Here is a 230686-nt window from a genome sequence, read left to right as displayed (position 1 = left end):
TTTTCGGCGGTGACAAAACACCGCGCAGATATATAGGAGCGTACCTTACCGAAGACGAACGGTTTTTGGTGATCACTGCGGCTACATCAACCACCGGTAACGAATTGTACATTCAGGACCTGAGCAAACCCGGAAGCGACATTGTTAATGTGGTTGATAATTTTGATAATCAGCATACCATACTTGATAATGTAGGCAGCAAACTTTATATATTAACTAATATTTATTCGCCCAATTTTAAAATTGTAACGGTTGATGCCTCTGAACCAACTGTAACACACTGGCATAACCTGATACCCGAAACCAAAAATGTGTTAAGCGCGAGTACCGGCGGCGGAAAAATTTTTGCCGAATACCTGAAGGATGCCACCTCATTTGTACAGCAATATGATATGGATGGCCGGCTCGAGCGCACCATTGCGTTGCCGTCAGTAGGTACGGCCGCAGGTTTTGGAACAAAAAAGGCAGAAAAGGAAACCTACTATACCTTTACCAGCTACATATACCCGCCAACTATTTTCAAGCTGGATATCGCTACAGGTAAATCGGTTATATACAAAAAATCGGGTGTTAAATTTGATCCTGAACTGTATGAATCAAAACAGGTGTTTTATACTTCAAAAGACAAAACCAGGATCCCGATGATCATTACCTATAAAAAAGGTACTATACTTAATGGCGAAAACCCAACGCTGCTGTATGCCTATGGTGGTTTTGGTATCAGCCTAACACCGGCTTTCAGCACATCGAACATTATATTGCTGGAACATGGCGGTATTTACGCGGTTCCTAATTTACGTGGCGGAGGCGAGTATGGCGAAACCTGGCACCGTAAGGGCATTAAAATGAAAAAGCAAAATGTGTTTGATGATTTTATTGCCGCAGCTGAATATCTTATTAAAAACAAATACACCTCAACGGAGCGATTGGCGGTTTCGGGCGGATCAAATGGCGGACTGCTTATAGGCGCCATGCTTACCCAGCGGCCCGACCTGTTTAAGGTGGCTTTCCCCGCCGTTGGCGTTATGGATATGCTGCGCTACAACAAATTTACCGCTGGCGCTGGCTGGAGCTATGATTACGGCACGGCCGAAGATTCCAAAGAAATGTTTGAATACCTGTACAATTACTCGCCGTACCATGCCTTAAAACCTAACCAGTACCCGGCAACTATGGTTACCACTGCCGACCATGACGACCGTGTGGTGCCAGCGCACTCTTTTAAGTTTGGCGCGCGCCTGCAGGAATATCAGCGGGGTACTGCCCCTACAATTATCCGTATTGAAACCAAGGCCGGGCATGGGGCAGGCCAGAGCACCGCACAGGTAATAAGCGGTCAGGTTGACAAATGGGCGTTCATGTTCTGGAATATGGGCATAAAGTGGTAAGGAGCTTTTGTTTGGAATGAATAGTTATAAGCATTGTTAAAAACAAAAGATAGACTATTCTTCTCCTGAAAAGGGACTAACGGAAATTAATGAGTTTATGAAATTATATTTTTTTATCGCAGCTACACTGTTGCTTAGTTTTTCGGCCGCTTTTGGCCAGCACAAAAAGCAAAACATCAATATTGTATTTATTGGCAATAGTATAACACAAGGTGTTCAATTAAGTGATCCTTCTACAGAAGCGCCGCCGGCCACGGCTGTAGCCTGGCTGAGGCAGCAAAAAAGTTTAGGCACCGTTGAATTTAGTAACCAGGGGCACAGTGGCTATACCACGCTTGATTTTTTGCCAGGCGGAAACACTTTTGACAAAGTTGAACAGGCGGCCAACGGGTTTACAGATAAAGAAGCCCTATTGATATTCTCCATGAAGCTTGGCACTAATGACAGTGCTATACATGGTCCTCATGGCGCGCCGGTATCGCCGCAGGATTATATTAACAATGTAAAAACCATTGCCGATAAACTATTGGCCGATTTCCCAAAAGCGATCATCATATTTCAGCACCCTATTTGGTATAGCCCCAACACTTATAATGGTGCAAAATACCTGCAGGAAGGTTTATCCCGCCTGCAAAGCTATGTGCCCAGGCTGGATAGTTTGGTTACCGCTTACGGCGGCACCCATCCTAACCATGTTTTTGTGGGGGATAAAAAAGCGTTTGGCTACTTTAAAAAACATCACCTTACCGAGCTGATCCCCGAAAACGGTCATGAGGGAACGTTTTATCTGCACCCCAATAAAACAGGGGCGGTGTCATTAGGTGAGTTTTGGGGTAAGGCGATTGAGCGGGTAGTGAAAAAGTTGAAGTAGAAGAAAAGATAATAAGTCGCCCTGAACCTGTTTCAGGTCTCTCTTGCAAGTTTTAATCTTATCAGAAAATAATCTTATGGGATGGCCAAAATAAATTCGGCATAACCTGATGGGTTACACTTAGCTCCGTAGCCTTTATCTTTTTACAAACCATTTTTTGTTTTTTACCTAAAGAGTGCCAACTTCGCAATCCAGAATTTTACTATGATAGTTCATTATAAAAAAATAGCCCAGGAACTTTCCATCGCCGAAAAACAGGTAAGCGCAACCATTGAACTGCTTGACGAAGGCGCTACCGTGCCATTTATTTCCCGCTACCGTAAAGAGGTTACCGGCACCCTTGATGAAGTGCAGGTTACAGAGATCCGCGACCGCATACAACAGTTACGCGATTTGGATAAGCGCCGCCAGGCCATCCTGAAATCGCTTACTGATATGGGCAAGCTTACGCCCGATCTTGAAAAACAGATCAACGAAGCTGAAACCATGGTAATGCTGGAAGATATATATCTGCCCTATCGCCCTAAACGCAAAACCCGTGCTACCACAGCCCGCGAAAAAGGCTTGCAACCGCTGGCCGACCTGCTGTTGGAGCAGCGCAAGGTCGATCTGGAAACAGAAGCGGCGGTATATATTGATGCCGAAAAAGGCGTAAACAGCATCGAAGATGCATTAGCTGGCGCAAGGGACATTATTGCCGAAACCATCAGCGAAAATGCAGAGGTACGTACCCGTATCCGTGAACTGTTTATTGAAAAAGGTACATTTCAATCCAAAGTTATTGAAGGCAAGGAGGTAGAAGGCATAAAATATAAAGACTACTTTGACTGGACCGAGCCGGTAAAATCGGCGCCATCGCATCGCATACTGGCTATGCGCCGGGGCGAAAAAGAGGAGATATTATGGCTGGATATAAAGCCTGAAGAGGAAGAAGCTATTGCCATACTTGAGGATACTTTTGTAAAAGCCGATAATACATCGGCCAACCAGGTAAAACAAGCCATTGCTGATGGATATAAACGATTGCTAAAACCATCGATGGAAACGGAGGTGCGCCTGTTCACCAAAAAGAAAGCAGATGAAGAAGCTATCCGTGTATTTGCCGAAAATGCCCGCCAGCTTTTACTGAGCGCTCCGCTGGGTCAAAAACGCGTAATGGCTATTGACCCCGGTTTCCGTACCGGTTGCAAACTGGTTTGTTTGGATGAGCAGGGCAAATTGCTGGAGAACACCGCTATTTATCCGCATACCGGCGCAGGGCAGGCGCGTGAGGCCGAAAAAACCGTGGAATACCTGTTTAAGAAATATAACATTGAAGCCATTGCCATAGGTAACGGTACCGCAGGCCGCGAAACAGAACTGTTTGTACGTAACCTGAATTTACCTGGTGTAGCCATTGTAATGGTGAATGAAAGTGGCGCTTCTATCTATTCGGCATCAGATGTGGCCAGGGAGGAGTTTCCGGACAAAGATATTACTGTAAGAGGAGCGGTATCTATAGGCCGCAGATTAATGGACCCGCTGGCAGAGCTGGTAAAGATCGACCCGAAATCAATAGGTGTTGGGCAGTACCAGCACGATGTGGACCAAAACAAACTGCAAACATCACTGGATGATACCGTAATGAGCTGTGTAAACGCTGTTGGGGTTGAACTAAATACAGCATCTAAACAAATACTGGCCTATGTATCGGGCCTTGGGCCGCAGCTGGCACAAAATATTGTAGAATATCGTGACCAGAACGGTGCCTTTAAACGGCGCGACCAACTGAAAAAAGTGCCGCGCCTGGGCGATAAGGCTTTTGAACAGGCGGCAGGCTTTCTGCGGATACACCAGGCCGAAAATCCGCTGGATTCAAGCGCGGTACATCCCGAACGTTATAGCCTGTTACAGCAGATAGCAAAGGATATGAACTGCACGGTAAAAGACCTCATGAACAACGCCCCGTTGCGTAAAAGCATCCCGCTGCAAAAATATACGTCAGAAACTGTGGGTCTGCCTACTCTTAATGATATTATGGCCGAGTTGGCTAAACCTGGCCGCGACCCGCGTGAACAGTTTGAAGCGTTTAGCTTTACCGAAGGGGTTAATGCCATAGGCGATTTAAAAGTAGGTATGAAACTGCCGGGTATTGTTACCAATATTACCAATTTTGGTGCTTTTGTTGATATTGGCGTTCACCAGGATGGGCTGGTACACCTGAGCCAGATCACCAACCGGTACATAAAAGATCCCAATGAGGTGCTTAAAGTACAGCAAAAAGTAGAGGTTACGGTTACCGAAGTAGATGTGAACCGCAAACGCATTGCCCTGTCAATGAAAGAGAATGATAAAAGCACCCCGAACGAGAGAAGGAATGACGACAGGCGACCGGCCGGTAACAAGCCCGTTTATAACAAAAAGCCCGAACAGCAGCCTGAAACGGATATCGCCATTAAACTGGCCGCACTAAAGAATAAGTTTAAGTAAAAAAGCGTGTGAAATTCATAGATATCAAATAACATTTGATATCTATTTAAGAAACAGGTGTTCCCGTTATTGCGAAGTAGGAAGCAATCTTTATGCTGTACAGAGAAAATATGTGTGCTTGCTTCATATCCAGCAATAACGGTCTGACAGACAAATATGCGACAAATCATAAATAGCAGTAGCGAAGAATCTATTATATGGTAGATCCTTCGTTCCGCAGGAATGATAAGTTTATAGCGTTGTAATGTAAAATGTTATTCCAAAGTGATCTGCCTTCTGATGCTTTCTTCAAGTGATATGAAGGTTTCAGTGCGTTGTATCCCTTTAACACCTTGTATCTGCTCATTCAAAACTTCGCGCAGGTGGGTGGTATCGTGACATACAATTTTGGCAAAAATACTCCATTCGCCGGTTGTATAATGCAGCTCAACAATTTCTTTTATTGTTTTTAACTGCTTAACCGCTTCGTTGTACTGTGAGCCTTTTTCCAGATATATACCCAGGAAGGCCGTAATGTCGTACCCTAACTTCTGCGGATCTACTTCCAGGCTGGCTCCTTTAATTACACCCATCTCCTCCAACTTTTTCATCCTCACGTGTATGGTTCCGCCAGAAACGATTAACTCTTTAGCTATCTCAGTGTACGGAGTGGTAGCATTTTTCATTAATATTGATAAAATCTGGATATCAAGATTATCAATTTCTAAATTTTGAGCTTTTCTGTGGGACATAAATTTGAATATCTATATTGAAATACAAGTTTAATTAAAATTTGAATAAAAATAAAATATTTTTGTTGAAATATTTGCAAGGAATTGATAGGTCTATTAAATTTGTATCAAGCAAATGACAATTGCCTATCGTTCTTTAAAGAAAAAACAATGTTGGGTGGTGAAATTTTTGGCAGACACACCTCCTTGTCCCGGTGGCGGAGATCCTGGAAAACCCGAAGCGGGCTAACCACTCTGTGAAGGTTCGAATCCTTCCCCAACAGCTATTAAGTTTAAGATTGTGAGTTTTGCAAACTCAAAACTTACAACTCAAACTTGATACTAAAATGTAGGATGGTGAAATTTTTGGCAGACACACCTCCTTGTCGCGGTGGCGAAGATTATGGGAAACTCTTAGCAATAAGAATAACCACTTCGTGAAGGTTCGACTCCTTCTCCTACAGCTCTTCTCATAATTTAGGTTTATAATTGGTTAGTAAAGGCCCCTGCCCATCAGGGGCTTTGCTGTTTTTAAGGCTTTTTTATTTCATAGGCCGAAAACCAGCGTTCATTTTAATGGTTACCTCTAATTTTGTCATCCTTCCTTCCATACTTTAGTGAACTATATCGAAAATATTACTGTGTCATTTTTACACATTGCCCTTGACGCTTCAATATTTAATTATAAATTTGGTGAGTGACTTATTTACGTAATCGATTGCGTAAATAAAGCCTGAATCCCAATTAAACCAATCTATAATTAGCACATATATGAAAAAAATCGTACTAATGCTCATGGCGGCCTGCTGCTGCATAGCCATATCCTGTAATAAAAAGCGCGCGGGCAAGCCACGTGTGCTCGTCTTTTCAAAAACAATGGGCTTTCATCATGCCTCTATTGATGCTGGCATCGCTGCCATCCGGAAGCTGGGCAGCGAGAATGGCTTTGATGTGGATACCACCAAAGACGCGAACATGTTCAATGAGGAAAATCTGAAGAAATATTCAACCGTTATTTTTTTAAGCACCACGGGCGATGTGCTTGATTATCGCCAGGAAGCCGCTTTTGAGCGTTTTATACAAGCTGGCGGCGGTTTTGTAGGGGTACACGCTGCTGCCGATACCGAATATGATTGGGGATGGTATGGCCGTTTGGTTGGCGCGTGGTTTTATGACCACCCGGGCATTCATGATAAAAACCCCAACGTGCAGCCGGGTACATACAATGTAATAGATGGTAACAATGATGCTACAAAGCATTTACCCAAGGTGTGGAAACGCACAGATGAGTTTTACAGCTTTAAAAAAGGGCTTGCTCCGGATGTGCATGTACTTATAACGCTTGACGAAAATAGTTACAAGGGTGGTAAACGGATGGGCCTGCACCCGGCAACCTGGTACCATGATTTTGATGGCGGCCGTGCATTTTATACAGCTATGGGCCATACCGATGAATCATATAAAGAAGATAATTACCTTAAAATGCTGCTGGCAGGCATTAAATATGCCATTGGCGAAAATAAAGAGCTTGATTATTCAAAGGTTAAATCGCAGCTGCCGCCTGATGAAGACAGGTTTAAAAAGACCCAGCTGGTAACCGGCGAGTTTTTTGAGCCAACGGAAATGACCGTTCTGCCAAACCTGGATATTTTGGTATTACAGCGCCGGGGCGAGATCATGCTGTATAAACATGATACGCAAAAAGTAAAACAGGTTGGTTTTTTTGATGTGTATTATAAAACATTGCATACGCCCAACGTAAATGCCGAGGAAGGTATGTTGGGATTAGCCAAAGACCCGGATTTTGCAAAAAACAACTGGGTATATATTTATTATAGTCCGGCTGATAGTTCGGTTAACCGTTTATCGAGGTTCACTTTTGTAAATGATACGCTCGACAAAAAAACGGAAAAGGTGATACTGGAAGTAAAAGCCCAGCGCGAAATATGCTGCCATACAGGTGGTTCAATAGCCTTTGGCCCTGATAGAATGTTGTTTTTCTCGGCTGGCGATAACTCCACGCCTTTTGATGAAAAAGGTCAAAAATACCTCACCAGTGGTTATGCGCCTATGGATGACAGGCCCGGCCACCTGCAATATGATGCACGCCGGTCGGCAGGTAACACCAATGACCTTCGCGGTAAGATCCTGCGTATCAAGGTTAAGGACGATGGTACTTATGATATTCCTGAAGGAAACCTTTTTCCGAAAGGAACCCCGAAAACCCGCCCCGAAATTTTTGTAATGGGCGACAGGAACCCTTACCGGATATCCGTAGACCAGAAAAAAGGTTACCTATACTGGGGCGAAGTTGGGCCCGATGCACATAACGATAGTTTGGATACCCGCGGCCCAATGGGTTATGATGAGGTGAACCAGGCGCGCAAAGCCGGCAATTTTGGCTGGCCTTACTTTGTAGCAGATAATAAGCCCTATCATCTTTTAAATTACGCCACAGGAGCCTTCGGCCCTGCCTTTGATCCTAAGCATGTTGTTAATAATTCGCGCAATAATACAGGCTTAACAGATCTGCCGCCTGCAAACCCGGCGTTTATCTGGTACCCTTATGGCCCTTCTGCTGATTTTCCGCAGGTGGGTACCGGTGGCAGGAATGCTATGGCTGGCCCGGTTTATTATTCGGATATGTTCCCTGAAGAAACCCGTTTCCCTGAATATTATGATGGCAAACTGCTGATATACGATTGGATGCGCGGGTGGATAAAAGCGGTTACCATGTTGCCGAATGGCGATTTTGACAAGATGGAGCCATTTTTTAACAAGCTGAAGGTAAATTCCATGATCGATATGGAAGCAGGTCCTGACGGGCGGCTTTACATGCTGGAATATGGTAGCGGCTGGTTCTCTAAGAATGCCGACGCGGGTTTGGCGCGGATTGACTATATAGCAGGCAACAGGCCACCAGATATATTGTCTTTAAAGGTTGATAGAACATCGGGCGAATTGCCATTTACTGTTAAACTGAATGCTAAGGCCAAAGATCCCGAAGGCGATAAAATTTCTTATACCTGGAACCTGGGCAATGGCGAAACCAAACAAACCGATGTGCCGCAGCTGGACTATACCTACACCAAACCCGGCGATTACAAAATTACGCTTGAGGCTAAAGACAACCAGGGCGCTACTGATAAGAGTATGCCGTTAAGGATATATGCAGGGAATGAGCAGCCGCAGGTAACTGTGAAATTAACGGGTGGTAACAAATCATTTTATTTGCCGGGTACACCTATTAATTATACGGTAACGGTAACAGATGGTATAAATACGCCTAAGATTGATCCGAAACGCCTGTTTGTGGAAGTTAATTATATTGACGGCTTTAAGAAGGCGCCTGATGCATCACAACTGGAACAGGCCGAACCTGAAAACAGCGGAAAAGCAATTATGCTTACTATGGATTGCAAGAGCTGCCATAAAGAAGTTGGCAAATCAATAGGGCCTTCATTTACGGAAGTATCTGCCCGGTATAAAAAAGACCCTAATGCCATGACAAAGCTTACCCAAAAGGTAATAAAAGGCGGCAGCGGGGTTTGGGGCGAAGTGGCCATGTCTGCCCACCCATCTATTAAAAAGGGAGATGTTGACCAGATCATCACCTGGGTGCTGTCGCTTGATGACAAAAATGCGCAAAAGAAATCGTTACCGGCATCGGGCTCCATTATCCCTAACCCTGGCAAACAGCCAGCCAGTACACTGGTTTTGTCGGCTAAATATACCGATGACGGCGGCAGTAACATTAAAGCTTTAACCGGCCATGGCATTGCAACATTAAGCAGTAACAACTATTTATTCTCGGGCGCCGAGAAAGTTAACGGCTTTACCGCGTTTAAATATAACGGCATTAACCTGCTGATCATCCCTCAAGGCGAAGGTTGGTTCGGGCTGGACAATATCGACCTTACCGGCGTACGGTCAGTAAACATGACCAGCTTCTGGCAGGCGCCGCCATCTACCAGCCTTAATTTCGAGGCCCGTATTGACGCGCCCGATGGTAAACTGGTAGGTAAAGGAAGCATGCCTGTACCTGCAAAAGATCAAAAAGCAGGTATTACGCACGTGGTGATCAACCCGGTAACTGATGGCAAGCTGCATAAGCTGTACTTTATTTATAAACCTGTTAAAGCTGGCGCCATGGTAGCGGGCGTAACAGGCTTACAGTTTAATGCCAAATAAAGAAGGTTGGCGTAAATTCTCATAAAAAAATCCCGGCAGCAACTGCCGGGATTTTTTTATGAATAGTGTTGTTGTTTATTAACTTTCTTAAAGTATTTTAAAACCAACGCTAAGCGCCCAAAGGTTTTGGCGCTGGCCAAAGTTTTGGTTCACTTTGGTAAGGCCGCCTTCATAACGCAGATCAACGGTTATGGCGCTTATATCAACACCGGCTCCCACCTGGTAGCCCAACGTGCTTTTTTTATAGTCGCCAAAATCAGCATAAGCACCTGATAAATTACCGCTAAAGTTCTCACTTCTATCCAGCTGGTAAGTATAAATCGGGCCGGCCATAATGCGGAAGTTCAGGTCCTTTTCGCCAAATGATTTACCGATAAGCAAAGGAACGTTCAGGTTAGTGAACCTCACTTTTCCGCTAAAGTCCTGGTTGTTATCACTTGATTCAAACTTACCGCCTGTACTGCTTAAATAAAGCTCGGGCTGAAAATAAAGGCTATTGCCTACACGGGCAAAAAGACCAGCCTGGTAACCCGTAAGGGTTGATTCTTTTAAATTATCAGTGCTGATCTTTGAAAAATTGACCCCACCTTTGATACCTAATGAAACTTGTGCTTTAGCCCCGATGCTTACAGCTATCAGTAATGCCGCACTTAAAATAAACTTTTTCATAATCTTGATGTTAGCGGCGCCATTTAATACATATATTAAATTAAATGTACACCGGCGCCTTTTTTAAGTTAGTTAGTTTATAAAACGGGTTTTATAAGTAAACCGTATACTTATCCATGCAATTGACACGCCAAAGTTTTAAATGTTGCCTGTGGTGTATTTTTTATATTTTTGCTGAAAATAATAAATCATGGCTGAGATCAGTATCACAAACAAAGAGTGGGAGCGTGTAAAAATCAAGGTTCAACGGAAATATAACCGGTTAACCGACGAGCAGTTACAATACACAGAAGGCCAGGAAGAAAACCTGATTACCAGGCTAATGGAACTGGTAAACCGCGACAGGAAATATGTGGTGTTCACTTTAAAAAAAGCACTGGTAAATATTGATAATAACAGGCTGTAAATAAGCGTGTATTTTTAAAAATCAATAAGCTTTTTGTACTTTTATGGGCTTAATGATGAAACAGGGTATGGTGATCAATAAAAGATACAGAAAGATAGGGCTGTTTGCCGGTATCGCATTGCTGGCTGGCGGGGTAATGGCTTTTAATGATGACCTGTTCCAGATATCAAAGAACCTGGATGTGTTTGCATCAGTATACAAAGAGGTAAATATCAATTATGTTGATGACATTAACTCGGCAAAACTGGTAAAAACCGGTGTTGACGCCATGCTCGACGGGCTTGATCCTTATACCGAGTTTGTTCCCGAATCAGAAATTGAAGATTATAAGCTGCATTATGTAAGTACGCAGTATGGCGGTATTGGCTCCAGTATTTTTTCGCGTAATGGAAAGGTGTTTGTTTCGGATGTTTTTGCAGGATTTCCGGCCCAAAAAGCAGACATTCGCCCCGGCGACCAGATCCTCAAGATCAATGATATTGATCTTACCGGCAAAAATAACGACCAGGTAAGCCAGTTGCTCAAAGGCTCGAAAGGAGCCCCCATAAAACTGCTCATTAAACGCGACAATACGCCCCAACCCCTTGAAAAAAGCCTGGTACGCGATGAAATTAAACAGCCAAACGTATCTTATTTTGGGATGGTTGATGGCAATATGGGCTATATTAAGCTCGATAAATTCCTGGAAAACTCTGCCAGTGAAGTTACCAACGCGTTAGTGACCTTAAAAAAGAACAATCCCGCGGGTATTATACTTGATCTGCGTTCAAACGGCGGCGGCATATTACAGGAAGCTGTGAAAATAGTGAACCTGTTTGTGCAAAAGGATGTTGAAATTGTATCGCAAAAAGGTAAGATCAAGGATAAAAACTTTAGCTACAGCACACTCAATACCCCGCTTGAGCCTAATTTGCCCTTAACTGTACTGGTTAACAGTCACTCGGCTTCGGCATCAGAAATTGTTGCGGGCGCATTGCAGGATCTTGACCGTGCCATTATCATAGGGCAGCGCAGCTACGGCAAGGGGCTGGTTCAGCAAACATTTAACCTGCCTTATAATAGCCTGGTTAAAATAACCATCGCCAAATATTACGTGCCATCGGGCCGTTGCATACAGGCGCTTGACTATACCCATCGTAAGGATGATGGCAGCGTGGTGAAAGTTGCCGACTCACTTATACATGAGTTTAAGACTAAAAACGGCAGATCGGTTTATGACGGCAGCGGCATCTATCCGGATATTTATATTAAACAGGAAAAATTTGCCAACGTGACCCAGGCCCTGGTAGGCAAACTGCTGATATTTGATTATGCTACCGTTTACCGTGATACGCACGCCAAAATCTCTGATCCAAAATCGTTCAGCTTGTCTGACGCCGATTATAATGATTTTGTGAAATACCTGGCTGATAAAAATTACAGCTATACCACCTCTTCAGAAAAATTACTGAACAACCTGAAAACTGAGGCTACTAAAGAAAAGCAGTTTAATGATATTAAAGGCGAATATGATGTGCTGAAATCAAAGCTGCTGCTTAGTAAAAAGAACGACCTGCAACAGCATAAGCCCGAAGTAAAGCAGGTTCTTGAAAACGAAATAGCTTCACGCTACTACTTTGAGCGCGGCCGCTATGAAACCAACTTTAAATATGATAAAGAGCTTGCCCAGGCTATAAAAACCATGCAGGATAAAGTTCAGCTGGCATCTATACTAAAAGGCGAGGGCAATTATAAAGTTATTGGCAAACCTGTGCTGGCTATGGCCGGTAAAAAGGCTGCTGATAAAGATACTGATGATGATGATCAATAAGTAGTTGCATGTTTGGTAAGGTGTTATGCCGCCAAACCGCAGAAACGGACGATCGTAATTATTGCAGAACAGGCCATCCGACGGCGGATGGCCTGTTTTTTTATTGGCATAATTTTAGAGCAGGAGGGGAAATATTAAACTTTTTACAAAAACAGGTGTCAAACCTGCAAACAACGTTATAAATGGAGCGATCATGGCCTGCTAACAAGACAATAAAAACTACCATGATAACTTTATCAACACTAAAAAACTTTCTAATGAAAAAGCTCATTTTATCAGCAGCAATATTGTTAAGCTGCTTAACCGTAAAAACCGTAAGTGCCCAGGTAAGTGTAAGTTTGGGTGTTAATATTGGCAGCCAGCCTGCATGGGGGCCTGTGGGGTATGATTATGTGAATTATTATTACATGCCTGACATTGATACCTATTATGATGTACCAACACATTCTTACATATACTTTGATAACAATGTATGGGTGCACCGTACCTACTTGCCGGTACGTTACCGCAATTACAACCTGTATAATGGCTACAAAGTAGTTATTAACGAGCGTAACCCGTGGTTAAGGGGTGGTTACTACAGAACACGATATGCCGGCTACAGGGGCCGCCATGACCAGGTGATCATACGCAATAGCCGCGATGCAAGATATGCTCACTACTGGAGAGGTAATTATGCGCGCAGATATGCTTACAACCATCCGCGTAACTACGGCGGCAATCATTATTACGGCCATGGTAACCCCGGACACGGCGGCGGTCATTGGAATGGCGGTCACGGACGCCCGGGTAATGGCGGCGGCTACGGACACGGCAATCACGGCGGCGGTCATGATAACCACGGTGGTGGTCATGGTCACGGCAGGCACTAATCTTTTATAGTTTAAAATATAACAAAACAGGCTTCCTTTAAAAGGAGGCCTGTTTTGTTATATGCCATATCTTTTTGGGCACGGATATAACGGGCGTAGGAGACTCACCCGGTCATCGCTATGTTCGACCACCTCTCTCCGCCTTCGGCGCAAAGAGGGAGTGGGGAAAATTGGATGAGGGATAGTTGGATAACAGAGCGAGTATAATATCATCGTCCTGGGTGAAAAACAGAACGGAAAGAATAAAAAAAAACACCGTCTCAACCCTCTTTGCAGCGAAGCTGTAGAGAGGGTCGGCCAGCGGAGCGTAGCCGGGGTGAGTCTACCAAACAAAAAAAGCGAAAAGTAATTTACTTTTCGCTTCAATATTATAAAGGGCGTTTGCCACCCGGTGCAGGAGATCTCCTACAAATAAGCTTTTCTTAGTTTAATAATGCGCATCCAGTGCATCAGTTTCATTACCGGGTAAACCGGGTCGATCTCAAACCATCTTGCGCCGAAATTGGCTTTATTGGGATGCTTGTGATGATTGTTCTGAAACAGCTCGCCCAGCATTAAAAAGTCAAATGGGGTGGTGTTTTTTGATTTGTCGCCGTTGTCGAAATTAGAATAGCCATACTTATGACCGCACCAGTTAACAATAGCACCGTGTATAGGCCCCATTAAAAAATGAACCGGTATAAGCAGGTACATCCACCACTGGGTAGCAAAAAACACATAAATTAAAATATACAGTATACCGAATGAAATACGCGATACCATTGACGAGCCTATATAGTCAACCAAACGCCATTCGGGGATATTGCCTTTAAAGCGTTCTTCAGGGTCTTTTAATTTCCGCACATGAAGGCTGTAGCTTTTGGCTGTATACACCATCATCTGAAAAACATCTTTAAAAAAATGTGGTGAGTGTGGGTCTTTCTCTGTATCACTGTAGGCATGGTGCTCACGGTGCATAATGGCATAGGCCCTTGGGTTTAAGAACGACGAACCCTGACAAATGTAGGTTAACAGGTAAAATGTTCCTTCATAAAACTTGTTTGTTGTGAACATTTTGTGCGATGCATACCTGTGCAAGAAGAACGTTTGGAAAAATAGCGACAAAAACCAATGCGCTATGAAGAATACGATGATAACCACTGAGTTGAAATAATTAGAATATGAACGTGTTATTTATAATCTTTCCAAAGATACGATTAAAACCCATATAAAGTTTTCACAGTTTTGGAATGATGCCTATTTAACGTAAAAAAGACCACTTTGTGTTAAAAGAATATCTTTTTTTGGAGTAGGTTAGTAGTTCGGCGCAAGGCGCGGTTTGCATTAATAGTGTTTTCCATGTCCTTAAAAATGTATGATCACTTTAAAACTGATGTTGCGCCCCATGTTATAGATGCCGGTATGCCCGTTAGGCGAGCTTTTATAATATTCAAAATATTTAAGGCGGTTCAAATTGGCCTGATACGCGGTATCAAACAAGTTATCACCTTGTACAAAAAACTCATAAAAGGCCTGGGTTGCTTTTACGGGTTTAATAGTAAAACCCAAGCCCGCATTAAACAGGTTATAGCCTTTGGTAAATGTTTCTGTATTATCCAGGGCATAAAAATGGTTTTGGTTAGAGTAGGCGTCGGCCTCAAAGCGGGCATTTATTTTGGTAAATATGCCGTAAGTGCCCGGCAAGTTCATTTTTAAAGCCGACCGGATATGCAAAGGCGGAATAAAAGGCAAATATTTGGCCGCATTGCCATATTGGGCTATCAGTTGCTGGTTTTTGTTAACCCCGGTTACCCAGGCCACGCTATTGTCAAGCGCCAGCCATTTAATATTTTGGGGGTGCAGGTTAAGCGTAAGCTCGGCGCCATAAAGCCTTGCTTTTGATTGCTGGTATTGGTAAGTGCTGTTGCCTGGTACAATCACCACAGGATTGCCGTTGGCATCGGTAACTTTTGCCTGGTAAATATAGTTGTCAATGTTGTTGTTAAATATTTCGGCTATCAGGTCCATATCGCGCAGGTAGGCAATAAAACCAATATCCTGTTGTAAGCTAAATTCGGGGTTAAAGCTACGGTTGCCAAGGTAAACAATATGTGCGCCGGGGTCAAGCCCGTTTGATCCAATTTCGGTAATGTTTGGCGCGCGGTAGCCACGTGCTATGTTAGCTTTCAGCAGCAGGCGGTCGCTGATGTTATAGGTAAGCCCCAAACTGCCCGAAAAACCCTGATAAGTGTGTTTAAATGCCGGGAATTGCAAGTTAGCGCCAGCAGTATCAGGCAGGTGCCTTTGTTCGCCAAAACCGGTTTGTGTATTGGTGCCTGTGTAAAAATTACTCCAGCTAATGTGCCTGTTATCATAACGGGCGCCGCCGGATATATCAATTTTGCCAGAGCTTTTTTTGGCAAACAGGAAGCCGCCCGCGTCAAACAGGTTATAATCAGGTATAGGGAAGTCAGTAGCCGCTTTACTGCGGTTGCTTTGATAAATACCATTGATGCCCGCGGTAGTTTCAACACCGCCAAAGGCCGGCAGATTATAACGGACATCGTAGTTAATGGTATTTAAAACCACATATAAACCAGCCTGTTCAGGAACGGTAGGGTGGTTGTACTCCCTGCGGATACTTTGCTGAAAACCGAGCGAAGTATTGATGCTGCTTCCATCGCCGGTTTTAAATGAGTTGGTGGTATATATACGGTAATGCTGTATACGCTGATGTAATGGAGCAATAGCGTAAGCGTCAAGTTCGCTGTTGGTAACCATGGGGCGGTTCTTAATATCGTCAATACCGGCTTCATATATTTGTTTGGTAAACCGCCGGGTAAGTGAGTCGCGGCTGCCATCGGGTATTTCCTGCCGGTTGTCATACAGCGTAGCTCCAATTTGCGAATAGCCCCATGATTTATCTACACGGGCGATGCCAGATAAATTAAATTCGCGAAAACCTGTATTGTAAACCAGTCCGTCAATTTTATTTTGATAATCATGCGCGGTTTTGGCAGTAGCCCTGAAGGCATACTTCCAGTTGTTTTTTTTGTACGATAACCCCACAGAAGTACCTATCATGCCGTTGTTAGTATGATAATCTGTTATTACATCGCCGTTCAGTTTGCCGTCGTCGCCGTCAGGAATGTAGGGGATCAGGTTAATCACACCGGCCAGGGCATCCGAACCGTAGGTTAAGCTGGCAGGCCCTTTTACAACTTCGGCGCGACCGATACCATACTGGTCAATCTCAATGCCGTGCTCGTCGCCCCATTGCTGCCCTTCCTGGCGTATGCCATCATACAGGGTTAAAACCCGGTTATACCCCAAACCGCGAATAAAGGGCTTTGAAATATTTGGCCCGGTGGTAACAGCACTTACACCGGGTACGCCTTTTATAATGGCATCAATAATATTGTTATTTACATGCTGTTCAATTTCTTTTTTGCCAATTACAGTTATGGGCACCGGGTTGCTGCGCAGCTGTGTGGCACGCGATACCCCCGTTACCACCACCTCGTTTAACTTGGAAGGTTTTTCTTTAAGACTGACATTATGAACTACCGGAGCATTGCTTTCAATGGTAACGTTAATGGTTTCGGCTTGGTAGCCTATGCTGGTAACTATAATGTCATAGCTGCCTGCCTCTATATTTTTTATCTCATAATAACCTTTGCTGTTAGTGCTTGCCCCTTTCCCCAAACCTTTAATATTTACCGATGCGTATGCCAACGGGGCATCATTGGCGGTGATACGACCCTTTAAAACACCATTTTGCGCAATTAACTGGTTGGAGATAAGTAATATAAATAGCAAAAGTAGCAACCGCATATAAAGTTATTTTGTGCAAACATATTTAAATAATTTGATTAATTAAAGTAAAATAATTAGTCTTATCTAATTTTATGATAAACGGAATGTTTTTAATTATGTTTGTGTGTAATCATACCAGCGGATGTACACATTATCAGAAGAAAATTATTTAAAGTCTATTTACCGGCTTGGCCAGCAAGCCAACTTTAAAATAACGCCTACCGCTATTGCAGAGTCGTTAGGGAACAACCCGGCATCGGTAGTTGACATGATACGGAAGCTTACCGAAAAACAGCTGATAGCCTACGATAAAAAGAAAGGCGTAGAGTTAACCCCGCAAGGCTTAAAGGATGCCGTGCTGATAGTGCGCAGGCACAGGCTTTGGGAGGTTTTTTTATTGGAAAAGCTAGGGTACCACTGGGACGAGATACATGATATTGCCGAGGAGCTTGAACACATCAACAATGCTACGCTGGCCGACAGGCTTGACAAATTCCTGGGTTTCCCGGAATACGACCCGCATGGCGACCCTATACCTAAGGCCAACGGCAAGGTGCCCAAGCCTTACTCTGTAACCCTAACCGATCTTAAAGCTGGCGACGACTGCCGTGTTGCCGCGGTGCGCGATACCAGCAGCTCATTTTTGCAATACCTGCAAAAGCTGGATATAGGGATAGGTACCCGCATACAATTGGTCGAAAAAATATCATTTGACAATTCCTTAGTGATCAGCATCAGCGGACGGGCGAGTACCACCGTATCGCAAAAATTTGGTGAAAATATTTTGGTTGATTAACCCAAACTCAAGCCGAAACCGGTTATTGCGTTTTATGGATCAAAATAGACAGTAAATTTGTTAAAATTGATGTTTATTTTAATCTTCACATCGGTTTTGATGCATAAAACACATATAAATATGCGTGTAAATGCATTTTATAGCAATACGGTTCGGTCGGGGAAAACACAGGTCTGACACAGGTTCGATGATGCGTTTGGCCAGTGGATTTTTTTCTTAACTTTATTAGCAAACCCCACAACCATGGAAGAATCAGAAAAACTTAACCGCATTATTGAGGCCCGGATGAAGCTAAAGGCGCGCTTTGAGGAAAAGATAAGGCTAACCCCATCGGTTGCTGACGATGCGCCGCGCGGATCAGGAAAGATCAATCGGCATGGTATGCCATCCGTTCCGATAGGACAAACAATTACCACTAAATGGCCGGTACTTGATCTGGGATATCAGCCCGAAATACCTACTGAGCGCTGGCGGCTCACCATTGACGGAGCAGTGGAGAACCCGGTAAGGCTTACCTGGAAAGAGTTTATGGATTTGCCGCAAACAAAGGATACTTCTGATTTTCACTGCGTTACCACATGGTCAAAATTGGATATGCCGTGGAAAGGCGTAAGCCTGCTTGATTTGGCTGCTTTGGTACATCCTAAAGAAAGCGCCACCCATGTCATGTGCTATGGTTATGATACTTACAGCACCAATCTGTCGCTTGAAGAAGCTTTAAAGCCCGATGTGTTGCTGGTGCATACTTTTGAGGGGCAACCATTGCCAAAAGAACACGGTGGGCCTGTACGGATGATCACTCCGCAGCTGTATGCCTGGAAAGGCTCAAAATGGATAAAACGTATCGAATTTTTAACCGAAAACAAATTGGGCTTTTGGGAAGACCGGGGTTACTCAAATACTGCTTACCCGTGGCGTAACGACCGATACAGCGATTAACCTTATGGTTTACCGTTTATTTTTGCCGATTCTTCCAGTTCATTATCAACCTGGTCGTCAAAGTACAGGCGGTATATCACCCACTCGTTTTTGGGTTTGTAAAACATAAATGTAAACCTTACCGGCTGGTTCTGATGCTTTACCAGGTAGCTATATAATACCAGACTGTTTGATGCTTTACGCTGAACAATAAGCTCCTTGCCTATGTATAAGCCAACTAAACCCCGGGTGGTATCTATTTTGGCTATCAGTCCTCTTAAACTGGTTGAATCAACCAGTGGGTTAGTCTTAAAAATATTGATGATGGCTTTTGAAGTTCCCTCTTTTTCGTAGGTTTTAAAAAATTTATCAATATAGGTTGTTACCCCGGTAACAACTGGCCCGGCTGGTGCTGATTGTGTTTGTGCATAGGACCTGCTGTAAAAAGTGCAGATCATTACTACTACGAATACCGGTTTTATTGCTTTTAGGTTGAAGTATTGCATGCTGATGTTTTAAGGAGTCTAAAAGTAGTTAATTTAATATAAACCTATAGATTACTCACAGTAAGTTATTAAAATTTGATTTTATTTTGATGATATAGATAGCTAAAATTTCATTCAAAATAGTGATAATGCTTATATTGAACTACTAATTACTTTATCACAATTAAACCTGGAATGAAAAGAAAGCTACCTGCATTATTGATTCTTGTCCTGATTGTTGGATCCTATAATGCCACTTGCCAAATTAAAATTGATTATCAAAAAACGGGCGACACATTTTTCGAAAATAAAGATTACAAGGGCGCGATTGATAGTTACACCAAAGCAATCAGTATTAGTGAACAAAACAAACAGAAGTTAGCCATATTATTGGATAAGCGTGCACAGGTAGAAATTGATCTTGAACAATATAAAAAAGCAATAGAAGATGAAACTGCCGCTATTTTAGCTAATCCGAATTATGCTGATGCCTATTGGAACCGCGGCTTAGCTTATGGAAAGAGCAAAGAGTATCAGCTGGCAATAAATGATTATACCAAAACCATGGTTTTTTATAAAGATGACAAGGATAATCTATCTACTCTTTACGACAACCGCGGCATTAATGAGCGAAAGCTTAAACAATACCAAAAGGCTATTGACGACCATTCGCAGGCTATAGCCTTAAATAATAAAAATGGCGATGCGTACTGGCACAGAGGTATTGCTTATAATAATAACCACCAATACCAACTTGCTATTGACGATTATACAACCGCCATGTTTTATAATCAAGAGGACCGTAAGGACCTGGCAATGTTATATGAGAACCGTGCGGTAAATGAACGGCGTTTAAAGAAATATAAAGAAGCTATAAATGATTTTAATACAGCCTCGCAGCTAAACCCTGGAAGCCGTGATATTTACTGGGAAAGGGGGCTCACTTATCAGTATAATAGTGATTACCAGCTGGCAATTAATGATTTTACCTCGGCCATATCATATTACCAAAACGATAAAAATAACGAGGCTATTTTATATAACAACATGGCTATTAACGCAATGGCATTGCACCAGGCTCCAAAGGCGCTTGAGTATGTGAGCAAAGCCATTGAGCGGAATCCGCAGAATGGCTATTTTTACTGGAGCAGGGGTGGCATTTATAGCCAGACGGGTGAAAGCAAAAAGGCCATTGACGATTTTACCAAAGCAATGGATTTTTATAAAGACAATAAAAGGATTCTTGCAGCTCTGCACAGTGAAAAAGCTGCCAACTTTTATATACTTAATCAAAATCAGCAGGTTATTGATGAATGCGATACCGCCATTGCTTTTTATCCCGCCAATGCTAATCCTTATTTTACAAGAGGGAAAGTTTATCTGAAAAGAATTGTTAATAAAGATAAGGCCCTGCTGGATTTTAACAAGGTAATATCGCTTGATACTTCTAAAGCCACTGTAGGCTATATATTTTCGCAGTTTTATATTGGCAATACAGAACTGGCAATGCAGAAATTACAGGAGCAGGTCTTAAAAACGGTTAGCGCCGACGATGTGCTGAACCATTACTATAATATTGCCTGTATGTTTTCCATCATGAATAAGCCCGACGAAGCTAACATCTATTTGAAAAAGGCTATCGACTCTGGTTACTCAAAAAAATTCGCTGCAAATGATGAAGATTTTGATAACATCCGTAAAACGCCTGATTATATAGCACTCATGGCGAGTGGTGATTCAAAATAATATTATCTTTTCTTTAAAAATGCGGTTTTAAGCACAATGCTCATACCGTCTATCTTGCAATCAACCTCCTCGTCGTTGTCGGTGAGGCGAATCTTTTTTACCAGGGTACCTTGTTTAAGTGTAACACCGCCGCCTTTAACTTTAAGGCTTTTAATGAGGGTAACCGAGTCTCCGTCATTTAGGATATTGCCGTTGCTGTCTTTAACATTTGATTGTTCCATTGCTGTCTTTTTAAATTTGGGGTAACAAAAAAGCCTGCCACAAGAGCAGGCTTTGTATAATAGCTGTTTAGCGTTATTATTTGGTAACGTACATTACGTTTTTAACCGCTTTAATAACTCTTTCAGGATTTGGCAAGTATTCCTGTATCAAGGTTGGTGCGTAAGGCAATGGAACATCACCACCCATAATGCGTTGTATAGGAGCGTCAAGATAATCAAACGCGTCTTTTTGAACCTTAAAGGCAACCTCGGTAGCAATTGAACCTAAAGGCCAGCTTTCTTCTATAATTACCAAACGGTTTGTTTTTTTTACCGATTCAATAACTGTTGCATAATCAATAGGGCGTACAGTGCGTAAATCAATCACTTCGGCGTGTATACCTTCTTTTTCCAGTTCGGCGGCAGCTGCAATAACCACTTTCATGATCTTGCCAAAGCCAACTAAAGTAACATCAGTACCTTGTTTAACAACTTTTGCTTTACCCAGGGGTATATAGTAGGTATCTTCAGGAACTTCGCCTTTATCACCATACATCAATTCAGACTCCATGAAAATAACCGGATCAGGATCAAGTATAGCCGATTTTAATAACCCTTTAGCATCATACGGGTTAGACGGTACAACCACCTTCAAACCAGGGCAGTTGGCGTACCAGTTTTCAAAACACTGGCTGTGCTGAGAGCTTAACATACCCGCGTTACCGGTTGGACCGCGGAAAACAATAGGAACCGAGAACTGGCCTCCGCTCATTGACATGATCTTGGCTGCGCCGTTGATGATCTGGTCAATAGCTACTAACGAGAAGTTAAAGGTCATGAACTCAATGATTGGGCGTAAACCATTCATGGCCGAGCCAATGCCTATACCGGCAAAGCCTAATTCAGAAATGGGCGTATCAATAACGCGTTTGGCACCAAACTCATCCAGCATACCCTGACTTACTTTATAGGCACCATTATATTCGGCAACCTCTTCACCCATCAGGTATATTTTATCGTCGTTGCGCATTTCTTCGACCATGGCCTCTCTTAGCGCTTCTCTGAATTGTAATTCTCTCATTATACTTATATAAAATGATGTTTTTTGCGACCGCAAATATAAACACTAATGTGTAAAAAGCAACCTTAACCCCGTACAGATAAGGTTTTACTGTATATATTTTACAAAAAACAGTACATTGGGCAGATAAACCTTGTTACAATGAAATTTCCATCGTTAAAAAACCTTGCCGAAGGTGCCGCTAACACCATAAAACGTTATCCTTTTGAAGTTTTATTTGCCCTTGCTGGTACTATCGCCGCAACAACCGAAGTGGAGTTGCGCCATTTGAATCGTGTTCATGAAGGCTGGTGCGTCAGGCTCATCATGATAGCAAATTTGGGCCTGTTGCTCAGCTTATCAGCAACATTGTTTACGCAAAGCATAAAGATCACTACAAGTAAACGGCGTATTATTAAATTGATCGCGGCTATTTTTACCGCCTCACTCATATTTATTATTGATCCTTCAGCCCGCGAGGCAGATTATATCCGGTTTTTCCTGATGAGTTTGGCAGGTCATTTACTGGTGGCATTTGCTGCTTTTACAGGTAAGGATCAGCTACAGGGGTTTTGGCAGTTTAATAAAACTTTGTTTTTGCGGTTTTTAACCAGTGTACTATACGGTGCTGTGCTATTTCTGGGCCTGGCAGCTGCCATTGGGGCAACCAATTTTTTATTCAACTTTAATTTTGAGTGGGATACTTATGCTGTTCTATGGATATGGGTAGTTGGGATGTTTACCACAATATTCTTTTTGGCCGGCGTACCTGTGGAAACCCATTCGCTTGATGATGATCAAAGCTATCCGAAAGGATTAAAAATATTTACACAATATGTCCTGATTCCTTTATCAACCGTTTATGTGATCATTTTACTGGCTTATGAAATTAAGATCCTGATCACGTGGAATTTACCTAAAGGCTCGGTGTCAAACCTGATATTGGGTTACGCGGTATTTGGTATCCTTTCCTTATTACTGGTATATCCCATACGCGAACAAGCCGAAAACAAATGGCTAAAAACCTTTGCCCGCAGTTTTTATTTTTTGCTGATACCGCTACTGTTCCTGCTCTTTGTTGCCGTTGGGGCACGAGTGTTTAAATATGGTATTACTGAGTTCCGGTACTTTTTAATTTTGCTGGCCTGCTGGCTTTTATTTATATCGGTGTACTTTTTACTGTTTAAAAAGCAGAATATTAAGCTGGTACCGATTTCGTTAAGCATATTAACGCTGCTGGCTATATATGGCCCGCAGAGCGCGTTTTCGGTCTCCATGCATTCGCAAAGGCGGATCATTATTAAATTTTTTGAGAAGAATAATGCTTTTAAAAATGGCAAACTTGTGCCGGTTGACAGTTCTAAAATAAGTAATAAGGATGGCAGCCGCACGGTAGCCAATCTGGAATATTTTATATCGCACTATGACCTGACGCCATTACAACCCTATTTTAATAAAAACCTTACCGCAGTTGCCGACTCATTGGGCAAACTGAAAAGCAAAGGCGACTACGGCTTAGTTGGACGCTATGAACTGCGAAATGAGAAGTCTGAATGGGCTAAAAATTATCTTGGCCTGCACAAATTTGAAAGATATTACTCCGGATACCAGGACAGTATTGAAACACAACTGGCCTATCAGATTAATGCTATAGGAGTCGCAAGGCAAATTAAAGGTTATGAGCTGATGTTTAACGTAGGTTATATATTCAACGCGGGTAATATGGGCGATACCGTTAGCGATAAGATCAACGGTTTAATCATTCAGCATGTTACGCTTGCAAATGAAGTCTGCAGGCTAACGATAAACAACGAAACAGTAAAATTTAATACACAGGAACTGGCCGAGAAATTAATAGCCGATCCCAAAAAATTGGAAACCTATCGTCAAAAATCAGCGCAGTATGACTATCAAAGGAACTACTCGATACCCGCTGATTCAGTATCATTAACAGGCAAAACCCCACATTTTGAAATTAAATTTGAGGTCAGCAATATGAATTTTCGCTTGTTGAAGAATAAGAAACCAGAGGTTACTTCGATTACGTTTATGTATTTGATTAAGCAAAAGTGACAGATGTAAATGCTATTGCCTGCGAGGACGCGGGCAATAGAGGAGGAAGTAGATTACCCCGCTATAATTAAACTTGTTTCAGGGTCCCTCATGCAGAGTTAAACACAATTCTTTCTTGTGGGGATGCCGGAATAAATTCAGCATGACGAGGTAAATCTTTACATGCCATTCAGCATCTCCATATCAAACTTTGGTTTGAGGGTATATTTAAGTTGTACCAAACCGCTGCTGAATTGTTCGCTGCTGAGGAGTATCAGATCGGTACGTTCTTTTATGCCGGTAAAAAGCGGTTTGCCAGCACCCAAAATCACTGGGTGTACCGACAATAACAATTCATTGATTTGATTTTCAGCTATAAATGCCGATACCAGTTCGGCGCCACCATACAGCCATATATTGGCGCCCGGCTGGTTCCTTATTTCATAAACACGTTGCTTAAAATCATCTTTGGTAATAATTTCGTTATTCCCTTCGACGTGGGTAAGGGTATTTGAAAACACATACATTTTTAGCGCCGCGAACATTTCCGGATAGGCATTCATGAGCATTTCATAACTTTTGCGACCCATGAATATGGCGTCGGAATTGTTTAAAAATTCAGTCATGCCATAATCCTGGTCTGCAAAACACCAGTCATATTCGCCATTTGGTCCTTCAATATAGCCGTCAAGGCTCACAGCGAGGTTCAGGATTATTTTCCGCATAATGTATTTTATAAGTAAGGCAATTATTCTTCGTCAACAACGCGGTACTTTTCCTGCCATTGTTTGCTAAATGATTTTTCGGCTACGTTTGGCATATCCCGCAAATGCCCCCATGATTTCTTAAAGAAAGTTTTAAGGAGATAATTTTTCATTTTGCCACCAAAAAAATCCATGAATTTGCGTTTAAGCATCCCCTTTTTCCAGATGTTCCAACCCCAGCGTTCTTTGGCAGTAACTAAATGTTCATTTACAGCGTCGCGGCGGTTGAGAAGCAGCATTTTGTGAATATCAATTTTTACCGGGCAAACCTCGGTACACCTGCCGCATAAGCTCGACGCATAGCTCAGGTGCTTAAATTCATCCATTCCGCGTTCATGCGGAGTAATGATGGAGCCAATTGGGCCACTATAGGTGGTATTATAAGCGTGGCCGCCAATATTTTTATAAATTGGACAGGCATTTAAGCAAGCGCCGCAACGAATACAGTACAAGCCCTGCCGTTGCTCTTTTTGAGCCAGCAGATTAGTACGGCCATTGTCAAGCAGGATCACGTACATTTCATCCGGGCCGTCAGTTTCATCAGGCTGGCGAGGGCCGCTTAAAATGGTATTGTATACGGTAAGGTTTTGCCCTGTACCATGTGTTGAAAGCATGGGCCAGAAAAGGTCGAGATCAGTAATGGATGGAATGAGCTTTTCGATGCCAACTATAGCAATATGTATTTTAGGGAATGTAGTACATAATCGTGCATTGCCCTCATTTTCGCTGATGGCGATGCTGCCGGTATCTGCCAGCAGAAAGTTGGCGCCGGTAATGCCCACATCGGCCTGTAAATATTTATCACGCAGTAATTCGCGGGCTTTTAAGGTGAGCTGCTCCGGTGTGGCATCTACAGGGGTGCCAAAGCGCTCATGAAATAACCTGGCAATATCCTCTTTACTAAGGTGCATGGCCGGTGTAACAATATGGTAAGGCTTTTGCCCCAGCAACTGTACAATATATTCGCCCAGGTCGGTTTCCAATGACTCTACCTGGTTGCTTTGCAGAAACTCATTTAAATGAATTTCTTCCGTAACCATTGATTTTGATTTTACAACTGTTTTTGCGTTTGCTTTTTGGATGATGTTCAATATTTCGCGATTGGCCTCTTCGGCATCATTGGCCCATATCACTTTACCTCCGCGTTTTTGGAAATTGGCTTCAAACTCCGGTAAAAATTTATCCAGGTTTTCCATCACCTTCCATTTAATCACATGCCCTTTGCGCTTGGCATTGTCAAGATTAATGATACGGGAAAGACCACGTGCTACCGAGACGCTGTATTTATCAATGTTATTATTGATAATACGACGATGATCAACATCAAATGCCTTCTCTTCAGAGGCTACCAAAAACTCTTCCGCAGTGCTTCCCATATATGCGAAAATAAGGTTTTTTGTTTAAGTTTTGAATAATGAGCTCTGGGTAGTTAGTGGTTAGCGATGGATAAATAACAAAAGATTGAGTAGTACAGATCAAAAATCCACTGTTATAACTCACCATTCACTACTCACTTGCTTTTCCATCAACCAGGGGGCGCTTATCACGGTTGGCAAGTTCCCACCCGGTATAAAATACCAACTGCGCGCGTTTGGCCAACAGCGGAAAATTAATTTTGCTTACCTCATCGCCGGGTTGATGATAATCATCATGCACGCCGTTAAAGTAAAATATAATGGGGACGCCATGTTTAGCAAAGTTATAATGATCGCTGCGGTAGTAAAAACGGTTTGGGTCATCAGGGTCATCATATTTATAATCCAGGCGCAGTTGGGTATAGGTATTGTTGGCTTGCTCGCCAATGTTATGCAGTTCTTTACTAAGCATAGCTGAGCCTATTGCGTAAACATAATTTGCAGAATCAGGCTTGCCAATGTATTCATAGCCTACACGGCCAATCATATCAATATTAAGATCAGTAATGGTGCTGGCCAGCGGAAAAACCGGATGCTCTGAGTAGTACTCAGAACCAAGCAGGCCTTTTTCTTCGCCAACATTCCCTAAAAACAGAATACTGCGGCGCGGGCCGTGCCCGTCTTTTTTAGCCTTGGCAAATGCCCGGGCAATTTCAAGGATACCTGTGGTGCCCGAACCGTCGTCATCAGCGCCATTGTTAACCCGGTCTTTAGCTGATGCTTCGGGATTAAGACCAATATGATCGTAATGAGCCGAGAATATCAATACCTCATTTTTAAGATCGGTACCGGGCATATAACCAAGTACATCAACAGCTTTTACATCGCTTTTTGTAGTGCTATAGTTGATAGTTATACTGCTTTTAATAGTTAAGGTAGGCACAACGGCAGCAGTCGAAGCTGTTTTTAATTCATCATAAGTTTTGCCGACTGGTTTTACCAATTCATCGGCCAGGGCTGTGGTGATATTAAATACGGGAGCGTTGGTATTTGCAGGCTTGGCTACCGCGTGTTTAAGCGTAAGCCGCGGACTTGTTACGCTTTTGCCAAAGCGGTTAAGCGCCCCGGCAATGCCAGGGTTAGCGGCAAGTATAGCTGCCGGGTTTTTGCTTTGCAGGTATTTAATGGTTTTGGTGCGACTGGCTGTTAGGCGATAGCTGGTGCTTGGGGTTGTGCCGGCTTGGGGTTTATCCTCATTTATCCAGAGCAATATTTTCCCGGTAAGGTCGGTACTGCCAATTTCACTGTCGGTTCCATAACCTACAAATACAACATCATTTACATTGATGTTATTATCTGGGTATGCGCCGTTCAGAAAAAAATCCTGCCCATACTCAAATGTTTTTTGGTTAACGGTAAAGGCCGTTACTTTTAATGCGTTTTGAGTTAACGGCACATCCAGAAAATACGACCCATTTACCGGGGCTTCCAAACCTAACTTTTTAAATTCGGCCGCTATATAGTTTGCCGCTTTTTGGGCACCCGGTGTACCTGTTTCACGACCCTCAAACGCGTCTGAAGCTAATATGCTCAAATGTTTTTTGGCATCATCGGCTGTAATGAGATTGGCATATTTTACAACTGTGGGATTTTGTTGGGCACAGGCAGTTAACGCAAAAGCCGATGTAAACACCCATAAATATAATTTTTTCATGTAGTATGTTTAGTTCAAGTTAACGGTACAAGAGTAAAAGAGATGTTTTAGCCTGCCTATTTAACAGGCAATTTTACCGACGCGGGTGGCATGGCGGCCACCTTCAAAATCGGTGTTCAAGAAAACCGCGACAATTTTTTTTGCCTCATCAATACTGATAAAACGCGCAGGGATACATAGAATATTTGCATTGTTGTGCTTGCGGGCAAGTTCGGCCAGTTCCTGGTTCCAGCATATAGCAGCACGGATGCCCTGGTGTTTATTGGCAGTTATGGCCACTCCGTTGGCACTTCCGCAAACCAGAACGCCTAAATCAAAACCACCATTTTCAACTGCCAAAGCAACCGGATGTGCAAAATCAGGATAATCGGCAGAAGAGCTGGAGTAAGTGCCGAAATCTTTTAGCTCGCTTGCTTGTAAAGTTTCCAGTAATGCTTGTTTATAGTCAAAGCCGGCATGGTCGGCACCAATGGCAATCTTTAGCCCTTCTTTCATTAGTTTACAGTATATTTTATGTAGGATACAAATGTGCAAATTTCTGATGACAGATTAAAAGTTAAAGAATGTGCAGTAAATTATGAAGCCATTATTTTTAAATGAGAAAAGCTGCTCTAAGGCAGCTTTTCTCGTTTTTATTGCACGTTAACATGTTACGATTTCATGAACTCTTCGTCCTTTTTGAGCCTTCTTTTTTCAACGAGGCCGGCAACCACAATACTTACTTCGTAAAGAATAAACAACGGGATACTTACAACGGTCATGGTAAGCATATCAGGCGTTGGCGTTACAATGGCTGCAATAATCAGTATTACCACGATGGCATACCTACGGGTGTCGCGCATAAACTTAGGTGTTAAAACACCCAGGTTTGATAATATGTATACCAAAATTGGCAGCTGGAAAACTACACCGGTAGCCAGTGTTAGGGTAGCAACTGACGATATATAAGAATCAATGGTGAATAAATTTTGGATCTTTGTACTTACCGTATAGCCCGATAAAAAATTGATAGACATTGGTGTAATAACGTAGTACCCAAAAAGTATACCCATAAAAAACAGCATACATGCGTAAAAAACAAAACCTGTGGCTGCTTTGCGCTCTTTCTCGTGCAGGGCAGGCTTTATAAAGCGCCATATTTCCCAGATAAGGTAGGGAATACCCAGCGTAATGCCTATTAAAAGTGCCGAGTTGATTTGCAGTGTAAACTGCCCGGCCATTTCGGTATTGATAAGGCTTATGTTGATCTTATCAATGCAAAAACCCGAACGGTGTAAAGCAGCACCGATTTGGCACAGCATACGGTATGTCCAGAAGGTGGGCCGACCGGGGCCCATGATCACCGTATCAAAAATCCAATCGTAAAAGTAAAATACTATCGTAGTAAATATCACAATAGCCACTGATGCCCTGATCAAATGCCACCTCAAAGCCTCCAAATGATCGAAAAAAGACATCTCTGCCTCCATCGTTTTGCCTTTATCTTTTATGGCTTTAATTAACTTATTGTCGCTCATTTGTGTGTGTAAGTGCCACTGGTGCACTATTGTGCTAAGTACGTTTTATTGTATGAAGATAGTTTGAATTTATTTTAAAATTCAAAGGTTTCCATAAACTTGGTAGTAAAGTTACCCGCACGGAAATTAGAGTCCTGCAGCAATTTAAGATGGAATGGTATAGTTGTTTTAACACCTTCTATCACAAATTCGCTCAATGCCCGTTCCATAGTGCTTAGGGCTTCATCGCGGGTTTGTGCTACGCAAATCACTTTAGCTATCATTGAATCATAGTTAGGCGGTATTACATAACCCGTATAAACGTGGGTATCAATACGTACGCCGTGACCACCCGGCGAATGAAAATTGGTTATTTTACCCGGTGACGGACGGAAACCGTTAAATGGATCTTCGGCATTAATGCGGCACTCGATAGCGTGCATGGTTGGCTCGTAGTTTTTACCTGATATAGGAATACCTGCAGCAACTTTTATTTGCTCTTTGATCAGGTCAAAATTGATCACCTCCTCGGTAACCGGGTGTTCAACCTGTATACGGGTATTCATCTCCATAAAGTAAAAGTTGCGGTCTTTGTCAACCAAAAACTCAACAGTGCCAGCTCCTTCATATTTAACGGCTTTTGCGCCTTTTATAGCGGCTTCGCCCATTTTTTTGCGGAGCTTCTCGGTCATGAACGGTGATGGTGATTCTTCAACCAGTTTCTGATGGCGGCGCTGTATAGAGCAGTCGCGTTCAGAGAGGTGGCATACCTTACCATATTGGTCGCCTACAACCTGTATCTCAATATGGCGTGGGTCCTGTACATATTTTTCCAGGTAAAGGCCATCATTACCAAAAGCGGCGCCTGATTCGGCACGTGCCGAATCCCAGGCATTTTCAAACTCACTGTCTTTCCACACAATGCGCATACCACGGCCACCACCGCCGGCAGTAGCTTTAAGTATAATGGGATAACCTATTTTATTGGCAATGCTTATGCCTTGTTTTACATCAGTAAGCAAACCGTCAGAACCGGGAACTATGGGTACGCCGGCTTTTTTCATGGTTTCTTTTGCCGATGATTTATCGCCCATCGAGTTGATCTGGTCGGCAGTGGCACCAATAAATTTGATACCATAATCGGCGCAGATGGCAGAGAACTTGGCATTTTCAGATAAAAAGCCATAACCTGGATGTATGGCATCGGCATTGGTAAGCTCCGCAGCCGAAATGATATTTGGGATATTTAAGTATGAATCGCGGCTTGGCGGAGGACCTATGCAAACAGCCTCATCGGCAAAACGTACATGAAGGCTATCACGGTCGGCCGTTGAATATACAGCTACGGTTTTAATACCCATCTCTTTGCAGGTACGGATAATTCGCAGAGCTATTTCGCCCCGGTTAGCTATTAATATTTTTTTAAACATCTTTTTTGTTAGTTATTAGCTGATCGAGTTAAGTGGTTGAGTAAGGTACAACCACCCACAGAGGTGAGCTTTAATTAGTTACAGGTTGAATAAATCTTAAACGAGCAATTAACCGCTCGCATAATCAACCATTCAACCTAATCAACTTAACAATTATATAGGTTCAACTAAAAATAAAGGCTGGTCGTACTCCACCGGAGATGCGTTATCAACCAGCACTTTAACTATACGGCCCGAAATTTCGGATTCAATTTCGTTAAAAAGTTTCATCGCTTCAATGATGCAAACCACAGAGCCGGTTTTGATCTCATCACCAACGTTTACAAACAATGGTTTATCAGGACTGGCAGAACGGTAAAAAGTACCGATCATTGGCGATTTGATAGTTAAAAACCTTGAAGTGTCCTCAGCAGCCGGTACTGCCGGTGTGGCCACAGGTGCAGCTACCGGTGCCGGCGCAGCAGCAAGCGCTGCCGGTGCAGTTTGTGCAGGTATAGTAGCATTGATAACCGCGGGCTGTACCTCATTGGTTTTTATAGTGATCTTAAAATCTTTTTGCTCAATTGACACTTCGTTTACGCCCGATTTTGAAACAAAACGAATAAGGTCCTGAATTTGTTTAATATCCATACTTAGGGATTGATTGGTTTTGGATAAAGTTTATTATCTAAATTATGATGTGAAAATATGCAAATGTGTAAATGTTTTTTATTAGTTAAAGTAACATTAATTAATAAACAGATGTTTTAATTTTCTGATCAGCTCACTCAAAATTTGAATGCCCGACATTTAAAACCTGCACACTGTACTAATAAGCCCATTTTAAATATACGGAACCCCAGGTAAATCCGCCGCCAAAAGCAGCTAAAATAAGATTATCGCCTTTTTTAAATTTACTTTCCCACTCCCATAAGCATAGTGGAATGGTTCCATTGGTAGTATTGCCGTAACGTTCAATATTAATGATCACTTTGTCTGCGCTAAGGCCTGTGCGGCTGGCAGTGGCATCAATAATACGCTTGTTGGCCTGGTGTGGCACCAGCCATGCAACATCATCACTTGTAAGGTGGTTCCGTTCCATTACCTCATGTGCAACGTCAGCCATATTGGTTACAGCAAATTTAAAAACAGCCGGACCTTCCTGGTAAGCAAAGTGTTCGTGAGCGTCAACTGTGGCGTGGGATGCCGGTTTTACGGATCCGCCGGCTTTTTGGTGCAGATAAGGCACGCCCGAGCCATCGCTTTTTAATATAGAATCTATAACGCCGTTACCTTCGGTATCGGGTTCGAGCAGTACAGCACCACAGCCATCTCCAAAAATGATGCAGGTGGCGCGGTCTTCATAATTAATTATTGATGACATTTTATCGCCGCCAATAACCAATACTTTTTTATGTTTCCCGCTTTCAACAAACTGAGCGCCTGTAGTAAGGCCATATATAAAACCTGAGCAGGCTGCCTGTAAATCAAATCCCCAGGCATTTACCGCCCCAACCTTATTGGCCAATATATTGGCTGTTGCCGGGAATGGCATATCGGGTGTGGTGGTGCAAAAAATAATGAGATCAATCTCATCGGCACCAATACCGCGTTTTTTTAACAATGCATTAACCGCCGGAACTGCCAGGTCAGATGTACCTAAGCCTTCGCCTTTTAAGATACGGCGCTCCCTAATGCCGGTACGGCTCACTATCCACTCATCATTTGTATCAACCAGCGTTTCAAGCTCCTGGTTGGTTAAAATGTAGTCAGGAACATAGCCATGTACAGCAGTAATAGCGGCGTGAATTTTACTCATCTTTTATTTTTTTACTGAAACGCTTGTTTAATTTTATCAACCAGGCGGCTCTCAACCATATTTCTTGATAAGAGAACCATATTTTTAATAGCCTCGGGGCTTGAAATTCCGTGGCCTACAATTACGGGTGCATTTACGCCCAGAATAGGACTGCCGCCATATTGCTCATAATTGAACCGGTCAAAAAATTCGTCTTTTAGCTGTTTCTTTAATGTTATAACATAAAACGACTCGGCAAGCTTTAATATTACATTGCCGGTAAAACCATCGCATACATAAACATCGGCATTTTCACTGAACAGGTCGCGTCCTTCAACATTCCCTACAAAGTTAAATAATGATGTTTCTTTCATTAAAGGATAAGTAGCCTGGCAAAGGATATTGCCTTTTTCTTCTTCTTCGCCAATGTTCATGAGTGCAACGCGTGGATTATCAATATCATATACTGACTGTGCGAGCAAACTGCCAAGCACACCAAACTGAACTAAAACATCCGGCTTGCAATCGGCATTGGCACCTACATCCAACAAAATACCCAAACCTCCTTTAAGTTTGGGTACAATAGTTGTCATTGCAGGGCGTATAACACCCGGGATAGTTTTTACGCTGAACATAGCGCCTACAAGCATGGCTCCGGTATTCCCGGCTGATGAGAAAGCCTGTATCTGGCCTTCTTTAAGCAGCTGAAAACCAACCGCAATGCTTGAATCCGGTTTTTGAACAATGGCTTTAGTAGGATGTTCGCCCATACCTATCACCTCGGTTGTATGTACAAACTCGAAATGATCGGGGCTTACATTGTTTTCCTGAAGAATTGTAACGGTAAGATCTTTATCGCCGATAAGAACCAGCTTTTGGTCGGCAGACAAAGCCTTATAAGCTTCGATTGCCCCTAAAACGGTTGCTTTGGGAGCAAAATCACCGCCCATAATATCTAAGCCAATCTTCATTTTCAGAAAATTAAACTTATGCTACAGCTGCTTTTTCTATCAGTAATTTACCGTTGTAGTAAACGTTACCATCAACAGTATAAGCTCTGTGCGGCAAGTGTACAGCGCCGGTAGTTTGGCAGGTAGTTAAAGTTGGAGCTTCAGCTTTGTAGTGTGTTCTACGCTTATCTCTTCTTGATTTGGATATTTTACGTTTTGGATGTGGCATGATCCTGTTTTTTGTTATTTATTTATTTTTCTGAGTACATCCCACCGTGGGTCTGTGTGCTCACTTTGTTCATCATTTGCCGATAGGTTATTTAACTTCTCGAGCATTTCTTTATCACAATATGGGGTATTTCCCTCATCGTTACATACCGATATAAATGGCATGGCAACGTTTATGTATTCATATATTAACCCGGCAACATTGATCTCGTGATCATTTTTGTTTAGGGTGATGATCTCATCGTCCTCGTCAATAATCTCGTCGCTAAATTTAGCGATTTGCTGTTCGGTAATATCCAGCGGCTGCGGATATTGTGCCAAACACTTGTCGCAATTAGCATCAACGGTTCCTTTAATGTGGAAATTCAGGATCAGCATTGTTTCCTGTTTGTCCAACTCTACCTGGCACTGCAAATCAGCTTTTTTAACGAGCGAATACTCAAATTCGTCAAAAAAGGCATCATCAACAGTGTATTCAAACTGGTGTTTCCCCAATTTAAGCCCTGTAAAAGGAATCGAATATTTTTTAAGCGATTTCAATGAGCAACAATTAGCCCGCAAATGTATGGAAAAATACCATAAGTGGAAAGTGTTTTTTTAAAAAGGTAAAATGCTAAAGGTGAAGAGCAAAAGGTAAGAATTAAATATCAGACACCATATTAATTTAATATAATGAATTAAGTAAACCAAATACCAGGTTGGTATTTGACCTTTTGCTCAAATCGTTTAGCCTGATTTATATTTTCAGCCTGATGTTGATCTTATCCAACAATCCCGTGAGCCATACCATTACAAAGGCAAATATGATACATTTAATAAGCCCGCCCGTGCCCTGGCTTAAATATTCAGGATAGCCTATATTACTCATTTCGTACATAGGGTAGAATAAAAAAGGCACAATATAACAGGTAAAAGTATTGGTACCCGCCGGTTCAATGATCTTGAACCAGTTGTATTTATGTTTAAAATCGACCACGAAAATAAATATGGCATACATAACCAGACTTATACCTGTACAAATAAGCACCCATGAGGGGGTGTCACGTGCTTTTGAAATACCGCCACTAAAATAGCGAACTATAAAACCCATATTAAACATGATAATGGCTATTAATATGAGGGCGGCCCATAGCAGTTTTAGTTCATTACTGGCTTTGAGGCGCATATACAGCACTGAAGAAAATACCCCGGCCATAGTAAATGCCTGCATGGCGCCGTTGCCTGCTATCCATACATATTTTTGCAATCCGCTTAAAAAGTCAAGGAAGCCGAAATGAAAATCGATATTAAAGAACATAAAGAATATCCATGCGGTAGCCTGGATCCACAAATGCCCTTCGGAGTAATAATAAATGAGCGCGCATACCAGGTATGACCAGCCAATAAGGCCCAGGATGCCCCACCAGGTAAAATGCAGCCACGTATGACCAGGATCGCTGGTTTTGTATAGTACAGACATCACTAACAGTAACGCTACGCCAAAGCCCTGCAACAGGTAGCGCTTAAGGTTGGAGGTTTCTTTGCTGTAATCTAAAAATATAAAGAAGAAACTAAAAGTTACCAGGCTTTCCCAAACTGGTTTTGGCAACAGGGAAGTAACTTCATTATAGGTTTCCATATTGGCGTGGTAAAAGCCAATGAATATCAGCGCGAATGACCGGCTTACTATACGCGAAAGTAATTTATAATTGCCGCGCTTTAACCTGTTTTGAAATGCGAAGGGAATAGAAAGGCCTACAATAAATAAAAACGCGGGAAAAATAGTGTCAGCAAGCCCTAAGGCATCAACGTTCTCGCCTGCATGTTTTAACCAGGTTGGGGTATTTGGGATGCCATCAAGGTCATTCACAAATATCATCAGGAACATCGTTACGGCACGGAAAGCGTCAATGGAGCGGACACGACTAAAAAAATCATTCATTAAACTTGTAAATGCTTTATCTGAGCAAATGTTTTAATCTAACGTTAATTAAATTGAAACATTATTATTACAGCGTATATTTTAGTCCCTATCGCGGCTTAGCTTGGTAAACACTAAAGGATTTTCATTAAGTTCCAGCGTTTCGCGCCTGTGTTTTACGATATGGATAGCGGTAAATAATGCCTCACGGAATGATATTTCTGAGGCCAGGTTTTTGCCGGCTATATCGTATGCTGTTCCATGATCGGGTGAGGTGCGAACAAAGCTCAGGCCTGCTGTAAAGTTAACCCCCGATTCAAAAGCGATCTGTTTAAAAGGAATAAGGCCCTGGTCATGATACATGGCCAGTACGGCATCAAACTGTAAATAAGTTCCATTCGCAAAGAAACCGTCGGCCGGATAGGGGCCAAAGGCCATAATGTCATGGTTGCGGGCTTCTTCAAGAGCCGGTATTATCGTATCTTTCTCTTCGCTGCCAATCAGTCCGTTATCACTGGCATGCGGATTTAGGCCCAACACCGCAATTTTAGGTTTCCGGATCCAGAAATCGTTTTGCAGACTATGGTTCATTAGCTTAAGTTTGGCTAATATTTTTTCGATAGTAATGCTTTCTGCAACCTTAGCAATAGGTATATGGCCGGTCACCACACCAACCCGCAAGGTATCACTCACCAAAAACATGAGTGATTCGGCTGCGCCGTCACGTTCCTGCAGATATTCGGTATGGCCTGGAAAATTAAACTGGTCGCTTTGTATATTATCTTTGTTAATAGGTGCCGTAACCAGCGCATCAATATAACCCTCTTTTAAATCAAAGGTTGCGCGTTCAAGGGACTTAAAAGCATATTTACCTCCGGTTTCGGTAACAGAACCAAGCTCAATTTTTACATCTTCGTCCCAGCAATTGATCATGTTGGGTTTTTTATACTGCACCTGCGAAGGGTCATTTATAACCTGAAAATTAAGTTCATTAACATGTGTTGCCCGACGATGAAATGATGCTACCTTGGTATGGCCATAAACAATTGGAGTGCAATAATCATAAATGCGGCTATCGGCCAGGGTTTTGATAATTATTTCTAACCCTATTCCATTTACATCACCAATGCTTATCCCTACTTTAATTTTTTCGCTCATTTTTTTTATTAAGATTACACCGTTTTTATGAGTAATTGCACTGATAATAACCGGTATGTATAGTTAACAGTTACGCCTAAACTTTTAAGCCCCGGGTTTTTTGTTTACCCTGCGCGTTTCAGCTTTTTCCTTTGTTTTTTACTGCAAATAAAAGATTTTAAGCGTATAGTTTCTGATTAAAGCACAAATATGCCTTTATTTGCTCAAATATTTGATTAATAATGACATTAGTAAGGGCAAAAAAACACTTAGGGCAACACTTTCTTACTGATAAAAACATAGCTGCCAAAATTGTTGACAGCCTGAAACCGGCTGACAGGTATCACCATGTGTTGGAGGTGGGACCGGGCATGGGTATATTGTCTGACTTTTTATTGCAAAAAACCGAGTACGAAGTTTCGTTGATTGATATTGATGAAGAATCGTACCAGTACCTTCAAAAAAAATACCCTCAATTGGGCAATCGTCTTATTAATGATGATTTTTTGGAGATGGATTTTAAGAAAGTATTTAACGGTCCGTTCGCTATCATAGGCAATTTTCCTTATAATATATCCTCGCAGATACTTTTTAAGGTGCTCGATAACAGGCAGCAGGTTGTTGAGGTGGTAGGCATGTTTCAAAAGGAAGTGGCTGAACGCTGTTCGGCTAAGCCCGGTAGCAAGGAATATGGCATCCTGAGTGTGTTTTTGCAGGCCTATTATAAGGTAGAATACCTGTTTGCGGTAAAAGCAGGCGTTTTTAACCCTCCGCCCAAAGTATTGTCGGCTGTGATCAGGCTTACCCGTAATGATGCCGAAACCCTGAACTGTGACGAAAAACTATTCTGGCAGATTGTAAAGGCAGGTTTTAACCAAAGGCGCAAAACATTGCGCAATGCTATATCATCCCTTATCAACAAGGAAAAAATGACTGAAAATGCCACGCTCGACCTGCGGGCCGAGCGACTAAGCGTTGACGATTTTGTAAAACTTACCAATGAGGTGGCCGATGGCAGAAGTTTGTCTTAAATTTTGTTCAAACGCATCTGCTAACCCATTCAGGGCATAAATGCTGCCAAAAAGCAGTTGATTATTAATCAATAACCGATTAAAAACGATGAAAAAGTTGCTGTTTTAACACTTTTTGCACACGTTTTGAACATGACCTAAAAATACGGTTAACTTATCTGTATCACCTCCGGTTCGCCATGCATTTTTTTGACCATGCCGGCCATGCGTTTAATGAAAAGATAATTGGCGGTGCCGCCAATTATCGCGCCTACCACAGGCACCATTCTTTCGGCAGTGCGGGTGCCTAATATCATGAGCAGTTTTTCGGCTATGCCTTCCATCATGGTTTTGGTTATGGCTATACCGGCTTCTACTTTAAGCGAGGTGGCTACCAGCAACATGAAATCCTCAAACTCAATATGGTAACTACCCTTGTTATAGTACATAATGGCCATGGTAACCCTAAACTGCTGCGTTATCAGGTTTGCAAAATCAAAGGGAATGCCGGCCACCAGCGTAATAAGACCGCCGCTGCCAGATATGGCTCCAGAGCCGGCGGCCATTAAGGCGCATTGGTTAATAAATTTATCAAGCCCCAGGGTATCAACCCCTTTTTTGATCTTAAACTGGTCAATATGATCAAATATTTGTTTAAAACCCTTGTTGGCCATTTTTTCGGCCAATGTTTTTATGTCGGATCCTATTGCTTTAAATTTTATACGTTTCATTACTTGTTGGTTAAATTGCAAACAGGATGATTCCCCTGTATAAATTATAATGCTATTCCCGTGCCAGTTTCTGCGATTGCCAAAAATGGCAAATGTTTATTTGGGTTTGATAAACATTAGTCGGCTTTTTGTAATAAGTAACTATATGGCCCTACAGCAATATAAGTGTGCGGCGCATTTTGTAAATTAGCCCCTTAATAAAAAAAGTTAAAATTGAAAAATAGTATTCTTATCGTTGATGATATCCACCCCATATTTATGGAAAAGGCAGCTGCCAAAGGTTATCAATGCGATTACAAACCACTTATCAAAGCCGATGAGGCGCTGCAGATCATAGGCGGGTACGCCGGTTTGGTGATCCGTTCAAAATTCAGGGTTGATAAGCAGGTGATAGATGCCGGTACAAACCTTCGCTTTGTGGCTCGCGCCGGTGCTGGTATGGATAATATTGATGAAGCCTACGCGGCCGAAAAGGGCATCAGTTTGATCAACGCTCCCGAAGGCAACTCCGATGCCGTTGGCGAACATGCCGTTGGTTTGCTTCTATCCCTCATGAATAACTTAAATAAAGGCGATGCCGAGATACGTAATGGCAGCTGGCAGCGCGAAGCCAACCGCGGTTATGAGCTTAAGGGTAAAACGGTAGGCATAATAGGCTACGGCCACATGGGGCAAAGCTTTGCCCGCAAGCTGTCGGGCTTTCAGGTTGATGTGATTGCTTATGATAAATACAAAACAGGTTTTAGCGATAGGTATGCCCGCGAGGTAAGTATGGAAGATATTGTGAAGCATAGTGATGTACTGAGCCTGCATATCCCCCTCACTGCCGAAACTAATGGCCTGGTTGATGACGAATACCTTTTCCACTTTAGAAAGCCCATTTTTTTTATCAATACATCGCGCGGCAAAACTGCCAGGGTGAGCGCCGTGCTTGATGCCATTAAAAAGGGTAAAATTTTAGGCGCCGGCCTTGATGTGCTTGAGGTTGAAAAATTTCCCGCGCTGGCAGAACAGGCTTGGTTTGGCGAACTGCGCCAAAGCGGTAAGGTGTTGCTAAGTCCCCACGTTGCCGGCTGGACTTTTGATTCGTACCGCAAAATAAGTGAGGTAATGGCTGAGAAGCTGGTTGCTTGTGAGTAGTGAATGGTGAGTAGTGAATGGTGAGTAGTGAGTAGTGAGTAGTCAATGGGGAGTAGTGAATAAGGAGTAATGAATGGTTAATGGGGAGTGATTGGTGAGATGAATTGGATGGTTAAAAAGATGAGGTCATACCTTTGTATAGGAAAGAAATTGAGTTCGGAGAGGCTTTCTTTGTTTCATCAAAATGACGGATATTTTGCGACTAACAAATCGCGAGATCCTTTAATCATATCAATACTGATCCAGACAAAATCATCGGAGTCATCGATTAAAAAAATTTGGATAATAAAATTTAAATAACTTATCTTCGTTAAATACAAAAGCAAGACTATGTAGGTACAGCCCATATAGTCTTGTTTGTTTTTATAGTCATAGCGTCCTTCTTAAAACAAGGGGGGCGGTTTTTTTTGGATAACCAATAGAATAAACAATAATTAATTTGCGTGTTATGGCAGAGGTATCATATTTTACCAAAGATGGTTTAGAAAAATTAAAAGAAGAATTACAAAAGCTGAAAACAACCGGTCGCGCGGATATATCAAAAGCGATCGCCGAAGCCAGGGATAAAGGCGATCTGTCAGAAAACGCCGAGTATGATGCAGCCAAAGAAGCACAGGGTTTGCACGAGGCCAAAATAGCACAGATGCAGGAAACCCTGGCCAATGCCCGCCTGCTTGACGAGTCGAAACTGGATACGTCAAAAGTGCTTGCTTTATCTATCGTTAAAATAAAGAACCTTAAAAACGGGGCCACCATGAGCTACCAACTGGTGTCAGAAAGTGAGGCCGATCTTAAGACCGGCAAAATTTCGGTGGCATCGCCTATTGCCAAAGGATTGCTGGGCAAAAAGGTGGGTGAAACTACAGAGATAACCGTGCCTGCCGGTAAAATTGAATTTGAAATACTGGAGATAAGCAGGTAGTTATTAGTGAATGGTTGATGATGTGAGTTGTTTTCATAACGCGCATCATCAACCAATAAACATGATTAAGGCAACCATTCATCCGATCAACTTAATAAACCACTCCCCAACAAATGACCATTTTTTCAAAAATAATAGCAGGGGAGATCCCTGCCTATGTGGTAGCTGAAAGTAATGAGTTTTTGGCTTTCCTGGATATCAGTCCGCTGGCCGAAGGCCATGTGCTGGTGATACCGAAAAAAGAGGTTGATTACATTTTCGACCTGGACGATGAGACCTATACCGGCCTGCAGATCTTCGCCAAAATTGTGGCAACTGCCCTTAAAAAAGCTATCCCCTGCAAAAAGGTTGGTGTGGCGGTAATAGGTCTTGAGGTGCCTCACGTGCATATCCATCTAATACCGATGAACCGGGTTGACGATATGAACTTTGCCCGCCCAAAGCTTAGTTTTACCCCCGAGGAGCTTAGCGCTACCAAAGATAAGATCAAGGCCGCGCTGAAGGATTGATGGGAATAATTTTTTTATAGCAAAGTAGGGCTCAGCAGGATGAAGGATCTTCTTCACTCTGCTAAACGCTGGTTTTCTATTGAAGAAGATACTTCACTGCTACCCATAGGATGACAGCCCTTTGTTGTGTTACAACCCTTTTTTCACACTCCCTTGTCATGCTGAACGTAGTGAAGCATCTTCTTCCATAGAAAAGTCTGCACTCAGCAAGGCGAAGAAGATCCTTCGCTGTTGCTCAGGATGACAACATTTTATGTTTACATCACTTTTTCACGTCTCCATTGTCATGCTGAACGGAGTGAAGCATCGTCTTCCCATAGAAAAGTCCGGGCTCAGCAGGGTGAAGAAGATCCTTCGCTATCGCTCAGGATGACAAACTTTTATGGTTTGCATCCCTTTTTTTTACATTTCCCTTGTCATGCTGAACGTAGTGAAGCATCTTCTTCCGTAGAAAAGTAGGCGCTCAGCAGGGCGAAGAAGATCCTTCGCTGTCGCTCAGGGATGACAGGCTTTTATATACTAACGCCAGCTTTCAATCACGCCTGATCAAACTCTGGTGAGCGGGTAATACATAAGTTATTGCTCCTAATAAAATATAAGGTATTATGCCGTTCACCGTCGCGAACTCTTCAAGAATATAATGACCTGTCTCAAGTGAAATAAAATAGAGTACCCAGGCTATTATAACATAGCGTCTGTATTTGCTCAATAGCAAAGCTAAGGCCAGCAGCACTTCAATATAGGGGATCAGGTGTAAATAAATATTATAGATAGCGCCCGGTAACTGCAAACGCAGCGTAGTGCGTGTAAATTGCGAAAGGTAATAATCATGAAAATTACCATGACTATAAAATTTACTGATGCCTGCTATCAACAGGGTTAGCAGCATAGCAAAGCGCAGTAATCTTTCGGCATCCTTAAAATAACGTACATTAAATCCGGTTTCCATATGGTTTTAGGTTAATTGTGATACCCAAATTTGAGAAATAAAAATCAATGCAGGGACTAACCTGATGGAGAAATTGCATCGGGTTCAAAAGTCGTTGGTGATTTTTGGGGATTATTTCACAATGCGCCTGGCGTTATCCTTTACAAAAGTGTCCCAGCCTGAATATGATTTTTTGCTGCCTGAGCCTGATTTGCTGCCGGTAGTTATGCGTTGAAAGGAATGACACACGGCTACGGCCAGACCGTCGGTGGCATCTAAAAAGTCGGGGGTTTCTTTAAAGCTCAGCAGGTTCTGCAGCATGGCGGCAACCTGTTCTTTGGTGGCATTGCCATTACCGGTTATGGATTGTTTTATTTTACGCGGGGCGTACTCGGTAATATCAACATTGCGAGATAAAGCCGCGGCCATGGCCACGCCTTGTGCGCGGCCCAGTTTTAGCATAACCTGTATGTTTTTGCCATAAAAGGGGGCTTCAATAGCCAGGCAATCGGGATGGTAATTATCAATCAGCGCTACTGTTTTTTCAAATATGCGCTGTAATTTCAGCATGTGGTCGTCCGCGTTGTTCATCTTTACCACGCCCAGGGCAAGCAGTTCAATTTTTGGCCCCGTTTCTTTAACCAGGCCATAACCCATAACGGCCGTACCCGGGTCGATTCCTAAAATAATACGTTCTTTGGTGTTTGCTTGCTGCACAGTCCAAAGGTAGTTATATAGTTGCTAAAAGCGGAGGGGTGTTTTAATCTTTGGAAGGGTTTGAACGCGGGGAGACTCACCCCGGCTCCGCTGCGCTGGCCGACCCTCTCTATGGCTTCGCCATAAAGAGGGTTAAGGTGGAGTTGTTTTTTCTTTGTCCTTTGTTCAATTATCTTTTATCTGATTATAAACTCCCTCTTTGCGCCGCAGGCGTAGAGAGGGATGTCGAGCGAAGCGACGACAGGGTGAGTCTAAACGCGTGCTGACTCACTCCGGCTACGCTACGCTGGCCGACCCTCTCTATGGCTTTGCCATAAAGAGGGTTGGGGAGGGGTGGTCTTTTCTTTGATCCTTTATCTAATTATCTTTTTACCTGATTTATAAATTCCCTCTTTGCGCCGCAGGCGTAGAGAGGGGTGTCGAGCGAAGCGATGACAGGGTGAGTCTAAACGCGTGCCCAAACCCGGCGAGGGACTTTTCTTTGTAATGCCGAGCGCAATGAAACATTATAAATTTTTCAACACTGCCATATATTGTTCCCTGCTGATCATCCGGGCGCCCAATGATTCCAGATGGGCGGTGTGTACCTGGCAATCTACCAGTTGGTACTGTCCGCTTTGGCACAGGTGTATCAGGGCGGTTTTGGAGGCGTTGCTCACGCGGCTAAACATACTTTCGCCGCAGAAAACGCCGCCAACTTGTACGCCATAAATGCCGCCGACCAACTCGTTATGCTCCCATACTTCAACCGAGTGGGCATGGCCTTCGGCGTGCAGCTGATTGTAGGCAGCCTTCATATCATCGGTGATCCAGGTGCCGTCCTGTCCGTCGCGGGGAGCAGCGGCACATGCGGTGATCACCTCATTAAAACAGGTATCGGCGGTGACCGTAAATTTGCCCGACCGCAGTACCTGGCGCATTGATTTGGTTATTTTTAACTCCTGCGGATAAAGCACAAAACGTTCATGCGGCGAATACCACAGGATGGGTGTATCATCACTGTACCAGGGGAAAATGCCGTTTTGATAAGCCAGCAGCAGGCGTTTGGTCGACAGGTCGCCGCCTACAGCCAAAAGCCCGTCTGGCTCTGCCAAATCGGGCTCGGGGAATAGTAAACGTTCATCAAGCCTGAATATCATCAGGCGCAAATTTACGCTTTGCGGTGTATCACCAGTTTTTTATTTTGCGCTTTAGCAACAGCATCCATATATTCCTGCATTTCGGTGTATTTGGTGGCAGGAATTACCTGGTTAATCAGATTAAACTTCGCGGTACTTGTCACCTGGTTCTTTGCGGCATCATACACATATTTTACCTCGTAATTTCCATAACTGAACTTCAGGCTCTGGTTAGCCGGCAGGGTTTCCACCTCAAAGCCCACAGGCAGATCAATAGTGGTAATACATGATTTAGCAACCGGGGCCGAGAAATAGTAGTTGTTTTTTCTTTGCTCCTGGGTTGGAAGGGTGACGTCCCAAAGCAAAAAGGCCAGCGGACGATAAAATTGCTTGTCGCCTGTTACGATATCACAAAATTTGTCATATTCCATTTCAATGTTTACCTCTTTAAGGCCTTTAACATCATCAGCGGGTTTAAAGTTAAAAATGGATGGTTGTTTAATATGAAGTTGTTTTAACAGGAACTCTTTTTGTTCATCGGCCTTATAGTTAGGCAGCATATCAACAAATACACTGCGGTATTCGCCGCTGCTTAAAATTTTTATCTGTGCTTTTGCCCCGCCATCAGCATCAAGCACCAGGTGCACCTCGCTATTAAACAAATTGTCTTTCCACGTGCTTCTTGGCGTATTAACCAGCTTGCCTCCCTCATCTGTTATAAGCAGGGCATTTCGATTTTCGGTAAATGGGCCTAATTTGCCAAACGCGGCCGTGTTGCTGGTACATTCAAGCCAGGTGGTGTCATTTTTAAACGGGACACATAATATGGCATGATTAAACCTGTTGCTTGGGAAAGAAAGATCAACAGGCTCCTCGTTATATCCCGATCTGATAATGGCATAGTTTGAGGGGATGTTAACAGCACTAAGCAAGGCCCGCATATAATTTGACAGCGCCTTGCAATCGCCATACTTTTTTTGATCAACAAATGTCGCCGGAAACGGCTTATATCCTCCAATACCTAACTGGATACCTACATAACGCATACTTTTTTGCATATAGTTATACAGGAAGCGGGCCTTCTCCTTGTCGGTTTTTATGGTATCGGTCATTTGCTTTATTTGCGCAATACGTTCAGGACTTAATGTGCACACGTCGTCATTTAATGCTTTGATCCATTTGCCGAAAGATTGCCAGTTGGTAAAATCGCCGGGATAGCCGTAACAATTAAAGGTATTTACCGCAAAGTTAATTTTGGGCATAATATTCCAGCTCAAAACGTGCTCCTGTTTTTTGATAGCTTTTACATTTTTAACTGTCCAGGTATAGGTATCTAAACCCTCCGCGTTACTTTTAACGGGTTTAATACTGGTATTGATGTTCTGATAACGAAAACCGATTGAGGGGTCTGCCGAGATCCTGCAATACGCATTTTGTATGGATTGTTCCATTTTATCCTGCACATACCAGCTGTCCAGACTTATAAAGCTGCTTTCATCCTCTTCAAATTTAATTTCAATAGTAACCGGGTAAGCAGCTATGGCATGCCTTATACCTAAAAAACGCTGATCGGTTACCATAGTTTCATCATTTGAGGCGGAGCCATCGTACATATCGCTTTTACGATATTTTTTAATGAGCAGGCCCGCAGCATTGTAAATGTTCATTTCAATACCGCTGTAGGAATCATATTTTTTATTATAGGGTAACACAAACGTAGCTTCACTATCGCCTTTTTCATTTAGCACCGTTACAATGTTATGTTCTTTGGTGGTTTGCTTGCCAGGCCCCTTTACAATGGTTTCGTGGGCTTCGTACCGTACCACCACGTTTGCATCTTCTTTTAATGAATCGGGTATGGCCGACGCGATATACAGGTCCTTAGGGATGTTTTTATCCTGTCCATAGCCCTGGCCGCACAGTACGCATAAGGCTGCTATTAACAATAGCAGCCTGTTATATTTTTTAGTAAGCATAAATTTTATCAGGATTTTTTTAGTACCACCTGTTCGTTAAGCATTTCATACATTTTTTTGCAGAATTCATGAAATTCAGCGTAATCCTCTTTAAAATACAGAGATTTCTTGAAATCAACAGTAAGCCTGATCATAAGAGAACCGTCTTGTTCGGCTATCATGCGTTTAAAAACAACACTTTTGTCAGGTATCATCATGGTGATGCTTTTTGGCAGGGCATCAACTTTATAGCCGGCCGGAATTTTAAAAATACCGGTGATCATATAATTGTCGCGATACCCAAAGTCGATATCAGTAGTGCGGGTTTCGTTTAAGAACGGATTGGTTTTAAGATCTGTAAACAGGTTGGCATTAAAATAAATGTAATTTTCGTCGGCACCGGTAAGGTCAAGGTTAAAATCCATTTTTTGCCTCAGGGGCAGGGTATCAACCTCCATGTTCTCAAACGTAACCGATGCGATCTTCATATTATTATTATCGTTGCGCAAAAAGTCGATATACTTTTTTTCGCCATCGGTTTTATACTTTTTAACACAATTTACACGGTTGTAAGCAAAGCTGCTGATATCAGCCGATCCGCTCATTTTACCTTCGGGTTTTATTTCGGCATTTATCAATACTACCTGCCTTACGGGGTCTTTATCATCCAAAAAAGCAAGATCATATAGCTGGTCTTCTTTATTTATAAACAAGCCAAATGAATTTAAATAATCCTTGGGCACCTGGTTATAAATATTGTATTTGTTAGTGGCATCAAGCACATAATATTTATTACTATCAACAGGCACATAGGCAACTGAGGTATTAAACTGGTAGAGGCTTGGATAGCCCGGATTAACACGGCCATGGCTCCGGGTGCTCACCAGCATAGGATATACCTTTACACCTGATTTTTTTAGCAAATGGGTAAGTATAAGGTTGATCTCGGTGGAGTTACCTATCTTTTTTTCCCAGGCTTTTACCGTGCCGTCATTGGTGTAACGCGTATAAGCATCGTTCCATTTCAGCGTATTTTTAACCTCATTAAATACGTATGCTATCTTTTCGTCGTCTGTTTTCAGGCTCTTGGCTTTGGTAATGATGACATCTTCGCCGTTAAGTTTACGGTTCACCTGGCCGCCAAAATCCTCTTCCTGTACCTTACTCTCGCCAACCTTTTTCCAGGAGTCCTGGAAAGTTTGCGTGAAACCATTGGTTGGCCTTATGCTCAGCAACTGGAATAAAATGCGTTCGGAATTATCACTGCGCGAACCCATAAAAGGCTCGTCATGCAATGAGGGGATATTGGCGATAGCCTGTATATGCGCGTTGCTGGAGTTTGTTTTATTCACCACAAAAGGATAGTGAATATTTGCCAGTTGCTTGTAGTACAACACATCAGGTACATTAGTGCTCAGTTCGCTGTAACGGGTTGGCAGGTTGCTCTGGAAATACCAATCAGGGAAATTGCCTATGGAGGTAGATGTTAAGCGGTATTTGTACTCCAGAACAGAGCCCGGCTTTACATTAGGGAAAGAAAACACCATTGCCGAACGGTATTTGTCTATAACCTCCGTAAATATTTGCTTTTTGTCAACCTTCAATATTTCAACGGCGCCATTATTTAAGTTAATGGTTTGCGCCTGCAGGCCGGTAACGTATTCGGTGCGGTCTGCGCTATAATATTCAATACGGATGTTGGCTTCCGATTTGCCGTTGTCATTAAAAATTTTGATCCGTTTGTGTCTTTCGATCACAATATTGTAGGTCTGATCAAAATAGATCTCGCCTTTGTCAAAAAGAATTTCGGCATTGGCATCCTTTTCAAAATCGCAGGCTTTTAATTCCAGATCGGCTTTATCAATTTTTCCGAAAGCTTGCGCGGTGGGGACAGGAGCAGGTGTTTGCGCTTTGGCGGCAAGAGCCAATAACCCCACAAAAAGCAGAGTAAAAATTTTATTCATGTGATAAGGTTTATGAAATAATTTAAATTAATATACAAATATGAAAATAAAAAAAACAATTATTACTAATAATTGTATGCGTTAATTTTTTCAAAAAAGATGGTTTTTTGAGCTAAGGCGGGTTTCTATTTTTTTTATTTAAACAGCCTTATCATAATCATATTTAAAGGCTGTTATACAAATGAGGATATAAATTTATATATTGCTTACTGTAATTTTGGCACAGGCATAATGCGTTTAGGCGTAATTATATGCCATTTACCAAGCTGGCACTCTGATTGATAGAATATATTTAATGAAGCAAAAATTTTATGATACTGCTGTGAAGCAGGAAAAAGCGGTTTTGGTTGGTGTAATGACGCCACATGAAACCGAGGAGCAGGAAAAAGAATATTTAGAAGAGCTGGAATTTTTGGTGGCCACCGCTGGCGGCGAAACTGTTAAAAGTTTTACCCAAAAGCTGCAACGGCCTGATAGGGCAACTTTTGTTGGCTCGGGCAAGCTGGAAGATATTAAAGCTTTTGTTATAGAAGAAGAGATTGACATGGTGGTTTTTGACGATGAGCTGTCGCCATCACAGCTGCGTAATATTGAGAACGAACTGCAGGTAAAGATACTTGACCGCAATAACCTGATACTTGACATATTTGCTAACCGGGCACAAACAGCGCAGGCCAAAACCCAGGTAGAGCTGGCCCAATTGCAATATTTATTGCCCCGCTTAACCCGTTTATGGACCCACCTGGAGCGTCAAAAAGGTGGTATTGGTATGCGTGGTCCGGGTGAATCTCAGATTGAGACAGACAGGCGTTTGATCCTGAATAAAATATCGCTGCTAAAAGAGAAACTAAAGCAAATAGATAAGCAAAATGAAACGCAGCGCAAAAACAGGCACCAGCTGGTACGCGCGGCATTGGTAGGTTATACCAACGTTGGTAAATCAACCATCATGAACATGATATCCAAATCAGACGTGTTTGCAGAAAATAAACTGTTTGCCACGCTGGACACCACGGTGCGCAAAGTGGTGGTAGAGAATGTTCCCTTCCTGCTGTCAGATACGGTAGGGTTTATCCGCAAACTGCCCCATCATTTGGTAGAATGTTTTAAATCGACACTTGATGAGGTGCGCGAGGCCGATATACTGATCCATGTGGTTGATATTTCGCATCCAAATTTTGAAGACCAGATACGTACCGTTAATGAAACCCTGAAAGATATTGGCGCTATTGATAAGAGGATCATCACGGTATTTAATAAAATAGATGCCTTTAAACCCGAGCGGCACCAGATAGAACAGCAGGCCGAACCGCTTACCCTTGATGATTTTAAGCACAGCTGGATGGCCAAGAACAATAGCCCTGCTATATTTATATCAGCTACCAAAAGGGAAAATGTTGATGAATTCAGAGATCTGCTGTATGAGGAGGTAAAGGCCATTCATACCGAACGATACCCGTACGATCAATTGCTTTATTGATTCCTGAAACATTCAAGCAGCATACCGATGGGTAAAACTTTCGCGGCAGTATTTTAAGTCTTATAACCATGTTTATAAACACGGCCTGCAAAGCGCAGGCACACAGTGGTATAGGCGTTGGTTTGGGGGCTAATATACCGTTTGCAACAGGTTATAGCCCCGGCCTTGATTTAAACCTGCAAGGTAATATATGCCTCAGCAGTAAATTCGCGCTGGTACCTTCATTAGGTGTTAAACAAATAAAGGGCGATAACGCAGTTATTCATGAAGGTGACCAGGGATACAGTTCATATACCCGCGACGATTTGGGTGGGGCTTGTCTTGCGCTTAGCGGCAAATACTATTTTAGTAACCAATGGTTCACAAGCGCTGGAATTGTAGGAGTCATTAATATTGACAGTCCCAGCAGTGGCGGCACGCTTGCCGTTGGCTATCAGGTACCCCTTGATCACAAAAACAATGTAGAGTCTAATCTTAATGCTACCCTGCTTACATGGAGCAGAGCCAGTGGCAGCACCCATGTACCTGTAGCTGGTTTGAGAGTAACTTATAATTTTGATTTCAGAAGCCATTAAGGGCTTTTTACATGATCATGATGTTCTTTGTAAAACTGAACATCATGATCATGTATTATCAAACAGTTTGGGTGCTTAAAAATAAGTCCGTTTTTATTGCGGGTATGGTATTGTTTTCCTTCGCGGTATCAAAAAGCAATTGAATAGCTTTTCTGCCTTCCTCACCCAGATCAACCGAGTATTTATTTACATAAAGCTCAATGTGCTTATACATCACCTCTTCGCTCATTTCCTGGGCGTGCGATCGTATAAATTCTAACCCCGATTTTGGATTGGCAAAGGCAAATTCAACTGATTTGCGTAACACCCGGTTTAGTTTGTGTTGAACATCATGCGGTAAGTTGCGGTTGGCTACAATGCCTCCCAGTGGAATGGCGCAGCCGGTTTGCTTTTCCCAGTAATCGCCCAGGTCAAGTATCTTTTTAAGGCCCTTATCCTGATAGGTAAAGCGGTTTTCGTGAATGATCAGGCCCACATCCACACGGCCTTCCAGTACGGCATTTTCAATATCCGAAAAAACCAGTTCTACTTTGTTGGTGGCTTTTGGAAAAGCGTAACCCAATAAAAAGTTAGCCGTAGTGTATTTGCCCGGAATGCCGATTATCGGATTTCGCATTTCGGATTCCCCATTGCGGATTTCGCCGTTTTCCAAATCCGAAATTTCAATTTCGGATTTGGAAATCAAAAGAGGGCCAACGCCGTGGCCCAGCGCGCTGCCCGCGTCAAGCAGCACATATTTATCAGCCACGTAGGCAAATCCATGGTAGCTGAGTTTGGTTACATCCAGTTCGCCGCGAAAGGCTTTTTGGTTAAGGGTCTCCACATCGTCATAAAAAACCTCAAACTCCAGTCCTTCGGTATCAATTTTATGATGTATCAGCGCATCAAAAATAAAAGTATCATTGGGGCAAGGCGAAAACCCGAGCGTTAACTTCATAGATGTATGTGTTATGTGGTTTGTGTCGTGAGCGCTGTGGTTTTGTTAACGCAACTTAGCTATCGCAATACGAACCGCAAATTAATTATTAATGATCTGGCTAACCAGTTCAATGGCAAAGTTATTCAGATTTTCAATGGCCAGCGGTATGTTCCAGTTGTCGCGGTTACGTTTTTCCACATAATTTGACACTGCCCTGATCTGCAGGCAGGGTATATTAAACTGGCGGCAGGCATAAAAAAAGGCGGCCCCTTCCATCGTTTCTATCTGCGGGTTTAAACGTGCCTGTACTTTTTTAATTGATTCTTCATTGCCATGAACGGTATTTACGGTAATTGCCCTTGCTTTGGTCAGGTTAAGGCCGCTGCACAGGTTTTCAAGGCTTATGGTAGGGCCAAAGGTGTTTTCGCCAAAACCAAGTGAACTAATAGGTATAAATTCTTCGTCGTCCTCGGCGCCCGTTTCAGCAAATGTATCTTCCGTTATTTCAACCACATGGCCCGGGGGCATTTCCCTGTCAAAGCTGCCGGCTATGCCCAGGTTAATAATAAGGTCATATTTATGGAGGCTAAGCTGCTTTCCCATGGCAAACGCAGTAGGCACCATTCCGGCACCTGTTATAAGCGTTTCAAGCTTGTTGCCGAAATGATTTACCAGCGGTTCAACTTCAAAGGGAGTAGCTGCAACTATTAATATAAGCATATTTGCTTTTTTTGAGGGCTAAGTTAAAACAACTCAGCTATTTTTGTTTTGTATATTTGCACCCACAAATATTATGATGATACATATAACGCGCAAAGAACATTTTAATGCCGCTCACAGGATGTACCGTGAGGAATGGAGCGCTGAAAAAAATAACGAAGTGTTTGGCAAATGCGCCAACCCAAACTGGCATGGGCATAATTACAACCTGTTTGTAACCGTTAAAGGCGAAGTTACACATGCAACGGGTTATTTGATTGATTTGAAAGAGCTTAAAACTATCATTAACGATTATGTTATTGAGAAGCTTGACCATAAGAACATCAATAAAGATGTGGAGTTTATGGCGGGTAAAATGGCTTCGACAGAGCTGTTGTGTATTGAAATATTTAACCAGCTTAAAGCGCCCATTGAAGCTTATGAGGGTGTTTTTTTACACTCGGTTAAATTGTATGAAACCGAAAACAATTCTGCTGAGTACTTTGGCGGATAATTTGATAAGATGATAGATAAAGAACACCTCCCGCATCGTGATGATGACGATGATCTGGATGGATACACCAAAGTTGACCGCTATAATCCTTCGCTGATCCAAAACCTGTCTGGGCATTACCATGATGTTTTAAAACAAATTGGTGAAAACCCCGAGCGCGAGGGTTTGTTAAAAACTCCCGAGCGTATGGCCAAAGCTATGCTTTACCTTACGCATGGCTATGATCTGGATGCAAAAGAGATCATGCACTCCGCCATGTTTAAGGAAGAGTACAGCCAGATGGTTATTGTAAAAGATATTGAGGTTTATTCGATGTGCGAGCATCACATGCTGCCCTTTTTTGGCAAAGCCCACATTGCCTATATTCCAAACGGGTATGTAGTTGGCCTAAGCAAAATACCGCGCATTGTTGACGTTTTTGCCCGCCGCCTGCAGGTACAGGAGCGCCTTACCAACGAGATACGTGATTGTATACAGGAAACGCTAAATCCTGTTGGTGTAGGTGTTGTTATTGAGTGCCGCCATTTATGTATGAGTATGCGCGGGGTACAAAAACAAAATTCAGTAACCACCACATCGGCGTTTACAGGCGAATTTTTAAAAGAGAAAACCCGTACAGAATTTTTAAATTTGATATCGGCGAAATTGGGTTAAGCCCCCTAAGTTCCCTCAAAGGGAGCAAAAAGGCTGTTAATTAACCTAATTATAAACATTTTACAACAAATTCCCCTTTAGGGGGTTACGGTGCTAATGAAAGCATATATTTTTCCGGGGCAGGGTGCCCAGTTTCCAGGTATGGGTAAAGATCTGTATGAACAATCAGAAAAAGCCCGTGAGCTATTTGAAAAGGCAAACGAGATACTGGGTTTTCGCATTACCGATGTCATGTTTGAAGGTACAGCCGAAGATCTGGTACAAACTAATGTAACCCAGCCGGCCATTTTTTTACACTCCGTTATTTTGGCGGCTGTTTTGGGCAACGAATTTGAGCCCGAGATGGTAGCCGGTCATTCATTAGGCGAATTTTCGGCACTGGTGGCAGCCGGGGCCCTGTCATTTGAGGATGGACTGCGTTTAGTGGCCGCTCGTGCCAATGCCATGCAAAAAGCCTGCGAGCTGCAGCCATCAACCATGGCGGCAATTTTAGGCCTGGATGATTTTACGGTTGAAGATGTTTGCCACCAGGTTACCGAAGTGGTGGTAACCGCAAATTATAACTGCCCCGGGCAGCTGGTAATTTCGGGCAGTATTGCAGGTGTTGATGAAGCTTGCGAAAAATTGCTTGCGGCAGGTGCCAAAAGAGCTTTAAAGCTTAAAGTAGGCGGGGCTTTTCATTCTCCGCTGATGGAAGCGGCAAGGGTTGAACTGGAAGCGGCTATTGTTGCTACCATAATTGATAAGCCGGTTTGCCCTATTTATCAAAATATTGATGCTAAACCATACACCGATCCTGAGCTGATAAAGCGAAATTTAATTGCCCAGCTCACTGGTCCGGTAAGGTGGACGCAAACTGTAAAACACATGCTGGAAGACGGAGTTACATCATTTACCGAAGTTGGACCCGGCAAAGTACTGCAGGGCCTGGTTAAAAAGGTTGATATGGCAGTGCCCACCAGCAGCGCCGCTTTACAGCAATAATTATTACAGGCACTGCAAAGTGCCTTTTGTCGTTCTAAATCATTTAGTTTATTTATATAAAGCAATTTGACTACGCCGGGAAAAATACGCTTGTTGCTGACATTAATAGGCATTGGTTTATTATTTACGGCTATTGTTGTTCAAAAAACGTATACACCTGTAAATAACCTGGCAAAAGCCGGCCATACAATTGAAAGCAACCTGCACAAAAAGGAAGCTTTTATAAATGACCAGATAAATGATAAGGTAACATTTCAACGGTTAAAAAACTTACCCGATAACGAGCAGGACGCCCTTAGCGATATCAATAAATTTACCGTAGCTAACCGGATATGGTTTGTTACCTTACATCATAACCACCTTAAGTTTTGGAGCGGTACCAAAGTGCTTCCCGACAATTTAAGCGGCATAAAAGAGGGCTCCTCGTTTATTAAACAGCCTAACGGTTATTACGAAACCATCAGGAAAAGTGAAGGCGATTTTGCCGTCATTTTTTTTATTCCGGTAAAAACCGCGTACGTGTTTGAAAACCAGTATCTGCAAAACACGTTTGACCAGGATCTGGTTAAGGATAACAATATTGCCATTGCCGATTTTTCCGACCTGAATGTATATGAGGTACACAGCAGCAATCATAATTATCTATTCTCCATAAAACTAAAGGCCAATAGTATAAACTATGCTTTTGTTTATTATGTGCTTATATTCTGGGTACTAACCGTGTTAACATTGTGTGCTTTGGTACATAATATTTGTTGTTATGCGGCATCAAAAGGTTATGCATTATTAGCTGTTGTTTTTTTAGCGGCGTTCATTATACTGCTCCGGTACGTTAACCTGCATTACAACCTGCCCGATTTTACCTATACCTTCGGAATTTTTAATCCGGTGTATTATGCCTCAAGCACGGTATTCCCTTCCCTGGGCGACTTTTGTATCAATGTTTTATGTATACTGTGGTTTGTTATTTTTATACACCAGCAGCGCCACCGTTTATTTACCCGCGTGCCGGGCAAGCTGGCCGGTTACCTGGTTGTAATAGCCTGTATACTGGTGCTTATCACCACATCTACATTGCTTTTAAAGTTGTTTTACGGCCTTATCATTAACTCAAAAATAAATTTCAATGTAAATAATGTACTTAGTTTATCAGGGTTCAGCGTGCTTGGCGTACTGATGCTATGCTTTAGTTTCCTGATATTTTACATTGTTAATGAGGTTGCGCTTTTTATTTGTTTCAGGCTTGCAGTGCCGCGCTCGCACCAGCTGTTTATGCTGGTACTGGCTGTTATTTTAACAACAGCGGTATTTGCCTGGTATAGTGAATACACCTCCTTTTATATTTTATGGGCCATATTGGTGTGCATACGCGGATACGGCTTTTTGTATCATAAAGGCGGGTTTAACGCGGCAACCTTTTTTGGCGTTATATTGGTATGCGCGCTTATTTCGGCCATAAAGCTTAACCAGTTTGAAAGCGTAAAAGAAAGAGAAATACGCGAAGCACTGGTTCAGAAGCTGGAGATCCCCGACGACGCAACCGCCGATTATATTTTTAAAAGGATAGAAGGGCAGATCATTGCCGACTCGGCTATCATCAGGTATTTTAGCGGGGCATCGGTACATAACCGGGATTTTCTGAAAACCCGTTTCCAGAAACTTTATTTTGATGGCTACCTGTCAAAATATGAGTTTAAGGTACATGAATATAATGAAAACGACGCGCCCATAACTGATGATAATTATTCACTAAATGTATTTAAGGACCTGGTGCTATACAGTTCCTTCAAAGTGTCAGACTATTTTTACCGCGAAAATGAGTCGTTTGGCTTTCAGAACTACTTTGCCATTCTGCCGGTTAAACACGGAGGCCGGCAATTGGGCACCCTGGTAATTGAACTAAAATCAAAACCATTACAGCCTTCGGGCACATTTCCGGAGCTGCTGGTCGACGCGCATATAAAGCCCGAAGATGAGTTTAAAGATTATTCCTACGCATTTTATATTGATAATAAGCTGCTCAGTCAAAAAGGAAACTACGTTTATACCCTTAATAATACCGAGTTTACAGGCGATATTAAAAAGTACCGGGTTAAAACCACCAGGAGCAATAACGGCGAATGGTACGACAACTTCACCACTTATAACCATTTAATATATAAACCCAGCAATCGAAATTTAATAGTAGTAAGTAAGGAACAAAACACCGTTTACAGTGGTGTAACCTCAATTACCTTCTTTTTTATGGTACTGCTGGTATTTAGTGCGGTTATTGTAACCATCAGGTGGTTATGGGTACGCGTCAAAATATTCAGGATCAGTGATCACCGGCTGAAATTGCGCTTCAGGCTAAATTTTGACCGGATATTGTACCGGACACGTATACAGTTCTCTATGATATTTGCCGTAATGATAACGCTTGTTTTGGTAGGCTTTATCACTTTTGTATCTATCAGTACACAGTATCACACACAGCAGGACAGGATGATCCGCGATAAGATAACCCGTATTGTTACGGCATTTGAAAGCGGCATGTTCAACAAATACATATACAATGTTAACGAAGAAAGCCAGGTAAGCTTTAACGAACTGGCCAACAACTACTCTACCGATTTAACTTTGTTTGACACTAACGGCGCGCCCCTGGTAACCACCCAGCCCAAGATTTATGAATATGGTCTTTCGGCTAAAAGGATGGATCCCAAAGCATTTATTTACCTGAGCAGACTGCAAAAATCGGAGTTTGTGAACGAAGAAAAAATTGGTGAGCTAAGTTACAAGGCCGCTTACGCGCCCGTTATAAGTTCAAACAAAACTATAGCCTATATCCAGCTCCCGTATTTTTCAAACGAAGCCGATTACAAGGAGCGTATCAGCGGATTGCTAAATGTAATGATCAACGTATATGCTATTGTATTTATCGCTATTGGTTTATTTGCCATTATAATAGCCAGGCAAATTACCGCGCCTTTAATCTTTATACAGGAAAGTTTAAGTAAAACCATATACGGTAAAAAGAATGAACCTATAAAATGGGCGCGCAATGATGAAATAGGCGGGCTGATAAAAGAATATAATAAAATGATATCGGAGCTGGAGAGCAGCGCGCACCGGCTGGCCCAGTCAGAACGTGAAAGCGCCTGGCGCGAAATGGCCAAGCAGGTTGCCCATGAAATTAAAAATCCGTTAACGCCTTTAAAGCTGGGCCTGCAATTGCTTGATAAATCATGGAAAGACAAGGATCCCCGGTTTGATCAAAAATTTGAACGTTTCAGCCGTTCATTTGTGGAACAGATTGAAAGCCTGTCGTCCATTGCATCAGAGTTTTCTGCCTTTGCCAAAATGCCTGACACCCGCCTGGAGCAGATCAATATATTTGAAATGCTGGGCCAGGCTGTTACCATTTTTAAGCAAATGGATAATATCCAGATAGTTTTTACGCCGCCGGATACCCCGTTCATCATCAGTGCCGACCGCGACCAATTGCTGCGGTGTTTTAACAACTTACTGAAGAACGCTATTGAGGCAACCCCGCCAGACAGACAGGGCGTAATTGATATTAATTACCTGGTAACCAGTAAAAATGTATTGCTCACCATAAAAGACAATGGCAACGGCATCCCCGAAAACATGCGCGAAAAAATATTTGAGCCCAACTTTACCACCAAAAGCTCGGGAACAGGTCTGGGACTGGCATTTGTTAAAAATTCCATTGAAAATGCCAACGGTAAAATCTGGTTTGAAACAACCATGGGCAGCGGTACTGCCTTTTACCTGAGTTTCCCCTCGGCCGTTTAGTATTTTAGGTGAGTGGGAACTTTAAATGAAACTATGCCTTTCACCATTCACTACTCCCTACTCACCTTACCCCCTCACTCTTTCCCGGCAAATTTCTTTACCGTTTCGGTAATGTGGGCCAGGTGGTGCCTGCTATGCCATGAATAGGTAGCCAGCCCCCTGATCAGGGAAATGGTTTCGCCAGATGCTGGGTGCACAAACGTGCGCGACCATTCATTTTCCGTAAAGCTTTCGAGCAGAGCAACAAAATGCTGGTGTATGCCTTCCAGTATTTTTAACGATGGCTCAACCGGCAAACGGTAATCAGGCAATAAAGCCCAGTCGGCCTCTTCATAAGGTTTTATAACCGGGTTGTTTTCGGTTAATGCCAGTTTAAACCTGGTGATGGAGTTCATATGGCTATCGGCCAGGTGATGGATCACTTGTCTCAGTGTCCAGCCGCCGGTGCGGTAAGGCGTATCCAGCTCACGATAGTTAAGGCCGGCAATGGCATGCCTCAGTTTGCCGGGTAATGTTTTTAAATCATCAATCCACTCGCGTATATTTTCATTGGTGTAGGATGCCGGTGGAGCAAATTTCCCAACCGGGTATTTCATCTGTTCATCTGTCATAATTTAAAAAAAAATTAAATTAGGCATTATTTAAAACTACCACAAGCTTTTGCCCTAATTTAGCGTTTTGTTCCTATTTACGTAAACCGATGGTTAAAAAGATATTTTTAATTCTGTTCCTTTTAAATGCCTCATTTATATATGCTCAAACCATTAAAACCGATATACTGGTTATTGGCGGTAGCGCAAGCGGTACCGCGGCAGCCATACAAGGGGCGCGGAGCAAATTAAAAACCCTGCTGGTTGAACCCGGGCCGTGGCTTGGCGGCAGCATGACCGTGGGAGGGATGTGTGTGGTAGAAGGCAACTGCAATTTGCCATCAGGTATTTGGGGCGAATTCCGCAAGCATGTGCAGAATTTTTATAAAAGCAGGTTGGGGTATGATACCGCGTATAACGCCACCCTGCGCTTTGAACCATACACCGGGGCGGCAATTCTCAAAAAAATAGCCGATACCGTAAAAAACCTCACGGTAAAATTAAATACCCCGTGGACAACCATAAGAAAAGACGGCACAGGCTGGCAGGTTAGCATCATTACGGATAACAGGGCCACCACGGTAAAAGCTAAAGTAGTAATTGACGCCACCGAAACCGGCGATGTAGCGGCAAAGGCCGGCGAAGTATTTGTATCGGGTTTTGACAGCGCGCAGGACACCGGCGAAGACCTGGCGCCCCAAGCCCCCCTGCCACGGATACAGGATATTACCTGGATAGCCATTTTAAAAGACTTTGGCAAAACTGCCGATAAAACCATTGCCAAACCCCAGGGTTATGATGCCGATGCCTATGCCTGTTTAAAAGGGAAGGATATTGCCAAAATGCTGAACGAGGGAAGGTTGCCTAACGATAAATATATGGTGAAATGGGCAGGCTGCGGCAACCAATACCCAACAACGGTTGAGGATTTGAAACCTGCTAACCGCGATGCCTTTTATGCCAAGGCTCGCCTGCATACTTTAGGGCTTATCTACTATTTGCAAACCGGGCTGGGCTTTAAAAATCTGGGTCTTGATGATGAATACCCAACTGCTGATCATTTACCTTATATGCCTTATATACGCGAAGCGGGTAGAGCCAGGGGCCTGGTGCGAATGACACTTAACGAGGTATATAAACCGTATGATCGCGAAGCCCGGCTATACCGCACAGCCATAGCCGTGGGCGATGCTTCGCCGGGACAGCATTACGGCGAGGGCACAGCCCCTAAAACAAATTATCCGCCGTTTATGGCCTACAGCATCCCGCTGGGTGCCGTTGTTTTGAAAGATCTGGATAACTTGCTGGTTACTGAAAAGGCCATGTCGGTGTCGCACCTGGTAAACGCCAGCAGCATGTACCCGTCGGTACAAATGACCATAGGGCAGGGGGCCGGGGCTACAGCGGCTTTCTGCGCATTTTTTAAAACCACCACAAAAAAACTAAACGTACGGATAATACAGGGCGAGCTGCTTGATTTTAAAGCCTGGTTGTTACCCTTTGCCGATATTAAACAGAGCGACCCTTATTTCAGGGCGATGCAGCAAGTTGGGGCAACGGGTTTGCTAAAAGGGATACCACAAATAAAGGGTAACAGCGCGCAGATGCTATTTATGCCCGATTCTGCGGTAAATACCGCCGAGGTTGAACCTTTTTTTAAGGAGATATATTCGCGTGCTTTTTTATGGTTCAATAAAGAAAAACCCGCCGGAAAATTTACGCAGGGTAACCTGCTGTCATTTATCAGCGAGATCACCTTAACCGAGCCAAAAACCCTACAGGTAAGCATGCAGAAAGCGTGGAAGGCGCAGTATAAATTCAGCTCTGATTTTGATTTGAACCGCCCGGTTACCAGGCGCGAGTTCGCGGTTTTGGCTAATAAGTTCTTAAACCCATTTGCACGCGCGGTTGATATTACAGGCAGAATGGTGAATTAAGCTGCTTTTACCTTCACATATAAGGTAAACCTATCCGTGTTCTGGCTTTAAAATAGCATACATGTGTTTATCCATCACTTCGCCATTTTTAATGAGCGCGTTACGCATAATGCCTTCTTTAACATAGCCGGCCTTTTCCAGCACACGCATGGATGCAGTATTTTTGCTGAACACGCCGGCTTCTATACGTATAATGGCTAAATATTTAAAGGCATAAGCGGTTATAAGGTTAACAGCCTCGGTTGCAATTCCGCGGCCCCAGTAAGGCTCGGCGAGCCAGTAGCCTATCTCGCCGGTTTTGCTGTTGGCGTTTATCATCAGGTCAATGGCTATCCCGCCGCAAGCTTCATCGTCTATTACAATGGCAAAGTTGGTGAGTGGCTGGCGGTTTTGTATAAAGTTTACCCAGGCTATAGCATCCTGCAGGGTATAGGGATAGGGGAACCTGTCCATTAAAAAGGCAGATACCCTGGGGTTGTCGGCATGCTTTTGCAGCGATTTTTCATCGCCATGAAGCCATCCCCTTAAAGTAAATCCTGATCCCTGTAATTCCATTTTGTAACAATAAAATGTCTAAAAATAACAATGATTGCCGAAACTGCTAAATTGCATGTATTTTAATAGCGATTTGCGTATAAACGTATACATGAAAAAACTACTTACTTTAATTTTTTTGATACAAGCCACGGGCGCATTTGCTCAGAAACTGGATACGCTTACCATTGAAAAGATCATGCGCGACCCTAAATGGATTGGAATATCACCTTCCGATATCCGCTGGAGCGATGACAGCAAAAAGGTCTACTTTGACTGGAACCCTGATAAATCCGCATCGGCCGAACTATATGCCGTTACCCCGGGCAATATTAAACCTCAAAAAGTAAGTATGGCCGAACAACGCGGTTTAACTACTCCAAATGGCGACTGGAATAAAAGCTTTACCCAAAAGGTTTTTGAAAAGAACGGCGACTTGTATCTGATAGATATAAAAACGGGGAAAGTCACCAGGTTAACCAATACCACTCAGGATGAAGACGCCCCCGTTTTTAGCGGCGACGAAAGCGAAGTATTATTTAAACAAAACAGCAACCTGTTTGCCCTAAAGCTTAGCAGCGGGCAATTAAGGCAGCTTACCAATTTTGTAAATTCATCAAAAAATAAAAGCGCGGACGAGGCGCTTAATGATCAGCAATTGTGGCTCAAAAAACAACAGCTTGAACTTTTTGACATTATTAAGAAAGAAGCGAAAGACGATAAATTGGATTCGGCCCGGAAAGCAGACCTGGAACCCCAAAAAATAAAGGAGCTGGTGATTGGTAACGACCGGGTAAACTCTGTAAAGGCAAGCCCTGATACCAGGTACGTAACTTACAGGCTGGTTAAAGCGGCTGATGGTGTAAAAAACGCCATAGTGCCCAATTATGTAACCGCGTCCGGCTTTACGGAGGACATTCCCAACCGGTCAAAAGTTGGGCGTCCGTCATCTACCTCCCAAACCTTTATTTTTGATACCCGGCGGCAGTCGGTTTACCCGGTTCTCGCTAATGACATTCCCGGCATAAAAGATCTGCCTGATTATCTGAAGGACTATCCCGCTGAACTGGCTGATCGAAAAAAACTCAATGCCGACAGAAAGGTAAATATAGAAGGGCCTTTTTGGAGTGCTGATAGCAAGAATGCCGTTGTTGTTATCAACGCGCTGGATAACAAGGATCGCTGGATCATGCGCCTTGAGCCTTTGACCGGTAAATTAACCCTGCTTGACCGCCAACGCGACGAAGCATGGATAGGTGGCCCGGGTATTGAGGATTCGGCAGCAGGAAATATTGGTTTTACTGATAACACCCATTTTTATTTCCAGAGTGAAGCCAGCGGTTATTCGCACATTTATTTGGTTGATGTAATAAGCGGCGTAAAAAAACAGCTCACCAGCGGTAAATGGGAAGTGCAAACCCTGCAGTTATCAACCGACAAAAAAACGTTTTATTTTACCGCGAATATTGATCATCCCGGTGTTACCGATTTTTACAGTATCCCGGTAAGCGGCGGCAAAACGGTTAAAATAACTGGTATGAAGGGCGGTAACCAGGTAACGCTTTCGCCCGATGAAAAATGGCTCGCCATTCGTTATTCTTATTCCAACAAGCCCTGGGAGCTGTATATACAGCCTAATAAACCCGGTGCAAAAGCTATACAGGTAACCCATTCCACTACTCCGGAGTTTGAATCATACTCGTGGCGCGATCCGGAGATCATCACTTTTAAAAACCGTTATGGCAGTGATGTTTACGCGCGCCAGTATCTGCCCAAAAAAGCCGACCCGGCAAAGCCCGCGGTTATTTTTGTACATGGCGCGGGGTACCTGCAGGAGGTAACGTATTCCTGGAGCTACTATTTCCGCGAGTTTATGTTCAATAACATGCTGGCCGATAACGGCTATACCGTACTTGATATTGATTATACCGCAAGCGCGGGTTATGGTCGCGATTGGCGCACGGGCATTTACCGCCACATGGGCGGTAAGGATTTAACAGACCAGGTTGACGGTGTGAAATATCTGGAAGAAAAATTTGGCATTAACCCAAAACATGTGGGTTTATACGGCGGATCATACGGCGGGTTTATTACGCTGATGGGCCTGTTTACCGAGCCCGATGTTTTTGCGGCAGGCGGTGCCATCCGTTCGGTTACCGACTGGGCACACTATAACCATGAGTATACATCCAATATTTTAAATGAGCCTTTTACTGACGAAAATGCCTATCGAAAAAGCTCGCCCATATATTTCGCCAATGGTTTAAAAGGGAATTTGCTGATGCTGCACGGCATGATTGACCAGAATGTGAATTACCAGGATATCATACGTCTTACACAAAAGCTAATTGAACTGCATAAGGAAAACTGGGAGCTGGCATCGTACCCGGTGGAAGATCATGGCTTTGAGCAGCCCAGCAGTTGGACCGACGAGTATAAACGTATATTTAAGCTGTTTGAACAAACGCTGAAAAATAAATAACTAATTATGCCATCGCCTGTTTTTTTACAAGCTATGGCATAATTGCTTGCGAGGACACAGGCAACGGCTGATAAAAATGGACAAGCCTGGTATTACTCAAGTTGATACATAAATCAACCAGTTTTTACCGGCTTGCTTTAACATTAAGTATAACTTTAGTATAGTATACACCATTATACGTATCCGGCATATCAGGATCGTATATATTTTCCGACTTAAGCTCCAGGTTATGAGCTGTTAAGGTTATAATCTCGTAGGTAACGGAATTGATGTTTTGGTGGCCATCGTCGGTAGTGATCTTAAGATAATTTTTACCGCCTGAACTGCTCACAGTATAGGTATTGGTTCCACTTATATCATCATCAGTAATGGTACCGGTTACCACCCCTTTATTCGTAAAAGTTACCTTGTCATCTCCAGTATCTTCAGACCCTAAGAATTTATCATTTTTATCATAAAAAGATATGTTAGAACTGTTTACAGTCCAGGTGCCAACAATGGAAACGGAAGCATCTGCAGGAGAGTTTTTATCTTTTTTACAGGCAAATAAAAACAGGCAAAGCAAAATAGCAGGAATTACTTTTTTCATGTAAGGTTAGGTTTTAAATTCTAATTAGCAGTTATACGCTTTTAAGTAGTCCAAATGTTGCCTTAATTAAATAATTGTTCTCATTGTTACATAGTTCTTTTTGTTAATTAATAATCAAAAAAGATTAAAGCAAGTTTATTACATTAGAATGAGTTACATAAACCCCGGCGCGGGTAACAGCAATGAAAAAAATATTATGGCTAATTGTATTAATTAATTGGGGCTGCACGGCTAAAAATGATAATAAGGCGGTGCAGGTAAGCTTTACAAACAATAAGCACGCTATACAGATCAGCGGGTTAAATAACGCCATTATACAGGATATTGCGCGCGACTCTGCCAATGGCAGCTGGCAAAGCCTGTTGCCTGTTTACCGGATGCCTGCTGATACGGATATGAAAAATTATCAGCCAGTACAGCCCGGCACATACCAGATTAGGGATAGTGTCGTTATTTTTACACCAGATACGCCTTTTGTAGCCCATCAAACCTATTTTGTACGATACTATAAATTTGACGAAGGGAATAAAGTAAGCGATTTTATTATGGGGCATAACAGGCCGGGTAGTTTACAATATTCTGACTTAACATTTAAGTAATAAACTGTGGTGAATTGCTTGAAAATCAAATATTATTATGTATATTTGCACCTAATTAAAAAAAGAGGGGGCGATTTGTCCCCTCTTTTATTTTATCAATCAAATTATCAATCAAAAACACCGGAGGATAATGAATATTGAAAAAAGGGTAAAAGAACTGGTTGAAGAGAAGATAGCCGACAAGCCCAATTTGTTTTTGGTAGATGTTAAAATGCACAGCAACGGAAAACTTATTGTGTTGCTTGATGGTGATAACGGCGTAGGCATTGATGATTGTGTGCAGGTGAGCAGGCACGTAGGCTTTCACCTGGAAGAGGAAAACGTGATCGAAACGGCATACAACCTGGAGGTTTCATCGCCGGGGATTGATTACCCGCTATCGTCAATCAGGCAATATGCCAAAAACGTAGGGCGCAACCTGGCTATAAAAATGGCCGACGGCGCTAAAAGAGAAGGCAAGCTGACGGCTGTTACTGAAGATGCCATTATTATTGAAGAAAAAATAAAAGAAAAAGGGAAAAAAGCCGAAACTATTGAAAGCGTTATCCCTATTGATAAAATAACAGAAACAAAAGTTTTAATATCATTCAAGTAGAAAATGAGCAATATTAATTTAATTGATTCTTTTCAGGAATTTAAAGATTTCAAGAACATTGACCGCCCAACCATGATGAGCGTTCTGGAAGACGTTTTCAGAAGCATGATCAGGAAAAAGTATGGCACTGATGAGAATTGCGACGTAATTGTAAATACCGATAATGGTGACCTTGAAATATGGCGCACCCGTAAGGTGATGGAGGATGGCTTTAGTGAAGATGATGATCTGGAAATAGAATTGGCGGAGGCCCATTTATATGACGCGGACCTTGAAGTTGGGGATGATTATATTGAGCAGATCACGCTGGAAAGTTTTGGTCGCCGTGCTATTTTAGCGGCACGCCAGACATTGGTTTCAAAGATTCTGGAACTTGAAAAAGACGAGATATTCAAAAAATATAAAGACCGTGTTGGTGAGATAGTTACCGGCGAAGTTTACCAGGTTTGGAAAAAAGAGACCCTGGTGTTGGACGATGAAGGTAATGAACTGCTGCTTCCAAAAACCGAACAGATACCTGCCGATTACTTTAAAAAAGGCGACAGCGTAAAAGCGGTGGTGTATAAGGTGGATATGTTGAACAGCAACCCCAAGATCATCATTTCGCGTACGGCTCCTGAGTTTTTACAGCGTTTGTTTGAACTGGAAGTACCTGAAATTTTTGACGGGCTCATCACCATTAAAAAGATTGTTCGTGAACCGGGCGAAAGAGCTAAAGTGGCTGTGGAATCATATGACGACCGTATTGATCCGGTAGGTGCCTGCGTTGGTATGAAAGGATCACGTATACATGGTATAGTACGCGAGTTGAAGAACGAAAATATCGACGTAATAAACTTTACCAACAATGTTCAGTTGTATATTCAGCGGGCATTGTCACCAGCCAAAATAACTTCTATTAAGCTGGACGACGAGAAAAAAACAGCCGCCGTATATTTAAAGCCTGATCAGGTATCATTGGCGATTGGTCGCGGTGGCCATAATATTAAATTAGCAGGCAAGCTTACAGGCTATGAAATTGATGTTTACCGTGAGGCTGATGAGCATGACGAAGATGTGGACATCGAAGAATTTTCAGACGAGATTGATAGCTGGATAATTGATGAATTTAAACGCATTGGTTTAGATACAGCAAAATCGGTGCTTGCTTTAACAGTAGGAGAATTGGTAAAACGTACAGATTTGGAAGAAGAAACTGTAAAAGAAGTGTTATCAATATTGAATGCTGAGTTTGAATAAGCATAATAACCAAAATTAAAATCGTATTTTTGCGATTATAAGCAGAGAAAGTATTAATAAATGTCAGAAGACAAATCAATAAAATTAATTAAAGCAGTAAAGGAACTCAACATTGGGATGGGTACCATTGTCGATTTTTTGGCTACAAAAGGCTATAAGGTTGAAAAACAACCTATGGCGAAGCTGGATAGCGACATGTATAGTGCCTTGTTGAAGGAGTTTGCTGTTGATAAAAGCATTAAGGAGGAAGCCAAGCAGATCAGTATCGGTAAGATCAGAAAAGAAGAGCCTGCTGCTTTCCCTGAGAAGCCGCTTGAAAACCGCCGTTCAAGAGATTTTGAGAACGAAGAGATCCTGATCAAGAATACTGGTCATTATACTTCGCCGCAGGCAGAAAAACCAAAGCCGGTTGAGCCTGCCCCAGAAAGATCTGAAGAGCGCAACGATGTTTTGCCGGGTGTTAAGGTTGTGGGTAAAATTGACCTCAACAACCTGAATGCGAGGCCGCAGCCTCCAGTTGAAAAACCGGCAGAGCCAAAGCCTGTTGAAGTTGCAAGTCAACCAGAAGTTGTGGCTCCTGTTGAAAAACCGGAACCCAAAGCAGAAACGCCGAAAGAAGCAGCTCCCGAAGCGCCAAAACCGGAAGTAAAGGTTGAAGCTCCAAAACCGGAGCCGCAGCCCGAGGCTCCAAAAGCCGAAGAGCCAAAAGCACCGGTTGCTGAGCAGCCGCCGGTTACGCAGGCCCCTGTAGCTGAAACTACAGCCGATGACAATAATCAGGAGCCAGACGTGATAAGGGCGAAAGCCGAACGCTTGACAGGCCCGAATGTGATTGGTAAGATACAATTGCCGGTTAATGCGCCTAAGCGCAACCCTATTGCATCATCATCAAACGCTAATAACGCTGATCATAAACGTAAAAGAAAACGTAAAGACAACCAGGGTAACCCTCAGCAAGGTGGCGGGCAACAAGGTGGTGGCAATCACCAGCATCCGCAGCAGCAGGGTGGGCATACGCCGCCTGCAGGTGGAACTATCAATCCAAACCGCCCTGATTTCAGGAACCGGGGGAATAATCCAAACGCCGGTGCGCCCGGTCATGGAGGTGGTAACCGTCCTGATTTCAGGAACAACCGTAATGCCCCTCAAAGCAATGTGCCTAAAGAGGAACCATCAGAAAAAGATATACAAGACCAGATCAAGGCAACACTGGCCCGTTTAAGCGGTGCCGGTAAATCAGGCAAATTTGCACAGCGGGCCAAATTCCGCCGTCAAAAACGCGATGATGTGGCCTCATCAGCCGAAGAGCTGGCACTGGAGCAGGAACTGCAATCAAAGGTGTTGAAGGTTACCGAATTTGTAACCGCCAATGAACTGGCCCTCATGATGGATGTATCGGTAACGCAGATCATATCTACCTGTATGAGCCTCGGTTTGTTCGTATCCATTAACCAAAGGCTTGATGCAGAAACACTGAGCATTGTTGCCGATGAGTTTGGTTACCAGATTGAGTTTGTAAAACCTCAGGATGAAGAAGCTAACCTTGAGCAGGAAGATGATCCGGCTGATCTGATACCGCGTGCGCCAATTGTAACCATTATGGGTCACGTTGACCACGGTAAAACTTCATTGCTTGACTTTATACGTAAAACAAACGTTATAGGCGGCGAAGCCGGGGGTATTACCCAGCACATTGGCGCTTATGAAGTAACCTTACCGGGCGACAAAGGCAAAATAACATTCCTGGATACACCGGGCCACGAGGCGTTTACCGCCATGCGTGCACGTGGTGCACAGGTTACAGATATTGTAATTATAGTAATAGCTGCAGACGATAGCGTGATGCCGCAAACCCGCGAGGCTATAAACCACGCGCAGGCAGCAGGTGCACCTATAATTTTTGCATTCAATAAAATTGATAAACCCGGCGCTAATGCCGATAAGGTACGTGAACAGCTTTCGGCCATGAACATTTTGGTTGAAGAATGGGGCGGTAAATATCAAACACAGGAAATATCGGCTAAAACAGGTTTAAATGTTGACCTGCTTTTGGAGAAGGTATTGCTTGAGGCCGAATTGCTTGAACTTAAAGCCAATCCTAACAAACGTGCAGTAGGTACTGTTATTGAAGCAGCTTTAGACAAGGGCCGCGGTATAGTAACTACCATACTGGTACAAGCTGGCAGGTTAAAAGTTGGCGACCCGATACTGGCAGGCTGTTACAGCGGTCGTGTTAAGGCCTTAACCAACGAGCGTGGCCAAAGGGTTGAGTCTGCAGGACCATCAACACCGGTACAGGTATTGGGTATGCAAGGCGCACCTACAGCAGGCGATAAGTTTAATGTGCTTGAGAGCGAGGTTGAAGCCCGTGAAATTGCCAATAAACGTTTACAACTACAGCGTGAGCAAGGTTTACGTACTCAAAAACACATCACCCTTGATGAAATTGGCCGTCGTTTGGCAGTTGGTAACTTTAAGGAGCTTAACATTATTGTTAAAGGTGACGTGGATGGATCAATCGAAGCATTGTCTGATTCATTACTTAAATTATCAACCGAGCAGATACAGGTTAACATTATATCCAAAGCGGTTGGGCAGATATCTGAATCTGATGTATTGCTGGCCTCAGCATCTGATGCCATCATCATTGGTTTCCAGGTTCGTCCGTCGGGAAGTGCGCGTAAACTTGCCGAAGCCGAGCAGATCGATATCAGGCTTTACTCTATCATCTACGATGCGATAAATGAGATAAAAGCCGCAATGGAGGGCATGCTTGCACCAACCTTTGAAGAGAAGATAGTTGCTAACGTTGAAATACGTGAAACCTTCAAGATCAGTAAGGTGGGTACCATTGCAGGTTGTATGGTATTGGATGGCAAAATTAACCGTAACAGCAAGATCCGTGTTATACGTGATGGTGTTGTTATTTACACCGGCGAACTGGCTTCATTAAAACGCTTTAAAGACGATGTTAAAGAAGTTTCAACCGGTTACGAGTGCGGTTTAAATATCCAGAACTTTAACAACATTGAAGTGGGCGACATTGTTGAAGCCTATGAAAATGTTGAGGTAAAACGTAAGTTATAACCAGTAGAATATTAAATAGTGAAGGGCTTATCTTTTAAAAGATAAGCCCTTTTTGTTTTTCTGCAAATGTGCCGGGCGACGACCAGTGTTGTTGTTTAGACGCCTCATTTGCGTCTAAAATTATACCGAACAAACAGGCCGGGAGTATAAACCCGCTTTATTTACCAGTCAATGTTACAAATGAGTTTGGCAATGCGTAATGTGCTATAATCACCTTTTGTATAAAAAGTGTTATTTGTAACATGATTAATACATTTAATACTTTTAAACTATATTCTTCATAACCGTTTGATATTTAACTTAAAGTAATGTAAATTTCATTTTTGTACAAACTTAGATGGGAAAAAAAATACTCCTAACCCTTATTGTAATATCCTGTATCATCATTTGCAAACGTTCGCAGGCGCAAATCATAGCAAGTGATACCAGCCAACAGCCCGCCCTGGGGCATATTATTGATAATTATAACACGGCCATAAATGAGCAATCGCGCTTATACAACGGCCCGGAATATGACCTTTACAATCCTAACATAAAAGGTAACGCCTACTTTACCGATTTAAATGAATTTGCCCGCGGTACGGTTACTTATGACGGTATATTTTATAAAAATGTACCCATGATGTATGATATGTACAAAGATGTTATTGTGGTATTGCTTTATAATAAGTTCTCCCGGTATTCGCTGCTTAGCGAGCGGGTTGAAAGTTTAGACTTGCTAAACCATCATTTTATATATATCAAAACAGATTCATTAAATGCCAACGCGGGTATAAGTACAGGTTTTTATGACCAGCTATACAATGGAAGTCTTGAAGTATTGGTTAAGCGCTCAAAAGCCCTGCAAAACACCACAGGTACAAATACCATTGAAACCTATTTTACATCAAGTAAGAGTTTTTATTTAAAAAAGGGTAACAGCTATTATAGCATTGGCAGCCAAAGCACAATGCTTAAGATCTTGAATGATAAGAAAAAGGAGCTGCAGCAATATATAAAAGCCAATAAGATAAAGTTTAAGAAAACTCCCGAAGAAGCCCTGGTTGCTATAGCTGCCCGGTATGATGAGTTATCCAGATAAAGTATACGGTTCTTAATACGGATACAATGGGTTACCTGGGTGTTTAATGCACCTGTGTAAAATATGGCCGGGTATAAGACAGGAAAAAATAAAAAGCGCTGATGAAAAAAATCTACTTTCTGAGTTTCTGTTTTTTGATACTGTTTAAACTGGGCTATGCACAGCAAAACCCGGCTGCATCAATAAGTGTAAACTTTCAACAGGTTACTATTGATCAATTTGTAACAGAACTGGAAGCAAAAAGCGGGTATCATTTTTATTATGATCCTATCCGGTTTGATAGTTTGAAAGTTACGGTTCAGGTAAATAACAAGCCGCTTGAAACCGTACTTGACATGGCTTTTAAAAACACAAATTTTCATTATGCTATTGCCGACCGGCAGGTGTTCCTTACCCGGGGCCGTGAAATACAGACCCGTCTTGCCGCAGGCTTTTTTGGAACCAGCCCGCTGGCCAAATCGTCACCCAATATAATCACCAATGTCCCGGTTGCGGATTTTACCGACGAAAAAGAAAAGAAAGTTCCTGAAGCTACTACCGAAAATAAACTTTATGAAATTGGGATAAAAACAAATACCATCGGATCGGGCAAAGCTACGCTATCCGGTTATGTACGCGATGGTAAATCGGGCGAATCAATAGTAGGCGCCAGTATTTATGTTACCAATACCAAAACAGGGGTAGCTACTGACCAATTTGGATACTTTACCATTGTGTTACCCAAAGGCAGGCAAATTTTAAGCATAAGAGGTATCGGTATGCGTGATACCCGCAGGCAAATTGTGCTTTACTCTGATGGGAAGCTTATTATTGAAATGCAGGAGCAGGTAACGAGCTTAAAAGAGGTTAAAATATCGGCCGAGAAGGTGGCCAATGTCCGCAATGTGCAATTAGGTGTAAACCGTCTTGATATCAAGAGTATTAAACAGGTTCCTACGGTATTTGGCGAAGCTGATGTATTACGGGTGGTGCTAACCCTGCCGGGTGTGCAGTCAGTAGGTGAGGCTACTACCGGGTTTAATGTGCGCGGCGGTTCGGCTGATCAGAATCTGATATTGCTTAATGACGCTACTATTTACAATCCATCGCACTTTTTTGGTTTTTTCTCCGCATTTAACCCCGACGTTGTAAAAGAGATCGAATTATATAAAAGCAGTATCCCCGAAAGGTTTGGCGGGCGCTTATCGTCTGTTTTGGATGTTACCAATCGCGAAGGCAATAAAAAGAAGTTTACCGGCTCGGCAGGTATTGGGTTAATTACCAGTCGCCTGAATGTAGAGGGTCCTATTGTTAAAGATAAAACCTCGTTTTCCTTTGGTGGCCGTATTACCTATTCAGATTGGCTGCTCCGTTTACTGCCCGAAGCCTACAAACACAGTCAGGCATCGTTTTATGATTTTAATCTCGATATAAGTCACCAGATAGATGATAAAAACAACATTTACCTAACCGGCTACATCAGCAAGGATAAATTTAAGCTCAACAGTGATACTGCGTATAACTACAGCAACCGTAACGCCAACATCAAGTGGAAACATAACTTTAACGATAAACTGTTCAGTTTAATTACGGCAGGCGTTGATCACTACCAGTATGGGATAGCAAGTTTTGATAACCCTGTTAACGCCTATAAACTTAACTTTGATATCAATCAAACCAATTTTAAAACCGATTTTACTTATTACCTGAACCGTAAAAATACAGTTGATTTTGGGGTAAGTTCCATTTATTACAAACTGCATCCGGGTAACCTGCAGCCTAATAATGTTCAATCGCTGGTGGTGCCTGATGTTGTTCCGTCGCAACAAGCTTTGGAGAGTGCCGCCTATGTTGGCGATAAATATGATATTACCGATGATCTTTCATTAAGCGCCGGTATCAGGTATTCACTGTATAATTACCTGGGGCCGCAAACGGTTTATAACTATGCGCCAAATTTGCCAAAAACAAGTTCAAACTTTTTGGATAGCACAACATATGCTAAAAGCAAGGTAATTAAAACCTATTCTGGACCCGAGATCAGGGTTTCTGCCCGTTATAACTTAGGTGATAATACCTCTGTTAAGGGCGGTTACAATACGTTGAGACAGTATATACATCTGCTTTCCAATACGACAGCGATAGCCCCAACCGATGTATGGCAGTTAAGTGACCCTAACATTAAACCGCAGTACGGCGACCAGGTATCGCTGGGTATATACCATAACCTGAAATCAAATACGATTGAAACATCGGTTGAAGTTTATTATAAAAGACTGAGGGATTATCTGGATTACCGGAGCGGCGCCAACCTGGTATTAAACCACCATATTGAGAATGATGTGCTGGGAACCGAAGGCAAGGCTTACGGCATTGAGTTCCTGATTAAAAAAGCAACCGGTAAAGCAAACGGATGGATAAGTTATACCTATTCGCGCACATTTTTGAAACAGAATGACCCTAATGCTGGCGAACTGATCAATGGCGGCGCCTATTATCCGGCTAACTTTGATAAACCTCATGATTTTAATTTTATAGGTAACTACAGGGTATCGCACAGGTTCAGTGTATCGCTTAATGTTACTTACAGCACCGGCAGGCCCATTACCCTGCCTATTGCGAAGTATGTGTACGGCGGATCGGAGCGGGTATACTATTCGGACAGGAACGCTTACCGCATACCAGATTATTTCAGGTCCGATTTTTCAATCAATATTGATGGCAACCATAAGGTACATCAGCTAACACACAATTCGTTCACCATAGGTGTTTATAACCTTACCGGGCGTCAAAATGCTTATTCAGCTTATTTTACCCAGCAAGCTGGTGTAATAAGCGGCTTTAAGCTATCCATATTTGCCAAACCCATACCATTCATTAATTATAATATCAGATTTTAAGATAATGATCAGAAAATGGAATTACATATATTGTTTGTCATTACTTGCTATGATAGGCACGGCTTGTAGAAAGCCGTATAATCCGCAGGTGATCAGTAATGATAATCATTACCTGGTTGTAGAGGGGGTGGTAAACAGCGGAAATGATTCCACTGTTATCAGTCTGAGCAGAACAGTAAAACTATCGGAAGATGTGCGCACACAGGCAGTAACCAATTATACGGTTGCTGTTGAGGGGGAACAGGGTGGCAATTACGTGCTGCAGTCCCAGGGCAACGGGAAATACGAGATAGGCCCTATGCACCTTGATGCAACCAAAAAATACCGTTTGCACATTACCACGCCCGAGGGGAAAGAATACGCTTCGGATTATGTGGAGGTAAAGCAAACCCCGCCGATTGACAGCATAGGTTTTATGCCTAAGAACAATGCCCTGCAACTGTATGTAAATACGCATAACGCAGCCAATAATACACGCTATTATCGCTGGGATTATGAGGAGACTTGGAAATTTCATGCGAGATACCAGTCTGATTATATTGTTGACGCCATTACTAAAGAGGTAAGGGGCAGGCACCCGGATGAAGATGTGTATATCTGTTTTGCAAGCGATAAATCAAGTACGATAGTTTTGGGTTCATCAGAAAAACTTAGTCAGGATGTCATATTTCAGGGGCCAATAACCACCATTCCGCGTAATGCTGAAAAACTCGAATTAAGATACACCATATTGCTCAAACAATATGCCCTGACCAAAGAAGCCTACCAGTTTTGGGAAAATCTTAAAAAGAACACCGAGCAATTGGGTAGTATTTTTGATGCTCAGCCAACACAGCTGAAAGGGAATATCCATAATATAAATGACCCGGCAGAGCCGATTATCGGTTACGTAAGCGTTTCCAGTACCCAATCAAAGCGGGTGTTTATTGATAACACACAGCTGCCTCAGGATTGGATCGCAAAATACCCTTATGATTGTGAACAGCCTGATTCGGCACTGTTTTTTAATCCCAAAACAGGTATAAGAGAGGTGGAAGCTTATATCATTAACGGGGGCTCGATACCTGTGAGTGCTATTGCTCCAACCGGGTTTATTATCGGGTTTACCTATTCATCAGAATCCTGTACCGTCTGCACTATAAGGGGCCGGGTCCAGAAACCATCATTTTGGAAAGAAAAATAATACCAACAACCAGGTATAGGTTATGAAAAAAATTAAAGGAGCGGTTAAAATTATATGGTTATTAATTGGGGCTTTATTGCAATTATATTCCAATTGCCGGGCACAGGCAATAAATCAAATTACAAATAGCTTTGAACAGTACAGGCATGGAATTGTGTATGAAAAAGTATTTGTTCATAGCGATAAGAGTACCTATTTGCCCGGCGAGATCCTTTGGTTTAAAATTTACGATGTTGATGCCAGTTTTCATAAGCTGCTTAACTTAAGCAAGGTTGTTTATGTTGATGTGCTTGATGATAGCCACAATGCGGTAATGCAGGCAAAAATCGCCATGAAAAATGGTATTGGCAGCGGTTCATTATACATTCCTGTATCATTAAGCAATGGCAACTATAAGTTAAGGGCATATACAAGCTGGATGAAAAATTTCAGTCCCGATTATTATTTTGAAAAGCAAATATTAATTGTTAACCCGCTAAGATCGCCCGATGCGGCTGTTAAAGAAACGGCGGCAAATTATGATGTGCAGTTTTTTCCTGAAGGGGGTAATTTAGTAGCCGGAATTGAAAGTAAGGTGGCGTTTAAAGTAACAGCGCCAGACGGTAAAAGCCTGGCGGCATACATGGGCTCGGTTATTGATCAGCATAACGATACTGTGGCGCGTTTTAAGCCTCTAAAATTTGGAATAGGCAGTTTCATGTTCACGCCTGCCGCAAACAGCACTTACCGGGCCGTTATTAAAGCCGGGTACAATAGTTTGGTTAGTAAGGACCTGCCGGCCGTTGGCAATCAAGGGTATGTAATGCAATTAAAAGATAATGGTGGCCCTCAATTGGAAGTTACTGTAAAAAGTGCAGGCACAACCGGGGGCGAGGTATATCTGTTTACACATACCCGGCAGATAGTTAAGGTAGCGGAGAGTGCAAGTTTAAATTCAGGAAGCGCAAGTTTTACAATTGATAAAGCCCGGTTAGGTGATGGCATATCGCACATTACCATTTTTAACAGCGCCAAACAACCGGTATGTGAGCGGCTGTATTTTAAACGGCCAAAACAACAATTGTTTATTGAGGCTTCTGCGGATCAGCCACAGTATTCTCCACGTAAAAAAGTTACTGTAAATATTTCGGCCAAAAATACATCCGGTAAACCCCTGCCGGCCAATTTATCAATGGGAGTTTACCGGATCGACTCCCTACAGCATGTTGATGCAGGTGACATTGTTAGTTACCTGTGGCTGAAATCCGATCTGCGGGGAGCGATAGAATCTCCCGATTATTATTTTAAGAATATCAATGCCGAAACAGAGACAGCAATTGACAACCTGATGCTTTCGCAGGGTTGGCGAAGGTTTCAATGGAATAACGTACTTAACAATGTAACACCGGCATTTAATTTTTTACCCGAGTACAATGACCATCTTATAACAGCTAGGGTGGTTACAACAGCCACAGGGGCCCCAGCCAGGGATGTAGTGGTGTATTTGAGTGTTCCGGGAAAACGGGTACAGCTCTACACTTCAAAAAGCGACTCGCTGGGCAGGTTGATATTCAATACAAAACAATTATTTGGCCCCGGCGAGATCATTGCCCAAACCAATTCAGAACGCGATACGTCCTATCGCATCGACGTTTTAAGTCCGTTTTCTGAACAATATACAAAGCATACAAAGCCGCGGTTTGGTTTAACACCAGGCGTACATAAAGCAATTGAGGAACATAGCCTGGCCATGCAGGTGCAAAATGTTTATGCGGGCAATAAAATAAAGCAGTTTTATGATCCTGGCGTTGATAGTTCAGGATTTTACGGCAAACCTTACAAAACTTATCTTTTGGATAATTATACACGCTTTACCACAATGGAAGAAGTATTACGCGAATATATAAGGGAGGTTAATGTGGTAAGGTCACACAAAAGATATCATATAAAAGTGCTTAATGATAACGGCTTTTTAGATGGCGACCCTTTAGTAATGCTTGACGACGTTCCTGTATTTAATATGGATAAAGTAATAGCTATTGATCCGTTAAAGGTGAGAAAGCTTGAAGTAATAAGAGACAGATACTATTATGGGCCATCAGTGTCAGAGGGCGTATTCAGTTTCACTACATATAAAGGTGATCTTGGAGGTGTTGAAATGGATCCTCATGCTGTGGTATTGGATTATGAAGGCCTGCAATTGCAAAGGGAATTTTATTCACCAGTTTATGATACTGATCTGGCTGCCAAAAGCAGGCTGCCCGATTTCAGAAACCTGTTATACTGGTCGCCTAATGTTAATACGAGTATGGCAGGGAAAAACCAATTGTCATTTTATACCTCCGATCAAAAGGGGAAGTATATAGGTTTGGTACAGGGAATAACCAGCGACGGCGAAGCCGGAAGTCAGTATTTTAACTTTGATGTGAAATAAAAGCGAAAAATGTTAAAAAAAGCAAAAAGCAGCGTAAAAATGAAAGTTTTAGTCGCTTTTTGTTGATATTTAGGTGTTTAAGTTGTTAAAAAAGGAAGAAAAATATATAGTTGGGGTCATAGGAAAAATGATAAAACGACAATAAATAAGTTTTTTTTAAAAACCACTTGTGTAATACAAAAAGCTGCGTATATTTGCAGACCCAAAAACGGAGTGGTAGTTCAGCTGGTTAGAATACATGCCTGTCACGCATGGGGTCGCGGGTTCGAGTCCCGTCCATTCCGCAGAAAGAGTAACAAACTCGATCAAAACCGCTTAAATCCAATGATTTAAGCGGTTTTTTTATGCCAAAAGCCCTCGTTTCAGACTAAGTTTTATGATTCATTCGGTTACCTATTCGGTTACCTGTTTGAATCAACTAATTTAGGTAACCGAATGTAGATTTAACTAATTGATTTTGAATTGATTAAATCAATGTCAAACAACATCAAAAGAGTTCAAAATTTATCAATTCGGTTACTTAAAAATGGTTATTTATGAAAAATTCTAACAGCTTTTCGATCCTAATCTGGGCAAACAAAGCAAAAGCAGATGTCAACGGTCAAATTCCACTTTATGCAAGGGTTACAGTAATGGGCAAAAGGGCGGAGATTTCGCTAAAAAAGAAAGTCAATCCTCAAAAGTGGGATGCAAAAACAGGCTTCATGAAAGGAAGCGGGAATGAGGTGCGGACAATCAACAATCACATCCACCGGATATCAGAAGCAATATTCAAAATATACAGCGAACTACAAAAGGACAGCGACTATATTTCTGCGGAGGAAATCAAAAACAGGTTCACTGGCGTACCCGACGAACGACGTTCACTACTTCAAGTCTTTGACGAACATAATAAAGATATAGCAAGCTTAGTCGGTAAGGATTATGTAAAGGCCACCCTGACCAAATACAAGACAATCAGAAGCAAGGTTGCAGAGTTCATTAACCTCAAGTACAACAAAACAGATATGTACCTTTACACGCTTGAATATGGCTTTATAACGGGATTTGAAAAATACTTGAAGATAGAAGCAGGTATTGACCACAATACTGCAATGGCCTATATAAAGAGACTGAAAAGGATAATCGGTATATCTGTCAATAATCATTGGATTAGCTTTAATCCATTTTCTGCCTTTAAATGCACCACGCGTAAAGTTGTTCGTGAAGAACTGACAGAAGAAGAAGTTAAGCGACTTGCTGAAAAAGTGTTTGCGGTTAAACGCCTGGAAGAAGTAAGAGATTGTTTTCTTTTTAGTTGCTATACTGGCTACGCTTTTGTCGATGCTTGTAAGTTATCTATGGCTAACATAGCTATAGGTAAGGACAATGAGATGTGGGTTAAAACCAGCAGGACTAAAACTAAAATTGTCGCCAACGTGCCATTGCTGCCCCAGGCAATTGAAATCATCAACAAGTACAAAACCCATGAAGATTGTATTTACACTGGCCGGATATTACCTATGAAAAGCAATCAGAAAATGAACGCTTACTTAAAGGAAATAGCAGATCTGTGTGATATAGATAAAAACCTTACAACTCACATGGCGAGACACACTTTTGCCACAACAATTACATTAGGCAATGGTGTACCTATCGAATCGGTAAGCAAAATGCTTGGGCATACCAAAATAACCACCACGCAAATTTACGCAAGAGTTAGAGAGCAAAAGGTAAGCATGGATATGAAAGCATTGAGATTAAAATTAACGGGGGATTCTTTCACGAAATCCTAGTGCGGGAATAAAATCTCGAATTGCTTAAGAGTTTTTCTTAGCATAACATTGTCAAAATCAATACTTTTACCCATCAAAAATTCTTATTTAAGTAAGAAATAACTTATCATTGCAACCTTTAATTTATTCGCGTGCTTAAACTATCACATCCGGAATATTTTTTACCTACAGTACATGCTTTAGAGCCCGGCAAGGTCTTATCTTCAGGTACAACCGAGCCTCAACTTATTAGAGGAGTCTGCGTTCAAACCGGAAAAAAATCAGATTATGTAGTCAAATACATTCGGGCGCAAAGAATGTCACCAGAGGCAAGTGGTAGGGAATTAATTGCAGCTCTAATTGCACGCGAATTAGATTTCAATGTGCCAGAACCGGTAATAATAAATATAAGTGACGAGTTTGTTGAATTAATGAGAGGCAAAGACAATTTTCAAGTCGCCAGCAACAGTTTAGGATTTAATTTCGGTAATGAATATAAAACTGGTTACTATCCCGTTCTTAAGGATCAGCCTTTAAATGAATCAATGATTCTAAAGCTTGCAAATCTTTATGCATTAGACATTTTTATTAGCAACGCAGACAGAAGAATGGAAAAGCCGAACTTTTTGACGAATGGGGACGATATTCTTGTTTTCGACCACGAACTGGCATTCGGATTTGCCTTGGAACTTTCATTTTTAAGAAATCGTGAACCGTGGCTTATAAGAGATACCGATAGAGTTTGGATCAATGATAATTTCTGCTATAATAGGATGAGAGGAAATCAATTTGATTTTTCTACATTTACTAACAAATTTTCTAGTATCAATGACTTATTTTGGAATAAGCTTGAAACTATTCTACCGGCAGAATGGTTAAACGAACAGTTCTTTACTATTAAAACTTATTTAAATACCTTAATTGGTGAGGCTGATTTATTTTCCACTGAATTAAATCGGATACTTTTATGATAAAATACGAATATCAAATTTTAAGATATGTACATGACCAAACTTCAGGTGAGTTTGTCAATGTCGGTATTGTCATTTACGAACATAAATCGAAGTTTCTTAAGGCTAAAGTTTTGAATAAGTTTAGCAGAATTTCGAATTTTTTTGAGGAACTAAACGGTTATTTCCTATTAAATACCCTAAAGCATTTTCAAAAGGAAATTGAGTGTATAAGCAAAGATTTTTCTTTTTTCAACTCAAGTGAATTTTTGACTTTGAAGGAAAGCCCATCGCTAAAATCGATTACCAATAAGATTCTTTTGGACGATGACAGCGGAATTAGTCTTACCGATGTCCAGTTTGGATTAGATGTTGAACTAGACAGCGCATTCAACGATCTTTATGAGCGCCTGGTTGATAAATATAACTCGGATGTAAATAAGGAAGTACATACTGACTCGCATGCTTGGACAAAAATATATAAAACATATTTTGATAAATATGGAATCACCCCTAAACTTAAGGATCACACTGTAAAAACGCATAATGACCATATAAAGTTTGATAAGGCATGGAAAAATGGTGTCTGGAATTGCTATCAAAGCCTTGCGTTCGACTTAAAAAAAGAAGATTCAGTTAAGAATAAAGTTTATAAATGGTCTGGTATAATTAAGGAGTTGCAATCGTCCAATGAAAAGATGAATTTGTACTTTCTTACTACGTCTCCAAAAGAAAGCAAACAATTAAATAACTTCATTAAGCATACGTTAACCCAAAAGAATAGTGAAGTTAATGTAACAATTGTCACCGAAGACGAAGCAGAGCAATTTGCCAGCAAAGTGAAGATAGCGATTGAAAAATCTATACTTGGTAATTAAATCCAATATAGTTTCCATCGAATAATATTAAATGAGGAAGGGGATAAAAGCATTCTATCCCCTTCCTCATTTAAAACTCGTTTATCCCCTTGATGTTACCAACTGCCAAGTCAAGAATCTAAAGCACCAGATAAAGCTAACATGATAGTGTTTTCTGGCAAAAAATTGGAATTTCCCTGTAGAAACGTGCGCGCTGAAATGTTAACCTTGTAGTGCAAACAGCGAAAAAAAATAAAGATCTATAAATGAGATATTTATTTTGAATTTTGGTTATTAATTGAGATATTGTTAGGGCCGTAAATGCGACAAAACCCGACGGCGTTTATCAATTTATCACTTAATAATTTGTGCTGCAATAATGAAGATCACGATAGGTATAGCCGACGATCAATTACTGTTTTTGCGGTCACTATCTAATTTGATTAATGAATTTGAAGATTTTGAAGTAATCGTAGATGCTTTAAACGGTGAGGCATTGTTGCGCCAGCTTCCTGAATTACCAAAGCAGCCCGATATCATTTTGGTCGATGTACGGATGCCTGTTATGGATGGTCCCACTACAGTATCCAAATTAGCTACAGCTTATCCCCAGATTAAAACTGTGGCGCTGTCAATGAAGGAGGACGATCATTCGATTCTTAGCATGCTTCGAGCCGGCTGTTCTGCGTACATATTAAAAGATGTGCACCCTATTGAACTGGAAAAAGCTTTAAAAGAAGTCTTGGAAACTGGGTATTATAATAGTGACTCAATCAGTACACATTATCGTCGATTATTGCGAAAGCAGATTTCTGAGGAAGTTAAAATTACTGATCGAGAAATGGTTTTTTTAAGACTGGCCTGCAGTGATTTTACTTACAAGGAAATTGCTTCGAAAATGTTTCTTTCCGAGAAAACGATCGACGGATACCGAGAAGCACTTTTCCATAAGTTAAAAGTTAAGAGCCGAGTAGGGATGGCGCTTGAAGCGTTAAAACTCGAATTAGTTTCTTTTTCCTAATTGCCAGTCGTCTAAGTTGTTCCTGTTAAATTGTAATTAACCAAATCCTTAAATAACTAAATTAAAAAATGATGGAAAACACATTAGGGGGGTTTAAGCCTGAATTAGACCCATTTGAACTGGCTGTTACAATAGGGAGTAATATAGATCCAGCTAACGCGGCAAAAGTTATGGTAAATATTGTTTCAACAAGTAAAGATGCTAAAGGGCTTCATTTAGAAAGTGCAAAATTGAAAGTTGAATATGATTTAGGATCGGAATTTTTTAAGTCGTATGATGCAGCTGCAGGGGGCTATTCAGTAGATACCAGTGAGCTGGGATTTCCTACCACGAATGTTGATAAAGATCCATTTTCGATTGTAGATTTCTCGAACACCCCAGAATGTACAATTACTTTAGGAGCAGATGTTACTTATCTTAATCTCAGAATTCCTATAAGTTTTACCAAGAAAAAGGAGAATGCCACACTTCGATAATTCAATTAGGATGCATTCTCTTTGGTTTAAGAATATAATTCCGTCAAAAATTCAAACCATTTGATTTCTTTGAGCAAGCTGGTTTGAAATGCTGAATTCGGAAAAATGAAATCGTTTGCAACCGGATCTGTTCTTAGTATTCTTGAAGTTGGAAAATAAATAGTTACGCCTTTAGGCGGCACTCCATGATTTCTTTCCCAAGACATTCGACTAGCAATGAAGTAGGGATTTTTGCCGATGGCACTTATTTTTACCAGTTGGAGATAGGTAGTTTCAAAATCGTTTAGCATTGAATCGATTTCATTTAATTGTAGCATCGAAGAGAGCTTTGTCATCCAGTTTATCAAATCAACCATATTGTAGTTGAGCGGAAGATCCATCTCATAACAGGATCTTCTGCTTAATTTGGTGTTGGCTTTGAACAAGACATCTCGTGCTATTTTAGTACGCAGGAACTGTACAAGGGTTTTCATTTTCTCGATGACCCTATCATAACCAGATAGGTCGACCGCAAACATCGCATGCAGCTCGAATTTACGCTCGAGACCTGCTCGAATAAATTTCGCGTTCATAGAAGAGACAGCGATCTCCGCTATTTTTTCCGGATTGATATCCCTAAAGTTGGCGATTGCTTTTAAAATCAAAGTGTAATCGTACCCTGGCTCTGATATAAGTCCTTCAGGTGCCACCAGTAAATTAACACAATCTTTAAGTGAATGGCAGGTATGCATGTTTTGCATGTAACAATTGAACATGATTAATACATCTACCATTCCTGCACTAAAGCCCTTCTTTATCGCTATACCCAATTCATCATTCGTCAAGATATCTTCCGTTTTTTCGGGCATTATTGTATGCATAGCGGTAGTAAAACCTTGTGTGCGCTCAGAGACCTTGGCCAGCCGGGGATATCTATCATTTTTTATTATTGTTAGGATTGGTTCAGACTGAACTGAACTATGCTCCTCGTCCGTAATTTGTTGAAGTATTTTATGGTACGGACTATTGAATAAAGTTCGCTGTTGTAAATTCTCTGCAAAAGTGTTGGATTTAAAAATGCCGAACGCAGAGCCGTGGTCCCACGTAATGAGTAGATTCTTTTCAGCTACAAGCGCTGTTTCTATATCGCGAAATACGGACTGAAGTAATTCCGCGCTTTTGACAATATTTTCCTCAGAATAAGTTTTTGCAATCGTAAATATATTTACAGATGGATTTGTATGATCTGATTCTAATTGAGAGAGATAAGTATGGTCACTAACTTTTATTCTATTTTCGAGATAAACGATGTTTTCGATAATCCAGATTTTGAAATTTGGTGATAGCGGAATACCTTTAATTTCTTCTTTTAACTCACCAAGATATTTACTGGTATCTGCTAATAAATTAGGATCATACGTATTTTCGCTTGCTGCGTCACCTAATTTTGCATAAATTAGGAATATGATATTCCATTTTGGAGTAGAGTCTGCATGAGCCGCCATATCTTACTATGTTTAGGTTTAATTTACTCTTTAAATTGCTATTCCCAAAGCAATGAATCCCGTCTTGTCAATAAATATGTTCAACAAGATGGCTTAAGTAGTTATAATATCAGATCCATTGTGCAGGACCCGATGGGTTTTATATGGATCGCCACCCAAGAAGGGCTGAATTTATTTGACGGTAGAAACTTTACTAAATATACTCATAATAGTAACGGGAATAATAAAATATTAGCAAGTGATGTACGGAGCCTTACTATAGATACTACACGTCACGTAATATGGGTACTAACTAGTATTGGAGGGATTAACGCAATCGACTATCTATCCGGCAAAGTGGTTAGAAGTATTGAAGGTGGACAAGTTGATAACGATGACTGGAATATCTCCATGGTTCTGTGCCAGGAGAAATTGTGGATTGGTTGTATGACCAGTTTAAAAGTGTATGATCTTCATAAAAATCAGTGGATCAAGGGACCGGAAATTCCATTTGAAAGAAATAGCAACGACGAACTCTTCGGCGTAAAAAATATCTTTTTGGATGCTAAGGGGAATATCTGGGCATTTCTGAACCACTACGGGATACTACTGATTGATCCTGCTACCAGACGTGTAAAAGCTAAACTCGGTCTTCAACGTATCTTTTCGCAATCGTCTGAAAATGATCTGAATTTTACTGCTGTCGCCGAGCTTTCGCCAGGTAACTTAATCGTAGGGACTTCTGCAGGCATTAAACTTATTAGTGACTCCGGCCAAACTATAGTTGCCCGAGATCCTGAAGGTACTTTGTCTAGGTTGGGCAAAATCGGAGCGATTGCTCTATCCCGTGATAACATCTACGTAGCGAACAATCTTCACCTATACAAGTTCCAACGTGATCTCAAGAATTATACTAAGCTGTCTGAAGCTAAAAGCAGTTCCAGTGAAAGCTGGTTTACCAACATCCAGAATATGCATATTGATGATGAAGGGAATGGCTGGATTGGGTGCAAACAGGGGTTAGCTTTTCTCTCTAACAAAAAAGCGGCTTTCAAAAGCGTTAGTAACAAAAGCTATAAACAATCCGGTCTCACGCACGTCTATAACGTATTTCCTATTGAGGCCAGTGAGATTCTTGTTAGCCAGGAAAATGGTTTACTTACTTATAATAGCTTAAACGAACAATTTCATAGTATAGATAACAAACGTGCCTTTTATTATGCTTTTCGTGATTTTGATGGAAATATGATCGTAACAGGTGATCAAGGGATGTTTTTATTGAAAAATTATAAACTAACTTCGCTAGCCTCATTATATCCGGAATTAAAACCTATCACTAATTGTTGCATCAATAGTCATCTCTTAATCGGAGACTCCTTATGCGTGATGGGATCGGATAATAATAGAGGAGTGTTCGTTTGGAACTACAAAAAGAAATCGCTTCGAATCATTGACAACAATAGTAAACCAGTAAAACTGAGAAGTAACATCGTAAATCGAGTCTATAGGGATAGTAGCGGGCAAATATGGGTGCTTTCGGACAATGGAATAGACATTTTGAGCCCTGATTTTTCTAATGTCGGAAACCTACATTTAAAAATGCCCGTTAGTGGCGAACCTATAAAGCTGTTTTTTGATATTTGTCAGTCAATGGACTGTTTTTGGATAGCCTGTTATAGCTTCGGCATCCTTCAGGTCAATAAAAATGGAAAGGTTTTGAAAGTCATTAATAGCAGCGACGGTCTGTGTAATGATGGCGTTTATAAAATATTCAACAAGCGCGATAAAAAATTGATTATTACGTCAAATAATGGTTTGTCCGTTATGAGTATGGATGATTTGACATTTACAAATTATTATGAACGGGATGGTCTTCATTCGGATGCTTTTGAAGAAGCCTGCGGTATTGAGGTCAACGGGAAGATTTTTGCTGGCGGACTGAACGGATTCACAATTATTGATCCTGATTTACTGACAAACAATAATATTTCTCCAAAATTGTATTTTAATACGATAAAAATTGACACAAAAAATGGTTTGATCAATGTAAGAGATCTTAAACTCCAGGATTTGATCGTTCCTTACGATGCCTTGCAAACTACGATATCCTTTACTGGTTTAAATTACAATAATCCTGGTAGGGTGAGATTTCGCTATAAAATTGAAGAGATCAACAGTAAATGGATCAACATAGGGGCGCGTAGTTTTATCAATATCATCGGTATCAGCCCGGGAGATTATAATTTGTTTGTTCAGGTCGCTAATGAGGATGGGATCTGGAACCGCTTACCCTTAAAACTTAGGTTGCACTTTCTTCCCCATTGGTATCAAACATGGTGGTTTAAATTGCTCTCAGTGATGATCGTCTTTGGGTTTTTTTATTGGATTTATAGTTATCGGATCAATCAGCTAAAAGTTCAACATGCCATCCGCCGTGATATTGCCAACGATCTTCACGACGACTTAGGCAGCAGCTTAAATTCCATTAAAATGTTTACACACCTGGCTCTCCATAAAAAAGACAATAAGGTATACGTTAACGAAATCGATAGCCTCATTACAAATGCAACTGCAGGACTGCGTGATATGCTTTGGGTTCTGGAGGATTCTAAAGATCGCCTTAGTGAATTAATGGAGAGGATTAAAAAAATTTCATGGACGGTGGCCGAGGCAAGCGGAATTGAGTTTTTTTGCTCAGTTGATCCAGAAATTCGAGGCTGGCATATTTCTAAAACAGAAAAGCGAAATCTACTGCTGATCGCGAAGGAAGCCATAAACAACTGCCTCAAGTATTCGAGCTGTTCTTCAATAAAAGTTTATCTGTGCTCTTCTTCCTCCAAAAGAATCGTACTTAGCATTACTGATGATGGGCGAGGGTTTGATATAAACACCGTTAAAGAGGGTTATGGACTTGGAAATATCCGGTACCGCGCAGAACAAATTAGTTACAACATGCGAGTTATTTCCGAAGTAGGAAAGGGAACTACGATAATTGTCGAAGGATAGAGGTTTACTCAAGCAAAAAAAATGCGCAAATCTGCCTCGCCATATTGTTCAGGCGAGACAGATTAGATTGCAGCTATTCTTTGAAACTACTTCGATAAATTAAAAACTTTTGTTGTGCAGTGTAAAGATTGGGATGTCAATCAGTAAGGACAAATTAAAAACGTTTTTAGGCGGCTTGACATCAAATGTGCTATTTCCCGAATAGAATAGCTTAGGAGTCCGTTTCCACCCGGCAGCGATGGCAATAGGAGTTTTCGGAATTTCGAAAATTGCTTGCGCAGATAGTGAAATAATGCTTTCCAACCGGACATCCTGTTTTAACTGTTCTGTACTATTATCTTTTAGTCTGTAGGAAACAAGGCTACCCAAATCAATCAGTGAAGCAAAGATAGTGATCGGGATGCCATTCCGCTTAGAGCCCCAAGTACCAGCAAAGCCAATTGGCGCATAAACTCCGTTTGCGTAGTTGAAATCATAACCATAACCAACGTAGCCATTAAAAGACACATTCCATGCTGATTTTTGCTTGATTGAATAGCTCCCAGCAGGCAGGGCTACTACCTCTATCGCAGCTTTGACTTCTTCACCATTTTTTGCTTCCAAAATATTCGCCATGAACGTTCCATATTTAATATAGCCATTTTTGAACTGAATATATTTGTCCTTTTCGTCTGGCGTGCCATATTCGGCAAGGGTTGTAAATACCATTGATGTACTTAATATCAACGCTGCGTAATTTTGGGATTTAACATAATAAATGCTATTCACCAGATTGTCTGCAAGTTCCATGTAGGTTGCCAAATCCTTTTTTACATTGCCTGCCTGAGCTGACGGCAGATTGCTAGGTACTATTGTTGCGGTTGTTTTAAGGAAAACAGAAACTGCGGAGGCATAGTTAGCGTATAATAAAATTCCAGATTGATCATTTTTGTCCTTGATGGCCAAGATATCTTTAAATCGATCAGAAGCTTCACTAGCACCATTTGCAAGGGTTGAAAATTGCTGGCCGAAGCGACTTTTCTGTGAAGGCCAATTTTTATTGAGATCAGTCAAAAATGTTTCTAATGTAATCGGTGTAGTTGTTCCAAATTGAATATGATATTGACTTTGGTTCTGTGCGTATAACAGACCAAGGTATAATCTAAATGTGTCTTCTTCAAGAAGATCGCGGACTTGCGTTTTTGTGATCCAAAATCGATCTGTGTCAGTACTTTTAAGGGATTGTGAGATCAATTCCATTAGCTGTATCGAATTGGAAAGATTGTCCGGAAATGATGGTTGGGCAAATGCAGGGTCTTTAGATAGATCATCGATGACATTTACAGGGTTTGTTCCCTTGACTAGACCATCACTAATGATGATTGTCCCTAACGCTGCCCTACCGGCTAAAGTTCCCCAAAAAGCATTAAGCTTATCTACTCGTGTAACCAGGGCTTGCTCGGACCTACTTCTGTCCTTTGGAGATTTCTCATTTGCTGCAATGTATATTTCATCGGCTGTAATTTCACGTAACTTCAATAGATTTTCACTCAAAGAGTTCAGGTCTTTTTGAAAGGCTGCTTTTAGTGCCGGAAGCATTGCATTGTAATTGTAAGATTCTATACTATTAATAAAACCAACGGTGGTAGGAAAAGCAATTCTTGCTTCAGGATAATTCTTTAAAAAATCCTTAAATCTTTCTATAAAAGCAATATCTAGTTCCTCCTTACCCCGTTCAATCAAAAACTGCGCAAGTCCGTCAGCAATGTTATTTACTTTGAGATCACCAATGGCTTTGAGACCACCAGAGGCCAAATTTAAAGGTGAAAAACCTGTACTGTACGTTTGTGCTTCGTCAAAATAAGATGCGATGAAAGGATTTTTGGCAGGATTTTTAAATTCTGATGCTGAGGTAATGCTGCCGCCTATGTATTTCTTCAAAACAGAATACAGCGTGTCTTTGTAAATGGCAGCATTGATAAAATGCTTGTTACTGTCAAGTAACCTGGCTAATTGTACAGCATCGTAATACGGTTGTTGTTGAGCATGCAGAAATTTAAAGACGTGCAGCATCAGAATTAGGAGAATTATCTTTTTCATGGCCAAGGGGTTAATTTTTAATGATATAATGAATTTCAGATCCGATGTTTTGAAATGCTTCATCGACGGTGGAAGCATATTGCGTCAGCAAAGAAAGAATTCCCTGTTTGCTTCGATTTACTGAAGGGGACTGCGCTAACAATAAGGCTGTTATACCTGCCATCAACGCAGTTGATATGCTGCTTCCCGCCTCTTGAAAATAATAGTGGCGATGTTTGATACTACAACACCAGGCATTAAAGTCAGGGATAATGATTAATGGTGCCGGCAAACTATTCCAGTGTTGTTCGATCAAAGATTTTGTCAATGAGCACACTGGAATTACACCGGGACAATTTGCCGGAAAAAGGTCCGTCAACCTGGATAAGTCATTATCATCATTGTATTCTTTGGTCGACGCAAAAAAAACCGTATTGTTGGAAGCGCCGGTTAAGCTGATTATATGTTGTATAGACGGAAGTGCAGCCACAAATGGTCGTCCTATGGACATATTGATGATATCAACTCTTCGCTCTAAAAGATGTCTCATTCCTAGTTCTACACTGGAAAAATCTTGAGGATCGTTTTGATCGTACATTACTTTGGCAAGGCGAAGCAGAACATTGGGCGCTATACCCGTAATACCGTTTTTGGAAAACGGATAAGCGGCGATTAAAGAAGCCATTGCGGTGCCGTGCCCTTGTACATCAAGATCAGCGACGGCCGATTTAGTAAAATCGATAGATTCAATTACATTCCGGGATAAATCCAAATGTTGCCTTTCAATACCAGAGTCTAAAACGCCTACACTAATTCCTGATCCCCCTTTTATCTTGATATTATTCGGTATTTTTTTGACCTTGCCATTCCAATTTATTGGAACGTTAGGAAAATTTGCAACTGATTTAAATTGCTCTATTCCTTGCGTTGTCGCAGTAATTACTTTTGGTTCCACAGCATCTCTGGAAACCATATTGTTGAGGTGGTCAGCTTTCCACATTGGCGATGAACCACCGAACGGAATTTTACCGTTTATTTCTTCGTCGGTCAGGAAGATAGTAGCACCTCTATTGAGCGAACCAACATAATTAGTATCATCAACATCGGTCGCACTACTCCGAATATTTAGGATATCCTTGGTAACAATGTATTCTTTCATCTTATGCAAAGGCTTTTGGGTTAGGTTTTCTATTTGTGGTATTAGCTTTAGCCATTCCAGGGTCCTTATCTTCAGGTTTTGTTCCGCTGATCCTCAAATTCATAAACTTATTCAGGAGATCGAACCAGAATGGAGAACCGAGGGATACTGCCAGGGCTGTGATCAGGAAGCCTAGTAGATTTTTCAAGGACATTTGTTTCCAGAGAACATATGTTAATTTGTAGCCAATGTGTTCTTTTTTCGGTTTTTCACCTATAATTTTAATTAACTCCTCTTTATTCTTAGCAAGGACTGAGTCTCCATGAAGAGCGGCTCGATAGCCGGTTTCCCAAACCGGCGAGACTTTTTTAACAGGCCCGTATTTCGACCAAAATGAATCTGGCGAGGGTTTGTGGTCAAATATATTTGCAGGCAATTTTTCTGGGAATTGCTCGAAGACTGGGTTCCCGTTCCGTATTACTGCCGAATCCTTAGCCCAGGCTATTGAATCATTCTTATATCCGAAATCTCCCCAGCCCAAGCCGAGAGCTACATTTTGTTTAGCTATGTTATTATTGTATATCGCTTGAATATTTCGTACACCTCGACCAACTTTGTCATCTTCCGCAGGTGAAGCTGCTTCGTTTTTTGCTCTTTCTGCCAGCTCTTTGTTGATGTAATCCCCAGCACTTTTTACCATCACTTCACGTAAAGTTTTATCTGTCGCCAGCTTGTCAACTATTTCGAGTGTATTCACATTGAACAATAGAGCCAGAACCAGACCAATCAGAAGTAGAATTTTTGAAGCTTGCTTTTTGTACCAACCTGTTACACGTTCCATTCCTTCATTGTACCAGTCTTCCAGTAGTAATTTAAAGCGCACGAGGTCTCCATTAGCCCTATCTATATAGATTTTTAGAATCCCTGCAGTTTCTGTGCTAAGCGGATCACTAGGATCGTTTGCTTTATTTATAATTGTATCTCCAATCTCGCTAAGTAGCACAGGACGACCAAGAGATGGACTCAACAAGTCGATCATAATATTGGAAAAGGCGTCGGCTGGCAGGTAAGCTGGTTTTTTTGAGAGTAGCGACTGTTCAGATGACCTGATGTATAAGGGATGCGCTGTAAACGCGGCAGTAAATAAACTAGCTTTTCTGCAAAGCTTGCTTTGCATAGTCAAGCTTTTTTTAGGCTTCTTTTTTAATCTCGCCAGATTGTTTTTTTTATCCTTTTCATATTTTTCCAACAGAGCAGCCGACGCTTTGTCATTATCTTCGAGTAAAGACGCCTTATTGGTCCCCAGCTCGTCGACGAGCTGCTGGTGTTTGTCGTTGACATCTTTTAATAATCTTGCGTAATCATTCTCTTTTTTTCGAAACGCTTCCGATTCAACTTTGCAATTCGCGACTGCTCGATCGTGAAAAGATTTATATATTACCTTCCCATGGCTGGACATATTATTTATCCTACCTCTAAAAGTCACTGCAAAATGAAACAACTTATCCCACCAATAATAACTGTAGTTTTTACCATCAAGAAGTTGTTCCAAGCCACGTTCTAACATTCGACCTCTATAGCTGAATAGAGTGGCGACCAATTCTTTAATTGTTGTTGCTAGTAGGCTGTATAATACATATATAAATATTAAGCCAATACTAATGTCTAAAATGGGATTATTGAGCATAGTACTTAGATTTGAGGTTACACGAATACTATTCGAAATTACCTTCAATATAAGCCCCTATCAACGGGGAAAATCCCGGTATTTTAAGAGGTTATTCTCCTGTATATCGCATTGTTGGCATTAAAATAAGATCTAACCGCAGGTACGCGGGCCACCATACACTATACCGCCAATGGTTCAAATAACGTTCTTGGAAACTATACAAAGGGGGTGAAAGATTTCTTTCACCCCCTTTCACTGTTTTTGACTTTTCTAAACAACTTCTTTTGCACTAAATAATGTTAAGCAAACGTATTTAAAAGCAAAATTTACTAATCATGGCAGGAATAGAAATCGCGACTAAGCAGGATTTAATCGAAATGGAAGAAAGATTAATTAGAGAAATGAGAAAGTCAAACCAATCGGGCGAGGAACCGAAAAGGCTTCTTAAAAGCTATCAAGTGAAAAACCTACTAAAAATCTCCCCCGGCACATTGCAAAATCTCCGGGTAAACGGCACGCTCCCATTTACAAGGGTTGGCGGTATCATCTATTATAAATACGAGGATATTATGAAAATTTTTGAGCAAGCAAAAGAAAAAATTAAAGCAGGCCAGTAATCAGTTTTAGAACACACCGATCCATTGCAACGCTTAAACAGCCGGAAGCAGCAAGCCTTTAAACTGTCAAGGACAGCGCACCCTCAAAACAAATTAACATGCGCTGTTTATATATCCTTGACAGTTTAAAGGCGGTGCTAATTTTGTGACTGTGGTGCTAATGGGTCTTCCCTGATTCATTAATCATCACTTAGATGGCAAGGCCGAAGCTTACCGAAGATAATCTGCGCTCGATCAACTTTACCGTCAGGCTAACACCCGCTGAACTAAAAAAGTTGGAAGCCACTGCTAGACTATGTGGCAAGGCTCCGGGGCTGCTTATGCGTGACCGGTTTTTTAAAGGGCGGTTCCCTGAACCTAAAACACCCAAACTCGACTATGATACTTATTTTGAGTTAAAAAAGATCGGTGTAAACCTAAACCAGCTTACAAGGAAAGTCAATGCAAATATATTCCCTAATGGATTACTAAGTGTGCTTGCAAAACTGCAACAGCAGCAGGATATAATTATTAAACTTTTATTGGATGATAGCCAGTCAGAAAATTGGTAAAAGCTTTATGGGGGCATTAAATTATAACTTGAAAAAGCTTAATCATGCAGAGCTGAAGCAAAGAGCGGAGTTATTGGAAACAAATTTCACGAGCCTGGACAAAGATATGATCAGGCGGGAGATTGATATGGTACGTGAACAAAGACCGAACCTTAATAGATATGTCTATCATACCAGTCTGAATTTCCATAAAGAAGATATTTTATCTAATGAACGACTTTTGGAGATTGCGCACCAGTACTTACAAGCAAACGGGTTTACCAATAACCAATATTTCATATTCCGGCATCACGATGCCGATCATCCGCATTTGCACTTGCTTTTAAACAGGATAACGTTCGATGGGAAGGTGGTTTCAGATAGCAATAATTACAAGAGAAGTGAAAGTATTTTAAGGAGCATCGAAAAACAGTTCAATCTGACAAGGGTGCAATCCAGTCAAAATACCCCACTGCGCGCGGCAAACAAGGACGAATTAGAAATGGTAATCCGGACAGGCAAACCATCCGAAAAAATGGTAATACAAGAAAAAATAAAGAAGCTATTAAATCAAAAAAACCTTACGATTTCAGAGTTCATCAGGAAAGGAGAGCAGGCCGGGATCAGTTTTCTTTTTAACCAGGCATCAACAGGAAGGGTTAGTGGCATAACCTATTTCCATGAGGGTTTTAAGATAACGGGGCAGGCACTTGGGAACAGATTTAAATGGGCAGAAATTCTAAATAACATCAGTTATGAGCAAGTTAGAGACAGCAAAGCAATTAGCGAATTAAGCAGATCGTTGCACAAACACAACGATCTGCTTTTATCATAATCTTCAAGCTGTCGAAACTTATATCATGAATTCATTTAATAATGTTCAGTTATCCTTTATTGCAAGCACGTAGTTCGATAACTGCTGAACCGGGAAAAGATCGGTTAGCCCGTGCCGGTCCTGCTCCATGTCTTACTGGCTAAACAAACCACAGCCGTACTCGAAGCTTTTGAGGAATTGGTCACCGCCATGCCGCAGGTCCAGATCTGTTCGCTGGTCCCCGGCGACCGGAATATTATCCTCCACGTCAGCGCGCCCAGCTCTCAGCATTACCATCCTTTCGTGATGGAGAAGATCACTGTCCATGTGAATATCACCCGGGTGAAAAGCAATTTTGTGATGAAGGAGTGCAAAAATTACGGACCGTTCAGTTTATAAACAGCTAGGCTGTCTTCGACGGAAATTCCGTAAATTTAACAGCTATGGAGCTTCGCTATCTTTCCGTAGGCTGTGCCGACGCCATTCATATTTTATTGCCGGGTCCGGGCGGCCGGGACCAGCATATCCTCGTCGACAGCGGCAGCGAACGCGGCGATTACCCGGGTACACTGCGCCAGGAAATGGAAGCGATCGCCGCCCGCGGCGAAAGCATCGACCGCTGGATCATCACCCACATCGACGACGATCACATTGGCGGCCTGTTGCGCTTCCTCAGTGATACGCCGCTGCGTAACCAACTGCCGCTGGATCATACCGAGATCTGGTTCAACTACTGCGAGCCGGACCCCGGCTTACGGCTAGGCAATCGGGAGAAGAAAAGTGTCGGCCAGGCCATCCGTCTGCGCGACTACCTCCGGGCCAATAGCCGGCTCAGCGAGCAGCTGACCACCGACAGCCGGCCGGCGGCCATCGGCGAATTGCAGTTCACGCTGCTGTCGCCCACGGCGGCGAAGCTCGAACAACTGGCCGCTCAATGGCAGCTGGAAGAGGAAAGCCGCACTGCACGCCAGCAAAAATCCGCCCGCCAAAGCGACTATGGCATCCGGCTGGAAGCGTTCGATCCCGATACCCAGGGTACCGACCCCAACGTTTTTAACGGCTCATCCATCGCCTGCTTGCTGGATTACCGCGGCAAGCGCGTGCTGTTGACTGGTGACAGTCACCCCGAGGTACTTGTTGCGCAATTAAAAGCGCTAGGCTACGCAGATGCCGACGACCGGCGACTGGTACTCGATCACCTGCAGCTGGCCCACCACGGCAGCGAAGCCAATACGAGCGCCGAGCTGCTACGCCTGATCGACTGCCGGCGGTTCGTGATCAATGCCAACGGCATCAAGCACAACCTACCCAACAAACGGCTGCTGGCGCGCCTGCGCGCCTGTTACCCCGGACAGCAGCTACAGGTCTACCTGACCCATGACAATAGATTCACCCGCTCGATCCTCGCGGTCGATCAGCCGCTCCAAGACCTGGAACTGATCTTCCCGCCGGCGGGCCAGAAGTATATTAGCCTAAGCTTATGAACCCTATCGATCCATTTATCCTCCAGGTGCGGACCGCAGAAGGCGGTTTGGGCACCGGTCTGATCGTATTGCCCGAACACGCGCCGGACCAGGCATACGTCCTGACCGCCCTGCATCTGCTGCGCGAACAAGACCACCTGCCGCTGGCCGAAAAGACAGGCATCAGCCTGGTCTTCCACCAGCAGGCGGAACCTTATACGCTGACCGCAAGCGACGGCCTGCTGATCGGCGATAACCTGGAGACCGAAGACTTGGCCATCCTGATCGTTCCCCGCAGCGCCCTGCCGGCCGCGATCAGCAGTCAGCCCGGCCCGCGGCTGATCAGCCTGGGCGGCCAGGAACAGGACGCCGTTACCTCCGGTTATCCCAAAGCCACGGAAAACCGGCACCGGCTCAGTCTTTACCAATGCCGCTTGCTCGGCGACCGGGAATATCCCGACGAACTGCAGCTGGAGGTGAGCGACCCCCTGACGGAAAACCATGATGCGGCTGACCTGGTCGAAGGTTATTCTGGCGGCCCCGTGTACCTGGAGGTCCGCGGCGCTGCCGGCATCGCTGCCATCTTCCTGGGCTACGATGAACTGACCCGGCGCATCAAAGCCATGCGCTGTAGCTTCGTCAACATCTTGCTGGGCCGTAACGGGCTGCCGGAACTGGCGCTGCCAACCATGGAAACGGATACCGTGATTCTGGACGACCTGGCCCAATTACAGCAAAATACAGCGCGCGTACTGCGCCGGATCCAGACCGATTGCGGCGGTATCCGGCTCGAACGTTCAGTGCTTGGAGAAAACCTCCGGGGACTGCTGGCTGCGCATAAACTCACGATCGTTTACGGACGACCCGGGATGGGCAAATCGGCCCTGGTCAAGGCCGCCCTGACGGAAAGCAGCGATACGGCGCTGATCGCGCTGCAGGGCGAGCAGCTGGACCGGCCCAGCATCAAGGCGATCTTCAGCGATGCGCCTTTCGGTATCCGCACAGCCGTTGAAAAGCTGCTGGACAGCCCGGCCCTGCCCGCGCAAAAGATCCTGCTGGTGGACAGCATCGAAAAGCTGCTGGAGACCACCAATGCCGACACCGTCATCGACCTTTTCAGCCTACTGCGCGAGCGGCGGGACCTGCGCCTGGTGCTGACCACGCGGAGCTATGCCCTTGACCAGCTCAAACTCCGCTTCCTGCAACAATACAGCCGCTACGGCGACCTGGAGGTGACCGCGCTGAGCGAGCCGGAACTCAGCCAGTTGACCAATGTCTTCCCTTTCCTGGTGCCGCTGCTGGCGCAGCCCTCGCTCAAAAGGATTCTGGAAATCCCGTTCAATATCGATAAGGCGACGCGGATCAAGGCCGCGGCCTTTAACGGCATCACCAGCGAACGCGCCTTTAAAACCCTGATGTGGGAGCAGCTCATCGAGCAGGCCGCCACGCGCCCCCTTGCCCACGACCGCGAACGGCGCCCCCGGACCTTTACCGAAGCTGCGCGTCAGCGCGCTACGGCGCTAACCCCTTATGTGGCCGTGACCGGCGTAGACGCGGCGACCCTGGCCGAACTCGTTCGGGATGAACTGCTTGAGGCCGATCCCGTCCGGCCTGCCTTTGTGGCACCGGCGCACGATATTTACGAGGATTGGGCGCTAACGCGGCTCATCGAGGCGGCTTTCCGGCAGCATATAATTTCAGCGACCATCCAGGATTTTTATGCCCATATCGGCGAAGCGCCGGCCATGCGCCGGGCCTTTCGCCTGTGGATCGCCGAAGAACTGCACCTGGCCGACTACAATATCAGCGACCTGATTAGCCGGAGTCTGCACGACCCGGCCATCGGCCGCCAATGGCAGGATGAAATCCTGATCGCTATCATGCAGTCGCCCTACAGCCAGCGGTTCCTCGCCACCCACCAGGATCTGCTGCTGGCGGACGGTCACCAATTGTTCCGCCGCTGCGCGCTGTTGCTGCGGGTGGCCTGCCAGACCCCGGACCTTCGCCTCGTACCGCTGCTGGATTCCGATGAACAAAATTATATCTATCATAACCATTACCTGCGGCCTTACGGGGACGGCTGGGCGAACCTGCTCTATTTTATTGAGCAGCACCTCGATGAACTCGCGCCTTCCTATGCACAGATTATTCCCGTGGTCCGCCAGTGGCAGAAAACCCTGCAACTGGTCGCCGAACTACCGCCCGAAGCCGCGAGCGCGGCACGTATCCAATATCAGTATTTCCGCTATTTCCTGGCGCATTACGATGATGAGGATTTTGAGGCGCCCAAGGAAAGGGACGACAAGAAAGGCATAGAACTGCTTTACCGGACCGCCGCGCTGATCCCGAACCAGGTGGGCGAACTGCTCGACCTGCTGCTGGCGCGAACAGCGCGGGAAAGCTATAAAATCAGTGGCCTGCTGGACGATATGGGCAAAAAAGCGCTCAGCTTTGAGCACAGCCTGCAGCTGGTGAAACTATTTCCGGACAAGATCATTGCGCTGGCCCGGCGCTCCTGGTTTTACCGCCGGCCGAGCGCCGAAGAGCTGGAACAGGCGGGCCGCCGGAGCCGGTTGCTGCCCTACGTTCGCCAGGAAAGTACCGAAGAGCAGTTCGGGGTTACGGAAAAGTTCGGTGACCGGCATAGCCCGCCCTGCGCTTACCAGACTCCGGCTTGGCACCTGCTGAACAACCACCCGCGCCAGGCGCTGGCTTTCCTGCTGGAAGTGTTCGACCATTTCGCCGAAACGATGTTCGCGTCCGATTACCTCCAGCGGGAAAGTTCAATGTGGCCGGATGACCAGCGGCGCGAACTGACCTTGGTCTTCGCGGATGGGCAGACCGTGACCCAAAAGGCCAGCCGCTCGCTGTGGAACCAGTACCGCGGCCGGTATATCGCTACGCCTTACCTGCTGACCGCCCTGCTGATGACGCTGGAGAAATGGTTGCTTGACTGGGCGGAAATGGCTACCGATGCGGAAATGGACGCCGAAACCCGGAAAATGGCGCGGAAGCTCGTGCGTAACCAGGCGGATCAATTGCTGCGGCGCAGCCACTCCATCGCGGTCAGTGCGGTGGTGGTCAGCGCTGCCAAGGCTTATCCCGACCTGCTGGCCGATCTCGTGCTGCCGGTGCTGGAGTTTGCGGAACTATACAACTGGGACCTGAACCGACAGGTGAGCGAACGCGGGCAGAGGCCGGGCGGCTACGATGTGCCCGACTATATCAAACAGGAGGTGAAACGGGCCGATGGCCAACCGCAGCACCGCATCCCCTTGCACATCTTTGTGCAGCGCCTGAACGATTCCGGGCTGCAAGCCGCGGTCTATGCGCTGCTGGACCGGATGAAGGTTGCCGCCAGACCAGAGGATACCCAATGGCGGCTCCTGCTGGCGCAAATGGACCTGCGGGATGCGGAGGTGCTGGCCGAGCTGCCGCAAGGCAAACTGGTGCAGCCGAAGATCGATCCCGACCTGGAACCCGTGGTCGAAGAAGCCCGCCAGCAACAGGCCGAACTGCAGCCCGTGCGGCGCTCTGGGGACTGGAACTTGCGGAAATGGCAGAACGAAACCGTAGACGCAGATGGCTACGCCGCCTGGCAGGAACATTACCGGGTGGTCTCGCGCCTGAGGGCCCAGACGGATACGACCCGGCTCTTCGTTTACCCGGGCATCACCGCAGCGATCGGCATCCGGGATTATTTCGACCAGCTCAGCGCGGCCGAAAAGGATTGGTGTATCGAAAAGATCTTTTACATCGCCGCCGCCGAGATCCAGTCCAGCCACCAGGCTTTTCCCGATCATCAGGACAAAAGCTACAGCGCCTTTGATCCTGAACCTGCCCTCTGGGCGCTGGTTGCCTTGGCGGTTCACACCGATGGGGAGACGCGGCAGCAAGCCCGGGGTCTGCTGTTTGCCGGACTGATCTATATCCATAATGACCTGCAGCGGGAGGTTTTGTTCGACCGGTTCCGCGCGGTGATTTGGCCGGTTGACCCCGGTTTCGCCCTGGCCATCATCGCCGGGCTGGTGCGCTACGCTGGCATTGCCCACCTGTACCAGCGCATCCGCCATTATCAGCCCGCTTACTATTACCGCAGCGCCCAGCGCCGGTCGAAATGGGGACGCCTGCGCCAGCGCTGGGCGGACAAGCTCGGGACCCTGCTGCTGGGCCGCGAGCGCTACCAGGCGAAGATCGAGGCGCAGGCGCAGACCGCCAGCGACCAGTGGCTGGAAGTTTTCAATGCGCAAGCGAATGCCATCGCCGAAGACGTGCTCGAAGGCGAGCAGACGTTGGTCTTCCCGGCAACTGTAGCACCGGCGGCCATCCAGCCGCTGACCGATGCCTTCAGTCTGCTGCCGGTCAGCGGCCATGCCGATGTGACGGCGCCCTTTCTGGAATTTATGATCACTTTTATGGCCGGCCAGATCCACCGCGATACCGACCACGGACAGGAGAAGATTCCTTATGAGCTGCAGCAGCATTTTACCAAAGCGCTGGCAGCTTTCCTGCTGCATCAGCCGTCAGCCGGGGCGCTGGCCACCTTTACCAAATTATGGAATGAAGTGTTCCACGGGACAAGTCAGCCGAAGTATTATAACGACCCGCGCGTGGAATTGATCAAAATGACGCTGAAAGAAATGCTTTGGGCACTCGATCTTTCCGGGGCCTATCCTCATGCGTTTTGGGCGATCTGGCAGTTCATGGCCGCCCAGAGAAAGGTGATGCCGACACGGGCTTTTGATGCTTTGCTGCTCTTCAACAGCGGGCTGCGGCTGAACCAGACCTGGCCCGGCCTGGCAGGTCACCAGGGTTTCTTCAAAGACCTGATCGGTACGCTCAGCGATGTCGAGGAGACGGCCCGCCTGCTCTCCGGGATCGGCTTTGACCACCTGATGCCTGAAGCACTGGAATGGTACAGCGAGCTAATCCGGAATAAAGACCTCGCCGAGGAAAAGGCGGTCTTTCTGACCGAAAAACTTATCATCAATACCTATTATAACCGTGGTATTCGGCAGACGGTCAAAGGGAACTATGTCCTGCGCAGCAGCCTGGCGCATATCTTAGACCGACTGATCGATGCAAGTTCCGCTACGGCCTTTGTGATCCGTGACGACCTGCTTTCGGTCAATTAATGGGGTGAGATTTCGCCGGTAAGTCGGACAGGTACCTGGAAATTGCGAATGGCTTATTGCCGTTTTAATACTCCAATTATTTGTTAACAATGATAAAAATGACTAGCTGGCTTTTTATCTTCGGGAGATGAAGCCTATTGGTGTTGTTGACTATACGACTGCTTACGGAAAACCTTTACCTCAGGATCCATTTGCAATGTTGCGGCTCTATCCAACGGATCTCATTATCGCCTATTTGGCCAAGATCAATGTTATACTTTTCCACGAGCCAGATAGCCGCAGTCAGGCGATAAAGATATTTGAGCATGTCTTTTTGAAACCGCAGGCTTCGACCGTCGACTACCAAAGGACGGTGGACCAACTGTTATCTCATGAACATCAAGTGATCTTCGCTGCGCAGTCCATTTCCTACCTGATCAAGGAAAGCCTCTTAAATTTCCGGGCTGCCGAGGGACCTGAGATCGACCTGAAATTGTTTAACCGGAATGTGTTTGACACGATCTTGATTTATAATAAGATCGTTTATGACACGGACGGTACTCAACTGGAAAGCTATGAGGGACTATGGCAGATCGCTTTGCGGCAGCAGGTCTACATCCGTGATTTTAATGCTTTGTTTTATACTGTGCCGATCAAGTTCCTGCTGATCAATCGCTATTTCGATAGCACGCCGGAAGGCCGGCAGATCATGGCATCTTTTCAAAAGCAATTGGGACTCGGCCAATTCTGGAACTTCGCCAGTACCTTTTTGCGGCTGCTGCAGGGTGTACTGGGCAATGAGCGTACCGGGCAATATATATTTCAACGCGACCAGGTTCCCCCGCAGGCGCTGGAGCTCTTCAGTTTTGATAAGTCGGCCAACCGTGACCAGTTGTCTATTCACAAAGACATCATACCAAAACCTTTCTATGAGTTGGATGAAAACAACTATGCGGTCATCGATTTCAGTTATTTCCGTTATCTCCTTGACCAGGGCGTGTTTTGGACGATCTTTTTTAACTCATCCCTGAACCACGGGGATGTGGGCAGACAGTTCAATATTTTCAGAAGCACCATCGGCAAAGATTACTTCGAACGCTTTCTTGTCGGAAATTTAATGAAAGCTCTTTACAACAAAAAGCACCATGTTGTTATTGATTGTCCACCTTATGAAGATTTGTGGATCCGGCCCAATCAAAAGGATCTGATCATCCTGGAAATAAAAATGGCGGACCTGAATCCGCTCACCAGCGAAGGTTTTGACGTCCAACGCTTCCGGGATTTCATCATTTCCAATTATGCGAAGCCAAAGGATGAGAAAGGTGGCGCCAAAGGCGCATTCCAACTGGCCCGTCAACTCCGCCTTCTCGAAAATTCGAAGGCCGATGCGCTCGCCAAACTTAAGATTGGCGCTTTAAAGAAACTGAATGTTTACCCGGTGATCATCTATTCAGATCAGGCTCTGGATGTTATTTGCGTCAACTCACTGGTTAAAAATATATTTGAAGAGTATTTGGCGGAGGAGCCTGGATTCAGTTTTACCATAAAACCACTGGTGATGATCGGGATCAATACAATATTGGAACAATTTGGTTATTTCACGGAGGATCCGACCAATTTTTTAGCGTTAATACGCGGTTATCAGGCACATATTCGTGGAAAACAAAAAGATTACTTACGTTTTGGCGGGCCATTTTTGTATTATGAGCAGCATATTTCATTTGCAGAATATGCCAATAAGGTCAAAGGTCGCCCGAAGGATGAACTGACACAGAACATCCAGATCTTTAAAAAGCTTATCAATTCCGGGCATTTTGGACCAATCGATAAACCGCTGCAATAAATAGCGATGCCATCGGAAACTGTTATTGCCCAACAGCCTTTGGCCTACCTAGTATCCTTCCTGATTATGAATTATTAAATAGGTATTAGCGGGGTGCCAAAAATCTGCTATCCGTATTATTTAACTTTACTTCATGAAAACAAGCAATGTGCCTGGTTATAAAGATCTTTTCCCTGAAGGTAATGAGCGCTATTGCGACCTGATCAGCGGTTTAGCGCCCGAGATGATCGTACGGATCTGCAGCGCCATTAATAATGAACTCAATGGTCCGGGTGGAATGGCTGGCAACCAGGTAAACATTCTGCGGGATTTCGCACAAACTTTCACTAGGGAAGAACGGCGGGACCTCCTGTCACGGATAGCAGCCTACCAGGAAAATGTCGGCGATGATGTCACTGTTATCTTATTTGCGACAAGGTATCTGCTCACGATGGTCCTCTAATCGCGGTTCGTAGCTGACCGATATTATCACCACCAGATAGTCAAATATTCCCATTTTCCTACCGGGCTACTGAAGCGCCTCGTCAACCAGTTTTTTTAACTCCAGGTAGCGTTCCTGCCGACCGTCGCTTTTCAGGTAAAAGGTCATCAAGAAGGCTGCATATTTTTTATGCATGTCAACCCAGGGATAACTACCGAACAGGCCCGGACTGCTTACAGTTTGAGTTCCCATTATCCACTCACCATAGCCATATCCGAAATTGGCTGCTTTGGCAGGCGAATATGCTACTTTTACATCTGAAGTAATGCGGTTTGCCTCCATTTGGGTAATACTGGCTTCGCTCAGTATCCTTTTTCCATTAAAGGTGCCCTTGTTTAATATCATCACTAAAAAGTTCAGGTAATCCTGTGGTGTGCTGACCGCACCACCTGCTGGAAGCGCTACTTTCCTTTTGCCAAAATCGGTATTCTGCATACTCAATGGCCGGGCTATCCGTTCCGCAAATAAGGTTTCAAAGCTTTTACCGCTTATTTTTTCCAAAACGGCGCCGGCTATCTGCAAACCCGCATTACTGTAGTGAAAAACTTTCCCTGGCTCGCCCTCCATGGGCAATATCGCAATATCCTGAATGGCCTGGTCCATGGAACTGATATTTTTCATCTCCTGCAGGTTTTGTTTTAACGGCGCCGCCTTAATGGCTGTAAGATGCGACAGGCATTGGGCAATAGTGATACGGCCTTTGCCATGCTGCGAAAGCACGGGCAAATATTTGCCAACCGTATCACTTAGCTTTAGCTTGCCCTCATCCACAAAAGTCATAACCAGCGCAGCGCTCAGCCATTTGCTGCAACTGGCGATGGCCTGCCGCGATGCCATGTTGTAATCATCCAGATCAGCTGCTTTACCCTGCTTTTTGGCAACCATCCTTTGAACAAACTTTTGCTTCATGCTCATGTCATTTACACTATGGTTATAAATAACCTTACCATCCTTGTATACCAGTAAAATAGCCCTGCCGCCCATTTCATGCGTATGTTCACTTAGCCAGGCATCAATATTTTTAAACGCTTGTTGTGCCCGGGCCTTTCCGTAAGTAACGGAAAGGATGGTTACCACGATGATTATTTTAATTTTCATGATGATCAATTAATTGCCGGCCATTTTTTCTTTCAGCTTTTCTTTCATATCGGCCTCAAAGTCCTGGTATTGCTTATACTGACTGGCCGTGAATACCGTTTTTAGCTCCGCGTCTTTAGCCTTTTGTAAGGTTTTGGCCTGCCTGAAACGCGAGAACCGGCTGTCATCGCTTTTAAAAATGGGTTCAAATTTTTGTGCATACTTCAGGTTGATGACATGTACTTTTGAAACCTGGTCCGAATCGAGGTTCAGTTTGCTTTTCATCATCGAAGTTTGAAACGCAGCCCTTTGCTCGGGCGTTTTGTTTTTGAGGTCGGTAGCTTGTTGTGCAATAGCTGCCTGCGTAAAAAAAAGAATGGCTATAGCCATCATCGTACTGCATTTTATCTTTTTCATAGTTTAAATTTTACCATTGAATAATGTGGGATGCCCCGCTGTTTAAAACCAGTGTAGCTTTGTTATCACCGTTAAATGTTAACGTACCATTAAAGTTAAAACTTTTGCCGGATGATGAAGCCCCGCTTATGGTCACGGTCCCTGTTCCAGACAAGATTTTAAGGCTGTTTTTGTCGATAGTGATGTCTGTTGATTTAATAATGAGGTTGCTGTTGAATATATACCGACGGCCAATTTTTGATGTTTGACTGCCTGTACGGTTATACGTGGTATTTAATACATAGGCCGGCGAGGTGGAGGCAAGCCCTGCTAATACGAAGCCACCGGTACTTTTATCATCTGACGACATGCGTGGACCATCATATTTACTGCTGCCCGAAAAGTTAAAGGAAAGCTGGCTGGGGACAACTCCTGAACAATTTAACAAGTAGTTCCAGTTTAAAGCATAGCTATATGACGGACTGACCCCACTGACACTCGACCGCATTATCGCCGAGTCTTTTTCGATGCCGCATTGCAGGGTAACGGTTTTGTATAGGGTAACAGAACTGTTTACCTGCAGCGCAAGGCCGCCACTGGCCGGTACAATGGCATTTGTTGCCAGTTCGACAGCATCAGCCTCGGTTATGGTCGCATCGGTTTGGGTTGATGCGTCCTTTTTGCATGATGAGATAAGGCCTGCCGCTATCATTAAACTAAATAAGATTGATCTGCTTTTTAATGTGTTTTTCATGATCGTAATATTTATAGTTTGGTTATGTTTAATATTAATGGATTCTAAAAATGGATGAGCTTAACGATAAACAACAACACGTCGTTTTACCACGGGACGGGCCACGACCACCGCGGCCGGCCGTATTACAACTCTTCTTACGGGTGCTACAACTATCGGTCTTACAGGCACTACTACCGGCCTGCGGGTAACTACCACTCGGCGGGCTGGTGTACGGACAACTACTCTTGTTTGCGCACCGGCGTTCAGGATGCCTGCAAAGGACAGGCTCAGGATTAAGATGATCTTTTTCATATTCTTTGTTTTTAATTAACTGATGTAGCTTTGACAATAAGCAATAGGCAGAGTTTTTACTTTGGGGATGACGCTTCCAAATGCGGCGTTGAACTATCTTTGCTTAGGGGTGAACTTGCTGGCTTAAACCAATCTATAAACCCCTGAAATACCAGCTTAAAGGGGTTATGACTTAAAAAGCCCGTTGTTAATCCATAGTTCACCGGCTCTGTTTCGGGTTGATAGGTTTTGAACAACCTGTCCCAGATGATCAGTACGCCACCGAAGTTTTTATCGATATAAATAGGGTTGCTGCCATGGTGCACCCGGTGTGATGATGGGGTATCCACCACCTTTTCAATAATGCCAAGCGTGCCCACAGCTTCGGTATGCATAAAGAACTGGTAAGCCAGGTTAAGCACGTAAGAGATTACAATAAAATCCGGAGGCATACCCAGTAACGCAGCCGGTATAAAAAACAAAGGGCTTACGGTTGCCGAGAACCAGTTGAGCCGGTAAGCCGCAGTAAGGTTCATATGCATGGCCGAGTGATGAATAAGGTGGAAGGCCCACAGGGGTTTCCAGCTATGGGATATACGGTGAAACCAGTAATATATAAAATCGGCGGTGAAGAAAGTCAGTAAAAATATCCAGCCGTTACGCGGCAATTTCAGGGGGCTAAGGCCCGAAAAAAAGCCCAGTATGGCCAGTTGATAACCTGCAAACAGGTATTTGGAAAACTGAAAGCCCGCAAATACAGTTAAATTGGCAACGGTTTCTTTAAGCTCGTAAACCCCGCGTTCTTTTTTCCAGCTCCAGATGATCTCGACGGTTACCAGTACCAGCAGGAACAATAATATGTAAATTCTGTAAGGACCAATTTGATGTTTCATTTTCTTAGTTTTTAATCACGATATAAAAGTGACTAAGAAAATGAGGAGAAGGCCGGCAAAACCCGGTGAAACTGGAAAAGTTAAGGCTAAAGTGTATTAACTGTTCATCCAGCTCTTAAATTCGGGCACCCGCGCCTTGCTGATTAATATACGCTCGGGTGGTTCTGGCTTAACTTTTATGGAAAGACGGCCGTTGAAATAAAAATCAACTTCAGCTATGGTGTAACGATTAATAATAAATTGCCTGTTGGCCCTGAAAAACAGATGCGGGTCAAGCTGTTGCTCCAACTGTTCCATGGTATATTCCATAATATACTGCCGGTCGTCGGTTGTGTGGCCATAAACGATTTCATTAGCGGTATAAAACCAGGCGATCTTAACCGTTTCAACAGGGACCAGTTTTTCCCGAAAATGTACCAGGAATGTTTTTTTGTATGACCGCGTAAGCTGGTTTATCTGTTCAAGCAGCAGCCCTATCTGTAAGGTGCCAGGAGCTTTTTGTCCGGATAAAAAAAGGCATTTGTATTTTTGCAGGGCCGTTTGTATCTCCTGCTCATCAAACGGTTTGAGTATATAATCTATGCCATTATTTTTAAAGGCCTGTATAGCGTAATTGTTATAGGCAGTTACAAATATGACCGGCCTCGAAATCACTGCCTTTTTAAATATATCAAACGATACACCATCAGCCAGGCGGATATCCATAAACAATAGGTCATACGCATCGGGATTCAGGTTAAACCAATTCACCGCATCGGTAACAGAGCTTAGTGCGGTTATTATAGTTATACCATCATCAGCACAGCGCAATAAATGCGCAAGATTGCGTGCGGTAGCTGCTTCATCCTCTACAATTACAATTCGCAGTGTATTCATGCTTTCAGGGGTAGTTTAACAATAAACAGTTCACCGGTATTTATAATTTCAATTTCCTGCTGCATCATTATTTTAAAGCGCTCGTTCAGGTTTGCCAGTCCTATGCCATTGCTGCTCTCCGGCTGCCGGATATGCCAAATGTTATTACTGATCACCAAACGCTCCTGTTGTATATCCATAACCACTTTTAATGGTTTCAAGAGGGTAGCTGCGTTATGTTTTACGGCATTTTCAAGCAGGGGCTGTAGGGACAGGTGAGGGAGTTTGTATAACAAATAGGGCTCACATACCTGTATGTCCAGTTGAAAGGCGCCTTCCAGCCGCAGATTGATTAGTTGTGCAAATGAACGCAGCATAGACAGTTCTGCTTCAACAGTCACCAGGTTAGCTTTTGGTTGAGTAATGGCGTATCTAAACACGTTGGATAATTCTCTTATGTATTTTTGGGCCATTTCAGGATCCTCTCTGATCACCCCCGAAAGACTGCTAAGAGAATTGAATAAAAAGTGTGGGTTCATTTGTTCTTTCAGCAATTCCAGTTCGGCAACCATATAGGCGCTCTTTAACTGCTGGTTCTCTAAATCCTTTTTTTTACTCTCACGCATTAAGAGTATAATTTTAATGATGATGCCTGTTAGGACAGCGCTTAGCACAAAGCGTGCAAAATAACCACTTCCCAATATCCCCGGCGGTCCTTTGTAGCCAAAACAAACACGTTGTATTGCGCTGCCCGCAATGATGCATGTTAACACTATTGCGCTATTGTACAGGATATAGAGACCATATTTTTTTTGATTGCGATATATAGCAAAGCGGCTTCTGTTATTCAGGTTAAGAAAAAAAAGCAGCCAGCAAAATGCCAGGTTAAATAATACCTGGAAACTCCATTCGCCTAAACTAAAGTGCCAGTAGCGGGCAATTATTCCATTTTCGCGCAAAGCCAATAACCTTGGCGAATTTATCATCAGGGCAATTAAAAGCGAACTATACCAGCAAATACGGTTTTCAGTTCTATCCATGGTATAAAGCTAATTTAATATTTATTCAATAATTAAAGGTTTCCCGGTGAAGCTGAAATATAGGAAGGCGAAATTTAATTAAACATCATGGTAAATACGATTGAAGCAATCACATCAGAACAAAACGGGAAAATGAAGACGGGACACCTGACAGAGCGTGGCGTGGATCACCGCGCCTAAACCCCATTTAAACCGGGTGAGATGAAACGTTAAAAGTTAGGGAGGAAGGATTTCCTATTTCAGAGTGGGTAAACAAAGAGGGACTACGGTTCATCCGCAACCAAATGCAGCTTTAGAGCGCATAACATGCATTAACATACACGTTTTAACAAATGGAACAGGCTTGGTGAAAATTGATCTTGCGGGGGCGTGGTACTGCTTCAATGTGAAGTTTGGTTTCTTTGCCGTCCAGCATGACGGTAACCATACGGTATTTCACGAATAAATATACTAAACGGCATTGGCTGCCTTACCGTGATAAAATTGATGCAGTCACCAATAAAACAACGTAATAAGAAATATTATATGAAACTATTTTCCATAAACAACGTACCAATAAATACCGCAACAACTTAAAATAAAGTTTTTGGAATGTGGAATTTTTATAGGTGTTGAAAGGCTGTTTGATTGGTATTGGGTACTATCCCGGTAGAAGTTATTGAAGTTAATTTCCTGAAATCAAACTAATAGATTCCCTGAAATAAACTTATTATTTAGCCGCGGTAATGCTTTTTTTGACTTAATAATATCGGCGGATTAGTATTAATATAATAAAAATGAGGCCAATATTGCTTTTAATCTGGTGTTTATACTTGCTTTTTACCGGATCATCTCATTCGCAAACCTCAGCCCTTAAATTTAAACAACTTAGTACAAACGAAGGCCTCTCTCAAAGTCATGTAGTCAGTATTTTAAAAGACAGTCGTGGCTTTATGTGGTTTGGAACCGAGGATGGCCTTAATAAATACGACGGTTACAAATTTACCCAATATAAGCACGACCAAAATAACAAGACAACGATTATTGATAATTATGTATTAGCTATAACGGAAGACAGCCTTCATAATTTATGGATTGGAACCGAAAGCGGGCTTGACAAATTTGACCGTGCGACAAATACATTTATCCACTATTCCAACCACTTAACTTTTGTCGTAAGCTCTATATTTTTGGATAGTAAAAAAAGGATGTGGCTGGGCACCAGCAAGGGCTTATATCTGTTTAATGCTGCAAATGGTTCATTTAAAAGATTTACCCATGCCGATAAAAGCACAAACAGTGTAACTAACGATTTTATTAACCAGGTTACCGGGGATAATAACGGCTGGCTATGGATAGGCACCGATGACGGACTTTATCATTTTAATCCCCAAAACGGTAAGTTTATTCGTTATGCTCATGATCCTGCAAACAATAACAGTATCGGCGCCAATTGGATAAAGGCGGTATATAAAGATAGCAAGGGCAATATTTGGGCAGGTACACACGGAGGAGGGCTTGCATTATATAACAGCCAAAACAATTCATTTATAAATTTCAAACACGACCCTAATAACAGCAACAGTATTTGCCATAACGATATTCTTTCGATACTCGAAAACAGCGATGGGAGGCTTTGGATAGGGACCGAAAATGGCGGTATAAGTGTGCTCGATTATCCCGCTAATAAGTTTATTTGCTACCAATTTGACGCAAACGACCATTATAGCCTTAGCAGTAACTCTGTTTATTGTTTATATAAAGATGATACAGGGAATACCTGGATAGGCACTTATTCGGGTGGTGTTAATTTTTTGCCGGGGGGTAACGATAAATTTAGTTCCTACAGTCAAAACGCAAACAACCCGAATAGTTTGAGCAACAACAATGTGCTGGCCATCTCCGGTGATGACAGCGATGAAAATATTTGGATTGGCACCGATGGGGGCGGCCTTAATTTATTTAATCGTAAGAAAAAAACCTTTGTTCATTACCTGCATAGTGATAACAACAGTAACACCATAAGTAATAATTATGTGATGGCCATAGTGCCAATAAATAAAGATGTTATCGGTATTGGCTACCACATTGGCGGGTTTGACCTGTTTAATAAAAAAAAGGGAACCTTTATACATCACATGCCCGAGGCAAACAATTCGCATAGCCTTTCCCTTTCAGATATTAACAATATGTATAAGGACCGCGATGGCAATATATGGTTGGCAACCTGGAAAGGAGGGCTTAATCATTATAATGTGAAAACCGGCCTCTTTACACAATACAGGAACAACCCGGCGGATAATAACAGTATAAGCAGTGATATCGTTACCTTGGTATTCCAGGACAAACAGGGCAATATATGGATAGGTACTGATAGCGGGTTGGATGTATTAAACCCTAAAACAGGCTGTTTTACGCACTACAGACACAGTGAAGGGGATAAACACAGTTTATCAAACAACACTGTCGAGTCGATTATCGAAACCGATAACGGTGATATATGGATAGGCACGAACGGCGGCGGCCTTAACCAGTTTAACAAGCATAACCAAACATTTACTATATACACCGAAAGACAGGGTTTGCCTAATAATGTGATCTTTGCGATTTTGAAAGACCGAAAAGGTAACCTCTGGTTAAGCACCAATAAAGGGATCTCCCGGTTTAATCCCAAAACAAAAGCCATCAGAAACTATGGCATTTCTGACGGGTTGCAGGGAGATGAATTTAAAGGCCATTCCGGTTTTCAAACTGCCGACGGCGAAATGTTTTTTGGCGGCGTAAACGGATTCAGTACTTTTTATCCTGATAGTTTAAAAGATAATGACTTTATTCCGCCGGTTTATATTACCGGCTTGCAGATTTTCAATAAGGAAATAAGCCCCGGTGCCAAAAACTCCCCGCTTCAAAAAGATATCAGCGAAACCGACTTCATAAACCTATCCTACAAACATTCGGTACTTACATTTGAGTTTGCGGCGTTGAATTATGCCATTCCCGAAAAAAACCAATATGCCTATAAGCTGGAAGGGTTTGATAAAGATTGGAACTATGTTGGCAATAAAAGAACGGCCACTTATACCAACCTCGATCCAGGTACTTATACATTCAGGGTTAAAGCGTCAAATAACGATGGCAAATGGAATAACAAAGGCACGTTTATCATCGTCAATATTAAGCCTCCTTTTTGGCTTACCTGGTGGTTTAAAGTAATTGTGGCTTTAATTTTTATTACCAGCGGCCCGGCATTTTATCTTATTCGCACACGATCCATATTAAAACAAAAGGCCGAGCTTGAGCGCCAGGTAAAAGAACGCACCGAGCAGCTGGCCCGCGCCGTAGAAGTGGAAAAAAAATTAGCCTTTGAAGCGGCGGAGGCTAATAAGGCTAAAAGTATATTTTTGGCTACAATGAGCCATGAGATCCGCACGCCTATGAATGGAGTAATTGGGATGGCTTCCTTACTTGCCGAAACGCCTTTGGATGAGGAGCAGCGGACCTTTGCCGAATCTATACAAACCTGCGGCGAAGACCTGCTGACGGTGATTAACGATATTTTAGATTTTTCTAAAATAGAATCGGGCAATATGGAGCTGGAGGAAAAGGATTTTAGCCTGCGTACCTGCATTGAAGAAGTTTTTGATGTTTTTGCCTTAAAAGCCGCCCACTTAAAACTGGATCTGGTTTACCAGATTGACTATGATGTACCAGCGCAAATTATTGGCGACAGTTTAAGGCTCCGCCAGATCCTGATCAATTTAATAAGTAATGCCATCAAGTTTACCAAAAAAGGGGAAATTTATGTAGCCGTGCATTTGCTCAGCATATCAGAAGATAACCACATTGAATTAAGTTTTGAGATAAAAGATACTGGCATTGGCATTTCTGCCGATAAGCTGCACCGGTTATTTAAAGCGTTTTCGCAGGTTGACTCATCAACCACCCGTCAATACGGAGGCACCGGCCTTGGCCTGGTTATAAGCGAACAGCTTGTAAAGCTAATGGGCGGCAAAATCAGTGTAGAAAGTGAAGTTGATAAAGGAAGTACATTCAGGTTTTCTATTCACTCGCAAAAAAGTTTACTGCAGGACCCGGTACACATAAACCATACTATGCAAGGGTTTGAAAAAAGCAAAGTTTTGGTTGTTGATGATAATGATACCAATTGCAGAATTTTAAAAGCTCAGCTGGAGCAATGGCAACTGAGCCCGGTAGTAGCTAAGTCGGGCGAACAGGCTCTTGAGGTCCTATCGCAACGGTATGATTTTAAGTTGGTTATTACGGATATGCAAATGCCGTTTATGGATGGGATTGAACTGGCAACCTTAATACGGGCCAAATACCCCGAATTACCTATAATGCTTTTGAGTTCCATCGGTTATGTTTTCCATAAAGATAATCCAGGTCTTTTTTGTTCTATATTAACCAAACCTGCAAAACAGCATATTTTATATAAGCATATTATAAAGGAACTTGACCGGCATATCAATTCTACCGTTCATGAACCGCTGCACGCCAATACTGTAAACCATAAACTGCCTGATAATTTTTCGGAAAGTTACCCATTGAGAATTTTGGTTGCCGAAGACAACCAGATGAACCAACAACTGATCATGAAGATATTGAGTAAGTTAGGATATAAAGCTGATTTGGCAGCAGACGGCCTGGAGGTACTGGATTTAGTTAATAAAAAAACATTCGATGTTATTTTAATGGATGTGCAAATGCCCAAAATGGATGGCCTGGAAGCCACGCGAATAATAAAAAAACGTTTCCCGGAACGGCCCTTTATTATAGCGATGACGGCCAATGCTCTTCAAGCCGACCTGCAAATTTGTATAGATGCAGGTATGGACGACTATATAAGCAAGCCATTTAAATTGGATGGCCTGGTCAGCAAGTTAAAAAAGTGGGCATGGTAAACTTAATATAAGTTTCGGGAAAGTCCTGAACTGTCGATACGGAGTTACTTCCGATATCGGAATTTCCTTGCCGCAACGGCGACTACAGTGAAAATGTTGCCTGTAAACAAGAAACGCCCCAAATCCTATGATTTGAGGCGTTTTACAAAAACTTTGCTCACTTGATGCGGAGAAGTATACTCACTACCATGATAAAAACGGCCTTTAAACTACAGTGACGGGTAAAGTATACTTTGGGTATACTCAAAAGCCCCTACGCTTTCGCGTTTGGACATCAAAAATCACGGTAACCAACTTGCAGTAATAAAGCCCGGCAACCCGTTAATGCTATTGAACAAACCAGTCCTTATTCCGGCTTGCGCTACCTTTGCGGTAATGGAGAATATGGTAGTTGCATCATCAAGCTTCAACGATTAGTAACTCTACCTTGACTTTTCTTTCTGGAAACCTTCCCTTAAAAAGTTTTTTCCTTACAAGCACCACTGGCGGTAAACCGCAAATTGCTGCAGCTTTATCTATCTTTTTCTTTTCCTCTTTTGTCAGCTTTGAGGTAGTCCTTTCTAACCTTTTTTCCTCCTTTGATAATTCTGGCCCTCCCATAAATTTATGCTAAATGAAGTGAAGTATAATGGGTCCGGGTGTCCCGGCAAGCGTTTCGGGGGGGCCGAAACATAGCTTACCTCTGCTCTTCCGTAAAACCCTGGTGAGGCTCAATGTCTTAAGCAACTAATTCAAAAATTGTCAAGTGTGGCGAAATGCTCATCTGTTTTTTTATAGGCAATGCAAATAATTGATAATCCCTTAAATGTATAAGTGATCAGTTGAAAGGTATAAATTAGATGACGGTCTTAATCAGACTTTTGCTTTATAAATTAATAACATAAAGCAATGAAAAAAACAGTATTGATCACCGGTGCTTCTTCTGGATTTGGAAAAGCAGCTGTTAAACTATTTGACACAAATAACTGGAATGTGATAGCCACCATGCGTTCGCCCGAAAAAGAAACAGAACTATCTGCACTTAGCAATGTTTTTGTTAGCAAATTGGATGTTACCGATAAGCTAAGTATACAACGCTCGGTGGACGAGGGAATCGAAAAATTTGGTAAAATTGATGTATTGGTGAATAATGCAGGCTACGGCGCGCTGGGTGCATTGGAAGCTGCTACCGAAGAACAGATCAAACAACAATTCGACGTGAATTTTTTTGGGTTGATTAATGTTACAAAAGCAGTATTACCGCGCATGCGGCAACAAAAGTCCGGCATTATTATCAATGTGTCTTCGGTTGGTGGAAGGCTTACTTTTCCATTCTCTTCGCTCTACCATGCAACTAAATTTGCGGTTGAGGGTTTGACGGAATCCATGCAGTACGAGTTAAATCCGTTTGGCATCCGCTTAAAAATAGTTGAGCCGGGGGGCTATAAAACCGAGTTTTCAGGTCGTTCGATGACGCTTTTCAATACTGATGGGCTGGATGACTATCAACCTGCATTTGCTAAATTTATAACCATGATAGATCATTGGCCCATGTCTGAAGATCTTTCCGAAGTTGCCGATGTTATTTATGAAGCAGCTACGGATGATACCGAAAAACTGCGTTATCCGGTGGGTCATGATGCTGTACAACTTATACAGAGCAAGCAACAAATGGATGATGTGGATTTCAAGAAAATGATGGTCGACCAAACGGGCTTATAATAGACCCCGGCTGCTCAAGCCCGGCAGCCGGCTTTTTATAGTAACTTTGTAGCAATTAAAATGATACCCGATAAATATATAGATCTTCAATCCATCAGCGACCTGCACAAGCTGGTTAAATATACCCCGCCGAAGCACCCACTGATCAGTGTGATAGACCATGCCGATTTTTATGCCCGTCGCCCTAAAGAAAATGCCATTTATCGCTTTGGCTTTTATACCATCTCCTGCAAAAAATTTGAGGGGTTATTAAAATATGGCAAAGGATACTATGATTTTAGCGAAGGATCTTTATTATTTACCGCTCCGGGACAAACCATAACACCCGGCCCGGATGTTACAGTTGATGAGGGTTGGGCGCTGTTCATTCATCCTGATCTGATTCATGGTACTGACCTGGGCAAAAAAATGCATCGGTATACCTTTTTTAATTATGAGGCCAATGAGGCCCTTCATATTTCAGAAGAAGAGAAACTAACGATCAAAGATTGTTTGGCAAAAATCGAAAAAGAATATTCGCAAAATATAGACAAGCATTCGCAGGGCCTTATCGTAAGCAATATTGAGCTATTGCTAAATTACTGCAACCGTTTTTATGACCGTCAATTTTATACCAGGGCAAAAGTCAATTCAGATGTGGTGCAACAGTTTGAAAAAATGTTAAAAGATCATTTTTCGCAAAGTACGCTGATCGAAGCCGGCCTGCCAAATGTTAAATATTTTGCTTCGCGCCTCAACCTGTCGCCCAACTATTTGTCTGATCTTTTAAACAAATTTACGGGCAAAACCACTCAGGAACATATTCACCTGGAATTAATAGAAAAAGCGAAATCGCTGTTGTGGGGTACAAATAATTCTATCAGCGAAATTGCATATGGGCTTGGTTTTGAACACCCTTCGCACTTCACAAAGATATTTAAATCAAAGACAGGGAAATCGCCAAGCGAGTATAGGCACCTGAATTAATTGCTAACTAATTCTTCAGCAACCAGCCTTTTGGTTTTTATAGCTAAAATCTTGCTCATTTTCTGCCAGAGAAGAAAAAATTCTGACAAGCGTAACCTTTATTTTCCATAAATTGCCGTCTTAAACAAGCTATCTGTAATACTTCATGAAAAGGGTAAAAGATAAGAGCTCTGACTTTTCCGCTCCTTCACTGGCTGCACTTGAACAGGAAAGAAGGATCTTATCGGAACTGGGTAATGATATTACCGAGGTGCGGGATAAAAATGACCTGCTCGTCCTTTTTTCAAAACGAATCAAAAGCCTGTTCTATTTTACACATACGATCGTTACCCTCATCGATGCCAAAGATGAAACCTACACACCTTTCCTCCTTGATGACGAATGTTCTCCCATACGGTCAAAAGCCATATATCCGGAATTGATAAAGGCTCATTTTTCGTTGAATGAACCATTTATCCAGGCGGTATTGCATGCAGAGGAGCCAATATCTTTCTTGCTTGAAGATGTCATGAATCAACCGCAAAGCCCTTCCTTCCTGCAAGCTAATCATGAGGCTGGTGTAAAGGAAATATTGATGACCAAACTCATGAAAGAGGGAATGCCAATGGGCTTTATCCATATTTATTCTGATAAACATAATAGCTTTACCAACGAATTCCGAAATGTTATTAAAGGTATCGCGCCCCAGTTATCGGGTGCCGTATCCAACATTATCAAAAATGAAGAGATACTTAAAAAAGAAAAAGAAAAATCTTTTCTCCTCGATTTCAGTAACGAGATAGCAGCTGTAAGAACGAAAGAAGAACTGGCGCTGGCCGTTCGTACCGCATTAAAAAAACTAAACCCGCCGGGCGGGTTTGTCATTCGCAGGATCAATGAAGATAACACTACAATGAGCCCCTATGTGTATGATCTTAGTAAAACACACGATGCGGAAGTTATAAAAGCATTGGAGCAAGCAAAGTATCCAATCAACGACGGACTTCAGGACCGTGTGTTAAATAGCCCCATCCCGTTGTTATTTAATGTAGACCGGGAAATACAACGCGGCATCACCGCTTCCTATTTACAGTATTGGAAAACAATGGGGTTTAAAGAAATAGTGGGTATCCGTTTGCGAAATGGAGAAATAAACCATGGAATTTTGTTCCTGGACATCCAGGAGATCAATGTCCGGTTATTGAAGGGCATCTGTTCGCAAATATCCATCGCCCTCGCCAATATCATGGCCAATGAGCAAATCAATAAAAAGCAGCAAGAGCAGGCCTTTTTGCTTGATTTTAGTAGCGACGTGGCACAAGTTAGAACTAAGTCCGATTTGCAGGCTGCTATTTTCAGGGTATTGGACAAAACCATGCATACACAATTATCCATGATCCGGGTGATTGATGAGGATGGCTATAACCTGTCGCCGTTTATGTACGATGAAACGCTGTTTGAAACAGCCAAAAAGCATTTTGCGGAATTACTTGCCAATCGCGTCACTATAGACGATATTTATACTGCAGAGGTACTTGCCAGCGAAGACGGGATAGTATTTAATGTAGAGGAAGAACTAAAGAGTGGTAATGCGTATGCCAGGCTATGGGAAACTACGGGCTTAAAAAACGTGTACGGCCTGCCTTTGCGGGTTGGCAACAAAAATATTGGCACCATCTGGCTGCTGGCCGACTGGCTGAGTAAACTGATGTTAAAAGGCATTTGCGCCCAGATATCCATTGCCATTGCTAATATACAGGCCAATGAAAAACTACTGGCATACAAAAAGCAACTGGAAGTAGAAAACGATTACCTGAAAGAGCAGATTAAAACTATTTATGATTTTTCTGAAATTATTGGTAACGGTGAGCAGATGCAGAAGATATACCGGCTGATGTCGCTGGTGGCGGGTTCCAATACTACCGTTTTAATATTGGGCGAAACAGGCACGGGAAAGGAATTGATTGCAAGAGCCATTCATAATGCGTCGCCACGTAACGATAAATTGATGGTAAAGGTTAACTGCGCTGCCTTACCTGCCAATTTGATTGAAAGTGAATTATTCGGTCATGAACGGGGCTCTTTTACCGGCGCTATTGACCGCCGCATAGGTAAATTTGAACTGGCGAATAATAGCACCCTGTTCCTGGATGAAGTTGGCGAGCTGCCGCCCGAGGCACAGGCAAAATTATTGCGCGTTATCCAGGAGCGCGAATTGGAACGTTTAGGTGGTAAACAAACCATAAAGGTTGATGTACGTTTAATTGCAGCCACCAACCGTAACCTGGAAAAAGAAGTGGAAGCAGGCCGTTTTCGCGCGGATCTGTATTTTCGATTGAATGTATTTCCTGTTAGCCTGCCTCCGTTACGCGAGCGGCCAGAAGACATTGAACCACTTACCCGTTTTTTTGTAAAAAAGTATAGCCGGAGCACGGGCCGTGTGATCAGGAAAATTGCACCAAAAGTAATACAGCAATTGCGCAGCTATACCTGGCCCGGTAACGTACGCGAGTTGGAGCACCTGATAGAACGCAGCATATTACTTACCACCGGTGATACTTTGCTTGACGTTTATATACCGCAAAATAAGACCACAGATAAACAGGAATCTGCACATATTTTAAACCAGTCGCTGGAAGAGGTTGAACGCAGTTATATTATTGAAATATTGAGACGTTGTTTGGGCAAAATTTCCGGCCCCGGCAGCGCTGCTGAAATTTTGAAAATCCCCGGCAATACATTGCATTCCAAATTAAAAAAGTTGGGCATTACCAAAAAAGATTATTTTGGCTGATTTAATCACCGCAACATTATACATTGTTCCCTTTATAAAGTGAAACAAATAGTGCTTTCACTAAATACAGTGAGAATAAATACTACTTAATTTCATATATTATTGATTATAAATCAATTAATTAATTGGCATTGGGTTTGACTTATAGGTGTCAAATCAAATAAAAATTAAAATCATGAAAATTGTAGTTATTGGAGGCTCAGGCCTCATCGGAACCAAAGTAGTTGCACATCTTCGCCAGATGGGGCACCAGGTTATTGCCGCTTCGCCGGCCACCGGCGTCAATACCATTACCGGAGAAGGTTTAGCGGAAGCTATGAGTAATACGGATATTGCTATTGATCTTGCCAATTCGCCATCTTTTGAAGACAAAGCTGTGATGGAATTCTTTCAAACAGCAGGCCAAAATTTATTGGCAGCCGAGATCAATGCTGGTGTTAAGCATCACCTGGCGCTTTCTATTGTAGGTGTGGACGTAATGCAAACCATCGGCTATATGAGGGCAAAAAAAGTTCAGGAAGACCTGATCAAACAATCAAAAGTCCCTTACACCATTGTCCGAAGTACGCAATTTTTCGAATTTCTTCCGGGGATAGCCAGCCAGGCTGCAAAAGAAGATGAAGTCCATGTTTCCAATGTAAAATTCCAGCCTATAGCTTCTGATGATGTGGCCTTCTTTGTAGCTCAGGCTGCGCTGGCTGCACCAGTGAATGGCATCATGGAAATAGCCGGGCCCGACCGCTCTTCAATGTATGAGATGGTTGCCCGTTACCTGCAAGTTACAAATGATCCGCGAAAGGTCATATCTACCGGTAAACCTGAATATTATGGCGGACAGGTAGACGATGCTGCATTGGTGCCTGCCGGGCAAGCAAAATTAGGAACCGTCACCTTTGAAAAGTGGCTTAGCAGTCAAAAGCAACCGGCCTGAAGTTCTCTTTATGCTGCGCTTTTACAGGCACCTGTTAGTGATGCACCGGTTAACCATTAGCAGGCCTGGCTTTTACACTATTTCCCAGTACAATTTACATTCAACCTAATTAAATAACGATATAATATCTAAAAAAGAATGAACAGCGAACAGTTAATTGAATTAACCAAAGAGCTCATTTATAATGCTACGCATTTTAACGTGCCTTACGTAGAGCAAATATATTCGGACAAGCTACTAATAGTTAAAGTTGACGAAAATGGCGCGGTAGATACTATGAACAAAGAACAGCTCATGAGCTTTGTTAAGGGGAATAAAGATTCAAATGCAGAGCCCCTTTCTACAAAAACGGAGTTTCATTACGCTGTATGCGATGGAGATCTGGGTATGGTGGTAATTACCCGCGAATTGGTATTTGACGGAAAATTGAATAGAAAATTCTTTACCGTAATCTGGGAATACTTATCAGGAAGGTGGCAGGTTATAAAAGAATCATCAATGGCGCGCAACTAAACGGGTTCTTGAATTAAACCGGAACGCTGATAGTGAATTATTAAAAATCAAATGCAATGATCAATTTTTTATTTGGGTCTCATGCAGACCCTAACACCAAAGAGGACGGGTCAGCCAATGAAGAGGAATTCAATGATTTTGATCCTAATGAAGAAAGTTTAAGCGAAGGTGGGGAATATATGGACGACTCGCTAAGAATGGTAGAACAACCCTTTAATGGAAATATTTGAGGAACAGTTCATCTTTATCTGCCCGCTAAAGGCTTAGTCGTTAACCTAAAAAAAATAGTCATGGTAACGTATAATATGGAAATCAAAAATACAGGTCCAGTATTAACGGATTTGTTAACCGCAATGCAAAGTTTTAATGCAGAAGAGCATGTATATGTAAGCGGTAGAGAAGCCGGGAAACAATTAAACCGGTTGGCATCCGGTTCAGCGTTGGGAGCATTTGGTATCAGGGAATTACCAATGCCTGGCATTTTAGCCATTTTAGGAATCCGCAGTCTGACCTTAAATGCTGTTCATGACTTAGACCCGCTTTTCCGACTCGATGTCGCCGCGCCTGCAGCTGCGATGGAAAAATATGCGGCGGAGCTTTTTAAGGATAAGGATGTTATTTCACAACTTCAATCCCTTTTCAACGATTGCCGTACCATTGCTTTTGACGATTGGGCGACATTAAGCGGGGCCTCCGCTTTGTGGGAAAGACTGCTTACAAATGTCATTAAGCCGCTTGGTAAAACCGATCTGGAATTTATTTTCTACCTGGGCGATCCTATGACAAAACTTTCTTTCGAGGTGGATGAAGCGCTTGATATCATCAGTGCCTTTTCGCTGCATGGCAAAGCGACGTTTGCATTGGATGGAAATGAAGCTTTCAAATTATGGATGATGTTAAATGGTGTACAACCGGATACTGCAATTGCAGAACAGTCCACCGCTGATCTGAAAAAGAAGTATTTCTCCATTTTCAGAACTATGAATATTGCCCGTCTGCTGATTTATTCTGCAAATGATGCCATGTTGTATGCTGATGACCAACAATTTGTTCTGTCCAGAAAAAAGGTGGATCACAGCATAGAAATCGCCTCAGACGCCAGGCAAAACTTCATCGAAGGCTATAGTGTTGGTTTGCTTATGCAGCTCGATATTGCACATTGTATTGCACTTGGCCTTATTGTGTTTGGCTCTCAGGGCGAATCAAAAACCGGCCTGGAAAAAACGGACCTTTACAATTATGTTCGAAATTGGATGGAGGATCTTCAAAAACCTGAAGAAATACAACTCTATCAGGATTAAACAATTGAAATCGAACTTGCCAAATTTCAGAAACGCTGGTATTATTACTATTCTGTAAGATTCAAAAAAAAGTAAAATTAAAATCGAAAATCCGGTGATTTTAATTTCTTTAGCTTAATTATTACATTTATAACATTCAAGTGCCAATCTTTACTTTGTGGTAAGTTGAAAGTCGTCTGAAGCAATTTAGACGACTTTTATTTTTATCATTAGAATTTTTTTAAGTTTTAATCGTCTGCATGAGTATGTATATAACTTTATTAGCACTACACTCATTTACTCGCTGGCTGGTATTAAGCAGTCTGCTTTTTGCCATTTTTTTTGGCTATCGCGGTTGGTTATTAGATAAGCCCTATCAAAAATTTGATAACGTGGTTAGGTATACGACTGCAACGATAGCGCATATTCAACTGGTGTTAGGTGTCTGGCTTTATGTAATTAGCCCTATAGTTTCCTATTTCTTACATCACTTCAGCGTCGCAGTTCATGAACGGACCATCAGGTTTTTTGGCATGGAACATATTGCCATGATGCTCATTGGAATAACTATTATTACGATCGGCTCGGCTAAAGTTAAACGCAAAACAACCGACAGGGAAAAATTTAAAACGACGGCGATTTGGTTTACAGTAGGGCTAATAGTTATTTTAAGCTCGGTTCCGTGGTCGTTTTCGCCACTGATCAGCCGACCAAATTTCAGGCCTCTTTTAATAATACATCCAATTGGCAATTTACCTTTTTAGGGTTCCCTACGAATCGGCCAGTAAAGATCAATATCAAATTCAATTGTCAACTAGTTATGTTTTTCCATATTTTGTGTCAAAATTTCTTCATATAGTATCGTAATTAAATAAATAACCATTTTTTGACGCTTAATAGCTTTGTCAAGCAGGCAGGGATGGATTCTAAGCGGTTTATTGCATATATCTTTAATTATATTTGATGTACCAATTGACCAGTGTTGAAGCTTTTTTACATTCTTTTAGCCTTTTTTATATTCCCCACGGTTGAGGTAACGGGGCAGCCTTATTATTTTAGCCACTACCAGGTAGAGAGCGGCCTTTCCAGTAATTCTGTAATGTGCAGCATTCAAGATAAGCGGGGTTTTCTGTGGTTTGGTACAAAGGATGGCCTCAACTGTTTCAACGGTTACCAATTCAAAGTATTTAGGAACGATCCTGATAAATCAAACAGTCTTGGCGGTAATTTTATACATTCCCTGTATGAGGATGCTAAAGGCACAATGTGGGTTGGCACCGACAGAGGGCTGTACAGGTATGACCAAAATACTGAAAGTTTCAGTAAGCTTAGCGTATCACCGGTAGATGAGATCAGGGATATTAAGGCCGATGGGCAGAATAACCTGTGGTTTATTGCGGGTTTTACGCTGCATAGTTACAATCAATCTATCGGTAAATTAACGGTTTATCCTATAAAAAAATACCTGGAGGCTACCTCTATTTGTATCAGCTCAGGTATTGTATGGGTTGCAACCACAGCTGGTACTATAAAAAAGTATGACCCCGCAACACTTAGTTTTGATAGTTATTCGCTGTTTAATAAGTCAAAACCCTCGGTATCGTGGTTTGTAGAACGCCTTTTTGATACAGGTAAAGGCAGTCTGCTGGTTGGCACATCAAAACAAGGCGTTAAAGTGTTTGATTTAACAACGCACCTATATAAAGATCTGCTTATACAAAACGAAGATAATACCCCCATTTTCGCCCGGGTATTTATCCATAACACAGGTGATGAATATTGGATAGGTACAGAATCGGGCATATTTATTTATACCCTTAGCAATAACAAATCTATCCAGCTTAAAAAGCATTATAATGATCCTTATTCCCTGTCTGATAACGCCATCTATACTTTTTGCAAAGATAAAGAAGGTGGTATTTGGGTAGGTACCTATTTTGGGGGAGTAAATTATTATTCAAAACAATATGCCGCTTTTGAAAAATATTTTCCTAAAGTAGGCGAGAATGCTATTAGCGGTAATGCCGTACGTGAAATACATCAGGACAATAATAAAAATCTTTGGATTGGTACAGAAGATGCCGGTTTAAACAAGCTTGGCACAAATGGCAAGTTTACAAGCTATCAGCCTTCAAATAAGCCGGGTTCTTTGTCAAATAATAACATTCACGGGTTACTGGTAACCGGCGATTCGCTTTGGGTTGGTACGTTTGAAAGCGGGCTTGATATATTTCGTATCTCTACAGGTAAGGTAATAAGGCATTATGTAACCGGCAAGGATACGAATGGTTTAAAAAGCAACTTTATATATTCCATTTATCGTACCCGGACAGGACGTGTGTTTTTAGCAACCGGACATGGGCTTTTTGAATACGATTATAATACGCGCAATTTTAAAATGCATAAAGAGATACCCGACCTGTTTTATACAGAAATTATGGAAGACAGTGCCGGAACTATCTGGGCAGGTACTTACAGCAACGGATTATATTATTTTAACCCCAAAACAGCGATAGGAGGAAAGCTTCATTATTTAAAAAAGAAGGATAGCAGTTTAAATAACGACCGCGTGAACGTGATATATGAGGCCGGTGATAACAGCATTTGGTTCGGTACTGAGCGTGGCTTGTATAACTTTGACAGACGAAAGCAAAGTCTCAAAAAATATACCACCAAGAATGGCTTTCCCAGTGATGTTATCTTTTCCATATTGCCCGATGAGCAAAAACAACTATGGATAAGTACTTCAAAAGGGCTGTTAAGATTTAATCCGGTTACTAAAGACCTAAAGGTATATACCAAGGCCAATGGCCTGTTGAGCGACCAGTTTAACTATAACTCGGCATACAAAGATGCGGATGGGCGCATGTACTTTGGCAGTGTGAAAGGAATGATAAGTTTTATGCCTTTTAAGCTCAAGAATCCGTATACGTCGCCAAACTATATCACCGGTTTCCAGATATCCAACAAAGAAGTAGGCATAAACGAAGCCGGGTCACCATTAAAAAAATCAATTTCGGTTACTGATACCATCGCCTTATCATATAACCAATCGTCATTTAGTATTGATTTCGCGTCGCTCAGTTTTACATCACCTGAAATGACGGAATACCGGTATAAGATGGAAGGGTTGGATAAGGACTGGACACACCTTAAAAGCAACCGTAAAGTATATTTCACAGGTTTAGCCCCGGGCGAGTATAAGTTTCGCTTCGAGTCGTCAAATTACAGCGGTGCCTGGAGCAAACATCCCAAAACACTCGTTATACTTATCGCTCCCCCCTACTGGGCAAGTAACTGGGCCTATTGTATTTATATGTTGTTGTTTATCGGTGTTATATATTTTAGCATCAGGAGCTATCACGAACGGCTGGAAAATAGGAACAGACGGAAGATAGCCATGATGAAATCGGAAAAGGAAAAAGAGATCTACGAATCCAAGATCGCGTTTTTTACCAATGTTGCGCACGAGATCCGTACACCGTTAACGCTTATTATAGCACCGATGGAACGTGTAATGAAAGAAGCCAATGAAGTGCCTTCTATTAAAACAAATCTTCGGATCATGGCAAAAAACACCAACCGCCTGTTGGAGTTAACCAACCAGCTATTGGATTTCAGGAAAACGGAAATAAATGGCTATAACCTTAATTTCGTAAAAACGGATGTGACAGAGTTGTTAAACAACACCTTCACACGGTTTAAAGGCATTACACAGCAAAAGTCAATCAAGTTCAAACTTGAAGCCCCTGCGGGTAAACTTATCGCTTATGTGGATAGAGAAGCGCTGGATAAAATTTTAAGTAACCTGATTGATAACGCCGTTAAATATGCCAAAAGCAAAGTAATTGTTGAACTGCTGCCGCAAAATGACGACAGCCTTACCTTCAAAATTCAGATAAAGAATGATGGGCACATCATTCCACAGGAAAAGAAAAATGAAATATTTGAGACATTTTACAGGCTTAAAGCCACAGAGAAACTATCGGGCACCGGTATAGGGCTGCCGTTATCCCGCTCGCTGGCTGAGTTGCATAAAGGCACTTTGGGATTGTTAGCCACAAAAGATGAAATGAATATTTTTGAATTGGAACTGCCCATTCATCAGCAAATGGAGTTTGATATAATGTCGATAAAATCATGACGAAACCGCTTATACTTTTAGTTGATGATAACGAGGATATCCTTGACTTTAACAGTAATGACCTGGGTACGCACTACAATGTGGAAACCGCACTAAATGGCGAGGAAGCATTGGCTATTTTAGGGGATAAACCGGTAAACCTTGTTATTAGTGATATAATGATGCCGGTGATGGACGGCCTTGAACTATGCCGTAAAATAAAATACGATCTTGACTTTAGCCATATCCCGGTGATATTGCTAACCGCAAAAAACTCACTGCAATCAAAAATTGAAGGGTTGGAATTGGGGGCAGACGCCTATATAGAAAAACCATTTTCGCCCGAACATTTACATGTACAGGTAGCAAGCTTGCTGTTTAACCGTAACAAGGTTAAAGACTACTTCGCTAATTCGCCCCTCGTACACATTAATACCATGGCGTACTCAAAAGCCGATGAAAGGTTTCTGGAAAAGTTAAATACGATCATTGCAGATAACTTATCAAACGTGGATTTGGATATTGAGCACCTTGCCGAAATAATGAACATGAGCCGTTCCACTTTATATAGAAAGATCAAGGCCATCTCAGACCTGTCGCCAAATGAGCTGATCAACATCACCCGGTTAAAAAAGGCAGCCGAGTTGCTGATAGAAGGCAGCCTCAGGATCTATGAAATATCTGAATTGGTTGGTTTTTGTTCCCAAACTTATTTCGGGAGAAATTTTTTGAAGCAATTTGGCATGTCGCCATCAGAATATATAAAGCAAAAACAAGCGGAGAAACATTAATCACAGTACAACTTATCAACCCAGGCTGATGCCTGTTCACTGCAAACTTATTATTATTTCAATCTTCTGGATGTTAGTTCAGCTTAACTAAGTGGCTTAGCCATATCAAACCTGCAGCTGCATGAACACCTCATTAGCGGTGCAATGTTGGCGTTGTTAATTTGCTGACAATGAGTTGTTAATAATCAGCTTACTCTTATATTATTTTGACACAATAGGTTGAATTATTGAACCAAATCTGCTCATTGCATAGGTTCGTTATTATTTTACTTTGAGTATTATTTAATCGCGACCCTAAAATCGTCGGTAAGTAATTATAAGCCAATTAACCATTAGTAAAACATCGAGCCATCTTAAAATGCTTAGTACATTCCAATTAATTCAATTTTAATATTTAACCAAACTATTATGAGAATCAAAAAAAACTTTACCCCAAAAAAAATTTTGTTGTTCTTTTTAATGTTGTTATCCGTGGCATTTTCTGCCTGTAAAAAGGATGTAGGGCCGGCCGTCAAGTCATCGGCAAAAGCTGGATCTGAAAGCCCGCAATTGGAGGTTAATGCAATTACTTATTACCTGGCAGCTAACAGTAACAGCGCCGACTTTCAATCGTTGGTCAATTCGGCTGCAGCCGGCGATGTTATTATTTTGAGGACTGGCAGCCATTATGTAACAACGCCTATAACTCTGCCTGTCGGAAAAAATAGTATAACCATTCGTGGCGAAACGGGAGCTGTGATTAGAAAAGCCCCAAACACGTTTAACGCCGCCGCCATTGAAATTACAGGCAACTACAATACGATTGATTTGGTAGAGCTGGATGGCGGTAATCTGCCGGAAGCAGGAATCATTATTTACGGGCAGCACAATACCATATCAAATAGCAAAATCCATAACTGTGGCAGTTCATCTGCAGCGGGCGCAGGCATTTTGCTGCATAATACAGGTAACCCGGTTTGCGCGCTGAATACGGTTATTGGCTGTTCCGTTTATTATAACTATATGGTTGGTGTTTCGCAAAATGGCCATTCAGACGGAACCATCAGAGACAATGTGATCTATGAAAACGGAGCCGAAGGCTTAACTGTTGATATAAAAAGCCATAACAACTACATCTACAATAATACCCTTAACAAAAACAACACTGGCAACAGGGGAGTTGGCGGCATCGGCATCGATTTTTCTAACGGTAACCGTATTGATAATAACACCGTATCAAATACTTATTATAAAAGCGGCATCACTTTCCAAAATAATATTGGCGGCTGCGATGGTACCATAGTTAGCAATAATCATTTAACCAGTAATGCGCAGTACGGTATTTTGCAAAGGTTTACTCAATATGCAAATACCAATACATCGTTAACAAATAACATTTTTTCGGGTAATACATTGGGCGATACGTTTATACAGTTTTAATCTGTACGTCTTTAATCTGTTACATCATTTTGAACATACCGGCAGCTCAGTTGCCGGTATGTTTGCTTTATAGTCTCTCCATTCCATCAAGTTTGACACGATTTGAAGAAATTCTGGCACAATTGAAAGACATGGCGTGCACTTGTATGATTCATATTTGGAGTGTTAAATGTTCACCTGTTCCCGCAGGCCATTGTAAACCATCCAATCAATAAATCTTTATGAAAAAAATTTTATTTAACGATGGCGGTTGTACCCGCCAAAATCTCAATCCTCATCAAAAGAGATTATTAAAGAGGATATTTTTTTCTTTCCTGTACGGCTTCGTGTGTATGTTGTTCGCGGTGCAGGTAAGGGCCCAAAGCACCATTGTTTCCGGCGTTGTGACCAATGACAAAAAAGAAACGCTTCCGGGTGTTACTGTAAAGGTTAAAGGTACAACAGTAGCTGTAGCTACTGATTTAAACGGAAAGTACAGTATTAATGCTCCAGCAGATGGTACTTTAATTTTTACCTTTCTGGGTTTTGCCGAACAGCAGGTGCAGATACAAAACCGTACCAGCATTAATATTCAACTGGCCGATGGTAGCACGGCCTTAAATGAAGTGGTTGTTGTTGGTTACGGCGTGCAGCAAAAGAAGGACCTTACCGGTGCAGTGTCTGTTGTAAAAGCCAGGGATATTCAAAAACGGCAGGCTACAACCGTTGCCGAGGCTTTACAAGGCCAGGCATCAGGTATTAAAGTACGTGGTGGCGGCCAGCCGGGTTCTGAAGCTCAAATTCAGATCCGCGGTTTGAAAAATCTTTCAAATACAAACCCGCTGTATGTCATTGACGGATTAATAACAACCGCCAACCGTGATTTTAATGCGAATGACATCGAGTCGGTTCAGATCCTTAAAGATGCTTCTGCAGCTGCTATTTATGGTTCAAGAGCCGCTAATGGTGTAATAATTATTACAACCAAAAAAGGAAAGAACGGGCCTATGGCTGTTAGCTTTTCCGGAAAAACTGGCGTTCAAACAATGCCACGTTACAAACTTGCCCAAACAGATGAGTTCTCAAGGATAAACTTTATGGCATATGACAATGCCAACGTACCACGACAAAACCTTGACCTTACAACAAATACCGACTGGCAAAAAGTAGCCTTCCGCACGGGCAATATACAGGACTATAACGCAAGTTTTTCGGGTGGCAGCTCTAACGGAAATTACTTTGTATCCGGCGGGTATTTCAGTAATAAGGGTACTGTTATCAGCACTGATTTTAACAGGATCAACTTCAGGGTAAACACCCAGGGCAAAAAAGGCATTTTCACCATTGGCGAAAACTTAGCTTTAAGCAAAGCTAAAGCCAATGAAATTTCCGGAAACCCTATTATTGATGTTATCCGGATGCTGCCTACTATCCCCGTTTACAATGCTGCTAACCCCGGAGGTTACGGTTATGGCGATGAAGCGAAGGCTCGTACATTTGGTACCAACCCACTTGCTATTGCCAACCTGGAAGATCGTATTAATGAGAACCTGCGTATCCGTGGTAACTTATTTGCGGAACTGCAATTTATGCCGTGGTTAAAATACCGCCTAAATCTTGGTATCGAAACCAGTGATGATCATTATAAATACCTGCGTAAAGAGGGCAACTGGACACTTAACCAGTCTTATGATCCTGCAATTGCCAGTGAAAACCGGGCCGAATCAACATCTGGCCTTATTGAACATACCTTAAGCTTCAATAAAACATTTGGCAAACATGTAATTAATGCCGTTGGCGGCCAGTCATACCAACGCACCAATTACGCCCAGATCTCGGGTACAAAACGCAATATACTGGTGAATAACGGTTCCTATTACGATGTACTGGACCAGGGTAATGAGCCGCAAACAGGCGGTTACCGCAACCGTACCGACCTGATCTCATACTTTGGCCGCGTGGAGTATAGCTTTGCCGACAAATACTTGTTGAATGGTGTTATCCGTTCAGATGGTTCATCAAAATTTGGTCCGGCATATAAGTTTGGTACCTTCCCGTCTGTATCGGGCGCTTGGAGAATAAGCAAAGAAGATTTTTTTAAAGTAGCCTGGATAAATGACCTTAAACTAAGGGCCAGCTATGGTACGGTTGGTAGCAACAATATCGATCCATATGAGTATAACTCGCTGATAAATACATTTTCAACAGCGGTTTTCGGTGCCGACCAAACCGTGCTACAAGGCGCAACCCAGGTGCGATTGGCCAACCCTGATCTGCGCTGGGAAAAGCTTATTCAGCAGAATTATGGTTTAGATGCCTCGTTTCTTGATAACAAGCTAACCCTGTCTGCCGAATACTTTATCTCTAAAACAAAAGATGTGCTGATAAGATACCCGGTTTTGTTAACCACTGGTAATGATGGCGGTGATCCGCGTGTAAATGGTATAACATTGGGTAACCGTGGGTTTGAATTATCGGCCAATTACAGGCAGGATGTAACACCGGTAAAATATGGCATTGGCTTAAACTTCACCACGCTTAAAAACAAAGTGCTTGATCTGGGTTACAGTAAAAATAAAACTTACGTAGGTAACACTGTTACCGAAGTTGGCCAGCCCATTGGCATGTGGTATGTTTTAGAAACCAATGGTTTGTTCCAGAACCAGGCCGAGATTGATAACTATAAAAACAGCAAAGGCCAAACGATACAACCGGGCGCCAAACCAGGTGACATCAGGTTTAAGGACAATAACGATGACGGACAAATTACCAACGACGATAAGAAGGTAGTGGGCAGTCCATGGCCTAAATATGAACTGGGCCTTAACTTTAATGTATCCTATAAAGGCTTTGAGTTTTCTATGGATTGGTTTGCCTCTGTTGGCGCCAAAGTATTTAACGGCCCGCGCAGCGTAACAGATAGGTTTGATGATAATTCCAACTACCGCGCTGGTGTACAGCCCTGGACACCGGAAAACCCGAATACTTCTACTCCAAGAGCTTACTATGCATCAACGCTTAATTCAAGGGGTGATAGCGACAGGTGGCTGGAGAGCGGAAGTTTTGCACGCATGAAATACATTGGCCTTTCATACCGCCTGCCAGCGTCGCTTGTAAAGAAAATAGGATTTGATAACGCGTTGGTTACGTTATCCGCACAAAACCTGCTTACCATCACCAAATATAAGGGCCTCGACCCTGAATTTAGCAATGGAAGTATTTTTGAAAAAGGCTATGACTTTGGTGCTTTCCCTAACCTGAAAACAGTTTCTCTGGGCCTAAACTTCGGATTTTAACAGAAAAGACATTATGAAACGTAATATTTTAAAAATAACATTCCTGGTTGTTTTATGTGTTGCCACATCTTGCAAAAAATCATTGCTTGATCAAAACAACCCAAATACCCTGTCGCTTGAAGCTTTCTGGAAAACAGAAAACGATGCGCAAAAGGGTTTAACTGCAGTTTATCACATGTTTTACCAGCCGGGCGGGTGGGGCCGCTGGATGTATTTCAGGCTCGACCTTACATCTGATGAAGGGTTTAGTAACAGCCCCTGGATTGAGCTTGGCGACTGGACGCGTTTCCAATATATCAACTATAACTTTTGGGAAGGCAACGTAAATACTTACCGCGACACCTATAAAGCAATCTTTAGGTGTAACCAGGTATTGGCCAATGTTCCGAATATCCCTTTTCAGGATGCTTCAAAAAAAGAGCAGATTTTGGCACAGGCCAAGTTTTTACGTGCATTTTATTATTACTATGCCGCCATACTTTGGGAAAATGTACCGGTAATTACTACACCGCAAACTCCCACAGACCTGCCGCCTGCAGGTACGCTTGCCCAGGTGTGGGCTCAGGTTGAAAAAGATTTGACAGAAGCAGCCGCCGCTTTACCGGGTCAATACGCTTCGGCAACAGATCTTGGTCGCCCAACTAAGGGAGCCGCGCAGGCTCTATTGGCCAAAGCGCTTATGCAACAGCACAAATGGACTGAAGCAAAAACCGCGCTTGACTATTTAGTAACAGGCGCGGGAAAGGCCAATTATGATTTGGTTGACTATAAAGCAAACTTCCGTGCCGATAATGAAAATAATAAAGAATCGGTATTTGAAATACAGTTTTCTGACGCCAACAAAACCGCCGAAGGCGATGGCCCCAATTCCAGTATGGGTATTAGCCGCCCGCAGTTTTTTGCACCAAGAAGCATTGGCTGGTCTGACGGTCAGGCACGTTTCTGGTTAGTATCAGCATTTAAAACCGAGAAGACCATAGATGGCGGAATTGACCCGCGCCTGCGTTATACTTTGTTTTACCCTGATCTGGAAAAAGATTTCGGCGATAAAACCTACGGCCGCAGCTGGCAATGGAACGCTGATGAGTGCTGGTTTAAAAAATACTCGCGCGATTATTACCGTACCAACGAAGATTATTTTAGCCAGGTAAATAATCGGGTTATTCGTTATGCCGATGTGTTATTGATGTATGCCGAAACCCTGAATGAGCTTGGTCAAACCGCTGATGCTTATCAATACGTGAACCGGGTAAGGGCACGTTCAAAAATGGCAGAGCTGGCGACCGCCTATCCGGCGATCGGTACCGATAAAACACTGTTTAGGGAACGTTTAAAAGTGGAACGAGCATTGGAGCTTTGCGGTGAAAGTGTACGGTGGGCCGACTTAAAACGTTGGGGTGATTTGGATAGCCAGGGCGCCGTAGATAAAGTTGCCGCCCGTGACCCTGACTTTAAAAACTTTGTGGTTGGCAAAACTATCAGACTGCCATTGCCTCAGGTAGAGGTGCAGAACAATACAAATCTTAAACAAAACCCCGGTTATTAATTTGTTGCCGCTGTTTGTTAAAACGGGCGATAGGCAGAGTCGCTGTTTACCGCCCGTTTAATAACCTTTAAAACGCACTTACCGCTTCTTAATGATGATTAATATTTATAAAGTAAAATGCTGCCTGGCGTTAGGGCTGTCAATAACTATTCTTTCTTCCTGCTCGGCGCAGCAAGGTGTTACTCAGCCTGTAAAACCACCCACGCTTCCAATAGCAAAGGGCGAATACATTAATCCTGTTTTTACACCGATACTGGCCGATCCATCTATTATAAAAGATCCCAAAACAGGTATGTTTTATGGTTATGGAACAGAGGATAACTGGGGCGATGGTAATGGAAGCCATCTTGTTGCCGTAGTTAAATCAAAAAACTTAAAAGACTGGATATATGTAAACGATGCCTTTGTCACTAAACCCAACTGGAAAGCTAATGGTGGCATCTGGGCACCGGATGTAAACTACATAGATGGTAAATTTTATATGTATTACTCTTACTCGGTATGGGCGGATGCTAATCCGGGAATAGGGCTTGCTATTGCGGATAAGGCTGAAGGCCCGTTTGTTGACGCAGGTAAATTGTTTACCACAGCAGAAATTGGCACACCTGCCGCAATTGACCCGTTTTATATATCAGAAGGTGGTAAAAAGTATTTGTTTTATGGTAGCTACAGCGACAAGGACCATAACGGAACCTGGGCGGTTGAACTTGCAGCTGATGGTAAATCGGTGCCTGATCTCACAAAAAAGACAAACATTGCGGCCGGTGATTTTGAAGGCGTAATGATCTACAAAAGGGGCGATTACTATTATTTCTTCGGATCAAAAAACAACTGCTGCGACGGTGCCGCAAGCATATACCAGGTTAGGGTAGGGCGGTCTGCCAATTTGCTTGGACCTTATTTAGACAAGGACGGCAACAAACTCACGGTGAGGGGGAGTGGTACACTGCTTATTAAGCGGAATGATAGATTTGCCGGCCCGGGTCATAATGCCCCTATTATGAGGGATGACGCCGGAACAGACTGGTTTTTATACCATGCTATTGAAAGCGGAAACCCAACTGTACCAACAGGCGCCAACCGCAGGGTACTTATGCTTGATAAGCTAACCTGGAATAATGGCTGGCCCGAAATAAAAGATGCAACACCGTCGGTTACTGCGCAGCAAGCTCCCGTTTTTAATTAAGGTCAAACTTAATATCAATCAGCACATCAAAATTGAACACATTATAAAATTATGAAATTACGCTTATTATTTTCACTGCTATGGTGTACTGTACTGTTTAGTGCTTGCACAGAGAACGCTAAGAATGCTACCGCCGACCGTGCGGTTTGGACCAAAGAACAGGCAAATAACTGGTACAAAAAACAACCATGGCTTGTAGGAGCTAATTTTATGCCCAGTACGGCTATCAATCAGTTAGAGATGTGGCAGGCGGATAGTTTTGATACGCTTACTATAGATAAGGAACTGGCGCTTGGACAGTCGATAGGTATGAACACCATGCGTGTTTTTTTGCATGACCTTGCTTTTGAGGAAGATTCAGCAGGGTTTATCAATCGGGTTGACAAATTTTTACAAATAGCCAACAAACATAAAATAAAGCCAATGCTGGTAATATTTGATTCATGCTGGGATCCGTTTCCCGTTACAGGAAAGCAACGTGCGCCAAAACCATTTACGCACAATTCGGGATGGGTGCAAAGCCCGGGGCAATTGGCGTTGAAAGATACAACACAAAGGCCAAGGCTTGAGCATTACATAAAAAGAGTGGTAGCTCATTTTGCTGCCGATGACAGGGTTTTGGCCTGGGATGTTTGGAACGAACCCGATAACATGACCGGCCCGTCATATGAAAAGGTAGAATTGAAAAACAAGGTTGATCTGGTAATTCCGCTGCTGAAAAAATCATTTGAATGGGTGCGTTCGGCTCATCCGTCGCAACCGGTAACATCAGGCATTTGGGTGGGTAATTGGTCAGACTCTACAACATTAAAACCTATTGAAAAATTACAATTATCACAATCAGACGTAATTACCTTCCATAATTATGACAAAGCTGATGAATTTGAAAAACGAATTGTACAATTACAACGTTATGGTAAACCAATTATATGTACAGAGTATATGGCCCGCCCCAATGGCAGTACTTTCGCCACGTTTTTGCCTATTGCAAAAAAATATCATGTTGGCATGTATAACTGGGGTTTTGTAAATGGGAAAACACAAACAATATACCCATGGGATAGCTGGACTAAAACGTATACAGCTGCGCCACCACTATGGTTTCATGACATTTTTAATACCGATGGTACGCCATACAAAAAAGACGAAACAGACCTTATAAGGAAATATACCGAAGAAGTTAACGGAAAAAGATAAAGCAAAACGTTATAAGATAAAAGCGTCGTAATTATTGTTATGGCGCTTTTTATGTTACCGGAAAAAATGGAATGGCTGCTTTAGCGAAAAACCAGGAAAAATTATTAGCTCAAAGAAGAAATTAGTGCATTTGGCACTTTATCCGGTGTTATGCATCGTTAAATGCATTTACTATTTAGGGGTTCTCAAAAATTATCTTATCAATTTAAACTGCGGCGATATCAAATGGCAGTTTCCTGATCCGTTTGCCAGTTAAATCAAATATGGCGTTTGTAAGTGCCGGTGCAAATGCAGGCAAACCAGGTTCGCCAACTCCGCCTGCGTCTGCATCGTTTTCCATAATATACACTTCCGTTGGGGGGATGTCATTTATTCTGGGCATCTTATAATCATAAAAGTTTCGTTGTTCCACCAGGCCGTCTTTAAAAGTGATCTCGTGAATTGTTGCGGCGCCCAACGCCATAACAATGCTTCCTTCTACCTGCGCTTTTATAATATCCGGATTTACGTACCAGCCGCAATCCATAACCGCCCACACTTTATCTATCCTGATTTTCCCATCCGTGTTTCTCGAAACCTTTACAATCTGACCTACAGTGCTTGAAAAGCATTCTGTTATAGCGCAGCCATAACCCTCGTTTTTCTTCCTGCTTTTCCATCCGGATACCTCCTCCATTTTATCGATAAGGCGCTGGCATCGTTCATCGTTAAGGTATTGTCGTCTCAGGTCTAACGGATCTTTACCCGCGGCGTGTGCCAGTTCATCTAAAAAGCTTTCATAAGCAAAACCGTTTGTGGAGGCGTATACCGAGCGCCACCACATTGTTGGAATAGGCGTTTCAAACTGCACTTCGGCAAAGCTGATATTTTTAATGGTATCAAAGTAAGGCTTTAAAAAACCTTCTGAAGTGCTGCGATTGGCCTGGTTTGTTTTTCCGCTGCGCCAGTGATCATTATTTTGGCCGGCCATTGCAAATTTGGCCGCGCTGATATTGCCATCCTTAATTACGCCCTGGCAACGGTATGTTATTCCCGGGCGATACGGCCCTTGCGTGGCATCATCCTCTCTTGTCCATATAACCTGCACCGGAGCAGCTATCTCTTTAGAAATCATAGCTGCCTCATGTGGGTAATCCATAAAGGCTTTTCTGCCGAAACCGCCACCAAGAAAGGTCATGTTAACCGTTACTTTTTCCTTTGGCCAGCCTAATTGCTCGCTTATATATTCTTGTACCCATTCAGGAGCCTGTATAGGCCCCCATATCTCCAGTTTATCCTGCTGATAATGCGCTACACAATTTACAGGCTCCATAGCACTATGTGACTGGTAGGGCGTTTGGTAAACAACATCCAGTTTATTTACGGCATTCTGCAGTATGGCATCAGGATCTCCTACCTTTTTTAATATCAGGCCATCCTCAGTATGAAGTTTCTCTTGCTGGCGCTTAAATATCTCCGCGCTATCCAAATGCTCAAAACCGGTATCGTCCCATTCTACGCGCAAAGCTTTTTTTCCCTGTAAGGCAGCCCAGGTGGAGTCGGCTACAACGGCTACACCTTCCCGAAATGTTTTGAAAACACCCATCCTTACTTTAAAAACGCGTTTTACACCAGGTACCTTTAGTGCAGCTGTGTCATCAAAACTTTTAACCTTACCTCGTAAACGCGGGTTGCGCACAACGGCGGCATACATCATTCCTGGCAACTTTTTATCTAAACCAAAGCCGGCTGTGCCATTGGTTTTCAAAGGGGTATCTTGCCGGTGAAGCGGTTTGCGGATCAGTTTATATTCAGATTTTTGCTTTAGTGTTACATCTTTAGGCGGTTCCAATTTTGAAGCGTCTGCAACCAGTTCGCCATAATGAAACTTTTTACCCGATGGACGGTGAATAACATTGCCCGACTCGGCATAGCATTCTGTAGCCGGAGCTCCCCATTTGGCTGCGGCTGCGGTTATCAACATGTTACGCGCGGTGGCGCCAAGTTTTAACAGATTCTTATAAGACCCACGGATAGTAGAGCTGCCCCCGGTGATCTGGTTGCCGTATTTTTCTTTATTACCAGGTGCAAATACAATATTTACGTCATTAAGATTTACTTCCAGTTCTTCTGCAAGTATCTGCGGAACAGATTGGTAAGAACCCTGGCCCATTTCGGCCCGGTGGTCCACAAGAGTAACTTTACCATCAGTATCTATCCTGATCCAGGCATTGAGTTCAATGACCCCGTCGGCTATGGCGGCGCCAATTACTTCTGGTTCCTTCCCATTTGATGAAAAAGAAAAGCCCAAACATAACGCGGCCCCCGTAATGCCGGTAGCCCTTAAAAAATTCCTTCTGGAAATATTATTTGTACTCATGGTAAACGGGTTTGAGTGATCAATTGTGTTGCCTGTACTTATTTACCTTTTGGTGCATAAGCACCTGTGGTAAGCCACGTTATCCAGGCTTTTTTGAAAGCAGCATGGCTCATCGGCGGCAGCGTCCGTCCTTCGCCGGGGTTCCATGCTGCTAATACAAGGCCGTCATCAGCATGTGCTATCAGTTTCTTTATGTCTTTGTTGCCGTTTCGTTTCAAATCAACAAGTTGCTGTGCCAACTGGCGCGGTGTTTTGCCCTGAAAGACCATCTTCATGTTGGCCGGTGGCAAATGCCAGTTGGGGTTTCCCGGAGGGGCATGTAAACCAGGTGTATTGGTTGGCTGGTGGCAATTAGAACATTTCATAGCGTAAACACCTTTGCCATCAACACCACGTTGCGGCGACATGGTATGCAAGTGGCTGTCATCGCCCTGTAAGGGTATATTTCCAGACGGGTGGCAGTTCATGCAGCGCGCGCTCATCAATACAGCATACACCTTTTTAAAAGCTTTGACAGAAGTAACACTATCTTTTTTTATTACAACGGAATTGTTTTCCAGAGCATCCGGTTCATCAAAACCAAATGCCATAATGCTAACCATCGTTGCAATTGCTCCAATAGTAATAAAAGCTTTAACGGGCACTAAGTATCTTCTTTGGTTTACGAATGTATTTTTCATTTGCTCGCCCCTTCCTTTCTCTGAAGAGCCGCAGCTGTGTGGATAGCTTTACGGATACGCTGGTAGGTTCCGCACCGGCAGATATTTCCGGCCATAGCGCTGTCAATATCAGCATCTGTGGGATCAGGGTTTTCACGTAAAAGAACAGCTGCAGACATGATCTGACCGGAATGACAATAGCCGCATTGAGGAACGTTTTCCTGGTTCCATGCAATCTGTGCCGGGTGGTCATTATTGTTTGACAGACCTTCGATCGTTGTAATCTTTTGACCATCAGCGCGGCTAAGTTTGGTAACGCATGAGCGTACTGCTTCGCCATTAAGATGGATGGTACAGGCGCCACACTGAGCTACGCCGCAGCCATACTTAGTACCAGTAAGGCCGATGATATCCCTTATTACCCATAATAAAGGCATATTAGGATCGGCATCAATACGATAGTCCTTTTGGTTAACATTTAAAGAGATCATACTTCGTGCATCGTTACCGTATATTGTTCAATTATAGATTCTTGCAGCTTCCGGGTTTAAATTTGATACTAATTATCCGGTATTTAAATATACTATTTGCTACTGATAACTTCACAGGAATATTGCCAGTCATATCAGGCACTAACGCGTGTAAATTACAATTGGCTGCTGCTCAATAGCCTTAACTAAAAAAGCAGAAGAGAAACTGAAATTTTGATGGCTTTCCTGCTCAATAGGTTTCGCGATTAAACAAAAATCGGTACTGCGCTTTAAAATGTTGTTATACAGATTCTGTTTTACTTACCTATATTACTGATTTATGTTAAAGGAATACAACTTGGGTAAACTTATAATGATAATAATTATTGAACTGAATGATATTCCTCGTCCGTAACCGGTTCTAACCAATTCACCGGCCCCCCTGGTGAGTTATTGGTAATTACGATATGGGTAAGGCTGCCGTCGCTGGCTGCACCATGCCAGTGTTCAACATTTGATGGTATAACAACTACGTCTCCTTTGGTGAGTTGCCTTGCTTGCTCGCCACGTTTCTGGTAATAACCCCGGCCATCTGTAACCAGTAAGATTTGACCGGTGGCGTGTGTATGCCAGTTGTTGCGGCAGCCAGGTTCAAAAACCACATTGCCCACGCTGTATGTTCCTGTTTCGTCTGCAGGTACTAAAATGTTAACCCAGGCTGTGCCGGTAAAATAATCAGCCGGTCCTTGATTGCCTTGAGGGAAAATAGTGTTTTGGTCTGATGTATTCATGATTGTTTTTTATTGATGCAAAACGCCTGGCTTTATGCCGGCAAAAATGGGCTCAACCTCGGTCAATTCAAGCGACCTGACCATACTTTTGGTTACTTCCTTGTACTTTTTAAAATGAGCGGTTTCACGATGCGCCGCATATGCTGCGCTGTCTGCGTAGATTTCCATAACCGTTATATGGTTGGGCCTGGTTTTATCTGTGACAGAGAAAAGCATAAGTACGCCCGGCTCTGCCCGTAAAGAGGTTTCTCCAACTTCTTTTACTGCAGCTTTATAGTTTTCTAATTGTGCAGGATCAATTTCTATCCGGGCAATCCGTATCATTTGTTTTTTATCCTGTGCAAAACTTTGTACCATGGCAAACATGGTAATAGCGATAGTTAGAAAAAGTGTCTTTTTCATAAATTTATACGGCTTCATATTGTTTAGGATCATGTTCCAACCAGTTTCTGTAAATGTTCGGGATAGCGGGCGCCTTCTATTTTGATTTGAGAAGCGGCATCCGTTATCTGTGCAAGGTCATCAGTTGTTAGTTCAATGTCAACAGCACCCAGGTTTTCTTTTAAACGGTGTAATTTGGTAGTTCCGGGAATGGGCACTATCCATGGTTTTTGCGCCAAAAGCCATGCCAACGCAATCTGGGCAGGAGTAGCCTGTTTTTGTTCGGCTATACTGGTTAGCAAGTTTACCATTACCTGGTTAGCCGATCTCGCTTCAGCGGAGAAACGTGGTACAATATTTCTAAAATCGGTTTTGTCGAACGTCGTATTTTTATCGATGGCCCCTGTCAGAAAGCCTTTGCCCAGGGGACTAAAAGGAACGAAGCCGATCCCCAATTCTTCCAATGTAGGCAAGATCTCGTTTTCCGGTTCGCGCCACCAAAGGGAATATTCACTTTGCAGGGCGGCGACAGGCTGTACGGCGTGGGCTTTACGAATAGATTGCGCGCCTGCTTCTGACATGCCAAAGTGTTTTACCTTCCCTTCGCTGATCAGGTCTTTAACCGTTCCTGCTACATCTTCCATTGGTACTTTAGGATCAACACGGTGTTGATAAAAAAGGTCGATATGATCTGTTTTTAGTCTTTTTAATGACTCCTCGGCAACTTGCCTGATGCGTTCAGGCCGACTGTCCACACCTTTCGTTGGGTCGCCGTCCAGAAAACCGAATTTGGTCGCGATAACAATCTGATCACGATAAGGCGCAAGCGCCTCGCCTAACAATTCCTCATTTTTAAAAGGACCGTATGCTTCGGCGCTATCAAAAAAAGTAACACCCTGTTCCACAGCCGCATGAAGCAGTTTTATTGCCTCATTTGTTTCTGTAGCCGGGCCATAGCCGAAGCTTAACCCCATACAGCCCAGTCCTAAAGCAGATACTTCCAGTCCGCTTTTTCCCAAAGTTCTTTTTTTCATGTTTATATTGGTTATTAGAAGATTTATCTGTTACAATACAAAGGTGAGGCCTATTTTTTATCAGATTGTTATATGTATTACTGTATTAACTACCAATATCACTGATTGGTTGGTTTCGGCAGGAATAAAAAAAAATATGATAGAACACAAGCTTAAGAAAGGAGGCGTTAACTCAGGCTAAGAGTTTAAAGATAAGTAACGAATTAGAGCATCAATTAATTGCTAATTAATCCAATACAGACATAGCCAATTTAATAATGTCATCAAAAACAGCTTTATCATTGGTTGATTTGGCTGTTACCCGCATTCCTTTTACGGTGTTGAAAGTAAAGCGGGCAAGCGCCCGGGCATCCTGTGGATTGGTGATCTCGCCGGTGTCCTGACCTTTTTTGATAACGAGGTAAAAGGCGTCTTCAACCTGTTGGTCATTCTGGCAGATCATTTCGTTCACCTGGCGGTCGTGCGGGGCTACTTCAACTTCGGCATTCACCATAAAACAGCCTTTATGGGTCTGGTCATTCAGCAATCCGCTGGAAATATACTCCAGTATTTGTTTAATTGTTTCTTTGGCCGGCAAAACACTGCTGATAATCTGGCAAATTTTGCCCGATGCGGTACTTTGATAACTCTCCAAAGCTTTGATAAACAGGGTGTGTTTATCCCCGTAAGTATCATAAAGACTTGACCGGCTAATACCCAGCCCATCTACAAGGTCCTGCATTGAGGTACCATTATACCCTTTTAACCAAAAAAGGTTAACAGCCTTGTTCAGTACTTCATTTTCATCAAAATCTTTAGTCCTTGCCATAACCAGGAATAGCTTTGCTATATAAGGCAAAGCTATTCAATTTAAATAATTTATTAAAACGCAGTTAGTTATCGTACACCGCCACTTGCCAGCAGGGCTTCTCCGGTTAACCAGCGGGAATCTTCAGAAGCCAGGAAAACAGCCACCAGAGCGATATCTTCTGGTTGTGCTATGCGACCCAGGGGAGCAGTGCGTTCAGTTTCTGCCTGGAAATCGCTACCGATGAAGCCGGCTGTGTGCGTTCCTTCGGTTTCTACCATGCCCGGATTGATTGAGTTAACCCGGATCTTTTTAGGTCCCAGTTCTTTAGACAATACAAGGGTAATTGCATCAACCGCACCTTTTGTTGCAGTATAAATAGAGCTGCCAATAGGAGCAATGTTACTTACCACAGAACCAATGTTAATAATGCTGCCTCCGTTTTCATTAAAGTTTTTCAACGCACCCTGTGTGGTAAGCAATAAGCCAAGCACATTAGTGTTAAACTGGCTATGAAAATCTTCTTCAGTAATTTGATCAATCGCACCGAATTTGTAAACACCGGCATTGTTAACCAGGATGTCAACTGCGCCAAAGGCCTTGCTGGTTTCTTCGAACAAACGGCTAATATCATCTGCTTTGGAAACATCTCCCTGTACAGCTATAGCTTTACCTCCGTTGGCAACAATATCTTCTACCACTTTATCAGCACCAGCCTTTGCAGACGCGTAATTAACTACTACAGAAGCTCCGGCTTCTGCCAGGCTTTTGGCTATACCTGCACCAATACCTTTTGATGCCCCAGTGATAACTGCTACTTTATTTTCTAATTTTTTCATTTTCGAAATGATTAATTTTTTATATTTGGAATAATCGTTCCGCAAATATATATCATATCGGAACAATCGTTCCGATATATGTGAAATATTATGTTTTAATGACAATAGAACGGCTTGCTTAAACAGCATCTAAGTATGAAATACTTAGTAACTGATACGATAGATCACTTAGGTGAGAGGAAAGCGAATATGATTTTACTAAGCCTTATTCGGGTTGAATGACCATAGTTCTGAAAGGGGATATCATTACATATGCTGCACATGCAACCCGATCTGTAATGTTGGATAAGATTTTTACAACATTGAAAATGAAAATCCGCTGCCTGTTGTAATGGCAGCGGATTTTTCAAGGGCTATTTACTCCTGTTGTAAACTATCCAGGATAGGTTTTTTTAAACCAGATATAATATTTTGTTCCGGTTTAATAAGTTCAAGAACTTCAATTTTATTATCGCCGTGTTTTAGCCATTCTGCAGGCAGATATATAGTTTGCTGAGGGCCAATATTCCAGTAACGCCCCAGGTTATGCCCATTAACCCAAATCACACCTTTTCCCCATTTACTCATATCCAGATAAGTATCTGCGAGGGTATCTAATTTAAAGTGTCCGGTTTTAATAGCAGGTACATTTTCCAGAGATTTACCGGGCTGGTATGTTATTTTATTGATATCATCAAAGGGTAAACTAAACATTTGCCAGTTTTTTAATTCGATACCGTCAAATAAAACTTTATCAGTTATACCTTTTGTGTTTTGCAAAAGATATGGTCCAAAATTGATCCTGCCCAGGTTTTCTACCAGTATATCAAGTTGTACTTTGTTTTTTGATACGTTAATAAAAAGACTATCCTGTTTCAGCCTCCTGTCTAATACGCCTATACGTTTGCCGTCAATAAATACAATGCCGTAATCACGCAAGCCGTTGATCTTAAGTAATCCTTTTTTGGAGTTATTAATTGTTGTACGGTACAAAACAAAGCCATAGGCCTGGTTAACGTCTTCAAATGTAAGCGGCGTTTTATTAAGCTTTGGAGCCGGCAGTACGTTAAACAAGCTGGTCGATTGTAAAAGCTTGATCGCGGGAAGTTCCATAGCTGCTTTAGCGGCGGGAACTTCGGGCAGGGTTTGTGACGGAGGAAGGTGTTTCCTGATCACTTCCCTGAATTTCATGTATTTATCGGTGGCGTTGCCGGCTTCGTCAAGCGGGGCGTCATAATCATAACTGCTTATTTGCGGCTCAAACGGACTACTGTCATTATAGTTGGCTCCGTTCATAAAGCCGCGGGTAGTTCCGCCGTGAAACATATACATGTTGATAGAAAGGCCGGCGCCCAGCACCGAATCTAATTTAGGAAGATATTTTTCTGCCGGTACAGTGTGATGTTTGGTTTCCCACCAGTCAAACCATGCAGGGTACCACTCGGCAATAAAGAATGGCCCTTTACCATCATGGTTTTCTTTGATCAGTTTTTTAACCTTGCTTACATCGTCTACTCCGTTAATAGCCGGCAGCAGGCCAGGCAAATGCCCGTCTTTTATAGCCGGCTCCGGATCGCAGGTGTATAATTGCCCGTCAAAGCCGGCAGCAATAAACATTTTGCGGTTTAGGGCCAGGTAATCTTTGTCGTTGGAATATGAGCCATATTCATTTTCAATTTGAACCATCAATATATTGCCGCCATGATTTATTTGAAGAGGTGCCAGTTGTTTTCCTACTTCTTTTATATACAGTTCGTACTCCTTTAAATACTGCGGCTCTTTACTACGTACCACCAATCCCTTCTCTTTTTCGAGCCAGTAAGGGTAGCCTCCAAACTCCCATTCTGCACAAACATAAGGGCTCGGGCGTAAAATAACCCACAAACCTTCCTCTCTCGCAATTTTTACAAAGGCTGCAATGTCATTATTGCCCGTAAAATCAAAGTGCCCTTTTTGTGGTTCGTGAACATTCCAAAATACATAGGTGCCAATGGTATTAAGCCCCATAGCTTTAGCCATTTTCAGCCTTTGCCGCCATGCTTCGCGGGGCACACGTGTATAGTGCATTTCGCCCGATATAATTTGAAAAGGCTTGTTGTCGAGCAAAAACGCAGTGTCACTGAGGGCAAAAGTATGCTGAACATTTTGAGCATGTAGTTCCGTATATATAAAAAGGGCAACAAAGAGGGTTAATAGTTTTATAATTTTCATAAATTGAATTGATATAATTTTTGCGGGATAATGGTTATTTTACTGTTAATGTTATGACTGACGGTTTAAGCTTATCGGCGCTGAATTTTATCTGTACTTTACCGGCTTTGCCGGTAACCTGTACATAAGCCAGTAAACGCCCGTGCAACGCTTTCCTTTGGCTGGCCTGGTAGCTTTCATGACTGCTGTTACTGCCGTTTTCCAGACCCAACAATTTGGCCGGGCCGGTTATGGATACGCTTACCTCGTTATCGGCGGTAAATACAGGATTGCCGTCTTTATCGGTAATGTATACTTCAATCTGGCTCAAGCCCTTTGTGTTAGTTGCAAATGACGTTTTATCAGTTATTGTATTTAGCTGGTAAGCTTGCCCGGCTGTTCTTATGGAATTGCTGCATGCTTCAATTCCGTTATTATATCCTTTAACTACAAGTTCGCCGGGCTGGTAATCCACTTCCCATGAAGGCATCCGCTCCTTTGCAGAGGCGCGTAACTGTTTACCCAGCGATTTGCCATTTAAAAACAATTCTGCTTCCTGGCAATTGGTAAAGCAATCTACTTTTATTTTACTGCCTGCCTGCCAGTTCCAAACCGGTTCGGCTGTTCGGTGGCTCCACATGCCTTTATCATCAGCTGTTGTAATTTCACGGGCGCCTATATAAATCATAGGCTTTGCCGCCCAAAGGCTTTGCCTGAAAAAATATTCAGGTTTTTTGAAACCGGCCAGGTCAATAAGACCGGCTCCGTTGCTTCGCTGGGGCCATTTACCGGCTTCGCCAAGGTAGTCAATTCCTGTCCACAGGTATTGGGCCCAGATGTACTCGTTACTGTCAACCGCGTTCCAGGCACGTTGCTGCATGCCGTTTTCGCTGCCATAAATTATACGGTTGGGGTATTTTTTATGGTCTTCGGGATAGCGATACTCCTGATAATTATAGCCCACAACATCCAGTACATCCGGATAGCCCACTTCATTTGACATTACAGCACCTGCTAATGCGGCAGTTACCGGCCGGGTTTGATCAATAGCTTTAACCGCTGTAACCAGTTGTTTTGCAATTGGGGTGAGTTCACTGGCTGCAGGGTGATCAGGGAGGTAGCCTTTCCCATATATCTGTGGATTACGGCCGGTATTTAATACCTCATGTGTATAAGGGTCATTAGGATAATCTATTTCATTACCAATGCTCCACATAATGATTGAAGGATGGTTACGCGCCCGCAATACCATATCGCTGATATCCCGGTTTGCCCATTCTTTAAAATATTCGTGATAGCCGTTCTTGGAGGGGGTACCCACATTCCAGCCGGCTACCCATTTGTTTTTGCCCACTTCCCATTCATCAAATGCCTCATCCATTACCAAAAATCCCATTTTATCACACAGGTCATACAAATAATCGGCATGTGGATTATGGCTCAGTCTTAGTGAATTAACCCCGGCATCTTTCAATATCTTTAAACGACGCACCCAAACCTCCTGCGGAACGGCCACACCCAGCGCGCCCGCATCGTCATGGATACAAACGCCCTTGAGTTTAGTATTTTTATCGTTTAAAAAGAAGCCCTTATCCTTATCAAAACGGATGCTGCGGATACCTACGGCTTGCGCTACCTCGTCAATTTGTTTGCCATTGCGGCTAAGCGTAACCCGTAGTTTATAAAGGTTTGGGGTTTCGGTATCCCACAACTTAGGCGAGGTTACCTTTTGTTCAAATTCAACTTCCTGTGTACCGGTCTTTATATTTAACTGTTTTTGCTGAGATGCAACTATCTTATTCTCACTAAGCAAATTTATCTTTACTGTGATATTAGAATTCTTAACAATACTATTGGTAATGTTCACTTTAACTTTTGCAGTCGCCTTATCTGTCGAAACCTCAGACGTGGAGAATGCCACATCCCACAAGTTAATATGTACGGGATCTTTAACAACAAGGTAAACATTACGATAAATGCCCGAGCCGGTATACCATCTTGAATCCGCAAATTCGCTGTGATCAACTTTAACAGCTATTGTGTTATTTCCTTTTAAGTTTAAATAGGGGCTAAGCTCATACTGAAAGGAGATAAAACCATTGGGCCTTTTACCTAAGTAATGACCATTTATCCATACCTCGCTGTTTTTATATACACCGTCAAAATAAATGTATACCTGTTTTCCCTTCCAATTGCTATTACCGACGAAGCTTTTTTTATACCAGCCTATGCCTCCGGGTAAATAGCCCGTAGCACTTGCCCATTCATTGCTAAACGGGCCTTCAATACTCCAGTCATGCGGCAGATCAATTGATTTCCACTGAGTTTCGGCAGCAATGCCGCTGATACCTTTATCAATGTCGCCTTTATGAAAATTCCACGATGAATTAAATAAAGCGGGTTTGCCAGTATTTTGCGCTTTTAGCAGGCAAGGCAGCAACATGGTGCTGATAAAAAAAAGAAGGTGGATTTTATTTTTCATCAAGATAACCATTATTTAATGATACCTGTCAATGTAACGATGGAGCGGGCCGGGACAAGGTTTTTTATGCCCGTTATTTTAGCAGCCATAAGTTCGGCCGCCTGCGATGTTACGTACGACGAGGTAAACTGAACTTTGGTATTGTTGGTATCAAACCCGGTAATTACATCGTCGGCATTGGTATTAATAATAACTACAGTTAAATTCTTTCCATTTATAAATGCTGAGGTAAGCAGTGGCTTGTCTGTAGCTGACGAAACTGCAGCATCAATCCTTACTGCTCCGGGCGTTATAAATCTGCTGTAATTGCCCATGGCCCACAGCATTTTACTTGGGTAAAAGCTACCATCAGTTTTATTTTTATCTATATAGATGAGCCCATCCTTATAATCATAGGCCGAAATGGCTGTCCACCATTGCCAGGCCGAAACGTTTGCTACGGTTAGGTCAGTATGAATTACTGAAGCCAGGTATAAAGCAGCGTTAATGCCCAGGTCGCGTTTGTTACCGTCTATCTCGCTTGCGTTATCACCCAAAATACAATACTCCGATTGCCATAAATTAAGACCTTTTATTGCTGCAATACTATCGGCAAGTGCTTTACGAGCTTTTATGGCCGATGCCATTGGTGATGTAGTAAAATAGCTATGCGCCGTTATGGTGTTAACCCTTGGCAGATCGCCAATATAGTTTGCCGATCCGGGTTTAAAGAAATCTTTTATCTGGTTACCCTTGCCCGGCTTATCACCCGGGGAAAATAAATAATTTATACTTCCAGCCTCGCCTACGAGGATTTTTGAACTTACCTTATTGTTTATAAACTCCTTACTGATAGATCTTACCAGGCCGGCTATTTCGGTATTGTTATACGGGCAACCTTCTTGTCCACCATCGCTCCAGTCCCACTGCGGCTCGTTTATAGGGCTTATATAATCAAATTTAATTTTGCTTGTGTGTTCAATGCCTTTTACAACCTTTGCCAGGTATATAGCAAAGGCATTATATTTGTCAGGAGCAATATTCACTTTTCCGCCGGTTGCATAAGCCTTGCCGTTAATGGTAAACTGCACAGGCGGACTGTTACTAAAACCTAAAAATTGGTTTACCCCACGTTTTTTGGCTGCCTTTAAAAACCACATCTGGCCCGCCTGGTTTTGCCAGTTATAGCTGCCATCATTGTTTAAAAATGATTCGGCACGGCGCCATTCGTCTTTAATACCGCTTTGATCTGCTTGTTGTGCACTGCCTGCGCCGATATTAAACCTCCATAACGACAAGCCTATGCCTTTTGGCGAACCATTAGCATCGGTGTCACGGCTAAAAAGCAGGTCGGCAATTTTGTTTCGTTTATCATCGGGCCAGTTTCCCACAAACTGACATGACCACGCGTCAGATGCGCCAAAGTTGCTAATGGTTTGATAGGTTTTTGAAAAATTGATATTAATAGTAACCTCCTTAGCCTGGCCGCTTGCAAAAGAAATATTGGTACCTAAAGCGGTAATTGCTAAAAAAATATTCTTTATAATAGATCTTGGTATCATCGTAATTTAAATCAACAAATAAAACAGGGCACTATGGCCCTGTTTTATTGCAAAATTATTGTTGCACAATTTGCCATTGCTGGTTGTTCCCACCGTTCCACGGCCATTGTATTATTCCAGCCCCGTTGGCGGTTGATGCGCCATTAACATCAAGCGCAAGCCCACTGTTACGGTTTAAGGCTTTGTATACGCCATCGCTTGTGGCGGTAAGCTGCCATTGCTGGTTATTGCCCCCATTCCAGGGCCACTGTATTATTCCTGCTCCGTTGGTAACTGAACCTCCGTTAACATCAAGCGCCTGCCCGCTGTTACGATTGGTTATTTTATAATAACCGCCCCCATTGTTGGCTATAATCCATTGCTGGTTATTGCCTCCGTTTTGCGGCCATTGAATAATGCCCGCGCCATTTGCAGTTGAGCCCGCATTAACGTCAAGCGCCAAGCCACTGTTAATATTTAGAAAGCGATAGTAAGCGCCAGTATAAAATGTATCGGTACCACCGGCACCTACGCCCCAGCCGTATTTAATACGGCTTAAGCCCGATGCATTTGTTGTTGATACCGTGAGGCTGGTTCCTGTACCACTTAATTGCTGAATAGCATAGCTATCGCCGGTACGTATGCCCGGCCAGTAAACGGCGCCCATGCCAAATGCACGCACCTGGTTGGTAAGGCCTTGTAAGTAGGCAATTTCCTGGTCGCCGCCAATAGCACCGGTATAGTTTTTACCGCCGGTCATTGGTATACCAAATTCGGTTAATACCGCGCGACTACTGTAACTGCCAATATTACCCCTCAACCTGCTTTCCCATAGGGCGGCGGTGGTGTTGGTACCATTGCTGAAAAATGTATAATCATGGATGGATAACAGGCAGCCCGAAAATCGGCTGTCGGCGCCTACACCGGTAATATCCTGTGAGTAAGATGTACCACTGATGAGGATGCGCCCCTGAGGAATTGACGGGTAATTACTTAACCATTGAGCGCAAATTGTCGTCCAGTCGGTTAAGGTATATCCATGCGGTTCGTTAAAGATCTCAAAATACACGTGCGCGTTACTGCCGTATTTGGTAGTAATGGTTTGCCACATTGACCAAAACTCGGTAGTGTTGTCAATTTTACCATCTGCCGATGATTTAGCTTCCCAATAACCTAATATCACATTCATCCCTTTACTGAGCGCTTTATCAATAACCCCGGTATAAGAACCCCACCATGCTTGTGATACAGTAGAATAATTTACGGGAAGCCTAACCGTATTTGCACCAGTATTGGTTTGTATGCCTGTTAACACTGCGTCGGCTTTGGCTGATACGGTGGCATAGCTATCTGTCGAGGTAAGGCCGCTTAATACCAGTATGCCATCGCTGAAATTATCACCATCGGCCGCCCAGTTAACACCTTTAAGCGCGCTTGCCGGTGTTGAATCAAGTTTAATGGTCTTGTCTCCTGCCTTTGTAGCGTCCGGGCTTGATTGTTTTACGGCGATAGTGTCCTTTTTACACCCTGCCATTAAACAACACGCCGTTACTAATAAAATATACTGGTATTTCATAATTGCCGTAGGTTAGTATTGGTTAAAAAAGGGGGAAGAAAGAATTTCTCCCCCCCCGGGTATAGTTGTTATCAATAGCCGGCATTTTGCTGTAGCTGGCCACCAGATGCCTGAATTTCGGCCCTTGGTATAGGTAACCAGTAATGTTTGGGGGCAAAGGAACGACCATCTAAAGCTACTTTAGGGGTATAAATAAAGCTTCCATTCGCATTTTTGGTGATAATCACACCGCCGGCAGGTTTGTTTTCGGTAACGTCGGCAATTTTCCAGCGACGCACGTCATAAAAACGGTGCTCTTCAAATGCCAGTTCAACACGGCGTTCGTATCTCACAGCATCGCGCATTTGCGATTGTGAAAGCCCTGTTGCCAATGCCGGCATGTTAATTCCGGGGCGCGATCTGATCATGTTGATGGCAGTGCGTGCCGATAATGTTGAACCTGCAGGAACAGCATCAGGGCCATAAGCCTCATTGGCAGCCTCCGCAAAGTTTAACAGGATCTCGGCATAGCGGAAATAGATCCACGGCTGGAAGCCGGCATTACCCCATGGATTTTGAAGCGGGTATGCATCATTCATGAATTTTTTCAGATAATAACCGGTTTTAGTGGTATTCCAGTTATCGGGTCCATCTTTACTGTCTTTACCACCCGGAATAAAGGCATCTATGGTTTGGCCCCTGTAAGTAGCGCCATTATATAACACAGTTGCAGCAAACCTTGGATCGCGGTTTGTGTACGGGTGAGTAGGGTCATAGCCCGATGTTGGATCAGTAATAGGTTTACCGTTGTCCATTTCGTAATCGTCAACAAGGTTTTGCAGCGGGGTATTACCAGCCCAACCACCATAACCGTTTGGCCCGTTGGCTATTTCAAGGTGTGTATGGTTAGCGTTTTTGGTGTATAAACGTGCGAAAATAGTTTCGTTGGTTTGATTTATTAAAAACAGGTTATTGTAGCCACCGGTATATATGCCATATATATTAAGACCGATAACAGCCTGTGCCGCGGTAACCGCATTTGCCCAGGTACCTGCATTGTACAGTGGGCTTGCAGCATAAAGCAATAATCTCGATTTTAAAGCCAGTGCCGCTCCTTTGGTAGCACGGCCTAAAAGCCAGGTACCGTCATTATTTAAAGGGAGCTTTGAAGCAGCATCATCAAGCTGTGCTACAGCGTAGTCAATACTTTCCTTAATGCTTGCGCGCTTAAATAAAGCAGGATCTTGTAAGTTATCGGTTAGGTTAGTCACTTTATCGCCCACTAAAACAGCACCGCCGTAATTACGGATAATGTCCTGATAACGGAATGCCCTAATAAACTTTAACTCTCCTTCAATACGGGTTTTGTGTGCCGGGCTAAGTGGCATCTTTGGCAAAATGCTTAAAGCATAATTACACTCTCTTATACTCCTGTAGCTACGGCCCCAAAGTACGCCGGCGCCTCCTAAGTTTTCTGGTGCCAGTTGTCCTCTTTGTACAAGCCAGGTAGCATCATCATTGTTGTAAATTGATTCATCGGTAAGTGAGCTCCACATGCTGTATTCAAAGCCGCGGCCAAAACCAGGGTTTGAGCCATCTCCTTCTTTGTCTTGCAATCTCTCGCCAATGTACCGGTTAGTTACAAACGCCTCATAAACCGCAGTGTCTGATTCAATGGCAGAGGTCGCTATCCTATCCGTTGGTTTAACATTTAAAAAATCTTTTTTACATGCTGTCATGCTTAGCATACTGCCAATCACAAAATACAGCGGGGTTCTATATTTAAATTTCATTTCTGTCCTGATTAAAATTTCACGTTAACACCTAAGTTTATAATTCTCTGTTGCGGATAAAACTGGCCGCTGCTATTGGTTTGGTCCGAATAGTTTTGGGCGCCTCCAGTGGTTCCTTCAGGATCATAATCCTTCACTTTTGTAATCGTAAATAAGTTAAATGCACTTACGTATACCCTTAAACCAGTGACTTTAATTTTTGAAAGGAAAGCCGAGTTAAAGTTGTACCCTAACTGAACGTTTTTTAACCTAACAAAAGACGCATCATTAAGCCAGAAGGTGTTTGGATATAACCCACCGCTGATGGCGTTTGACGCACGATCAGGTACTCTTGGATAGGTGCCGTTCGGGTTTGTTGGGCTAAACCTGTTGTTGGCCCAGCTGCTGTAAAAGTTACCAATGCTGCCTGATTCCGGTAAAACATATTGGCTAACCTGGGCCTGACCTGAAAATAACACCGAAAGATCAAAGTTTTTGTAAGCGGCGTTAAGGCTTAAACCATAAGTAATTTGCGGAACATTACCGTATTTGGTACGGGTTTGATCATCGGCGGTTATTTGATTGTCGTTGTTATAATCCAGATATTTCAGATCTCCAACCTTAGTACCCGGGACATGTGGGTAGCTGTCAATCTCCTGCTGGGTGCGGAAAATGCCTATGCTGTTGTATAACAAATAGGTATTTAACGGCCGGCCTGTTTTGCTCTGGTAAGGTAAAGTGCGGCTGGCTTCATCAATAAAGATTACTTTGCTTTTGGCGTAGGTAATATTACCGCTTACACCCCAGGTTAACTCCTGTCCGGAATGGTTGTAACCTAACGTTGCCTCAACGCCTGAACTGTTAATCTTACCGATATTTTCAGATGGCACTAATGTCGTGTACGTGGCTGATCCATCATTATAGGGGTTTACGATACCCGAAGAGCCAGGAAGTGAAGCATTTCTTGTTGTAAGAATATCAGACCTTTTTTGCTTAAAGTAAATAGCTTCTAAAGTAAAGTTGTGCAGGAAGGTGGCGTTAATACCTACGTCCAGTTTTTTGGCTACTTCCCATGTAATATTAGGGTTTGCCAGTTTTTTAAGGCTAACATTAGGTTGAATAACGTTAGAAATTGCGGACGGATCAGTGGCCACAAAACCGTTACTAACCAAGACATAATTATCAAAATACTGAAAGTTGTCAACGTTATCATTACCCAATGAACCGTATGATGCCCTGATCTTCAAATCATCAAAAAAACCAACGCTGTTTTTAAACCAGTTTTCTTTGGAGATTCTCCAACCAACTGAAGCCGAAGGAAAGTAACCCCATTGTTTTCCTGGAGGGAATATAGAACTGCCATCAGCACGTAACTGACCTTCAAATAAATATTTTTCGTCATAGGCATAAGCCAAACGGCTAATCACGCTTCGGCGGTTATAGTTTGAGCTGTAACCGGAGTTCAGGTAGTCAGTAGCAGCACTTCCGCCTTGTGATAATTCCGGCAGTTGTGATGATAGATAGTTGTAACGCGTTGCATCAAAATATTCGCGATGAGTTTTGCTTTGTTCGTAACCCACAAAAGCGTTGATGTCATGCAAGCCATATTTCCTAACAAAGTTCAGCTTAATGTTTGAGGTAATTAGCGATTGATTGTCCTGCGATTCAAACAGTGTTGCTTTGTTATTATTACCGCCAACCACAACTTTAGGGTATGTATTAGTGGCCTTATCATATTTGTATAAAATGTAAGGAGTACTAAAGTTTTTATCAAAAGCGTCTGATCTATCAACAGAGAAAAAACCATCAAGAGATAATCCTTCAATACCCGGTATAGCATAACTGCCCCTTAAAATGCCATTGAAAACCTGCGTTGGGTTTTTGTTTATACCGCCGATATCGGTTACCTGTACTGCAGGATTGTTATTTTCAACACCGGTTGTTGGCAAGCCATTTGGGAAATAGGCGCCAATGGTAGGGTTTCCTCTGTATACTGAACGGAATACATTGCCAGCGCTGGTCCCCGGATACACCCTGTTTTCTTCACGGCCTGAAAGAGATAATCCTACTTTTAAGCGTTTAGTAACATTAGCATCAATATTTGAACGGAAATTGTACTGATGATATTTGGTAGCGCCGTTTTTGTATATCCCATCCTGATAAATGGTACCCAGCGATACGAAATATTTTACATCTTCACTACCACCGCCAATGGAAAGGCTATGCTGGTTTTGTAATGCAGTGCTCTTAAGGGTTTGCTTTTCCCAATCAGTATTTGGATAGTTAAGCGGGTCCGACCCATCTTTAAACTTCTGAATCTGTTCGGCACTGTATGACTGGTTTAACCCGAGTGTAGGACTTGTATAATAGTTAATTTCGTTCATGATCTGCGCATAGGTTGCCGCATCGGCCATTTTAGGTAAACGAGTTGGAGAACTAAAACCCTGGTTAAAGCTGTAATTGATTGTTGGTTTACCGGTTTTGCCTCTTTTGGTAGTAACCAAAATAACACCGTTGGCAGCCCTGTTACCATATATAGCTGCCGAAGCATCCTTTAATACCGACATGCTTTCGATATCATTAGGGTCGAGCCTTTCTAAACCGCCGATTTGTCCGGGAACCCCGTCAACTACAATAAGCACGTTGTTGTTACCTGTTGTAGCCAAACCACGAATAGTTATGTTTGAGCCATCATAACCAGGTTCGCCACTACGGTTATTTATAATAACACCCGAGAAACGGCCAGCCAGCGCGTTTGAAAGGTTTGGCTGCGGGCTTTTAACCAGTTCGGCGCCTTTAACCTGCGATATAGAACCAGTTAAGGTGGCTTTCTTTTGGGTACCGTAACCCACAACCACTACCTCGTTCAATGATTTAGGATCGCCAACCAACTGCACATTTATGGCTGATTTTCCGTTCACCGCAATTTCCTGTGGTAAGAAGCCAATGGATGAAAATACAAGAACCGCATTTTGATCTTTTACGGTAATGGAGTATTTACCATTGATGTCAGATACGGTACCTTGTGTGGTTCCTTTTATGGTAACGGTTACACCTGGAAGAGGGAGGCCCTTTTCATCTGTAATAAAACCGGTTATGGCCACATCAGCACTTTTAGTATTTTTAATTGCTAAACGGTGATTGATTTCTTTTGCCATCGCCGGAGATGAAAATGGAATTGCAGCAATAAGCAGCATACCAAGAGTCATTCGTGCACTTCCATGCGGTGAAAATTCTTTCAGTAAATTTTTTCTCATGTTTTTGAATTTAATGGTTAATAATGGTAACAATAGCGCACGCCCTATGCTCATGCCGCGATATAACCCGCAGATCGTTTAAGTTTGGCAATAAATAAAGCACACAGAAATTGGTTTATAAGAGCTAAGGTCGAGTAAAACTCTTTATCAGAAGGGTGGTTAATCCTCAAAAAAAAAGGGGTAAAAAGGTATTTTTGTGCTAAAAACGCTTAAAAAGCACACTTTTCTGCCGATGGGCTAAAGCTCGGGTTTGTGTTCATGCTTTCTAATGAACAAGGGGGCTTGAAGGAAGGACCGCTATTGGGGATCAAGGTATTTATGAAGCCACTCCATACGTTGAGGCAAGAACAAGGCTGTGAACTTATTAAAGTTATCACGTTGGGGTTTCACTTAAGCCCTTAGGCTTATTAGTAAACTCATTGACAACAAGGTCCTCCGAAAAATTTTTACGGTACTTTTTTACGTATTGTGACGGATTTAAGCCAAACAGTTTTTTAAACTGCTCCCTAAAGTACTTAATATCATTAATGCCTACCAGATAGGTGGTTTCAAAAATATTATGCCTTGTATTTATAAGTATTTCGGCGGCTTTTCGCAGCCTGATAAATCTTATAAACCCGTTTGCCGATTGTCCCGAAATAAACTTGATCTTTTTATACAATGTTGAATGCGAAATACCCAGTTCGCCGGCCAGGATCTGGATATTAAAGTCGGGGTTCATGATATGCTTCTCTACTATCCTTATACAATTATCCAAAAAGTTCTTATACTCAGCCGGTATTTTTTGGTTGGTTGAGTTTAATGTTATTTCGTTATAAAAGTATTTTTGCAGATTGTTTTTATTTCTCAGAATACCGGCTACCCTGGCTTTCAGAATTTCTTTATCAAAAGGTTTACTGATGTAATCATCCGCACCCCCTTCAATACCCTTGAGCTTTATTTCGGGAGATGAACTTGATGTAAGAAGAATCACCGGGATATGGCTAATGCTGATGTCTTCTCTGATGGCAGCACAAAGCTCTATTCCACTCATTTTGTCCATCATCACATCACTGATCACAATATCGGGCAGCGTTTCTTTAATAATTAACAAGCCGTCCTGCCCATTATCGGTAGAGTAGATCTTATAATCGGGCCTGAAGATCATTTTAAGATATTCACGTAAGTCCTTATTATCGTCTATAATCAATATTGATTTTAAATCCCCCGCTATCTCCAGCTCTTCAGAAAATAAATTTGCATCCTCTGTTTCTGTATTTTCTACGGGTATCTCGTTTTCAACGAGTTCCTGCAAAATTACTGAACTTGTTTCCTCATCTTCAAAAACAATATCAGTTTTCAGGTGCGCCTTTCCTTTTAATAAGGTAACCGAAAAACTGGTTCCAACACCAACCGTACTTTCAAAGCTTATTTTTCCGGAATGGTCTTCGATAAATTTTTTAACAAGGAATAAACCAATACCAAACCCTCCAATTGACGGGCTTTTAATATGCTCCTGCTGATAAAACTGCGAATATAAATTATCGCCGGTGCCTTCTTTAATACCGTAACCGGTATCAACAACTTCAATTTTAACGTCAGCTGCTTGTTCGGTGATCACCATTTTTACGCTTCCGCCGGCTGGTGTAAATTTGATGGCGTTTGATAATAAGTTAAAAAGCACTATCTCAATCTTTTCGCGGTCCGCGAATATTTCGATATGCTGTTCGGCACAAATAAATTCAAATGTAAGGCCTTTGGCCTTGGCCTGGTAAGTAAAGCACAAAAAAACCTCTTTACTTAATTCAACAATGTTAAGCCTGAAAATGGTTAGCTTACCAGATTCCGAATCGGCCTTGCGAAACAGTAAAAGCTGGTCAACAAGGCTTAATAAACGTTTGGCATTACGATAAACAATATTAAGATTGCTGGTGTCTACCTCGTGCTCGTGATATAGCAATTCTTTTATCGGATTAATAATGAGCGTTAGCGGAGTACGAAACTCATGCGAAATATTGGTGAAAAAGGATAGTTTTTTTTCGTTCAGCTCTTTATCCTTTTCGGCAGATAACTGGGTAATTTTAATTTCATACTTTAACCTGGCCTGGTTGGTCCTGTATAACAGGTAATAATAAACAACTAATCCGCCTGCGACAATGTAGCAAAGATAGGCCCACCATGTTTTGTACCAGGGCGGGAGTATTTTGATTTGCAGCGTGGCATAGTCATTAAACCAGATGCCATCCTGATTTGAACACTTAACCCTGAACGTATAGTTGCCTGGTTCCAGATACCTGTACGTTGCAGACCCTTGATTACCAACAAAGTTCCATGTTTTATCAAGCCCTTCCAGCTCATAAGCAAATGCGCCTTTTTGCGGATAAGCATAATTTAAAGAGGTATACTGAATTGAAAAAACTGACTGGTCTGGTTGTAAGACCAGCTGTTTGGTTTCATTTATGGCCCTTGACAATACACTGCCGCTTTCGCCAACTTCCACCTGTCTTCCAAAAATCTGTAGGCCGGTTATCACTACCTGGGGCTTAAAATAGCTTTTATTTACATTTTCAGGATCAAAAACATTAAGGCCCTCGGTGCCTCCAAAATACATTTGCTTATTTTGAGTATCGTACAGAACAGATCCGACATTAAATTGTCCCGCCTGCAGGCCATCAGACTGATCGAAATTCATCACCCTGTTATTCCTGAGGTCAATGTTTGATAGTCCTTTATTTGTGCTTAGCCACACAGAACTGTTCTCTGCGTTTTTAATAGCATAAACTGTGTTGTTTGCCAGCTTGTTCTTTTCATTAAAGAATTTGAACGTGTGATTGTTCAGGTTATAAATAATGAGCCCGTCCCCTTCAGTGCCTATCCAAAGTCTGTTGGTATTATCCAGATAGAGAGAAAATATTACCTCGCTTTGGATGTATTTTTTTTCATCTGCGGGGTTAAAAAAGCGTTTGAATTTTTTATTTTGAACCTCTAAATAGTCTATCCCACCGCCGTAAGTGCCAATCAATAAGTTCCCTTTGGTGTCTTCTGTTATTGCACGCACATCATAGGAGCTAAGACCACTGTTCCCGGGGTTATAATTAGTAAAAGTATTTGTGGAAGGTTCAAAAAGACTAAGTCCTCCGCCATTTGAGCCAATCCATAAATTTTTCCGCGTGTCCTGATAAATCACCCTTACATCGTTCCCGCCAATAGTTTTAATATTGTCGGTATTGTGGCCGTAATTAACAAATGAATCGGTTTTTTTATCATACCTGAAAAGCCCTTTGGCATAAGTGCCAAACCATATATTATTGTCGCGGTCAACATAGCCGCATAAAATGGCATTGTCAGTCAGGCTCCCGGGCTTTCCATCGGCGTAGTAATGTTTAGCAAGGCTTCCGTCGGGCAAGGTTTTAAAAATGCCATCTCCATCTGTTCCAAACCATAATAAGCCATTTTTATCCTGGCACATTCCGTAAAACCTGATCAGACCTTTACCTACCGCGTCGTAGCGGTTCTTTATTATCCTGGTGAATTTTTCCCGGATACTGCTGATCATATAAATGCCTTCACCGTAGGTGCCGATCCAGATGTTTTGATCTCTGTCAACATACAAGGTTTGTACTGATCTTTGTGTGATGTTATAGCCATCGTCACCTGTAACAGGGGTAAGGTTGAAGTTTGTTAAATCGGCATCAGTGAATGTGTTTAACGGTAATTTATATAATCCGCCATCTTGAAGGCCAACAAGCAGATTTTTATCATCGTCCTCAATAAGAGATATAAATCTGTTGCTTTTAATGTTTATTTGCCTGGTTTGAAAATGTGAAAATTTATTTAAAGCACGGTTATAATGTATCAATCCGTTGCTGGTAGCAATCCAGATATTATGAAAATGATCTTCAAAGATCTCATTAACCCTTCCCTGCGGAAAACTGGCAAGCTGAGAGGAGGTATTGATCTTATCGGTGACAATACCGTTCTTTTGATGAAATATATTTACCCCTGCATCCTGGGTTCCTAACCAAAGCAGCCCCTGCGAATCTTCGAGCATGGAAACTATCCTGTCGCTGGATAATTGCGGTAATTTTACCCTGTTGTAGCTAATAACTTCAGCAGATTTTATTTTAAAATAAGAAAAACCCAGGCCATAGGATGAAATCCAAAAGTTTTTGTTTTTGCTTTGTATGATGTTATTTACATCATTTTTGATGGAATGGTTAGCGGTAAGTTTGTAATGATAAAATTTTTCGGTCCTTGTGTTTAATTTACTTAAACCATCTCTTGACGATACCCATATATAACCGGCATGGTCTGAAAATATTTTCTGAACATAATTACTTGACAGCGCTGTGGTGTCGCCCTGCCGGGTCTTGAAAACTTTAAAGGAGGATCCATCAAAGCGGTTCAGGCCGTCATTGGTGGCAAACCACATAAATCCGTTTTCATCCTGGGTAATACTATTTACAATACCGAAAGAAAGTCCGTCCTTCAATGAATATTTGAGAACTTTGTTCTTTATAGGCGCTTGTCCATAGCTTAAAAATATGGCCAGCTGAAGCAATATCAACAAACAAAATCTCTTCATCACATTTAACATCAGCCAATCGCCACAGAAAATCAGGATAAAACGACGGTACTTGCAAAACTAACTTTATCATAATATGACTGTTAGGCCATTTAGTTAGTCTCCTCAAGTTGTGGTTATAAAGCGGCAAAAATCAACAATAATTAATTGTAAAAATATTGTTTCATTTGGTTTTTACGCAATTAATCCAAAATATTTTTTACGCTTTTCGCCTCAGTTAACTATTCTTTATCCGTTGTTTAAAGTTGAATCTCCTTCCCGTCGAAACAGTTGTGAAATCGGTTTTTACCGACCGAAAAAATCCGGCATTAAAACCAATAAATAATATAATGCAATCGATTGCTTTTTACTGAAATTTGCCTCATATTTGCTTGAAGCGTTTTTTTTAACACAAAATGACGCCTGCTACACCCGTATAAACCAATAATTCTACACTCTATGAAATTTTTTCTAAACCGTTGTTTAATAGTTTTATTAAGCGGCTTTTGCTTTGCGCTGCAAACGGCAAGCGCCACTGTGCGTTTGCCTAAGCTGATTAGTGATGGCATGATATTACAGCGGGATACCAAACTTAAAATATGGGGATGGGCAACGGCGGGCGAACAGATCAAAATAAAGTTCAATAATAAAACCGGCAAGGTAGTAACCAGTAAAAATGGCGAATGGTCAATAACCTTCCCGGCTATGAAAGCGGGCGGGCCCTATACCATGGATATAATGGCTGATGAACACCTGGTGATCAGGGATATTTTAATTGGCGACGTTTGGTTTTGCTCAGGGCAATCAAACATGGTATTGCCCATGGAGCGCGTTAAAGAAAAATATCCGGACGAAATTGCCGCAGCCGACTATCCGCAGGTAAGGAATTTTTTTATCCCCACAATGGCCGATGTTACTAAGTTACATGATGACCTTCCGGGCGGGAAATGGCTTGCGGCCACACCCGCAAATGTGCTGAGTTTTGGCGCGGCGGCCTATTTTTTTGCAAAGCAGATTTATCTTAAGCATCATATCCCTATTGGTTTGATAAATTCAAGTGTTGGAGGTACCCCAATTGAAGCGTGGGTAAGTGAAGCGGGGCTTAAGCAATTCCCGTTATATCAAAACAAGATCAATAAATTTAAAGATACCGCGTATGTGAGCACACTTGTTAATGAAGCAAGGGCTGCGGCAAAAAAACAGTTGCCGGTTATTGAAGATAAGGGTCTGATGGGTCCTCAAAAGTGGTATGATACTGCTTATGTTCCGCAAGACTGGCATAAATTTTGGCTTCCGGGTTATTGGGCCGACCAGGGTGTAAAGGGGTTAAACGGCATAGTTTGGTTCCGTAAAGAAATTGACGTTCCTGCTGATATGGCGGGCAAACTCTCAAAGCTTTTTATGGGCCGTATTGTTGACGCAGACCAGGCCTATGTTAATGGCGTGCTTGTAGGCGCTATCACTTATCAGTACCCCCCGCGCCGGTATACTTTGCCGCCGGGGACACTTAAGCCCGGGAAAAATGTCATTGTGGTTAAAGTTGTTAACACGGCAGGTAAGGGCGGCTTTGTGCCTGATAAACCTTATTACCTGCAAGTAGGCGATCAGAAAATAGATCTTCGCGGTGATTGGAAATACAAAGTAGGACAGGTTTTTGATCCCGGAGCCGCGGGCGACCAAGGTAACAGTTTTTCTGAACAAATGGAACCTGCCGGACTTTACAACACCATGGTTACGCCTGTTGTTAATTATTCGATAAAAGGAATTTTATGGTACCAGGGCGAAGCCAACACAAAGGAACCAAGATCATATCAAAATTTATTGCCCGCGCTTATTAATGATTGGCGTAGTAAGTGGCGCCTGGGCGATATTCCTTTTATATATGCGCAGTTGCCTAATTTTATGGAAGTGCGATACTCGCCTGCCGAAAGCCAGTGGGCCGAACTGCGCGAAGGACAGCGAAGGGCGCTCCGGATAGTAAACACAGGCATGGCGGTAACAATTGACGCCGGGGAATGGAACGATATTCACCCGCTGAACAAGAAGGCTGTGGGCGACCGCCTGGCCCTGGCGGCCGAGAAACTTGCTTATCATAACCAGGATATCATAGCCTCCGGACCATTGTATAAGTCATTTAAGATAGATAACAACAAGGTTATCATATCTTTTGATAATGCCGCCGGCGGTTTAACGGTAATGAATGGCGGCGAGCTTGCATATTTTGCTATCGCCGGAAAAGACAAGAAGTATGTTTGGGCCCAGGCGCGTATAAGCGGCGATACAGTAATTGTATGGAGCGATAAGGTTCCCGATCCTTTATATGTTCGTTATGCCTGGGCAGACAACCCGGAAGGTGCAAATCTCTACAACCGGGAGGGACTTCCTGCTTCGCCATTTACCACTGATACCGAATAGAAGATTCAAAATGATATTTCGATGCATAAAATTTATTTTATTTGTGCAATCGATTGTATTTTATGGTAGTTTTACGTCACCAAATTATAATGTACCTTAAAATTTCAGTCATGAAATGAGCAAATACCTGATTGTCACAAGTTTACTTGCATTGTGGGTGACTGTCACGCACGCGCAGCAAATAACAAAGGCGGTTCCCCGGTTGGTAAAAAACGGGAATACTACTCAGCTTTTGGTTGATAATAAGCCTTACTTCATTTTAGGCGGCGAACTGGGAAACTCAAGCGCTTCCAGCACAGCTTATATGAAGCCTGTATGGCCAAAGCTCAAAAAAATGAACCTGAATACGTTAATTGCACCTGTATATTGGGAATTGATGGAGCCGGCAGAAGGTAAATTCAATTTTAGTTTGGTTGACGACATGATTTTAAGTGCCAGGAGCAATCAGATGAAATTGGTGCTGCTGTGGTTTGGGAGCTGGAAAAACAGCATGTCATGTTACGCTCCTGAATGGGTTAAAACTGATCTGTCGCGTTTTCCACGGGCCGAGGATAAGAACGGTAAAAAGCAGGAAATACTAAGTCCCTTTAGTAAAAGCAATTTGGAGGCCGATAAACGTGCTTTTGTAAAACTGATGCAGCACCTTAAGGCTATTGACGGGGTACAGCATACGGTTATCATGATGCAGGTTGAAAATGAGATAGGGATGCTTCCTGATGCCCGCTGTTATGAAGCGGTGGCCAATAACGCGTTTGAACAGGCAGTGCCCGATAAGCTACTGAACTACTTAAAAGATCACAGGAACAGCTTATTCCCCGAAACAAAAAACCTTTGGGAGAAAAATGATTTTAAAACAAACGGCAATTGGGAAACAGTATTTGGAAAGAGCTTAGCTACCGATGAGGCATTTATGGCCTGGTATTATTCGGTTTATGTAAATGAAATTGCTTTGGCCGGCAAACAGGCCTATAATCTGCCCATGTATATTAACGCTGCCCTGAACAGGCCCGGTAAAAAGCCGGGCGAATATCCGAGCGCGGGACCTTTGCCGCAAGTTGCTGATATATGGAAAGCCGGCGCGCCGGCGATAGACATATTAGCGCCTGATTTTTACAACCCTGATTTTAAACACTGGAGCGATCTGTACACCCGGGCTTCAAACCCGCTGTTTATACCCGAGATACGTTTTGAGGAAGGTGTAGATGCCAAGGCCTTTTTCGCCTTTGGTAATTACAATTGCTTGTCCTTTTCACCATTTTCCATTGAATCAACCGAAAAGCCTGGGAAGGAGCCTATAGGCAAAGCTTATTACATCATTGATCAGCTTATACCATTAATTGCCAAAAATCAGCCGCTTGGCAAGGTTAAGGGCTTTTTATTCGACAAAGACACCGCAGATCAAAAAATAACTTTAGGCAATTATATACTAAAGGTTGCTCATGAATACAAATTGGGCTGGTCGGCCGAAGCTAAAAACCCTGTATGGCCCTCAACAGGCGTTATTGTTATTGAAGTAGCCCCATCTGAATATTACGTAGCCGGAACCGGTGTAGTTATCACTTTTGAACCTGTTTCCGCAGGAAAAAAAGCCGGTTTTATCAGTGTTGATGAGGGATACTTTGAAAATAACCATTGGGTAAATCAAAGGCGTATGAATGGCGACCAGGATCACCAGGGCAGGCATGTTCGCATTCCTGTTAGTGAATATAACATCCAGCATATAAAGTTATACACGTACTAAAAATAATGAAGTTCTTTAAATTAACCTGATAAGGTTTGGTTACAACAAATTGATTATATGAAGCTTACTATGAAAAACCTACTTTTTATAATTGCCGGATTTTTTCCGCTGTTAACTTATGCACAATCGCCGGGGCATAAACCATACGTTGCTTATACAGCAGGTAACGGATATTTTGCGTTGGCTGCAAACGCCAAAGCAGCCCCGGTTTATACGGGTGCTGATGAGTATCGTGGTGTAATGCGCGCGGTAAAAAGTTTTATGGGTGATATACACTCGGTAACCAAAACCTCACCGCAATTAATTACTGATGTCAGGAATAAAGGGAAAGTAATATTAATAGGTACGTTAGGGAAGAATGACCTTATAGATCAGTTAGTTGCCCAAAAAAAGCTCAATGTTTCGGGTATCAAGGGCAAATGGGAAACCTACCTGATACAGGTGGTGCAAAAACCATTTCCGGGTGTTGACCAGGCACTGGTAATTACCGGCAGCGACAAACGCGGAACCATATTCGGTATTTATGATGTTTCGGCGCAAATAGGTGTTTCGCCCTGGTATTGGTGGGCCGACGTGCCTGTAAAAGAACACAAGAGCCTGTATGTGGCGCCGGGCCGCCACACTGATGGCCAGCCAGCCGTAAAATACCGTGGCATCTTTATAAATGACGAAGCTCCCGCCTTTTCGGGCTGGGCGAGGGAAAAGTTTGGCGGACTTAATCATAAGGTATATGAGAAAGTATTTGAGCTTATTCTGCGCTTAAAGGGAAATTACCTGTGGCCCGCCATGTGGGGCAACGCGTTTAATGACGACGATAAACAAAACCCGGTGCTGGCCGATGAGTATGGTGTGGTAATGGGTACATCGCACCATGAACCGATGGACCGCGCGCAGCAGGAATGGAAACGATATGGAAAAGGGGCCTGGAATTATGAGGAAAACAAAGCCGTATTGCAGGATTTTTGGAAAAAGGGAATACAAAACATGGGAACTAAAGAAACCATTGTTACAGTTGGTATGCGCGGTGATGGCGATATGCCCATGACCGAAGGCAGTAATATTGCCCTGCTTGAAAACATTGTGCGCGACCAGCGTAAAATCATAGCTGAAGTAACAGGCAAAGAAGCTGCTCAAACGCCCCAAATGTGGGCGCTTTATAAAGAGGTACAGGCGTATTATGATAAGGGCATGCGTGTGCCTGATGATGTTACCTTGCTTTTGTGCGATGATAACTGGGGGAATATCCGCAAACTGCCTAAGCCGGGCGAGCCGCCGCGTAAGGGTGGGTATGGCATATATTATCATTTTGATTACGTGGGCGATCCCCGCAATTACAAATGGCTTAACACAAACCCCATATCAAAAACATGGGAACAGATGCACCTGGCCTATGAATATAACGCCCGGCAAATATGGATTGTTAATGTGGGCGACCTTAAACCGATGGAATTCCCCATCAGCTTTTTTCTGGATTATGCATGGGCGCCGCATAAATGGCCTGCCAATAGCTTGAGCACTTATACCACGGAATGGGCAACCCAGCAATTTGGGCCGCGCTATGCCAAAGAAATAGCCCGGATACTGACACTTTATACCAAATATAACGGCAGGCGAAAGCCCGAGCAGCTTGACCAGAATACCTACAGCCTTACTAATTATAATGAGTTTGAAACGGTTGTAAAAGATTACGATCAATTAAAATTGGATGCTGAAAACCTTTATGCCAAAATGCCGGCAAACTATAAAGACGCGTTTTATCAGCTGGTTTTACACCCCGTGCAGGCTTGCGCCAATTTAAATGAAATGTATTATGAGGTAGCCAAAAACAAATGGTATACCGAACAGGGGCGGGCGGCCTCAAATTCTACAGCTGTTAAAGCGAAAGCCTTATACGCAAAGGATAAAGAAATATCGCATTATTATAACACCGTATTGGCCGGCGGAAAGTGGAACCACATGATGGATCAAACCCATATAGGATATACTTACTGGCAACAGCCCGATTCAAATAAAATGCCGGAGGTAAAAGAGATTACTTTGCCCGAAGCGGCTCAAATGGCTGTTTCAGTGCCAGGATCTGCCAAATCATGGTCGGCAAAGGAAACTGTTCAGGTAATGCCCGGGCTTTACCCATGGGAAAAGGCGGGAAGCTATATAGAGATATTTAACAAGGGTAAAGCGTCCTTTAATTATACCGTCCAGTCGCCCAGTACTTATCTTAGCATTCAACCTCAATCAGGGCGCGTTACTGAGCAGCAAAGGGTTGCTATCCAGGTAAATTGGACCAAAGCACCGCAGGGTATAAGCCGTATTCCTGTAATTGTTAAAGGGCCGCAAGGAAACGTAACCATCAATATTACTATAAATAACGAACGGGCAAATAATACCGCTTATTTCAAAGAAAACAATGGTTACATAGCAATAGAGGCTGCACATTATACCAAAGCGATAACATCCCCTAATGCGAATTGGCAGCTGATCCCTGATTATGGGCGCACCCTATCGGGCATCATGCCCTGGCCGGTAACCGCCCAGAAAGTACAACCGGGTGGAAACAGTCCGCTTTTGGAATATAGCATCAGGTTAAAAGATACGGGCACCGTAGCCGTACAGGCTTATATATCGCCAACGCTCGATTTTAAAAATCAGGGCGGATTGCATTACGCTATCTCTATAGATGATGAGCAACCACAAACGGTTAATATTAACGCTGATGAATCTCAAGAAAAGTGGGGTGCAGATGTGAGCAATAGTATTAAGACGCTGGCCACCAAACATCATATCACCAGGGGAGGGATCCATACGGTAAAATACTGGATGGTAGATGCGGGCGTGGTGTTGCAAAAATTGGTTATTGACGCGAGCGGATTAAAAGACAGCTATCTTGGTCCGCCGGGCTTATAATAACTACAGGCTTTTGTACAGGATAAAGGATGGGAAATACAGGAAGAGTTATTCCTTGTATTTCCCTTTGTTTTATAAGGCTTGGTTAAAAATATAGGCGTTGTAAATAGAGCATAGAAATTGTAAATCAGTTTGTATTCTCTATTTTAGTAGTTAACCTGTATCGATCATGAAATTATTTAGCGCAGTTTTCTTTTTGCTGTTTTTTTGGTCAGCTACTTTCGCGCAAAAAGTTAGAAACACAAATTCCTCAAGTAGTTGGCACAAGATCATACAAATATTGAATAAACCCATTAGTGAGGATGACCAGATGATTGAACCTGATAGTCTTGGTAGCGCTGCACTCGAATATGAAGAATTAAGCACAGAGGCAATTGAAAAGCTTAAGCATAGAAACAACAAGCAATCTTCTAATATAATAACGTATAATGGGAATGATGGGCTACGCTTGGCTTATTATTCTGCACGTTTTGATAAATGGCTATCAGTCCTGTTGCCTTTTTCAACAGGGCCTTCTGAAATTAATTGGGTAAATCTTGATAAGAAGGCGCAACCGGAGTTAGTTATAAAAGGCGAAGTATTAAAATATGGAACAGGAGGCGGAACGACGGATTATGTTATGCTGATTCTAAATGTTGAGGATAAGCCCATTCAACTGTTAAAGATTACTTACGGATGGGGCGAAGAAAGCTTTGGTGACAAAGAACATAATGGAGTAGGTTCATACAATCATGATATTATACGTAGAGCAGCAATTACCGAAAATGGGCTTTTCTTGTCCAGCGACCCCAATAGCAAAACCGGCGATTATGATATTCCTAATGGGAGATACGTGCTTGTTGATGGTAAAATCATTAGTGCTAACGAAGTAGACTTTGTGAAAGACAACGAAAAAGTCTTATTACAATTCAACACACAAGCCGGTAAACGTTTGGTGCTCGCCATAGATTCCAACAATAAATATCTTGTGTATCGTTATGGAAGCCAGAATCATGTTGAATTGCAATATCCTCGTGATCTCGACAATAGCTTTTCTTTATTCAAATACGCTTATAAATCTAAAAATGCCGGCGTAATCAATTCCAACTTCGGATATAGCCAATTACACTTTTCGAATATTGAATTTACTTATAATATATACAACCAATATGACCGTATGGGTAGTATAACCCGGATCGGATTAATCGTTACCAATAATAAAACCCATAAGAAGACGCTCATACAAGGTAATTTGAAAAGTCTTAAAGGGCAATTAAGCGATTTAACAAACATACCAGCTATCAAACTTCAAAATGAAGACATCCTTGACGTATATGATTAGAATAATGTAGAACCTCAGTGTTTTCAATTCGTAAAAACAAGTTTCCCCTGCGTTCTCATAGAACAAGCCGTATGTTTTGTTTATTCATCCGCTTTGTTTAAAAGCCAATAGAGTTACCGCCATCAACCGGCAGCACAACGCCGGTAACATACCGGGAGGCATCTGAGCACAGATAAAATACGGCCTCGGCAATGTCTTCGGGCGATCCTAATTTACCCATCGGCGTACGGGACAATACCTTACCCTTTCTTTCCGGGTCATTATTAAGTGCTTTTGCCGACATGTCCGTAGCGATAAAGCCGGGTGCTATACAGTTTACACGTATGCCTTGCGGGGTAAGTTCCGTAGCCATCGCCCTCGTCATACCTTCAATTGCCGATTTGGTGGCTGTATAAGCTATTACATAAGGGATTCCATATTGCGACGCCATGGAACTTATATTAACAACACAACCGCCGCCGGTTGCGATCATTTTTTTGATGACCTCACGGCTCATAACAAACACCGAAGTAAGATTGGTTTGTAAAATATCCTGAAAATCCTGATCAGTAACCTCGGTAAAGGGTTTTTTCATGTTAATCCCGGCGTTGTTCACCAGGATGTCCGGAGTGCCAAATTCGGCGGTGATCTCGTCAACCAATGCCGGTATTACGGCAAGCTTGCTAAGGTCACAAACTTTATAGCTGCAAAGCGGGCCAAAGGTATTTGCCGCGGTTTGCAGTTTTTCCTCATTCCGGCCAACGATGATGGTTTTTATATTATTCTCAATGAACTTTTTGGTAGTGGCCAGGCCCAAGCCAGAAGCGCCGCCCGTAACTATTGCTATTTTAAATTTTGATTCCATTATTGATTGTAAATAGGAAGGTTTATACTTTACGAAGGGACGACTCCCGAACGATCATTTCTGACCTTAATATTAAACTGTGCGCCGGGTGGAACTCATCTTTATTGATCAGATGGTCTATCATTAATTTAGCGGCAACCTCGCCCATCTCATATCCTTTATAGTTTACCGTTGTTAGGTTAGGTTCAACCACTATTGCCGCCGGATCGTTATTGAACCCTGCAAAAGCCATATCGGCAGGCAGCTTAATGCCTTCTTTTTTTAACGTTTGCATGCAGCTTATAGCGCAATTATCATTGGCCGAGAAAACACCGTCAGGCCGGGGCGACATTTTTAGTATCTGGTGTGCCGAGGCGATACCCGCCTCGCTGCTCAGGTCGTTGATGATAACCAGGTCTGCATCAAACTGTATATTATGATCTTCCAGCGCCTTTTTGTAGCCTGCGTATCTTTCTGCGTATATTTTGCGCAGTTGGCTGGCGGTTATATGTACAATGCGTTTACAGCCTTGTTTTATGAGGTGCGTGGTAATCTCATATGCTGCTTTATAATTGTCAATATATATTTGCGGGCATCGGTCATGTTCAAAAACCCGGTCAAAAAATATAACCGGGATGTTTCGCTTTATAAAAGGCTCCAGATGATCAATGTTGGTGGTGTCATAAGCCAGCGAAATCAACAGGCCGTCTACCCGGTTAACCAGCATGGCATTAGCATTACTGATCTCTTTTTGCATGGTTTCTAACGATTGACTGATGATCAGGTTGTAATTGTTGTTGTTTAAAACCTTTTCTAAACCGGCAATCACATCTGCCATAAAATTGCTGTTAAGCCTCGGAACAATAAGGCCTATAATATGGCTGCTTTTTTTGCGCAAGTTACTGGCAAATGAATTTGAGCGGTAACCCATTTCATTTGCAATCTTAATAACCAGTTTTTTTGTTTTTTTGCTAACCCGCGGATGATCTTTAAGGGCCCTGCTAACAGTGGCCGCCGAGATATTGAGCTTATTGGCTATATCGTAAATAGTTATTTCTTTTTCGCCGCCGGTCATTTAACGATTGGGTAACAATTGATTTTATTTGTAAGGACGGCTAAAGATAGAGAATTAAGTGATGCAAGAAAAATTATGTACAATCGATTGCACAAATATTTACATTTGCTGCATGCAAAATTGTGCCTGGTAAATAAAATTCAAGGAAAAGCAGCTCAATCAATTAAACAAAACCTTAATTATGATCCCCGATTTAGAACAAACTTTCAGGTGGTTTGGCCCGTCAGACTCAGTAACGCTGCAGGCCATTAAACAAACCGGCGCTGCTGGTATAGTTTCGGCCCTGCACCATGTGCTATGCGGTGACGTATGGAGTGCGGCAGAGATTGGCATGCGAAACAATGTCATTAAAAATGCAGGTTTCAAATGGTCGGTGGTTGAAAGTGTAAATATTCATGAAAGCATTAAGCTGGGTTATGTGGAAAGGGACAGATACATTGACAATTATATAGTTACCCTTAAAAACTTAGCAAACGCAGGTATTAATACCGTTTGTTACAACTTTATGCCTGTGTTAGACTGGACACGCACCCATCTTGATTATCGGCTTGCCAATAACGCGTCGGCATTACGGTATGAGGCATCGGCGCTGGCGGCATTTGATCTTTACATTTTGAAGCGCGAGGAGGCGTTTAATGAATTTTCGCCCGCGCAGCAATCGGCAGCAAAAAAATACCTGGATAGCCTTAGCCGTGAAGACAAGGAATTGCTCACCAATACCATCCTTGCCGGTTTGCCGGGCACTGATGAGGTATTTACAATCGATCAATTCAAAGCGTATTTGGTAAAATACAACCAAACCGACAGTAATGCCTTAAAGAACAATCTTTTTTATTTTCTGCGGGCTATTATACCATCGGCAGAAGAAGCGGGTATTAAAATGTGTATCCACCCTGATGATCCTCCGTTTCCAATACTTGGCTTGCCCAGGGTGGCATCTACGGAGCGCGACCTGGCCGATATTGTAAACGCCTGTCCATCTGTAAGCAATGGCATCACTTTATGCACCGGGTCATTAGGGGCGAGGGCCGACAATGATATCCCCGGTATCATCTCGCGTTTGGGGCAACATATCCATTTCCTGCATTTGAGGAACGTTAAGCGGGAAACTGATGGCAGCTTTTATGAAGCCGAGCATTTAGCCGGCAGCACTGATATGTACGCGGTGATGAAAAGTATTTTAAATGAACAATTGCGCAGAAAAGAAGCGGGAAGGGAAGACCTCGCTATACCCATGCGGCCGGACCACGGACATAAGATATTAGATGACTATAATTATGATACCTATCCCGGGTACTCCATAATTGGCAGGTTAAAAGGGCTGGCTGAGTTACGCGGGCTCGAAATGGGGGTTAAGAGAGCATTAGCCATGCCATTAGCATAAACGGTTCATAAAATATTGATCATTCCTTTTGAGATTTCAATAACGGTTTATATATTTACAATCGATTGCATAAGCCAAATAACCAATTTTTCCCATTAATTATGAACCGGCAAACCATTTCAAAAAAATCGTTCCATATGTTGTTTTTAGCATTTGGCGCCCTGAGCTTTTATCAGGTAAAGGCGCAAAGCGCAACAGAAGCTAAACAAGGGTATCTTTCCCCACCGCTTATCAAATCCATATATACGGCAGACCCATCTGCACATGTATTTGATGGAAAGATATACATTTATCCGTCGCATGATATTGATGCGGGGATTCCTGAAAATGATAACGGCGACCATTTCGCTATGAATGATTATCATATCCTTTCTATGGACTCCATAAACGGGCCGGTTACTGATCATGGAGTAGGGTTAGCTATCAAGAATATCCCGTGGGCAGGAAGGCAACTCTGGGCGCCTGATGCCGCATTTAAAAACGGAATATATTATCTGTATTTCCCGGTAAAGGATAAACAGGATGTTTTCAGGATAGGGGTGGCCACATCAAAAAATCCGGCCGGGCCGTTTAAAGCTAATCCCAAACCCATTGCGGGGAGCTTTAGCATTGACCCCGCCGTATTTACCGATACAGACGGAAGCAGCTATATGTATTTTGGCGGTATTTGGGGCGGTCAGCTGCAACGCTGGAAAAATGGCAAGTATGATGCAAACGGCTCAAAAACCGATCTGCAAAAAGATGACGAACCGGCATTAAGCTGTAAAGTAGTAAAATTAAAAGGCAATATGGTTGAATTTGCCGGCCCGGTTAAAGATGTTGTGATCCTGGATAGTTTAGGTAAGCCGCTATTGGGTAAAGATCATGACCGGAGATTTTTTGAAGGATCATGGATGCATAAGTATAATGGGAAATACTATTTCTCTTACTCAACCGGCGACACCCATTTATTGGAATATGCAATAGGCGACAGTCCGCTTGGGCCGTTTACATACCAGGGGGTATTTATGAAACCCGTGCAAGGCTGGACCACCCATCACTCCATAATTGAATTTAAAGGAAAGTGGTATATATTTTATCATGATACCGAGCTTTCGGGGAAAACACATTTAAGAAATATAAAAGTTACCGAATTGTATCATAATGCTGATGGTTCAATTAAGCTTATAGATCCGTTTGGGCCTAAATCTTAAAAACTTTTTACAGGCAGTCATTGCTGCAAGGTATTGCCCCTCAGAATCTCCCCCACCCCGGGGGAGATTTTTTGCTTTAAACCCTACAGGGTTGGGCAGGGTTTTGCGGCCAGGCTTCAACAGGCCGCCCTTTGCAATACAAAAAATATCGCTAATTTTAGGCTGATCAATTAATCGACCCCGGGTTATCAGCATGTTTTATATGAAAAGATACATTTTAGCGCTCCTTTTATTCATCTCCTTTTCTGGATACTCTCAAAATTCAATTAATAACTACAAATATGTGATAGTGCCTGAAAAATTCAGCTTTCAGAAACAAAATGATCAGTACGGAATAAATAGTCTTACCCGGTCGCTTTTAGAGTCAAAGGGCTTTACGGTTTATTTAGACAATGGAGAGCTGCCCGCGGAACTGGCCAATAACAAATGTAACGCGCTGAACGCCGACTTGTCTGAAAAAAGCACCATGTTTACCACCGGCCTTACACTTTTACTAAAAGATTGCCAGGGTAACGTGGTTTTTAAAAGTAAGGAGGGTAAAAGCCGCGAAAAGGAATATAATGTTTCTTATAATTTGGCTTTAAGAGCTGCTTTTGAGTCGTTGAAAGAGGCTTCGTACGTTTATAACGGAACCACACATGAACAAGGGCAGCAAATCGTTGTATCAACACCGTCAGTGGCAACGCCGGCAGTATCAACGCCAGCAGTATCAACACCGGCAGTAGCAACGCCAGCAGTGGCAGCACCGGTAGTATCAACACCAGCAGTGACGGCACCTATAACTACGACTGTACCTGCTCCCGCAAAACCAGTGTCGGTAGCAACAACCCAGCCGTCAGGAACCCTGTACGCCCAGGCAATAACCAATGGATATCAACTAATTGATACTACACCGAAAATAGTTTTAACCTTGCTTAAAACTTCGGTACAGGATTATTTTATTGCCGGTAACGGCACAGCTAACGGGATAGTTTTTAAAAAAGGCGAAAATTGGTTTTTTGAATACTATAAGGATGGCAAGCTTATTGCCGAAAAGCTATTGGTTAAATTCTAACCCACTTTTGTTCGCGTGCCGGTTAATTCGGACAGCCGCTATCGCAGCAGCCCGATAAAATAGTTGCTCATTTGAGCAAACAAATCCTGGTTTATATAATACCTGGTATTGGTTTTTGTACCGGTTGTTTGTATCAGGCCCAGCGTTTTTAACCTGGATATATGTTGGTTTATTGTTTCCGCCGGAAACGGAACAGCCGTTAAATCTGCCCAGGTAGCGGCGTTATGGTGCGTTACGATGGCCCGGATAATGGCAACCCTTACCGGAAACCTGAAAACCTTTGCAAAATTGGCCAGCCGGATATCATTATTTATAATATTTTGATCATTTAAAAGCATAACTTATTTAAAATGATTAGTTGAAAAGCTATTGATGTTTTGGTGAAAGCCGGACTTTATGACAAGCCAGATCGCATATTGGCTCCCGGAATCAATGCCAGTAAAAGATAGAATAATTCAACTTTCAGCATTTATGGTCCGACGCTATTTCTCAATACGCCGTTAAAGACATCAAATTTTCCAGCTGTGGATAGTGGCCAGGAAATTAGCCGGATGGTAAGCTTTATGATTGAGAAAAAAACTGTTTGCAGCAGTTTCATTTACCACCGCCAATGCGGGCAATTTAGCAAACCTTACAAAAGGTGCGGCAAACGATACGGGATTTTTAGCAAATATTACTCTTGGCCGCAATAAAATAATTGCCGGCACCGGTTTGCTGTCTGTAAGCCGGGTAGCTGTAACCCTATAAGGCTTGATATTCTCCTTATGCAAAACAAGGTACCCTGAATTGTTATCGGAGTAGTAAATGCCGGGGCACCTGGTAACATAGCAGCATGAAAAAGCAAAATATAATACAGCTATAAATAAAGGTAATATCTTTCCGTTTGCTGTTTTTAAACTCATTTGCTATTGTACAGGGGCTTAAACAATAGTAACAAATTTACGTTGTGAACATTATGGGAGTGTTTATTATTTGTTAAAATGGCGTTAACTAATTTTTACAATATTGCAGTGCTTTCATATTTATTAAGTATATTTAAATACCAATTATTTCCTAATGGGCAGGTATATCAAAACATTAAGTATTGTTTTGCTTATTTTGAGCGAAATGAATCTTTATGGCCAGGAAAAGACCAAAAGGATATGTTTTGAATTTTATTCCGGTACGTTTAATGCCGAAGTTGATACCTCCATCCTGATCACCACCCCCTTAAAACTTTCCGCAGCCGACATTGATGCCTTTTATGACCGCGTAAAAACAGGCGTAAGTCAGCCGCTTATTACGTCGCTTTTAAATTATAAAGAACAACATCAGCTTGATGATTGGCTGTATTACCAGCTGATCCGCAAAACGGCGCAGCAGATAAGTCCGAAAGAATTGAATTATGGAAATTATACCCTGTATAAATGGTTTTTACTTTCAAGATCAGGATATGATGCACGGCTGGCCCTTACTAAGGATAAGATCATCTTTTATGTTTATAACGATGAGGATATCTCAGACATCCCTTTTTATATGGTTGATGGCAAAAAGTACATGTGCCTGAACATTCATGACTATCCAAGCACCGATTTAGAAAAAGAACCCATATCGCCCGTAAATATTACCATACCCGAAGCCACAAGATCATTTTCATATAAGGTGACCAAAATGCCCGACTTTACACCTGCCGAGTATTTTGAAAAAGAGCTGCAATTTAACTACAAGCATAAAGCATACTATTTTAAAATTAAGCTCAATCCGCAGGTTGAAACCATATTTAAAAATTACCCCGGGGTTGATTTTGAGTCTTATTTTAACATCCCGCTGAGCAAGGAAACCTATGGGTCGCTTATTCCCCTGCTTAAGAAAAATATAAGCAAAATGAGCACCATCAAGGGGGTTGATTATTTAATGCATTTTACCCGCTATGCCTTTTTATATGAGAACGACGATTTAAACTATGGGAAAGAAAAGCGATTGAGCCCCGAAGAAACATTATTTGCCAGCTATAGTGATTGTGATGACAGGGCCGCGCTGTTTTTTTACCTGGTAAAGGAAATATACAATTTGCCTATGATAGCGGTTTTGTACCCGACACATATTACCATGGCTGTTCAGTTTGATAAAGTTATTGGCAGCCCGATAATTTACAAAGGCCGGGCATATTCATTTTGTGAACCTACTCCGCAGCTGAGTGACCTGCGCATAGGGCAAATTTCAGATTCACATAAAAAGGAGCCTTACCAGGTTGTGTATGAATATACCCCAAAAGTAAATTAGGCGGCCGGGCATAAGCATAACAGATTCATATTATAAATTTAAGGCTTGGTTTACCGTCAGGAGCAGCTGGTCAAGCTCAGTGGTGTACTTGTTCCACTTTTTCCAGTTTACATCATATAATGACCTTTTCCCGTCAATGCTCACCATGATCAGGTCAGCGTCGAGCAATTCCTTTAAATGATGCGATACCGTTGGTTGGGCCAACGGCAATATTTCTACAATTTCGCCGCAGGTAAAACGCTTATGCTCTGCCAGTATGCGCATAATTGCAATGCGGGCAGGGTGCGAAAGCGCCCTGGCAACCAGTGATATTTCCTGGTCGGTCAATGTAAATTCAGCCTTTTTATGATTAGCCATTTTAAATATTGGTACAAATATATAACTGCAGGTTTATGTTGGTGCCGATGTAAAAATCAACTTCATTTAATCTTCATATTGAAGCGGTGAGCACCATTTGCGATACATCAAATCTAATATTCAAAATATTCGATTTGATAATCTTTGGTTAACAATGATTTAATGTGCCCGGGATAGCTTTGCCCCATCATTAAACGTTATGTTCAAATTAAAATCATTACCCCTATTTTTACTTTTAACCACAATTACCTTAAGCGCCTTCGCTCAAAACACAGGTAAAATTGCTGGTAAAATCATCGATCAAAAAACAAGTGAAACTTTAATAGGCGCAACAGTAGGCATTGAAGGCTCTGCAAAAGGTGCTGCTGCCAATGTTGACGGACGTTACATATTGGCCGATCTTAAACCGGGCAAATATGTAGTAATTGTTAAGTACATCGGTTATCAAAGCAAGTCTATCTCTGATATTGAAGTTAAAGCCGGAGCGGTAACTAACCTTGACATTGCCCTGTCCGAAGCAACAACAACTGCTTTAAAAGAGGTGGTGGTGAGAGCAACCTATCGCCAGGCATCTGTAGCTTCATTATACGCAATTCAAAAAAACAGCGTGTCCATATCTGACGGTATTTCTTCTGAGCTGATTAAAAAATCACCAGACAGAAGCACAAGTGATGTTTTAAAAAGAGTTAGCGGTACTACTATTCAGGATAATAAATTTGTGGTAGTACGTGGTCTTAGCGACCGTTATAACAGCGCCTCACTTGACGGTACTCCACTGCCAAGTACGGAGCCAAATCGTAAAGCGTTTTCATTTGATATCGTTCCGGCCAACCTGATCGAGAATATCGTTATCAGCAAAACGGCCACTCCAGACATCGCTGCCGATTTTGCAGGCGGTAATATACAAGTACTAACTAAAGACATACCCGATCAAAACTTCGTTAGTCTGGGAGCCGGTTACAGTTATAACACGCAAAGTACCTTTAAAAATTTCCAAAGCGGTTACCGCAATACAAGTGATTACTTTGGTTTTGATGGTGGTGCAAGAGAACTGGTTGATAATTTCCCAACCACAAAGCAGGTAATTGGCCCGCCAAGGTTAACCAACCAGCAAAATATACAATCTATCAACTCGCTTAATAATGATTTTAACATCTATAACAAAAAAGCGTTTTTAGGGCAAAGCTATCAGTTTACCCTTGGTAACGTACAGGAAATAGGCAAAAACAAAAATCGTTTCGGTACCACCATAGCTTTAACTTACCGTAATGCCGAAACTACAACCCCTGGCTTGATCAGGCAATATAATAACTTTGATTTTAAAGAAGATCAGTACAAGTTTTCTACAAATGTTGGAGCGCTGGCAAATTTTGCCTACAGCTTTGGTAATAACAAAATAACCCTCAAAAATCTTTACAATCGTACTTTCGACGACATTTTTACCTATCGTACAGGTACAAACAATTCAAACGGTGCCAATGACAACAGGTTTTACGCCTTTGATTTAACGCAAAAAGCGTTGTTTAAAACCACATTGGATGGTGATCATAAGCTTGGAGCGTCAAATGCCAAAATAGACTGGAGCCTGGGCTACAGCAATATTTTAAATAATCAGCCCGATCAAAGAAAAATAAACTACGTACAGCCAAATGCTGGTGGTGCTTATGTGGCAAGCATAACCAACTTAGGTAAAGAAAATGCCCGTTTCTTTTCAGATTTGAATGAGAATATTTATTCGGGCAAAGTTGACTTCAAGTTGCCTGTTAAATTATTTAATCAAACCAGTAATTTAAAGGTCGGCATTGCTTCTCAATATCGTAAACGTGATTTTAACGCCCGCTTCCTGGGAGTAATTATAAAAGATGGTACAAGTGATATCAGGGAAAGACCGATACAAACGCTTTTCGGCCCGAATGCCATTAACTCAGGAGCATTTGAGCTTGATGAAATATCGGCCCCTAATGATAACTATAATGCGCACAGCTATACCAATGCGGCTTATGCAATGCTTGATAATAAGCTAAGCGAGAAATTAAGAGTAGTTTATGGCGTAAGGGTTGAAAAATTTGATCTGAAATTAAACACCCTGGATCCTGATCAGCCACAGCCACGGGCCGAATTAAATAATACCGATTTCCTGCCATCAGTAAACATTACCTATAGCTTAACAACTAAAGCAAATTTAAGGGCGTCTTACTATCGCACCCTGGCACGTCCGGAGTTTAGGGAACTTGCACCTTTTTCTTACTATGACTATGAGCTGTTGGCTACTCAGGAAGGTAATTCAAATTTAAAAAGAACAGCTATTGACAATGCCGACCTAAGATATGAGTTTTATCCTTCTGCCGGTCAGATATTCTCCGTATCAGTTTTCTATAAAAAGTTTTATAACGCCATTGAGCCGAGTATTGATGACGTAAACTCATCAACTACCATATCCTATTTCAATGCAAAATCGGCCTACGTTTATGGTGCCGAAATGGAAGCCCGCAAAACGCTTGATTTTATTGATGATGCCGGATTTTTTAAGAATAGTACGCTTTACGCCAACCTGGCGCTAACCAAATCCCGTGTTCAAAATCCTGCTAACCCTAATCTGCTCGAACCCTCAAGGTCGTTGGTAGGGCAGTCACCTTATGTTATCAATGCCGGTTTTCAACATAATGCCTTTAACAACGCCTTATCGCTTAACATACTATACAACCGTTTAGGCAAACGCATTTTTTATGCCGGAGGGTCAAATTTTCCGAGCGTGTATGAAGCCCCAAGAAATGTACTTGATTTCCAGATTGGCTACAAAGTACTCAAAAACAAAGGAGAGATTAAATTAAACGGTAACGACCTGTTTAATCAGAACTATAACTTTTACTATGAGCTCGATAAAAACCCTAAAGGCGGCACAGGTAACACCTTCAAAAAGTATAAACCGGGATCTACCTATGCCCTAACCTTCAGTTACAATTTTTAATACGAGCAATAAAGAAATCTCATAACTAAATTAACAATACAGATTTAATCGAACCCAAAAAGAAGATCATGAAAAAACAAGGATTATTTTTAGCGCTGGTTGTAGCTCTTTTCTCAGCTGCATGTAGCAAAAAATCGGCGACTATTGACCCGCCGGTTAAAGATACTACCAAGACCAGCAACACGGTTACCGTAACCGGTGATATTGCAAGCAATACTACCTGGAAAGCCGATAAAATTTATTTATTAAAAGGCTTTGTTTATGTAACAAACGGCGCTACGCTTACTATTGAGCCCGGAACTTTAATTAAAGGCGACAAAGCCACCAAAGGTACTTTAACTATTACCCGCGGTGCAAAAATCATGGCTGAGGGTACTGCTGATAAACCTATCGTATTTACATCGGCATTTGAAGCAGGTGCAAGAACAAATGGAGATTGGGGTGGCATCATCCTGTTAGGAAAAGCCCCGGTTAACCAGGGAGACAACGTAGGTATTGAAGGTGGTTTGGATGCCAAAGGCGATCCTGCTAAATACATTCAGTATGGCGGTACCGATGTTAACGACAACTCAGGTACTTTAAAATATGTGCGTATTGAATATGCAGGTATTCCTTTTTCACCTGATAACGAAATTAACGGCCTTACCCTGGGTGGTGTTGGTAAAGGAACAACTATTGATTATGTACAGGTTTACCGTTCTGGCGATGACGCTTTTGAGTGGTTTGGCGGTACAGTTCAATGTAAACACCTTATTGCCATGGGCAGCCTTGATGATGACTTTGATACCGATTTTGGCTTTGCAGGTAAAGTTCAGTTTGGTTTAAGCCAGCGCTTTAAAAGCATTGCGGATAACTCAGGTTCAAACAGCTTTGAGTCAGATAATGACGGTAACGGGTCTGATAAAACACCTCAAACATCGGCTGTTTTCTCAAACATGACCCTGTTAGGCCCTATCACCAAAGATGGCGAAACTAACGTTAACGCCAACTATCAGCATGCCGCTCAAATTCGCCGTAATTCTGCTTTAAGCATTTTAAACTCTGTATTTGCAGGTTATGTTGAAGGTATTTACATTGACGATTCAAAAGTAACTACTGCAAACTCAACCACAACAAACTTTACCGAAGGCCGCCTGGTGTTTAAAAACAACATCGTTTTAGGCAGCAACTTAAAAGGTAATGAAATTAAAGCTTCAACACCAGCTAACAAATTACTGATTGAAGCCAAGCTTAGAGCAGATAACGTATTTGACGCTACTAAATATGCCGATTTGGTTGTTAATTCACCATTCAAATTCTCATCTGACTTTGCTAACGCCGGTACTCCCGACTTTACTGTAAAAGCAGGCTCAATTGCTGCTGCCGGTGCTTTATTCACTGATGCAAAAGTAAGTGATACTTTCTTTGAAAAAGTTGCCTACAAAGGTGCTTTCGGTACAACTGACTGGACCGCTGGCTGGGCTAATTTTGACCCGCAAACAATGCCTTATACTACACCGGGCGCTGTTAAAAAATAAGCATACAAATAAAGCAAAGGGCGCCTCAATATACCTTGAGGGGCCCTTTTTTATTACGTTATAACCAATTAAGCTACCTGCGAGATCATTTTATGCCATCTACCAACACCAAATTTAGTGAGATCGATAACGAATTGGCCCAGTTTGCCAGGTTACTGGCATTGCCTGTGAGGGTTTATATTATCAGAACAATTATTGAAAACGGCAACTTGATCAGTAAAAAAGATATATGCAACGTGCCGTTTGAAATGGAAAACATTTTAAAACACCTGGCCGAGTTAAAATCGTTAGGTATTATTAAAATAAATGGTACCAAAGGGAATATCACCTACAGCATTAACAGCAATGTGTTTGATGAGATACTGATAAAATTTTCAGCCTTATTTAACAATTTAGGGTCAGATTATTTTCCCGCAGTGCCTGATAAGCAAACCGATGCCGGCGCAACAGACCCGGTTAAATACTCCAGTTTTGGAATGTTTATAAAAAAACACCGTGTTGATCTGCATATATCGCAGGAAGAGCTCGCCGGTAAAATAAAAATTGACCGGGCCGAGCTAAGCCGGATTGAATGCGGCAAGAAAAACCTGAATGCCGAAAAATTGAAAGCCCTATCAAAGGTGCTTTACATTGATATTAATAGTTTAACCAAAGAGTATTACAGTTACCGCATAGTTGACCTTGTTGAAAAAAGCGGCTTTAAAAGCATAGTACTTGAAAGCGCAATTGCCAAGGTAAATTATTTAACCGCGCCTCATTAAGCATTTGCCCCGCAAAGCTCAGCCTGTAATTATTTTTTGCTGCGGTTGCTGCTAAACGAATCTCTGAACATTTTCCAGCCTTTTGGCGTCTTTTTCCATAGTACCAGGAATTTTCCATCGTCAACCAGCATATGCTGCGCGTTGAATGATTGCCATAAACCTTCTTCGGTTACAAAGTTATCTCCATCTCCGTAAACCGCTGTGGTAATAAATTTTCCATCCCTGAGGCCAAACCTGGTATACGCGATCTTAAAAAATTCCCGTGCTCCCGCGGCTCCGCGTAAGGGTTGCATATCAGGCGGCATAATCATGCAATCGTCGGCATACCTGTTAATAAATATCGATGGATCATTTTTAACAAAGGCTTGAAAATAGATGCTGTTGCTCCTGGCGATAGCTTTTTTTGCCTCGGTTAGCTTTGATTTGACAGGTGGTTTTACATACCCCTGATTATAATACATCATAAACATAACCACTAACGGCGCTACACTTAAAAATTTGTTCCTTTTCATTTTTTTGAATTAATAAATTAAGAACATGTTTAAAAAATAACCAATGCTGTCATTCCGCCGGGCCGGGAAGTATCCTGTCCATATTGGTTAAAATGATGATCATTTATAAATTTAAACATGATTCTGATAACCTGATTAAATTATTATATTCAAAAGTAATCTCATTTACCATCCGGAAATTGTACAAAACAGAACTATATTTTAAGCTTTTTCTTTACCTTCATGTTTCCATTATTAAACTGACACATGAGAAAATCACTCTTAACATTAGTACTGTTATTTGTTTTTTTATCCGCTTATTTTCAAAGTTTAACCGCATCCCGGGCCGCATGCCTGGGTAAGCTAACGGGAAAATATAACGCATTGAATACTAAAGCTAAAACCGGCGGGAGAGAGGGAGCGCTCCGGAATAGCTTCGGGCCGACCAATAAAATAGTGTTTAACCCGCTTAACAAATATCAGGTTAAGCAGTTATAGTATCTCCCCCTAAATACATTACCTTAAGTAACTTTCAAGCTATGAATTTAGCAGCAATTATAAGTTAACTATACTATGAAATTTTATATACCGATTTTCTTTTTTGTGATTTTTGGATCTACAGCTTTTGCATCTTCAAAAACAGACAGCCTGCTTGCCGAATTAAAGACCGAGCTGGCAAAAAAAAAGATGTATGATGCCCAAAAAGAAGCACGTATAAAAAAAATAAAAACCGAGCTGTTAAGAACGCCGTCTGCAAATTACAATGCACGTTATGGGCTCTGCAATGCTATATATGAAGAATACAAGGTTTACCAGTTTGATTCGGCTTATGTGTATATCAATAAAATGCAGAACATCAGCAGTATATTAAAGGATGCTGCAAAACAAAATGATTGTAAAATAAAATTAGGCTTTATACTGCTGTCGGCTGGTATGTTCAAAGAAACATTTGATTGCTTTAAAGGCATTGATGAACGCCTGTTGGATACGGAATCAAAAATTCAGTACTACTCGCTCAAAGCCAGGGCGCACTCCGATCTGGCAGATTATGATAACAATGTTTATTACACCCAGTATAATAATGCCGAATCAATTAAATACATGGATTCAACCATTGCCCTGTCCAAACCGGGATCATATGAGTGGTTACGGCAGCAGGGCGATAAACAGGTACGGATAGGCGATACCCAAAAGCCATCTGAATTTTATCTTCGCTTATTTAACGAGTTTAAGTTAAGCCAGCATCAGCGGGCTATGATAGCCACCGGCCTTAGCTGGTTTTATACAGATCAGTCGCAGTTAGAAGAACGTACCAACCTGCTTATTACAGGTGTAATTAATGATATCCGCTCATCTACCAAAGAAACCCTGGCCAGTTTTGAATTGGGCGAGCTGTTTTACAGGAATGGTAATATAACAGACGCCTACATTTTTATTGACCAGGCCATGAATGATGCCGAATATTATGGTGCCAGGCTCCGTAAAATTAAAATAGGTACCATATTACCGGTAGTGGCGGCACAAAGGCTGAACCTGATGGAGAAGGAAAAGAATAAATTCCTGATGTACCTTTTAACCATAGGCGTTGTTTCGTTACTGGTGCTCATGATCTCGTTTATCATATTTAATCAGCTCAAACGGTTAAAAGCCAAAGAAAAGATCATCGAAGAAAAAAATATCCAGCTGGAACATATCAATAATAAACTGGTTGAAGACACGCGCATTAAAGAGGAGTATATCGGGTATTTTTTTAACGTGATATCGGGCTATATCTTAAAGCTCGAAAAGCTGAAACGTAATATTGACCGCAAGCTTGCGGTAAAGAAATATGAAGACATACAATTGGCTATAAACGAAATAAATATTAAAAAGGAGCGCGACCTTTTATTTTACACCTTTGATCATATCTTCCTTAAAATATTCCCCAATTTTATCACGGTTTTTAATTCATTGTTTAAGCCCGAAGACCAGATATGGCCTAAAGATAACGAGGTGTTAAATACCGATCTGCGGATATTCGCCCTGATACGCATGGGCATAAGCGATAACGAAACCATTGCCACCATCCTTGAATATTCGGTAAATACCATATATGTATACAAGATGCGCATCAAGGCCAAATCAATATTACCGGGCGATCAGTTTGACCAAAAAATAATGTCGATAAAAGCCGTTGACGCTCAATAAAAACGGGGACTAACAACACATTTTAAGTAAATAAATGATATGAAAAAAATATTCCTATTGTTGATTTGCTTATGCTGCCGGGGCGGTATAAGTTTACTGGCACAGGACTCATGGAAAATAAAAGCCGACAAAATTGATCCGGCCGCTTACTACGGCGTTACGGTAGCCAATGGCATGATCGGTATTGTGTCGTCGCCTGAGCCGTTTAAGGTGAAGAATGTGGTGCTTGCCGGGGCGTATGACCTGTATGGCCGCGGGCGGGTTAGCAATTTTTTAAACAGCTTTAACCTGCTTAGCATGTACCTGGAGATAAACGGCAAACGTATTGAAGCCAAAAATATCAGCAACTTTAAACAGGAGCTGGATATGCAGCATGCAGCCTTTACCACCACTTTTGATTATGCCGATGCGGCATCCGTAAAATATACCTATTACTCACTAAGACAACTGCCTTTTACCGTTTTAATGGACATTAGTATCACTGCAAAAAAAAGCATCAGTATTACTGCCGCAAGTGTAATGGAAGCCCCGGATGCGTTAAAGGATGTGCAAAATTATTATAATGAGATTGACAGGCCGCACGTTACCATAAGCCTGTTAACATCAACCGCTAAAAGCCCCACCGGGAAACTGCAGCTTTGTGCCTCAAATACTTTTTTGTTTAATGAGGAGCATGGAAAGGAGCCCAGGGTAATTCACGAAATGTGGGATAATAATATGCACCTCATGAAGTTCAGCAAATCCGTATCGGCGGGGCAAACCTATCAATATGCGGTGGCGGGTTCGTCCATTACCTCGGCCCATGATGCCGACCCATTGAACCAGGCCGAGCGCCTCACCATGTTTGCAAAGCTGGAAGGCAGGGAACGGTTGGTACAGTACCATAACCAGGCCTGGGACGAGTTGTGGAAAAGCGATATAAAAATTGAAGGCGACGCACAGGCGCAACAGGATGTGCATAGCATGTTGTACCACTTGTATTCATTTTCAAGGGCGGGTGCGGCTTATTCGCCATCGCCAATGGGGTTATCTGGTTTAGGTTACAACGGCCACGTTTTTTGGGATGCCGATTTATGGATGTACCCAGCCTTGCTGGTGATGCACCCCGAAATTGCAAAATCGCTGGTGGAGTATCGTTTTCAGCGCCTGGCGGCCGCAAAACAGAACGCGTTTTCGCACGGGTACAAAGGAGCGATGTTTCCCTGGGAAAGCGCAGACAGCGGGGTAGAGGAAACACCGGTTTGGGCGCTAAGTGGCCCGTTTGAGCACCATATAACCGCCGATGTTGCTTTGGCGGCCTGGAACTATTACTGCGTTACACAAGATAAACAATGGCTGCTTGAAAAAGGCTGGCCCATACTTTCGGCCACGGCCGATTTTTGGGCAAGCCGCGTAGAACGTAACGGCGATGGCCATTATGATATTAAGGATGTGGTAGCCGCAGATGAATGGGCCGAAAATGTGGACAATAACGCTTTTACCAATGCTGCGGCCAGGGCCAATCTGCAAAGTGCCATCAGCGCTGCTAAAATATTGGGCCTTACCGCAGATCCCGACTGGCAGCAGGTAGAGCAGAATATTCCGATACTTAAATTTCCGGATGGAGTAACCAAAGAGTTTGCCACCTATAAAGGAGAAGGCATTAAACAGGCTGATGTAAACCTGCTGGCCTATCCGCTTAAAACAATAACCGACCCGGCCCAGATAAAAAAAGACCTGGAATATTATGAAACCAGGGTACCCAATGAGGGCACCCCCGCTATGACGCAGGGCATATTTACGTTATTATATGCCCGGTTGGGTAATGGCGATAAGGCTTACCATTTTTTTAAAGACGCCTATGAGCCAAACCTGCTGCCGCCTTTCCGGGTTATTGCCGAAACTAAAGACGGAACCAACCCTTATTTTGCTACCGGCGCGGGCGGCATCATACAAAGTGTACTCATGGGATTTGGCGGACTGGACATTACGCCTGAAGGCATTGTGCAGGTAAAAAGTAAATTGCCCGGCAACTGGAAATCACTGACCATAACCGGCGCAGGGCCCGCGAAAAAAACGTATGTTGTTAAATAGGTCCTGACAGGGGGAACTTAAACTTCATATCAAAAAAGGCCTGGTTATTATAGCCAGGCCTTTTTTAATTTATAACACAGTTAAATGCAAACCGAAATGTAAACTAATTATCGTTGGTATAATTGCAGGAAATATACTTGATATGGATGCCAGGGAAATAATTAGTCTGAATTTTAACGAAATAAGGCGTAGAAGCATGAAACTATGGCTTGGGATACCGGAGGATAGATGCCACTGGAAGCCCGATGCGGGTGCTATGACTTGTATTGAAATGGTTAGGCATGTACTGGAAAGTCAATATATTTATCAGCAGATCATTAAAAACCGCGGCGATAAGAATAACGGGCCTACGCCATGGCATGACCAGCCTTATGTAAGTATACAACAGGAAATATGGTTTAGCCTGCCTTATCAATCGGCGTTTATGCAAATGGTCAACAGCTTTTCAGATAACGAGCTTGAAGAGATCGAGATCATCAGACCGGCTTTAAATCAAAGGCGAAAGCTGGGCGATTACTTGCTCAGAGTTGCCTATCACGAAGCTGTACATGCCGGTCAGTTGTTATCATATTTGCGTAATTTAGACATTGACCGACCGAAAATTTGGGATTGATGAATTGTTAAAACGTGATATGACCAGCCTCAGTAATTTTAAACAAGCAGCTGCCCTGTTTGGTGAACCCGCCCGGGCGGCAATAATATGGGAACTGTTTGACGGTAAACCGGTAACAGCAGGCGAACTGGCCATTGCGGCTAATATTACACCACAATCGGCAAGCAGTCACCTCAAAAAGCTGGTGCAGGCAGGCATACTTAGCGTGCACAAACAGGGGAAGCATAAATATTTTGTATATGCCAAACCAGAGATAGCTGTGGCCGTTGAAACCCTGGCCGGCATTTTTTCGCTACCTAACGAACTTAACCGTAGCCAGCGAGAGGTAAGGACAGCCAGAAGCTGCTATGATCATTTGGCCGGCCAGGCTGGTGTATCAGTAACAGAAGCTCTGCTGAAAAAGGGATTTATAGCGGATCATCCTGATCATATAAAAGAATTTATGGTTACGCCCGCCGGGGCAAACTGGTTCAGGGAACTTGGTATAGATACGGAGCAATTAAAAAAAGCCAAAAGGCCGCTGGCCCTAAAGTGTATCGACTGGACAGAGAAAACTCCGCACCTCGCCGGGAGTCTTGGGGCCGCGCTGCTGCAGCATTTTTTGAAGGAGGGCTGGTTTAGAAAAGTGTACCAGAAAAGAAATCTCCTTATCACTTCGAATGGTGAAATATCATTAAAAAAAGTGTTAAATATTGATATAAAAGGCTAAATAGTAGCTCCGTTTGCGCACATTTTAACGCTTTTTTAGCTGCTTTTGATGGTGTAATGCATACTTTTTTGCATTCCAACATTTCCAATCAAATTTTCATGTAAATAAATTTCGCCTGCGGATAAGGGTAAGTGCGCGGCGACGTGTTTTAGTGAAAATTAGATAACACGAAATGACAAACCCGGATATTATTATAAAGATAACAGCGCTGCAAATAACCAGGGCATTGGGGTTACTGCGACTTAAGCTGGTTGATCATTTACCGATGATCACCTGGTTGATAAGCCAGGGTTTATAAATTATGAGGATGAGAACGATGAACGCGATGTTGGCGAAATATATGCTTGGCGAGGCTAAACTTGCTGATATGGAGGCTATTGACAAATGGATTGCTGCCAATGCTTATAACCTTAAATGTTTTACCCATATTAAACTGATATGGCAGATTAGCACTCTCTTAAGGGTTGAAAGCAGTATAAATGTTAACGGGGCCTGGGAAGAGTTTAAAGAAATAATAGAAAGGAGTAACCGGCCCCAAGCCATAAGACGACCGCTATATCAGCAAAAGCAAAGGATCCATATTGTGGCTTTATGGCTGCTCATGTTTGGTATAGGCGCATTGTTGTACAGTTTATATCACCCGCGCAGGATAACGATGCATAAACTGTATGCCGTTAACGGGGTATGTGTTGATACCCTGACAGATGGCTCTGTAGTCACACTTAATAAAAACGCCGTTTTATGCTTCCCAGGGGAGTTTTCTGGCAAAACCCGTGAGGTGAAATTAAAAAAGGGTGAAGCATTTTTTAATATAGCCGATGATAATAAACCCTTTTTGGTGAGGGTAAATGATGTTTTTGTTAAGGTAACGGGTACATCTTTCAATATTAAAAACAAAGATGGAACAACAGAAATAATCGCTGAGGCCGGCGTGCTTGAAGCAACATGGCGCGGAGAAACCATTAAACTGCAGTCAGGAGAAAAAATAGATATAAATTATAAAAGCGGCATGCTAAAAAAAGCGCGGAATACAGATAAACTATATGCTTATTACCGTACGCAACTATTTGTTGCCGACAACACTCCCCTTTGGCGCATAGTACAAGCGCTGAACGAGGCTTACGGCATTGATATAATAGTTACCGATAACCAACTGGCCAATCAACCACTAACCATAACCTTAAGGAACGGGCAGTTGGATAATAACCTGGGCATTCTGTGTAATATCCTGAATGCGCACTGGCGCAAACAGAATGGTAAGATCTTTATTTATAGAACAGGTTATAGGTCTTTATTGTAACCTGCGGTCTTCCTCGTTAATAAGCACATCATTGATGCTGGCAAACCTGCGCTGCATGAGGCCGTGCTCATTAAAATCCCAGTTTTCATTGCCATATGCCCGGTACCATTGCCCGCTTGCATCATGATATTCATACTCAAAGCGTACAGCTATTTTATTATCTGTAAATGCCCAAAGCTCTTTTTTTAGCTTATAGTCGAGTTCTTTTTGCCATTTTGCGGTGAGGAATTTTACAATTTCGGCCCTGCCGTTTATAAACTGTGAGCGATTGCGCCATTCACTGTCAACGGTGTAAGCCAAAGCTACTCTTTCCGGGTCTTTGCTGTTCCAGGCGTCTTCTGCCAATTGTACTTTTTGGGTGGCCGTTTCAAAATTGAACGGTGGTAAAGGGAGTTTCTGTTCCATAATAAGAACAAATATAAACAGCTCAGTGGTAGGACGCGTGGTATCATTCAATGATTGTGTGGTATATATCATTGAAAACATGTCGCAAAGCCTTCTTAAAAAATTGGAGCGTATTTGTTGTTCGTTTTTATTGGTGTCATTATCCCCGCTACTTTGGTCTTTTTACTTTTGTGACCATAAAAAGTAACAGCCTCTCCACTGATCAAATCCTTGATGGAGCTACTCCAAAAGTTTTTTTAAACGCAAAAGAAAAATGCGAAAGGTCCTGGAAACCCAGTTCCAGGTAAACATCTGATGGCGCTTTACCTTGTTCCTTTATTTGATAATGCGCCTCCTGCAGCCGCCTTTGCTGCAGCCAGCGATTGGGCGTCATATGAAATATTTTTTCAAAATCGCGTTTAAAGGTGGCCAGGCTGCGCCCGCTTAGGTAAGCAAATCGCTTTAACTGTACGTTAAAGTGGAAATTTTTGTTCATAAAGCCTTCCAGGTCAATTTTGCCGGGTTCGCTAAAATCAAACAATACATCTTTTAATTCGGGGTTGCCCTGTAACAACACCAGGATAGCCTCGCGCAATTTTAACGACAGTAAATTTTTGTTGCCGGATTGCTGCATATGCTCATAAGGCTGCAGTGAATGAATATAGCTCTCGTACAGCGGGTTGGGCGCGAGGGTAATAATGCTGTCCCCTTCATATTTATTCTGGGCTTTGTACCCATATTCCATACTGAAATTACGGAGCGTTTGCTGATCAAGAAATACTGATATCGATTTAAATTCGCCGCCGGGAGGGGGCTCTTTCAAAAATTTAACCAGTTGATTTCTCCGGCTTAACCTAAAATCGCCCGGACTGAACGTATATACGTTGTCTGTACCGGTAAGCGTAAGGTTTCCGGATATTTGAAAGCTAAAGGCATGCTCCGGAATAAACTGTTCGCCACCGCAGCTCCGGGTATAGTAACAGGAGTAATGTATTTCTGATTGCGGGCTTAATTTATTCTCTGTAAGCATATTTGATCAAATTTAAGAAAAGCCGGGCAGCATTATCGCGCAAATTTATATTGCGATGCTGTCCGGCTTTTTATTTATGCTTTATCACTGGGATTAAACAGTAATTTGCCGGCTTCTGTTTCAAAAAAATTCTCCGCTGTATCATGATCGGTTGAGATACTTACCGGCAGCCATTTTTCCAGTTCGGCCGTCCGCGCAGCATCGGCATTTTTCAATAGGGCGATGGCCTCACTACCCAGTATCAAATGTACCGGCGGCTCGGGATGGTTAGCTATGCTGATCATGACCTGGGCTGCCTTATCAGGATCGCCCATAGGAACAAATTTTCCACCTTTAAAAAAATCAACCCTCGCACCCACGGTAGATTCGTAACCTTCAATAGACTCGGCGTAGGTCATAGAGTCGCCGGCCCAATCGGTACGGAAACCGCCGGGTTCCACACAAGTTACGCGTATACCCAGGTCTGCTACTTCTTTTGATAAAACTTCGCTAAAGCCGCTCAGCCCAAATTTCGCCGCTTGGTACATGCTTAGTCCCGCGTTGCCTACACGGCCGCCTATAGAGCTGATTTGCAGGATGTGACCTGAGCGTTGCCTGCGCATATAAGGTAAAACCACACGGGTTATTTCAATAGGAGCATATAAGTTTGTTTCCAGCTGACTGCGCACCTGTTCGTCTGTAAATGCTTCGGCAGCACCTATGATACCAAAGCCGGCATTGTTAACCAGCACATCTATACGGGCAAAGTGCTGAATGGTATTTTCTACCGCCGATATGATCTGGTTCTTGTCATTTACGTCCAGTTGTATGGCAAGTAACTGACCCGGATATTTATCTGCGAGGTCTTTCAATTGTTCGGGTTTGCGTGCTGTGGCTGCTACTTTATCACCGCTGGCAAGCACTGCTTCTGTAAGGCTTCGTCCCAAACCGCGGGAGCTGCCTGTTATAAACCAAATTTTTGTCATTGTCTTATGTTTTAATTTTATATAACAAAGGTCGGCAGTAATTAGAGGCAGCGCTTTGCTGAAACGGTCATTTTACTTTGTTAAAAAGCTCAGACTCACCCCGGCTACGCTTCGCTGGCCGACCCTCTCTTGGGCTTCGCCATAAAGAGGGTTGAGGAGGAGCTTTTTCTTTGCTCCCATTGTTTAAGTATTTTTTTACCTGATTTATGAATTCCCTCTTTGCGCCGGAGGCGTAGAGAGGGATGTCGAGCGAAGCGATGACAGGGTGAGTCGAAACGCGGGTCAGACTCACCCCGGCTACGCTGCGCTGGCCGACCCTCTCTATGGCTTTGCCATAAAGAGGGTTGAGGAAGAGTAGTTTTTTCTTTGCCCCTTTGTCTAATTATCTTTTATCTGATTTGTGTGAATCCCCTCTTTGCGCCGCAGGCGGAGAGAGGGATGTCGAGCAAAGCGATGACAGGGTGAGTCTAAGCGGGAGGCCCAGATCGCTTTTCTTCACCCCTTACCCAATGATCTTTTCTTTGATTTATGTTGAAACAATGACCGGGGTGAGTTATCCGAAACCTCAATAAAATCAACTACTCTCCTAACAAGAAATTTTTACCTTTGCCTAAACTCAATCTATACATGAGCGAAAAGATTTTAGTAATAGGCGCCAATGGCCAGATAGGAACAGAACTGGTTGTAGCCTTAAGAAAGATACATGGTGCCGAAAGCGTCATCGCGTCTGATATTAATGATCCTGGTTATGCTATACGTCATAGCGGGCCTTATGAGCTTGTGAACGTGCTTGATAAGGATAACCTGCATCATATTTTTGATAAGCACCGTCCTACCCAGGTTTACTTGCTGGCAGCTATATTATCTGCCGTAGGCGAAAAAAAACCTAAAATGGCCTGGGACCTTAATATGACCGGCCTGATACACATACTTGACTTTGCTGTGGAGTTTAAAATTGCCAAAGTTTTTTGGCCAAGCTCTATCGCGGTTTTTGGTCCCAATTCACCGCAGTTTCATACGCCGCAATATTGCGTAATGGACCCTAATACGGTTTACGGTTTCAGCAAGCTTGCGGGTGAGCGCTGGTGCGAATATTACTTTACCAAATATGGGTTGGATGTACGGAGCATACGTTACCCCGGCCTTATTGGCTGGCGGGCCAATCCGGGTGGCGGCACTACCGATTACGCGGTACACATATTTCATGAGGCATTAAAAAATGGGAAGTATCAAAGCTTCCTTTCGGCTGATACTGCTTTGCCGATGATGTATATGGATGATGCTATACGGGCCACTATATCGCTAATGGACGCGCCGGCCGATCAGTTAACCATACGCTCATCATATAACCTGGCTGGCATAAGTTTTACACCAACCCAGTTGGCCGGTGAAATAAAGAAACTGATACCCGGTTTTGAAATGAGTTATACGGAGAACGACCCCCGGCAAGCAATTGCTGATAGCTGGCCAAAATCAATTGATGATAGTTACGCCCAAAGGGATTGGGGCTGGGAATTACAATATGACCTGGCCGCAATGACCAGCGATATGCTGACGAATTTGAAAAACGTTATATAAAGAAAACAATAGTATATTTAGACCATAGTCCATTGATCATGGGTTATGGACACAGAATAAAGTTATGGGAAGAGCATTTGAATTCCGCAAAGAAAGAAAGTTTAAGCGCTGGGCCAAAATGGCCGTACAGTTTACGCGTTTGGGTAAAGAAATTGTAATGGCCGTAAAAGCGGGCGGTGGTGATGTTACTACTAACTCGCGTTTACGTACCGCGGTGCAAAATGCCAAGGCGGTAAACATGCCTAAAGACCGTGTAGAAGCCGCTATAAAAAGGGCTACAAGCCGCGATGAAAAGGATTATGAAGAATTAGTTTACGAAGGGTACGCGCCTCATGGCGTTGCGGTATTGGTGGAAACCGCTACGGATAATACCAACCGCACAGTGGCCAACGTACGCAGCTACTTTACTAAATACGGCGGATCGTTGGGTAAAACCGGGTCGCTTGATTTTATTTTTACCCGCAAATCGGTATTTACGTTTGAGCCAGGCGACCGCGACCTGGAAGAGCTGGAATTTGAACTGATAGATGCCGGACTGGAAGACCTGTTTGTTGAGGCCGACGAGGAAGGGAACGATATTGGCGTTATTCATACTGCCTTTGAAGATTTTGGCAAGATGCAGAAAGCCCTGGAAGAGGCGGGTGTTGAAGTAAAATCGGCCAAGCTGGAACGTGTACCGCAATCATTTCACCAGGTTACAGAAGAGCAGGTTGCTGACATTATGAAGCTAATTGATCGCCTGGAAGAGGATGACGACGTGCAGGCGGTATACCATAATATGGCGGAGTAAACCCCATCCATCCCTCCCTTAAAGGGAGGGCTTAAAAAATCAAGGACCCTGTCATTACGCTATCGCTCGCAAATGACATGAAAAATTAGTACCATGCCACTATTCAGCTCACGTAAGGAAGAGAAAAAAGTAAAGGTAACTTTTGCTAACGGCTTGCTTTTTGTAGAAAAAGCAGATGGTAAGCAACAGGCTTTTCCATTGGAGTGGTTTCCGAAATTAATGAACGCGACTGATGAAGAGCGTGAAGACTGGAAACAAACCGATAAAGGCATCCATTTTAACCAACTGGATGTGGATGTGGCTTTATAGCAGATATTAGATTTTGAGACAGGAGATGATAAGACAGAAAATGTCTCAGATTTCCTGTCTCACATCTCAAATCTAACAAACAATGACTTTCGAAGAGTTTTTTAAAAAGAAAAAGATCGATCTGCCAGCCCTGCAACAGGGTGAGCAATCTCTGTATTCTGAATTTAAAGCTCATTACGAACAAATGGGCGAAAAAAGTTTCGATCATACCAAAAAGTATTGGTTTAATAAATTAAGGAGACGGTTTCCGGCGCCACCTGAAATAAAAGCCGAAAAGGTTAGAATAGAAAACCCCCTGGCCGAACAAACTATTACAGAAAGCCTCACAGAGCCTGTTGCCCCAGCGCCAAAATTAGGCTTCGCGCCAAAATTCCGGGCTGCCGGTGGAACCAGGCCCACTGAAGAAAAACAGGAGCACAAACCCGAGGAAACTTCGGCACCTATTGAACCAACCGCCGCCAAACCTGCATTTAAGCCTCGTTTTAACCCTGGCATGGTTAAACCAAAACCAACTGAGGATAGTGTGACACCTGATGAAAAGCCGGAGGTAAAAGAAGAAAGCACTACAACGACACCCGAAGGCGAAGCGGCAAAACCGGCGTATAAACCACGCTTTCAACCCGGCATGGTAAAACCTAAACCTGATCAGAGCAAGGAACCCGCGCCGAATGAGAAGTTAGAGAATAAAGAAAATACACAAGATACCGAAGCTGTTAAGCCTGCATATAAACCTCGTTTTCAGGCGAGCATGGTTAAATCAAAACCCGTTGAAGGTGAAGAAAAGCCAGCGGAGAATAAAGCAGATTTACCTCCTGATGCTGACGAACCTGGTGCCAAACCTGCTTATAAACCCCGTTTTCAGGCAGGCATGGTTAAACCCAAACCTGCCGAAGGTGAAGAAAAGCCTCTCGAGGATAAAACAGATACACCTCCTGATACCGAAGAACCTGCCGCCAAACCTGCCTATAAGCCCAGGTTTAACATGAAAAACCTGCCTCCCAAACCAACCGAGGATTAATATTTGGGGTACGGTATTTACTTATTGTGCGAAAACAACCAGCTAAGCAGGTCGGGTTCTTTAAAGGCATAATCCCAACTATTATGATCAACCCCGGGGTAAAGGGTAAATTTAGGATCGCCGCCGGCTTCTTTAATGGCAGCTACCATTACTTCTGAGTGATCTGCCGGTACTACGCTGTCTTTGCTGCCATGAAATATCCATAAAGGAACCTTCTTTGCATATTTTTTAGCGTTCAAAGTATTGTCACCACCGCAAATGGCGAAGGCTGCTGCAAATAGCTTTGGTTTACGGCCTATAATCTCAAATGTGCCCATGCCACCCATGCTAAGGCCTCCAACATAAACCCGGTGTTGGTCAACAAATGGCTTATCCAAAAACTGGTCAACCAAACCAAGCAGCAATTGCATGGCTATAGTAGGCTGTTCATTCACCTGGAAAATAAATTTTCTTTTATGGGTAGCCGAGTCGGTTTCCTGCTGCACGTTTGACCAATAACTGTTTGTGGGGCATTGCGGAAAAACAACAATGGCCTGGTATTTTTCACGTACACTATCCTGTGAAAGGCGTTTGGCCCCATACTTTAACTGCGATTCATTGTTATTACCCCGTTCGCCGGCGCCATGCAGCACAAACAGCAGAGGGTATTTTTTGGTAGGATCAAAATGTTTGGGAAATAATAAGCGGTAAGGTAGTGTGTCGCCTTTTAAAGTAAAGCTGCCTCTGTCAAAAGATGAGAGGTCTTGTGAGCGCGCCGAAAAAGAAAATGCTAAGAATAAACTTAGCATTCCTATAATAAAGTTTTTATGAGCCATTTAATGCTTTTAATTTGTTTTTCAGATGTTAGTTAAACAAATTTAACTTCTTTTGATTTACATTTTTTTAATATTTTTTTGACCGCTTGTTTTGAGGCAAAGCATTTTTTAATTTTTAGCCATTGCGGGGCTTGTAAAATCCAGCTTTTTAAGGCCGTTTTGTATTTCGGGGCAGCTCATAAACAATTTCCATAACAAGCCGGTTCGGTAGTTCTCAATCATCACAATGATCGGCCCCTGATCAATAGCCAGGTATGATTTCGCATACCAGTTGTGCGATTCGCTAAATGCATCAACAAAACCGTATTCGCCCCATATCTTATCGCCCAGATCATAATAAAAATGACGCAAGGCTTTCATGGAGTACTCCGGGGTATAAGGAAATGCAGACAGCGCAGCTGTAGGTGTTATTACGCCCAGGTCATTAGTAGGTGAGTGTGCGTTATAACCCTCAAAGTTATCGCTTGCGGTAAGGCCCCAGCAGTTTTCGCCATAGCCTTTAAATTTTTTAGGATTATCAACACAATAAGCGTGATTGATCAGTGTATGATTTTTGTTTTGTTCCCAGTAATCGGCATACCGGTCTTTTAACCCTTTAGGGTTTAGCCCCAGGAATGAGTATTGCGAAAAGAAAAGCGGTCCGCCATAATCAAATCCCAAAGGAAGTTTGATGCCATAAAAGGTTTTGCCATTCTTAAAAAAGTCGCTTTGTGCCCAACCGCGGTGATATACATCAGCACTAACCGGATAGCGGTTTGCCGATGCCGCCAGCACATAGGTTATCAGGCATTCATTAAAGCCATGTATCGGGAAATTCATAGCCCAGCCATTATTGGGCGACCAATGCCAGTACAACGCATCTCTTCCATCACGGGTGTACCAATCCCATTCCATTTCGCCCCACATCCAGTTAATTACATCACGTATACGCTGCTCCTTTGGGTCATCGGCGGTAAAATACTGGCGGGCACATAGCAATCCCTGAAACAAATAAGCCGATTCCACAATATCGCCGCCGTCATCTTTACGGCCAAATGGGATTATTTTGCCGGTTTCGCCATTCATCCAGTGCGGAAAAGCGCCATGAAAAGAATTGGCTTTATATAAAAAGTTAACCATCTTCACCATACGGTCAACAGCCTGGTCATGGCTTATCCATTTACGGCTATCGGCAACTATAAGGGCCATTATACCAAAGCCGGAGCCGCCGGTGGTAACCACTTCGTCGCCATAGTCGAACGATGTATTGCTGCGTTCGCGTGCAAGGCCGCTTACCGGATGCCCAAAATCCCAGAAATACCTAAATGTTTGGCGTTGCACCACATCAAGCAAGGCGCTATCGGTAAGGTTTTTTATAATGCCGACAGGTTTAATGCCTGTTGTAGTATTTTTAGCATTTTTTTGAGCAAAACAACTTATGGCAAACAGCAGTATAAATGGAGTAAATAATATTTTTTTCATGTAAGCTATATATGTGAGGTACTAAGATCAATCACAGGTTAAAAAGATTGCCTGGAAGGCAGGCAATCTTTTTAATTTATCAACCAACTATTTAGTACCCTGGATTTTGTTTTAGTCTGCCACCGCTTAGGTCAATTTGTGTTTGCGGGATGGGAAATAAGGCATATTTGGCAGCCCATGTTTTACCATGTGCAGCAAACGCTGCTGCTGCCCGGCCTGGCATTACCGCGTCCTGGCGAACAATGTCAAAGAAACGATCATGTTCTTCGGCCAGTTCCATGCGGCGTTCGTGCCATATTGTTTGTAACGACGCTGTTGCAGCAGGTAATTTGGCCCTTGTACGCACCAGGTTCAGATTAGTTTTGGCTTCGTCGATTCTGCCCAACTGAAAGGCTGCTTCGGCATTAATGAGTAATATATCCGCGTAGCGTAAAATACGTACTTGTTTTGGCAGCCGATCTGTACTGCCGCCACAATTATCTTCGGCTGTACGGCTATGGTATGCTTTATAGCTGTAAAAGCCATTTTGAACCGAATCGCGGCTTGGAATACGGAATCCATCCCATAGTACAGTACCGTGGTCCTGTATAGTAATTACAGTGGCCGCTTTACGTACATCGCCTGCTTCGTACTCGCTCAATAAACTTTCGGATGGGTTATTAAAGCCAAAGCCAAGGTCGGCCCAGCCAAATTTACCACCGGCACGCGGCCCCTGCGATACGGTGTACAAGTTTATGCCTGCTGTACAGCTTTTATTGATACCAGCCTGTATCTCAAAAATTGATTCAGCGTTATTATTGCCTCCGTCACCATTAACAGCCTTTTGTCTCCATATTAGCGAGTAGTCTTTAACCAATGAATATTTACCGCCATCCATAACCGCTTTTGAAAGGTCATAGGCTTTCTGGTAGTTTTTCATATACAGATAAACCTTAGCTTCTAAAGCCTGTGCCGCACTTTTGGTAGCGCGGCCAACATCAGTTGCTCCTTTGTCGGGCAGATTGGTAACCGCAAAATCCAAATCGCTTACTATAAATTTATATATATCATCGGCCGTAGCACGGGTTTGGTATTTATCCTGATTGGCTTCACTTGCTGATGGCAATTTGTCAAGCAGCGGTACGCCGCCGTATAAGCGTACCAGATTAAAATAAAAATATGCCCTTAAAAACCTCGCTTCGCCAATGAGCGCGTTTTTTGTAGTTGCGTCAAATTGGGCATTTTGCAATTTATCAAGCGCCTGGTTAGCACGCGCCACACCCTGGTAATATCCGGTCCAAACGTTGTTCACCACACCATTTGATGCTGAGGTTTGCAGGTTGTCAATCTGTTTGGCATCGCCATAATCATCGGGTGAACTTCCTTTGTCAGCATCGTCCGAAGCTATATCGGTCATGATCACAAATTGAAAGCTATCAATATCAGGTTCAAAACCTCCAATGTAAAATACATTGTAAATGCCTATAACCAGATTTTTGGCTTGATTTGGGTCTGAGGCAATCTGGTCCTCTGTTATTTTTGCTTGCGGAGCTACATCCAGGTAGTTTTTACACGCACTAAGTGTTGCGGTTACAACCAGCATACAAGCAGCTATAATGTTTAATTTTTTATTATATGTCTTTTTCATAATGCTGAAAATTAAAATTGAAGGTTCACACCAAAAGCAAAAGTGCGTGTTACCGGGTAGTTGACATTATCAATGCCAGCCTCTGTAATGCCAGTATTAACATCGTCATTAAATAACTCAGGCGATGAGCCGCTGTAACGTTTTAAAGTGAACAGATTTTGTGATGTGAGATAAAACCTCAAACGTGAAATATTTGCCCGTTTAAGTAATTCGGATTTTAGGGTATAGCCTAAGGTTAAATTATTTAAACGCAAATAAGCACCAGATTCAATAAAGTAAGTTGATGGCGGGGTAGAGCCTGTAATTACATTAGGATCGGTATTGGATGGTTTAGCTGTGGTAAAACGGCTGTCTGCGTAGCTGGCTTCAATGTTGTCATTTTCAGTTCCGCGGGAATTCTTTTTACCATTGTAAATTTTATTGCCCCAGTTGCCGGTAAAATCTGCACTGAGGTCAAAACTGTTATAGTTAACGCCAAAGTTAAAACCCCCATAGTATTTTGGCTGATAGGAGCCTGCATAAATGCGGTCGTTGGCATCAATAATGCCATTGTTGTCGATATCAGCATACTTTAGTCCACCAATTTTATTGGCTTCAAAAGAATTGGTAGGAGCTGCCGCCACTTCGGCTGCGTTTTGAAAAACACCGGTTGACTGCAATACAAAATAGCTGCCAATAGGATGGCCATTATCAGTTTTGGTGACCTGGCGTGAGTTAATACCGCCGCCAAATAGTGCCTGACCGCCGTTTAAACCTATCACATTGTTTTTGTTGTAGCTAATATTTGCACCAACATTGTATGAAAGCTTATCATTGATCTTATCATTCCATTTTAAACCTACCTCAAACCCTTTGTTGCTATATGACGCTGCATTGGTGATGTACGTGTTATCTGGGTCGCCTAATATGCCGGGTAAACCCACTTTGGTTAAGGCGTTAGAAACTTTTTTGTTATAATAATCAACTTCACCGCTTAACCGGTTATTTAAAAAGGCAAAATCTAAACCAAGATCAAATTGCGCCGTAGTTTCCCATTTTAGATTGGTATTTTTAATATCCTGTATTACGCTGCCAAGATTTAGAGTTCCGTTGTTAAAATAGTAAGGCAGGTTTGAAGTTGCTGTAATAATATAGAGTGCCTGGTCAATGTTGTCATTACCAAGCTTACCATAGCTTGCCCGTAATTTCAGCTGATCAAATATGTGGTTATCTTTCATAAAAGATTCCTCTGAAATTACCCAGCCACCGCCTACAGTATAAAAATTGCCCCAGTGCTGATTAAATTTTGAGCTGCCGTCACGGCGGAAAGAGCCACTTATCAGATATTTATTTGCATAGCCATAATTTACACGACCAACAAATGATTGCCTGGTAAATAATCCGCCGCCGTTATCATCTTTCGCATTAACATCAGGGTTTCCTAAATTCAGGTACCATTGATCCTGATTGGCAGGAACGTCCTGACGTGTACCATTAAGAAAGTTTGATTTAAATTTTTCGGTAACCATACCACCTAATACTGTTATATGGTGATTGCCGTAGCTTTTATCAAAAGTGATGGTGTTATCCCAGGTGTACTGGTATGAGTCATCATTCTGAACAAATAATGAGCTGTTGTTTTGATTTTGGTTACCACCGCCAACGGTAAATGTATTATTATCAGATAGAAACTGGTATTGATAATTTTTTTGATTATTAAACTTAATATCGGCGTTAAAAGCAGAGTGCAGAGTAAGTGAACTTATGGGCTTATAATCAAGGGCAACATTGCCTTGTACCCGGTTACCAAGCGTAAACCTGTTCGCTTTGTCTAATTGCAGCAGTGGATTACTGACATTGCTCCATGCCGATGTGTTACCATATTTACCATCTTGAATCGCCGGGATAATTGGGGCGGCCCTATAAACATTACCATAGATGGCATTAAGGTCAATTGTACGCTCGGCAGCACGACTAAGGGATAACTGCTCGCTAAATTTTAGCTTTTTGGATATGTTGATATCATTGTTTGCGCGTAAAGTAAAGCGCTGGAATCCGTTGGTTTTAATAACGCCCTGGTCGTCAAAATAATTGGCGCTTATAAAATAGGTATTTGTTTCACCACCCCCCGCAACTGAAATATTATGATTTGTGGTAAAAGCTCTGCGTGTAACCTCCTTGGCCCAATCGGTGGTGCCGGGAATAGTTAAAGGAGCCTTATCATCTGACGCAATCTTTGTTGGACTGGCATCTTTTAAATAATCAACATATTGGGCCCTGTCTGCTAATTTAACCTGATTGGCAACTTCTCTGAAACCCACGGTTGCATCATAGCTTACTACAGCGGGGCCGCTTTTGCCTTTTTTGGTGGTTATAATAACCACGCCGTTAGCTCCACGAACACCATAAATTGCTGCAGAAGCATCTTTCAATACATCAAGGCTCAATATATCATTGCTGTTAATATTGCGGATGTCATCGGTTAGCACACCATCAACCACATAAAGGGGATTAGCACCCGCAAGCACAGAACCCGTACCGCGGATACGTAAAATTGGCGATGAGTTTGGCCTGCCTGATGACAGTACCTGCACACCAGACACCTTTCCCTGCAAAGCCTGGGTGGCTGTTTGTACAGGTTGCTTGGCTAAAAGGTTACCGTTTACGCTGGCAACAGAACCGGTTACGTCCCTTTTACGCTGGGTGCCATAACCAATAACTACAACCTGCTGCAGTTCTTTGGCTTCGGCTTGCAGTTTTACCGTTAATTGGGTTTGGTTGTTAACAGGCAACGATAGGGTTGTATAACCAATATACGTAAATACAAGTGTTGCATCGAGAGGTGCTGTAAGTGTGAAAGCACCATTCACATCGGTTTGTGCTCCTGTGGTGGTTCCTTTAATGGAAACGCTTACGCCAATTAAGGCTTCGCCTGTTGCCGCATCGGTAACTTTTCCTTTTACCGGAGCATTTTGAGCGAATGAAGTGTTTGCAAAAAAGAAGCAGAATAGCACCAACACAGAAATAGTAAAGATTCTTTTCATAGTGGTTAAAGTAAGTGTTTGAAATAATTGGTTTATTATTTGACAAAGCTGGGCAGATATTACGCTTTTATCAAAAATATTAACTCTACATTAATACATCATATAGAGAACACTTTCTCAGTAGTTATGTTTTTTATTTTTAATAAATTGATTATCAATTTATTAATATATGATGGTGTTTATTATACATACTACATACAGTACGTATAATATATAAAGCGTAATGAAGGGTATGAGAGGTAATGATGTAGTGTTATAGCTCGATGAGAAACTCAACCAGGTTTTTATCATGCTCCAGATTGAGCTTTTTACGCAGGCGGTAGCGGCGTATTTCAACACCCCTGAGCGATATATTTAAAAGCGAGGCCATCTCTTTGCTGCTCATGTTCATGCGCAGGTAAGCGCACAATTTAAGATCGTTTGGAACAAGGTCGGGGTGGTCTGATTTGAGTTTTTTGAAGAAGTTTTCATGCGCCTCGTTAAAACTTTTTTCAAAGATGTTCCAATCACGCTCATCATTCATACCCTCGTCAATTACCTTTTGTATGCGGCGCAGCTGATCATCGGCCAGCTTTTTTCCGGTATTGTCTTTCAGATGGATTATCTCTTCACTAATTTTTTGGAGCAATTCATTTTTATAAACCAGGTTCATGGCCGAGTTAGCCAGTTCGCGGCTTTTGCTGGCCAGGTCGGCCTGCAGTTGTTCATTTTTTATATTGATGATATGCTGTTCATTGGCGATAGCTTCCTGTTTTAAAAATTCTTCTTTTTCTTTTTGCATTTTTTCATGCAGGTGCTGCTGGTGGCGTTTTAATTTAAAGCGGTAATAATGCCGTATGAGGTAGTAAGCTAAAATCAACAGCAAGGTATAAAAAACCATAGCAGGCTTGCCGGCATACCATGGCGGCAGCACGGTAAAGGTTAAAGTGCTGATTGCTGATATATTCTGATCGTTTATTTTAGCGCGTACTTTAAAGTGGTAGGTGCCCTGGTCAAGGTTTGTAAATTCTTTTTCGCTTTGCGGTGCCCAATCAGACCATTGCCTTGAGTAACCTTCTAAATAATACTGAAACTTGATTTTAGCCTGTTTGTAATAGGGTAGCGAATAAGCAATACGGATATTGTTTCGGGCGTAGGGGATCTCAATGAGATTATGTTCGCTGTTAATATCGCTGATAACGGATACCTTATCGGTTACATTTTCAACCCGGCATATTAATACCTGTGGAATTTTTATTTGATTGGGAAGCTGCGAGTCGCCATCGTTCAATATCACAAAGCCATCATCAATACTAATGAGGTAGGTTGAATTATTAATGCGGTTTATGGTTTCATAATGCTGAACCATCTGGCCGTTAAGTACCGTAAAGCTATTGGTATCAATACTGAGCTTGCCGGGCACAGAAAGATCGGTCAAAGCCACGTGCCCCTGGTTAATAAACCAGAATTTTTTACCTATCGCTTTTATTATTTTACCTGATGCCGAAAATGACCCCAGTTTTTTATTGAGCTGTGTGTATTTAAAAAAGCGGTCGGTTATATCGTCATAGATATAAAAACCTGAATCTGACGAGAACACCACCCTGTTATCCAGATCAAACACATTTACATTATAACTGCCAGGCAAACCATAGCGCTCATTATAGTATATTTTAGAGGTTACTTTTTTAAGATCGCTGCTCAGTGTTAATTTGTAAATGCCCTTATAAGCATGGCTTACCCATATTTGCCCCTTGCTATCCTGCACCACATAGCGGGAGGGCTCGCCAAAGCCATCAATCTTATGGCTGAATATCCAATTACCTGAGGCGTTCTTTTTATAAATGACCAAACCAGTGTAAGTACCTTGTATCAGCATATCCCGCCCTAATTTTTTGATGGTCCACCCGCCGGTTGCTGTCGAAATTTTAGTGATGGCGTTTCCGTTTACCTGGTATGTACCATCATTATGGCCGCAAAGCAGACGGCCATCCTGTAAAGAAAGATCCCATACCTGCCCCTGTGAGCCAGGAATAAGCTTAAAGTCAAAAGATTGGAAAAGTTTTTTATTGTCTGGTATCCAGTCGCTGTAAAAAAGCCCCTGATTGGTACCCAGGTATATTTTGTTGTTGAATATAATGCTGGCGTAAACGGTTCCAAACCTGCCGGTTTTATCAAAATAAAAATATAAGGGCGAATTAACCTCAATACGATCTATACCATTATCAAGCCCAGCCCAAAGATTTTGTTCACTATCGGTATATAAACTTAATACGGTGTTGTTTTGCAAGCCACTTAATTTGTTAATGTGCTGTACAACATTGCCCGCGGTATCAATTATTACAATGCCATTTAAAATGGTGCCATAGGCAAAGTATTTGCCTGGTATAAAAGCGCCATTATTAAGTTGATAGGTTTTTAAAAAGTCATTAGCCTGGTTGGTCCAGGGTTTTATACTTTGGCCATCGTAAATGAACAGGCCATTTTTTGCAGTGCCTATAATATATTTGTTACCCTGAAAAGGCAGTATGGACAATACGCCGCTATTGCCTAATACGTTACTACCCTGCACATACTCCAGGTGGTTGTTCTTTAATTCAAACAGCCCAACAGTTAACTGCTCAATAAAGAAACGTTTATCGGCTTTAAATAAAAACAGATAGGGTTTGGGAGTCTTTATTACCTTGATACTTCCATTTGAATAAATAAATATGGCACCAAACGACTGAAAGATAACCCTGTCGCCATCAACATATATTTTCCATATCTCCTCGGTAATGGGACGGTATTTTTTAGGTACCAGGTTTATTAGCGAGTTATATTTAAGAAAGCCTTTGTTATTATCCTGCCAGTAACCAAACTCGCCAAAAGCTCCCGCGTAAATTTTGCCGCGGCCGTCGGCTGATACTGAGCGTACAATGAGGCCGTTTGGCATGTGGTGCTGTTGCCAGTACTTTCCGTCAAAACTTAGCAGCCCTTCGGCATTGCCAAAATACATAATGCCATGCTCGTCGCGCGTTACCGACCAGTTTTGGTTGCCCGACTGGTAAATGTTTTTGGTATAATTTTGTACATATGGAACGCCTATGCTTTTTATATCAGCAGCCCGGGTGTGCCAAACTACACTACAAAAAATACTTATTAAGATCAGGGTGTATTTACGCATAGGTAATGGAAATGGCCGTGCTATTAAAAGCGAATCAATTTTACGAAATTAAGGCTTGCTAAAAAAATAAAAGCCTACCGTTTGGGTAAGCTTTATGCGATATGCAAATGTTAATCAGCTATTTGCAGGTTGTTTTTCTTGGCCGTATTTACAGGTTGGGGTACTTTAACATAATAACCGGTTCCGTCATATTCCCTTTTGCGGGGATGGCTTTGGCAAGCCTCACTGCAGCAGCCGTCCATTTTTGTGCCGCATTCATCACATTGAGTAAAATGCTCGTTGCACTCGGGGTTGGCGCAGTTGATCATTTTCGGAGTTGTTTTACCGCAGTTTCGGCAGGTTGATATCACTACCGGGTTTACGCTGTTCACATCTACCGAAAGGCGGTTATCAAAAACATAACATTTACCTTCAAAATCTTTACCACCGGCTTCCTTACCATATTTAATAATGCCACCATGCAACTGGTAAACCTCGGGGAAACCCTCGTGCAATAAAAGCGCCGATGCTTTTTCGCATTTGATGCCGCCGGTGCAATAAGTGAGTATTTTTTTATCCTTGTATTTGGCCAGCTCGTTGATCATTGCCGGGAAATCCCTGAAGTTTTCAATATCGAGCGTTACTGCATTTTTGAACTTACCTAACGAGTGTTCATAATTTGAACGCACATCTAAAACCACCACATCGTCGCGGTCTTTCATTGCCAAAAAATCTTTTGGTTCCAGGTGCTTGCCTGTTTGCTGCTGTGGATTGATAATATCAGGATTGCGCAGGCCGGAGTGTACAATTTCGGATTTATAACGAACATGCATTTTTACAAATGACGGCACGTCAACTTCATCAATCTTGAAATCGATGCCGGCAAACCTTGCGTCGGCATGAACGGTATCCATGTAAACTTTGCAGGCTTCGGCTGTGCCCGAAACAGTACCATTAAGTCCTTCGGCAGCTACAATAATGCGACCGGTTAAACCTAACCCTTTACAAAATTTTAAATGATCGGCAGCAAATTGCTCCGCATCGGCTATTGTTGAATAACAATAGTACAGTAGTGTATTATATATTGCCATAAACCATTGATACTGTTGCAAACAGTGTTAAATGAGGCGCAAATATAAGATTTTTAGGCGAAAGGGTAAAAGTTTAGTGCTAACACAGCATTGTAAAAATCAACAAGATATTATTTGATCATCCAACAAGGAAACCTTTCACCTCTCCAATTACCTTATGCCATAAAATATCCTGAAACCCTGTATATATTTCTGGTTGCCTGCGTATGATATGCCATAATCTACCCTGAAGATGAGGCGCTGTACGCCTACATAAAACTCACGGTAGTTTCGGTTGTTTTTTACGGTAAGGTAATTAGCACCAATGACCTCTTCAAGTTTCAACTTTCTTAAAAAAGGGATATGGTTAAATACCGACCCGGCAAAATTATGCTGGTAATGCGCCTCGAGGAAGGCCCCATTGGTGCTGTAAGTGTAAAATGGCAAAAAGTGAAAGCTACCCACATAGGTTGGATCAAAAGTTAAACCCTGGTTACCTAAAAAGTGGTTATAGTCCATATAATAGAGGTTATTGTCATTAAAAAAGCCGCCGGCAGTTAGTTTAAAGGACGAAAAACCCGTTAAACCAACCCTGATATGGTCCTGTAAAATATCAACCGACGCAAAATCATAATCAACATCTGAACCAAATGCCCCCTTAATACCTTTGCGGTAATTTAGCTTTAAGGTTGGATATTTTGATGGAATATTGAATTTGCCTGTGGGGCGGGTTTCATATCGCTGATCGAACGTAAAAGTTGCCGAGGCCTCAAATGTCAGCGCCTGGTTTTGCGGGAATAAAATTGAATGGTCATCAGCAGGGGTGCCCACCGGCGCCAGCGGGTTGTTTGATGTATATTCCCGGTCCTTTACATTTTTGATATGCCCAAACGCGGTATTATATAGCTGACTTCTGCTGGCGTATGTAACGTCGCCATTGAGCAGTACGCCATTTACTACTTCGCGCTGGTAGCCAAACTGGCCGTATTGCGAGCGGTAATATTTTACATAGTTATTTTCGCTGAGCAGGGTACTTAGTGTATTAAAATATAACGATCGCGTGCCAACATTGTTCAAATCGAGCACATCACTGCCTAATCCGGCAAAAAATTTAGCGTTATGAAATGGGTCATTCCTGTATTCATTATATATGTTGGCGCTAAACAATTTGTTTGAAAAACCGTAGCGCACTGCCGGCGTAATACTAAAGGAATGAAAATCATCAATGGTATGGGTATATCTTATTTTGGCGTTTATGCCAAAACCCTCAACCGTGTTATAATAAAAGGTTTGTATAAAAGGATATATATATAAAGAATCCTTATTGCTGCGGTTACTTGCATTATAGCCAAATATCAAATATCCCGGATAATTAATATGGTTTTTGGTATGCTGAAGGGTATCCAGATACTGATCGGTTTTTTGGTAGGCTGTTACACTATCTTTTTTATGATAATCACGCGCTTCTGGTGCGGTTAAGGGTACAGGGCGCAATGACGCCCAGTAGTTTTCTTTTTTGGAGTTCGCGGCAGTATCGATTTTTAATATCTCGCCGGTAAAAAAACCGGGAGGAAAAGTAGGGTTAATTTTATAGTTATTGTAAATGGCATTGTAATACCCGCCAAACTTAAACCCAAATACTTTTCCCTTAAAGTTAAACTGGGCCGAAGCGGGCATCCACACACTATCGGTTATCGCAATATATTGCTGCCTAATTTGCAGAGTATCAACCAGGTTTAGGTTACTCATTTTATTGGTAACATACAGGTCGGCGCTGTAAATGCGCCAGTCGCCGTCAACAATGTAAATATTACCCTGAAAGTATTGCCCATGCTGCCTGCGCGGTATTACCTGTATCTTATCAATGGTATGGCCGTTGTCAACTGATACCCCAAGGAGTTTATATCTGTAAAAAATATGGGCATAGGATGCCACGGGCGACACAAAGCCCCTGCTGCTCAATCCGTTGATAGTAAATACGTTCTGGTAAAAGTTAACCTGAAGGTCCGAAGCCTTATTATAACTGAACGCGGTGTTTTGCCCGGCTGTCCGGTTAGCGATAGTTACCTCTTTAACCTTGTCGGGTTTTTGATAGCTGAAATCAGACAATGATTCCTGTTGATAAAGAATACCTTTGCCATTTGAGTCGAGGTCAAGTGTGCGTATAACCTCTTTTGATAAAAGCGCTTTGGGGGCGCTTAATAATTTCTGTACACCTTTTACATAAACCGCACAGGAGTATGAAGCAGCTTCTTCTACATAATACTTACGTTTTTTTATTACCTGTTTCATAATGGTATCGGCCGCATCCTGATTTTTCCGGTATATGGTTGCCACACGGTCGGTTGCAAAAACCTCGTCGTCCATTTGTATATCCAGCCGCTCGTCATGATCGGTTATAGTTACTTTTACTATCTTTTCATTATATCCAACAAAGCGGTAAATAACATTGTAGGTACCCGGGCTAAGTTTAAACTGATATGCACCATCTTCATTTGCAGTGGTACCATAGGTTGAATTTCTGATGTAAACAGACGTAAATGGGATCACATTGTTTTTTTGATCAGTTATATTGCCCGATAGCAAATATTGCTGAGCCGTTGCGTTTATAGCACATAAAGCAATAAGAAATAATAGTAGGTGTTTCCTCATATTTTATAAACAATATTCTTCCATAAATCATGAATACTTTTTGCCTCTAAAATGTTTTAAAATAGCTTAATAAATATTTAAGGTTCAATTAACCTTATCAAATGCGCATGAATGCTTAATTTTGTACCCTTTAAACAGTATATAATATGTATAACACATTAAAGCCAGTTTTGCAGCAGGAGCTTGGCGACATTGAAAATGCCGGACTATATAAAAAGGAACGCATTATTACATCGGCACAGGGCGCTGATATTACTGTACAAGGTGGTAAGCAGGTAATAAATTTTTGCGCCAACAATTACCTGGGGCTTTCGGGCAACGCTCAAGTGGTGCAGGCAGCAAAAAACGTGATGGATACGCATGGTTACGGCTTGTCGTCTGTTCGCTTTATTTGTGGCACACAGGATATTCATAAGACCCTAGAAGCAAAAATATCCGCATTTCTGGGTACTGAGGATACTATATTATATGCCGCGGCATTTGACGCCAATGGCGGCGTTTTTGAGCCATTATTTAATGAGCAGGATGCCATTATATCTGACGAGCTTAACCACGCGTCTATCATTGATGGTGTGCGCTTATGCAAGGCCCAGCGCCAGCGTTACAAACATGATGATATGGCCGATCTGGAAGAAAAGCTAAAAGCAACAAAAGATCTTCGCCACCGTATTATTGTTACTGATGGCGCTTTTAGTATGGACGGAACTATCGCCCAGCTTGATAAAATTTGTGCGTTGGCTGAGCAATACAATGCTTTGGTGATGATTGACGAAAGCCATTGCTCTGGCTTTATGGGCAAAACCGGTAGGGGCACCCATGAGCACCATAATGTAATGGGCCAGATAGATATCATTACCGGTACTTTAGGCAAAGCTTTAGGAGGCGCGTCTGGTGGTTTTACCTCGGGCCGTAAAGAAATTATTGAGATGCTGCGCCAGCGCTCGCGCCCATATTTGTTTTCCAACACGCTTGCCCCGGCTATAACCGGCGCTTCAATAGCCGTGCTGGATATGCTGAGCGAAACTACGGCTTTGCGTGATAAGCTGGAAAATAATACCCGGTACTTCCGCCAAAAAATGACCGAAGCAGGCTTTGACATTAAGCCCGGTGTACACCCAATTGTGCCCGTAATGCTATATGATGCTAAACTGGCACAGGAGTTTGCGGCAAAAATGCTGGAAGAAGGAATTTATGTTATAGGCTTTTATTATCCGGTTGTGCCGCAGGGCAAGGCACGTATCAGGGTGCAGCTATCAGCCGCACATGATATACATCATTTGGATAAAGCTATAGCGGCATTTACAAAAGTGGGCAAGGAGTTGGCGGTAATTAAATAATAAGTACCGTTTTTTTATATTTGCACACTTGTTAGTATCATGTTAAGGTAATTCATGATAACATGACCATCATCAGTCGCGGTTTTTACTGCCGTTAATTTTAATAATAACAATAGCAATGCAAGCTCAAATTGATCAATATACTGCCGAAATAAACGCTTTTTCGCCGGCTAATGCCGATGAACTGGAGGCATTCCGGATAAAATTTTTAGGTACCAAAGGAATTATAAAAGATCTTTTTGAGCAGTTTAAAACCGTTGGCCCCGAAGAGAAACGGACCTTTGGAAAAGTGCTTAACCAGTTTAAACAACTGGCCGAGGCTAAGTATAATGAGTTAAAAGAAACTACCAGCTCAGAACTTACTGCTCAAAACTCCCAGGACCTTACTTTACCTGGGGATGATTTTGCTGTTGGCTCACGCCATCCACTGTCATTGGTGCGCAACGAGATCATTGATATATTTAAACGTTTGGGCTTTGTGATAGCCGAGGGACCCGAAATAGAGGACGACTGGCATAACTTTTCGGCCCTTAATTTCCCCGAAGAGCACCCTGCCCGCGATATGCAGGATACTTTTTTCATAAAAAAGAACAGCGGTAAGGATGATATAGCCCTGCGCACACATACTTCGTCGGTACAAGTTAGGATGATGGAGCATGGTAAACCACCGTTCAGGGCCATTATGCCAGGCCGGGTTTACCGCAATGAGGCTATATCTGCCCGTGCACATTGCTTTTTTCATCAGGTTGAAGGCTTGTACGTTGATGAAAATGTATCATTTTCTGATCTGAAGCAAACGCTTTATCATTTTGTACAGGAGCTTTACGGCGCGGGAACCAAGGTGCGTTTTCGCCCGTCATACTTCCCGTTCACTGAGCCATCTGCCGAGATGGATATATCATGCACCATTTGCGGTGGCGCTGGCTGCAACATGTGTAAACACACCGGCTGGGTTGAAATTTTGGGCTGTGGCATGGTTGACCCGAACGTTTTGGAAAATTGCGGTATCGACAGTAAAAAATATACAGGCTTTGCCTTTGGTATGGGTATGGAAAGAATAGCGAACCTGAAATATGTTATACGCGATCTGCGTTTATTTTCAGAGAACGACGTGCGCTTTTTAAAGCAGTTTCAAACCGAAATACTATGAGGAAACTCGTACTGGTCATATTAGCAAGCTTTTATTTTTTATCATGCGGAAAGGGTGGGAGTGTTGTGCCGAGTATTCCGGTAAACTTTCAAACTTCGTTTACTGACCCGCGGGTAAGCAAGCTTTCTACCCAGGGCGGTGCAGTTATAGTTAACGGATACGGGATTGCCGGCCTGGTAATTTACCGCAGGCCCGATGGTGTTTATGTGGCCTATGACAGGTGCAGCAGCTACCAGCCCGAAAAAAAATGCGCTGTTACAATTGACGATACGGGATTTACGGTTACGGACCCTTGCAGCGGCTCAAAGTTTTCATTGGAGGATGGTACTCCTGTAAAAGCGCCGGCCACAGCGGTGCTGCGGGCATACCAGGTAATAACAACCCAGTTCACAATTCAAGTTATTAATTGATATATGGAAGCCGATAAGATAAAAGATAGTATTAAGCGGGCTGCGCAGGACCTGTTCCGCAAATTCGGTTACCATAAAACAAGTGTTAACGAAATAGCCAAAAAGGCAAAAATAGCCAAGGCTACTATTTATAAATATTTTGACAGCAAAGAGGCCGTACTCCATATTTTATTAATGGATTATATAAAAGCCAGTGTTGACGAACTGGTGCAACATAATACGCCCGAGATGGATGAGGAAGCTTATTTGAATAACCTCATCATGAAAACCTGCCGCCTGTCATATACTGTATGTAATGAATTTATAGGTTGGGATTTTATCCGCGAATCAACCAATTCGCAGGATTTTTTAAAAAACTTGTCCAATGAATTGGAGGAGTTGCTCATGGCTTCCTTTATACAGCTGCCTGGTATTCGCAGGCACGAAACCTACCAGCAAAGGCTGCGCTTTTTAATTAAATGCAGCAAGAGCATCGTGTTCAGCTTTGCCTTTACCTCGGTAAGCGACTCGGATGTACGCAAAAACTTTGTTTCTTTTCAAAAGGAGATCCTTCCTTATTTGGTAAAGGCAGCTATTTCGGTTTAAAATTTCAAAAAAATTTATTTGGATTAACTAAATGTTATTTGTTACTTTGAATAACAAAGTACTTTTAATTATTTAAATAAGCGATAAGCTTTTGATAAGCCTTCTTTTTTGAATAAATACTTTGAAATGCAAAGTACTTTAAATATTAAAACATGAACCAGGAAGAATCACAAAAACGCGGACTGATGGACGGGCTCAAGGAGTCGGTAACTGTCAAATTAATTTTTATCAGCACATTGATCCTTGTGCTGCTGATACCCTCATCGTTAATTAACAGCCTCATAATGAACGGGCAAACCGGCAGGACGAAATGATTAAAGATGTATCTGATAAGTGGTCGGGCAGCCAGGTGATAAAGGGGCCGGTACTTATCATCCCCTACAAAAAGCAGGTGAAATTTGTTGATGCATCACAAAAGGAAAGCACCCGCGAGGTAATCGAGAACCTGTATATCCTGCCCGATAACCTGCATATCAAGGCTGCGCTTACCACAGAGATTTTGCACCGGGGTATATTTGATGTAGCCGTTTACAATTCTGTTGTAAAAATATCCGGTAATTTTTCAAAGGCCGATTTGAACCAGTTTTCCTTAACTCCCGATCAGCTTTTACTGAACAAGGCGCGTATCACCTTTAGTATAAGTGATTTGAAAGGGTTAAAAAATAACCCGGTTATAAAAGCCGGCGGCCAAACCTTAACTGCCGAGCCGATATTTGACAATACCTCATTATTTGGTGGCGGCTTGCAAACTGGTATTGATATTTCAGGCACACCAAATGGTGAAGTCCCCTTTGAATATTCGCTCAACTTAAAGGGTAGCCAGGAGCTAAGCTTTTTACACTTGGGTAAAATTACCGATGTTGAAGCCAGCGGTACCTGGAGCAGCCCAAGTTTTGACGGCCGCTATTTGCCCGATGAACGTAAAGTTAACGACAAAGGCTTTACTGCCCACTGGCGTATGTTGTATAATAACCGGCCGTTTCCGCAGCAGTGGGTAAATAATGATACCCTGCTCAGTACTGATAGAAAACTGGGTGATGCGGTGTTTGGTATAAAACTACGCCTGCCTGTTGACCAGTATCAAAAAACCATGCGCACCAGTAAATATTCATTGCTCATTATTACACTTACGTTTATTTCTTTGTTTTTAACGGAGGTGATCCGCAAGCAAAGGATTCACATATTTAACTATGTACTGGTTGGCGCGGCCATGATCATATATTATTCAATACTGCTGTCTTTTTCTGAGCAGATAGGTTATAACTGGGCTTACCTGGTGGCTTCGGTATCAACCATTACATTAATTACGGTGTTCATAGCATCCTTGCTGAAGAATAAAATGGCTGCCTTGCTATTTGCATTTATCCTGTCTGCTTTCTATCTGTTTATTTTTGTGATCATACAGTTAGAGGACTTTGCCCTGATGATAGGCAGTATAGCTTTATTTATAACTGTAGGTATCCTGATGTACTTCTCCCGGAAAATAGATTGGGATCGGCATTAAATAGAAGCACATCATATTTTAAAATTGATTTCAAATAAAATACCATATACCAATTTGGTTTTTGGTATTTTATTTACTATGTTAGCATAATAAATTTTACGGTCATGAGTCCCGAGCTAACAGAATTTTCAGATCTGATAGATGAGCAATTTGACATAGCCGATATGGATACAGATGATTTTGTATCCTATATATTGAGCCTGTTTGCATGAGTTGCTGATTCTATTTCCTGTAGTTCGCCCTTAAGCGGAGTGGAGGGCTATTGCCCGTTCATTACCCCCTCCAACTCACTGGTTCTTACTCTTGATTCCTCCTCATCATTTCAGGATTAAATAAATACGGTTAACTTTGCAGCCTGATGAATAAAGTTGCCAAACAGAAGTTTTTTGAAGATGTACGGATCATTGATATAGCCGAAGAAGGTAAAGGCGTAGGTAAAACCGATGACTTTGTGCTTTTTGTTGATAAAGCCATTCCCGGCGATGTGGCCGATGTACAGGTATATAAAAGCAAAAAGAATTTTGGTGAAGCCAAAATAACCACGCTGAAGCAGCCATCTGAATATCGTGTTGAACCATTTTGCGAGCATTTTGGTACCTGCGGTGGTTGCAAATGGCAACACATGACCTACCAGGCGCAATTAAAATTCAAACAGAAGTCTGTTGCCGATGCCCTGAGCCGCATAGCCAAAATTGATGTGGATGGTATAATGGGTATTGTTCCGTCGCCGGCCGACCGTTATTACCGCAATAAACTGGAATACACTTTTTCTGACAAACGGTGGCTTTATGACGGTGAGAACAAGGAAGACGAGGCTTTGAATATGAATGCCCTTGGTTTCCATATTCCGGGCCGGTTTGATAAGATACTGGATGTAAAACACTGCTATCTGCAGGCCGAACCATCCAATGATCTGCGTAACAACATTCGCGATTTTGTGATGGAGCAGGGTTATTCATTTTATAATCTTCGTAACCACGAAGGCGCCCTGCGTAATCTTATCGTACGTACATCGTCAACCGGCGAAATTATGGTAATTGTGGTGTTTGCCTATGTTAGCCAGGAGGAGGTGAGCAAACTGATGAACTTTATTGATGCCGGTTTTCCGGAGATCACTTCGCTGTTATATATCATCAATCAAAAAAAGAACGATACCATTTTTGACCAGGACGTTGTGGCCTTTAAAGGGCCGGAATACATTCACGAAGAGATGAATGGAATTAAATTCCGCATCGGGCCAAAATCATTTTATCAAACCAATAGCATACAGGCGCTCCGTTTGTATGAAATAACCCGCGAGTTTGCCGGCTTTAAAGGTAACGAACGGGTGTATGACCTATATACAGGTGCCGGAACAATAGCCAATTTTATTGCTGGCGCCGTAAAAGAGGTAATTGGTGTGGAGTATGTGCCTACCGCTATTGAGGATGCCAAAATAAACTCGGCCATTAATAATATCACCAACACCAAATTTTATGCAGGTGACATGAAAGATGTGCTGGTAGCGGATTTTGTAGCCGAACATGGCAAACCCGATGTAATTATTACCGATCCGCCGCGTGCAGGTATGCACCCTGACGTGGTTAACCGCCTGATGGAAATTGAAGCCGAAAAAATCGTTTATGTAAGCTGTAACGCGGCCACCCAGGCCCGCGACCTACTGGTACTTAAGGAAAAGTACGATACTGTAAAAATACAGCCTGTTGATATGTTTCCGCATACCCAGCATGTTGAAAATGTGGTGTTGCTGACTTTAAGAGATAAAGGGTAAGAGGATTAAAGGATAACGATAAAAGCAAAGCCGAAAGAAAGAAATCAGGGAAATTCTTTATTCCTAAAAATCATGGTTCAAACAAAATAACCAGATAAACAATAACTAAACGTAATTAAATAAATCAACGGTCAATAATATATGCAACCCGAAGATCTGCTAAACGAAGGTAACGACAGCCAGAAACCGGAAAAGGAAAGTCCGCTCATAAGCTTGGAGCGTGATCTTAAGATCTTTAAAGATTCCATTCGCGAGGTAGCTGTCGAAATTATGATGGAAGGGCTTTCATCATACCCTATTTTTATTGCCCACCAGCACGAATTGAGTTTGGGCGAAGTAATATTGGACAGGAATGACCTGAACTCCGAGTGGAGCATTCATGCCTCAACTCTCGAAGAATTTGAAGAACGCGGCGTAATTAAGCCTGAACTGAAAGATCGTTTTATCAACAGTTATAAGAATCCGAACGATTATATGTGTGTTTTTGTGGTAGTGCCAGAAGGCGCCAATTTTGTTTACTTTCCGTATGCGAAGTGATAATTTGAACTCTTTTGGATAGTTAATTTCATATATTTACGTTAGTATTTTTATTCTCAGTTATGCCCGAAAAGAAACTCCTGATATTAAACCAGCAACAGATACAACAGAAGATAGATCGTATTGCTTACCAGATACTGGAAGATAACTTTGACGAACAGGAGATACTGATAGCAGGGATACTACCACGTGGTGACCATATTGCCGAAAGGATCAAACGCATTTTAGATAATATTGCCCCGTTTACCACCACGCTGTTAACCATTGAACTGCAAAAACAAAGCAGCACACTGCAGGCAATTACTAATTTTGATATACAGGCGTGCAACAACAAAGTAGTGATATTGGTTGATGATGTGCTGAACAGCGGTAAAACACTGGCTTATGGCTTTGGCGTGTTTTTAGACGTGCCCCTTAAAAAGCTGCGTACCGTTGTATTGGTAGACCGCAATCACAAGAGTTTTCCCATCACTACTGATTTTGCAGGCATTGCCCTTTCTACCGTGATAAAAGAACATGTAGATGTGGTTTTGGATGAGGAAGGTGAGGAAGATGCGGTTTATTTAAGGTAGGAGCGTTAAACTAATGGCGCTGTCCGATTTCTCTGACTTCGAATAGCGGAGGGAATAGCAAGAAAAAACAATGTCATTTCGAACCTTTGAAGGGTGGGTCAGTGAATGGCAAGGGTTCGAAATCTTATACGTGTGGTAATCAAGCCGTACAAGATTTCTCTTCGCACCCCACTCAACCCAATCCTTGCTCATCGAAATGACAACGGAGAGAATGGTAATAAAAAACAATTTCGAACCCTTGGAGGGAGGGGCGGTGAAAGGCAAGGGTGAGAAATCTTATATGTGTGATAGTCAAACCGTAAAAGATTTCTCTTCGGACCCTTCTCAACCCACCCCTTGCTCATCGAAATGACAACGGAGAGAATGGTAATAAAAAAGCAATTGTCATTTCGAACCCTTGAAGGGAGGAGTGGTGAATGGCAAGGGTGAGAAATCTTATGCCTGTGAAAGTCAAGCTGTACAAGATTTCTCTTCGCACCCCGCTCAACCTAACCCTTGCTCATCGAAATGACAACGAGGAATGGTAATAAAAAACAATTGTCATTTCGAACCCTTGACGGGAGGGGCAGTGAAAGGCAAGGGTGAGAAATCTTATATGTGTGGTAATCAAGCAGTACAAGATTTCTCTTCGCACTCCACTCAACCCAACCCTTGCTCATCGAAATGACAAAGGGAGGAATCCGCTGCTCGAAGTCAGACAGAATAGCGTAGGGAATATCAATGAAAAAAACAATGTCATTTCGAACCCTTGAAGGGAGGGGCAACGAAAGGCAAGGGTGAGAAATCTTATACGATATGGAAGCCACCCTGCAGGTTGAATAAGATTTCTCCTCACACCCCACTAAGGCCACTGCAGTTCGTTCGAAATGACAACGGGGCGGATGTCTGCTGTTCGAAGTCAGACAGAACAGCGGAGGGAATGGCAATGAAGAAAAATATCATTTCGAACCCTTGAGGGAGGGGCAGCGAAAGGCAAGGGTGAGAAATCTTATACGATATGGAAGCCACCCTGCAGGTTGAATAAGATTTCTCCTCACACCCCACTAAGGCCACTACAGTTCGTTCGAAATGACAACGGGGCGGATGTCTGCTGGTCGAAGTCAGACAGAACATCTGAGTTTTTGTTATTGCTATATTAGATAATCGTGTAGATTATGCTAAATGGCCGTAATTCCCAGCGCTGTTTCCAGCTTTTCTACCGATAGATCTATCCCATCAATAATATGGTTGGCTTCTAAATAGTAGCCCTCGCGTTCAGCGAGTTTAGCGGTAATAAATTCAACAAGTTCATCACCATGTTTACCTTGCAATACCGGGCGTACGGTTTTGCTGTTTTCAAGCCTGTCGGCAAGCGTTTTTGGCGAAAGTTTTATATATAAGGTTTTGCCATTGGCGTTCATCCAGGCCATATGATCAAAAAAGCAAGGCAGGCCGCCACCGGTTGATACCACAACATTTTCGGGATAATCTGTTTGTTTCAATACATCCGATTCCAGCTTGCGAAAAGCATCTTCGCCAAAACTTGAAAAATACTCGGCTATGCTCATGCCCGCCTTGTCTTCAAGTATATGATCAAGGTCAATAAATTCGTAGTTTAATTTGGCAGCCAGTTTTCGGCTCCAGGTAGTTTTACCACAGCCCATAAAACCAACTAAAAAGTACTTCATAATAATATCAGCTTAATTTAACCCGCGGGTCTATCCAAACATAAATAATATCAACCAAAATACTGATCACCACAAAAATAAATGCGATGAAAAGTATGGAGCCCATTACTACCGGAAAGTCCGACATTTCAAGCGCGTCAACCGTAGCTTTGCCCAAGCCATTATACCCAAAAATATATTCTACAAAAAATGATCCGGCCAGCAGCGACGCAAACCAGTTGGCAATGGCGGTGATAACGGGATTCAGGGCATTTTTTAACGCATGCCGGTATATAATGCTTCGGTTGTTTAACCCCTTGGCTTTGGCGGTGCGTATATAATCCTGCCCCAAAACATCAAGCATGGCATTGCGGGTAAGCTGTACAATAATAGCCAGCGGACGCAAACCTAAAGTGATCATTGGCAAAATAAGGTTCCTGATGGTAATCACTTCGCCTTTAAACGGATCATAACTATACAAACTGCCCGACATGTTCAGTCCCGTGTACTTACTCAGCTCAAAGCCAAATATCCAGGCGATAATAATACCCGCAAAGAATGACGGGGCCGATATCCCCAGGGTTGAAAAACTAATAGCCAGCTTATCAACCCAACTGTCTTTATTTACAGCGCTCAATACACCTAAAAATACACCAATAATGATAGCAAATATCATGGCAGTGGTGGCCAGCACTAAGGTATTGGGTATTACATCCATAAGCAGGCCCGCCACATCTTTACGTGTTTGGTATGACCGGCGCAGATATGGCCACTTTAGCGCCAGTACTTTAGCATTGCTTACCGCAAACAGCCTTGCGTAGTGGTACCTTTGCTGCTCATCCGCAGTATTTAAATGGATGCCTACCGGCGAAAGATCATTCAGGTAATAAACAAATTGTACAGGAATGGGTTTATCTAAACCAAACTCCTTACGCACCGCCTGCAACGATTGTACATCGGCGCGCTGCCCCTGGGTCATCCGGGCAGGGTCAACAGGTAAAATATTGAACAGAAAAAATACTACAAGTACCACACCCAGCATTACCGCCAGTCCGTAAAATAATTTGCGGATGAGGTAGCTGACCATGTTTATTGATGCTGAAAATAATTTTTTACCAGGTAATCATAGGTTGGTACCGAGTGATAATGCCATTTATTAATGATAGTGCCATTTTTAAGCAGTAAAAGCCCCGGATTGGCACGTACCATGGTTTTAAGCGGAACGCCGTCAGCATAAAAGATCTCGGTAACCAATTTATGGTCTTTGGCGAATGCGTTTGCGCTTTGTGCCGAGTTTGATGTAAGGAGTACGGTACGTATATTATAATTTTCAGTAGCGTTTATAGCCAGCGCATTTAAACGGTTTATAGCTTCACCGTTGGTTTTATCAAGATCATAAGCCACTATAACCAATGTGTAAAAGGGGCTCGACAGAAGTTCTTTAGTATAATCGTTGCCCTGCCCGTCTTGTATGGAAAGGTCGCGTATTTTTGGTTCATATCCTTTTTTAACCAGACGGCTTTCAGGGTTGCCCACTACCTCCCAATTTGCATCTTTCCAAATGTTTGTTTTAAGATACTCCTTATCGCTCATTACTTTGGTTTCGCCCGTCTTTTTGTTCTTTAGGTTATAGGTTACCTCAAATACATCCAGCGGCGCACCAGCCGGAATGTTCATTTCGTCGGGTATATTAGCGCCCACCTTGTAAGGTAAAAAGTCAATAACCGGCATAAAATTATAGGTATAAATGCCAAATCCTAATGATACTACAGCGGCACCGATCAGCCATTGGTCGCCGGTTTTAGGTTTAAACAGCGGTTTTATTTTGGTACGGTTAATAAACAGCACTAATACCAGGGCCAGTAAAGCCATATCCTTACTAAACGATTGCCATGGAGTTAACGGAATTGCGTCGCCAAAGCAGCCGCAAGTTTGTACTACTTTAAAAAAGGCAGAGTAAAAGGTTAAAAACCCAAAGAAGATAATGAGCAGCAACAGCCCCCACGTAACTTTTACAGCACGTACGCCTATAAGCAGCCCAAAACCCAGCAGCATTTCAAACGCGCATAACAGTACAGCGATGCTTAGCGCAAAGCCGTTTAAAAAAGTGATGTGAAAAACCTCGAAGTATTCTTCCAGCTTATAGGAAAAACCTAAGGGGTCATTGGCTTTTATAAGGCCCGAAAAAATGAATAGCAAGCCAACAGCTACCCTGCAAAACCATATAAGGCCATTTTTCATTATACTCCTAATTTAATTAAAGCAAATACCGAGTAGTTGAGCATATCCTGATAATTGGCCATTACACCCTCTGATGCCTCGGTAAGCCCCTGGTTATCTTCAATTTGTTTAACACGCAGCAATTTCATCAGTATCAGGTCGGTTAATGAGCTGATGCGCATATCGCGCCAAGCTTCGCCATAGTCATGGTTTTTGGCAAACATCAGGTCTTTGGTTTCCTTTACCTTTTCGTCAAACAGCCTTTCCACATGGTCGGGTGCAAGTTCGGCAGGGGTGTGAGCATCGCAGTCAAGCTGCATCATGGCTATTACACAGTAATTTACAATACCAATGTATTCGCCGGTAATATCTTCACCAACCTTTGATACCTTTTTTTCTTCCAGCGTACGTATGCGCTGGGCTTTAATAAATATTTGATCGGTGATGGATTGCGGGCGAAGTATGCGCCAGGCGGTTCCGTAATCGCGGGTCTTTTTCATGAAAAGGCCCTTACATATATTAATTACTGCGTCGTACTCTGCTGATGTATTAGCCAAAAGTTGAAATATTTGAATGTTGAAACGTTTGAATGTTGGGTTTGCGCCAATGTTGCAAAGTTAAATTAACTTTACAACATTTAAACTTTGTAACATTAAAACTGACTTGGCTAAAGATACATTTTTTCGCAAAAAGGTTACCCTAAATGCCAGAGGGAAACTTATCGATATATCGGCCCCAAAAGTTATGGGCATCATTAACATCACTCCCGACTCCTTTTATGCGGGCAGCCGCAAGCCCGGTGTTAATGAAGCCTTGTTACAGGCCGAAAAGATGCTGGCTGACGGAGCGACTTTTTTAGATATTGGTGCTTATTCCTCGCGCCCGGGTGCTGTGGATATTTCTGTTAACGAGGAAGTTGATCGCTTGTTGCCTGTGGTTGAGGCTGTTGTAAACGGCTTTCCTGATGCCGTGCTATCAATTGACACTTTTAGGGCGCAGGTTGCAGATGCTGCCATTAAGGCCGGTGCCCATATTATTAATGATATTTCGGGAGGCCAATTGGATGAGGCCATGTTTGCTACGGTGGCTCACCTGCAGGTGCCTTATATTTTAATGCACATGAAAGGTAATCCGCAAAGTATGAATCAGTTGGCGCAGTATGACGATGTGTTTACCGAGGTGCTTGACTATTTTGTATCGCGGTATCAGCAGTTAAAGCAACTGGGTGTTCATGATGTGATTATTGATCCGGGTTTTGGCTTTGCCAAGAAACCTGAGCATGGCTATGCGCTTATGAATCGTCTGCAAGAGTTTAATATGCTGGATTTGCCTGTGCTGGTAGGGGTGTCCCGGAAAAAAATGATATACGGTTTGCTGGGAATTTCGGCGGACGAAGCACTTAACGGCACAACCATTTTAAATACCATTAGCCTAATGAAAGGTGCTAATATTTTAAGGGTGCATGATGTGAAAGAAGCGGTAGAAGCAGTAAAAATTTACGAAACTGTAGTTAATGCCGGCAAAACTTTTTAAAGATTTATTTTAACATAAAAGCTGTTAAAAAGCGATTTGAAATTGAAATATTCGCCCAAAAACAGCTTGAAAATATGCGGAAATAATGAATTTTAACACTTGTTGACAAATTTTGCCGCGTTTAAAAAGTTTTAGGTACATTGATAAAAGTAAACAGGTTTAAAAGAGCTTACCGCCATGAAAAATTTACTCCTTATCATTTTTATTTCAGTCCTGGCCTTTAAAGCCTTTGCCCAGCAAACAGATCGCGATGCCATAAAGCAAACGGTTAATACCATGTTTGATGCCATGCGCAAAGGCGACAGCACATTGTTGCGATCAACCTTTGCCAAAGGGATAGTGTTTCAGGGAGTAGCCAGTAAAAAGGATGGTTCAACAGTTTTGGAAACCGAGAACCCTGATGATTTTATAAAGCAGATAGGCACCCCGCACAAAGGCGTGTATGACGAGCGTATTACTTTTAATGATATAAAAATTGATGGCCCGCTGGCCAGTGTTTGGGCACCCTACAAATTTTATTTAGACGACAAATTCAGCCATTGCGGTGTTGATGTTTTTCAGTTGATGAAAACCACCGATGGCTGGAAGATCATTTACATTGTAGATACCCGCCGTAAGGATAACTGCCCGGAATAATTACAACGCCTGGAGTTTAACCATGCCGTAAAACAAGCCGGCGCAGTGCATAGCCTGTACAACCTTGTTTTCCAGCAGCAATTGTTTTACTTCGGGAATGGTATACTCCTCTACAATTAATTCCTCGTGATCATCAAGCGCCTGGCCCTGAACTTTTTTACCGCCTTTGGCCAAAAAGGTAAATGTTTGATTATTAGCGGTTGATGGGTTGCCGTAAACGGTGCAAAGCAGTTCAAAATCATCAAACTGGTAACCGGTTTCTTCCAGCAGTTCGCGGCGAAGGGCTTCAACGGGTGTTTCATTACCATCAACAACGCCACCGGGTATTTCCAGTGAGATAATGCCCGCCGCATGGCGGTATTGTTTCACCATCAGTACCTTATTGTCTTCGGTAATGGCGACAGCATTAACCCAGCTGCTGTATTCTAAAACATAGTAGTCGTCAACAATACGCCCGTCGGGCATTTCGCATTTATCAATGCGCAGGGTAGCCCAGGGGCCTTTATGTATATAATGTGATGAAAGTAGTTTCCAGGTTAGATCTTTAGACATAGTTATTTTGTAGAAATTGATAGATGGAATTTCGTTTATTAATATTTTCAAATGATGTACGGTGATGCTTTTTTTCAAGCAGGTCAAAAATAATGATCACCTTTTGTAGAGCCGTTAGTGTTTCAGGATCGGGATTAAATGGCTCACAGTACATATAAAGCAGTTGTGCCAAGGCGTCAAGCTTATCAGCATGGTGATTTTGCTTTTGGAGCCAAAGTTCAAAATCATCGGTATTAAGATCAAGCAGTTCCTGTAGTTTTATACCGTATTCGTTCTGTAGGGTGGTATCGGCCAGCTTAATAAATTCATCAGGTTTAGCTGCTACCTTAAAGCCAGCCAGACCAGCCACAACCATAGCTATTTTTTCTACCTCGTTAAGAATAAAATCTTTAAACATTGAGCAAGGAATTATGGTATGAACTTACTACCAGCTACCGCCTGATCCGCCGCCGCCAAAATCGCCGCCGCCAAAACCGCCAAAACCTCCGCTGTCACCGCCGCCACTGTTACCGCCGCTAAAGCCGCCCCAACCGCCGCCGCCACTACCGCGACCCAGCATATTGCCGGCTAAAAACCACCAGAACGGACTTGCGCCCCCGCGGCTGCCAATAATTTGACGACCACCGCCCCCGCCGCCCCGGTTGCGGAAAATGAGTACAATGACCACAACGATGATAATGAGAACGATAAAGGCGCTGCCTCCGCCGCCATTCTGTTTCGTCTTTGCTTTTTTGTCGGCCTTATATTCGCCTTTGGTGTATTTAATGATCTGGTCAATACCTGCATTTAACCCGCCATAGTAATCACCCTGTTTAAAACGTGGGTTAATATCATTAACCCTTATTTGCTGGGTAACAATATCGGGCAGTGCGCCTTCGGCGCCATATCCTGTTTGAATGGTAAGCTTGCGGTCGCCGAGCGCTACCAGTATGAGTATGCCATTGTTTTTGCCTTTTTGCCCTATACCCCATTTGCGGCCAAGTGCTGCACCGTATTCGTTAATGTCATAATTACCAACCGATTTGAGCATCACCACCGCTATCTGGGTGGAGGTAGAATCGTTAAAAGCAACCAGTTTATTTTCCAGGCGCTGCTTATCATCAGCCGATAGGGTATTGGTATAATCTGTAACCAGGGTGGTTGACCGTTCCGGAAAATCCTGGGCAAACGCTACAAAGGCGCATAACAACAGGCTAAAGAACAATATGATTTTTTTGAACATGTGTTTAAGTGTTAATCGCCATCCATAAATGCAATATCATCGGGCAATTCATTATTATTGTCCTGGCTGTACGGAAAATATTTTTGAAGCTGTTCCCCGGCAATTTTTAAGCCGGTAACAATGCCTTCCACAATATCGCCGTACTTAAAGTGTTTCAGCATCTCTTCTTTGGTATCATCCCAAAAAGTAGCCGGAACTACCTTGTTTATGCCTGCATCGCCTATAATTGCAAACTTACGGTCAACCGTGGCTACATAAATCAGCACGCCATGGCGCAGTTTGGTCTTATGCATATTAAGTTGATGAAAATATTTGGCTGCGCGATCAAGCACATCTTCACTGCATTTTTTTTCAATACAAACGCGGATCTCGCCAGAACTATGGTTCTCGGCCTCCTCAATGGCTTTGCGTATACGCTGCTGCTCTTCGTCGTTAAATACCGGCATAGTTATTTAGTAATTTATTGAAATAGTGTGCAGTGAGCGGTGATTAGTGAATCAAAAAAATGAGGGTGTTTGCCTTATAATCCGGCTAACTGTAATTAATCCCTTCCGTTCACTACTCACCAACTCACTAATTAAAATTGAACTTTAGGCGCCTTGTCGGCTCCTGGTTCGGCAGTGAAATAGCCTTTTTCAGAAAATCCAAACATTTTAGCGGTTATATTAGCCGGGAACGAGCGTATTTTGGTATTAAAATCCTGTACGGCGGTATTAAAATCCTGGCGGGCCACCTGTATGCGGTTCTCGGTACCTTCAATCTGGGCTTGCAATCCCAGGAAATTTTCGTTGGTCTTTAAGTTCGGATAATTTTCAGTAACAGCGAGAAGCCTCCCCAGCGCTGAACTTAATTCGCCTTGTGCGGCCTGAAACGCTTTGATTGATTCAGGAGTTAGTTTGGTAGGGTCAACCTGTACCGAAGTTGCCTTGGCCCGGGCCTCAACAACGGCGGTTAGGGTGCTTTTTTCAAAATTGGCTGCACCTTTAACGGTATTTACCAAATTAGGTATCAGATCGCTGCGGCGTTGGTACTGGCTTTGTACGGCAGCCCATTTTGTTTTTACATTCTCGTCCATTTTAACCATGCTGTTATAACTGCAGGAGCTTAATGACATGGCGGCCGTTATAACTAATATTACTGAAAGTAGCTTTTTCATTTAATTAACTGTTTAGTGATGTTTTTCATTTAGATTACAAAATGCGTACCGTTGTTACAACAGGTAATTGTTATGACAACATGTCAAAGTACACGTTTTTAAAGGTAATTAAAAAAAACGGCTGAATCGTGATATTTACCACTAAAGGATGAGCAGGCTATTAATTGAAATAACAAGACTGGAAATGGGTAATCTAATAGCGAAGGACTATGATTATTAGAATTCACGGCCTGATGTTTACCGCGGAATAAGTTCAAGCAAAGGATGCTTGAACTGGTAAAAGGGGCGTTGAATCATGACCATCCTTTGGCAGAGGCCATGGTTCAGACAAAAAAAGCAGGGGAGTATTACCCTGCCATGCAATGCTGCTCACGTGAAGTAAGCTGGCCGATCATTTCTTTAAGGATGTTACGGGCACGGTATAGCGTGGTTCGGGATAGTAGCTCGGTCATACCCAGCGAGTTGCCTATTTCCTGGTGCGAGTATCCCTCAATAGCATACATATTAAATACCGAACGGTAGGTGTTAGGGAGCTTTTGTATCAGTTTCATTAAGTCCTTTGCCTCCAGGCCATTTTCGTTATAGGCTTTACTTATCGACATGCCGCTTTCGGCGGTAAAGTCGTCAACCAAAACCATTGGTTTTAATTTGCGGTACCGGGATATGGCACAATGTACCATGATGCGGCGGATCCATCCCTCCAGGCTGCCATCGCCCCGGTAATTGTTCATATTCCTGAACATTTTTATAAATCCTTCCTGCAATATATCCTGCGCTTCGTCTTTGTCAGTTGCATAACGCATGCAAACTGCCAGCATTCTTGGCGCCAATAATCTGTATAGTTGTTCCTGTTGCTTGCGGTCGTTTTTTAAACATCCTTCCCAAATGGTCATCAAGCGGTCTTCGGCGATATTCATTTTGTGTTGTTGTTTTTATAACGAGCCTATGCCAATATAGATGCCATATTGTAAATGGCTGAAAATCAACAAGATGAAATTTTGAAGTCTTTTAAAACTGTTCGATAGCGTACGGTTGTTGTGCACGGGCGGACGGTTTGTGGGGACTCACCCCGCCTACGCTACGCTGGGCGACCCTCTCTATGGCTTCGCCATAAAGAGGGTTGAGGAGTTGTGATTTTTTCTTTGTCCTTTGTTCAATTATCTTTTATCTGATTATAAATTCCCTCTTTTCGCCGTAGGCGGAGAGAGGGATGTCGAGCGAAGCAATGACAGGGTGAGTCTAAACGCGGGGTAGACTCACCCCGGCTACGCTACGCTGGCCGACCCTCTCTACGGCTTCGCCATAAAGAGGGTTGAGGAGTTGTGATTTTTTCTTTGTCCTTTGTTCAATTATCTTTTATCTGATTTATAAATTCCCTCTTTGCGCCGCGGGCGGAGAGAGGGATGTCGAGCGGAGCGATGACAGGGTGAGTTTGAACGCGCGGCAGACTCACCCCGGCTACGCTACGCTGGCCGACCCTCTCTGCAGCTTTGCTGCAAAGAGGGTTGAAGAGGAGTGGTTTTTTCTTTGGTCCTATTGTCTAATTATCTTTTATCTGATTTGCAAATTCCCTCTTTGCGCCGCAGGCGGAGAGAGGGATGTCAAGCGAAGCTATGACAGGGTGAGTCTAAACGCTGTGATTTTTTCTTTGCTCTATTATTCAACCATCTCCTATCGGATTTATGTCAACCGGTGCGATGTAAAGCGAGTAGAATCGCTTGAAATAAAAGTCGCTTCCATAAGAGGAGATTCAAAGAGGGCTTATTACCTTTGCATCATCCGGGATAAAAACCCGGCAGCTATATATGATCAAAGAAACCGAAATAGTATGCCCCCCCGGGCAACAGGAAGATGAATCTGTAATTATCCGCCTGGCGGCGGCTTCACTAAACATTCAACCCAAAAGCATATCTGCAGTAAAAATTGTAAAACGCTCTATTGACGCGCGGGGCCGCAAGGTGGTTTATCGTATGCAGGTACAGGTATTTTTAGATCAGCCTTATCAGCCCGAAATATTTACCATCAAATATCCAAATGTGCAGTTTAGCCGCCCCGTTATTATTGTGGGTGCGGGTCCGGCTGGTTTGTTTGCCGCCTTGCAATGTATCCAGTTAGGGTTAAAGCCGGTTGTTGTTGAGCGGGGTAAGGATGTAAAACAACGGCGTCGTGATTTGGCCAATATCAACAAGCAAGGCCTTGTCAATACAGAATCAAACTATTGTTTTGGTGAAGGCGGGGCCGGTACTTACTCTGATGGTAAATTATATACGCGTTCAACCAAGCGGGGCGATGTGAACCAGGTGTTGAAAATGTTTGTGGCCCACGGCGCCGACGAAAGTATATTGATTGACGCCCGTCCGCATATTGGCACCAATAAACTGCCCCAGATCATTACCGCTATGCGCGAAAGCGTATTGAATGCCGGCGGCGAAATACTTTTTGACACCAGGGTAACCGCCCTGCTCGTTGAGTTTGGCAAAATGAAAGGGGTGAAGCTGGCAACCGGCGAAAAATTAACGTCCGATGCGGTGATCCTGGCTACCGGGCACTCTGCAAGGGATGTTTTTGAAATGCTTCACCACCAAAATATACTGATCGAGGCCAAACCATTTGCCTTAGGGGTAAGGATAGAGCACCCGCAAGAAATTATTGACAGGGCGCAGTATCATTGTGAACACCGCGGGCCCGACTTACCGCCTTCTTATTATAACCTGGTTGAGCAGGTTGATGACCGTGGCGTATTTTCTTTTTGTATGTGCCCCGGCGGTATTATTGCCCCCTGCGCAACCGAAGCTAATGAAATTGTGGTGAATGGCTGGAGCCCCTCCAAACGGAATAACCCGTTCGCCAACTCGGGCACGGTAGTGCAGATCAATATGGAAGATGTGCCTGGCGATAATAATGATCCGTTTAAAATGCTGCGTTTTCAGCAGCAGATAGAGCATGCGGCGTTTTTAGCCGGTGGCGGCAAACTGGTAGCGCCCGGTCAGCGTATGGTTGATTTTGTAGAGGGGCGTTTGTCAAATGACTTACCCGCAAACTCTTATCTGCCCGGCACCAGGAGCGTTGAGTTGAAAGAAATATTACCTTTATGGATACATAAACGATTGCAGAAGGCATTGCCGGTATTTGGCAAAAAAATGAAGGGCTATTACACAAACGAGGCTATATTGGTTGGTGTAGAATCACGTACATCATCGCCGGTAAAAGTTCCGAGAGATAAAGAAACCCTGCAGCATCCGCAGGTTGCAGGGTTATTTCCGTGTGGCGAGGGCGCAGGCTACGCGGGTGGCATTATTTCTGCTGCAATTGATGGTATCAACTGTGCATTGGCAACCTTAAAAATATTATCATGAGCATTTCAGTAGAACTTTCGTACCAGTTAGAGAAGGTGTTATCGGGCGATCCGTGGTATGGTTCGCCGGTTTATGATATTGTTGATGGCATCAGCTTTGAAACGGCGTATGAAAAACCGCCCGGATCGATACATAATATAGCCGAGATAGTTTTGCATATGATAGCGTGGACCGAAGAGGTGATGGACAGGATGAACGGTTTAACTGCAGGTATGCCTACCAGTGGCGACTGGCCCGAAACCGGCAGCCCTGATGAACAAAAATGGCAGAATTATGTTAATGATTTGAAACTGGTTAACGTAAATTTGGTAGGCATTATCCAAAACTTCCCCCCGGAACAATGGAGCGAGCTTATTAATGATGAACGGAACCGTGACCTGGGAACCGGTGTAACTTATGAAGAACTGATAAACGGATTGATACAGCACCATATATATCATTCGGCCCAGATAGCGCTATTAAACAGGATTATAAATGGCTGATAAAAAAACATTGGTATTGGGTGCCACACCTGATACCAGCAGATATGCTAACCTGGCATCGAACAGGTTGGTAAATAAAGGGTATACTATAGTAAACGTAGGTTTAAAAACAGGTGAAGTAGCAGGCGTGCCTATAGAAAAGCCTGAAACTATTCATAAGGATATTGATACAGTAACTTTATATGTAGGGCCGCAAAACCAACCACCGCTATATAATTATATATTAGATACCCATCCTAAGCGTATCATATTTAACCCCGGAACAGAAAACGCAGAACTGCGCCGCATGGCCAATGAAAAAGGCATTGAAACAGAATACGCCTGTACGCTGGTGCTTTTATCAATAGGAGATTATTAGGCAATAACCCCATAAGCGGCAACTCTTGATTTGCAGATTATTCATGCAGGCATATTATAGGTGTCTTTTTTGGAAAACGTAAGCGATTGCTTAGTAGGTTATCAATAAAACTAACCAACACTCCCCAAATACGTTAGTAACCCACGCTAATTAAAAGCTCATCCTTCGGGGGAGTGGGGAGCCGGCGCCTGATTTATAATCCTGATCTCCTTTGGATAATAATTGTTAATGCGATTGGGCAGCAATTTGGCCCATCCCAATGCATGGCCTTCAAAAGTCATCAGGCTCCAACCCTTTTCAGTTGGGTTTAGGTCGATATTGTCACGACGAAGGTATTGTATGGCCTGATCATAGTTAAGCGGGGTTTGCAAAACGGCATCCCTATTAATAATAGTGCTTAAAGCCAGCTCATGATCAGGTATCAGATCTTTACCCATCAGTTTGCCCAAACGTACTCCCGATTTTTTAAGGTACAGGTGGCGCTGTAAAATATTAAGGCTTTCCTTATGGGCCCGGTTAATACCCAGCCAGTCATCATTCACCATAAAATAGTATAAGCCATCGGGGTTATTAATGTAGGTTTTTACCTGGTCAATATCCCTGCTGCTTATTTTTTGCTGCATATTGTTTTTAAAGTTACCAAGCTCGCCGGTATTGTCCTTCTTTTTTAAGCAGGCGGCAAACAAACCTTCGCCTTTTACCCGGCCCGGATAAAAGCGGTAACCCCAGGCTTTTTCCAAAGGCGATTCGGTTTCAACAATCCCCCACTCCTTATATATAGGTATTCGAATGCTTTCCAGCTCAAACTCCCGGCAAAGCCAGTCAAGAATATCCTCATTTTCCTGGTGCGAGTAGGAGCAGGTACTATATATAAGGTATCCGTCCTGATTAAGGGCAGGTAATATATCGGCCAGTATGCGCTCCTGCCGTTGATGACAAAGATTTACGTTGGCCTCTGACCACTCGTTCATCGCCTGCGGATCTTTACGGAACATACCCGATCCAGAGCAGGGAGCATCGACCAATATAATATCAAAAAAACTTTTCAGCCGGCCAATATCTTTGGGATCATTATTACTTACTATAACATTGGCCTGTCCCCAGCGGCTCAGGTTATCCGTTAATACCGGTACGCGGGTTTTAATGATCTCATTGGCCACCAGCAGATCGTCAGCTCCGATAGCGGAGTTAAGCAAGGTGCTTTTGCCACCCGGCGCCGCGCAAAGGTCAAGTACCTTTACCGGTTGATGCTCATTTTGCCTGATGTGTTTTAATATATGATCAATAAACATTGATGATGCTTCCTGTACATAGTAACATCCGGCATGAAAAAGCGGGTCAAAAGTGAATGATGGGCGGGTGTTTAAATAAAAACCGTCGGCGCACCAGGGTATTTGTTCATCAGTTTTTAGGGCCGGGCGCTTAAAAGGGTTTAATCTTATAGAGGTAGGAGCGTCTGAAAATTGATGGGCATTGATAAAATTTTGCTCATCAAATCCGTTTTCCGCGCTTAATGATGCCAGGAAATTTTCAGGAAATGGATAGTTGTTCATATACTTTTCAAATATACAAATTAGGCAGGTGCTATTATTACCCCTAAAATGAGGAGTGTAATTAACGTATTTGACGTTAGTTTACAGGCAGTTGTAAAATAGTGTAAAATATTTGAAAATTTCTCTTGGTTCGTAAGCAGTTTTCTCTGTACATTTGTGGCCGCTCAAATAAAAAGGGCGTCGTTTTTTGAAGGTTTAGCAAATGAAAAAAAGTTTTTAAAAAGTGAAAATTTCACTTGATAATTTCAGAAGTAATTTGCACCTTTGCAACCCGCAAACGGAGGGAATGAATAGGGGTCGAAAGTGGGAAGAAGAAGCTTAGAAAAATAAAAAAAA

180 protein-coding genes, 2 tRNA genes and 1 pseudogene (1 of these 183 cut by a window edge) are annotated in these 230686 nt (G+C 42.6%); 98 read left to right on the top strand and 85 right to left on the bottom strand.

All coding sequences use genetic code 11. The features are described from left to right. The 3 genes from J2W55_RS07810 to J2W55_RS07800 all read left to right on the top strand — a co-directional run. On the top strand, nucleotides 1–1388 hold the 3' portion of the coding sequence (locus J2W55_RS07810) for a prolyl oligopeptidase family serine peptidase (RefSeq protein ID WP_374726363.1). Its footprint begins 733 nt before the window's first position; the window shows 1388 of its 2121 coding nt (coding positions 734–2121); the start codon falls outside the window, past its left edge; the stop codon is at nucleotides 1386–1388. Between the two features lie 97 nt (nucleotides 1389–1485). After that, nucleotides 1486–2259: an SGNH/GDSL hydrolase family protein gene (locus J2W55_RS07805; protein ID WP_310093927.1), complete on the top strand. Its 774-nt coding sequence runs from the start codon at nucleotides 1486–1488 to the stop codon at nucleotides 2257–2259. A 204-nt stretch (nucleotides 2260–2463) separates the two neighbouring features. Beyond that, nucleotides 2464–4728 carry a Tex family protein gene (locus J2W55_RS07800; protein WP_310093925.1) on the top strand — a complete coding sequence of 755 codons (2265 nt, stop codon included), beginning with the start codon at nucleotides 2464–2466 and terminating at the stop codon, nucleotides 4726–4728. Nucleotides 4729–4982: 254 nt separating this feature from the next. On the opposite strand, the gene J2W55_RS07795 is transcribed toward J2W55_RS07800, so the two are convergent. Then, nucleotides 4983–5459 (bottom strand): Lrp/AsnC ligand binding domain-containing protein, encoded by a 477-nt coding sequence (locus J2W55_RS07795; protein ID WP_076373882.1) that lies wholly within the window; start codon nucleotides 5457–5459, stop codon nucleotides 4983–4985. Nucleotides 5460–5610: 151 nt separating this feature from the next. Between J2W55_RS07795 and J2W55_RS07790 the strand changes: the two genes are divergently transcribed. Both J2W55_RS07790 and J2W55_RS07785 read left to right on the top strand, forming a co-directional pair. Then, a tRNA-Asp gene (locus J2W55_RS07790) sits at nucleotides 5611–5722 on the top strand. Nucleotides 5723–6209: 487 nt separating this feature from the next. After that, complete coding sequence (locus J2W55_RS07785; RefSeq protein WP_310093919.1) at nucleotides 6210–9629, top strand: ThuA domain-containing protein; 3420 nt, start codon at nucleotides 6210–6212, stop codon at nucleotides 9627–9629. An 87-nt stretch (nucleotides 9630–9716) separates the two neighbouring features. Here the strand turns inward: J2W55_RS07785 and J2W55_RS07780 are convergent, their stop codons facing one another. Next, nucleotides 9717–10298 carry a porin family protein gene (locus J2W55_RS07780; protein WP_310093917.1) on the bottom strand — a complete coding sequence of 194 codons (582 nt, stop codon included), beginning with the start codon at nucleotides 10296–10298 and terminating at the stop codon, nucleotides 9717–9719. Between the two features lie 190 nt (nucleotides 10299–10488). Here J2W55_RS07780 and J2W55_RS07775 point away from each other — a divergent pair, with 190 nt between their 5' ends. The 3 genes from J2W55_RS07775 (at nucleotide 10489) to J2W55_RS07765 (ending at nucleotide 13386) form a co-directional block, all read left to right on the top strand. Beyond that, nucleotides 10489–10704 carry a hypothetical protein gene (locus J2W55_RS07775; RefSeq protein ID WP_310093914.1) on the top strand — a complete coding sequence of 72 codons (216 nt, stop codon included), beginning with the start codon at nucleotides 10489–10491 and terminating at the stop codon, nucleotides 10702–10704. Between the two features lie 52 nt (nucleotides 10705–10756). Further along, entirely contained in the window at nucleotides 10757–12514 is a 1758-nt protein-coding gene (locus tag J2W55_RS07770; RefSeq protein WP_310093911.1) for a S41 family peptidase, read from the top strand. Nucleotides 12515–12771: 257 nt separating this feature from the next. After that, nucleotides 12772–13386 (top strand): hypothetical protein, encoded by a 615-nt coding sequence (locus tag J2W55_RS07765; RefSeq protein WP_310093908.1) that lies wholly within the window; start codon nucleotides 12772–12774, stop codon nucleotides 13384–13386. Between the two features lie 405 nt (nucleotides 13387–13791). Here the strand turns inward: J2W55_RS07765 and J2W55_RS07760 are convergent, their stop codons facing one another. Then, nucleotides 13792–14526 (bottom strand): acyl-CoA desaturase, encoded by a 735-nt coding sequence (locus J2W55_RS07760; protein WP_310093905.1) that lies wholly within the window; start codon nucleotides 14524–14526, stop codon nucleotides 13792–13794. Nucleotides 14527–14730: 204 nt separating this feature from the next. Then, on the bottom strand, nucleotides 14731–17199 hold the full coding sequence (locus J2W55_RS07755) for a TonB-dependent receptor (RefSeq protein WP_310093902.1): 2469 nt from the start codon (nucleotides 17197–17199) through the stop codon (nucleotides 14731–14733). Nucleotides 17200–17323: 124 nt separating this feature from the next. On the opposite strand from J2W55_RS07755, the gene J2W55_RS07750 reads away from it, so the two are divergent. Together J2W55_RS07750 and J2W55_RS07745 are read left to right on the top strand one after the other, a co-directional pair. Further along, nucleotides 17324–17977, top strand: coding sequence for a metal-dependent transcriptional regulator (locus J2W55_RS07750; protein WP_310093899.1), 654 nt, complete (start codon nucleotides 17324–17326; stop codon nucleotides 17975–17977). Nucleotides 17978–18220: 243 nt separating this feature from the next. Further along, entirely contained in the window at nucleotides 18221–18916 is a 696-nt protein-coding gene (locus J2W55_RS07745; RefSeq protein WP_310093896.1) for a sulfite oxidase-like oxidoreductase, read from the top strand. 2 nt (nucleotides 18917–18918) lie between these two features. On the opposite strand, the gene J2W55_RS07740 is transcribed toward J2W55_RS07745, so the two are convergent. Further along, nucleotides 18919–19401 (bottom strand): hypothetical protein, encoded by a 483-nt coding sequence (locus J2W55_RS07740; RefSeq protein ID WP_310093894.1) that lies wholly within the window; start codon nucleotides 19399–19401, stop codon nucleotides 18919–18921. Between the two features lie 174 nt (nucleotides 19402–19575). Between J2W55_RS07740 and J2W55_RS07735 the strand changes: the two genes are divergently transcribed. Then, complete coding sequence (locus J2W55_RS07735; protein ID WP_310093891.1) at nucleotides 19576–21126, top strand: tetratricopeptide repeat protein; 1551 nt, start codon at nucleotides 19576–19578, stop codon at nucleotides 21124–21126. Nucleotides 21127–21128: 2 nt separating this feature from the next. On the opposite strand, the gene J2W55_RS07730 is transcribed toward J2W55_RS07735, so the two are convergent. After that, nucleotides 21129–21347: a zinc ribbon domain-containing protein YjdM gene (locus tag J2W55_RS07730; protein ID WP_310093888.1), complete on the bottom strand. Its 219-nt coding sequence runs from the start codon at nucleotides 21345–21347 to the stop codon at nucleotides 21129–21131. A gap of 76 nt (nucleotides 21348–21423) precedes the next feature. Beyond that, nucleotides 21424–22407 (bottom strand): pyruvate dehydrogenase complex E1 component subunit beta, encoded by a 984-nt coding sequence (locus tag J2W55_RS07725; RefSeq protein ID WP_310093885.1) that lies wholly within the window; start codon nucleotides 22405–22407, stop codon nucleotides 21424–21426. A 141-nt stretch (nucleotides 22408–22548) separates the two neighbouring features. On the opposite strand from J2W55_RS07725, the gene J2W55_RS07720 reads away from it, so the two are divergent. Then, nucleotides 22549–24459 carry a DUF4153 domain-containing protein gene (locus J2W55_RS07720; RefSeq protein WP_310093882.1) on the top strand — a complete coding sequence of 637 codons (1911 nt, stop codon included), beginning with the start codon at nucleotides 22549–22551 and terminating at the stop codon, nucleotides 24457–24459. 158 nt (nucleotides 24460–24617) lie between these two features. Here the strand turns inward: J2W55_RS07720 and J2W55_RS07715 are convergent, their stop codons facing one another. The 13 genes from J2W55_RS07715 to pdxA form a co-directional block, all read right to left on the bottom strand. Further along, on the bottom strand, nucleotides 24618–25163 hold the full coding sequence (locus tag J2W55_RS07715) for a dihydrofolate reductase family protein (protein ID WP_310093878.1): 546 nt from the start codon (nucleotides 25161–25163) through the stop codon (nucleotides 24618–24620). 23 nt (nucleotides 25164–25186) lie between these two features. Continuing rightward, nucleotides 25187–26578: a LutB/LldF family L-lactate oxidation iron-sulfur protein gene (locus J2W55_RS07710; protein ID WP_310093875.1), complete on the bottom strand. Its 1392-nt coding sequence runs from the start codon at nucleotides 26576–26578 to the stop codon at nucleotides 25187–25189. A 130-nt stretch (nucleotides 26579–26708) separates the two neighbouring features. Beyond that, nucleotides 26709–28271, bottom strand: coding sequence for a M28 family peptidase (locus J2W55_RS07705; protein ID WP_310093872.1), 1563 nt, complete (start codon nucleotides 28269–28271; stop codon nucleotides 26709–26711). 60 nt (nucleotides 28272–28331) lie between these two features. Continuing rightward, nucleotides 28332–28766, bottom strand: a complete 435-nt coding sequence (gene rpiB, locus J2W55_RS07700; RefSeq protein ID WP_310093869.1) for a ribose 5-phosphate isomerase B — start codon at nucleotides 28764–28766, stop codon at nucleotides 28332–28334. Between the two features lie 155 nt (nucleotides 28767–28921). Further along, complete coding sequence (tatC, locus tag J2W55_RS07695; RefSeq protein WP_310093867.1) at nucleotides 28922–29788, bottom strand: twin-arginine translocase subunit TatC; 867 nt, start codon at nucleotides 29786–29788, stop codon at nucleotides 28922–28924. A gap of 74 nt (nucleotides 29789–29862) precedes the next feature. Then, nucleotides 29863–31197 (bottom strand): acetyl-CoA carboxylase biotin carboxylase subunit, encoded by a 1335-nt coding sequence (gene accC / locus J2W55_RS07690; protein ID WP_310093864.1) that lies wholly within the window; start codon nucleotides 31195–31197, stop codon nucleotides 29863–29865. A 153-nt stretch (nucleotides 31198–31350) separates the two neighbouring features. Then, nucleotides 31351–31827 (bottom strand): acetyl-CoA carboxylase biotin carboxyl carrier protein, encoded by a 477-nt coding sequence (accB, locus tag J2W55_RS07685; RefSeq protein ID WP_310093861.1) that lies wholly within the window; start codon nucleotides 31825–31827, stop codon nucleotides 31351–31353. 178 nt (nucleotides 31828–32005) lie between these two features. Then, on the bottom strand, nucleotides 32006–32995 hold the full coding sequence (locus tag J2W55_RS07680) for a beta-ketoacyl-ACP synthase III (RefSeq protein WP_310093858.1): 990 nt from the start codon (nucleotides 32993–32995) through the stop codon (nucleotides 32006–32008). 11 nt (nucleotides 32996–33006) lie between these two features. Further along, a complete protein-coding gene (gene plsX, locus J2W55_RS07675) occupies nucleotides 33007–33945 on the bottom strand; it encodes a phosphate acyltransferase PlsX (RefSeq protein ID WP_310093855.1) in 939 nt (312 codons plus the stop codon). Between the two features lie 16 nt (nucleotides 33946–33961). Further along, nucleotides 33962–34153, bottom strand: a complete 192-nt coding sequence (gene rpmF, locus J2W55_RS07670) for a 50S ribosomal protein L32 (RefSeq protein WP_076373869.1) — start codon at nucleotides 34151–34153, stop codon at nucleotides 33962–33964. Nucleotides 34154–34167: 14 nt separating this feature from the next. After that, entirely contained in the window at nucleotides 34168–34692 is a 525-nt protein-coding gene (locus J2W55_RS07665; protein ID WP_310093846.1) for a YceD family protein, read from the bottom strand. 196 nt (nucleotides 34693–34888) lie between these two features. Then, the gene (locus tag J2W55_RS07660) at nucleotides 34889–36073 is read right to left on the bottom strand and encodes a DUF5009 domain-containing protein (RefSeq protein WP_310093844.1); all 1185 of its coding nucleotides are present in this window, start codon (nucleotides 36071–36073) and stop codon (nucleotides 34889–34891) included. 81 nt (nucleotides 36074–36154) lie between these two features. Next, nucleotides 36155–37210: a 4-hydroxythreonine-4-phosphate dehydrogenase PdxA gene (gene pdxA, locus J2W55_RS07655; protein ID WP_310093841.1), complete on the bottom strand. Its 1056-nt coding sequence runs from the start codon at nucleotides 37208–37210 to the stop codon at nucleotides 36155–36157. A 221-nt stretch (nucleotides 37211–37431) separates the two neighbouring features. On the opposite strand from pdxA, the gene rsmA reads away from it, so the two are divergent. Beyond that, nucleotides 37432–38220: a 16S rRNA (adenine(1518)-N(6)/adenine(1519)-N(6))-dimethyltransferase RsmA gene (gene rsmA, locus J2W55_RS07650; protein ID WP_310093838.1), complete on the top strand. Its 789-nt coding sequence runs from the start codon at nucleotides 37432–37434 to the stop codon at nucleotides 38218–38220. A gap of 149 nt (nucleotides 38221–38369) precedes the next feature. On the opposite strand, the gene J2W55_RS07645 is transcribed toward rsmA, so the two are convergent. Next, the gene (locus tag J2W55_RS07645) at nucleotides 38370–38930 is read right to left on the bottom strand and encodes a hypothetical protein (protein WP_310093835.1); all 561 of its coding nucleotides are present in this window, start codon (nucleotides 38928–38930) and stop codon (nucleotides 38370–38372) included. Nucleotides 38931–39143: 213 nt separating this feature from the next. Between J2W55_RS07645 and J2W55_RS07640 the strand changes: the two genes are divergently transcribed. The 3 genes from J2W55_RS07640 to J2W55_RS07630 all read left to right on the top strand — a co-directional run bounded on the left by J2W55_RS07640 (nucleotide 39144) and on the right by J2W55_RS07630 (nucleotide 41501). Continuing rightward, nucleotides 39144–40070 (top strand): NAD(P)-dependent oxidoreductase, encoded by a 927-nt coding sequence (locus J2W55_RS07640; protein ID WP_310093832.1) that lies wholly within the window; start codon nucleotides 39144–39146, stop codon nucleotides 40068–40070. A 448-nt stretch (nucleotides 40071–40518) separates the two neighbouring features. Further along, on the top strand, nucleotides 40519–40992 hold the full coding sequence (gene greA, locus J2W55_RS07635) for a transcription elongation factor GreA (protein ID WP_310093830.1): 474 nt from the start codon (nucleotides 40519–40521) through the stop codon (nucleotides 40990–40992). A 113-nt stretch (nucleotides 40993–41105) separates the two neighbouring features. Continuing rightward, the gene (locus J2W55_RS07630; RefSeq protein WP_310093827.1) at nucleotides 41106–41501 is read left to right on the top strand and encodes an HIT family protein; all 396 of its coding nucleotides are present in this window, start codon (nucleotides 41106–41108) and stop codon (nucleotides 41499–41501) included. Between the two features lie 532 nt (nucleotides 41502–42033). On the opposite strand, the gene J2W55_RS07625 is transcribed toward J2W55_RS07630, so the two are convergent. The 5 genes from J2W55_RS07625 to J2W55_RS07605 form a co-directional block, all read right to left on the bottom strand. Further along, a complete protein-coding gene (locus J2W55_RS07625) occupies nucleotides 42034–42450 on the bottom strand; it encodes a MauE/DoxX family redox-associated membrane protein (RefSeq protein WP_310093824.1) in 417 nt (138 codons plus the stop codon). A gap of 111 nt (nucleotides 42451–42561) precedes the next feature. Next, nucleotides 42562–43146, bottom strand: coding sequence for a crossover junction endodeoxyribonuclease RuvC (gene ruvC, locus J2W55_RS07620; protein ID WP_310093821.1), 585 nt, complete (start codon nucleotides 43144–43146; stop codon nucleotides 42562–42564). A gap of 506 nt (nucleotides 43147–43652) precedes the next feature. Next, nucleotides 43653–44285: a leucyl/phenylalanyl-tRNA--protein transferase gene (gene aat, locus J2W55_RS07615; protein ID WP_310093818.1), complete on the bottom strand. Its 633-nt coding sequence runs from the start codon at nucleotides 44283–44285 to the stop codon at nucleotides 43653–43655. Between the two features lie 11 nt (nucleotides 44286–44296). Further along, nucleotides 44297–46240 carry a DUF3857 domain-containing protein gene (locus J2W55_RS07610; protein WP_310093815.1) on the bottom strand — a complete coding sequence of 648 codons (1944 nt, stop codon included), beginning with the start codon at nucleotides 46238–46240 and terminating at the stop codon, nucleotides 44297–44299. An 8-nt stretch (nucleotides 46241–46248) separates the two neighbouring features. After that, nucleotides 46249–48183: a DUF3857 domain-containing protein gene (locus J2W55_RS07605; RefSeq protein WP_310093812.1), complete on the bottom strand. Its 1935-nt coding sequence runs from the start codon at nucleotides 48181–48183 to the stop codon at nucleotides 46249–46251. A 295-nt stretch (nucleotides 48184–48478) separates the two neighbouring features. Between J2W55_RS07605 and hflX the strand changes: the two genes are divergently transcribed. Continuing rightward, nucleotides 48479–49663, top strand: coding sequence for a GTPase HflX (hflX, locus tag J2W55_RS07600; RefSeq protein WP_310093809.1), 1185 nt, complete (start codon nucleotides 48479–48481; stop codon nucleotides 49661–49663). Between the two features lie 68 nt (nucleotides 49664–49731). After that, nucleotides 49732–50238: a hypothetical protein gene (locus J2W55_RS07595; protein ID WP_310093806.1), complete on the top strand. Its 507-nt coding sequence runs from the start codon at nucleotides 49732–49734 to the stop codon at nucleotides 50236–50238. 58 nt (nucleotides 50239–50296) lie between these two features. Here J2W55_RS07595 and J2W55_RS07590 read toward each other — a convergent pair whose 3' ends face one another. Further along, nucleotides 50297–51175, bottom strand: a complete 879-nt coding sequence (locus tag J2W55_RS07590; protein ID WP_310093803.1) for a menaquinone biosynthesis family protein — start codon at nucleotides 51173–51175, stop codon at nucleotides 50297–50299. An 81-nt stretch (nucleotides 51176–51256) separates the two neighbouring features. Next, nucleotides 51257–51877, bottom strand: a complete 621-nt coding sequence (gene mqnB, locus J2W55_RS07585) for a futalosine hydrolase (protein WP_310093800.1) — start codon at nucleotides 51875–51877, stop codon at nucleotides 51257–51259. 76 nt (nucleotides 51878–51953) lie between these two features. Here mqnB and J2W55_RS07580 point away from each other — a divergent pair, with 76 nt between their 5' ends. From J2W55_RS07580 to J2W55_RS07565, 4 genes are all read left to right on the top strand, one after another. Further along, nucleotides 51954–52370, top strand: a complete 417-nt coding sequence (locus J2W55_RS07580; RefSeq protein WP_310096471.1) for a 6-pyruvoyl trahydropterin synthase family protein — start codon at nucleotides 51954–51956, stop codon at nucleotides 52368–52370. A gap of 9 nt (nucleotides 52371–52379) precedes the next feature. Continuing rightward, nucleotides 52380–53024 (top strand): GTP cyclohydrolase I FolE, encoded by a 645-nt coding sequence (gene folE / locus J2W55_RS07575; RefSeq protein ID WP_310093797.1) that lies wholly within the window; start codon nucleotides 52380–52382, stop codon nucleotides 53022–53024. A gap of 96 nt (nucleotides 53025–53120) precedes the next feature. Next, the gene (fabD, locus tag J2W55_RS07570; protein ID WP_310093794.1) at nucleotides 53121–54008 is read left to right on the top strand and encodes an ACP S-malonyltransferase; all 888 of its coding nucleotides are present in this window, start codon (nucleotides 53121–53123) and stop codon (nucleotides 54006–54008) included. Nucleotides 54009–54101: 93 nt separating this feature from the next. Then, on the top strand, nucleotides 54102–57806 hold the full coding sequence (locus J2W55_RS07565; RefSeq protein ID WP_310093791.1) for an ATP-binding protein: 3705 nt from the start codon (nucleotides 54102–54104) through the stop codon (nucleotides 57804–57806). A gap of 74 nt (nucleotides 57807–57880) precedes the next feature. On the opposite strand, the gene J2W55_RS07560 is transcribed toward J2W55_RS07565, so the two are convergent. Next, on the bottom strand, nucleotides 57881–58417 hold the full coding sequence (locus J2W55_RS07560; RefSeq protein WP_310093788.1) for a YfiT family bacillithiol transferase: 537 nt from the start codon (nucleotides 58415–58417) through the stop codon (nucleotides 57881–57883). Between the two features lie 89 nt (nucleotides 58418–58506). On the opposite strand from J2W55_RS07560, the gene J2W55_RS07555 reads away from it, so the two are divergent. Beyond that, nucleotides 58507–60333: an FAD-dependent oxidoreductase gene (locus J2W55_RS07555; protein WP_310093785.1), complete on the top strand. Its 1827-nt coding sequence runs from the start codon at nucleotides 58507–58509 to the stop codon at nucleotides 60331–60333. A 30-nt stretch (nucleotides 60334–60363) separates the two neighbouring features. Here J2W55_RS07555 and J2W55_RS07550 read toward each other — a convergent pair whose 3' ends face one another. Beyond that, the gene (locus J2W55_RS07550) at nucleotides 60364–60888 is read right to left on the bottom strand and encodes a GNAT family N-acetyltransferase (protein WP_310093782.1); all 525 of its coding nucleotides are present in this window, start codon (nucleotides 60886–60888) and stop codon (nucleotides 60364–60366) included. A gap of 91 nt (nucleotides 60889–60979) precedes the next feature. Between J2W55_RS07550 and J2W55_RS07545 the strand changes: the two genes are divergently transcribed. Further along, nucleotides 60980–63349 (top strand): S9 family peptidase, encoded by a 2370-nt coding sequence (locus J2W55_RS07545; protein ID WP_310093780.1) that lies wholly within the window; start codon nucleotides 60980–60982, stop codon nucleotides 63347–63349. A gap of 124 nt (nucleotides 63350–63473) precedes the next feature. On the opposite strand, the gene J2W55_RS07540 is transcribed toward J2W55_RS07545, so the two are convergent. Beyond that, complete coding sequence (locus tag J2W55_RS07540) at nucleotides 63474–63938, bottom strand: lipocalin family protein (RefSeq protein ID WP_310093777.1); 465 nt, start codon at nucleotides 63936–63938, stop codon at nucleotides 63474–63476. A gap of 182 nt (nucleotides 63939–64120) precedes the next feature. Between J2W55_RS07540 and J2W55_RS07535 the strand changes: the two genes are divergently transcribed. The 14 genes from J2W55_RS07535 to J2W55_RS07470 all read left to right on the top strand — a co-directional run bounded on the left by J2W55_RS07535 (nucleotide 64121) and on the right by J2W55_RS07470 (nucleotide 82072). Continuing rightward, entirely contained in the window at nucleotides 64121–64537 is a 417-nt protein-coding gene (locus J2W55_RS07535; RefSeq protein ID WP_310093774.1) for a hypothetical protein, read from the top strand. A gap of 130 nt (nucleotides 64538–64667) precedes the next feature. Continuing rightward, nucleotides 64668–65132, top strand: coding sequence for a ribosome assembly cofactor RimP (rimP, locus tag J2W55_RS07530; protein ID WP_310093771.1), 465 nt, complete (start codon nucleotides 64668–64670; stop codon nucleotides 65130–65132). Between the two features lie 3 nt (nucleotides 65133–65135). After that, entirely contained in the window at nucleotides 65136–66371 is a 1236-nt protein-coding gene (gene nusA, locus J2W55_RS07525; protein WP_310093768.1) for a transcription termination factor NusA, read from the top strand. 60 nt (nucleotides 66372–66431) lie between these two features. Beyond that, nucleotides 66432–69458: a translation initiation factor IF-2 gene (infB, locus tag J2W55_RS07520; RefSeq protein WP_310093766.1), complete on the top strand. Its 3027-nt coding sequence runs from the start codon at nucleotides 66432–66434 to the stop codon at nucleotides 69456–69458. Between the two features lie 337 nt (nucleotides 69459–69795). Further along, nucleotides 69796–70539: a hypothetical protein gene (locus tag J2W55_RS07515; protein WP_310093764.1), complete on the top strand. Its 744-nt coding sequence runs from the start codon at nucleotides 69796–69798 to the stop codon at nucleotides 70537–70539. Between the two features lie 101 nt (nucleotides 70540–70640). Beyond that, a complete protein-coding gene (locus J2W55_RS07510) occupies nucleotides 70641–73418 on the top strand; it encodes a carboxypeptidase-like regulatory domain-containing protein (protein ID WP_310093762.1) in 2778 nt (925 codons plus the stop codon). 4 nt (nucleotides 73419–73422) lie between these two features. Next, nucleotides 73423–74601, top strand: a complete 1179-nt coding sequence (locus J2W55_RS07505; RefSeq protein ID WP_310093760.1) for a DUF4249 domain-containing protein — start codon at nucleotides 73423–73425, stop codon at nucleotides 74599–74601. Nucleotides 74602–74623: 22 nt separating this feature from the next. Beyond that, nucleotides 74624–77014 carry a hypothetical protein gene (locus J2W55_RS07500; protein WP_310093758.1) on the top strand — a complete coding sequence of 797 codons (2391 nt, stop codon included), beginning with the start codon at nucleotides 74624–74626 and terminating at the stop codon, nucleotides 77012–77014. Between the two features lie 210 nt (nucleotides 77015–77224). Continuing rightward, nucleotides 77225–77298: transfer RNA gene (locus tag J2W55_RS07495), tRNA-Asp, on the top strand. A gap of 252 nt (nucleotides 77299–77550) precedes the next feature. Next, on the top strand, nucleotides 77551–78789 hold the full coding sequence (locus J2W55_RS07490; protein ID WP_310093757.1) for a site-specific integrase: 1239 nt from the start codon (nucleotides 77551–77553) through the stop codon (nucleotides 78787–78789). 131 nt (nucleotides 78790–78920) lie between these two features. Beyond that, the gene (locus tag J2W55_RS07485) at nucleotides 78921–79739 is read left to right on the top strand and encodes a HipA family kinase (protein ID WP_310093754.1); all 819 of its coding nucleotides are present in this window, start codon (nucleotides 78921–78923) and stop codon (nucleotides 79737–79739) included. Further along, the gene (locus tag J2W55_RS07480) at nucleotides 79736–80596 is read left to right on the top strand and encodes a DUF3037 domain-containing protein (protein ID WP_310093751.1); all 861 of its coding nucleotides are present in this window, start codon (nucleotides 79736–79738) and stop codon (nucleotides 80594–80596) included. The genes J2W55_RS07485 and J2W55_RS07480 overlap by 4 nt, the downstream gene beginning before the upstream one ends. 358 nt (nucleotides 80597–80954) lie before the next feature. Continuing rightward, on the top strand, nucleotides 80955–81596 hold the full coding sequence (locus J2W55_RS07475) for a response regulator transcription factor (RefSeq protein ID WP_310093747.1): 642 nt from the start codon (nucleotides 80955–80957) through the stop codon (nucleotides 81594–81596). A 68-nt stretch (nucleotides 81597–81664) separates the two neighbouring features. Continuing rightward, the gene (locus J2W55_RS07470; protein WP_310093744.1) at nucleotides 81665–82072 is read left to right on the top strand and encodes a hypothetical protein; all 408 of its coding nucleotides are present in this window, start codon (nucleotides 81665–81667) and stop codon (nucleotides 82070–82072) included. Nucleotides 82073–82098: 26 nt separating this feature from the next. Here the strand turns inward: J2W55_RS07470 and J2W55_RS07465 are convergent, their stop codons facing one another. Then, a complete protein-coding gene (locus J2W55_RS07465; protein WP_310093741.1) occupies nucleotides 82099–83556 on the bottom strand; it encodes a clostripain-related cysteine peptidase in 1458 nt (485 codons plus the stop codon). On the opposite strand from J2W55_RS07465, the gene J2W55_RS07460 reads away from it, so the two are divergent. After that, nucleotides 83545–86541 carry a ligand-binding sensor domain-containing protein gene (locus J2W55_RS07460; RefSeq protein WP_310093738.1) on the top strand — a complete coding sequence of 999 codons (2997 nt, stop codon included), beginning with the start codon at nucleotides 83545–83547 and terminating at the stop codon, nucleotides 86539–86541. The genes J2W55_RS07465 and J2W55_RS07460 overlap by 12 nt on opposite strands. A gap of 99 nt (nucleotides 86542–86640) precedes the next feature. On the opposite strand, the gene J2W55_RS07455 is transcribed toward J2W55_RS07460, so the two are convergent. From J2W55_RS07455 to J2W55_RS07445, 3 genes are read right to left on the bottom strand one after another with little or no spacing between them, the layout of a single operon-like run. Then, nucleotides 86641–88620, bottom strand: coding sequence for a hypothetical protein (locus J2W55_RS07455; protein ID WP_310093735.1), 1980 nt, complete (start codon nucleotides 88618–88620; stop codon nucleotides 86641–86643). 10 nt (nucleotides 88621–88630) lie between these two features. Then, nucleotides 88631–89758, bottom strand: coding sequence for a S8 family peptidase (locus J2W55_RS07450; RefSeq protein ID WP_310093733.1), 1128 nt, complete (start codon nucleotides 89756–89758; stop codon nucleotides 88631–88633). Nucleotide 89759: 1 nt separating this feature from the next. Further along, nucleotides 89760–91424 carry a hypothetical protein gene (locus tag J2W55_RS07445; protein WP_310093731.1) on the bottom strand — a complete coding sequence of 555 codons (1665 nt, stop codon included), beginning with the start codon at nucleotides 91422–91424 and terminating at the stop codon, nucleotides 89760–89762. Between the two features lie 317 nt (nucleotides 91425–91741). Between J2W55_RS07445 and J2W55_RS07440 the strand changes: the two genes are divergently transcribed. The 8 genes from J2W55_RS07440 (at nucleotide 91742) to J2W55_RS07410 (ending at nucleotide 102229) form a co-directional block, all read left to right on the top strand. Beyond that, complete coding sequence (locus J2W55_RS07440) at nucleotides 91742–92023, top strand: helix-turn-helix domain-containing protein (protein WP_310093729.1); 282 nt, start codon at nucleotides 91742–91744, stop codon at nucleotides 92021–92023. Nucleotides 92024–92217: 194 nt separating this feature from the next. After that, nucleotides 92218–92574: a plasmid mobilization protein gene (locus tag J2W55_RS07435; RefSeq protein ID WP_310093726.1), complete on the top strand. Its 357-nt coding sequence runs from the start codon at nucleotides 92218–92220 to the stop codon at nucleotides 92572–92574. After that, on the top strand, nucleotides 92549–93388 hold the full coding sequence (locus tag J2W55_RS07430; RefSeq protein WP_310093723.1) for a relaxase/mobilization nuclease domain-containing protein: 840 nt from the start codon (nucleotides 92549–92551) through the stop codon (nucleotides 93386–93388). The genes J2W55_RS07435 and J2W55_RS07430 overlap by 26 nt, the downstream gene beginning before the upstream one ends. Nucleotides 93389–93499: 111 nt before the next feature. Then, nucleotides 93500–93766, top strand: coding sequence for an Lrp/AsnC family transcriptional regulator (locus J2W55_RS25745; RefSeq protein ID WP_374726362.1), 267 nt, complete (start codon nucleotides 93500–93502; stop codon nucleotides 93764–93766). 44 nt (nucleotides 93767–93810) lie between these two features. Beyond that, complete coding sequence (locus tag J2W55_RS07425) at nucleotides 93811–94851, top strand: ComEC/Rec2 family competence protein (RefSeq protein WP_310093720.1); 1041 nt, start codon at nucleotides 93811–93813, stop codon at nucleotides 94849–94851. Next, nucleotides 94848–99965, top strand: a complete 5118-nt coding sequence (locus J2W55_RS07420) for an AAA family ATPase (protein ID WP_310093717.1) — start codon at nucleotides 94848–94850, stop codon at nucleotides 99963–99965. Before J2W55_RS07425 ends, J2W55_RS07420 begins: the two co-directional genes overlap by 4 nt. Nucleotides 99966–100092: 127 nt before the next feature. Next, complete coding sequence (locus tag J2W55_RS07415; protein WP_310093715.1) at nucleotides 100093–101787, top strand: hypothetical protein; 1695 nt, start codon at nucleotides 100093–100095, stop codon at nucleotides 101785–101787. Nucleotides 101788–101920: 133 nt separating this feature from the next. Continuing rightward, a complete protein-coding gene (locus J2W55_RS07410) occupies nucleotides 101921–102229 on the top strand; it encodes a hypothetical protein (protein WP_310093711.1) in 309 nt (102 codons plus the stop codon). A gap of 66 nt (nucleotides 102230–102295) precedes the next feature. Here the strand turns inward: J2W55_RS07410 and J2W55_RS07405 are convergent, their stop codons facing one another. From J2W55_RS07405 to J2W55_RS07375, 7 genes are all read right to left on the bottom strand, one after another. Further along, nucleotides 102296–103366 carry a serine hydrolase domain-containing protein gene (locus J2W55_RS07405; protein WP_310093709.1) on the bottom strand — a complete coding sequence of 357 codons (1071 nt, stop codon included), beginning with the start codon at nucleotides 103364–103366 and terminating at the stop codon, nucleotides 102296–102298. A 9-nt stretch (nucleotides 103367–103375) separates the two neighbouring features. Next, a complete protein-coding gene (locus J2W55_RS07400) occupies nucleotides 103376–103762 on the bottom strand; it encodes a DUF4890 domain-containing protein (protein WP_310093707.1) in 387 nt (128 codons plus the stop codon). A 10-nt stretch (nucleotides 103763–103772) separates the two neighbouring features. Continuing rightward, a complete protein-coding gene (locus tag J2W55_RS07395; RefSeq protein WP_310093706.1) occupies nucleotides 103773–104495 on the bottom strand; it encodes a hypothetical protein in 723 nt (240 codons plus the stop codon). 60 nt (nucleotides 104496–104555) lie between these two features. Continuing rightward, nucleotides 104556–104789 carry a hypothetical protein gene (locus tag J2W55_RS07390; RefSeq protein ID WP_310093704.1) on the bottom strand — a complete coding sequence of 78 codons (234 nt, stop codon included), beginning with the start codon at nucleotides 104787–104789 and terminating at the stop codon, nucleotides 104556–104558. A 56-nt stretch (nucleotides 104790–104845) separates the two neighbouring features. Further along, complete coding sequence (locus J2W55_RS07385; RefSeq protein ID WP_310093702.1) at nucleotides 104846–105661, bottom strand: sterol desaturase family protein; 816 nt, start codon at nucleotides 105659–105661, stop codon at nucleotides 104846–104848. Between the two features lie 96 nt (nucleotides 105662–105757). Then, nucleotides 105758–106537: a LytR/AlgR family response regulator transcription factor gene (locus J2W55_RS07380; protein WP_310093700.1), complete on the bottom strand. Its 780-nt coding sequence runs from the start codon at nucleotides 106535–106537 to the stop codon at nucleotides 105758–105760. Further along, nucleotides 106534–107556, bottom strand: a complete 1023-nt coding sequence (locus tag J2W55_RS07375) for a sensor histidine kinase (protein WP_310093698.1) — start codon at nucleotides 107554–107556, stop codon at nucleotides 106534–106536. Before J2W55_RS07375 ends, J2W55_RS07380 begins: the two co-directional genes overlap by 4 nt. A gap of 776 nt (nucleotides 107557–108332) precedes the next feature. Here J2W55_RS07375 and J2W55_RS07370 point away from each other — a divergent pair. Continuing rightward, nucleotides 108333–112457, top strand: coding sequence for a two-component regulator propeller domain-containing protein (locus J2W55_RS07370; RefSeq protein ID WP_310093696.1), 4125 nt, complete (start codon nucleotides 108333–108335; stop codon nucleotides 112455–112457). 399 nt (nucleotides 112458–112856) lie between these two features. On the opposite strand, the gene J2W55_RS07365 is transcribed toward J2W55_RS07370, so the two are convergent. After that, nucleotides 112857–113057 carry a hypothetical protein gene (locus tag J2W55_RS07365; protein ID WP_310093694.1) on the bottom strand — a complete coding sequence of 67 codons (201 nt, stop codon included), beginning with the start codon at nucleotides 113055–113057 and terminating at the stop codon, nucleotides 112857–112859. Nucleotides 113058–113345: 288 nt separating this feature from the next. On the opposite strand from J2W55_RS07365, the gene J2W55_RS07360 reads away from it, so the two are divergent. From J2W55_RS07360 to J2W55_RS07290, 15 genes are all read left to right on the top strand, one after another. Next, a complete protein-coding gene (locus J2W55_RS07360; protein ID WP_310093690.1) occupies nucleotides 113346–114158 on the top strand; it encodes an SDR family oxidoreductase in 813 nt (270 codons plus the stop codon). 60 nt (nucleotides 114159–114218) lie between these two features. Beyond that, the gene (locus J2W55_RS07355; RefSeq protein ID WP_310093687.1) at nucleotides 114219–115124 is read left to right on the top strand and encodes a helix-turn-helix domain-containing protein; all 906 of its coding nucleotides are present in this window, start codon (nucleotides 114219–114221) and stop codon (nucleotides 115122–115124) included. A 145-nt stretch (nucleotides 115125–115269) separates the two neighbouring features. Further along, on the top strand, nucleotides 115270–117897 hold the full coding sequence (locus tag J2W55_RS07350; RefSeq protein WP_310093685.1) for a sigma-54-dependent Fis family transcriptional regulator: 2628 nt from the start codon (nucleotides 115270–115272) through the stop codon (nucleotides 117895–117897). A gap of 175 nt (nucleotides 117898–118072) precedes the next feature. Next, entirely contained in the window at nucleotides 118073–118828 is a 756-nt protein-coding gene (locus J2W55_RS07345) for an SDR family oxidoreductase (protein WP_310093683.1), read from the top strand. 138 nt (nucleotides 118829–118966) lie between these two features. Further along, nucleotides 118967–119341 carry a hypothetical protein gene (locus J2W55_RS07340; RefSeq protein WP_310093681.1) on the top strand — a complete coding sequence of 125 codons (375 nt, stop codon included), beginning with the start codon at nucleotides 118967–118969 and terminating at the stop codon, nucleotides 119339–119341. Nucleotides 119342–119397: 56 nt separating this feature from the next. Then, entirely contained in the window at nucleotides 119398–119571 is a 174-nt protein-coding gene (locus J2W55_RS07335) for a hypothetical protein (RefSeq protein ID WP_310093680.1), read from the top strand. Nucleotides 119572–119646: 75 nt separating this feature from the next. Continuing rightward, the gene (locus J2W55_RS07330; protein WP_310093678.1) at nucleotides 119647–120642 is read left to right on the top strand and encodes a hypothetical protein; all 996 of its coding nucleotides are present in this window, start codon (nucleotides 119647–119649) and stop codon (nucleotides 120640–120642) included. Nucleotides 120643–120887: 245 nt separating this feature from the next. Beyond that, on the top strand, nucleotides 120888–121385 hold the full coding sequence (locus J2W55_RS07325; RefSeq protein ID WP_310093676.1) for a hypothetical protein: 498 nt from the start codon (nucleotides 120888–120890) through the stop codon (nucleotides 121383–121385). Nucleotides 121386–121600: 215 nt separating this feature from the next. After that, nucleotides 121601–124765 carry a ligand-binding sensor domain-containing protein gene (locus J2W55_RS07320; RefSeq protein WP_310093673.1) on the top strand — a complete coding sequence of 1055 codons (3165 nt, stop codon included), beginning with the start codon at nucleotides 121601–121603 and terminating at the stop codon, nucleotides 124763–124765. Next, a complete protein-coding gene (locus J2W55_RS07315) occupies nucleotides 124762–125535 on the top strand; it encodes a response regulator (RefSeq protein ID WP_310093671.1) in 774 nt (257 codons plus the stop codon). Before J2W55_RS07320 ends, J2W55_RS07315 begins: the two co-directional genes overlap by 4 nt. Nucleotides 125536–125943: 408 nt before the next feature. Then, entirely contained in the window at nucleotides 125944–126954 is a 1011-nt protein-coding gene (locus J2W55_RS07310; RefSeq protein WP_310093669.1) for a right-handed parallel beta-helix repeat-containing protein, read from the top strand. A 221-nt stretch (nucleotides 126955–127175) separates the two neighbouring features. Further along, a complete protein-coding gene (locus J2W55_RS07305) occupies nucleotides 127176–130229 on the top strand; it encodes a SusC/RagA family TonB-linked outer membrane protein (protein ID WP_310093667.1) in 3054 nt (1017 codons plus the stop codon). A gap of 13 nt (nucleotides 130230–130242) precedes the next feature. Further along, nucleotides 130243–131775, top strand: coding sequence for a RagB/SusD family nutrient uptake outer membrane protein (locus J2W55_RS07300; protein ID WP_310093665.1), 1533 nt, complete (start codon nucleotides 130243–130245; stop codon nucleotides 131773–131775). 91 nt (nucleotides 131776–131866) lie between these two features. Continuing rightward, nucleotides 131867–132961 carry a family 43 glycosylhydrolase gene (locus tag J2W55_RS07295; protein ID WP_310093663.1) on the top strand — a complete coding sequence of 365 codons (1095 nt, stop codon included), beginning with the start codon at nucleotides 131867–131869 and terminating at the stop codon, nucleotides 132959–132961. Nucleotides 132962–133012: 51 nt separating this feature from the next. Further along, nucleotides 133013–134158, top strand: coding sequence for a cellulase family glycosylhydrolase (locus J2W55_RS07290; protein WP_310093661.1), 1146 nt, complete (start codon nucleotides 133013–133015; stop codon nucleotides 134156–134158). A gap of 205 nt (nucleotides 134159–134363) precedes the next feature. Here the strand turns inward: J2W55_RS07290 and J2W55_RS07285 are convergent, their stop codons facing one another. From J2W55_RS07285 to J2W55_RS07215, 15 genes are all read right to left on the bottom strand, one after another. Then, on the bottom strand, nucleotides 134364–136517 hold the full coding sequence (locus J2W55_RS07285) for a molybdopterin cofactor-binding domain-containing protein (RefSeq protein ID WP_310093658.1): 2154 nt from the start codon (nucleotides 136515–136517) through the stop codon (nucleotides 134364–134366). A 38-nt stretch (nucleotides 136518–136555) separates the two neighbouring features. Then, nucleotides 136556–137197: a cytochrome c family protein gene (locus tag J2W55_RS07280; protein WP_310093655.1), complete on the bottom strand. Its 642-nt coding sequence runs from the start codon at nucleotides 137195–137197 to the stop codon at nucleotides 136556–136558. Continuing rightward, nucleotides 137194–137667: a (2Fe-2S)-binding protein gene (locus J2W55_RS07275; protein WP_310093653.1), complete on the bottom strand. Its 474-nt coding sequence runs from the start codon at nucleotides 137665–137667 to the stop codon at nucleotides 137194–137196. Before J2W55_RS07275 ends, J2W55_RS07280 begins: the two co-directional genes overlap by 4 nt. Nucleotides 137668–138029: 362 nt before the next feature. Further along, nucleotides 138030–138437, bottom strand: a complete 408-nt coding sequence (locus J2W55_RS07270; protein ID WP_310093651.1) for a (R)-mandelonitrile lyase — start codon at nucleotides 138435–138437, stop codon at nucleotides 138030–138032. A gap of 9 nt (nucleotides 138438–138446) precedes the next feature. Beyond that, nucleotides 138447–138839 carry a putative quinol monooxygenase gene (locus J2W55_RS07265; RefSeq protein WP_310093649.1) on the bottom strand — a complete coding sequence of 131 codons (393 nt, stop codon included), beginning with the start codon at nucleotides 138837–138839 and terminating at the stop codon, nucleotides 138447–138449. Between the two features lie 29 nt (nucleotides 138840–138868). Next, nucleotides 138869–139852: an aldo/keto reductase gene (locus tag J2W55_RS07260; RefSeq protein ID WP_310093647.1), complete on the bottom strand. Its 984-nt coding sequence runs from the start codon at nucleotides 139850–139852 to the stop codon at nucleotides 138869–138871. Nucleotides 139853–140078: 226 nt separating this feature from the next. After that, nucleotides 140079–140660: a TetR/AcrR family transcriptional regulator gene (locus tag J2W55_RS07255; RefSeq protein WP_310093646.1), complete on the bottom strand. Its 582-nt coding sequence runs from the start codon at nucleotides 140658–140660 to the stop codon at nucleotides 140079–140081. Between the two features lie 68 nt (nucleotides 140661–140728). Continuing rightward, nucleotides 140729–141478 carry an SDR family NAD(P)-dependent oxidoreductase gene (locus J2W55_RS07250; RefSeq protein ID WP_310093644.1) on the bottom strand — a complete coding sequence of 250 codons (750 nt, stop codon included), beginning with the start codon at nucleotides 141476–141478 and terminating at the stop codon, nucleotides 140729–140731. Nucleotides 141479–141835: 357 nt separating this feature from the next. Further along, the gene (locus tag J2W55_RS07245) at nucleotides 141836–143668 is read right to left on the bottom strand and encodes a glycoside hydrolase family 35 protein (protein ID WP_310093642.1); all 1833 of its coding nucleotides are present in this window, start codon (nucleotides 143666–143668) and stop codon (nucleotides 141836–141838) included. A 34-nt stretch (nucleotides 143669–143702) separates the two neighbouring features. Next, entirely contained in the window at nucleotides 143703–146129 is a 2427-nt protein-coding gene (locus tag J2W55_RS07240; protein ID WP_310093639.1) for a glycoside hydrolase family 2 TIM barrel-domain containing protein, read from the bottom strand. Between the two features lie 11 nt (nucleotides 146130–146140). After that, nucleotides 146141–147670: a glycoside hydrolase gene (locus J2W55_RS07235; RefSeq protein WP_310093637.1), complete on the bottom strand. Its 1530-nt coding sequence runs from the start codon at nucleotides 147668–147670 to the stop codon at nucleotides 146141–146143. A gap of 55 nt (nucleotides 147671–147725) precedes the next feature. After that, nucleotides 147726–149183, bottom strand: a complete 1458-nt coding sequence (locus J2W55_RS07230) for an RICIN domain-containing protein (RefSeq protein ID WP_310093634.1) — start codon at nucleotides 149181–149183, stop codon at nucleotides 147726–147728. 113 nt (nucleotides 149184–149296) lie between these two features. Further along, complete coding sequence (locus J2W55_RS07225; RefSeq protein WP_310093632.1) at nucleotides 149297–150997, bottom strand: RagB/SusD family nutrient uptake outer membrane protein; 1701 nt, start codon at nucleotides 150995–150997, stop codon at nucleotides 149297–149299. Between the two features lie 11 nt (nucleotides 150998–151008). Then, a complete protein-coding gene (locus tag J2W55_RS07220; RefSeq protein ID WP_310093631.1) occupies nucleotides 151009–154233 on the bottom strand; it encodes a SusC/RagA family TonB-linked outer membrane protein in 3225 nt (1074 codons plus the stop codon). A gap of 373 nt (nucleotides 154234–154606) precedes the next feature. Then, a complete protein-coding gene (locus J2W55_RS07215; protein ID WP_310093629.1) occupies nucleotides 154607–158797 on the bottom strand; it encodes a hybrid sensor histidine kinase/response regulator transcription factor in 4191 nt (1396 codons plus the stop codon). Between the two features lie 438 nt (nucleotides 158798–159235). On the opposite strand from J2W55_RS07215, the gene J2W55_RS07210 reads away from it, so the two are divergent. The 4 genes from J2W55_RS07210 to J2W55_RS07195 all read left to right on the top strand — a co-directional run bounded on the left by J2W55_RS07210 (nucleotide 159236) and on the right by J2W55_RS07195 (nucleotide 167157). After that, a complete protein-coding gene (locus tag J2W55_RS07210) occupies nucleotides 159236–161191 on the top strand; it encodes a sialate O-acetylesterase (protein WP_310093627.1) in 1956 nt (651 codons plus the stop codon). A 115-nt stretch (nucleotides 161192–161306) separates the two neighbouring features. Next, nucleotides 161307–162932 (top strand): GH35 family beta-galactosidase, encoded by a 1626-nt coding sequence (locus tag J2W55_RS07205; RefSeq protein WP_310093625.1) that lies wholly within the window; start codon nucleotides 161307–161309, stop codon nucleotides 162930–162932. 69 nt (nucleotides 162933–163001) lie between these two features. Further along, nucleotides 163002–165836 (top strand): glycosyl hydrolase 115 family protein, encoded by a 2835-nt coding sequence (locus J2W55_RS07200; RefSeq protein WP_310093622.1) that lies wholly within the window; start codon nucleotides 163002–163004, stop codon nucleotides 165834–165836. A 169-nt stretch (nucleotides 165837–166005) separates the two neighbouring features. Continuing rightward, entirely contained in the window at nucleotides 166006–167157 is a 1152-nt protein-coding gene (locus J2W55_RS07195) for a hypothetical protein (RefSeq protein WP_310093619.1), read from the top strand. A 97-nt stretch (nucleotides 167158–167254) separates the two neighbouring features. Here the strand turns inward: J2W55_RS07195 and J2W55_RS07190 are convergent, their stop codons facing one another. Then, nucleotides 167255–168001 carry an SDR family NAD(P)-dependent oxidoreductase gene (locus J2W55_RS07190; protein WP_310093617.1) on the bottom strand — a complete coding sequence of 249 codons (747 nt, stop codon included), beginning with the start codon at nucleotides 167999–168001 and terminating at the stop codon, nucleotides 167255–167257. 22 nt (nucleotides 168002–168023) lie between these two features. Continuing rightward, nucleotides 168024–169055 carry a LacI family DNA-binding transcriptional regulator gene (locus J2W55_RS07185; RefSeq protein ID WP_310093614.1) on the bottom strand — a complete coding sequence of 344 codons (1032 nt, stop codon included), beginning with the start codon at nucleotides 169053–169055 and terminating at the stop codon, nucleotides 168024–168026. A gap of 181 nt (nucleotides 169056–169236) precedes the next feature. On the opposite strand from J2W55_RS07185, the gene uxuA reads away from it, so the two are divergent. From uxuA to J2W55_RS07170, 3 genes are all read left to right on the top strand, one after another. After that, a complete protein-coding gene (gene uxuA / locus J2W55_RS07180; protein ID WP_310093612.1) occupies nucleotides 169237–170439 on the top strand; it encodes a mannonate dehydratase in 1203 nt (400 codons plus the stop codon). Between the two features lie 101 nt (nucleotides 170440–170540). Next, entirely contained in the window at nucleotides 170541–171632 is a 1092-nt protein-coding gene (locus J2W55_RS07175; RefSeq protein ID WP_310093610.1) for a glycoside hydrolase family 43 protein, read from the top strand. Between the two features lie 202 nt (nucleotides 171633–171834). Continuing rightward, a complete protein-coding gene (locus J2W55_RS07170) occupies nucleotides 171835–172686 on the top strand; it encodes a hypothetical protein (RefSeq protein WP_310093608.1) in 852 nt (283 codons plus the stop codon). A 38-nt stretch (nucleotides 172687–172724) separates the two neighbouring features. On the opposite strand, the gene J2W55_RS07165 is transcribed toward J2W55_RS07170, so the two are convergent. Both J2W55_RS07165 and J2W55_RS07160 read right to left on the bottom strand, forming a co-directional pair. Then, nucleotides 172725–173024, bottom strand: a complete 300-nt coding sequence (locus J2W55_RS07165) for an ArsR/SmtB family transcription factor (RefSeq protein ID WP_310093606.1) — start codon at nucleotides 173022–173024, stop codon at nucleotides 172725–172727. Between the two features lie 171 nt (nucleotides 173025–173195). Further along, entirely contained in the window at nucleotides 173196–173588 is a 393-nt protein-coding gene (locus tag J2W55_RS07160; protein WP_310093604.1) for a hypothetical protein, read from the bottom strand. A gap of 154 nt (nucleotides 173589–173742) precedes the next feature. Here J2W55_RS07160 and J2W55_RS07155 point away from each other — a divergent pair, with 154 nt between their 5' ends. After that, nucleotides 173743–174948, top strand: coding sequence for a hypothetical protein (locus tag J2W55_RS07155; protein WP_310093602.1), 1206 nt, complete (start codon nucleotides 173743–173745; stop codon nucleotides 174946–174948). Nucleotides 174949–174978: 30 nt separating this feature from the next. Here the strand turns inward: J2W55_RS07155 and J2W55_RS07150 are convergent, their stop codons facing one another. Continuing rightward, entirely contained in the window at nucleotides 174979–175305 is a 327-nt protein-coding gene (locus tag J2W55_RS07150; protein ID WP_310093600.1) for an ArsR/SmtB family transcription factor, read from the bottom strand. Between the two features lie 199 nt (nucleotides 175306–175504). Between J2W55_RS07150 and J2W55_RS07145 the strand changes: the two genes are divergently transcribed. The 3 genes from J2W55_RS07145 (at nucleotide 175505) to J2W55_RS07135 (ending at nucleotide 180551) form a co-directional block, all read left to right on the top strand. Continuing rightward, a complete protein-coding gene (locus tag J2W55_RS07145) occupies nucleotides 175505–178273 on the top strand; it encodes a TonB-dependent receptor (RefSeq protein ID WP_310093597.1) in 2769 nt (922 codons plus the stop codon). Nucleotides 178274–178341: 68 nt separating this feature from the next. Then, the gene (locus J2W55_RS07140) at nucleotides 178342–179790 is read left to right on the top strand and encodes a beta-helix domain-containing protein (protein ID WP_310093594.1); all 1449 of its coding nucleotides are present in this window, start codon (nucleotides 178342–178344) and stop codon (nucleotides 179788–179790) included. 92 nt (nucleotides 179791–179882) lie between these two features. After that, complete coding sequence (locus J2W55_RS07135; RefSeq protein ID WP_310093592.1) at nucleotides 179883–180551, top strand: helix-turn-helix domain-containing protein; 669 nt, start codon at nucleotides 179883–179885, stop codon at nucleotides 180549–180551. Between the two features lie 29 nt (nucleotides 180552–180580). Here the strand turns inward: J2W55_RS07135 and J2W55_RS07130 are convergent, their stop codons facing one another. After that, complete coding sequence (locus tag J2W55_RS07130; protein ID WP_310093590.1) at nucleotides 180581–181063, bottom strand: YybH family protein; 483 nt, start codon at nucleotides 181061–181063, stop codon at nucleotides 180581–180583. A gap of 246 nt (nucleotides 181064–181309) precedes the next feature. On the opposite strand from J2W55_RS07130, the gene J2W55_RS07125 reads away from it, so the two are divergent. The 6 genes and pseudogenes from J2W55_RS07125 to J2W55_RS07100 form a co-directional block, all read left to right on the top strand. After that, complete coding sequence (locus tag J2W55_RS07125; RefSeq protein ID WP_310093588.1) at nucleotides 181310–181540, top strand: hypothetical protein; 231 nt, start codon at nucleotides 181310–181312, stop codon at nucleotides 181538–181540. A 75-nt stretch (nucleotides 181541–181615) separates the two neighbouring features. Continuing rightward, a complete protein-coding gene (gene susR, locus J2W55_RS07120) occupies nucleotides 181616–183229 on the top strand; it encodes a SusR family glycan utilization regulator (protein WP_310093586.1) in 1614 nt (537 codons plus the stop codon). A 39-nt stretch (nucleotides 183230–183268) separates the two neighbouring features. Continuing rightward, on the top strand, nucleotides 183269–185302 hold the full coding sequence (locus J2W55_RS07115; protein ID WP_310093583.1) for a kojibiose hydrolase: 2034 nt from the start codon (nucleotides 183269–183271) through the stop codon (nucleotides 185300–185302). A gap of 142 nt (nucleotides 185303–185444) precedes the next feature. Beyond that, nucleotides 185445–185915 (top strand): DinB family protein, encoded by a 471-nt coding sequence (locus J2W55_RS07110; RefSeq protein WP_310093580.1) that lies wholly within the window; start codon nucleotides 185445–185447, stop codon nucleotides 185913–185915. Between the two features lie 19 nt (nucleotides 185916–185934). Continuing rightward, nucleotides 185935–186624, top strand: a complete 690-nt coding sequence (locus J2W55_RS07105) for an ArsR/SmtB family transcription factor (protein ID WP_310093578.1) — start codon at nucleotides 185935–185937, stop codon at nucleotides 186622–186624. Between the two features lie 301 nt (nucleotides 186625–186925). Then, nucleotides 186926–187834: pseudogene (locus tag J2W55_RS07100) on the top strand (FecR family protein); the annotation flags it as partial. A gap of 81 nt (nucleotides 187835–187915) precedes the next feature. On the opposite strand, the gene J2W55_RS07095 reads toward J2W55_RS07100, so the two are convergent. The 3 genes from J2W55_RS07095 to J2W55_RS07085 form a co-directional block, all read right to left on the bottom strand. Beyond that, nucleotides 187916–188329 (bottom strand): nuclear transport factor 2 family protein, encoded by a 414-nt coding sequence (locus tag J2W55_RS07095; protein WP_310093573.1) that lies wholly within the window; start codon nucleotides 188327–188329, stop codon nucleotides 187916–187918. Nucleotides 188330–188531: 202 nt separating this feature from the next. Further along, nucleotides 188532–189338: a helix-turn-helix domain-containing protein gene (locus tag J2W55_RS07090; RefSeq protein ID WP_310093571.1), complete on the bottom strand. Its 807-nt coding sequence runs from the start codon at nucleotides 189336–189338 to the stop codon at nucleotides 188532–188534. Nucleotides 189339–189412: 74 nt separating this feature from the next. Beyond that, nucleotides 189413–190303, bottom strand: coding sequence for an oxidoreductase (locus J2W55_RS07085; RefSeq protein ID WP_310093569.1), 891 nt, complete (start codon nucleotides 190301–190303; stop codon nucleotides 189413–189415). Between the two features lie 627 nt (nucleotides 190304–190930). Between J2W55_RS07085 and J2W55_RS07080 the strand changes: the two genes are divergently transcribed. The 4 genes from J2W55_RS07080 to J2W55_RS07065 all read left to right on the top strand — a co-directional run bounded on the left by J2W55_RS07080 (nucleotide 190931) and on the right by J2W55_RS07065 (nucleotide 193998). Then, nucleotides 190931–191881, top strand: a complete 951-nt coding sequence (locus J2W55_RS07080) for an NAD-dependent epimerase/dehydratase family protein (protein WP_310093567.1) — start codon at nucleotides 190931–190933, stop codon at nucleotides 191879–191881. A 64-nt stretch (nucleotides 191882–191945) separates the two neighbouring features. After that, a complete protein-coding gene (locus J2W55_RS07075; protein ID WP_310093565.1) occupies nucleotides 191946–192671 on the top strand; it encodes a YebC/PmpR family DNA-binding transcriptional regulator in 726 nt (241 codons plus the stop codon). Nucleotides 192672–192764: 93 nt separating this feature from the next. Further along, nucleotides 192765–192980 carry a DUF2442 domain-containing protein gene (locus tag J2W55_RS07070; protein WP_310093563.1) on the top strand — a complete coding sequence of 72 codons (216 nt, stop codon included), beginning with the start codon at nucleotides 192765–192767 and terminating at the stop codon, nucleotides 192978–192980. An 82-nt stretch (nucleotides 192981–193062) separates the two neighbouring features. Continuing rightward, nucleotides 193063–193998 carry a hypothetical protein gene (locus J2W55_RS07065; RefSeq protein WP_310093560.1) on the top strand — a complete coding sequence of 312 codons (936 nt, stop codon included), beginning with the start codon at nucleotides 193063–193065 and terminating at the stop codon, nucleotides 193996–193998. A 17-nt stretch (nucleotides 193999–194015) separates the two neighbouring features. On the opposite strand, the gene J2W55_RS07060 is transcribed toward J2W55_RS07065, so the two are convergent. From J2W55_RS07060 to J2W55_RS07030, 7 genes are all read right to left on the bottom strand, one after another. Beyond that, nucleotides 194016–194786 carry a carboxylesterase family protein gene (locus tag J2W55_RS07060; RefSeq protein WP_310093558.1) on the bottom strand — a complete coding sequence of 257 codons (771 nt, stop codon included), beginning with the start codon at nucleotides 194784–194786 and terminating at the stop codon, nucleotides 194016–194018. A gap of 135 nt (nucleotides 194787–194921) precedes the next feature. Next, nucleotides 194922–196274, bottom strand: coding sequence for a glucoamylase family protein (locus J2W55_RS07055; RefSeq protein ID WP_310093556.1), 1353 nt, complete (start codon nucleotides 196272–196274; stop codon nucleotides 194922–194924). A gap of 91 nt (nucleotides 196275–196365) precedes the next feature. Beyond that, nucleotides 196366–197901 (bottom strand): RagB/SusD family nutrient uptake outer membrane protein, encoded by a 1536-nt coding sequence (locus tag J2W55_RS07050; protein ID WP_310093554.1) that lies wholly within the window; start codon nucleotides 197899–197901, stop codon nucleotides 196366–196368. 11 nt (nucleotides 197902–197912) lie between these two features. Beyond that, complete coding sequence (locus J2W55_RS07045; protein WP_310093552.1) at nucleotides 197913–200924, bottom strand: SusC/RagA family TonB-linked outer membrane protein; 3012 nt, start codon at nucleotides 200922–200924, stop codon at nucleotides 197913–197915. Nucleotides 200925–201177: 253 nt separating this feature from the next. Beyond that, complete coding sequence (locus tag J2W55_RS07040) at nucleotides 201178–204069, bottom strand: triple tyrosine motif-containing protein (protein ID WP_310093551.1); 2892 nt, start codon at nucleotides 204067–204069, stop codon at nucleotides 201178–201180. Nucleotides 204070–204179: 110 nt separating this feature from the next. Next, nucleotides 204180–205139 (bottom strand): oxygen-dependent tRNA uridine(34) hydroxylase TrhO, encoded by a 960-nt coding sequence (trhO, locus tag J2W55_RS07035; protein ID WP_310093548.1) that lies wholly within the window; start codon nucleotides 205137–205139, stop codon nucleotides 204180–204182. A gap of 150 nt (nucleotides 205140–205289) precedes the next feature. After that, nucleotides 205290–207770, bottom strand: a complete 2481-nt coding sequence (locus J2W55_RS07030) for a DUF5686 family protein (protein WP_310093545.1) — start codon at nucleotides 207768–207770, stop codon at nucleotides 205290–205292. Between the two features lie 146 nt (nucleotides 207771–207916). Between J2W55_RS07030 and kbl the strand changes: the two genes are divergently transcribed. The 9 genes from kbl (at nucleotide 207917) to J2W55_RS06985 (ending at nucleotide 215636) form a co-directional block, all read left to right on the top strand. Continuing rightward, a complete protein-coding gene (gene kbl / locus J2W55_RS07025) occupies nucleotides 207917–209107 on the top strand; it encodes a glycine C-acetyltransferase (RefSeq protein ID WP_310093543.1) in 1191 nt (396 codons plus the stop codon). A 118-nt stretch (nucleotides 209108–209225) separates the two neighbouring features. Then, nucleotides 209226–210257, top strand: a complete 1032-nt coding sequence (gene pheS, locus J2W55_RS07020; RefSeq protein ID WP_310093540.1) for a phenylalanine--tRNA ligase subunit alpha — start codon at nucleotides 209226–209228, stop codon at nucleotides 210255–210257. Beyond that, nucleotides 210254–210667, top strand: a complete 414-nt coding sequence (locus J2W55_RS07015; RefSeq protein WP_310093538.1) for a Rieske (2Fe-2S) protein — start codon at nucleotides 210254–210256, stop codon at nucleotides 210665–210667. The genes pheS and J2W55_RS07015 overlap by 4 nt, the downstream gene beginning before the upstream one ends. Nucleotides 210668–210670: 3 nt before the next feature. After that, entirely contained in the window at nucleotides 210671–211252 is a 582-nt protein-coding gene (locus tag J2W55_RS07010) for a TetR/AcrR family transcriptional regulator (RefSeq protein WP_310093535.1), read from the top strand. A gap of 152 nt (nucleotides 211253–211404) precedes the next feature. Then, entirely contained in the window at nucleotides 211405–211566 is a 162-nt protein-coding gene (locus tag J2W55_RS07005; RefSeq protein ID WP_310093533.1) for a hypothetical protein, read from the top strand. Continuing rightward, complete coding sequence (gene creD, locus J2W55_RS07000) at nucleotides 211563–212756, top strand: cell envelope integrity protein CreD (RefSeq protein ID WP_310093531.1); 1194 nt, start codon at nucleotides 211563–211565, stop codon at nucleotides 212754–212756. The genes J2W55_RS07005 and creD overlap by 4 nt, the downstream gene beginning before the upstream one ends. A 358-nt stretch (nucleotides 212757–213114) precedes the next feature. Further along, nucleotides 213115–214527 (top strand): 23S rRNA (uracil(1939)-C(5))-methyltransferase RlmD, encoded by a 1413-nt coding sequence (gene rlmD / locus J2W55_RS06995; RefSeq protein WP_310093529.1) that lies wholly within the window; start codon nucleotides 213115–213117, stop codon nucleotides 214525–214527. A 141-nt stretch (nucleotides 214528–214668) separates the two neighbouring features. Beyond that, nucleotides 214669–215064 carry a hypothetical protein gene (locus tag J2W55_RS06990; protein WP_310093527.1) on the top strand — a complete coding sequence of 132 codons (396 nt, stop codon included), beginning with the start codon at nucleotides 214669–214671 and terminating at the stop codon, nucleotides 215062–215064. A 62-nt stretch (nucleotides 215065–215126) separates the two neighbouring features. Continuing rightward, on the top strand, nucleotides 215127–215636 hold the full coding sequence (locus tag J2W55_RS06985; protein WP_310093526.1) for a phosphoribosyltransferase family protein: 510 nt from the start codon (nucleotides 215127–215129) through the stop codon (nucleotides 215634–215636). A gap of 1157 nt (nucleotides 215637–216793) precedes the next feature. Here the strand turns inward: J2W55_RS06985 and J2W55_RS06980 are convergent. The 4 genes from J2W55_RS06980 to J2W55_RS06965 are packed head-to-tail and all read right to left on the bottom strand — an operon-like array spanning nucleotide 216794 to nucleotide 220002. After that, nucleotides 216794–217303, bottom strand: a complete 510-nt coding sequence (locus J2W55_RS06980; protein WP_310093523.1) for a shikimate kinase — start codon at nucleotides 217301–217303, stop codon at nucleotides 216794–216796. A gap of 7 nt (nucleotides 217304–217310) precedes the next feature. Next, complete coding sequence (locus tag J2W55_RS06975) at nucleotides 217311–218369, bottom strand: ABC transporter permease (protein ID WP_310093520.1); 1059 nt, start codon at nucleotides 218367–218369, stop codon at nucleotides 217311–217313. A 2-nt stretch (nucleotides 218370–218371) separates the two neighbouring features. Beyond that, nucleotides 218372–219523, bottom strand: coding sequence for a BT_3928 family protein (locus J2W55_RS06970; RefSeq protein WP_310093518.1), 1152 nt, complete (start codon nucleotides 219521–219523; stop codon nucleotides 218372–218374). Further along, nucleotides 219523–220002: a DUF1599 domain-containing protein gene (locus tag J2W55_RS06965; protein WP_310093516.1), complete on the bottom strand. Its 480-nt coding sequence runs from the start codon at nucleotides 220000–220002 to the stop codon at nucleotides 219523–219525. The genes J2W55_RS06970 and J2W55_RS06965 overlap by 1 nt, the downstream gene beginning before the upstream one ends. Nucleotides 220003–220165: 163 nt before the next feature. Between J2W55_RS06965 and folP the strand changes: the two genes are divergently transcribed. Both folP and J2W55_RS06955 read left to right on the top strand, forming a co-directional pair. Beyond that, nucleotides 220166–221035 carry a dihydropteroate synthase gene (gene folP / locus J2W55_RS06960; RefSeq protein WP_310093515.1) on the top strand — a complete coding sequence of 290 codons (870 nt, stop codon included), beginning with the start codon at nucleotides 220166–220168 and terminating at the stop codon, nucleotides 221033–221035. A gap of 177 nt (nucleotides 221036–221212) precedes the next feature. Further along, a complete protein-coding gene (locus J2W55_RS06955) occupies nucleotides 221213–221671 on the top strand; it encodes a nuclear transport factor 2 family protein (RefSeq protein ID WP_310093513.1) in 459 nt (152 codons plus the stop codon). Here J2W55_RS06955 and J2W55_RS06950 read toward each other — a convergent pair whose 3' ends face one another. The 6 genes from J2W55_RS06950 to J2W55_RS06925 form a co-directional block, all read right to left on the bottom strand. Beyond that, on the bottom strand, nucleotides 221672–222223 hold the full coding sequence (locus tag J2W55_RS06950; protein ID WP_310093511.1) for an NUDIX hydrolase: 552 nt from the start codon (nucleotides 222221–222223) through the stop codon (nucleotides 221672–221674). After that, on the bottom strand, nucleotides 222216–222620 hold the full coding sequence (locus tag J2W55_RS06945) for a hypothetical protein (protein ID WP_310093509.1): 405 nt from the start codon (nucleotides 222618–222620) through the stop codon (nucleotides 222216–222218). The genes J2W55_RS06950 and J2W55_RS06945 overlap by 8 nt, the downstream gene beginning before the upstream one ends. A gap of 27 nt (nucleotides 222621–222647) precedes the next feature. Beyond that, entirely contained in the window at nucleotides 222648–223445 is a 798-nt protein-coding gene (locus J2W55_RS06940) for a TPM domain-containing protein (protein ID WP_310093507.1), read from the bottom strand. A gap of 11 nt (nucleotides 223446–223456) precedes the next feature. Further along, nucleotides 223457–223891 (bottom strand): TPM domain-containing protein, encoded by a 435-nt coding sequence (locus J2W55_RS06935; protein WP_310093505.1) that lies wholly within the window; start codon nucleotides 223889–223891, stop codon nucleotides 223457–223459. A gap of 131 nt (nucleotides 223892–224022) precedes the next feature. Continuing rightward, nucleotides 224023–224601 carry a LemA family protein gene (locus J2W55_RS06930; RefSeq protein ID WP_310093503.1) on the bottom strand — a complete coding sequence of 193 codons (579 nt, stop codon included), beginning with the start codon at nucleotides 224599–224601 and terminating at the stop codon, nucleotides 224023–224025. Between the two features lie 347 nt (nucleotides 224602–224948). Next, nucleotides 224949–225518: an RNA polymerase sigma factor gene (locus J2W55_RS06925; protein WP_310093501.1), complete on the bottom strand. Its 570-nt coding sequence runs from the start codon at nucleotides 225516–225518 to the stop codon at nucleotides 224949–224951. A gap of 888 nt (nucleotides 225519–226406) precedes the next feature. Here J2W55_RS06925 and J2W55_RS06920 point away from each other — a divergent pair. Genes J2W55_RS06920 through J2W55_RS06910 form a run of 3 tightly spaced genes read left to right on the top strand, consistent with a single transcriptional unit; the run spans nucleotide 226407 to nucleotide 228797 of the window. Next, nucleotides 226407–227957, top strand: a complete 1551-nt coding sequence (locus J2W55_RS06920) for an NAD(P)/FAD-dependent oxidoreductase (protein WP_310093499.1) — start codon at nucleotides 226407–226409, stop codon at nucleotides 227955–227957. Beyond that, entirely contained in the window at nucleotides 227954–228439 is a 486-nt protein-coding gene (locus tag J2W55_RS06915; RefSeq protein WP_310093497.1) for a DinB family protein, read from the top strand. Before J2W55_RS06920 ends, J2W55_RS06915 begins: the two co-directional genes overlap by 4 nt. Beyond that, nucleotides 228432–228797 carry a CoA-binding protein gene (locus tag J2W55_RS06910; RefSeq protein ID WP_310093495.1) on the top strand — a complete coding sequence of 122 codons (366 nt, stop codon included), beginning with the start codon at nucleotides 228432–228434 and terminating at the stop codon, nucleotides 228795–228797. The genes J2W55_RS06915 and J2W55_RS06910 overlap by 8 nt, the downstream gene beginning before the upstream one ends. Nucleotides 228798–228955: 158 nt before the next feature. Here J2W55_RS06910 and J2W55_RS06905 read toward each other — a convergent pair whose 3' ends face one another. After that, entirely contained in the window at nucleotides 228956–230350 is a 1395-nt protein-coding gene (locus J2W55_RS06905; RefSeq protein WP_310093493.1) for a methyltransferase RsmF C-terminal domain-like protein, read from the bottom strand. Nucleotides 230351–230686: the final 336 nt, after the last annotated feature.

It is taken from the genome of Mucilaginibacter pocheonensis (assembly GCF_031456535.1).
Lineage (GTDB): Bacteria > Bacteroidota > Bacteroidia > Sphingobacteriales > Sphingobacteriaceae > Mucilaginibacter > Mucilaginibacter pocheonensis.
Note: the sequence above shows the minus strand (reverse complement) of the source record. Positions and strands in the feature narration are given on the sequence as shown.

What these genes read in the sequence shown, in the direction of transcription:
- J2W55_RS07805 (WP_310093927.1), top strand. Translation starts at nt 1,486, where the DNA reads ATGAAATTATATTTTTTTATCGCAGCTACACTGTTGCTTAGTTTTTCG.
- J2W55_RS07800 (WP_310093925.1), top strand. Translation starts at nt 2,464, where the DNA reads ATGATAGTTCATTATAAAAAAATAGCCCAGGAACTTTCCATCGCCGAA.
- J2W55_RS07795 (WP_076373882.1), bottom strand. Translation starts at nt 5,459, where the DNA reads ATGTCCCACAGAAAAGCTCAAAATTTAGAAATTGATAATCTTGATATC.
- J2W55_RS07785 (WP_310093919.1), top strand. Translation starts at nt 6,210, where the DNA reads ATGAAAAAAATCGTACTAATGCTCATGGCGGCCTGCTGCTGCATAGCC.
- J2W55_RS07780 (WP_310093917.1), bottom strand. Translation starts at nt 10,298, where the DNA reads ATGAAAAAGTTTATTTTAAGTGCGGCATTACTGATAGCTGTAAGCATC.
- J2W55_RS07775 (WP_310093914.1), top strand. Translation starts at nt 10,489, where the DNA reads ATGGCTGAGATCAGTATCACAAACAAAGAGTGGGAGCGTGTAAAAATC.
- J2W55_RS07770 (WP_310093911.1), top strand. Translation starts at nt 10,757, where the DNA reads ATGATGAAACAGGGTATGGTGATCAATAAAAGATACAGAAAGATAGGG.
- J2W55_RS07765 (WP_310093908.1), top strand. Translation starts at nt 12,772, where the DNA reads ATGAAAAAGCTCATTTTATCAGCAGCAATATTGTTAAGCTGCTTAACC.
- J2W55_RS07755 (WP_310093902.1), bottom strand. Translation starts at nt 17,199, where the DNA reads ATGCGGTTGCTACTTTTGCTATTTATATTACTTATCTCCAACCAGTTA.
- J2W55_RS07750 (WP_310093899.1), top strand. Translation starts at nt 17,324, where the DNA reads ATGTACACATTATCAGAAGAAAATTATTTAAAGTCTATTTACCGGCTT.
- J2W55_RS07745 (WP_310093896.1), top strand. Translation starts at nt 18,221, where the DNA reads ATGGAAGAATCAGAAAAACTTAACCGCATTATTGAGGCCCGGATGAAG.
- J2W55_RS07740 (WP_310093894.1), bottom strand. Translation starts at nt 19,401, where the DNA reads ATGCAATACTTCAACCTAAAAGCAATAAAACCGGTATTCGTAGTAGTA.
- J2W55_RS07735 (WP_310093891.1), top strand. Translation starts at nt 19,576, where the DNA reads ATGAAAAGAAAGCTACCTGCATTATTGATTCTTGTCCTGATTGTTGGA.
- J2W55_RS07730 (WP_310093888.1), bottom strand. Translation starts at nt 21,347, where the DNA reads ATGGAACAATCAAATGTTAAAGACAGCAACGGCAATATCCTAAATGAC.
- J2W55_RS07725 (WP_310093885.1), bottom strand. Translation starts at nt 22,407, where the DNA reads ATGAGAGAATTACAATTCAGAGAAGCGCTAAGAGAGGCCATGGTCGAA.
- J2W55_RS07720 (WP_310093882.1), top strand. Translation starts at nt 22,549, where the DNA reads ATGAAATTTCCATCGTTAAAAAACCTTGCCGAAGGTGCCGCTAACACC.
- J2W55_RS07715 (WP_310093878.1), bottom strand. Translation starts at nt 25,163, where the DNA reads ATGCGGAAAATAATCCTGAACCTCGCTGTGAGCCTTGACGGCTATATT.
- J2W55_RS07710 (WP_310093875.1), bottom strand. Translation starts at nt 26,578, where the DNA reads ATGGGAAGCACTGCGGAAGAGTTTTTGGTAGCCTCTGAAGAGAAGGCA.
- J2W55_RS07705 (WP_310093872.1), bottom strand. Translation starts at nt 28,271, where the DNA reads ATGAAAAAATTATATTTATGGGTGTTTACATCGGCTTTTGCGTTAACT.
- rpiB (WP_310093869.1), bottom strand. Translation starts at nt 28,766, where the DNA reads ATGAAAGAAGGGCTAAAGATTGCCATTGGTGCCGACCATGCCGGCTTT.
- tatC (WP_310093867.1), bottom strand. Translation starts at nt 29,788, where the DNA reads ATGAGCGACAATAAGTTAATTAAAGCCATAAAAGATAAAGGCAAAACG.
- accC (WP_310093864.1), bottom strand. Translation starts at nt 31,197, where the DNA reads ATGTTTAAAAAAATATTAATAGCTAACCGGGGCGAAATAGCTCTGCGA.
- accB (WP_310093861.1), bottom strand. Translation starts at nt 31,827, where the DNA reads ATGGATATTAAACAAATTCAGGACCTTATTCGTTTTGTTTCAAAATCG.
- J2W55_RS07680 (WP_310093858.1), bottom strand. Translation starts at nt 32,995, where the DNA reads ATGAGTAAAATTCACGCCGCTATTACTGCTGTACATGGCTATGTTCCT.
- plsX (WP_310093855.1), bottom strand. Translation starts at nt 33,945, where the DNA reads ATGAAGATTGGCTTAGATATTATGGGCGGTGATTTTGCTCCCAAAGCA.
- rpmF (WP_076373869.1), bottom strand. Translation starts at nt 34,153, where the DNA reads ATGCCACATCCAAAACGTAAAATATCCAAATCAAGAAGAGATAAGCGT.
- J2W55_RS07660 (WP_310093844.1), bottom strand. Translation starts at nt 36,073, where the DNA reads ATGAATGATTTTTTTAGTCGTGTCCGCTCCATTGACGCTTTCCGTGCC.
- pdxA (WP_310093841.1), bottom strand. Translation starts at nt 37,210, where the DNA reads ATGAGCGAAAAAATTAAAGTAGGGATAAGCATTGGTGATGTAAATGGA.
- rsmA (WP_310093838.1), top strand. Translation starts at nt 37,432, where the DNA reads ATGACATTAGTAAGGGCAAAAAAACACTTAGGGCAACACTTTCTTACT.
- J2W55_RS07645 (WP_310093835.1), bottom strand. Translation starts at nt 38,930, where the DNA reads ATGAAACGTATAAAATTTAAAGCAATAGGATCCGACATAAAAACATTG.
- greA (WP_310093830.1), top strand. Translation starts at nt 40,519, where the DNA reads ATGGCAGAGGTATCATATTTTACCAAAGATGGTTTAGAAAAATTAAAA.
- J2W55_RS07630 (WP_310093827.1), top strand. Translation starts at nt 41,106, where the DNA reads ATGACCATTTTTTCAAAAATAATAGCAGGGGAGATCCCTGCCTATGTG.
- J2W55_RS07625 (WP_310093824.1), bottom strand. Translation starts at nt 42,450, where the DNA reads ATGGAAACCGGATTTAATGTACGTTATTTTAAGGATGCCGAAAGATTA.
- aat (WP_310093818.1), bottom strand. Translation starts at nt 44,285, where the DNA reads ATGATATTCAGGCTTGATGAACGTTTACTATTCCCCGAGCCCGATTTG.
- J2W55_RS07610 (WP_310093815.1), bottom strand. Translation starts at nt 46,240, where the DNA reads ATGCTTACTAAAAAATATAACAGGCTGCTATTGTTAATAGCAGCCTTA.
- J2W55_RS07605 (WP_310093812.1), bottom strand. Translation starts at nt 48,183, where the DNA reads ATGAATAAAATTTTTACTCTGCTTTTTGTGGGGTTATTGGCTCTTGCC.
- hflX (WP_310093809.1), top strand. Translation starts at nt 48,479, where the DNA reads ATGAAGCAAAAATTTTATGATACTGCTGTGAAGCAGGAAAAAGCGGTT.
- J2W55_RS07595 (WP_310093806.1), top strand. Translation starts at nt 49,732, where the DNA reads ATGTTTATAAACACGGCCTGCAAAGCGCAGGCACACAGTGGTATAGGC.
- J2W55_RS07590 (WP_310093803.1), bottom strand. Translation starts at nt 51,175, where the DNA reads ATGAAGTTAACGCTCGGGTTTTCGCCTTGCCCCAATGATACTTTTATT.
- mqnB (WP_310093800.1), bottom strand. Translation starts at nt 51,877, where the DNA reads ATGCTTATATTAATAGTTGCAGCTACTCCCTTTGAAGTTGAACCGCTG.
- J2W55_RS07580 (WP_310096471.1), top strand. Translation starts at nt 51,954, where the DNA reads ATGATACATATAACGCGCAAAGAACATTTTAATGCCGCTCACAGGATG.
- folE (WP_310093797.1), top strand. Translation starts at nt 52,380, where the DNA reads ATGATAGATAAAGAACACCTCCCGCATCGTGATGATGACGATGATCTG.
- fabD (WP_310093794.1), top strand. Translation starts at nt 53,121, where the DNA reads ATGAAAGCATATATTTTTCCGGGGCAGGGTGCCCAGTTTCCAGGTATG.
- J2W55_RS07560 (WP_310093788.1), bottom strand. Translation starts at nt 58,417, where the DNA reads ATGACAGATGAACAGATGAAATACCCGGTTGGGAAATTTGCTCCACCG.
- J2W55_RS07555 (WP_310093785.1), top strand. Translation starts at nt 58,507, where the DNA reads ATGGTTAAAAAGATATTTTTAATTCTGTTCCTTTTAAATGCCTCATTT.
- J2W55_RS07550 (WP_310093782.1), bottom strand. Translation starts at nt 60,888, where the DNA reads ATGGAATTACAGGGATCAGGATTTACTTTAAGGGGATGGCTTCATGGC.
- J2W55_RS07545 (WP_310093780.1), top strand. Translation starts at nt 60,980, where the DNA reads ATGAAAAAACTACTTACTTTAATTTTTTTGATACAAGCCACGGGCGCA.
- J2W55_RS07540 (WP_310093777.1), bottom strand. Translation starts at nt 63,938, where the DNA reads ATGAAAAAAGTAATTCCTGCTATTTTGCTTTGCCTGTTTTTATTTGCC.
- J2W55_RS07535 (WP_310093774.1), top strand. Translation starts at nt 64,121, where the DNA reads ATGAAAAAAATATTATGGCTAATTGTATTAATTAATTGGGGCTGCACG.
- rimP (WP_310093771.1), top strand. Translation starts at nt 64,668, where the DNA reads ATGAATATTGAAAAAAGGGTAAAAGAACTGGTTGAAGAGAAGATAGCC.
- nusA (WP_310093768.1), top strand. Translation starts at nt 65,136, where the DNA reads ATGAGCAATATTAATTTAATTGATTCTTTTCAGGAATTTAAAGATTTC.
- infB (WP_310093766.1), top strand. Translation starts at nt 66,432, where the DNA reads ATGTCAGAAGACAAATCAATAAAATTAATTAAAGCAGTAAAGGAACTC.
- J2W55_RS07515 (WP_310093764.1), top strand. Translation starts at nt 69,796, where the DNA reads ATGGGAAAAAAAATACTCCTAACCCTTATTGTAATATCCTGTATCATC.
- J2W55_RS07510 (WP_310093762.1), top strand. Translation starts at nt 70,641, where the DNA reads ATGAAAAAAATCTACTTTCTGAGTTTCTGTTTTTTGATACTGTTTAAA.
- J2W55_RS07505 (WP_310093760.1), top strand. Translation starts at nt 73,423, where the DNA reads ATGATCAGAAAATGGAATTACATATATTGTTTGTCATTACTTGCTATG.
- J2W55_RS07500 (WP_310093758.1), top strand. Translation starts at nt 74,624, where the DNA reads ATGAAAAAAATTAAAGGAGCGGTTAAAATTATATGGTTATTAATTGGG.
- J2W55_RS07490 (WP_310093757.1), top strand. Translation starts at nt 77,551, where the DNA reads ATGAAAAATTCTAACAGCTTTTCGATCCTAATCTGGGCAAACAAAGCA.
- J2W55_RS07480 (WP_310093751.1), top strand. Translation starts at nt 79,736, where the DNA reads ATGATAAAATACGAATATCAAATTTTAAGATATGTACATGACCAAACT.
- J2W55_RS07475 (WP_310093747.1), top strand. Translation starts at nt 80,955, where the DNA reads ATGAAGATCACGATAGGTATAGCCGACGATCAATTACTGTTTTTGCGG.
- J2W55_RS07470 (WP_310093744.1), top strand. Translation starts at nt 81,665, where the DNA reads ATGATGGAAAACACATTAGGGGGGTTTAAGCCTGAATTAGACCCATTT.
- J2W55_RS07460 (WP_310093738.1), top strand. Translation starts at nt 83,545, where the DNA reads ATGAGCCGCCATATCTTACTATGTTTAGGTTTAATTTACTCTTTAAAT.
- J2W55_RS07465 (WP_310093741.1), bottom strand. Translation starts at nt 83,556, where the DNA reads ATGGCGGCTCATGCAGACTCTACTCCAAAATGGAATATCATATTCCTA.
- J2W55_RS07455 (WP_310093735.1), bottom strand. Translation starts at nt 88,620, where the DNA reads ATGAAAAAGATAATTCTCCTAATTCTGATGCTGCACGTCTTTAAATTT.
- J2W55_RS07450 (WP_310093733.1), bottom strand. Translation starts at nt 89,758, where the DNA reads ATGAAAGAATACATTGTTACCAAGGATATCCTAAATATTCGGAGTAGT.
- J2W55_RS07445 (WP_310093731.1), bottom strand. Translation starts at nt 91,424, where the DNA reads ATGCTCAATAATCCCATTTTAGACATTAGTATTGGCTTAATATTTATA.
- J2W55_RS07440 (WP_310093729.1), top strand. Translation starts at nt 91,742, where the DNA reads ATGGCAGGAATAGAAATCGCGACTAAGCAGGATTTAATCGAAATGGAA.
- J2W55_RS07435 (WP_310093726.1), top strand. Translation starts at nt 92,218, where the DNA reads ATGGCAAGGCCGAAGCTTACCGAAGATAATCTGCGCTCGATCAACTTT.
- J2W55_RS07430 (WP_310093723.1), top strand. Translation starts at nt 92,549, where the DNA reads ATGATAGCCAGTCAGAAAATTGGTAAAAGCTTTATGGGGGCATTAAAT.
- J2W55_RS07425 (WP_310093720.1), top strand. Translation starts at nt 93,811, where the DNA reads ATGGAGCTTCGCTATCTTTCCGTAGGCTGTGCCGACGCCATTCATATT.
- J2W55_RS07420 (WP_310093717.1), top strand. Translation starts at nt 94,848, where the DNA reads ATGAACCCTATCGATCCATTTATCCTCCAGGTGCGGACCGCAGAAGGC.
- J2W55_RS07415 (WP_310093715.1), top strand. Translation starts at nt 100,093, where the DNA reads ATGAAGCCTATTGGTGTTGTTGACTATACGACTGCTTACGGAAAACCT.
- J2W55_RS07410 (WP_310093711.1), top strand. Translation starts at nt 101,921, where the DNA reads ATGAAAACAAGCAATGTGCCTGGTTATAAAGATCTTTTCCCTGAAGGT.
- J2W55_RS07405 (WP_310093709.1), bottom strand. Translation starts at nt 103,366, where the DNA reads ATGAAAATTAAAATAATCATCGTGGTAACCATCCTTTCCGTTACTTAC.
- J2W55_RS07400 (WP_310093707.1), bottom strand. Translation starts at nt 103,762, where the DNA reads ATGAAAAAGATAAAATGCAGTACGATGATGGCTATAGCCATTCTTTTT.
- J2W55_RS07395 (WP_310093706.1), bottom strand. Translation starts at nt 104,495, where the DNA reads ATGAAAAACACATTAAAAAGCAGATCAATCTTATTTAGTTTAATGATA.
- J2W55_RS07390 (WP_310093704.1), bottom strand. Translation starts at nt 104,789, where the DNA reads ATGAAAAAGATCATCTTAATCCTGAGCCTGTCCTTTGCAGGCATCCTG.
- J2W55_RS07385 (WP_310093702.1), bottom strand. Translation starts at nt 105,661, where the DNA reads ATGAAACATCAAATTGGTCCTTACAGAATTTACATATTATTGTTCCTG.
- J2W55_RS07380 (WP_310093700.1), bottom strand. Translation starts at nt 106,537, where the DNA reads ATGAATACACTGCGAATTGTAATTGTAGAGGATGAAGCAGCTACCGCA.
- J2W55_RS07375 (WP_310093698.1), bottom strand. Translation starts at nt 107,556, where the DNA reads ATGGATAGAACTGAAAACCGTATTTGCTGGTATAGTTCGCTTTTAATT.
- J2W55_RS07370 (WP_310093696.1), top strand. Translation starts at nt 108,333, where the DNA reads ATGAGGCCAATATTGCTTTTAATCTGGTGTTTATACTTGCTTTTTACC.
- J2W55_RS07365 (WP_310093694.1), bottom strand. Translation starts at nt 113,057, where the DNA reads ATGGGAGGGCCAGAATTATCAAAGGAGGAAAAAAGGTTAGAAAGGACT.
- J2W55_RS07360 (WP_310093690.1), top strand. Translation starts at nt 113,346, where the DNA reads ATGAAAAAAACAGTATTGATCACCGGTGCTTCTTCTGGATTTGGAAAA.
- J2W55_RS07355 (WP_310093687.1), top strand. Translation starts at nt 114,219, where the DNA reads ATGATACCCGATAAATATATAGATCTTCAATCCATCAGCGACCTGCAC.
- J2W55_RS07350 (WP_310093685.1), top strand. Translation starts at nt 115,270, where the DNA reads ATGAAAAGGGTAAAAGATAAGAGCTCTGACTTTTCCGCTCCTTCACTG.
- J2W55_RS07345 (WP_310093683.1), top strand. Translation starts at nt 118,073, where the DNA reads ATGAAAATTGTAGTTATTGGAGGCTCAGGCCTCATCGGAACCAAAGTA.
- J2W55_RS07340 (WP_310093681.1), top strand. Translation starts at nt 118,967, where the DNA reads ATGAACAGCGAACAGTTAATTGAATTAACCAAAGAGCTCATTTATAAT.
- J2W55_RS07335 (WP_310093680.1), top strand. Translation starts at nt 119,398, where the DNA reads ATGATCAATTTTTTATTTGGGTCTCATGCAGACCCTAACACCAAAGAG.
- J2W55_RS07330 (WP_310093678.1), top strand. Translation starts at nt 119,647, where the DNA reads ATGGAAATCAAAAATACAGGTCCAGTATTAACGGATTTGTTAACCGCA.
- J2W55_RS07325 (WP_310093676.1), top strand. Translation starts at nt 120,888, where the DNA reads ATGTATATAACTTTATTAGCACTACACTCATTTACTCGCTGGCTGGTA.
- J2W55_RS07315 (WP_310093671.1), top strand. Translation starts at nt 124,762, where the DNA reads ATGACGAAACCGCTTATACTTTTAGTTGATGATAACGAGGATATCCTT.
- J2W55_RS07310 (WP_310093669.1), top strand. Translation starts at nt 125,944, where the DNA reads ATGAGAATCAAAAAAAACTTTACCCCAAAAAAAATTTTGTTGTTCTTT.
- J2W55_RS07305 (WP_310093667.1), top strand. Translation starts at nt 127,176, where the DNA reads ATGAAAAAAATTTTATTTAACGATGGCGGTTGTACCCGCCAAAATCTC.
- J2W55_RS07300 (WP_310093665.1), top strand. Translation starts at nt 130,243, where the DNA reads ATGAAACGTAATATTTTAAAAATAACATTCCTGGTTGTTTTATGTGTT.
- J2W55_RS07295 (WP_310093663.1), top strand. Translation starts at nt 131,867, where the DNA reads ATGATGATTAATATTTATAAAGTAAAATGCTGCCTGGCGTTAGGGCTG.
- J2W55_RS07290 (WP_310093661.1), top strand. Translation starts at nt 133,013, where the DNA reads ATGAAATTACGCTTATTATTTTCACTGCTATGGTGTACTGTACTGTTT.
- J2W55_RS07285 (WP_310093658.1), bottom strand. Translation starts at nt 136,517, where the DNA reads ATGAGTACAAATAATATTTCCAGAAGGAATTTTTTAAGGGCTACCGGC.
- J2W55_RS07280 (WP_310093655.1), bottom strand. Translation starts at nt 137,197, where the DNA reads ATGAAAAATACATTCGTAAACCAAAGAAGATACTTAGTGCCCGTTAAA.
- J2W55_RS07275 (WP_310093653.1), bottom strand. Translation starts at nt 137,667, where the DNA reads ATGATCTCTTTAAATGTTAACCAAAAGGACTATCGTATTGATGCCGAT.
- J2W55_RS07270 (WP_310093651.1), bottom strand. Translation starts at nt 138,437, where the DNA reads ATGAATACATCAGACCAAAACACTATTTTCCCTCAAGGCAATCAAGGA.
- J2W55_RS07265 (WP_310093649.1), bottom strand. Translation starts at nt 138,839, where the DNA reads ATGAAAAAGACACTTTTTCTAACTATCGCTATTACCATGTTTGCCATG.
- J2W55_RS07260 (WP_310093647.1), bottom strand. Translation starts at nt 139,852, where the DNA reads ATGAAAAAAAGAACTTTGGGAAAAAGCGGACTGGAAGTATCTGCTTTA.
- J2W55_RS07255 (WP_310093646.1), bottom strand. Translation starts at nt 140,660, where the DNA reads ATGGCAAGGACTAAAGATTTTGATGAAAATGAAGTACTGAACAAGGCT.
- J2W55_RS07250 (WP_310093644.1), bottom strand. Translation starts at nt 141,478, where the DNA reads ATGAAAAAATTAGAAAATAAAGTAGCAGTTATCACTGGGGCATCAAAA.
- J2W55_RS07245 (WP_310093642.1), bottom strand. Translation starts at nt 143,668, where the DNA reads ATGAAAATTATAAAACTATTAACCCTCTTTGTTGCCCTTTTTATATAT.
- J2W55_RS07240 (WP_310093639.1), bottom strand. Translation starts at nt 146,129, where the DNA reads ATGAAAAATAAAATCCACCTTCTTTTTTTTATCAGCACCATGTTGCTG.
- J2W55_RS07235 (WP_310093637.1), bottom strand. Translation starts at nt 147,670, where the DNA reads ATGATACCAAGATCTATTATAAAGAATATTTTTTTAGCAATTACCGCT.
- J2W55_RS07230 (WP_310093634.1), bottom strand. Translation starts at nt 149,183, where the DNA reads ATGGCAGGGTGTAAAAAGGACACTATCGCCGTAAAACAATCAAGCCCG.
- J2W55_RS07225 (WP_310093632.1), bottom strand. Translation starts at nt 150,997, where the DNA reads ATGAAATTTAAATATAGAACCCCGCTGTATTTTGTGATTGGCAGTATG.
- J2W55_RS07220 (WP_310093631.1), bottom strand. Translation starts at nt 154,233, where the DNA reads ATGAGAAAAAATTTACTGAAAGAATTTTCACCGCATGGAAGTGCACGA.
- J2W55_RS07215 (WP_310093629.1), bottom strand. Translation starts at nt 158,797, where the DNA reads ATGAAGAGATTTTGTTTGTTGATATTGCTTCAGCTGGCCATATTTTTA.
- J2W55_RS07210 (WP_310093627.1), top strand. Translation starts at nt 159,236, where the DNA reads ATGAAATTTTTTCTAAACCGTTGTTTAATAGTTTTATTAAGCGGCTTT.
- J2W55_RS07205 (WP_310093625.1), top strand. Translation starts at nt 161,307, where the DNA reads ATGAGCAAATACCTGATTGTCACAAGTTTACTTGCATTGTGGGTGACT.
- J2W55_RS07200 (WP_310093622.1), top strand. Translation starts at nt 163,002, where the DNA reads ATGAAAAACCTACTTTTTATAATTGCCGGATTTTTTCCGCTGTTAACT.
- J2W55_RS07195 (WP_310093619.1), top strand. Translation starts at nt 166,006, where the DNA reads ATGAAATTATTTAGCGCAGTTTTCTTTTTGCTGTTTTTTTGGTCAGCT.
- J2W55_RS07190 (WP_310093617.1), bottom strand. Translation starts at nt 168,001, where the DNA reads ATGGAATCAAAATTTAAAATAGCAATAGTTACGGGCGGCGCTTCTGGC.
- J2W55_RS07185 (WP_310093614.1), bottom strand. Translation starts at nt 169,055, where the DNA reads ATGACCGGCGGCGAAAAAGAAATAACTATTTACGATATAGCCAATAAG.
- uxuA (WP_310093612.1), top strand. Translation starts at nt 169,237, where the DNA reads ATGATCCCCGATTTAGAACAAACTTTCAGGTGGTTTGGCCCGTCAGAC.
- J2W55_RS07175 (WP_310093610.1), top strand. Translation starts at nt 170,541, where the DNA reads ATGAACCGGCAAACCATTTCAAAAAAATCGTTCCATATGTTGTTTTTA.
- J2W55_RS07170 (WP_310093608.1), top strand. Translation starts at nt 171,835, where the DNA reads ATGAAAAGATACATTTTAGCGCTCCTTTTATTCATCTCCTTTTCTGGA.
- J2W55_RS07165 (WP_310093606.1), bottom strand. Translation starts at nt 173,024, where the DNA reads ATGCTTTTAAATGATCAAAATATTATAAATAATGATATCCGGCTGGCC.
- J2W55_RS07160 (WP_310093604.1), bottom strand. Translation starts at nt 173,588, where the DNA reads ATGAGTTTAAAAACAGCAAACGGAAAGATATTACCTTTATTTATAGCT.
- J2W55_RS07155 (WP_310093602.1), top strand. Translation starts at nt 173,743, where the DNA reads ATGGGCAGGTATATCAAAACATTAAGTATTGTTTTGCTTATTTTGAGC.
- J2W55_RS07150 (WP_310093600.1), bottom strand. Translation starts at nt 175,305, where the DNA reads ATGGCTAATCATAAAAAGGCTGAATTTACATTGACCGACCAGGAAATA.
- J2W55_RS07145 (WP_310093597.1), top strand. Translation starts at nt 175,505, where the DNA reads ATGTTCAAATTAAAATCATTACCCCTATTTTTACTTTTAACCACAATT.
- J2W55_RS07140 (WP_310093594.1), top strand. Translation starts at nt 178,342, where the DNA reads ATGAAAAAACAAGGATTATTTTTAGCGCTGGTTGTAGCTCTTTTCTCA.
- J2W55_RS07135 (WP_310093592.1), top strand. Translation starts at nt 179,883, where the DNA reads ATGCCATCTACCAACACCAAATTTAGTGAGATCGATAACGAATTGGCC.
- J2W55_RS07130 (WP_310093590.1), bottom strand. Translation starts at nt 181,063, where the DNA reads ATGAAAAGGAACAAATTTTTAAGTGTAGCGCCGTTAGTGGTTATGTTT.
- J2W55_RS07125 (WP_310093588.1), top strand. Translation starts at nt 181,310, where the DNA reads ATGAGAAAATCACTCTTAACATTAGTACTGTTATTTGTTTTTTTATCC.
- susR (WP_310093586.1), top strand. Translation starts at nt 181,616, where the DNA reads ATGAAATTTTATATACCGATTTTCTTTTTTGTGATTTTTGGATCTACA.
- J2W55_RS07115 (WP_310093583.1), top strand. Translation starts at nt 183,269, where the DNA reads ATGAAAAAAATATTCCTATTGTTGATTTGCTTATGCTGCCGGGGCGGT.
- J2W55_RS07110 (WP_310093580.1), top strand. Translation starts at nt 185,445, where the DNA reads ATGGATGCCAGGGAAATAATTAGTCTGAATTTTAACGAAATAAGGCGT.
- J2W55_RS07105 (WP_310093578.1), top strand. Translation starts at nt 185,935, where the DNA reads ATGACCAGCCTCAGTAATTTTAAACAAGCAGCTGCCCTGTTTGGTGAA.
- J2W55_RS07095 (WP_310093573.1), bottom strand. Translation starts at nt 188,329, where the DNA reads ATGGAACAGAAACTCCCTTTACCACCGTTCAATTTTGAAACGGCCACC.
- J2W55_RS07090 (WP_310093571.1), bottom strand. Translation starts at nt 189,338, where the DNA reads ATGCTTACAGAGAATAAATTAAGCCCGCAATCAGAAATACATTACTCC.
- J2W55_RS07085 (WP_310093569.1), bottom strand. Translation starts at nt 190,303, where the DNA reads ATGACAAAAATTTGGTTTATAACAGGCAGCTCCCGCGGTTTGGGACGA.
- J2W55_RS07080 (WP_310093567.1), top strand. Translation starts at nt 190,931, where the DNA reads ATGAGCGAAAAGATTTTAGTAATAGGCGCCAATGGCCAGATAGGAACA.
- J2W55_RS07075 (WP_310093565.1), top strand. Translation starts at nt 191,946, where the DNA reads ATGGGAAGAGCATTTGAATTCCGCAAAGAAAGAAAGTTTAAGCGCTGG.
- J2W55_RS07070 (WP_310093563.1), top strand. Translation starts at nt 192,765, where the DNA reads ATGCCACTATTCAGCTCACGTAAGGAAGAGAAAAAAGTAAAGGTAACT.
- J2W55_RS07065 (WP_310093560.1), top strand. Translation starts at nt 193,063, where the DNA reads ATGACTTTCGAAGAGTTTTTTAAAAAGAAAAAGATCGATCTGCCAGCC.
- J2W55_RS07060 (WP_310093558.1), bottom strand. Translation starts at nt 194,786, where the DNA reads ATGCTAAGTTTATTCTTAGCATTTTCTTTTTCGGCGCGCTCACAAGAC.
- J2W55_RS07055 (WP_310093556.1), bottom strand. Translation starts at nt 196,274, where the DNA reads ATGAAAAAAATATTATTTACTCCATTTATACTGCTGTTTGCCATAAGT.
- J2W55_RS07050 (WP_310093554.1), bottom strand. Translation starts at nt 197,901, where the DNA reads ATGAAAAAGACATATAATAAAAAATTAAACATTATAGCTGCTTGTATG.
- J2W55_RS07045 (WP_310093552.1), bottom strand. Translation starts at nt 200,924, where the DNA reads ATGAAAAGAATCTTTACTATTTCTGTGTTGGTGCTATTCTGCTTCTTT.
- J2W55_RS07040 (WP_310093551.1), bottom strand. Translation starts at nt 204,069, where the DNA reads ATGCGTAAATACACCCTGATCTTAATAAGTATTTTTTGTAGTGTAGTT.
- trhO (WP_310093548.1), bottom strand. Translation starts at nt 205,139, where the DNA reads ATGGCAATATATAATACACTACTGTACTATTGTTATTCAACAATAGCC.
- J2W55_RS07030 (WP_310093545.1), bottom strand. Translation starts at nt 207,770, where the DNA reads ATGAGGAAACACCTACTATTATTTCTTATTGCTTTATGTGCTATAAAC.
- kbl (WP_310093543.1), top strand. Translation starts at nt 207,917, where the DNA reads ATGTATAACACATTAAAGCCAGTTTTGCAGCAGGAGCTTGGCGACATT.
- pheS (WP_310093540.1), top strand. Translation starts at nt 209,226, where the DNA reads ATGCAAGCTCAAATTGATCAATATACTGCCGAAATAAACGCTTTTTCG.
- J2W55_RS07015 (WP_310093538.1), top strand. Translation starts at nt 210,254, where the DNA reads ATGAGGAAACTCGTACTGGTCATATTAGCAAGCTTTTATTTTTTATCA.
- J2W55_RS07010 (WP_310093535.1), top strand. Translation starts at nt 210,671, where the DNA reads ATGGAAGCCGATAAGATAAAAGATAGTATTAAGCGGGCTGCGCAGGAC.
- J2W55_RS07005 (WP_310093533.1), top strand. Translation starts at nt 211,405, where the DNA reads ATGAACCAGGAAGAATCACAAAAACGCGGACTGATGGACGGGCTCAAG.
- creD (WP_310093531.1), top strand. Translation starts at nt 211,563, where the DNA reads ATGATTAAAGATGTATCTGATAAGTGGTCGGGCAGCCAGGTGATAAAG.
- rlmD (WP_310093529.1), top strand. Translation starts at nt 213,115, where the DNA reads ATGAATAAAGTTGCCAAACAGAAGTTTTTTGAAGATGTACGGATCATT.
- J2W55_RS06990 (WP_310093527.1), top strand. Translation starts at nt 214,669, where the DNA reads ATGCAACCCGAAGATCTGCTAAACGAAGGTAACGACAGCCAGAAACCG.
- J2W55_RS06985 (WP_310093526.1), top strand. Translation starts at nt 215,127, where the DNA reads ATGCCCGAAAAGAAACTCCTGATATTAAACCAGCAACAGATACAACAG.
- J2W55_RS06980 (WP_310093523.1), bottom strand. Translation starts at nt 217,303, where the DNA reads ATGAAGTACTTTTTAGTTGGTTTTATGGGCTGTGGTAAAACTACCTGG.
- J2W55_RS06975 (WP_310093520.1), bottom strand. Translation starts at nt 218,369, where the DNA reads ATGGTCAGCTACCTCATCCGCAAATTATTTTACGGACTGGCGGTAATG.
- J2W55_RS06970 (WP_310093518.1), bottom strand. Translation starts at nt 219,523, where the DNA reads ATGAAAAATGGCCTTATATGGTTTTGCAGGGTAGCTGTTGGCTTGCTA.
- J2W55_RS06965 (WP_310093516.1), bottom strand. Translation starts at nt 220,002, where the DNA reads ATGAAAAAGACCCGCGATTACGGAACCGCCTGGCGCATACTTCGCCCG.
- J2W55_RS06955 (WP_310093513.1), top strand. Translation starts at nt 221,213, where the DNA reads ATGAAAAATTTACTCCTTATCATTTTTATTTCAGTCCTGGCCTTTAAA.
- J2W55_RS06950 (WP_310093511.1), bottom strand. Translation starts at nt 222,223, where the DNA reads ATGTCTAAAGATCTAACCTGGAAACTACTTTCATCACATTATATACAT.
- J2W55_RS06945 (WP_310093509.1), bottom strand. Translation starts at nt 222,620, where the DNA reads ATGTTTAAAGATTTTATTCTTAACGAGGTAGAAAAAATAGCTATGGTT.
- J2W55_RS06940 (WP_310093507.1), bottom strand. Translation starts at nt 223,445, where the DNA reads ATGTTCAAAAAAATCATATTGTTCTTTAGCCTGTTGTTATGCGCCTTT.
- J2W55_RS06935 (WP_310093505.1), bottom strand. Translation starts at nt 223,891, where the DNA reads ATGCCGGTATTTAACGACGAAGAGCAGCAGCGTATACGCAAAGCCATT.
- J2W55_RS06930 (WP_310093503.1), bottom strand. Translation starts at nt 224,601, where the DNA reads ATGAAAAAGCTACTTTCAGTAATATTAGTTATAACGGCCGCCATGTCA.
- J2W55_RS06925 (WP_310093501.1), bottom strand. Translation starts at nt 225,518, where the DNA reads ATGAATATCGCCGAAGACCGCTTGATGACCATTTGGGAAGGATGTTTA.
- J2W55_RS06920 (WP_310093499.1), top strand. Translation starts at nt 226,407, where the DNA reads ATGATCAAAGAAACCGAAATAGTATGCCCCCCCGGGCAACAGGAAGAT.
- J2W55_RS06915 (WP_310093497.1), top strand. Translation starts at nt 227,954, where the DNA reads ATGAGCATTTCAGTAGAACTTTCGTACCAGTTAGAGAAGGTGTTATCG.
- J2W55_RS06910 (WP_310093495.1), top strand. Translation starts at nt 228,432, where the DNA reads ATGGCTGATAAAAAAACATTGGTATTGGGTGCCACACCTGATACCAGC.
- J2W55_RS06905 (WP_310093493.1), bottom strand. Translation starts at nt 230,350, where the DNA reads ATGAACAACTATCCATTTCCTGAAAATTTCCTGGCATCATTAAGCGCG.